The following is a 227281-nucleotide window of genomic DNA, read 5'->3' as shown; positions in this document are numbered from 1 at the left end:
CACCTGGATCCAGCACTACAGAGAAGGCTAAGGCCATCCCTGAAGAGGAACCCGGTGACAATCAGTCAAACCCGTCGGAGCGATCCGGCGGGTTTGTGTTTGCAGCCATCCACTACCCATAGTCCTGCGGCATCCAACGCGCCCCTGCAGACCGCGCCCGCATGCGCTCGTAATAGTCCTCCGCAGCGGGCATCGGCTTCTTGTCGAATGGCGTCATGAACCAGCGATGGCAGGAGAGCCCCAAGGCGATATCTGCAATGCTGAAACTGTCCCCGGCGGCGAACGGGCGCCCTCTGGCCAGTTCGGCCTCCAATATCTCCATTTTCGACGTCCAGCGCGCGGTGGAATCGGCGATCTTCTGCGGGTCGTCAAAGCCCGGCATCTTGCGCAAAAGCCCCATTACCGCATAGCCCCATGGCGCGTTGAGCTCGGTGGCCTGCCAGGTCAGCCATTGCAGAGCCTGCCCGAGTTCGTGCCGTTCGCGCGGCAACAGGGCGGCCCGCGTCTGCGCCAGATAAACGAGCACGGCATTGCTTTCCCAAAGCGCTGTTCCATCGTCCTCAATCATCACCGGTACGGTGGCATTGGGGTTGAGCGAGAGAAACGCCGGCACCTTCGGGTCGCGATTGGGGAGCCCCCAGTCCTCCTGCTCATAGTTTTCCCCAAGTTCATCAAGCGCCCAGAGCACTTTGCGTACATTGATCGAGGTCACCCGGCCCAGTACCCGCACCATGTCCATTCATCCTTTGCTAACCGAAACCGGCAGTTCTTGCCTAAATTCGCAAGCTGCAACAGCCAGTTAATACATTGTTTACCATCCACTAGGTAATTTTTGCCCATCGGTCTTGGGGGCTCCATCGACCGCTGTGAATAGGACCAGAGTGGCGGCGTGGAAAGTCTAACCAATCTCATCAATCGGATCGGCCTGCCGCGCATTGCCGCCATGGCCCTGGTCGCCGTGCTGATGCTGGGTTTCTTCGGCTTCCTCATCCTGCGGGCGCAAACGCCGAACCTTGCCCCGCTCTATTCCGGCCTGAGCCTGGAAGACTCCTCCGCCATCGTCAGCGAACTGCAAACTCTCAACATTCCCTATGAGTTACGCGGTGACGGCGACACCATCCTGGTGCCGCGCGACCAGATCACCGCCATGCGTATGAGCCTGGCCGGCGAGGGCCTGCCGACCCGTGGCCAGGTTGGCTACGAGATCTTCGACGAGCAGTCGACCCTGGGTGCCACGAGCTTCGTGCAGAACATCAATAATGTTCGCGCCCTCGAGGGTGAACTCGCCCGCACTATCGGCTCGCTGACCCGAATCAACAGCGCACGGGTGCATCTGGTCCTGCCCGAGCGCGAGCTTTTCCGCCGCGAGCGCAAGGACCCGTCCGCCTCTATCGTCCTGTCGGTGCGCGGCGAGCTTTCCAGCGGCGAAATCCGTGCCATCCAGCACATGGTGGCATCGGCCATCGAGGGACTGACCCCCAGTCGCGTCTCGATCGTCGACGACCAGGGCAATCTGCTCGCTTCCGGCACGGGCGAGGATATTGACGGCGTCATCTCGGGCCAGAATGACGAGCGCACCCTCGGCTTCGAGAACCGCATGCGCACCCGGGTCGAGGACATGCTGGCCAATGTGGTCGGTGCCGGACGGGCCCGCGTCGAAGTTGCGGCGGAACTCGATTTCAATCGCTCCACCACTACCCAGGAAATCTTCGACCCGGAAAGCCAGGTGGTTCGCTCCACCCAGACGCGTGAGAGCGAGAACCTTGCCGGTGGTACCAATGGCCAAGTGACGGTCGCCAATGAATTGCCCGGCGCCGGGCAGAACAATGGCGCCGACGGCGTGACCGAGCAGGGCACGTCCACCGAAGAAGTGATCAATTACGAAATTTCCAAGACCACCCAGACAGCCGTGACCGAGGCCGGTGCCGTCAAGCGCCTGTCGGTCGCCGTGGTGGTTGATGGCACCTATGTCGACGATGGCGCTGGCAATCTGACCTACACCCCGCGTTCCGCCGACGATGTTGCCCAGATCCTGACCCTTGTCCGCTCCGCCGTGGGCTATTCGGCCGAGCGCGGCGATAGTGTCGAAGTGGTCAACATGCAGTTTGCCGAACGGCCCGATCTGGCTCCGCTCGGCACCGAAGAAGCTGGCCTCCTCGACTTTACCCGCGACGACCTGATGAATGGCGCAGAAATGGCCGTAACCCTGCTGATCGCCCTGGCGCTTGTCTTCTTCGTCATGCGCCCGCTGATCAAGAAGGCCCTGACCCCCGAGACCCAGCCGCTGGCCCTGCCCGTGGCCGCTGAAATTGGCCATCATGGCGTGCTCGGGGCCGATGGCCAGGTTATCGCCGAAGTTGAACAGCCCCCCCGCGACAAGACCCCCGCCTGGGTCACAAACGCCAAGTCCATGGGCGAGACACAGCTTCAGACCCTCAAGACCGTGGGCACGCTGGTCGAAGAAAACCCCAAGCAGGCCGCGCTGATTGTGCGCGACTGGCTCGGTAGCGCGGCGTAACGACAATGGCACTTGTTTCCCAATCCAACGATGACGGCACCGCTATCCCAGGGACAGTTGGCGCGCAGTTGCAGATCGGCGCCTCCGCCGAGCAGCGCGTCCTCAAAGGCGACGAGAAGGCCGCAGCCTTGCTGCTGGCGCTCGGCCCCGACTATGGCAGGCCCATTTTTGACGAATTGGACGAACTGGAGGTCAAGCAACTCAGTCGCGCCATGGTGCGCCTGGGACCAATCACCCAGGAAATGCTCGACGACCTGATGATAGAATTCGTCACCAGCGTGTCCTCCAATGGCTCGCTCTCGGGTAATACCGATTCCACCGAACGCCTGTTGCTGAGCTTCCTGCCGGCCGACAAGGTCGATGCGATCATGGAGGAAATTCGCGGACCGGCCGGCCGCAACATGTGGGAAAAGCTTTCCAATGTGCAGGCCGACGTGCTGGCCGCCTATCTCAAGAACGAATATCCTCAGACTATCGCCGTAGTGCTCTCAAAGATCGCCACCGAGCACGCCTCCAAGGTGCTTGCCGTGCTGCCCGAGGAGCTGGCCATGGACGTGGTGGCGCGCATGCTCGGTCTCGACCCGGTGCAGAAGGAAATTCTCGAAAAAATCGAGATGACCCTCCGGACCGAGTTCATGTCGACGCTCAACCATACCAAGCGCCGCGACAGCCATGAGCAGATGGCCGAAATCTTCAACGCCTTCGACCGCCAGACCGAAGCGCGTTTCATCACCAGCCTGGAAGAGGCCAACCGTGACGATGCCGAGCGCATAAAGCAGCTCATGTTCACTTTCGAGGATCTGGCTCGCCTGGACATGCAGGCCATCCAGACCCTGCTGTCCAAGCTCGACAAACGCGACCTCGCTTTGGCCCTCAAGGGCGCCAACGACCAGGTCAAGGAATCCTTCTTCACCAACATGTCCGGTCGCGCCGCCAAGTTGCTGCAGGACGACATGCAGGGCATGGGGCCGGTCCGCCTCAAGGATGTGGACGAGGCGCAGACCCGCATGGTCGCCACCGCCAAGGATCTTGCCGCCAAGGGTGACATCATCATCCTCAAGACCAAGTCCGACGACCAGATGATCGCGTGATGCCATGACAAGCCCTGCACGCTTCACCTTCGATCTCGATCTCGAACCCCGCGGCGCCCGCAAGGCGGCGCCGCCGCCCGTTCCCACCATCCCCGAGGATGTCGTGGCCCAGCTGATCGCCAATGCCCGCGAGGAGGCCTATGCCGAGGGACTGCGGGCCGGCGAGCAGAATGCGGCCTCCATGGCGGCCCAGGCCATCGCCGCCGCCGCCGGCAGCCTGGCCACCCAGTCTGCCAAGATGACCGTGGCGCTCGACGAGGCCCGCAACGAACACCATCAGGAGGCCGTCGAGCTGGCTCTCAGTGTCGGGCGCAAGCTGGCGCTACACCTGGTGGCGCGCTTTCCCCTTGGCGAGCTCGAGGCTCTTGTGGCCGAATGCCTGCCCAGCCTCACCGGCGTGCCGCATCTGGTCATTCGCTGCCATCCTGACCTGGCCGATGCCATCCGCGACACCGCGACCGGGCAGATGGCGCATGCCGGCTTTGCGGGACGCCTGGTGGTCATGGGAGACCCCGAGATTCGCCTTGGCGACGGAAGGCTCGAATGGGTCGATGGCGGGCTCGTGCGCGATATCGCCGACACATCGCGCCAGATCGATCGCCAGATCGCCACCTATCTCGCTTCCCGCATGCGCGGACAGCAAAAGGAGAACGGTTCATGACCGATCCCGAAGACGACATCACCGCGGCCGAAGGTCTGGATCTTGATGAGATGGCCGCGCCCGATCGCGACCCGCGTGGTGAGGGCTATATCGAGCGCTCTGCCGCTGACCTCGAGGCCGTGTTCGACGTCCCGGTCCGCGTCTCGGTGGTTCTGGGCCGAACCAAGATGCCGGTTTCCAACCTCTTGAAGCTCGATACCGGCACCGTTATCGAGCTGGACCGCCAGGTCGGCGAGGCCGTGGAAATCTTCATCAATGACCGCCTGGTCGCGCGTGGCGAAATCGTGCTGGTCGAGGATCGGCTCGGCGTCACCATGACCGAAATCATCAAGCCGCAATAAGGGAGTTCTCGATCATGCGCCTGCTCATTATCGGGGCTCTCGAAGGCCAGCTCTCCACCGCCACCAAGATGGCCATGGATGGTGGCGCCAAGGTCGCCCATGCCCCCTCCATCGAGATCGCCCTTGCCGCCTTGCGCGCCGGCAAGGGTGCCGACCTGCTGCTGGTCGATGTCATGATGGACATTGCCGGGCTGATCGCGGGCCTAGAAGCCGAGCGCATCGCCATTCCCGTTGTTGCCTGCGGCGTCGAGACCAATGCCGCCGCTGCTGTCAACGCCATCCGCGCCGGGGCCAAGGAATATATCCCCCTCCCCCCCGACGCCGAGCTGATCGCCGCCGTCATCGCTGCGGTGGCCCGCGAAAGCTCGGACTTCCTCTACCGCGATCCGGCCATGGAACGCCTGGTCAAGATGGCCGAGCAGATTGCCGGCTCGGATGCCTCGATCCTCATCACCGGAGAGAGCGGCACTGGCAAGGAGGTCGTTGCCAAATATGTGCATGCGCGTTCCAAGCGCGCCCAGAAGCCATTCATCTCGGTCAATTGCGCCGCCATTCCCGAGGCCCTGCTCGAAAGCGAGCTGTTTGGCCACGAGAAGGGCGCCTTTACCGGCGCCATCGCCCGCCGCATCGGCAAGTTCGAGGAAGCCTCGGGCGGCACGCTGCTGCTCGATGAAATCTCGGAAATGGATGTGCGCCTGCAGGCCAAACTGCTGCGCGCCATCCAGGAGCGCATCATCGACCGCGTCGGCGGCACCAAGCCGGTACCAGTCGATATCCGCATTCTGGCCACCTCCAACCGCAATCTCAACGAAGCGGTGCGCGAGGGCAGTTTCCGTGAGGATCTGTTGTTCCGCCTGAACGTGGTCAACCTCAAGCTCCCTGCCCTGCGCGAGCGCCCCGGCGACATCATCGCCCTTTCCGAACACTTCGTCGCCAAATACGCCAAGGCCAACGGCCTGCCGCCACGCGCCCTGTCCGCAGAGGCGCGCGACGCGCTGGTTAAGGCACCTTGGCCGGGCAATGTGCGCGAACTGGAAAACACCCTGCACCGCGCCGTGCTGCTCTCTTCGGGTGACATAATCGGCCCCGACGCCATCGTGCTGCCCGACGGCATGGGGCTCAGCGAAGCCGCCCGTGCCGCCTCGCCGGCCGCCCAATTGGCCCAGACCGCCGAGGCCATGAACCGGGCTCTTGTTGGTCGCACCGTAGCCGATGTGGAACGCGACCTCATCCTCGATACCCTCGACCATACGCTGGGCAACCGCACCCATGCGGCCAATATCCTGGGCATTTCCATTCGCACCCTGCGCAACAAGCTCAACCAGTATTCCGACGAGGGCGTGCCTGTGCCCGAACCCGGCGAAAGACGCGGCGCGGCGTGAGGCAGGTTAGCCATTAGATGAGCGATATCCCCAACAGCCCGGGTTCCGGCTTCAAGCCGCCCAGCTTCGCCACAGTGCTGAACACGCTGCGCTCGGGCGATATCGCGCTCGCCACGGGCGTGATGGGGCTGATCGTCATCCTGATCGTACCTATGCCCGCCATGCTGGTGGACATGCTGCTGGCGATCTCCATCGTCTTTTCGGTCATGATCCTGATGACCTCGCTGTTCATCCAGAAGCCCCTGGAGTTTTCATCCTTCCCTACGGTGCTGCTGATCGCCACCATGCTGCGGCTGGGCCTCAACCTCGCCACAACCCGCCTTATCCTCTCCGAGGGCCACAATGGCACCGCCGCCGCCGGACATGTCATTGAAGCCTTTGGCAGTTTCGTCACCGGCGGCAATTTCGTCATCGGTATCGTCATCTTCATCATCCTGGTGATCGTCAACTTCATCGTCATCACCAAGGGTTCAGGCCGCATCGCCGAAGTCGCCGCCCGCTTCAGCCTCGACGCCATGCCCGGCAAGCAGATGGCCATCGACGCCGATCTCTCGGCGGGCCTGATCGACGAGGACACCGCCAAGAAGCGCCGCTCGGACCTTGAAGGCGAGAGCGCCTTTTTCGGCAATATGGACGGCGCCAGCAAGTTCGTGCGCGGCGACGCCATTGCCGGCCTCATCATCACCTTCATCAACGTTTCCGCCGGCATGCTGATCGGCATCATGCAGGAAGGCCTCAGCTTCCAGGAAGCCAGCAGCGTCTATACCCTGCTCACCATCGGCGATGGCCTGGTCAGCCAGATCCCGGCGCTGATCGTCTCGACCGCCGCGGGTATCCTGGTGTCGAAATCCGGCGTTACCGGCGCCGCCGACAAGGCCCTGTCGCTCCAGTTCACCGGCTATCCGCGCGCCCTGGGCATGTCTGCCGCCGTCATGGGTGCCCTGGCCTTCCTGCCCGGCATGCCCTTCATTCCGTTCATGGCCCTGGCCGGCGGCGTCGGCTACGCCGCCTATCGGGCCGGCAGGTCCAAGACTGTGCGGCAGGTTGAGGAGCAGGCCAAGGAAATCGCCAAGGCGGCACCCCCACCCCAGCCCAGCGAGCCGCCCATTACCGACAGCCTCAAAATCGACGATCTCAAACTCGAACTGGGCTATGGGCTACTCAGCCTGGTCAAGGAAGACGAGACCGGTACTGATCGCCTGACCGAACAGATCAAGGCTCTGCGCCGCCAACTGGCGCTCGAACTGGGCTTCGTCATGCCCCCGGTACGCATTCTCGACAACATGCAGCTCGAGCCCAATGACTATAAGGTGCGCATCAAGGAGGTCGAAGCCGGCTCCGGCCAGATCTACGCCAACCAGCTCATGGTCATGGACCCCTACGGCAATCCGATCGACCTGCCGGGCAACCACACCACCGAGCCGACCTTCGGCCTGCCCGCAACCTGGATCGAGCCTGCCCTGCGCGACGAGGCGGAACTGCGCGGCCTCTCGATTATCGACCCGTCCACGGTGATCTCGACCCACCTGACCGAAGTGCTCAAGGCCAATGTCGCGGACCTCCTGAGCTATGCCAATGTCCAGGCATTGCTCTCGGGCCTGCCCAAGGACCAGCAAAAGCTGGTAGAAGACTTGGTGCCCGGCCAGATCACCGTTTCGGGCCTGCAACGCGTGCTGCAGTCGCTGCTGACCGAGCGCATCTCTATTCGCGACCTGTCGTCCATCCTAGAAGCCATCGCCGAGATTGCCGGCAATGGCCGCTCCATTGCCACCATCACCGAACATGTGCGTTCGCGCCTTGCCCGCCAGATCTGTGCCGCCAATCTGGGGCCGGACGGCAATCTGCCGCTGTTGACGCTCTCGCCGCAATGGGAGCGCGATTTTGCCGAAGCCATGGCCGGTGATGGCGAAAACCGGCACCTTGCCATGGCGCCGAGCAAGCTGCAGCAATTTATCGGCGGCGTGCAATCGGCCTTCGAGCGGGCCGCCCAGCAGGGGGAATTGCCGGTACTGATCACCTCGCCCTCGATCCGGCCGCATGTCCGCTCGATTGTCGAGCGCTTCCGACCCCAGACCGTGGTGATGAGCCAGAACGAGGTGCATCCGCGCATTCGCTTGAAGACGGTGGGTAGCGTCTAAAGGGGAACTCCATACCGCTGGCGCAATTGACCAGCCAAAGGAGGACGTCCGATGGATCTATGGAATATGGAACGTCAGCTCTGGCTGGAGGGCGCGGAGGCCTATGCAACATTGATGGCCGGTGAATGCCTGATGGTCTTCGGGCCCATGGGCGTGCTTCGCAATGCAGAAATTCCAGCCAGTCTGCGGCAGGCTCCGCGTTGGGCGGATGTCGACATGGCCGACCAGATCCAGATTTCTCCGAACGCCGACACCGCCGTCATTGCCTATCGCGCGACAGGGCGTCGAAGCGGGTCGGCGCCCTACAAGGCCTTGTGTTCGTCGACCTAAGTTCGTCAGAGCGGGAAGTGGCGCATCGCCCTGCACCAACAGACACCGTTGTAGGTTATTCCATTGACGGCGCCAGCTCACGCGCGTCCACCGGCGGCGGATTGGCCTCGAGATCGGAAATCAATGTCTTCATCTCGCCGATCTCGCGCACCTGCGCGGCGATGATCTCGTCGGCTAGGTCCCGAACGCGCGGGTCCCGGATATTGGCATTGCTGCTGGTGAGAATAGCGATGGAGTGATGGGGGATCATGGCGCGCATATAGTCCACGTCCCCGACCGTTGTCTGGCTGCGCACTAGAAATAGCGATCCGGCAAAGACGGCGAGAGCCCCCGTCACAATGGCGATATTCGCCGCCCGGTTCTTGTACATGGACCACATGAAGCCCAGCATCACGACGGCCATCACAGCGCCCATTATGAGCGCCATCCACAGCCGGGTCTGGCTGTAGAAGACATGGTCGAGTTGGTAGGTATTGAGATACATCAGCCCATACATCACCAATGTCGAAGTCGCGATCATCAAGGCAAAGCGTAGGTAGCTCATCGGGGTTCTCCTCGTCGCTGTTGTCCGCTCAACGTCAGGAGACGGTCCCGGTTCAATGATCAGGCTCGGAAAACCGCGTCATAGGACGCTAGTTCCCTTTCGTCCGGCGTCTGGAACAGGCCGACCCAATCCTCGATGTGCTCAATCGCGATCGGCGGGTTTTCGCGGCCCCGCCGCCGGATACGCTCCAGCATCACGTCGAGCGGTGCGGTCAACCAGTACAGTTCGGTTCGCGCGCCCAGCGCCTTGGCCTCTCCCGCAAGCTTCATGCGCTCGCCGCGCCCCCGGGTGCCCCATTCCACGATGACGCTGATGCCCGCGGCAAGAAACCGTCGGCTCAGGCGCCATTGCATCGCCTCGATAGCAAAGCGCCGCTCCTCATCCCAGAGCTCGAGCTTGAGCTCATCCATCCAGGCGTCCGGCTCCATCCGCACGGCCCCGGCTTCGGCCTCGAGCGCGGGCAACACGCGTCGACTTTCCCACCCCCGGCAGGCCGGTGATACAGCGTCGCGCTCACCGCTGGGTCAGCGCCAGCTTTGCTCCCAGCGCCACGAAGGCCGCGGCGAAGCTCCGCCGCATCCAGGTCAGCACATCCGGGCGCGTGATGACATGGCCGCGAATGGCGGCGGCGAAGAGTCCATAGAGCGCAAAGACCACGAAGGTCATGACCATGAACACCGCACTCAGCTCCAGCATGCGCGGCACGGCTTGGGGGCTGTCGGCGGGCACGAATTGCGGCAGGAAGGCGAAGAAGAAAATGGAGAGCTTTGGGTTGAGGAGGTTGATCAGCATCACCTCTGCGGCCATGGCGCCAAGCGGCTTTTTCTCCTGCCGCGCCTCCACCGAAAGCGCGCCGGTTTCCCGAAGCGTCGCCCAGGCCATGTAGAGCAGGTATGCCACCCCCAGATATTTGATGATCTCGAAAGCTAACGCGCTGGCATGCAGAACCGCCGCCAGCCCGGTTATCGCAGCCAGCATGTGCGGCACGATTCCAAATGTGCAGAACACGGCCGCCCAGAGGCTGGCTTTCCCACCTCGACCGAGGCCGGTTGCGATCGTGTAAAGCGCTCCGGCACCGGGCGAGACGACGACGATCAATGTGGTGATGATGAACTCAACGCTCATGCCGCCTCTCCCTGATTGCCTGGGGACTATGCCTCCACAATCGGGGTTCGGCTAGTCACCCAGCCGATCTCGTCACATCAGGATTCAGGCGGCCAGCTTTTAACCCATGCCGCCCGGCACCACAGGTGGCTGATCGACCTTGGACGCCTCGTTCGAGGTATCCACTTCATCGTCCTCCGCCAGTTCGCGCTCGGCCTGATACCAGAATTCCTGTTCGCGCCCTTCCGGCTGGCCGGCGCGGTCCCAGAGTTGGAACGCCCGGTCGCGGATCTTCTCTTGGTCCATGGACTGCATATATGGTCCTCCTGCTTGCTCCTCGGCAAACGCATCGCGACTGTGCCCGGTTGCTGCTGGAACGAGGTTGTGACTAGCCGCATTATCGTCCATTGAACGGGGCAGCCGATGAAACTCTTTTCCTGCGACCATTGTGGCAACACGGTCTATTTCGAAAACGCCGTGTGCGAGCGCTGCGGCCACGGGCTGGGCTATGTGCCGGACCATGGCATGCTCGTTTCACTCGATGATGACAATGGCGCCTGGACCAGCCCGGCCCTGCCCGGCGCACGCTTTGTATTCTGTGCCAACGCCGCCCACGATGCCTGCAACTGGCTGCTGCCGGAAGCGCCGGGGGGCGGTGTCTATTGCGCCGCCTGCCGCCACAACGAGACCATTCCGCCCCTCTCCGATCCAGCAAATCTCAAGCGCTGGCAGACTATTGAGCGCGCCAAGAAGCGTCTTTTCTACGCGCTGATCCGCCTGGGCCTGCCCCTGGATACCCGTGATGAAGATCCTGACCATGGGCTGGCCTTTCGTTTCCTCGCCGATGACCAGAGCGCACCGGAGCGGGTGATGACAGGCCACGACAACGGCATCATCACCATCGCCCTAGCCGAGGCCGATGACGCCGAGCGCGAATATCGGCGCACAACTATGAACGAGCCATACCGCACGCTATTGGGACATTTTCGCCACGAGATCGGCCACCATTTCTGGGACCTGCTGGTCGCAGGGCAACCGGCCGAGGAACCGTTCCGGGCGCTTTTCGGCGACGAGCGGGCCGAATATGGACAGGCCCTGCAGGCCTATTACGCCAATGGCGCGCCGCAGGGCTGGTTCAATACCCATATCAGCGCCTATGCCACGGCCCATCCCTGGGAGGATTTTGCCGAAACCTTCGCGCATTTCCTGCACATCACTGATACCGTGGAAATGGCAGCTGCCTTCGGCATCCGCGCGCGGCCGCGCACCGGCGACCAGACCCTGGCCATCCCCCCGGTCACGTTCGACCCCTATATGGAGCCGGACATGGATGCCATCATCGAGCACTGGGTGCCCCTGGCGAGCCTCGTGAACAATCTCAACCGTGCCGTGGGACAGGCCGACGCCTATCCCTTCGTGCTGACCCCGCCGGTGATCACCAAGCTGGCCTTCATCAATAGCCTGGTCCATGCCGCACCGGCACAGGACCAGTTGGGCGCCCTCAGCCGCGCCGAGTGACCTGGTCGTAGGGGTCCAGCACGTCCTGCAACGCCTGCAGATCATCGGGGAGCTCGGCCTCGAACATCATCTCCTCGCCCGTGGCGGGGTGCTCGAAACCCAGCTCTGCCGCATGCAGCGCCTGGCGGCCCAGCGCCTGTACCGCCCCCGCCACCTCTTCGGGGAGCTTGTTGATCTTGGTGGCAAAGCCGGGCGCATAGAGCAGGTCGGAGACCAGCGGATGGCCAATATGGGCCATGTGCACGCGGATCTGGTGGGTACGGCCGGTTTCGAGCTGGCACTGGATACGGGTAATGTCCCAGCCATCGCCGATGAAGCGCGCTTCCACGCTATAATGGGTAATGGCCTCACGGCCCTGCTTGAGAACCGCCTGTTTGAGTCGATTGCCCGGATCCCGTCCCAAGGGCGCATCCACAGTCCCCATACCCGACTGGGTCGAGCCCCAGGCATAGGCAATATAGGCCCGGTGCAGCGGGCCGGTGCGGCCATGGTCGGCAAACTGCCCCGAGAGGTGCTTGTGCGCCCGCTCGGTCTTGGCCGCGACCATGACGCCGGACGTATCCTTGTCGAGGCGATGCACGATGCCCGGGCGCTTGACCCCGCCAATGCCTTTGAGGCTGTCGCCGCAGTGATAGATCAGCGCATTAACCAGCGTGCCCGACGGCGAGCCGGGCGCCGGATGCACCACCATGCCTACCGGCTTGTTGATGACGATCAGGTGCTCGTCCTCGTAGAGGAGGTCGAGCGGGATGTTTTCCGGCTGCGGATCGGGATCTTCGGGGGGCGGCGCCACAAGCACGATTGTCTCGCCGGCCTTGAGCCGGTATTTGGGTTCGGCAATCGTCCGCCCGTCAATGGCGACGGCGCCGGCCAGGATCAGATCCTTGATGCGGCTGCGGCTGAGCGGTTCATGCGCTTTTGCCAGCATCGCATCGAGCCGGCCGCCATCCATGCCGGCGTCGACCACAACTTCAACGGGCTCGCCCTCAAACTCGAAATCGGTATCATCCGCCATGAGCAATCCTGAACCAAATACGCCGGACGCCGCCGACACCCAATTGTCGCCCGAAGCCAAGGCCATGCTGGGAAAAGCCCGCCGCTCATTCGCGGTATCCATGGGCATTCTGTTGCTGGGCTTTATGGCGATTGGTGTTGCGCTTGTCTATCGCGTCATGCGCGACAGCCCCCCCCCGGTGATTGCAGAAAGCGTATCAATCCCCGCCGGCGCCGAAGTGGTTTCGGCGCTCAGCACCGAAGGCACAATCCAGGTGACCTTCCGGACCGGCGATGCGGTAATGCTCAACGTCTTCGATGCCGGAACCGGCGCGTTGAAACGCAGCGTCCAGATCGGAACGGAGTAGCCGCCCGCCCTAACGCCCCTGGATTTCCTTGAGCGCTGCGAGGCGATCAGACACCGTGCCACGCTGGCTATTGGCCGGCGTAGGCAGGATATCGAGCCCTTCACCGTCATCAGCAAAGCGCTGCACCCGGTCGAACAGACTCTCTTCGGGCATGGCGCTGGCGGGCCCCTCGTGGTCCACGGCATAGACGAGGCGGCTGACGCTGGCGGCAATATCGTTGAGCTTTTCGCGGAGATAGGCTTCCTCGAAGCGCTCGGTTTCCCAGTCGGCCATGATACTGGCCTCGACATCGGCAACTTTGGCGCGCAGCCGCTCGAGCTCGTCGTCCATCGAGAGCTTGTCGGCCAGCAATTGCTCGACGCGGCCCTCGCTCTTTTCCACCACCTGGCTGGTTTCGGCCAGAAGCGCATTGAGGCGGTTTTCGGCACTGGCAATGCGCGCTTCCGCCGCCACCAGCTCCTCGGCATCTACCTCGCGCTGCGCTTCGCGCCCCGCCAGAGCGTCCCGCATCTGCGCAATGGCGGCACTGGCCTCGGCGCTGCGGCGATCGGAATTCTCCAACCGCGCGATCAGGCTCCGCGCCTGATCTTCGAGGAAGGCCGCGCGCTTGCGCTCAATGGCGAGTGCGGTGGTCAACTGGTCGATATCGCCTTCATAATCGCCCGAGATCACGACACCATCAATCTTGGTGGCCTTGGCCAACCCGCCGCGCAGGCTGTTGCGCAGCGTTTCGATCTCGCTGGCCCGCGTTTCCAGCTCCCGGTCGCGCTTGCGTAGCCGATTGCCCAGGTCCGCGCCCTCTTTTTCGAGTTCGAGAATGCGGGAGCGCAACTCAACTTCCCGGGCTTCGAGTTCGCGCACCACTTCGAGGTGCTTTTCCCGCTCGGCTTTGAGCGCGCCCAGATCGGTGCGCTTCTGATTGACGTCGCTGAGCTGTTCGGCAAGCCGCTTGCGCAATGCCTCGACGTTCATTTCGAGCCGTCGGGTCGAGAGAGCGAATTCGGCGCGCAACTGATCCTTGTCAGCCCGGAATTCGGCCATGGTAATGGGGGTGGCGGCTTCGATGCGGCGCTTGGTCAGGCGCACGGCCCGCTTCCACACCGCCGGCATGATGATGAGCGCGACCAGCCCTGCAACAAGCAGACCCAGCGCAAAATACATAACGTTCTCGATCAGCATCGACCCGGCCTCCGGCGGTGCAGTGCACCTGCCATTGGGACTTTCCCTAATGGTATCTGGCAGCAAAGATGGGGCGAGGCCATCTTTGGCAACGGTTAACCCTAACGGGTTTGGGTGGCGCCGTCACGACAAAGCCGGGTTTTTGGCCCCGGCCTGGGCAGGAATTGATCACAACCTACGGACAGACGCCTGACAGCACAAAGAAGGGCGCCAATAGCAGACACACTACTATCAAGGAAATTGCCTGCATGGCGAAAGCGCTGTTTGGCAGCAGGGTTCTCAGTCTGGGAACCTTCCACATCGCTAAGAATATCAGGGCATACGCAGCGAACACGGCAGCTATGACAATGGCATTGCAGCCGTTCACCCCAATCCCCTATCGCGTCAGAACGGGTTCCAAGTAGGCTCTGCGGTAAAGTTCAGGTAGCCCACATTGATCCCGAGTCGCGCGCCAACGCCCGAACGGATCGGCACCACCACCACATTGCCGCGCTTGGTCACGGTCATCCCGACCCCGCCCACGACATAGGCCGAGCCATCCACGCCCGGATAGCGTCCAAGGATGTCCTGGATGGTGGAGAGATTATAGACCAGCATCATCACCTTGGAGCCATCGCCACCAATGTCGAGCCCGATGCTCGGACCCTGCCAGAACAGCGAGAACTGTCCGGCATTGCGGGTATAGAGCGTGCCCTCTCCATATTTGGCGCCAATGAACAGCGCGCCGCCAGCCTCTTCGCCCAGCACATAGCCATTGGGCTGGCCATACTGGCTCACCGCCCGCTCCACCACGGAGGCCAGACCCTGCGCCGCCGACCCGAAGAATTCGCCGCCGCTTTTGACCAATTCCTCGCCCGAGAAGGTGTCGCTCAGCGACCCCTGGGCAAAGGCTGGGGGACTGAAGGCCGCAAGCGCGGCGATCAGGACAGCAAGCTGGGCAAGGCGCTTGAACATGGCAAATCTCCCGTGGCGATCGAGCACCTTTACGAAGACCTTAAGGTCTGTGGCCTTAGTCTGGGGGCCCGGCATGCCGATCATTTGGGCCGATCATGAAGCAAACCTCTAAACAAATCTTAACCATGCTCGCCCTTGTTCTGCCGCTTTTCGGGCTTGCTACGGCCATGGTCAGCCAAAGCCACGCCCAGTCCATCATCACCTATGTGCAGACCGATCCGCTCACCGGCATTGCCATGGGCGGCATGGACGCGGTGTCCTATTTCACCGAGCCGGCACCCCTGCGCGGTCACCCCGATTTCGAGTTCACCTGGATGGGCGCCCCCTTCCAGTTTGCCAATGCGGCCAATCTGGCGGTTTTCACTCGCAGTCCCGAAATCTACGCGCCTCAATATGGTGGTCACGGCGCCATGAGCATGTCGCGCGGCTTCGTCTCGGATTCCGAGCCCATGATCTATACCGTTTTCAAGCAGCGCCTTTACCTTTTCTACTCCGCCTCCAACCGCGAGGCATTCCTCTTGTCCCCCGACGCCGCCGCCATTCGCGGCCATGAGCATTGGCAGGTTCTGTCCAAAACGCTCTCGATCCGGTAGTCCGGTCCGGCGCGGGGCAGTATTGTCCCTTAACTGATTCTCGCCTCGATCCCGCCCAAGGGCGCCTACGGAGACCCGCACCATGGATATCATTGAGCTCAAGGCAACCGACCTCGCCGCCATGCTGTGCTCGCGGGTCTGCCACGACCTCATCAATCCCATCGGTGCCATCGGCAATGGCCTTGAGGTGCTCGCAGACCCCAATCAGGGCGAAATGGCGGAAGGCGCCCGCGACCTGATCGCCAGCGCCGCCAGGCAGAGCCGTGCCAAGCTCGAATTCGCCCGCCTTGCCTATGGCGCATCCTCAACCGCCGGCACCGATATCGACACCCGCGAATGCGAGCGCGTGGCGCGCATCCTGTTCGAGATCGAGAAGGCCGACCTGGAATGGAACGTGCCGCTGATCCTTCTGCCCAAGCACAAGGCCAAGCTGTTCATGAACATGCTGCTCATTGCAGCCGGTTCCGTGCCGCGCGGTGGGGTGGTGACGGCCTCCATCACCGGTCCAGCGGGCGAGGAGAAATTCGAATTCACCTCCAAGAGCGATCCCGAAAAGCGTCAGAAGACCCTCGTGCCCTCCGGTTCGGCTGGCCTGCTCTCGGGCATGCCCGAGGAAGGCTCGGTCGATGCACGGGGCATCCAGCCCTTTTACACCGGGCTTCTGGCCCGCATGACCGACATGGACATCAATATCGGGCTGGAGAACGACCTGTTCTTCTTTACCGCCGTGCCCCAGGCCAAGACAGAAGCCGCCTAACACACGATAACTGTCTGGCACCATGGGATATTTCCGTATGCCATGTGAGACTGTGCACGCTAATTGGCGGGCGCACGCTAACCATTCGCCAACCTATTGGACGGCATAGTCCCAAGAGCGTCTCAACTGTCCCAGGGCTAATCCATGCGCAGCTGCCTGATCGTCGATGATTCCAGTGTGGTGCGCAAAGTCGCGCGTCGCATCCTGGAGGATCTCGACTATATCGTGGACGAGGCCGAAGACGGGCAGGAAGCCATCGACAAGTGCCGTCAGGAAATGCCCGACGCCATCCTGCTCGACTGGAACATGCCGATCATGAGCGGGCTGGAATTCCTCAAACTGCTGCGCGCCTATGTCGGCGGCGAAAAGCCCCGTGTCATCTATTGTACGGTCGAGAACGACATCGGCGCCATTGCCCTGGCTCTCAAGTCGGGCGCGGACGACTACATGATGAAGCCGTTCGACCAGTCGGTGCTGGTATCCAAGTTCCAGGACAAGGCCGCAGCCGCTTAGGCCGCGAAACATCTTCAGGTCTCTTCGTCCGCTCTTCCCAGCAGGAACGCCTTTTCCCGCGCATTGCGCGTCAGTTCAGCCGCCTTGCGGAACTCGTTATTGGCCTCGTCATGGCGGCCCAGCTTGCGCAACAGGTCGCCCCGCACTCCATAAAGCAGGTGATAGCCCTCAAGAGCCGAAGACGCCATGAGCGCATCCACCAGTGGCAGGGCCGCCGCCGCGCCATCGGCCATCGACACCGCCACGGCGCGATTGAGCTCGATCACCGGCGAAGGCGTGACCTGGTTGAGCAGGGCATAGAGCGCCGAAATCTGACCCCAATTGGTCTCTTCAGCTTTGCGCGCGCGCGCATGGCAGGCAGCGATGGCCGCCTGCAAGGTATAGGGCCCGGCCACGCCGCCCAATTGCTGGGCCCGGGCCAGCCCATCAAGACCTCGACGGATCATGAACTGGTCCCACAAGGCCCGGTTCTGATCCGGCAGCAGTACAGGCTTGCCCCTGGCATTGGTCCGTGCCTTGGCGCGCGAATGCTGCAATTCCATCAGCGACAGCAAGCCATGCGCCTCCGGCTCCTCTGGCATCAGCGTGGTGAGGATGCGCCCCATGCGCATGGCTTCCTCGCACAGCTGCGGCCGCATCCAGTCCTCGCCGGCGGTAGCCGAATACCCTTCGTTGAAAATGAGGTAGAGCACCCCTAGGACCGAGGCGACCCGAACCTCGCGCTCAGCGCCACGCGGCACCTCGAACGGCACACCTGCCTCTGCAATGGTGCGCTTGGCGCGCACGATGCGCTGTCCGATCGTAGTGTCGTTGGCCAGGAACGCCCGCGCGATCTCCTCGGTGGTGAGCCCCCCGATCAGCCGCAGGGTAAGCGCCACCCGGCTCTCGGGCGATAGCACCGGGTGGCAGGAGGTGAAGATTAGGCGCAACAGGTCGTCGCCCACATCGTCGTCAATCTGTTCATGCAGCGCCGTTTCGGTGTCCGGCACTTCGTCCTCCACAATGCGCCCGACCTCCTGCAGCTTACCGGTCGCCATCTTGCGATGCCGGAAATAGTCGATGGCCTTGCGCTTCCCCGCCTGCATCAACCAGGCGCCAGGATTGCGTGGCACCCCGGTCTCAGGCCAACTGCGAAGGGCCGCCATCAATGCCTCCTGCGCCAGTTCCTCGGCCAGGGAAATGTCGCGGACCATGCGCGTAAGGCCCGCGATGACCCGGGCCTGCTCGACGCGCCATACCGTGTTTATGGCGCGGTCGGTTTCGCGACGGTCGTTCGATGCGGCATTGATCAAGGCTGACATCCTCCGGAGGGTGATCCGCTGGTCTGGAGTTTGAGAGCATCAATGCCGCCGCCGCAAGGTCAAGGGAAAACGGGGACGGAACGATCCATTCCCGGCAAAATGCCGCTAGTCGAACATGCCTTGGGCGTCTCGCCTTCCAGGAATGGATCCCATCAAAAGGTCAACCTGGCCGCTGACGGCGGTATGCGAAGTAGCGGGGAGCGCGGCAAGGCGCGACGTAGCAAGCGGCTTGCCATGCGGCGCTCCCGCCGCCCTTGGATTGCCCTCTGCCTCTGTCTATTCGGCGCGCTCGAAATTCAAGCCGGAGATAGGGCATCCCTCGGCTTGGCCGACACTGAGCCCGCCGTCCGTCTCGTCCACCGGGCACGTCATGGGAAACTGCGCCGCACCAATGCTTCCACTGGGCTCCGAGAGCACAAGCTCACCTGCTGTGAGGTCATACTTGCCCTCAACTCGGCTGCCGGTGAGGTCCTGCATCGCAAATCGACCATCATCCTCAAGCGTGAGGCGCAGACCATTGGCTTCGCCCTCAGCGGCCACTTCGAAGCTGCGCGGGCCGGTTGCGGTCGCCAACGCGTCAGCGTCGGACCCACCCCGATCGGCGGACGCAATCCTGGACTCGACAGCCTCAAGTTCACGCGAGCGTTGCGTCAGCGTGGCTGTTAGCTCTTCGACCTGAGGCTGCAAGGTCGCCAGTTGCTGCTCATAGCCTTTCACCTCACTCTCGAGGCTCTGGCGGCGATCACCAAGTTCGGTGACAGCCTGCTGCAATTGCTGCAAATCACCGCCCGCCACCTCCAATTCCCCGGCAATGTCGGCGCGCTCCTGCTGTGCCTCTGTCAGCTGCTCACGCGCCGCCTGCAACTGGCTCTGTGTTTCGGCGAGGCTAGAGGTAGCCATGGCAGCCTCATCGGCCAGCTGCGCAATATTGGTAGCGACAACTTCCTCCTGCCGTCGAGCCTCCTCGAGCCGCGCGCCAACATCGTTCAACTGCTTGCTGGAGCTCTGAATCTCAGCCTGCAGCGAGGCTTGCCGGGCAGCCAGTTCCTCGGTGAGTGTCTGATTTTCCGTAACTTGCGTATTGAGTGCTGAAGCTTCTTCCTGCTGCGCCGCCAGGGTTTGCGAGGCAGTTTCGAGCTCGCCGGTGCGGGCTTCCAAATCCTGCTGGGCACGTGCCAGCGCGGCATCCGCTTCGTCCACCTGTTTTTGCAAGTCCGCAAGTTCGGCCTGAGCAGCGTCCAGGCTGCCGGCCGTTTCGGCGCGTTCGGCCAGTTCCGCGCTGAAGCGGTCGCGCTCGCTGCTGAGGGTGGTTATCTGCTCTTGCAATTGCCCTGTCTGCCCGGTGCTGTTGATCCAGGCCGCCAAAAACGCCAGCCAGCCAGCGATGGCGACCACGAGAATAATCAAAACCAGCGGTTCGCGTAGACGCTGCGACAGGTCAGGCATGATCGATCCCCCAAAATTAATTGCTTGGGCAGCAACGTGGGGAAGTGGCCAGGGTTCCGATCGCCACCGCAAATCGAACAACAAAAAACCCCGCGCCTTGCGCGGGGTTTTCGGATTGTCGGAGAGAATGCTTAGGCGACGTTCTCGCTATAGACTTCGCTCTCATCGGGCTCGCGCAGCACGTAGCCGCGGCCCCAGACGGTCTCGATATAGTTCTTGCCGCCAGTGGCGACGCTGAGCTTCTTGCGCAGCTTGCAGATGAAGACGTCGATGATCTTCAGTTCCGGCTCGTCCATGCCACCATAGAGGTGGTTGAGGAACATTTCCTTTGTGAGCGTCGTACCCTTGCGGAGCGAAAGCAGCTCCAGCATCTGGTATTCCTTGCCGGTCAGGTGCACTCGGGCGTTCTGCACTTCAACGGTCTTGGTGTCGAGATTGACCATCAGATCGCCGGTGGTGATGACCGATTGGGCATGGCCCTTGGAGCGACGGACGATGGCGTGGATGCGGGCCACGAGTTCGTCCTTGTGGAACGGCTTGGTCATGTAGTCGTCGGCGCCAAAGCCAAGGCCACGGACCTTGTCCTCAATACCGGCCAGGCCGGACAGGATAAGGATCGGCGTCTGCACCTTGGCAACGCGCAATGTACGCAAGACTTCGTAACCGCTCATATCTGGCAGATTCAAGTCTAGCAGAATGATGTCGTAGTCATAGAGCTTACCGAGATCAACGCCTTCTTCACCGAGGTCGGTGGTATAGACGTTGAAACTTTCGGACTTCAGCATCAACTCGATGCTCTGCGCTGTCGCGCTGTCGTCCTCAATAAGGAGTACCCGCATTATATTCCCCTTGCCATTCGTTCCTGCTGGAACCCGCGGAAGGCCTGGCCATATTGCCGTTCCCGCTCCAACCCTACTGGATATGACTGAAGCCTAAGCCCAACTAGTTAACAAAGTTTAATTCTGATCCGCAATACGCAAAGAGCGTTAGTACAAATTTATCTTAACTCGTTGAAAAATAAGCACAAATGCCGAATAAAATTCTTAAGGTACTACATTAAGAAAGCGTTCCAAGAGACTCTTTGGACTCAAGCATTCCGGGCATTTGGGGGTGCTTCGGCGACATTGCAGGCGCAGGGCGCATTTCACCGATCATCATTGCCAATAGCGCTTTTGAGTTAACGATCGGTTACGCTCTGATTCGTGAACTGGCCCGATTCGTCCCCTGCCGGAAACCATAAGTGGGGCATGGGACCTGTGCCCTGGCTGCCGTTCATGAACGACATCTGAACACTGGATCAAGATGAAGGCGCTGATCTCGGCCATCGAGGCCATTGACGACGTGGAGGTGTTCGGCCGGGTCAAATCCGTCCAGGGCCTCCTGGTCGAGATTGTCGGGCCCGTGCGCGAACTGCGCGTCGGTGGGCGCGTCAGCATAGAGGCGACCGATGGAAACCATCTGGCCGCTGAGATCATCGGGTTCCGCGACGGCCATGCCCTCTGCCTGCCCTTTGGTGAACTGGGCGGCGTGCGGCTGGGCTGCAAGGCGGTGTTCCGCCGCCATGACGGTTCGGTCAATCCCTCCGACGGCTGGCTGGGCCGGGTCATCAATGCCAATGGCGAGCCCATCGATGGCCTGGGGCCACTGCCGCGGGGCACCACCCCTTATCCCCTGCGCCAATCGCCCCTCGCCGCACATGATCGTGTCCGCGTGGGCGAACCGATTGAGCTGGGGGTCAGGTGTCTCAATACGTTTGCCACCATGTGCGAGGGCCAGCGCATGGGCATCTTCGCAGCCTCGGGCGTCGGCAAGTCGGTGCTGATGTCGATGCTGGCGCGCAATACCGATGTCGATGTCTCGGTGATTGGCCTGATCGGCGAGCGCGGCCGCGAAGTGCACGAGTTCATCCAGGAATATCTGGGTGAGGAAGGCCTGGCCCGCGCCGTGGTGGTGGTGGCCACCTCCGACGAGGCCGCCTTGATGCGTCGCCAGGCCGCCTATATCTCCATGTCCATCGCCGAGTATTTCCGCGACAGCGGCAAGCGTGTGCTTTGCATGATGGACAGCCTCACCCGCTTTGCCATGGCCCAGCGCGAGATCGGCCTGGCCATTGGCGAGCCGCCGACTGCCAAGGGTTATCCACCCACCGTTTTCACCGAATTGCCGCGCCTGCTCGAACGCGCCGGCCCCGGCATACCGAATTCGGGGTCCATTACCGGTCTATTTACCGTTTTGGTGGAAGGTGATGATCACAATGAGCCCATTGCCGATGCCGTGCGCGGCATTCTTGATGGTCACATTGTAATGGAGCGCGGCATTGCCGAACGGGGACGCTACCCCGCCGTCAACGTGCTCCGGTCCATCTCGCGGACCATGCCAGGATGTGTGCCGGAAGATGTCCGACCGGTCCTGTCGAGGGCGCGGGAACTCATGTCCATCTTTTCGGACATGGAGGAACTGATCCGGCTGGGGGCTTACCGGAAAGGGTCAGATCCGAACGTGGACCGCGCTATCGCGATCTTTCCGAGGCTGGAGGCATTCTTGGGCCAGCAGCGGGATGAGACGACGACGATCGCCGAGGGCTATGACATGCTCGCCGGTTTGATCGCCGAGGCCGATGCGGGGGACTGATGGAGTGGCTTGTCAGTGTTTGGGCCGCTTCGGACTGACTTGATGTGTAAGGAGTACAGGTCTTGAAATCGCGCAGCGAGAGCCTCATCCGGCTCAAGAAGTTCCAGGTGGACGAAAAGCGCCGTCAGGTCGCGCAGATCGAGATGATGGTTGCCGATTTCGAGCGCATGGCGTCCGAACTCGACCAGCAGATCGAGATCGAGCACACCAAGACCGGCATTTCCGATGTCGCCCATTTTGCCTATTCAACCTTTGCCAAGGCCGCGCTTACCCGCCGTGACAACCTCCTGGCATCGGCCACCGATATGAAGGGCAAGCTCGAGGCCGCCCAAGACGCCCTGGCAGAAGCGCTCGAAGACCTCAAGAAGGTTGAGCTGCTCGACCAGCGCGAGCATCAGCGCGACAAGGACGAACAGGCCAAGATCGAACAGGCCGAGTATGATGAAACGGCCCGGCTCCGCTACCGGCGACAGTAATCAGGTCGCTCAGCGCACGAAAAGGCCCGCCGAAGCGGGCCTTTTGCATTTGCGAGGGGAAGTCCCGCGCCTGGACGATTACATGTCAACCGCGCGCTGAGCCGGGTCCTGAGCATAGGTGGACTCGTCATAAGCCGGCTGGGCTTCGAGTTGCTCATAGGTGAAGTCGCTGTAGATCAGCAGATCACCGTTTTCGTTGGACGCGAACTCGAGGTTTTCGAGGCCAACAGCAACGCGCTTTTCGCCAATCCCGAGGAAGCCGCCAAAGTCGATCAGCATGGCATCGACCTGGCCGTCGGCCGTCAGGAGGATATCGCCGACCTCGGCAATATCGTCACCCTCTGGACCAACCACGGTGGCGCCGGTCAGGTTCTCAGCGGTCAGTGCGTCGACCTCAACCGCAGCATAGCCCTCACGCGGCATAGTGTTGACCTGTGTCTGGTCCGCACCCATGGCGGCATCATCCGCAGGGGCCATGGCCGGATCGGCCGGAGCCATGGCGGGGTCAGCCGGCGCCGTGGCCGGATCAGCCGGAGCCATCGCCGGGTCAGCCGGAGCCATTGCCGGATCAGTGCCCAGATCATTTTCCCAGACGAAATCCGGGGCAGCGTTCAGGGCATCGGCAGTCGTAGCCAGCACCCAGCGCTCGGTCTGGTCAAAGGCGACAGTATATTCGAGTTCAGAGAAGTCGACGGCAACGTTCTTTTCGCCAATGCCGAGGAAGCCGCCAACACCGATAACCACGGCATGGATTTCACCATCGGCGGAGATCACCAGATCGTTGACGGTGCCGATGGATTCGGCGTCTTCAGCGCCGCTCGAGAAAATGGTGGCACCCATGACTTCTGAGACCAGGGCATCGCCCTCGCCAGCCATATAGCCAGCGGACATGTCCCAGGAGTGATCGGCTTCCATGGTGTCCATGGCACCGTCATCGGCCGGGGTCATGGCGTCATCTGCTGGCGCCATAGCATCGTCGGCAGGGGCCATGGCATCGTCGGCAGGGGCCAATTCGTTCGCCGGGGCCATTTCATTGGCCGGCGCCATTTCATTAGCTGGCGCGACCTCGTTGGTGGTGGTCTGGGCGATTGCAGCGGTGCCGAGCACCAGGGCGATTGCCGAGCTAGTAAGAAGTGTGCGGATCATAGTAGGCTCCAATGGTTCATCATTGCGGTGAACGGGGCCGTGCGACGCAAAACTTTGCCGGTAGCGCGGCGTGCGGCCCGTTGATGCTTTCACAACGTCGCGACCTCGGAAGCCGTTCCGCGCGATTTTGTTTCTGCATGCCAGCGGCTTGAAAGCCAAAGAAAAAGCCGGTCGCTGATTTATAGCGCCGGCTCTCTCCGCCTCCCGTTAACGGGTTATTATCGACCGGCTCGACCGTGTCTGCGGGCACGGCGGGCGATCTTTTCTGCCCATGGCGGCGCGGCATGGGGCGCGCAACAGGGCTGACTGGCCCACAATAGCGCAACCTCGATGGCGGACCAGCGTGAGCCGGGTTAATAGCTTAATGCGGCCTTAATCGACCAGCACGGCGCTCTGCCGGTCATAGTCGCGCATCGCCCGATGCGGCATGCCGCCATCCATGAATTCCGGGCCGAATGCCACGAACCCCATGCTCTCGTAAAAGCCCAGCTTGTCGGACTGCGCGGTGAGATAGAACCGCTCGTGCCCGCGCGCGCGGGCATGAGCCATGGCGGCTGCAATCAGCTTGCGGGCAATGCCGCGGCCGCGAAACATCTGGCGCACCGCCACCCGCCCGATCTTGACGTGTTCGATCATCTCGATGAGCCGGAGCGTGCCAACGACCTCGCCCTCCGCAATCGCGACGAAATGGGTTGCCGTGAGATCCAGATCATCGTGCTCTTCCTCTTCGGGTACCTTCTGTTCCCACACGAAAACCTCGCGGCGCAGCGCAAAGGCCGCGTTGGAAAGGAGGGAGAAGACAGGAACGGGCAGGATGACGATATCGGACATGCCAGCGAGACTAATGCGGTTCGCGGGCTGCGCAAAGCACCCCATTGCGTCGTGCCCCTCGCTCTACTCATGTGTCTCACATCAATGTGTTTGAACTCTTTCGGGCTTTATCGTATTATCACGATGAACGGCGGCGGGCGAGCGACTGGAACTCTTTCCGATTTGCGACGTTTGTTTAGGTTCTGCCTCTTAAAATCGCCAAACTGCAACCTATATCGTTCTCACATCCGTCGTTGTGCCTTTGCGGACAAGGACAGGATTTTCTGCCCGCGTTCTGCGGGGGAATGCTGAAAAGGGGGTGCGTCCATGGCCCAGACGAATTTGCCAGTGCTTTCTGCGGAGGGTGGCCTTAGCCGCTACCTTCAGGAAATCCGCAAGTTTCCAATGCTGGAAGCGGATGAAGAATACATGCTGGCCAAGCGCTACAAGGAACATGCCGATCCCGGCGCCGCCCAGAAGCTGATCACCAGCCATTTGCGCCTGGTCGCCAAGATCGCCATGGGTTATCGCGGCTATGGCCTGCCGATTTCCGAGGTGATTTCCGAAGGCAATGTGGGTCTGATGCATGCGGTCAAGCGCTTCGAGCCCGAAAAGGGCTTCCGCCTCGCCACCTATGCCATGTGGTGGATCCGCGCCGCGATCCAGGAATATGTCCTGCGCTCGTGGAGCCTCGTGAAGATCGGTACCACCGCCGCCCAGAAGCGACTGTTCTTCAACCTGCGCAAGGTGAAGGGCCAGATCGCCGCATTGGACGATGGTTCGCTCCATCCCGACCAGATCAAGCAGATCGCCACCACGCTTCGGGTGACTGAGGAGGAGGTGATGCAGATGAATTCGCGCCTGTCCGGCGACGCCTCGCTTAACTCCCCCATGCGGGCCGACGAAGGCACATCCGAATGGCAGGACTGGCTGGTCGACGACACGCCCGACCAGGAAACGAGCCTTGGGGAAAGCGAAGAATATTCGGAACGCATGGGCATGCTGAACAAGGCAATGGACGTGCTCAACGAGCGCGAACGCGCCATCTTCCAGGCCCGGCGCCTGAAGGACAGCCCGGTCACTCTCGAAGAACTGGCCCAGCAATATGACGTCAGCCGCGAACGCATCCGCCAGATCGAGGTCCGCGCCTTTGAGAAGGTACAGGACGCGGTGCGGGAGCAGGCGGGAGCCTGATCGACGTTACAACCAGATTGAAAGAGCCTCGGTGATGAGCCGGGGCTCTTTGTTTGGGCGGCAAGGGGTGGTTTGCGGAATGTCCGGACTAGGGCAAGGTCATACGTATATTGGTGGTGAATCATGTTCCCCAACGATGAGACCGAGATGGGCAGCAGGAATTACTTGATCGAGGGAGGCTCCGGGACCGGTAAAACCACCGTTGCCGAGGAACTCGAGCGACGCGGGTACCATGTGGTGCATGGAGACCGGACGTTAGCTTATTACGGCGACCCGGAGACGGGCGAACCAATGAAGACGCCACAGCTTGAAAGTGAGGCCGACACGGTCAAGTGGGGGTATGAGCACTGGATTTGGCCGGTGGAGAGGGTCAAGGCGCTCATCATCGAACAGAGCAATGCAATTTCATTCTTTTGCGGACATTCGGCAAATTCCGGGAAATTCATCGGTCTATTCGACGGCGTTTTCGTCCTTGATGTCCGTGCTGAAACGCTGAGCTCACGGCTAGTGAAGCGACCCGAAGACGAGTTCGGGGGAAGACCAATCGAACAAGAACTCGTCATGCGTTTGCACGAAACTAAGGAAGGCATTCCCGAAGGCGCGGTGAGTATTGACGCGAATGCGCCAGTCGCTCGCGTGGTAGATGCGCTTCTCGCAAAATGCAGCGGCGCCAAACGCGACCAGAAACTTGTCTGAGTGTCGCTTAGCGGCGTCCGCGATTTGATTAGAAACGACCGCAATGAGGTCGAAACCGGCCGTTAGCGCCCAAACAGTTGCATCCGAATGCTCGGCAAACGCGATTCGGCACCTCCCCCTTGACGGGGGAGGTAGCGGAGCTTGGCCGTCGGGGCATAGCGAAGCTGGGTGGGGTGTGCCGCGCTGGTGGTCGCTGCTCCACTATCCTGTCTGCGAGCCCCCTCCCCATCCCTCCCCGCAAGGGGGAGGGTGCCGCATTGGTATGCGTCACCACACAGTCGATGAATCCAGGCATCCTTTCGCTCGCCACCGCGTATTAACCCCATCGCGACAATATGACTGGACTGCAAGCGCCGAAACGCCGAGGTCTTGCCCTTGTAACGCCCCATTGAGGGTCTTACATTCGCCCAAATACCGGTGCGTCCCATGCGCCGGCCTCTCCGGGACAGGATTAGATGAACGGAAACTTCCGCAACTTCGCCATCTGGCTGGTGATCCTCTTCATGCTGATGGGCCTGTTCCAGGTCTTTCAGTCTTCCACGCGCACCATGAGCGTGGCTGAGAAGAGCTACAGCCAGTTCGTGACCGACATCGAGGGCGGGCGCGTTTCCACCGTCACCATCACCGACAATGTGGTGTCCGGCCAGCTCAAGGACGGTACCCGCTTCGAGACCACTATCCCCGATGGGGCCGATGTCATCACCAAGCTCGAGAACCGCGACGTGAGCATCACTGCCCGCGCGCCGGAATCGAGCCCGTTCTGGTCCATCCTGCTTTCGAGCTGGCTGCCCTTCCTCGTCATCATCGGCGTCTGGTTCTTCTTCATCCGCCAGATGCAGGGCGGGGGTCGCGGCGGCGCCATGGGCTTTGGCAAGTCTCGCGCCAAGCTGCTGACCGAAACCCAGGGCAAGGTGACCTTCGAAGACGTCGCCGGCGTGGACGAAGCCAAGCAGGATCTTGAGGAAATCGTCGAATTCCTGCGCGATCCGGGCAAGTTCCAGCGCCTGGGCGGTCGTATTCCGCGCGGCGTGCTGCTGGTCGGTCCTCCCGGTACCGGTAAAACGCTGCTGGCCCGCTCGGTGGCCGGCGAAGCCAATGTTCCCTTCTTCACCATTTCCGGTTCCGACTTCGTGGAAATGTTCGTCGGTGTCGGCGCGTCCCGCGTGCGTGACATGTTCGAGCAGGCCAAGAAGAACGCGCCCTGCATCATCTTCATCGACGAAATCGACGCGGTCGGTCGCCAGCGCGGCGCCGGTCTGGGTGGCGGCAATGATGAACGCGAGCAGACGCTGAACCAGTTGCTCGTCGAGATGGACGGTTTCGAGGCCAATGAGGGCATCATCCTCATCGCCGCCACTAACCGCCCCGACGTGCTCGACCCGGCTCTGTTGCGTCCCGGCCGCTTCGACCGTCAGGTCGTGGTGCCGAACCCCGATGTGTCTGGCCGAGAAAAGGTTCTCAAGGTTCATGTCCGCAAGGTGCCGCTGGCGCCAGACGTCGACCTCAAGGTGCTGGCCCGCGGCACGCCCGGTTTCTCCGGCGCTGATCTGATGAACCTCGTCAACGAGGCGGCCCTGATGGCGGCGCGGCGCAACAAGCGCTTCGTCACCCATGCCGAATTCGAGGACGCCAAGGACAAGATCATGATGGGCGCCGAACGCCGCACCATGGCCATGACCGATGACGAGAAGAAGCTGACCGCCTATCACGAGGCCGGCCACGCCATCATCGCCCTCAAGGTTGCCGGGATCGATCCGATCCACAAGGCCACCATCATCCCGCGCGGCCGTGCGCTGGGCATGGTGATGACCCTGCCCGAGACCGACTCTTATTCGTTCTCCCGCGAAAAGGCCCTGGCCCGCCTGACCATGCTGTTCGGTGGCCGCGAAGCCGAGATCATCAAGTTCGGGCCCGAAAAGGTGACCTCTGGCGCCTCCGGCGATATTCAGATGGCCACCGCCCTCGCCCGCTCCATGGTGATGGAATGGGGCATGAGCGAAAAGCTCGGCCGCGTGCGCTACAAGTCCAATGACCAGGAAGTGTTCCTGGGCCATTCGGTGACCCAGTCCCAGCACATGTCGGACGACACGGCCCGGATCATCGACCAGGAAGTGCGCAAGCTGATCGAGGATGGCGAGTCGTCAGCAAGGGACATCCTCACCACCTATCACGACCAGTGGGAAGCCATCGCCCAGGCGCTGCTCGAATACGAGACGCTGACCGGCGACGAGCTCCGCGCCCTCATGGATGGCAAGCAGCCGGTTCGCCCCGATGATGGCAGCACCCCTGCCCCCAAGGCATCCGGCGTTCCTTCGGCCGGCAAGACCGCCAAGAAGCGCCCCGATGCCCCGCCCGAGCCGGGCATGGAGCCGCAGCCGGAAAGCTGACCGGCACATCGGGACCACAACCAAGGGTCGCCCTCGGGCGGCCCTTTCGCTTTTAAGAACACTCCGCTATTTGAGGGCGAAGTGGTATTGAACATAAAAGACCAGTGAATCGGGGGACGCCCATGGCCCGCAGATATTTTGGCACCGACGGCATTCGCGGCCTCGCCAATGGTGACAAGCTCACCCCCGAGCTCGCCCTCAGGGTGGGCATGGCGGCCGGCACCAAATTCGTGCGCGGTGACCATCGCAATCGCGTCGTGATCGGCAAGGACACAAGGCGCTCGGGCTATATGATCGAGCAGGCCCTGACCGCTGGCTTCACCGCCGTGGGCATGGACGTATACCTGCTCGGCCCCATGCCCACCCCGGCGGTGGCCATGTTGACCCGCTCGCTGCGCGCTGACCTGGGCGTCATGATCTCAGCCTCGCACAATCCCTATGACGACAATGGCATCAAGCTGTTTCGTCCCGATGGCTACAAGCTTTCCGACGAGCTCGAACTGCAGATCGAGAAACTCATCGACAGCGACATGACGCGCCATCTGGCGAGAGGCCGCGACATCGGCCGCGCCCATCGCGACGAGGAAGCCCGCACCCGCTATATCGAATATGCCAAGCGCACCCTGCCCCGGAACATCGACCTTTCCGGCCTGCGCGTGGTGCTCGATTGCGCCAATGGCGCTGCCTACAAGGTCGCCCCCATAGCCCTGTGGGAACTTGGCGCCGAAGTCTTCACCATCGGCGCCGAGCCCGATGGCTTCAATATCAACCACAAGGTCGGCTCCACCGCCCCCGAGGCGGTGGCTGCCAAGGTCAAGGAAGTACGCGCCGATATCGGTATCGCGCTCGATGGCGACGCCGACCGTGTCATCATCATCGATGAAAAGGGCAATGTGGTCGACGGCGACCAGTTCATGGCCGTGATCGCCGAAAGCTGGATGGACCGGCAGATGCTGCTAGGCGGTGGCATCGTGGCCACTGTCATGTCCAATCTGGGGCTGGAGCGGCACCTGACCAAGCTGGGCCTGACGCTGGAGCGCACCCAAGTCGGCGACCGCTATGTGCTCGAAGCCATGCGCGCCAAGGGCTTCAATGTCGGCGGCGAACAATCGGGCCACATCATTCTCTCCGACTTCACCACCACGGGCGATGGCCTGGTGGCGGCGCTGCAATTGCTGGCCGTGCTCAAGCAGATGGAGCGCCCGATTTCTGAAATCTGCGCCCGCTTTGAAAAGGTGCCGCAATTGCTGCGCAGCGTGAAATTCAAGTCAGGCAAGCCGCTCGAACACAAGCAGGTCATCCAGGCTATTGCCGATGGCCAGGCCCTGCTGGGGACCGGCGGACGTCTCGTGGTCCGGGCCTCTGGCACCGAGCCGGTGATCCGCGTCATGGGTGAAGCTGACGACGCCATGCTGGTGGAAACCGTGGTGACCCAGATCGAGGCCGCGATCCGCCAGGTCGCGTGACGTCGCCACAAGTATTGCCGGGTTCCTAATTAGTGACCAAGTCAGTAATAATCGATCAACCATCGCGGCTGACTGAGCATTAGGGTTAAATTTTTAGGTTAAGCACGTTTTAAGAAGTTTGCCGGATATTGGTCGCAATCGACTTGGTGTCGTGGCAACCAAAGGAACTTCGTTATGCGTAACCTCACCGCTGCAATGTTGGTGGCAGGAGCCACCACGATTGCCGGGCAAGCCGTAGCTGCGGACATGCCCTATTACCCGCCGGTCATTGAAATCCCGGACGTGGATTATGGCTATTCCGGCTCCTTCTACCTGCGCGGGAGCGCCGGGCTGAACCTGATGTGGACCCCACATGTGGATCACCCCTCCGTCGCTGTCGGACCGGGTATTTTTGCGATCAACCAGTTTGGTTATGGCTACTCGGTCGGCGCCGGTGCCGGTTATGAGTTCGGCAATGGCTTCCGCGCTGATTTGACCTACGACTACGTCGCGAACGAAGGCATGCGCGCCACCATTGTCGACGGCGCCCCACTTGCCGATGGCGACCACACCTTGTCGCTGCGGTCTAGTGTTGTTCTCGCCAATGCCTATTATGATTTCCCGCTGCTTGATGACGGCTATGGCGCCGCTGGCGGCGCCTTCGGGTATGTCGGCGCGGGCGCCGGCGTGGCCTTCAATGACTTCATTACCAACGGCCCCGGCGCGCCGGATACGCGCGACCAGAATACCAGCCTGGCTGCTGCCGGCATGGTCGGCGTCGGCTATGACTTCGGTCAGGTGGTCGCCGATATCGGCTACCGCGCCCTCTATATCAACCGCATCCATAACGATGCGGCGCCCAACCCCTATACACTCGACAACAATTGGATCCACGAAATCCGCGGCACTGTCCGGTACCGCTTCAACTAGGCAAATCGCAGACCGCCACGTCTGCCAGTCTCAATGGGGCCGGTGTCAGAAGACACCGGCCCTTTGTTTGTCCTCTGGACCTTTGCCCCCGGCAGATGCTCAATGGAACAGGGACCAGGTCCCTGTTTTTTTCGCGTTTCCGGGCCGCAAATCTGTTGCCACTTTTGCTGGAAGCGCTCTGGAGGAGGAGCGGCGTGCATATTCTTATTATCGGCGCAGCCGGAATGGTGGGCCGGAAGCTCACCCAGGCATTGATTGCGACAGGCCGGATCGGGGAAAACCCCATTGCCGCGATGACGCTGGTCGATGTGGTGGCGCCTGCCATCCCGGCAGCATCCATCCCGGTTTCGGCCCTGGCCGCCGATCTCTCCCTGCCTGGCGCGGCGGAAACGCTGGTGGGCACACGGCCGGACCTAATCTTTCATCTCGCCGCCATTGTCTCGGGCGAGGCGGAGGCCGATCTCGACAAGGGCTATCGCATCAATCTCGATGGCACCCGCCTGCTGCTCGACGCCATTCGCGAGGAAGGTCTGCGCGCGCCCTATTGCCCGCGCCTGGTCTTCACCTCGTCCATCGCCGTCTTCGGCGAACCCTTGCCCGCTGCCATTCCCGACGACATGGCCCACACGCCCCTCACTAGCTATGGCACCCAGAAGGCCATCTGCGAGCTTTTGCTGGCCGATTATTCGCGGCGCGGCTTTGTTGATGGCATCGGCATTCGTCTACCCACCATCGTGGTGCGTCCCGGTGCGCCCAACAAGGCGGCGTCAGGGTTCTTTTCCGGCATCATCCGCGAGCCGCTCAACGGCACGGAAGCGGTACTGCCGGTGGCCGAGACGGTGCGGCACTGGTTCGCCTCCCCCCGCGCTGCCATTGGCTTCCTGCTCCATGCCGCAAGCCTCGACACCGCTCCACTCGGACAGCGCCGTAATCTGACCATGCCCGGACTTTCCGCCACCATTGCCGAGGAAATCGCAGCGTTGGAACGGTTTGGCGGCGCGCGCGCCGTCAACCTGATCCGCCGTGAGCCCGACGAGACCATTGCCCGGATCGTCGCCGGCTGGCCGCAGAATTTTGACGCCAGCCGTGCGCTGAGCCTGGGCTTCCAGGCCGAAAGCAGCTTCGACGACATCGTGCGCGCCCATATCGAGGATGAACTGGGCGGCCAGGTTCATCATGGCTGAGCCTGGCAAGACCCTTCATGCGGTCATTGCCCGGCTGTTTCCGGGCGATGCCCAGCATGGCGACGGCCTCGCCTTCGGCGCACCCGGCTTCATTGAGCGCCACTTTGCCGACTACAAGGCCCATCGCGTCGCCATCAATGCCGCCCTCGCCGCTCTGGAAGTTGAAGGCTTCCTTCGCGTCGGCAGCGAAGAGCAGGACAGGCTGCTCGCCCTTCACGAACACGAAGCCTGGTTCACCCAGCTCTGCGAACTGGTGGCCGAAGGCGTCTATGCCGATCCCGATAATGGCGGCAATCCCGATGCCGTGTCCTGGGCCATGCTGGGTTATGCGCACCACATGCCCGACGGGCCGTCCGGGCCGGCAGCCCAGCCCCCGCCGCCACCGCGGCACCACTCCGGCACTCTTGATTATGACACCATAATTGTCGGCGCCGGGGTCGGGGGCGGCGTTGCCGCCGCCGTTCTGGCCGAAGCAGGCCATTCGGTACTGCTGCTCGAGCGCGGCCTCGACCGCAATTACGCCAATAGCGGTCACCGCGACCATCTGCGTAATCACCGGCTCTCACTTTATGGGCACAATACCGGCCCCGACCTTACCGGCAATCCGCGCGTCTTCGCTGATAGCGATGGGGTTGAGCATGTCGTGGCGCCGTATCAGCCCCTCTATCATAACGTGGCCTCTGCCGTGGGCAGCGGCTCGATCCTCTACGGCGCCATGGCCTGGCGCTTTCACCGCAACGATTTCCGCATGGCGAGCCTTTATGGCGTGCCGGAAGGGTCCTCGCTGGTCGATTGGCCGATCAGCCTCGACGACTTGGCGCCCTGGTATGATCGCGTCGAGGCCGGGCTGGGCATTTCCGGCAATGCCGCCCGCCACTCACATGATGCGCCCCGCCAACAGAACTATGCCATGCCGCCCCTGCCCGCTGCGCCCCAGACAGCGACCCTGGCATCGGGTGCGGCGGCGCTGGGAATGTCCACGATTGCGCCGCCTCTCGCCATCAACAGCGTGCCGCGCGGCGGACGCGGCGCCTGCATAGGCTGCGGCTCTTGTGTCGGCTTTCCTTGCCCCAGCGACGCCAAGAACGGCACCCACAACACCTTCATTCCCCGCGCCATGGCCACCGGCCGCTGCGAACTGGCGACCGGCGCGGTGGTCACCCGGATTGACAGTGACGCCAGCGGCAAGGTCATCGGCGTCAGCATTGCCGCTCCTGACGGCACCATAAGCTCGGTCCGGGCGAAAAATGTGGTGCTCGCCGCCAGCGCCATCGAAACGGCGCGATTGCTGCTCAATTCCCCTTCGTCCCGCGAACCCGACGGACTGGGCAACAATTTCGACCAGGTCGGGCGGCATCTGCAGGGCCATGTCTATCCTCAGGCCTATGGCCTGTTCGACCACAATGTGCATGGTTCTTTGGGCCCCGGCGTCACCATCGGCACCACCCAGTTCAGTCATGGCAATCCGGGCATTGTCGGCGGTGGCCTGCTGGCGGACGATTTCATCCTGCCGCCCGTGCTGTTCTGGAAAACCTGCCTGCCGCCCGACCTCAGGCGCTGGGGGCGCGAAGCCAAGGACTTCATGCGACACAATTTTTCAAGGGTGCTGCGCCTGACCGGCCCTATCCACGAAATTCCCAGCCCGCAATCGCGCGTCACGATAGCTGCAGGCGTGCGCGATCGCTGGGATGTGCCGGTGGCGCGGCTCTCGGGCAGCATGCATCCCGAGAGCCTGCGCACCGCGCTTTATATGCAGCAAAGGGCATTTGACTGGCTCGATGCCTCGGGCGCAGGACGGCATTGGGGCCCAACCCCTTCCATGACGCTGTCGGCAGGCCAGCACCAGGCCGGCACCTGCCGCATGGGCACCGACCCCGCCAGCTCGGTGACAGACATCAATGGCCGGGTCTGGGGCCACGACAACCTTTTTGTCTGCGACGGGTCGGTGCATCCCACCAATGGTGGCTTCAACCCGTTTCTCACCATCATGGCCTTGAGCCACCGCACGGCATCAGGAATGGGCAGCCCGCATTGAGCACTCAGGCGCCGGTCACCCGCCAGATGACGTCGCCGACATCGTCCGCCATCAGCACCGCGCCATCGCTGGCCAAAGCCACGCCCACCGGGCGGCCAAAGGAATATTTCTCGTCGGGCGAGAGGAAGTCACTGAGGATATCGCGCGGCATGCCGACCGGCTTGCCATGCTCGAACGCGACAAAGGCCAGCTTGTAGCCCGAAAGCTTAGAGCGGTTCCACGAGCCGTGCTGACCAATAGCCATGCCGGCAGGAAATCCCGGCAGGGTGCCCTCGGGCAGCCAGCAGAGACCCAGCGAGGCAGTGTGCCCGCCAAGGGCATAGTCCGGCTGTTTCGCCGATGCGACCTTGGCGGCGTCCTGCGGCACGCGATCATCGACCACCCGGTCCCAGTAGCAATAGGGCCAGCCGTAAAAGCCGCCATCGACCACCGAGGTCAGGTAATCGGGCGGCGTCTCGTCACCCAGCCCGTCGCGCTCATTGACCACGGTCCACAGGTGCCCGCCAATCGGCTCCCAGGCCATGCCGACCGGATTGCGCAATCCGCCGGCAAAGATGCGGGACGCGCCGGTCTTGAGGTCCAGTTCATGGATGCAGGCGCGGTTTTCTTCCGCCGCCATGCCCGCGTCGCCGATATTGCTCTGCGAGCCAACGGCGACATAGAGCTTGCTGCCGTCCTTGGAGGCGATGAGATTGCGCGTCCAGTGGCCGCCGGGAACCAGATCCATCAGCTTCTTGCCTGGCGTGGTGATCTTTGTCTCGCCCGCTACATAGGGATAGGCCAGGACCGCATCGGAGGCGCCGATATAAAGCGTATCGCCGATCAGCACCATGCCGAAAGGCTGGCGCACATTCTCGATATAGGTATGACGCTCCTCGGCCACGCCGTCGCCGTTCGCGTCACGCAGCAGGGTCACCCGATTAGGGCTGATGCCCGAGGCCTTGGCGCGCTGCATGGTGGCATGCATGGCATGGTCAAAAATGCTGCGCGGCCCACCGCCGCTCTCGCCCATGGATTCGGCCACCAGCACATCGCCATTGGGCAGGACATGCATGTTGCGCGGATGGTCGAGCCCCTTGGCAAAGGCGTTAACCTTGAGCCCAGGCGCAGCAGTTGGCTTGTGGTCGCCTTCCCAGCCCTTGGCCGTCGGCATTTTCAGCGTCGGAATCTTGCCCTGCGGCTTGGCATCGGGAATGGTCGGCGCCGCGCCAAAGGCTTGCGGCTTCGGACCATCACCGGAATGGCGAATTGCAACGGCTGCGCCCCCGACAAGGGCAACAAAACGGGCAAACAGAGTGGGGTCAGCCATGGTCGTCTCAATTTTCGGGGTGGTGAATCTGGAAGGATGTCCACGCTAATGCCTTTGGCGCCGGAGTGCCAGACGGCTCTGCAATTTCTTGCACTTTGCGGCGCAGGGGTGCTGATTTGTCCCTGATCAGCCTGCCGGCATGGTTTCTTCGGGCTGCGGCTCGGGGGCTTCCTGCACCACCAGATCGCTGAGCTGGATGGCCTCCTCGTCGGCGACCACGGAGACGGCGGCGCTGGTTCCGAGATCGAAATTCTGCTTGTCGGCCTCGGGCAGTCCCTCGCGGCGGGTCAGCCGCACGGCAACGAAGACCACCAGCACGATCTGCACCGCGCCATTGGTGACAAACATGCCCGCCGGCCCGATCAGCTCGAAACTGAGCGAGGACAGGAGCGGTCCAAGGGTCGAGCCGATGCCGTTGAGCAGCAGCAGGCCCGCCGATATTTCCACATAATCGGAGCGATCGGCGAAATCGAAAACATGCGCCGCAGCGATGGCGTAACTGGGAAGCAGCCCGGCGCCAAAGGCAAACCCGAGCAACAACCATGGCCAGATCGCGTAAGGCATCATCACGATGGCGACGCCCGCCAGCGCCGAGAACAGCGCCAGCGCGATCATCACCTGGCGCCGGTCGATGCCATCCGAAATCTTGCCAACGGGCCACTGCAGAACTGCGCCACCCAGCACTGCCGCGCTCATGAACAACGCCGCATCGGTAATGCTGCCACTGGCGGCAGCGGCATAGACCGGCCCCAGCGACCAGAACGACCCCGTCGCCATGCCGATCAGGAAAATCGACACGGTACCGGTAGGCGAGAGATGGAACATACGCACTGGCCGAAACCGCACGATGGTAATCGGCGCCGGTTGGCTTGACCGGGTCATCACGATCGGAACTGCCGCCAGGGACACAAGTATCGATGCAATCGAGAACAGCACAAAGGAATCGGGACGAAACAGGGTGACGAGCATCTGCCCCAGCGTGATCACAGTGAAATTGACCGTCACATAGGTGGAAATCAGCGTGCCGCGGGTTTCATTGGTGGCCTGGTCGTTGAGCCAGCTTTCCACCACCAGATAAAGGCCGGCGAGGCAGAAGCCGGTGACAAAACGCAACGCGATCCAGACCAGAGCATCAAGGGCAATGGGATAGCCCAGCGCCGCGGCCGATGCGATGGCAACCAGAGCCGCAAAGGTGCGGATATGGCCAGCCCGCATGATCAGCAGGGGTGTAAAAGCGCAACCCAGCACAAAGCCGAGAAAATAGCCGGACCCGAGCAGGCCAACCTCAAATGCCGAAAAACCTTCAAGCCCACCGCGGATAGGCAGCAGCATGAATTGCAGGCCATTGCCCATGATCAAAAGGGCCACGCTGAAGAGAATGGCGCCTGAGGTCAGCATGGGTGAAAGAAGGTTGTTTTTCGCCATTAGCTGCCCGCCTTGAAAGTGTTCCCGCCCGGGCCAACGCACAGCGAGAGCGGGGTTTCCCAATAGTCATGATTTTTCTCCATCATGCCCACCTCGCGCCGATGGTCAAAATTTCCCATCATGTTCCCTGGCGAACAATCCCATTTCCGTTCAACCCGAACTGCCTGAACGGTCCAGGTAGACACAGGCACAATGCTCAAAATATCCCATTGACGCCGCCCCCTCGCGGGCGTATCTCCCGCCTCAGGACACCTCTCCCTAACGAGAGGCGCATAGGCCTGGGAGGGCCGCTTGATATGGCTGAAATGCCCCAAACCGCACCGGCGGTCAAACCGGCTAACCCCAATTTTTCGTCGGGCCCATGTGCCAAGCGTCCAGGCTGGACCCTCGATGCGCTCGCTGGAGCGCTGACCGGCCGCTCGCACCGCGCCAAGCCGGCCAAGGCCCGCATCCAGCAGGTCATCGACCTGACGCGCGAGCTGCTCGAAGTACCCGCCGACTATCGCATCGGCATTGTCCCCGCCTCCGATACCGGGGCGGTGGAAATGTTCCTCTGGAGCGCCCTGGGCGCCCGCGGCGTCGACATGCTGGCCTGGGAATCGTTCGGTGCCGGCTGGGTCACCGATGTCCAGAAGCAATTGAAGCTCGACGATGTCCGCCTGCTCGAAGCGCCCTATGGCGAACTGCCGGACCTCACCCAGGTCGACTTCAACCGCGACGTTGTCTTTACCTGGAACGGCACCACTTCGGGCGTCCGCGTTCCCGATGCCGACTGGATCGCGGCCGACCGGCAGGGCCTCACCATCTGCGACGCGACCTCCGCGGCCTTCGCGCAGAAACTTGATTTCGCCAAGCTCGATGTCGTCACCTTCTCTTGGCAGAAGGCGCTGGGCGGAGAAGCCGCGCATGGCATCCTGATCCTCTCGCCGCGCGCCGTCGAACGGCTTGAGACCTACAAGCCCGACCGCCCGCTGCCCAAGATTTTCCGCCTGACCAAGGGCGGCAAGCTGATCGAAGGCATCTTCAAGGCCGAGACCATCAATACCGTTTCGATGCTGTGCATCGAGGACGCCATCGACGCCATGCAATGGGGTCTCGAAATCGGTGGTTTGCAGGCCATGCAGGCCCGCGCCGACGCCAATTTCAAGGTGCTGGCCGACTGGGTGGAAAAGACCGGTTGGGTCGACTTCCTCGCCAAAAACGCCGACCAGCGCTCCAACACTTCGGTGTGCCTGTCGATTGTCGACCCCGAGATCGCCGCGCTCGACGCCGACGGCCAGGCCGCCTTTGCCAAGGCCATCGTCGCCCGCCTCGACAAGCTCGGGGTCGGCTATGACTTCGGCTCCTACAAGGATGCGCCGGCTGGCCTTCGCATCTGGACCGGCTCGACCATTGAGGCCTCCGATCTTGCGGCCCTGACCCCATGGCTCGACTGGGCCTTTGCCCAGGAAAAGGCCGCCCTCAAGGCTGCTGCCTAAGACAAGCACATCCCCTCCCGACCTCCCTCATCATGGGGGAGGTGCAGATCGAGTTCGTGGCACCATCTCGTGCAAAACTCGGAGCGACACCTTCCCCTTGATGGGGGAGGGGGAGGGGGTGACCCCACACATCAAATCCAGGAACGCCCAAATGCCAAAAGTTCTCGTATCCGACAAACTCAGCCCCACCGCCGTCCAGATCTTCAAGGACAACGGTGTGGAGGTCGACTACCTGCCCGATCTCGGCAAGGACAAGGACAAGCTGTTCGAAGTCATCGGCCAGTATGATGGCCTTGCCATCCGTTCGGCCACCAAGGTCACCGAAAAGATCATCTCGGCCGCGACCAATCTCAAGGTCGTCGGGCGCGCCGGCATCGGCGTCGACAATGTCGATATCCCGGCCGCTACCAAGAAGGGCATCATCGTGATGAACACGCCCTTCGGCAACTCGATCACCACCGCCGAACACGCCATTGCCATGATGATGGCACTGGCCCGCCAGCTGCCCGAGGCCGACGCCTCGACCCGCGCCTCCAAGTGGGAAAAGAACCGCTTCATGGGTGTGGAAGTGACCCACAAGACCCTTGGCCTGATCGGCGCGGGCAATATCGGCTCCATCGTTGCCGACCGCGCCCAGGGCCTCAAGATGAAAGTCATTGCCTTCGACCCCTTCCTGACCCCCGAGCGCGCCCAGACCATGGGCGCGGAAAAGGTGGAGCTGGACGAACTGCTGGCGCGCGCCGACTTCATCACCCTTCACACCCCGCTGATCGACGCCACCCGCAACATTCTCAATGCCGAAACGCTGGCCAAGACGAAAAAGGGCGTTCGCATCATCAACTGCGCCCGTGGTGGCCTGATCGACGAGACCGCGCTCTACGAGGCGCTGAAGTCCGGTCAGGTTGCCGGCGCCGCCCTCGACGTGTTCCTGGTCGAACCCGCCGAGAACAATCCGCTGTTCGAGCTGCCCAACGTGATCTGCACGCCCCATCTGGGCGCCTCGACCACCGAAGCGCAGGAAAATGTCGCCCTGCAGGTGGCCGAGCAGATTTCGGCCTATCTGATGAGCGGCGAGATCACCAATGCGCTCAACTTCCCGTCCATCTCGGCCGAGGAAGCCCCGATCATCACCCCCTGGGTCAAGCTTGCCGAAACCCTGGGCTCCTTTGCCGGCCAGCTGACCGAGACCGCCATCAAGGGCGTCAAGATCGAGTTCGAGGGCACTCCGGCCAGCCTCAATATCCGCCCAATGATCGCGGCCGCCATCAACGGCGTGCTCAAGCCGTCTCTAGGCGATATCAACATGGTTTCGGCTCCGCAGATCGCCAAGGATCGCGGCATCGTGGTGGAGACCACCACCCGCGACCAGCAGGGCGCCTATGAGGGATATATCCGCCTCACCATCACCACCGAGCGCCAGACCAGGAACCTGGCCGGTACGCTGTTTGCCAATGGCAAGCCGCGCATCATCCAGGTCAAGGACATCAACATGGAGGCGGAAGTCACCCCGCACATGCTCTATGTCACAAATGAGGACAAGCCGGGCCATATCGGGCGCCTGGGCACCATCCTGGGCAAGCTGGGCATCAATATCGCCAACTTCAATCTCGGCCGTGCCGATGTCGGCGGCGATGCCATTGCGCTGGTCTCTATCGATGGCACGCTGACCGACGAGCAACTCGCCGAAATCGCCGCGCTCGAAGGCGTCAAGCAGGCTAAGGCGCTCAAGCTCTGAGCTGGCGCTGAGCAACATGAGACATTGAAGGCGGCCTTCGGGCCGCCTTTTATTTTGCCCGCCGCGCTGCCCATTCAGCCAGCAGGATGCCGCTGATGATGATGGCCGCGGCGACGAAATGATACCCTTCCAGCCGCTCCCCCAGGATCAGCACCGAGCCCAGCGTGCCAAAGACCGGGATGAGATTGTGACTGGGCGCGGCGCGATTGGCGCCCACCAGCTCGACCCCGCGGGCATAGGCGACCTGGCTGAACATGGATGGAAAGACTGCGACATAGGCGATGACTGCCCACACGACGGGTGGCGCCGTGCCCAGTGTTGCAACGGTACCAAGGCCGCCGCCAAACAGCGCCAGGAGGACGATCGCGGTGACGGCTGCCCCGGAAAACGACACGGCCATGAAGCTCATCATGTGCATTTTCGGCCGGAAGCGCAGGGCCAGCGTATAAGTGGTATAGGCCAGGCACGCCAGCATGACGAAGCCATCGCCCAGATTAATATCGAGCGTGACGATGCGCGTGAGGTCGCCATGGGTGGCGGTCAGCACCACGCCGGTAATGGCCAGCAGCACCCCGACGATCTGGATTATCCGCGCCCGCACCCGGAAGAAGATAAAATTGGCGCCCAGGATCAGCATGGGCAGCGAGGCCTGCTCGATGGCCGAATTGACCGCCGTGGTGGTCTGCAGCCCCAGATAGAGGAACCCGTTGAAAAGGGCGTAACCGACCACGCCATAGGCCATCAGCACCGGCCAGTAGCGGCGCACCACTGGCCAGTCGACCTTGAGGTGTTGCCAGGCAAAGGGCAGGATGAAGAGAGTGGCCAGAACGCAGCGACTGGCCAGCAGCAGGAAGGGATCGATCTGCCCCACGGTGAGCTTGGCCGCCACCACATTGCCGCCCCAGAACAGGGGGGCCAGCACCAGCAACAGATAGGGTTGGTCGAGAACGCGGGCGAATATGCCGCTATTTTGGTGATCTTGCGGCTTTGTCATCGTCGTCGGGGTGATGTAAGGACAATCGGACTTATCAGTTATTCGGCCGCAATCAAACCCGACAAAAGGCGGCCGGGGGGACAGACGTCCAATCATCGTGGGACCCGGCCATCCGGCAGGACCCTTTGTTGTGCTTGCTTTGGGGAAGACTGGAATATGGCGAATGTGGTTGTCGTCGGCTCGCAATGGGGCGACGAGGGCAAGGGCAAGATTGTGGACTGGCTTTCCGAGCGCGCCGACGTCGTGGTGCGCTTCCACGGCGGGCACAATGCCGGTCATACCCTGGTCATCGACGGAGTCAGCTACAAGCTGGCGCTGCTTCCTTCGGGCCTGGTGCAGGGCAAGCTTTCGGTTATCGGCAATGGCGTGGTGGTGGACCCGCATCACTTCGTGGCCGAAATGGCGAGGCTCCGCGCCCAGGGCGTCGAGATCACTCCAAAAATCCTGCGCATTGCCGACAATGCACCGCTGATTCTCTCGCTGCACCGCGAACTGGACGGCATCCGCGAAGACGCCAATTCCGGCCTCAAGATCGGCACCACCCGCCGCGGCATTGGCCCGGCCTATGAGGACAAGGTCGGCCGCCGCGCCATCCGCCTCGTGGATCTTTCCGAACCCGACACGCTCATGCCCAAGATCGAGCGTCTCTTGACACACCACAATGCGCTGAGGCGCGGCATGGGCCTGAGCGAGATCTCCGCCGATAGCATCTACGAGGAACTGACCTCGATTGCCGGCGAAATCCTGCCCTTCATGGACCAGGTCTGGCGCGTACTCGAAGACAAGCGCAAGGCCGGTGCCCGTATTCTGTTCGAGGGCGCCCAGGGCGCACTGCTCGACAATGATCACGGCACCTATCCCTTTGTGACCTCGTCCAACACCGTGGCCGGCCAGGCCGCCGCTGGTTCGGGCCTCGGTCCCACCGCCATCGGCTATGTGCTGGGCATCACCAAGGCCTATACCACCCGCGTCGGCGAAGGCCCCTTCCCCTGTGAGCTCGACGACGAGATCGGCCGGCATCTGGCGGTCGTGGGCAAGGAAGTCGGCGTCAATACCGGGCGCGCGCGCCGCTGTGGCTGGTTCGATGCGGTGCTGGTGCGCCAGACCGTCAAGACCAGTGGCATCACCGGCATCGCCCTGACCAAGCTCGACGTGCTCGATGGCCTGAAAGAGATCAAGGTCTGTGTCGGCTACGAGCTCGACGGATCACGCATTGATTATTTGCCTGCCTCAATGGGAGCACAGGCACGGGTTAAGCCCATCTACGAGACCCTCGAAGGCTGGTCGGAGACCACGGCCGGCGCCCGGAGCTGGGCCGAATTGCCGGCCCAGGCGGTCAAGTATGTGCGTTATATCGAAGAACTGATCGGGGCGCCGGTCGCCCTCTTGTCCACCAGCCCCGAACGGGCGGATACCATCCTTGTGGTTGACCCATTCCAAGACTGAGAAATTTTGATACAAGACTGCGCTGTCAGAGTGAGTACCATCTAGCCCATGGCGGATTACAAGGAGCTGTTGCGTCGGGCAATCTCGGCGCTGCCGGAGAACAACGGGGCCGCGCGACGCGCGGTCTATGAGAAGGCACGCTCGGCTCTCGTGGGCCAGCTGCGCGCTATCCAGCCGCCGCTTCCGGCACGCGACATTACCCAGCATCGCCTGCAGCTTGAAGACTGCATCCGCCAGGTCGAGCAGGAAGCCAGCGAGGCAGTGATCAGCCTCGGGCGCGATGGTCCGCTGACCGCACGGCCAGCGCCTGCACCGGCTGTGCCCGACCCGGCACCGCAACCGGCTGTGGCGGCACCGCCAGCAGCGGAGCCTGTGGTTTCGGGCGAGACCAGCCCGACCGAATCGGCCTCAGCCGTGCCGGCGGACAAACCTGCTGAAACCAAATCGACTGAGACCAAGCCGGTAGAAGCCAGGCCTGCCGAAACCAAAGCTGTCGGTACAATGGCTCCGGAAAAGCCGGCCGTGGCGGCAGCTCCGGCCATCAGCAATGGATCGTCCCCTGCCAGGACATCCATCGAGGACATTATCGCCCAGGCTGCCGAGACCAGCGGCGCTGTGGTGAACCCCACTGACAAGCCCGGCATTTTTGAGACGTCCACGGCCACTCCCGAAAAACCGGCGCCAGTCGAGTTCGGTAGCACCGAAGCAAAGCCCCGTGAGAACAAGCCGGGCCGCTCCTTTGTTCTGACACCCCGCGCCGAGCCCCACATTCCCGGGGCCAGTCCCATCGTGTCGGCCACCGCCCTTTCCCCCCGCGTCGAACCGATGCTGGGCAGCACAGCGCTCGCCAGCCAGTCGGCATCGACCGGGCCGGTCATCATCGATCCGCCACTGCCAGTAGACGCCGCCCTCTCCAGCGTGCGTGAAGTCGAGGTCGAGCAGGACGATGCCCGTGCAGCCGAAGGCGCCATCGAGCGCGCCATCGAAACGCTGGACCGCGAAGCGCGTGGCGAGACCACCGAAACTCCGCCTGATACCGATGGCGGCCCAGCAGCCAATGACGAGCGTCAGGACGAAGATGCCGGCTTCGCCCCGGTCGGAGCCGAACGGCGCTCGGGCGCGGGCCTGACTATTTTTCTTGTGGTTTTCGCCATCCTGCTGGCCGGGGTCGGCGGCGCGGGCTTCTGGGCCTGGCGCGAGGGCTATGTCGATCTTGACCAGATGTTCGGCCGCAGCCAGGTTGCCGTCACCCAGCCGGAAGCCACCGCCGAGCCGGCCGCCGTTCCAACCATGGACAGCGCCGCCACCCAGCCCCAGACAGGCGAGGAAGGCGCGTCAGGCCCCGGCAATACCGCGACCACGGCGGCCACCGAGCCCACCAGCGCGCTGGAAGTCACCGAAGACCGTCTCGAGCCGACACCTGAACCCGTCGTACCCACCGGCACCGAAACGGCCCTCCCCTCCATCAACGGTGAGATCAAGTCAGAGGAGCGCCTGTCGGGCGAGGACACATCTATCGCCGCGACCGACGACCCGGCAGCCAGCGTTGATCCCGCTGTTCTGGCGGGCAACCAGTCGCTTCTGCTCGAAGCCTCGGCCAATGGGCAAGGCGGCGCCGTACCGTTCTCGGGCACGGTGGAATGGACCCAGGGAAGTGACGAAATCGGCCTGCCGACGCTTCAGGGCGAGGCCAGCATTCCAGCGCGCAATCTGGGTGTCTCGATCACCATCCGCAAGAACAACGACCCGGTTCTGCCCGCCAGCCATCTGATGGAGATCACGTTCGACGTGCCCGATACCTTTATCGGTGGTTCGATCTCGACCCTGGCCGGCGTGCTGCTCAAGGATGAGGAACTGGTGCCCGGAACGGCACTGGCTGGTGCCGCGGCACGCGTCGTGGGCAATTCGTTCCTCTTCGCCCTCAGCGCCTCACCAGCGGATCTGGACGCCAATACCGACCTCTTGGGCAGCCGGCGCTGGCTCGACCTGGCCATCGTCTATGGAAGCGGCCGTAACGCCATCCTGACCCTGGAAAAGGATGAGGACGCCGGGGCCCTGTTCGACACGGTGCTGGCCGCCTGGGCCGCCCAGTAAGATGACACCGGAGCGCGCTTTCAGGCGCGCTCCAGCACTCCCCCAATGATGCGATAATGCGCGCTGGCCAGCGCCGCGATGTCGTCGGCATGATGGCTGACGAGAATTGTGTGCCAGCCATGACGGCGCGTGAGGTCTCCCACCAGGTCCCGCGTCGCCTGCCGTGTTTCGTCATCGAGCGCCGAAAACGGCTCGTCGAGCAGCAGGACGGGCCGGTCGCGCAACAGGGTCCGCGCCAGTGCCACGCGCTGCTTCTGGCCGCCTGAAAGGGTCGAGGCAGGCTGCGCTTGAAAACCAGACAGGCCCACCTCCGAAAGCGCCTGGGCGACGTGCTCCCTGCCAGTCTGCCTGGACGTACCGCGCGGCAGACCGAGCCGGGCATTTTCCTCAGCGCTCAAATGCTCGAACAGGTTGTCGGCCTGCAGCAGCAAAGACACGGGACGCATCTCGGGAGGGAGTGACAGCAGGCCGACACCATCGAGTGTAAGCGATCCGCCGGAGGGGAGGATAAATCCGGCCAGGAGATCGAGGAGGGTCGATTTTCCCGAGCCGCTGGCACCCGAAATCGCCGTGACCTCTCCCGGCTGGGCCGCAAGGCTGAAGTGATAGGCCTCCCCCTGCTCCGGATAGGCGAAGACCAGGTCATCGGCGCGGAGCATGGGCGATCCTTTCGACAAGACGCGGCAGGCCGACAAAGGCGGCAATGGTGAAGATGAGGAGGAGCGCGGCAATGGCCGCCGCATCATTGCTGCGATAGGAGCCGAGCGCCCGGTACATCAGGAGCGGCAGGGTCTGGAAGTCCTGGGTGCCGAAGAGCGCAATCACTCCCAGATCACCCAGCGAGAAGCAGAAGGCCAGCGCCAGCATCAGGCCGATATCACGGCCCAGCAGCGGATATTCGATCCGCATAAACTGCTGCCAGCCCGACAGGCCCAGCGAGCGGATCAGCTTGCCCCGGCTGCGCGTGATGGCGTCGAGCGGCGGCCCCAGCGTGGCGACGGCAAAGGGCAGCGATAAGAGGCTATTGGCGATCACGACCACGATGGGGGCGGCAAGCCCTACCGGCACGCCCAGCGCCCGCACCATCAGGAAAAAACCCAGCGATAGCACCACTGCCGGCACGGCCAGATAGGCATAGGCTGGAGCACCCAGAAGCGTGCGCGCGCCCCTGTGGCTCGCCGCGCTGCGTCCCAGCGTCAGGATGAGCGCGAGCAGCAATGTCAGGAGCGCCGAGGCAGTGCCAATGGTCACGCTGGTAGCCGTGGCGCGCCAGAAGCTGGACTGCTCGAGCACGCGAAAGAGACCTCCCGCCAGCCCATCGAAGAGCACGGAGAGTAATGGCAGCGCAAAGCCGAGACCGGCCAGCACCAGCGCCAGCCATTGCAACGCCTGCACCGGCCTGGCATCGCGCCAGCGCGGCTGGGCCGAACGGCTCAGCGCCGAAGGCACCGGCGTGAACCCCGAGGCGAGGAGGATCACTACGGCGCAGACCGCGATCTGGGTGAGGGCCAGACGAACGGCGCCCACAAGGTCGAAGTCGAGCCGCACGGCGGTATAGATAGCTACTTCCAGCGTCTGGTTGGCCGGCCCGCCCCCCAGCAGCAGCACGATCGGGAAGCTGGTAAAAGCCAGAAGGAAAATGATCGCCCCGAGCCCCGGCAGACTGCCGCGCATGGCGGGCCAGTCGATCAGCATGAAGCGCTGCACGGCATTCAGCGCCAGCGATTGCCCGACCTTCAAGCGGCTTTGCGGAATGGCGTCGAGCCGCGCCAGCAGGATGCGGGCGGCAAAGGCCCCGTCGAGCACCACATGGGCGAGAAGAATGCCCGAAAGCCCATAGGCAGGACTGTCAAAACCAACGCCGAACAGCGCCTCGCTGATCTGGTTTATCCAGCCATTGCGCCCCCAGATGGAGAGCAGGCCGAAGACCACCACCATGCCCGGCGTCACAATGGCCGCGGCGAACAGACCAACCACCAGGTCGCGGCCGGGAAAGCGCAGCCGGTTGAGCGCCCAGGCGAGAACCACGCCGACGCCTAGCGAGAGCACCATGGTCAGCCCCGCCTGCAAGACCGTCATTCGCAGGAGGTGCGGAATATCCACCCGCGTACCGGCCGCCGCATCGGTCGCGGCGGCCAGGATCGCCCAGAGCACCGCAGCAATGAGCGCCGCGATGATCAGGGTCAGCGCGGTGGCCGAGGCAAGTCGGGCGGGTCGATGGGGCAGGGTCAGCATGGCCATTATTTCCTCCACACGCACGACGCGGCTCCCTCCCCCTTGCAGGGAGGGTTGGGGTGGGGGGCCGACACACGCAGTTCAGAGTGCCTTACCACCCCCTCCCATCCTCCCCCGTCCAGGGGGAGGAGCCGCATCGCGTTTGCGGATCGCACCCCTACTGCACTGCCGCCAGCATTTCCTCGATCCAGGCCGAAGAATTGGCGGCGATCTCGTCTTCAGGCAGGGACAGGGTCTTGTCCGGCTGCGGCAGGCCCTCGAAGGCCGGGTCGAGCTCGTCGCCCAGATCCACCACCGGGAACATCCAGTTGGTGGTCGGGATGGCGGCCTGCCCCTCGGCGGAGGCAAGATAGGAGAGAAACTCCCGCGCCAGGTCCTGCTGGTCGGAGGATTTCAAGATTCCGGCCACCTCGATCTGCGGGAAGTGCCCCTCGCTGAACATCGCCGCCTTGATGGTGTGGTCGTCCTCATCGAAGATATGATAGGCCGGCGAGGTGGTGTAGGAGAGCACCATGTCCGCCTCCCCGTCGAGGAACAGCGCATAGCTCTCGCTCCATTCACGGGTGATGGTGAGGATATGCGGCTTCAGCCCGGCCCAGATTTCGGGGGCGCGGTCGCCATAGGCAGCCTTGACCCAGAGCAGCAGCCCCAGGCCCGGCGTTGCCGAACGCGGGTCCTGGATGACGATCTTGATGTCGTCGTCGAGCGCGATCAGCTCTTCGAACGAGGCCGGTGGGGTCGGCATGGTGTCGGTGTCGTGCATGAAGGCGAAATGCGAATAGTCGAAAGGCACGAATTGCGCATCTTTCCATTCGCCCGGCAGGTCGAGCCCCGTGAGCTCAAGGCCGTGATCGGCAAACAGGCCGGTGGCCCGCGCCTCCCCGGCGATAGCAGTATCGAGCCCCAGGATCATGTCGGCTTCGGTGCTCTCTCCCTCGAGCTGCACCTTGCGCAGCGTGCCGATGGATGAGTCGGCAGCTACCCAGTTGACGGTGCAGTTGCAGGTGGCCTCGAAGCCTTGCTTCAAGGGGACGCCAGGGCCCCATTCGGAAGCAAAGCCGTCATAGGTATAGATGGTGAGAACAGGCGCTTCTTGCGCGATGGCCGTGCCGGAAAATCCGGCAACAAGGACCGCAAGCGCCAGCGAGGAGGATTTGACCATGATGGTCTCCCTTCGTTTGGTGTGCGGCCATGGGTGAAGGGATGTGTCAATGGGAAGGACGCGCGAGGGCACCCTTGCCATCTCGAACTTCCTCCGCCAGCATGACCTGGTTCAGGTTCTATGGGTAACTCTCAGCTCCGGCGGCAACCGGAACACCCCAGCGAGACGGTGCGGACCATATTGAGAGTGAGCTGAGAGTGCAATCCCCCTTCCCCGACAGCGGCAAACTGTTGCTGCAATTTGATCGCCCGCTGGCCATTGTCGGCGGCGGCACTGTTGACCCGGCGCTGTTGCGCGAGCTGGACGGGCGCAACGTGGCGCTGGTTGGCGCCGATGGCGGCGGCAACGCAATCGGGGCCGCCGGGCTCATTCCCGAGGCCATTCTGGGCGATCTTGATTCGCTCGAGGACCGCGCCGGCTGGGAGGCCCGAACCCGCGTCGTCCATATCCCCGAACAGATCACCACCGATTTCCAGAAAGCACTCTATTCGACTTCGGCCCCTGTCACCCTCGCCTTGGGCATGACCGGCAAGCGGCTCGACCACACGCTGGCCGCGCTCGGCGCCCTCTTGGAGGTCGCGCCCCACCGTAAGGTAATCCTGGTCGATGAAACCGATGTGGCCCTGGCCGTGTCGGGACCATTCGCCTTCGACGCCGCGCCGAAGGAGCGCATTTCCGTCCATCCGCTGGTGCCGATCGTCTTCGAGCGCACCGAGGGGCTGTTCTATCCCATGAACGACCTGCTGCTCGACCCGGCCGGGCGGCTCGGCACCTCCAATGAGGGCATTGGCGGTCGCGTCGAAATCGTGCCGGTGGACGACACGCCCTGGCTGCTGATCCTGGGGCGGGAGCGTCTGTGGGACCTGGTGGCCCTCACCATAAGGGCTACGGAAGCTTGATCCATCGGCCGCCCTTATCCTGAGGTGCCGCAGAGCGGCCTCGAAGGACGGGGGGGGGGGGCGGCGCGATTGCTAAACCGCCTCAGCCGTCCTGAACTGCAATTTAGCCAGTTCGGCATAGCGGCCGCCTTTGGCGACGAGCTGGTCATGCGTACCCTGGTCGATGATCTTGCCGCCATCGAGCACGAGGATCGTATTGGCGTCGCGAATGGTGGCGAGGCGATGGGCGATGACCAGCGTGGTGCGCCCTTCCATCAGGTGTTCAAGCGCCAGCTGCACCAGCCGTTCGGACTGCGCATCGAGCGCCGACGTCGCCTCGTCGAGCAGGAGGATCGGGGCGTTCTTGAGAATGGCGCGGGCAATGGCGAGCCGCTGCTTCTGCCCGCCCGAGAGCATGACGCCGCGCTCGCCCACCACCGTGTCATAGCCGGCCGGCAATTCGGACACGAAATCATCGACCAGCGCCGCCTTGGCCGCCGCGACGACCTCGCTCATGGCCGCATCGGGTTTGCCGAAGCGGATATTGTCGGCAATGGTGCCGGCAAAGATGATCGGCTCCTGCTCGACATAGGCAAAATGCCGCCGCAGCTCGGTGAGCCTGACGTCGCGAATATCCACGCCATCGACCGAAATATTTCCGGCAGTGACGTCGTAGAAGCGCTGCAACAGCGACAGTGTCGTGGACTTGCCCGAGCCAGACGGCCCTACCAACGCCACAGTCTCGCCCTTGCCGACCTTGAAGGTCAGGTCGGTTAGAACGGTCTCGCTGCCCCGCCCGCCATAGGAAAAGCTGACCTTGTCGAACGAAACGGTGCCCAGCGGCGGCGTCGGCAGCGCCACCGGATGAACCGGATCGGTGATTTCGGCCTCGGTATCGAGAATTTCGGTCAGGCGCTCGGTGGCGCCAGCCACAGTCTGCAGCGTGCCCATGACTTCGGAGACATTGGTCAGCGCGCCCGAGGCCATGAGCGCATAGACGAGGAACTGCGCCAGCTGCCCGGCGGACACCGAGCCTTCGAACACGGCCCGCGCGCCCCACCAGATCAGGCCCACCAGCGCGGCTGTGCCCAGAAAGATCACGAGGCCCACAAGGAAGGCCCTGGCGCCCAGACGCTTAACCTCAGCCTGGTAGCTGGTTTCGCTGCTGCGGTTGTAATGGGCGGCTTGTTCGTCTTCCTGGGTGAAGGATTTGACCGTGCGATTGGCCCCGAGCATTTCGGTGGCCATCGAGGAGAGGTCCGCCAGCGCATCCTGGGTGCGGCGCGACATGCCGCGCAGGCGCCGCGCATAAATCATTACCGGCAGGAGGATGGAGGGCAGCGCCACCACCACGGCGAGGGTCAGCACCGGGCTGGTGAGGATCATCATGGTCAGGGCGCCGATTATCGTCACCAGCGAGCGCAGGGCCAGCGAGAAGCTGGAGCCCACCGCATTGCGGATCGAGATCGCATCGCCATTGAGGCGGCTGGTCAACTCCCCCACGCGATGAGTGTCGAAATAACGGGTTTCGAGCCGCAGCAGATGGGCAAACACCGCCTGACGGAGATCGGCCACCACGCGCTCGCCAATGACCGAGATGAAATAGAAGCGCGCGCCGCTGGCAATGGCCATGATCGCGGCAATACCCACGATCAGCCAGCCATACTGCCCGACCATGTCGAGATTCTGCGCCACAAAGCCTTCGTCGATTGCCCCGCCCAGCACCGCCGGAATGGCGAGCGAGGAAATGGCCGACACCAAAAGAAACAGGATGGTCAGCGATAGGCGCAGCGGATAGCGCAGCAGGAACGGCATCAGCCGGCGCAGCGGCTGCAACTTGCGCTGCGCGGTCTTGACGTCCGCAACGATCTTTTCGGGGTCCGCTGCTGCCGAAACGGCCTGGTCTGTCATGGCTGGTATACGCCGTCTTTGTTCAAGGACCGACATTGGCCGGCGTTCGCACCCATATAGGGGCTGCCCCCAAAGCCCGCAACCGCACCGGGCCGGGCGATATTGACGCGCCGGTTCTTCACATCGGGGCGCTCTGTGCCCTTGCAGAACCCGCTCTTCTGCTGTAGGAAGCCGCCCAATACCAGATTGATGCTCTCCGGGCGCCGCGGCGCCCGTTTGATTTGAGGCAAGCCATGAAGTCCGATATCCATCCCGACTACCACACCATCAACGTTGTCATGACCGACGGCACCACCTACCAGACCCGTTCCACCTGGGGCAAGGAAGGCGATACGCTGCAGCTCGACATCGACTCCAAGACCCATCCTGCCTGGACCGGCGGTACGGGCCAGCTGATGGATCGCGGCGGCCGCGTTTCGCGCTTCAAGGAGCGCTTCAAGGGCCTTGGCATGTAAGCCAGTCGCTCTTCGCGAAGTCTTCGAGAAAGCCCGGCCCGCGCGCCGGGCTTTGTCTTGTCCGGAGCCCTGATAGGGTGGCTGTAGAATGCGGGGCGGGTAACCCTATTCGGCGCGGGCGAACGCGGCCTTGAGGCGGGAGAGTTGGTCGGCCACGCCATTGGCAACACCAGGCACCATTTCGGGCAGATTGCCCTTTTCCAGCGCATCGAGCTGCATCACGCGCTCGAACAGGCGGTCGCCCTTGTCGATGAAGTCGCGTAGCTTTTCCGGCAGCTGGTCATAGCCCGGCCCGCCGCGCTGGCTGGGTGTGGCGGAGAACTTGACCTTCTCCTTTTCGGAGCGGGCATTGTCGCGCGAAATCTCGCCTTCATTGACGGCCCGCTGCAACAAGAGCCAGGAGGCCAATTGCATCAGGCGCGTGGTGAGGCGCATGGATTCGGTGGCATAAAGGAAGCCCGCTTCGCGCGGCAGCACCCGGCTCTCGATCCGCCCTTCGGCGTCGAGATAGGAGGCCACTTCCTCGATCAGTCCCATGCCTTCGCGGTAAAGCATATCGAACCCGCCCGACGCCACGATGCGCGGACCGATTGATATTGCGTGCCTCGATTCACCGTTGTCGGCCAAGGGTCGCCCTCCGATAGCCCATGCTAGACCCAAGCGGCTCGCGGGTCATCCCAAGGGTCCCAGTATTATTAATTTTGTGGTCGAAGCGTGACGCGTCAAACCCTAGCCCTGAAAAAGAAAAAGAGCCGCACGAGTGCAGCTCTCGAAGTTAACAGGGAGGCGTCAAACAGAGGGAGAAACCACTCTGAAAAATCCAGAACAAACTGAATAACCTGACGTTACCGCCCAAAGATTAATTTGACATTAACAGGCAGCGATTTCTTAACCCTGCAAATTGACTTCACCGCAACCTTACCGATTGACGGTCCAGCAAGGTGCGGCCAGTGAGCGTGATGATGGCGTCGTCGCCGAACATGTCGACCCAGCCCTTGGCGTGAAGCGGCGCGATATCCCGGCGCGCGCCGGCAGGACAGTTCCTTCGGCCAGGGCGCGCAGCGAAGCGACCTCATGAGCATTAACACCTTCAAGTATAAGATCGGCCTGCCGCAGCATTTCCAGTTCCTCCCGATGTGCAAGCGAAATGGGCCTAGAGCCCGCCTTTGTCGATAAGCCAGAGGTCGCAGCGCCGGTGCCTTGCGGCCAGCAATTGCCGCATGAACACCTTTACCGGCTCGGTCTGCCAGGCCCGCTCAAGCGCAGTGCGCGCGGGTTTCAGCACCCTTGCCGGAAACTCCTGCAATGGCGCCTGTGAACGCTCGGACTCGAGAAAATAAAGTCCACTCAGCGTCAGCAGCAGCGCCACACCCAAAAGATTCCAGTCCACTCTGCAACTCCCCCTTCCAGCAATTGGGCAAAGCTACCCGTCTGACTGAAGGAAACGAAACATAACCCCTTGTTAACACTAACGAGGGTCGGAAATTGAACGCGCTGGCGGGCGTTCGGTGCCATCACGAAAGTGCGGCCGCTAAAATTTGAACGCGGCGTCCGCTGCCTTGCGGGAATCGCCCTTGGCCGCCATGGCCGAGCGGAGGCGGGCAATCTCGGTTTCCAGAAGGGTGATCCGCTCTTCCAGTTCGGCCACCGAAAGAGCATCGAGGCCCATGCCGATTTCGTGGCTCACCGGCCGCTTGCGCAGTTCCTCGTCCATTCTTCTGGCTCCATACTGAACTCAACGCCCTGAGTTTAGCGCAGCCATCTTGCCCGGCAAGCGCGCTTGCGCCAGCATGGTGCCATGAACATTCCCGACACCATGATGGCCATAGCTATTGCTGCCCCCGGCGGGCCGGACGTTCTGACGCCCTGCCGCGAACCGGTACCCCGTCCGGGTCCCGATCAGGTCCTGATCCGGGTTGCGGCGGCGGGCGTCAACGGCCCCGACCTGGCGCAGAGGCGCGGCCATTATGCGCCGCCGCCCGGTGCCTCACCTTTGCCGGGGCTGGAAGTGGCTGGCGAAATCATCGCCACGGGCGACGCAGTCACCGGCTTTCAACCTGGCGATCGGGTCATGGCGCTGACCAATGGCGGGGGCTATGCCGAATATGTCGCCGTGCCCTTCGGCCAGGTGCTGCCGGTGCCCGATGGCTGGACCATGCTCGAAGCGACGGCCCTGCCCGAGACCTGGTTCACGGTAACCCAGACGCTGGTCATGCGCGCAGGCCTCGAACCCGGCATGACTGTGCTGGTTCATGGCGCTGCCGGCGGCATCGGCGGCGCCGCCATCCAGATCTGTTCCATCATTGGCGCCCGCGCCATTGCCGTGGTCTCCAACGAGGACAAGGCGGACTATTGCGACCGGCTGGGAGCCATCGCCAGTATCGACCGTACACGCGAGAACATTGCGGAGCGGGTGATGGCGCTGACCGATGGCCATGGCGCCGACAGGGTGGTGGATCTGGTGGGCGGCGCCCTTACCGCCGTCAATATCGCCGCCTCGGCGCGGGGCGGCCACATCGTCCAGGTCTCGACCCTGGAAGGGGCCGATGCCAAAGTGCCGCTGCGCGCCATGATGGCAAAGGACCTGACCCTCTCCGGCTCGACCCTGCGGCCGCAAAGCGCCGCGACCAAGGCAGCCATTGCCGCGCGCATCCGCGCCGACTTTCTCCCCTCGCTTGCGAGTCCAGGCTGGATCAAGCCCGACATCGCCACCTATCCACTCGAACAGGCGAGCCGCGCCCATGCCGAAATGGAAAGCCGGCAGCACCGCGGCAAGCTGATCCTCGTCACCGCGTTCGGCGCCGGGGAGAAAGAGAGTTAGCCGTTGCGATTGCGCGGCATTTTCCCTATATTGGCGCGTAGTTCCCCCTCAGCATTAGGCCAAGAGGCGGAGCGGCCCGGAGGAAGACCGGCCGCGCCAGCAGGAGTAATTTAACCATGTCCCAGTCCCTTCTGATGCCCAAGGCGACCGCCGTCTGGCTCGTGGACAATACCGGTCTGTCCTTCGAGCAGATTGCCGCCTTCTGCACCCTGCATCCGCTGGAAGTGCAGGGCATTGCCGATGGCGACGTGGCCAGCGGCATCATGGGCGTCAATCCGGTCCAGAACGGTCAACTAACCCGTGACGAGATCGAGAAGGCCGAGGCCGACCCCAATTACCGCATGAAAGTTTCCGAGCCCAAGGTTCGCGTCGCCGCCGTCAAGCGCAAAGGTCCGCGCTATACCCCCATTTCGCGCCGCAACGAGCGCCCCAATGCCATCAAGTGGCTGGTGCGCAACCATCCCGAACTCAAGGACGCACAGATCATGCGCCTGGTCGGCACTACAAAGTCAACCATCGATTCGGTGCGCGAGAACAGCCACTGGAACGCCGCCAACCTGGCCGCCATGGACCCGGTGACCCTGGGCCTCTGCAGCCAGATCGACCTTGATCTCGAGGTCAAGCGCGCCTCCAAGGATGCCCCCTCGCCCAACGAAATTCCCGAAGGCACGACCCTGCTCACCGCCGAGGAAGCCATGGCCCGCGCCAATGCCCGCCTCTCCCCTGAAGGGGACCAGGGCTATGGCGGCGAAGGCTCCGGCCACGGCGCCCAGTCCGCCGATGGCGAGCTGAACGCCGATTCGGTCTTTGCCAAGCTCAAGTCGATCAAGTCCGACAACGACGAGTAGCCAAACAGGGCCAGCAGGATGGAAGACAATATTCTGCTGGCCCTCTTCGCACTGCTCGCTGCCAGCGCGGCGCTCGTGCCGTTGGCCAAGGCGACCGGCCTCGGGACAGTATTGGGATATCTGGCCGCCGGCGTCCTGATCGGGCCCTATGGCCTCAAGCTTCTCACCGACAGCGACACCATCCGCCACATTGCCGAATTCGGCATCGTGCTGATGCTGTTCCTCATCGGCCTCGACCTGCAGCCACGCGAAGTCTGGCGCATGCGCAACAAGGTGTTGGGCCTTGGCCTGCCGCAAATGCTGCTGACAACGCTGGCCGTCGCGCTTGTCGTTTCCTTCTCCGGCTTCGCGCTCAACGTGGCAATCATTGTCGGCCTGGCCTTCGCCATGAGCTCGACCGCCATTGCCATGCAGACCGCCGAGCAGCGCGACATCACCCGCACTGATGCGGGACGGGCGAGCCTGGCCGTGTTGCTGGTGCAGGATGTCGCCGTCATTCCCATCCTCGCCATCGTGCCGCTGCTGGCGCTCGCCACCACCGGGAATTCTCTGGAAGCAGAGATCACCGAGGCCGTTGCCGAGGTGGATTCCCCTATTTTCTGGCAGACCTCGTTCCTGCTGCTCGCCACTTTCACGGCCGCCATTATCGGTGGCCGCTTCGTGGTCAGGCCACTTCTAGCCTTTGTCGCCCGCACTGCCGTTCGCGAGGCCTTCACGGCGCTGGCTTTGGCCCTGGTCATCGGGGCCGCCATGGCCACGCAGGCCCTGGGCCTCTCGCCGGCCCTGGGCGCCTTCATCGGTGGCGTGCTCCTGGCCGACAGCGAATACCGGCACGAACTGGAAAGCAATCTCCAGCCCTTCAAGGGCCTGTTGCTGGGTCTGTTCTTCGTCTCGGTGGGCATGTCGATCGCCTTTTCCGAGTTTCTCGACACCCCCTTGCAGATCGCCGCCCTGGTGCTCGGGGTCATCGGCATCAAGTTCACCATCCTCCTGGCGCTCTGCACGATCTTCCGCATGAACAGGGCCGACCGGCTGCTGGTCGCCATTCTCCTCAGCCAGGCCGGTGAATTCGCCTTCGTGGTGCTGCAATTTGCCAACACCAATGGCGCGCTTGCCCCCGACGCTTTTGCCATGTTCACCGTTGTCGTCGCCCTCTCCATGGCCACGACGCCGCTGCTGCTGCTGGCCTTCGACAAGCTGGTGGCGCCGCGCCTTGATGCCCGCAGCAACAGGACCGACCGTGCGGCGGACCCCATGGACGAACATCGCCGCATCGTCGTGCTCGGCTATGGCCGCTTCGGCCAGATCGTCACCCGCATGCTGCGCCGCCATGGCTACGACATGACGCTGATCGACGACGACGCGGCCCAGATCGAGCTGGTGCGCCGCTTCGGCGTCAAGGTTTTCTATGGCGACGCCTCGCGCGCCGACCTGCTGCATTCCGCCGGGGTCGGCCGGGCCGAATTGGTGATCATCGCCGTGGGCGGCACCGAGCGTATTCTCGATATTGCCCGCAATGTGCGCCGGCATTTTCCCGAGGTCGCCATTGCTGCCCGGGCCGTGGACCGCAGCCATGCCCACGCCCTGATGGAACTGGGCGTGACCCTCTTCGAGCGTGAAACCTTCCACTCCGCCCTGCAATTGGGCAGGCGAGTGCTGGTCCATCTCGGCCATTCCGAGACCGAGGCCGAAGAGCTTGCCCGCGACTTCCAGATCCGCGACGAGGACTTGCTCGCACGCGCCTTTGCCGTGCGCAATGACCACGAGGCGTTTCTCGGCACGGTTCGCCAGTCCATGACCCTGCTGCACGAAGCCATGCAGGCCGATGCGCCCGAGCCGGCGGCCAGAACGGAAAAAACCGGCCCGGTTGACAAATCACACCTGCCAAGGTCGGGATAGCGCGACTTCCCTCCGGATTCTGCTTCCCCATGATTGATCCCGTCTTCTTCTGGGCCATCGCCGTGGCCGCGGTGCTTATTGTCGGTCTCTCCAAGGCCGGCCTGCTCGGCGGCCTCGGCGTGGTCGGCGTACCGCTCCTGACCCTGGTCATGCTGCCGCGCGATGCCGCCGGCATGATGCTGCCGGTGCTGCTCTGCATGGATGCGGTGGCCATCTGGATGTATCGCAAGGAATGCGACTGGAGCCTCCTCCGGATCATGCTGCCCGGCGCCGCCATCGGCACGCTGATCGGCTGGGTTCTCTGGGCCGTTGTCAGCGATGCCGTAGTGTTGCTGATGGTTGGCGTGGTGACGCTGCTCTTCGTGCTCGACGCCATCTTGCCGCTGCGCAAGAAACTCGAGGGCCTGCCGCCCTCAAGACCATGGGGCGCGTTCTGGGGCTCCATCGCCGGCTTCACCAGCTTCATATCCCATACCGGCGGCCCGCCCTTTCAGATCTACGTGCTGCCGCGCCGCCTGCCTCCGGCGGTCTATGCCGGTACCACCGCGTTCTTCTTTGCCATCGTCAACACCGCCAAGCTGGTACCCTATTATTTCCTCGGCCAGCTCAATGTGCAGAACCTGACCCTCTCGGCCACCCTGGCCCCGGTCGGCGTGGCCGGCGTGTTCCTCGGCGTCTATCTGGTCCGCCGAATCGATGCGCGCCTGTTCTACCGCATCGCCTATTGGCTGGTGTTCCTGCTTGCTCTGCAATTGATCTGGGAGGGTACGACACGGCTCATGGCGGGGTGAGGCCCGCCTTGCCCATCGTTTCGTCCTCCGATCAGGCGCGAGAGCGGCGCCAAGTCTGGTGACGCCCTTCACAGCCGGACTCGCTCTCGTTAAGGTCCGCCCCGAAACAGCATTCCGGAGTCCCCTGCATGTCCGCCACCGCACAAAAGGGTCACAACCAGTTCGGCAACCTGCCGGTTTGGGACCTCGACGATCTCTATCCCGGCAAGGACAGCCCCGAGTTCAGGGCGGCGATGGACGAAGCCAAGGCGCTCGCGGCAAAGTTCGAGGCCGATTACAAGGGCAAGCTGGCCGACCTCACCCGGTCCGGGCGCCTCATCGAGGCCATCAAGGCCAGCGAAGTGCTGGGCGACCTGACCGGCCGCATCGGCTCCTTTTCGTTCCTGCAATATGCGCAGAAGTCGACCGACCCGGATCGTGCCAAGTTCATGGGCGACACCAATGAGGCGCTGACCAATCTCTCAACACGGGTGCTGTTCTTCGAACTTGAGCTCAACCGCATCGACGATGCCGAGCTCGACGCCGCCCTCGATCGGGACCCCGAGCTGGCACGCTACCGCACCTGGTTCGCGGACCTGCGCAAGGCAAAACCCTATCAGCTCGACGACAAGCTCGAAGAACTGTTCCACGACAAGTCGGTCACTGCCTATTCGGCCTGGAACCGCTTGTTCGACGAAACGCTGTCCAGCCTGGAGTTCGAGGTGGACGGCGAGACCCTCAACCTTGAATCTACCCTGCACCTGCTCTCCGAGAAGGACGGCGCCAAGCGCGAGGCAGCCTTCAAGGCCTTGGCAACCACCCTAAAGGCCAATGGGCGCCTGTTCACCCACATTACCAATGTCTTGGCCAAGGACAAGGAAATCGCCGACCGCTGGCGCGGTTACGAGGATATTGCCGACAGCCGTCACATGGCCAATGCGGTGGAGCGCGAAGTGGTCGATGCGCTGCAGGCAGCCGTCGAGGCCGCCTATCCGCGCCTTTCCCACCGCTACTACAAGATGAAGGCAAAGTGGTTCGGCAAGGAAAGGCTCAATGCCTGGGACCGCAATGCGCCCCTGCCCACCAGCGACGAACGCGTCTGGGATTGGGACAGCGCCGTCACCACCGTGCTCGGCGCCTATGGCCGCTTCTCGCCCGAGCTGGCGGACGTGGCAAAACCCTTCTTCAGTTCAGGGTGGATCGACGCGCCAACGGGCAACGGCAAACTCTCCGGCGCTTTTGCACACCCCACCGTGCCCAGCGCCCATCCCTATCTCATGCTCAACTATCTCGGCCGTACCCGCGATATCATGACGCTCGCCCATGAACTGGGCCATGGCGTGCACCAGCGCCTGGCCGCCGCGCAGGGGCCGATCCTCGCCAATACGCCGCTGACCCTGGCCGAGACAGCATCGGTCTTTGGCGAAATGCTGACCTTCCGGGCGCTGCTCGACAAGACCACCGATCCGAAGCAGCGCTTTGCCCTGCTCTCGGGCAAGGTCGAGGATATGCTCAATACTGTCGTGCGCCAGATCGCCTTCTATACATTCGAGCGCAAGGTCCACACCGCGCGGCGTCAGGGCGAGTTGCGCACCGAGGAGATCAACGCGCTCTGGCTCGAAGTGCAGGCCGCGTCCCTCGGCGAAGGCATTATCGCCAATGAGGGCTATGAGACCTTCTGGGCCTATATTCCGCACTTCATCCACTCGCCCTTCTATGTCTATGCCTATGCTTTCGGCGATTGCCTTGTGAACTCGCTCTACGCGCAGTATGAGAAGGCCAGTGACGGCTTTGCGGAGCGCTATTTCGAGCTCCTCAAGGCAGGGGGTAGCAAGCATCATTCCGAACTTCTCGCGCCCTTCGGGCTCGATGCCAAAGACCCTCAGTTCTGGTCGCTCGGCCTCTCGATGATCGAGGGCCTGATCGACGAGCTGGAAGCGACGGCGCCATAGCGCCAGACTTTCGGCGTAACCCGAATTGACGACTATACTTCCGAGGACTCAATGGCCAAAACCCGCCCCGAACATCATCCCGAGCCGGTACTGGAATCCGCAATGGACTACGTCGAGCACGAAAAGACCTACAACGGCTTCGTTACCGGCGTGAAGTGGTCGATCTATGCGCTGGCAGCGACGGCGGTCATCCTCTACTTCGTGATCAATCCCTGATCAGAACCAATCCAGCAGGCACATGAAACGAGCCTGCCCGCGGGCAGGCGGGTAGGAGAGTTTCCATGAAGATTGCCGTCTTGCGCGAACGGTTCGAGGGTGAAAGCCGCGTCGCGGCCACCCCCGAAACCATCGCCAAACTTATCGGCCTCGGCGGCGAAATCACCGTTGAAAAGGGCGCCGGAACCGGCTCTCGCATCAGCGACGAACAGTTCAAGGAGGCCGGTGCCGCCATTGGCGCCAGTGCCGCTGCCACGCTCAAGGGCGCGGACATGGTGCTCTGCGTGCGCCGCCCCTCCGCTGGCGACCTGGCCGGCGTCAACAAGGGCGCGTTGCTGATCGGCGCGCTCGACCCCTATGGCAATGAAAAGGACGTTGCTGCGCTGGCCAAGGCCGGCATTGCTGCCGTTTCCATGGAATTCATGCCGCGCATCACCCGCGCGCAGGTCATGGACATTCTCTCCTCCCAGGCGAACCTCGCCGGTTACCAGGCCGTCATCGAGGCCGTGGGCGTGTTCGACCGCGCCCTGCCCATGATGATGACCGCCGCCGGCACAGTGCGCCCCGCCAAGGCCTTCGTGATGGGCGCCGGTGTTGCCGGTTTGCAGGCCATCGCCACCGCCAAGCGCCTCGGCGCCCTGGTCACCGCCACCGACGTGCGCGCCGCTGCTGGCGAGCAGGTGGAATCCCTGGGCGCCAAGTTCATCATGACCGATGCGCTCAAGGACGCCTCGGGCACGGGCGGCTATGCGCGCGAGCTGACCAAGGACGAGCAGGCGGCCCAGGCCGAACTGGTCGCCGGACACATTTCCAAGCAGGACATCGTCATCACCACGGCTCTCATTCCCGGGCGCCCAGCACCCAAGCTGGTGACCAAGGCCATGGTCGAAAGCATGGCGCCTGGTTCGGTGATCGTCGACCTCGCGGCCGAACGCGGCGGCAATGTCGAATTGACCCAGCCGGGCAAGGTGATTTCCCACAATGGCGTGACCATTATCGGCTACACCAATCTTGCCGGTCACATCCCGACCACCGCCAGCCAGCTCTACGCCCGCAACCTTCTCGCCTTCATCACCACGCTGATCGACGCCAAGGAAAAGAAGCTGGCAATCAACTGGGAAGACGAGCTGGTCAAGGCCACGGTGCTCACACGAGACGGCGCCGTGGTGCATCCCAATTTTGTGGCAGCCCCCGCTGCCGCAGCCAAACCCGCTGCCGCGCCCAAGTCCGCTCCAGCCAAGTCTGCTCCAGCTAAGTCTGCTCCAGCCAAGTCTGCTGCGGCCAAGACGACTCCAGCCAAGGCTGCCGCGACCAAGGCGGCGGCGACCAAGACAGCGGCTCCGAAAGCGGTGGCAAATGCTGCCGCCCCGGCCAAGACGGCCGCGGCGAAGAAAGCTCCGGCAAAGCCAGCAGCGCCAAAGGCAGATGCCGCACCGGCCTCGACGCCTGCGCCTGCAGAGCCGGCGGCCAAACCCGCTGCCGCAACACCTGCTGCGACCAAGCCTGCCGCATCAAAGCCGGCGGCCAAGAAATCGGCAGCCAAAAAGCCCGCCGCCCTCAAGGGAGGAGCCAAGTAAATGGAAACCAGTGCTGAAACCATTGCCGATCTGGCCGCCGTGGCCCATGGCGCCATTGGCGGGGCAATCGACCCCTTCACCTTCCGCCTCGCGATTTTCGTCCTGGCGATCTTCGTGGGCTATTTCGTGGTTTGGAGCGTCACGCCGGCCCTCCACACCCCGCTGATGAGCGTGACCAATGCCATCTCCTCGGTGATCGTTGTGGGCGCGCTGCTGGCCGTTGGCGTCAATCTCGCCAATGACGCCAGTTGGGTCAGCAAGCTCTTCGGCTTCATCGCCCTGGTGTTCGCAAGCGTGAACATCTTTGGCGGCTTCCTGGTGACCCAGCGCATGCTGGCCATGTACAAGAAAAAGGGCTGATCGAAATGATCGACGCAAATATCGCCGCCCTTCTCTATCTGGTCGCCGGCGTTCTGTTCATCCTGGCCCTCCGGGGCTTGTCGCACCCCTCCTCGTCGCGCCAGGGCAATATGTTCGGCATGGTCGGCATGGGCATTGCCATGGTCACGACCCTGGCCGTCGCGGCACCATCGGACTGGGTCAGCTGGGCCTTGATCATCGGCGGGCTCGGTCTTGGTGGCGGCATCGGCGCCTTTATGGCCCGTACCGTCAAAATGACCGATATGCCGCAGCTGGTGGCTGCCTTCCACTCGCTGGTGGGTCTCGCCGCCGTCTTCGTCGCCGCCGCCGCGCTCTATGCGCCCGAAGCCTTCGGCATCGGCACGCTTGAGCATATCCACGCTCAGGCGCTGATCGAAATGTCGATCGGCACCGCCATCGGCGCCTTCACCTTCACCGGCTCGGTCATCGCCTTTGCCAAGCTCAACGGCAATATGAGCGGCAAGCCGATCATCCTGCCGATGCGCCACATCATCCACGCCGCCATGGGCATTGCCATCGTGGTGCTGGTCTGGGCCTTTGCCGTCACTGGCAATTCGACCCTGTTCTGGGCCATCACCATTCTCGCCCTGATCCTGGGCGGGCTGATGATCATTCCCATCGGCGGAGCAGACATGCCGGTCGTGGTGTCCATGCTCAATTCCTATTCGGGCTGGGCCGCGGCGGGCATCGGCTTCACCCTGGGCAATACCGCGCTGATCATCACCGGCGCCCTCGTCGGCTCCTCGGGCGCGATCCTCTCCTACATCATGTGTAGGGCGATGAATCGCTCGTTCATCTCGGTGATCCTGGGTGGCTTTGGTGGCGATACTTCGGGCGGCGCCGCCGCAGGGGAAGATGACCGTCCGGTCAAGCAGGGCGCGGCTGACGACGCCGCATTCCTCATGAAAAATGCCGGCAAGGTCATCATCGTGCCCGGCTATGGCATGGCCGTCGCCCAAGCCCAGCACGCGCTGCGTGAAATGGCCGACCTGCTCAAGGCCGAAGGCGTCGAGGTCAAATACGCCATCCATCCCGTGGCCGGCCGCATGCCCGGGCACATGAACGTGCTCCTGGCCGAAGCCAATGTACCCTATGACGAAGTGTTCGAGCTCGAAGACATCAACTCCGAATTCGCCCAGTCTGACGTGGCCTTTGTCATCGGCGCCAATGACGTGACCAACCCCTCGGCCAAGACCGACAAGACCTCGCCGATCTATGGCATGCCGGTGCTTAACGTCGAGGATGCAGGCACGGTGCTGTTCATCAAGCGCGGCATGGCGGCTGGCTATGCCGGCGTCCAGAACGAGCTGTTCTACCGCGACAACACCATGATGCTGTTCGGCGACGCCAAGAAGATGACCGAAGAGATCGTCAAGGCTTTCGGCCACTAGACTTATGCTCTGCCTCCAAGATTGGAATGGCCCGCTTCGGCGGGCCTTTTCTTTGCAGTTTTCTCTTTGGCACTTCTGCCCTAGTCTTGCGCAGGGATCGCGGGAGAGATCACATGGCCAGAGCACCGCGCAAGCGCATTGCGGCACCAGCGCCAGAGCCGATCAAACGACAGGCCATCGTGGTCATCCACGGCCAGGGCGAACAGCGGCCCATGGGCACCATCCGCGACTTCGTTGAAGCCCTCTGGCAAAAAAACCCGCAGCTCGATACGCCGGGCGAAGATCATCCCCGCCCCCGGCCCATCTGGATCGTGCCGGACGACAAGAGCGGCCTTTATGAATTGCAGCGCATCACCACGCCCGAGCACAATGGCCGCCGCACGGACTTCTTCGAGCTCTACTACGCCGACCTGCTGAACGCGACGCCGCTGCGCAATCTCTGGCGCTGGATTCGGCGGCTGCTCTGGATCGACCCGGCCTATGTGCCCGACCATATGAAATGGCCCTGGGCAGTGTTCTGGATGCTGACCGTAGTGACCATCATCAGCGCATTGGGCGCCCTTCTGGCGCTGCCGCTACTGCTCGATTTCAACTGGTACGAACACTTTTTCTCCGAAGAGGCGGTGCGCGGCCATATCATCAGCCTGACCGGGTTGGTGCTGATCCTGCTGCCAAAATTCTTCCGTCCGCTGCAGGTTCTAAAAACCATTCCCACGCCACTACTTATAGTGGTGATCGCCGTGGGCGTGCTCGACAGCTTTGGCTGGAACGGCCATGTGGTGAACCTGATGCTGCTCGGCACTCTGGCCTATCTGGCCGATACCCTGCTGCTGCCCTATTTCGGCGACGCCGCCAGTTATCTCTCGGCCCAGACCGAGACCGTGCAAAGCCGGCAGGGCGTGCGCAATCGCGGCCTGGCCTTGCTCAAGGCGCTGCACGATGACCCCGAATATGACCGCGTCGTCGTGGTCGCCCATTCGCTGGGATCGGTGCTGGCCTATGACCTGCTGCACATTCTCTGGCGCGAGGTGGGACCGACCAAGGACAATCCCCCCGGCCCCGAGGCCGTTTCCGCCTTTGCCGCCCTTGACGAATTCGTGGCCGCATCTCCCCAATCTGATTGGTCGGATGAGAGCATCGAGATCTACCAGAAGCTGCAATGGCGGCTGTTCGAGGCGCTGCGCATGCAGAAGGGCAAGCCCGGCACCACCGAGCTGTCGGGCTGGAAGATTTCCGATCTGGTGACCCTGGGCTCGCCGCTTTCGAGCGCGGAATTCCTCATCACCGATGGCCGCGACGACTTTGCCCGCATGAAGACCGAGCGCGTCCTGCCCACCGCCCCGGCCGAGCCCTATGACGACACGCGCGGCGCGCTCTTTCCGGACGGGCAGAAGGGACAGGTGGCGCACCACGCCGCGGTCTTCTCGGCCGTGCGCTGGACCAACCTCTATGACCGGGCCGATTCCCCGATCTTCCTGCTCGGTGACGCCATTTCCGGGCCATTGGCGGGCAAGGATCGGTTCGGACGGGCTGTCCGCGACATCCGCGTGGAGATTGCCTGGGGTCGGCTGGGCTGGCGCCTGTTCACCCATAATCACTACTGGACTGACACCGCCCCCGAGGGCGAACCACCCGCCCCCCACATCACCGCCTTCCGCGACGCCGTGGGTGTGGAGCGCACCACAGCCTGATCGTCAGTCTCCAAGGAGAATGCGTGCGCCCGTCTTGCCCTGGCGCCCAAGACTGTCGGCTGGGTTGCGCAGCGGACAGGTGTCGACCGAAAGGCAGCCGCAGCCGATGCAGTTTGCCAGCCCGTCGCGCAGCCGTTCCATGCGGATAATGCGCGCATCCAGCGCAGCATGCCAATGGCGCGACATGGCCTCCCAGTCGGCAACACCGGGCGCATGATCTGTGGGTAGGTCTTTCATGGCAGCGCCAATCTCCTCGAGCGACAATCCCACGCTCTGCGCCACCTGGATCACCGCCACCCGCCGCAACACGCTGCGTTCAAAGCGCCGCTGATTGCCGCTATTGCGCAGAGACTGGATCAACCCCTTGCGTTCGTAAAAGTGGAGCGTCGAGACGGCCACGCCGGCGCGCTGCGCCACCTCACCCACACTGAGCAAATTCTTGAACATCGGCCTTGACCTCAACTAATGTTGAGGTTGTAGCAACGAGGCCATCATCAGCACAAGCCGGCATCACCCGGCACAATGAGGGTCCGCATGGACGATATTTTCCGGGTCTTGCTGTTCATCCATTTCGGCGCCTTGCTGTTCGCAGCCACCACAAATTTGATCATGCCAGTTCTGGTGCCCGCCATGATGGCGCTGGGCGCCGAAGGCCGCACCGTACTGGGCCCGCTGACTAGGCGCCTCGGCATCAATGCCAGGTTGAGCCTTGTGATACTGGTGCTCACGGGCGTGCTGATGGTCGCCATCCGCTACGATGTCGGCTTATGGGCCAATCCCTGGTTTGTTGCCAAGATGGCCTGTGTCGCCGTTATCATCCTGGCCATGGCAATTGGGTTTACCCCATGGGGTAGGTCTATTCCGCCCAAGGTCTTCAGCCTCACCATGCGCACGGCCCTGGTCGGCACGATCTTCTGCGCCGTCCTCGCTTTCAACTGAGGCCTAGAACCTCAGTAATGTGGCGGCGGACTCTCGGTGGAGGGGTCGGCGATATGGCTGCCCGAGCGGACCTGCTCTTCGAGCTGGGCCAGTTTCTGGGTCAGCAGGTCGATGGACCGCCACTGCGCGGTCAGCGCCGCATTGAGGTCCTCGATGGTCTGGTCCTGATAGGCGACGCGCGTTTCCAGCGCATCGATCCGCTCGTTCTGGTCCGGGGCTGCCATTGCATTACTCCAAGGGCTCGTCACGCTCGCAATAGGGGGCCGTGGCCCGCACCGCAAGTGCCGTCACCGCTGTTCACGGGTTGACGCAAACGGAACCCTTTGGTCCGCCCACCCATTGATCCGGCACAATCCGCCAATGGGGAGCCGCATCATGGCCACCACAGCAACGCTCACCAACGCTCGTCCCGGCTCTCGTTCCGCCACAAATTTGCGCGCCGCACTGACCCTGATCGCCTGCATGGGCCTGCCAATGGGAGCATTCGGGCTCGTTAATCTGGGCGCCGAACAGATTGGCGTCCTACCGCTATTCTTTGCCCCCTTCGGCCTTCCCGGCTGGGCCGGAGCAATTGCCCATCTCGTGCAGCTCGCTTTGCTCGGCGGCGCCTTCTGGGCGGTGACACAGCACGCCAAGAGCCGGCGGGCGAGGACTTGGCTGGCTATGCTGACAGCAGCTTATATCCTCCTGCCCTTCGTCACCCCGCCGCTCGATTCCCTGCAATTGGCCATGGTGTGTACCGCCCTGTTGCTCCTGGCGCTCGCAACGGCTCGCCGCGCCGCCGCAATATCGCCCCTGGCCGGCTGGATGATGACCCCCATGCTCGTTGTCATCGGCTTCAGCGCCACAATGGGTCTCGCCATCGCTGCGGCCTATTCGCCGCCCTTTGCGCTCATGCAGGGCACGGAGCCCGCCCCCGCGGCCTGACAGTTACCTCGAGGTTCCCTCTTGCCACCTTCCGCCCGGATTGCCATCTGGGCGGGAGTTTTCTGTTTTCGGAGTGCATCATGGCCAAGCTGCTCAAGATCGACGTCTTTACCGACGTGGTCTGCCCCTGGTGTCTGGTAGGGTCGGCGCGGCTTGATCAGGCCATATCCAATCTGGCTGACGACATCGAAGTCGAGATTGAAAACCACCCCTACTATCTTGACCCCACGACACCGCCCGAAGGCGTTGATGTGCATGAAATGTTGCGTGAGAAATATGGGCGCGATCCCGCGGAAATGTATGCCCGCGTGGAAGAAGAGGCAGCCAAGCTTGGCATCACTCTCGATTTGAGCAAGCAGGTGCGCCGCTACAATACCGCCAAGGCCCACACTCTCATCCGGCTGTCCAAACCCAATGGCAACCAACATCTCGTGGCCAAGGCCGTTACTGATGCCCATTTCCTGGAATACCAGCAGATCAATGACGACAATGTGCTGATGGATATCGCCGCTGAACATGGCTGGGATCGGGGCGATGCGCTCGACGCCATCAATGACGAAAGCGAACTCGCCATCACCGCGCAACTGGCGACCAGTGCCGCCCAGCAGGGTATTCGCGGCGTGCCCTTCTTCGTCTTCGGCGAGAAATATGCCCTCTCCGGCGCCCAGCCCGACGAGGTGTTTGCCCAGGCGCTCGACAAGACCATTTCCGAACTCTGACAGACCCGTGGCGCCTGCTATAATGGGCACAAATCGTCTGTCCGGGATTCGACCGTGAAACCGCTACGCACTGTGCTGCTTGCCCTGCTGGTCCTCGTCATTGCCGGCTATGCAGGGATTATCGCCTATATGTATTTCAACCAGCGCGCCCTTCAGTACAACGCCACCGGCGAGGTCTTCACACTGGCCGACACTGCCCTTGCCGGCGCCCGCGACGTGGCCATCGACAGTGGCGACGCGCTGGTCAATGGCTGGTACCAGCCCCCAGCGCCGGGCCAACCGGTAATCCTCTACTACAAGGGCAATTCCAAGAGTTTCTCTGAGGAGAACGAGCGCTACGAGCAGTTCGTCGCCGAGGGCTATGGGTTCCTCGCCTTTGACTATCGCGGCTTTCCCGCCTCGCCCGGCGATATCTCCGAGGCCAGTATCCTGGACGACGCCCTCGCCGCCTATGACTGGCTGAACGCCGAAACCGACGCGCCCATCCTGATCTGGGGCCGCTCGCTGGGCTCCGGCCCCGCCACCTATGTCGCCAGCCAGCGCGACGCTTCGGCACTGTTGCTCGAAACGCCTTTCCTGTCAGCTGTTGGCGTGGCGGCCGAACGCTATCCCATTCTCCCCGTCGGGCTGGTCATGCAGGACCAGTTCCGCAACGATCTCTGGATCAAGGACGTCACCGAGCCGGTCCTCGTGGCCCACGGCACCGGTGATCGCACCATTGGCGTTTCCAATGGCGAACGGCTCCACGCCCTGGCGCCCAACAAGGACGCGCTCTGGATCGTGCCCGATGCAGGTCATTCCGATCTCTGGGATGCCGGCATCTGGGACCAGGCCGAGCCCTTCTTCGAGAGAGCCGTCAACCCGTGAAGTCCCCCAGACTGCTGGGGATGTCCCCCCGGCGCACCGCCATTATCGGCGGGCTGATGGTCACCACCGGGCCACTGAGCCTGACGCTCTACGGCCCCGCCCTGCCCTCTATCGTCGCCGATCTGGGCGCCACCGATGCCGGCGGCAAGCTGACCATGAGTGTCTATTTCGCCGCCTTTGCCATTTCCCAATTGATCTGCGGCCCGCTCTCCGACCGCTATGGCCGCCGCTGGGTCGGGGTGGCGTTCTTTGCGATCTATGTTCTCGGCTCCGTGGTCTGCGCCATGGCGCCGACCCTTGAAATGCTGTTGCTCGGACGCATGATGCAAGGCTTCGGTGTGTCGGCCGGGGGTGCCTTGTCCCGCGCCATGGTGCGCGACCAGTTCGTCGGCATGGAAGCTGTCCGCATTCTCACCCTGGTCAACCTCATCCTGACAGTGACCCCGGCGATCGCACCGAGCCTGGGCAGCCTTATCATGCTCGCCGGAAGCTGGCACCTGATGTTCACCATCATGGCCGGGTTCGGCCTCGCCGTCATCACCCTGCTTGGCTTTGGCGCGCGTGAAACGCTGCCCGAAACCGCGCGCGTACAGCTCGCGCCCCGCACCGTACTGGCGAACTATGCTACCCTGTTGCGGGCCCGCGACTTTCTGATGCCGGCCCTGCTGCTGGCTCTGGCCTTTGGTGGCTTCTATGCTTTCGCGGCGCTGCTGCCCTTCATCCTCATCGAGGAAATCGGTCTCACGCCCTTCCAGTTCGCCATGGCGCTGCTGGCCCAGACCGGCTCTTTCATCATCGGTAACCTGGTCGCGGGTCGCCTGGCCCACAAACTCGACGGTCCGCAACTGATCGTCCTGGGACTGATCCTGCTCGGCATGGGCGGACTGGGCTTTGCTATCGCGCCGCGACTGTTTCCCGACTCGGTGATCGCCGTCATGGCGCCAGTGAGCCTGTGGATGCTGGCGCTGCCAGCCATCGGCCCCAGCGCCACCGTCGCTGCCATGGCGCGCTACGGCCACATTGCCGGCGCAGCGGGGGCAATGACTGGCTTTTTCCAGATGGGCGGCGGCTTTGTCGCGTCGCTGCTGGCCATCGCGCTGTTTCCGGACGCCCACGCGGCACTGGTCACAGTACTGCCCGTCCTGGCTTTACTGGCCATAGTCACGGCGCTGCTGCAGCGGCGCTATTACGCCGATCAATGAAAAACGCCGCCCCAATGGGACGGCGTTCAAATTCTCAAAACCGCAAGACCGAAACTTAGCTGCGGCCGGGTGTCGCTGCAGTCCGCGCCGGTGGGGCAGCGATACCGCCTTCGCGCTGGGCGCGCTTACGGGCCAGCTTGCGGGCGCGACGCACGGCCTCGGCCTTCTGGCGAGCCTTCTTCTCAGAAGGCTTCTCGTAATAGTTGCGCAACTTCATCTCGCGGAAGACGCCTTCGCGCTGCAGCTTCTTCTTGAGCGCGCGCAGCGCCTGGTCAACATTGTTATCGCGAACGACTACTTGCAAAGGTCAACCGCCCTTTCAAAGCTATGCAAACTGTGTGGATGGAAGCGAGATAGCCATAAAACCACCCCGCCGACCAGCGGGGCCGGTCACCGTGGCGGGGTCTATAGCCCAACAATCGGCCTCTGTCCACACTTTGCTGGAGGAAAATAGCCGACATCTTGCCCCTTCCTTTGCCACCAACTATCCCCGAGGAACCACCAAGGAACGCCACATGTATCAACCTCTCGTTTTCCTGCCCGGCCTCATCTGCGACCACCGGCTATGGCGCGACATCATCGACGGGCTGTCAGGCAACGTGGCCCCCATGGTTGCCGATCTCCGGCTTGACGATACCATCGCCGCCATGGCTGCACGGACCCTCGCGGCAGCGCCCCCGCGCTTTGCCCTCTCCGGCCTCTCCATGGGTGGCTATGTGGCGCTCGAAATCATGCGCCAGGCGCCTGAGCGCGTCACCCATCTGGCGCTGTTCGACACTTCGGCCCGTGCCGATACCGAAGAACGCCGCGAAACTCGCCGCAAAGGCATCGCGATGATCGCAGAGGGCAAGTTCATCGGCGTCTCGCGTGGCCTGCTGGGGCAGCTCGTCGCCCCGCATCATCTGGGCACGCCACTCGCCGATGAGGTGCAGGCCATGTCCGAACGCGTCGGTGGCGAAGTCTATATAAGCCAGCAAAAGGCGATCACGGGCCGGGTCGATTCCCTGCCCATGCTGAAGGACATTTCTGTCCCGACACTGGTCGGCGTGGGTGAACTCGACAAGATGACGCCGCTTGACCTGGCCAAGGAAATGGCAGCAAGCATTCCGGGCGCCGAACTGGTGCAGTTTCCCGATGCCGCGCACCTGCCGACGATAGAGAACCCCGGGCCGGTGGTGGAGGCGATGAAAAGGTGGCTTAAGAAATGATGCCCCCTCGCACCACCCGATTAACATGCCCCATCTTTCGTCCCGGCCGCGCTTCAGTCTTGCCATAGAGGTGCGGCTGGCTATCGCCATCGAGCCCGCCCGGCACCATCTCCACCTCGTCGCCCACAAGGTTTTGCATCACCACATCGGCCATGCGCTGCGGGTCGCCCAGCGGCCAGCCGGCAATGGCGCGGATATGCTGCTCGAACTGGTCGGTGAGGCACACGGCCTCGGTCCAGTGCCCTGAATTGTGCACCCGCGGCGCGATCTCATTGACCATCAGGGTCGGACGCTCGCCCGGAATGACGAAGAACTCCACCCCCAGGACGCCGACATAATCGAGCGCCACGACGATTACCTTGGCCAGCATGGCGGCATGCTTCTCCACGCCGGGCGGAATGTCGGCGGGCACGGTGGAGGTATAAAGGATATGGTGGCGATGGACGTTCTCGGCGGCATCGAAGGCGCGCACCGTGCCATCGAGCCCCCGCGCCACCACCACAGAGATTTCTTTCTCGAAGGGTACAAAACCTTCAAGTACCAGCGGGTGCGGGGCCAGTTCGGCAAAGGCCGCTTCGGCATCACCGGGCGCGCGCAACACGCGCTGGCCCTTGCCATCATAGCCCAACCGCGTGGTCTTGAGGACCGCCGGCAGACCCAGCTCGGCCACGGCGACGCGCAATTCATCCAGGTTGTGCACGGCGCGATAAGGCGCCACCGGGATGTTCTTGGAGGCAAGGAAACTCTTTTCGGCCAGCCGGTCCTGCGAGATGGCCAGCGCATTGGCTCCGGGGCGCAGGGGCTTTACGCCCGCCAGCACCTCGGCCGTCGCCGCCGGCACATTCTCGAATTCATAGGTGATGACATCAACCTGCGCGGCAAAACTCTTCAAGGCTTCCACATCGTCATAAGCGGCCACGGTTTTGAACGGCGTGACATCGAAAGCCGGGCTCTGCGGATCCGGACAATAGATATGGCTCTTCAAACCCAGTTTCGCTGCTGCCAGCGCCAGCATGCGCCCCAACTGGCCGCCCCCGAGAATGCCGATGGTGGCGCCGGGCTTTAGGATGGTGGATTTTTCGGTCAAGGCGCTACTCGAGATCGGTCGGGAAATGCGGCACGGCCTGGGTCTGGCTTGCCCGATGCGCATCGAGCCGCTCGGCCAGGTCCTCGTCGCTGAGCGCCAGCACGGACGCTGCCAACAGCGCCGCATTGATGGCGCCCGGCTCGCCGATGGCCAGCGTGCCCACCGGAATGCCGCCGGGCATCTGCACGATGGAATAGAGACTGTCCAGGCCATTGAGCGCCTTGGACCGCACCGGCACGCCGAATACCGGTAATGTCGTCATCGCGGCGATCATACCCGGTAGATGCGCCGCGCCGCCCGCTCCGGCAATGATGACCTTGACGCCTTCGGCGCGTGCATTGGTTGCAAAGTCTACCATGCGCTCAGGCGTCCGATGCGCGGAAACAATGCGCGCCTCATATTCGACTTCGAGCGTTTCGAGGGTTTCGGCGCAGAGGCGCATTGTCGGCCAGTCGGACTGGCTGCCCATGACGATAGCGACCGGTGGCTTGAGCATGGCGATTCCCCCGTCCCGCTCCGCAAGGCGCGGAACCCAAGCATCGGACCGAAAAGTGCTACGCGGTTTTCGGGCGATTCCGATGCGAAACCAAAAAACTAGAGTGCACGATTCGATTTCATCGGATCGTCAGGCGCTCTAGCTCAATTGTCGCCACAAAACAAGGCGCTGGAGCGCTCAGGCGATGATGTCGGGCAGAAGAATATTCTCGAGCTGAACGATCCGGTCCTTGAGGGTCAACTTGCGCTTCTTGAGCCGCTGGATCAGCATCCGGTCCGCCAGTTGCGACTGCGTCAGGGTGTGGATGGCAGCGTCCAAATCCGAGTGTTCCTGGCGTTTTGTCGCCAGTTCCAGACCCAGTTGGGCTTCCTGTTCCTTGTTCAGTTGCAGCATCGGGATACCAGTAGGCCGAGGCATCGATCACACTCTTGGTTAACTGATCACAGAGAGTTTTGCATCTGATTTCCAGCGACTTCGGAAACGGCGTCGACAACGCATGAAATATTTGTGACGATGGCCCTGTCCAACACGCTGAAAGGAGTTGTCATGACGACTGAAGGCCACATCGCAGCGCTGGAAAGGCGCCATCAGGAACTGGATCGCATGATCCAGTCGGAAACCCAAAATCGGCAAGCCGATGACCTGATGGTGACAGCGCTCAAGCGCAAGAAACTCGAAGTGAAGGACGAACTTTACAAGCTCCAGGGCCCTACGCGGCAATAAGGCGGCAAATCAGAATTCTATTGCTCTGGAGGGTCACGGCTTTTGCCGCGGCCCTTTTTCATGTCCGTCCCATGTCGAAAATTCGTTAGGATTAACATCCTCTTAAGGACCGGGCGGCATCGTCTTTCCCAAAACGGCACATCACGATTCGTGTTGGCAATATGGATTTGGGGCAGATATGACGCGGGTTTTGGTCGTGGATGATGATCCGGTGCAATTGCGGCTGACCGCCGAGATTGCCAACCGGGCAGGCTTCAAGCCAATCACCGCGACAGGCGGAGAGCAGGCACTGACCATCCTCCGCGACGATCCCCAGCTGGGCGCCATGATTCTCGATCTGGTCATGCCCGATCTCGACGGCATGGGTGTGATGGACGTCATGCGCAAGGAGGGACTCAATACCCCGGTCATCATCCAGACCGCCAATGCCTCGCTCGAAACCGTCATCTCCGCCATGCGTCAGGGGGCGGCCGACTATTTCGTCAAGCCCGTGGCGCCGGAGCGGCTGATCATCTCGCTGCGCAATGCCCTCAAGCTCGATGCGCTCGAAGCCGCCATTCGCGCCGAGCATGCCCGCAAGGCCGGCACTTTTTCTCGCAAGGACATGATCGCCACCGCCCCCAGCATGGCCAGGGTCATCTCGCTCTGTGCCAAGGCGGCCAAGAGCACGATCCCGGTGCTGATCGAGGGCGAGACCGGCGTTGGCAAGGAACTTGTAGCCCGCATCATCCAGGGCACAGGGGATCGGGCCGGCAAGCCCTTCATCACCGTCAATTGCGGCGCCATACCCCCCAATCTCGTCGAATCGGTGCTGTTCGGGCACAAGAAGGGCGCCTTTACCGGCGCCCATGCCGACCAGGCCGGCAAGTTTGCCGAGGCCCATGGCGGCACGCTGTTCCTCGACGAGGTCGGCGAACTGCCGCTCGAAATCCAGGTCAAATTGCTGCGGGCTCTGCAGGAGGGCGAGATCGAACCGGTCGGCGCCAGCAAGACCGAAAAGGTCAACGTGCGGCTGATCTCGGCCACCAATCGGCGCCTGCTGAACCTGGCCAAGTCCGGCGAGTTCCGCGAAGACCTCTATTATCGCCTCAACGTCTTCCCCATCTATGTGCCGCCGCTGCGCGAACGCCGGGAAGATCTGGCGGCGCTGGTCGATCATTTCATCGCCCGCTTGTCTGCCGAAGCTGGCAAGCGCGTGCTGGGCACTTCGCCCGCTGTGGTGGACCTGCTCACCGCCTATGACTGGCCAGGCAATGTGCGCCAGCTCGAAAATACCGTCTATCGCGCCATTGTGCTCAGCGACGGGCCCTTCCTCGAGACTCAGGATTTTCCGCAGATCGTCGCCCAGTCCGCAGGCCGCGAAGAGGCATTGCGGGCGGTCGAGAAGGTTCCTGCACCAAGCCAGCCGGTCCATATCGACGCCGCGTCAGCCCGCATCCGCCAGGAGCCCGAGCCGGTCTCTGCGCGCGATCGTTTCCTCTCTGATAGCGGTGAATTGCAGGCTCTTTCCGAGATCGAGCGCGAGGCCATCGCCTTTGCCATCGACCATCATGGCGGCCGCATGTCGCGCGTGGCCCGGGCCCTGGGCATCGGCCGCTCGACCCTTTATCGCAAGCTTCACGAATACGGCATGGCCGAGGGCCTGATCAACGACGCGGCCTGAACCACCGATTTTGAACAGGAACCCTGCGCGTTAACCCTGTTCCTTACCGGACCGTTAAGAGATTGGCGCGAATTTGCGTCAAATCCTTAACGAAGAGGCCATCATGCGACTTTCCGGACCCGCGCTCCTTGCCCTCATTGTGGCTTCGGCCCCGGCCCATGCAGCCGACCTCAACTGGGGCGGCAATACCTCGCCGGTCTACTCCCCGACCAGCGTCATGCAGTGGAACGGCTTTTATGCCGGCGTCAGCGGTGGCTATGGCTGGGGCACCACGATCAATTCCCCGGCCCTGCCCGGCGGCGTGACCGACAACAACAGTGGCGGTTGGAGCCTGGGTGCGCAGGCTGGCTACAACATGGATATGGGTGGCTTCATTCTCGGCGGCGAGGCCGATCTGCAATGGGCCAATATCGGCTACGCGGAACCCATTGCCGGCGGCACCTTCGAGGCCAGGACCGATTTCTACGGCACCCTGCGTGCTCGTGCCGGCGTGCCCATCGGCCAGGTCATGCCCTATGCAACGCTCGGCGTGGCCTATGGCCGTGGCACCGCGCAGGAGAACACCGGTGTCGTCGTCTGGCAATCGGCCAACCACATTGGCTGGACTGCCGGCCTTGGCCTTGAGGCACAGGCCACTGCCAATCTCTCGTTCAAAGCCGAATATCTCTATGTCGACCTTGGCAAGCAAACTTACGCCGGACTGCCGGTGGGCAATCGCGACATCACCCAGCGCTTCTCAGTGGTTCGGGCCGGCGTGAACTACAAGTTCTAGACCATTGGCAGATCCGGGAGCGGAGAACCGTTGCAGACCCGCCACATCTCGGTTTCACTCTTTTGCGAGCAATTGCCCCCGTTAAGGTTTGCAGGATATTGATTTTCAGTGGCGGGCCTGGATGGGCCGGATTCGACTTGTCCCAGCCCTTGCGTCACGCCGTCAGGAGCAATGATGAATAAGGTTCTGGTCAGCCTGGTCGCCCTTCTGGTCGCTGCCGCGATTGCGCCCCCAGCGATCGCCCAGCAGGTGGCAAGCCTTGAAACCAGCCGTATTGTCATCGCTCCGCCCCAGACCGAACTGGCCCGCACCATCAAGGCGGGCCTGTCGGCGGCCTACTACGGCGCCCGCCCCGAAACCAGCGCCCATGCCGAAGCCCAGCGGCTCTATTTTCTCTATGGCGAGCGCCATTTCGAACCTATCTGGCTTCAGCAGGACAGTAGCGGCGGCGTGGACTTTTCCCCCGCGGCCACGAGGCTCATCACCCTGTTCGAAAAGGCGGCCGTCGAGGGCCTGGACCCCGACGACTATTTGACCCCATCCATCAGCAGGGATCGCCTGTCTGGCGACGGAATTGCCCTCGCCACGCTGGAAACTGCCTTTTCAGCGGCCACAATGCGCTATGCCAACCACATCCATAATGGCCGTATCGACCCGCAGTCGATCAGTACCCTGCTCGATATCAAGCCCAAACCGATCGACGAGTCGGCCCTGCTTGAGCAACTGGCCGGAAGCCAGGATCCTGCCGCCATTATGGCGACCCTCCAACCGCGCCATCCCGAATTCCTCGCGCTCAAGGCCGCACTGGCTAATTTCGAGCAGGCCGATGCGGCCCGCCCCGTCCCGATCAGCGATGGTCCTGTGCTGCGCCCGGGCAATTCCGATGCCCGCCTGCCCGCCATTCGCGACCGCCTCAAGCTCATTGCCTCGACATCGACCCGCTATGACGACCTGACAGTGGGCGCCATCAAGGCGTTCCAGCAAGGCCAGGGGCTTGAAGTCGACGGCATTATCGGACCAGCCACGGTCGCCGCCCTCAATGGTGGCGCGGCCACCCGCCGCGAGGACGTCATCGCCAATATGGAACGCTGGCGCTGGATGCCCTCGGACCTCGGCGACTTTACCGTCTTCGTCAACATCCCCGAATTCCGCTTGGCCATCCTGCGCAATGGACAGGAGGAATACACCACCCGCGTCGTGGTCGGCACCACGAAGAACCAGACACCGATCTTCTCCGATTCCATCCGCCATGTGGTGGTCAATCCTTATTGGAACGTACCCTCATCGATCATCCGGGGCGAGATCGCCCCGGCAGTCCTCAACAATCCCGGCTATACCGACAGCCACAATATGGACCTGCTCTACAATGGCAGCGCGGTCAGCCCCTGGCAGGTGGACTGGTCCCAGGTTTCGGCTTCCAACTTCCCGTTCCGCGTGCGCCAGCGCCCCGGCGCCGGCAATGCCCTGGGGCAGATAAAGTTCCTGTTTCCCAACAAGCATGACGTCTATCTGCACGACACCCCGTCCAAGTCACTGTTCTCGCGCTCGCATCGAGCCTTCAGCCATGGCTGCGTACGCGTGCAGAACCCCATGGAATTCGCCGACGCGCTGATGGCCAACGAGCCCAACATCTCCCGCGCTTCGCTCGAAGCCATGTTCGGCCCCTCCGAGCGCTGGGTGAATCCGGAAACGCAGATCCCCGTCCACATCGCCTACTTCACCCTGCGGGTGGATGCCGACGGCACTATCCGCTCCTATGGCGACGTCTATGGTCACAATGAAAAGCTGATTGCCGCCATGGGTCTCGACGCTGCACCCGCGCCGGCAATCATCGCCGCCGTTGAGACCATTCCCGAGGAACTCTCTCCCTGAACGCGTGAGGACTTCGCGGCGCGGCCGCTTAACTTGTCGTTTACATTTTCGCCTTGGTTGCGCCCGCTTTTGCCCGTAATAACAGAAGCGTGAGGGGGCCGCCGGCCAGTTCACAACTGGTTAGCGTTAATCAATTCGAGCGAATTGGTCGCTAACGTCCACCATTATCTGACGAGTGAACCGGGCAGAGTTTGGCGTGACGGTTATGGGGTTTTTCAATTGGCGGCGTGCCGCGCAGCTTGTTGCCGCTGCGGTATTGAGCATGTCTTCCCTGCTGCCGGTGATGCCGGCCCAGGCGGCGAGTGAGCGCGCGCTCTATCTCTATTATACCCATACCAAGGAGACCGCCCGCATCGTCTTCAAGCGCAATGGACAATATGTCCAGTCGGGCCTGAACGAGTTGAACTACTTCCTGCGGGACTGGCGGCGCGACGAACCCACCAAGATGGACCCGCGCCTGTTCGACCTCGTCTGGGAAGTTTACCAGGCCGTCGGTGCCACCCAGCCGGTCAATATCGTCTCAGCCTATCGCTCGCCCGCCACCAATGCCATGCTGGCCTCAAAGTCATCCGGCGTGGCTGATAATTCCCAGCATATGCGCGGCACCGCCATGGACTTTTTCATCCCCGGCGTATCCCTTACCAAGCTGCGCGCCGCCGCCATGAAAATGCAGGTCGGCGGCGTCGGCTATTATCCCAGTTCGGGCAGCCCCTTCGTGCATCTCGATACCGGTTCGGTGCGCGCCTGGCCGCGTATGACTCGCGCCCAATTGAAGGAAATCTTCCCTGACGGACGCACCATGCACGTCCCGACCGATGGCACGCCACTATCCCGGGAAGGCTACCAGGTGGCGCTGGCCGAATGGAAACGCTGCCACGCCTATCCCTGCAATGGCTTTTCTTCGGGCACTCAGGTCGCCGGCAGTGACAGCACCGGCGGCAGCGGCCGCACGCTGATGGACGTGCTCTTTGGCGGCAGTGATCAGCCAGAGGCGTCGGCACAGATGCAGACGGCGTCCCTGGCGCGCCAGACTTTCCGCCAGGTCGCTCCGGTCATGCCGCAGATGCGCCCCGCCGACCTGGGCGGGCCAGAATTGCAGGTGGCCTCGGTTTCCGACACCAGTCTGCCCTTCTCAACCACGGGCAGCGCCCCGTTGCGTGAGGGCGAGCTGGCCAGTACCGCCTTTGCCATGCCGGTCAGCCTGCCGAGCGATCTACGCCCCGACAGTGCTGTGACGGCACTCGCCGCCCTCACGGCGCCGACCATGCCGACACCGCGCGTCATCATGACCGACGCGCCCTCCGATATCCTGACCGCCTATGCCGCCGCGCCGACACCGGAACCCGGTGCACAGCGGGCACTGGAAACGATTATCCAGAACAGCACTGCGGCCGGCACCGGTTCACCGCCGCGACCGACGACGCGGCTCCCCATACTGCCGCCGCTGACCGCCGCGACCGGCCTGCACACCGCCTCGCTGGGTGGCAACGCAGCAAGCCCGCTGACGGGTCTCTTCAGCGGCACCTTCGGCGCCACCGATGCCGCCCATACGACGCCCTTGGCTGAAGCCCTGGCCCAACACGTCGCCAGCCGTCCTGCTTCGGGGGATATGCGCCGTCCTGATCTGGTCGCCCCGGACCTCGAACACGTGACGGAGATTTTCGTTGACCCCGCCGCTCTGACCTCGACCCGCTATGCGGTGATCTTCGATCACGACGAGGCCGATTTTGACCCGACGCCGGAAATGGGCCGCCACATCCTGGTCAAGGGCATTGGCGACCGCTCGCCAGCGCTCGATCATACTCGCTTCACCCGCGCCCCGCTGGTCCTCGCCAGCAACTGAAGTCTGCCCGACGCGTTCCTGCCCCGCAAAAGCCTGAATAGCCCCTGACAAACAGGGACCCTTCGCCGCATGCGGGCTGCCGCCATTGCCAAGCCCGGACCCTGCGCCTAAACAGGGTTGAACCAGATACTCACGGGGACACGCTTGGCCGACAAGCCCGAAACGCCGTTGCTTGACACCGTCCAGTCGCCAGCCGACCTGCGTGGCCTGCCGCGCGAGAACTTGCGGCAATTGGCCGATGAATTGCGGGCGGAAATGATCGACGCGGTCTCCGTTACCGGCGGCCATCTGGGTGCCGGGCTCGGCGTGGTCGAACTGACAGTGGCGCTGCACGCCGTCTTCGATACGCCCCACGACCGCATCATCTGGGATGTCGGCCACCAGGCCTATCCCCACAAGATTCTCACCGGGCGCCGCGACCGCATGCGCACTCTGCGCCAGAAGGACGGGCTCTCCGGTTTCACCCGCCGAGCCGAAAGCGAATACGACCCCTTCGGCGCCGGCCACTCCTCGACCTCGATTTCCGCCGGCCTCGGCATGGCCGAAGCCAGCCGGCATCTGCAAGCCCCGCGCAATGTCGTCGCTGTCATTGGCGATGGCGCCATGTCTGCCGGCATGGCCTATGAGGCCATGAACAATGCCGGCGCCATGGATGCGCGGCTGATCGTCATTCTCAACGACAATGACATGTCCATCGCCCCGCCCACCGGGGCACTGCGGACCTACCTGGCGCGGCTGGTCTCCGGACCGGTCTATCGCGGCACCCGCGAAGCCGCCAAGAATATCGTCCATAAGCTGCCGCCGTTTTTGCATGAACCGGCCCGCAAAACCGAGGAATTCGCCCGCTCGTTCTTTACCGGAGGCACGCTGTTCGAAGAGCTGGGCTTCTACTATGTCGGTCCCATTGACGGACATAATCTGGACGACCTGCTGCCCATCCTCGAAAATGTCCGCGATTTCGGCAGGGGGCCGATCTTGATCCATGCCGTTACCAAGAAGGGCAAGGGTTATGAGCCGGCCGAAAACTCCGCGGACAAATATCATGGCGTGTCCAAGTTCAACGTCATCACAGGCGCCCAGACCAAGGCGCCGTCCAATGCGCCCTCCTATACCTCGGTCTTTGCCTCCTCGCTGATCCAGGAAGCCGAGGCTGATCCGCGTATCGTCGCCATCACCGCCGCCATGCCCTCGGGCACCGGCCTCGACAAATTCGCCGAACTCTTCCCCAGCCGCATCTATGATGTCGGCATTGCAGAGCAGCACGCCGTGACTTTCGCCGCCGGGATGGCCTCGGAAGGAGCAAAACCCTTCTGCGCCATCTATTCGACCTTCCTGCAACGCGCCTATGATCAGGTGATCCACGATGTGGCCATCCAGTCCCTGCCGGTGCGCTTTGCCATCGACCGAGCCGGCTATGTCGGCGCCGATGGCCCCACCCATGCCGGCAATTACGATAACGCCTATCTCGGCGCCGTGCCCGGCATGGTGCAGATGGCGGCCGCCGACGAAGCCGAACTCCGCCACATGGTGGCGACCGCCGCTGCCTATGACAATGGCCCGATCAGCTTCCGCTATCCGCGCGGCGATGGTATGGGCGTTGACATGCCGGCGCGGGGCGAGATCCTGCCGATCGGCAAGGGCCGCATCCTGCGTCAGGGCGCGACGATTGCCCTTCTGTCCTATGGAACGCGGATGGTCGAAGTACTCGCAGCAGCCGACAAACTCGCAGCCCTCGGCCTTAACCCCACCATCGCCGATGCGCGCTTCATGAAGCCGCTCGACGAAGAGCTGATCGCTACTCTGGCGCAATCGCACGACGTGCTGATAACCACCGAAGAGGGCGGCCTGGGCGGCTTTGGCAGCCATGTCGCCACCTTTCTCGCCAGTAACGGCCTGCTCGACGGCAAGCTGCGCTTCCGCCCGCTGATGATCCCCGACACATTCGTCGAACATTCCACCCAGGCCGACATGTATGCCGCCGCCGGCCTCGACCGCGCCGGCATCGTTCAGACCGCATTGACCACCCTGGGCTATGACCAGGCCGCCATGCAGGCGGCTTTGGCGAAGGTCTGATCAGCCTCCTCATCCGCCCTTCGGGCACCTTCTCCACAAGGATGTAGGCGGTATGTCTCACGCATAATTCGTCGGCATGCCCTTTGCCGCCTTGACTGTCTCCATCGAGATATAGGCCGACATGTCGAACAGTTCGATGCGGCTGACCAACTGCTTGTAGACCAGGTCATAGTGCTCGACATTGGGCAGCACGATCTTGAGAATGTAATCAAAATTGCCAGTCAGCCGGTGCACCTCGACAATTTCGGGAACGGCGCCGACCGCCGCATGGAATTTTTCCAGCCAGTCGGCGGCATGGCTGCCCGTGCGCACAATGACGAAGACCGTGGTCGGCAGACCCATCCTCTGGCGGTCCAGTTCGGCCGCGGTGCGGGCGATATAGCCCTCCTCCCTCAGCCTCGCAATGCGGCGCGAACAGGCTGACGCGGAGAGCGCCACCACATCGGCTATGTCGTTGACCGGCATGTCGGCATCAGCCTGCAAGAGGCTCAGAATCTTCCTGTCGCGCTCGTCGAGCATCGGCACCTCCACACATCACGCACAACACTAGCGCAAAATCCGCGAATAGTGCAATTTCAACGCGTTTCTCCACACTGACACCTGCCATTCTGCGTCCCAATTGTCGCCACCTGGCCCCAGACTGACGGCTGAAGCTGGAGGACGCGGGAATGAAGACCATTGGCCTGATCGGCGGCATGAGCTGGGAATCCACTGCCGTCTATTACCGGCATATCAACCAGGAAGTGCGCCGCCGGCGCGGCGGGCTGCATTCGGCCGACATTGCCATGCGCTCGCTCGATTTCACCCAGGTGGTGAACTTGCAAAAGGCTGGTCGTTGGGACCAGGCGGCGGCCGTTTTGGGCGAAGCCGGCGCGGGTCTCGCAAAGGCCGGCGCCTCTTGCATGCTCATCTGCACCAATACCATGCATCTGGTCGCCGAACCCGTCGCCGCGATGGTCGGTGTGCCGCTGATCGACATCATCACCGAAACCGCCGCCGTCCTGCACGCTGATGGCCGCAAGAGGCCGCTTCTGCTGGCCACGCGCTACACCATGGAGCATGGCTTTTATACCAGCCGCATGAAGGCATTGGGACTGGACGTCATGGTCCCCGAGACTGATGACCGCCAGCTTGTCCATGACGTCATCTTCGACGAATTGTGCCAGGGCCAGATCCGTGACGAAGCCCGTGATGCCTATCTCGACATCGTCGAGGCGGCCCGCACAGCCGGCGCCGATTCAGTCATCTTGGGCTGCACCGAGATCGGCCTGTTGCTCGATCCGCGGGCCCTGCCCCTACCCGGATACGATTCAACCACCATTCATGCCGACGCCGCCGTGCGCTTCGCGCTGGACGAATATGCCGCCTGCGCGGCATGAACCAGGCGCAAAGTCGCCGGTCTTTGCTGGCGGCAGCCTAACGATTTCTTGAGAAATTTGGCGCCTTGCTGTTGGTGCAATCAGCAAGGCCAGTCATGACCATTTCCAGCATTGGCATCGGCGCTTCCGGCATGCACCGGGCAAGCCACCAGCTTGAACAAAGCGCCGGCCGTATCGCCCGCATTGGTGTAGAAGGCAATGACGTCGATATCGGCACCGAAATGGTCAACGTCATCCAGGCCAAGCACGATTTCAAGGCGTCGGCCAAGGTGGTGAGCGTGGCCGCCGACATGTCGAAGGCCCTGCTCGATATTCTGGTCTAGTTGATCCTGCCGGGAGCTTCAGTGCTCCGGCGGCGCCTCGACCATGCCCAGCGCCGACATGTAGAGTTCGAGCAGGGCTTCCTGCTCCATACGCTCATTGGCGTCCTGCTTGCGGATGGTCACGATCTTGCGCAGGATCTTGGTGTCGAAGCCATTGCCCTTGGCCTCGGCATAGATTTCCTTGATATCTGCGGCGATGGCTGCCTTTTCTTCTTCCATGCGCTCGATGCGCTCAATGAAAGCGCGCAACTGGTCCTGCGCGACGCTATCCTCAACGGCCATGGCTTACCTCTCTAGACCCGCACCGCCAAACTGACCGGCTGCGAGCACAATTATTCGATGGAAACTGTCCGGCCCCATCAACCCCATGCCCCGATCCTGTTCAACCCCTTTGTAGGTCAATCCACACCCTGCGTCAGGCTGGGGAAATCACATCCGCGCCATTGCGCCGCATTTCTGACCAGCCTCGCATGCAAGCCCGCATTTCCGTCAAATCAGCCCATTAGCCATTGACCTGTCTGCTGCCATACGATCAAAGAAGGGCACGTTTTCCGGTGATTTTCAGCGCAATGGTGAACCCAATCCGTCTCGGCTCGACCCTGCTGCTCGCCACCCTCGCCGGCCTTTTGGCCACGGCTACTCCGGCCCGTGCCGAGCTGCGCGTCTGCAACGAAACGGCTAATCTGATTTCGCTGGCCCTGGGATACCGCGCCGAGCGCGGCTGGATGAGCGAAGGCTGGTGGCAGGCCCCTCCGGGCGACTGCCGCGTGCTCTATCAGGGCGACCTGCAGCGCCGCTTTTACTATCTCTACGCCGTGGACGATATCGGCGGCGGCGCATGGGACGGACAGGTCTTCATGTGCACCCGTGACGAAACCTTCACAATATTCGGGGTTGAGGATTGCCTCGCCCGGGGCTATGAGCGCACCGGGTTCTTTGAAATCGATACACAGAACCGATCCGACTGGACACTGCAGCTCACCGAGAGCGCCGGTGCGCCGAGTATTGTCGGCCCGGATCTGGGCGAAGATCTCGAGGATCCTGCCTTCCTGGTCGACCCCGACGCCCCCCTAACGCCAGACAATACGGATACGCAATGAAACGGATCAGACGCGCGAAGATCCTTGCCACCCTCGGGCCCGCAAGCCACGAGGAGCACATGATCGAGGAACTGGTCAAGGCCGGTGCCGACGTCTTCCGCATCAATATGAGCCATGCCAGCCACGAGGTTCTGCACCAGACCGTCAAGCGCATCCGCGCAGTCGAGGCGCGCCTCAAGCACCCCATCGGCATTCTCGCCGATTTGCAGGGTCCCAAGCTGCGCGTCTGGAAGTTCGCCGAAGGCTCGGTCAATCTTGTCGCCGGTCAGACCTTTACCCTCGACAGCGAAGAGAACGACCAGGGCAATGCCCAGCGCGTTTACCTGCCGCATCCCGAAATCATTGAAAGCGTCTCGGTTGGTGATCGGCTGCTGCTCGACGATGGCAAGCTTTCGCTCAAGGCCATCAGGGTCGGTGGCGGCGTCATCGAGACCGAAGTGGTCTATGGCGGCAAGCTGAGCGACAAGAAGGGCGTTTCCCTGCCCGATACCCTGCTGCCCACCGGCGCGCTGACCGAAAAGGACCATGCGGACCTGCTCGAAGCGCTCAAGGCCGAAGTGGACTGGGTTGCCCTCTCCTTCGTGCAGCGCCCCGAAGATATCATCGACGTGCGCAAGATCGTCCAGGGTCGCGCCGGCGTCATGGCGAAGATCGAAAAGCCGCAGGCCATTGAACGGCTCGAGGAGATCGTCAAGCTCTCCGACGCCATCATGGTCGCCCGCGGCGACCTGGGTGTCGAACTGCCACTCGAATATGTGCCGGGCCTGCAAAAGCGCATGATCCGCATGTGTCGCCGCTATGGCAAGCCCGTGGTTGTCGCCACCCAGATGCTTGAGAGCATGATCACCGCGCCAGTGCCGACCCGCGCCGAGGTGTCCGACGTGTCCATCGCCGTCTTCGAAGGCGCCGATGCCGTCATGCTTTCAGCCGAAAGCGCCTCGGGCCAGTATCCGGTCGAGGCCGTCACCACCATGGCCAAGGTCGCCATCGCGGTGGAAAGCGATGCCAATTATCGCAATATCATCAAAGCCGCCCAGACCGAGCCGGAGGCCACCGCTGCCGACGCCATCTCGGCCGCGACGCGCCAGGTGGCCGAGACGCTCGATCTGGCGGCCATCGTCACCTATACCGCCTCGGGCTCGACCGGCATTCGCGCTGCACGCGAGCGGCCCAGTAAGCCCATCATCGCCCTCTCACCCAATCTGCGCACCATTCGCCGCCTGTCGGTTGTGTGGGGCATCCATTGCGTGCAGACCGAGGATGCGGTGAACCTGGAAGACATGGTCGATCGCGCCTGCGTCATCGCCTATCAGGAAGGCTTTGCCCGTCCCGGCGACCGCATCGCCATCACCGCCGGCGTTCCGCTCGGAACCCCCGGCGCCACCAATATGCTGCGCATCGCCTTTGTCCGCCAGGATGGCGCAGGGTCGAGCTGAGGCAATTGCAAAGCTGCTCTCAAAGGCCCCGAGTACGGGGCCTTTTTCTTGACGTGTCAAAGCCGGTAGACCTGACGATCCCCGCATTCGGCCCGTGGGGTGCAAGGGTCATGTCAAGGCACAAGCGCCTGATCGCCGGCGCGTTCTGAAACTCTTTCGCTAACTGCGAGACGACGGATACCGCGTCTCGAGCACGGTCTTGAGCACCAGAAGATCGGTAGTGATCCATTCGATGGTCGAACGGAAAGCTTCCTGGCTCATGTCCGGCCGCTGGATGAAGGTGAAACTGAGTTCGGTGCCCTGTTCATCGGGCACGGCGCGCATGGGCATCCACACGGGCTCCTCGCCCGGCCGGAACACAGCATGGTCCAGTATGCCATCCTCATTGGGCGCCGAAAACCGGATGTGCCGCACGCCACCGAAGCGAACCTCTGCTGTCCAGTCACCAGTGTCGAGCTGCCGATATGTCTCCGGGTACACCGCAGCCCATTCGGCATAGTTGCGAGGATCAGCCATATAGGCGCGGACGCTCGCCACGGGCACCGCGATCTGCACAACAATAGTGTGCGACAGGGACATCGAGGGCTCCTTGCCGGAAAGCAACAAGGCCCGCATTTTCATGCGAGCCTTGCCTGTATTTAATACGGGATCAGTCGCTTAGCCCTGACGGGCCTTGAAGCGCTTGTCCACCTTGTTGATGATGTAAACGCGGCCGCGACGGCGGACGAGCTTGTTCGCGCGGTGGCGAGTCATCAACGCCTTCAGCGAGTTGCGGATCTTCATCTCAGTAATCCTCGGTCAAACAAAAGGGGCGCCAAGGCGCCCGAAAACTGGCCTCTACATAAGGAACCTGACCCCGGCTGTCAACGCGCAATCGCGCAGCTTTCCCCCAATTCCGGCCATTAACGTGCGGGTGAGAGCTGTCCCTTATGCTACCCGGCAAGACCTCGATCGAGTGCGCCCTTTGTCCAGCGAACCCACTATCAAACACGGTGCCCTGATCATCGACCCGCGAGCCAATATGGCGACCCTCGTGGCCGACATGTTGCGCACTCTTGGGCGCCATGACATCAGCGAGAGCAGCGAAGCCAGCCAGGCATTGCTGCATCTGGGGCGGCGCAGCTATGACGTCGTCATCATCGACGATTCACTCATCGGTCCTGATGCCGTCGAACTGGTGCGGCGCATCCGCGCCGATATCGCCGGGCCCAATCGGCTAACGCCGGTCATCATGATGTCGGCGGCACCCGATGCGGCGCGTATTGCCGCAGCACGCGATGCCGGGGTCACCGAGTTCCTGCGCAAGCCGTTTTCCGCCCGTGACCTCAAGGCACGTCTCGACAGCCTCAACGCTGCCCCGCGTCCCTTTGTCGAGGCGCAGAGCTATGCCGGTCCCGACCGCCGACGCAAGGCCCGAGCTATCGGGAACGCCGAGCGGCGTTCCCGGTAATCGTCAGGCCGCAGCAGCCTCGCGGCGCAGCCGGCGGCGCAACTCCCGGCGCTTCATCTCCTCCTTGGGGTCCGGCACCGGCACCGAAGCGATGAGCTTCTTGGTATAGTCGTGGCGCGGCTCCATCACCACCTGCTCGCTGTCTCCGATTTCCACCACCTCGCCGAAATAGAGCACCATGATCCGCTGGGCGATATGGCGCACGACGGCAATATCGTGGGCGATGAACAGCAACGAGACGCCGAACTCCTTCTGGAGGTCCATCAAAAGGTTGATGACCTGGGCCTGCACCGATACGTCCAGCGCCGAAACCGCCTCGTCACAGACAATCAGCTTGGGCCTGGTGATCAACGCCCGGGCGATACCGATGCGCTGGCACTGGCCGCCAGAAAACTCGTGCGGATACTTGTTGATCATGTTCGGCGTCAGGCCGACTTTCTCCATCATTTCCGCTACGCGGACAACACGCTCTGCCTTGCCGACCTCAGGGTAATGGATTTGCAGCGGCTCGGCGATAATGGCCCCGGCGGTCATGCGCGGATTAAGCGACGCCAGTGGATCCTGGAAGATCATCTGGATATCTTTGCGCAGTGCCACCAGTTCCTTGGGCGACATCTTGAGGATATCCTTGCCCATCCATTTGGACTCGCCCTCGGTGGCTTGAATCAGCCGGATAATGGCACGTGACAGCGTGGACTTTCCACAGCCGCTCTCGCCCACTATGCCCAGCGTCTCGCCTGCATGCAGGTCGAAGGACACATCCTTGACTGCCTTGAGTACCGTATGGCCGCCAAACAGGCCGCCGGTGGGAATGTCGAAATGCACGGAGAGGTTGCGCACTTCGAGAATGACGTCCTTCTCGCTCATACTTCGCGCGCTCCGGCCATGAATTCATAAGAAACGGTGGATAGGCGTTCCACTTTCTTGTCGAGCCTCGGCACAGCCGCCAGCAAACCTTGGGAATAGGGGTGCGCGGGATTGGCGAAGAGTTCCTCGGTCCTGCGATATTCCATCACCTCGCCATTGAACATGACCAGCGTCTCCTCGCAGGTGCCCGCCACGATCCCCAGGTCATGCGTGATCAGAATGATCGAGGCGCCGAAATCCTCCTGCAGGTCCACTAGCAGGTCCATGATCTCGGCCTGTACCGTTACGTCCAGTGCCGTGGTGGGCTCATCCGCAATCAGCAATTCGGGTCCGCAGAGCAAGGACATGGCGATCATCACCCGCTGCCGCATGCCGCCGGAAAACTCATGCGGATACATATGCACGCGGTTCCTGGCGTCGGGAATGCGCACCGCGTCGAGAAAGCGCACGCTTTCGGCCAGGGCTTCGCCGTGGCTCATGCCCTTGTGCCGCTCGAGCACCTCCGTCATCTGCCGCGAAATCCGCAGATAGGGGTTGAGTGACGTCATCGGGTCCTGAAAGATGATCCCGATCCGCGCGGCGCGATATTCATTGATCTGCCGCATTGGCAGATTGAGGATTTCCTTGCCATCGAACATCACCGACCCCGAGGCCTTTCCGTTCTTGGGCAGCAGCCCCAATATGGCGAAGGCGCCCTGGGTCTTGCCCGAGCCACTCTCGCCCACAATGGCCAGGGTCTTGCCCTTTTCCAACGTGTAGCTGAGATCGCGGACGGCATGGACCACGCCATCATTGGTGTCGAAATCGACCTTGAGGTTTTTTACTTCTAGCAACGCCATGACAGTCGTTTCCTATCGATCCTTGGGGTCCAGCGCGTCCCGCAGGCCATCACCGATATAGGTCAGGCAGAACAGCATGGTAACCAGGACTGCGGCCGGAGCCAGAAGCAGCCAGGGCATCACTTCTGCCACCGGCGCGCCGGCCGAAATCAGTGTTCCAAGCGACGTTTGCGGCTCTTGCACACCAAGGCCCAGATAGGAAAGGAAGCTTTCCGCAATGATGATTTCGGGAATGGTCAGCGTTGCGTAGATCACGACAGGACCGGTGAGATTGGGCACGATGTGCCGCATGATGATCGTGAAAGGGCTGGCACCGCTGGCGCGCGCCGCCTCGACAAATTCGCGCTCTTTCAAGGTCAGCGTCTGGCCGCGCACGATGCGCGCCATGGTCAGCCATTCAATGGCGCCGATGCCAACGAAAAGCAGCACTGGATTGCGTCCGAACATCACCACCAGAATGATGACGAAAAGGATGTAGGGCAGCGCGTACATGACGTCGACAATGCGCATCATGATGGCGTCGACCCGGCCGCCAAAATAGCCGGCCACCGCGCCATAGATAACGCCGATGACTACCGAAACCAGCGTTGCGACGCCGGCCACGATCAAGCTCATCTGCGTGCCCTGCAGCACGCGGGCCAGCATGTCGCGGCCATTCTGGTCCGTCCCCAGATAGTGCTGGGCCTCGAAATTGGGCGGCTTGCGGATATTGCTCCAGTCGACCTGTGAATAGCCCCAGGGAACGAAATACGGGCCGATAAAGGCCACCAGGATGATCAGGACGATCACGCCGATTGAAAGCACTGCGGCCTTGTTGCGCTTCAGGCGACGCAGTGCGTCCTGAGTAAGCGAGCGGCCCTTGGGCGCGTCGAGCACAGCCAGCTTGTCGGCATAGGTCGACAAGACCTGGTCTTTTCCCGTGATACCGGGCATCAGCGATACCTCACCTTGGGATCGAGCCAGGCATAGACGAGGTCAACGATCAAATTGAGTGCAAGAATGATGAACATGTAGAGGATGGTCGTCCCCAGCACGATGCCGTAGTCCCTGTTGAGCGCGGCAGTGACGAAGTACTTACCGATACCCGGCAGGCCGAACACCTGCTCGACCGCCAGCGACCCGGTCAGCAGATAGGATAGGCCGGGCCCGAGATAGGAAACGACAGGGATAAGGGCTGGCTTGATCGCGTGGCGGGCCATGACCAGGCGTTCCCCCAAACCCTTGGCGCGAGCGGTACGAACATAGTTCGAGCCCAGCACCTCGATCATCGATCCGCGCATCAGTCGGCTGATGCGGCCCGCATGCGGCCAGGCCAGGACGGTGACCGGCAGCACCAGATGCATCCAGCTCCCCGTGACCCAGCCGCCAGCCGGAAACCAGCCGAGATAGACGCCGAACCACAATTGCAACAGCGCTGCCATGAGGAAGTTGGGGATGATGACGCCGACCATGACCAGCAGCACCAGCACATAGTCGGGCCATTTGTTCTGATTGACCGCCGCCAGCATGCCCGCCAGCACGCCAATGGCGGTGGCAATCACGAAGGCAGTCAAAGCCAGCGTCAGGGTGAAGGGAAAACCGATGGCGATGAGACGGCTGACCGAGAAGCCCTCAATGACCATCGATGGCCCGAGGTCGCCATTCAGCAGGCGCCACACATATATGAAATACTGATTGATCAGCGGCTGATCGAGATTGTAGTGCGCGCGCAGATTGGCCAGCACATTGGGCGGCAGCGCGCGCTCTCCATCGAACGGGCCGCCGGGCGCCAGGCGCAGAATGAAAAAGCAGACTGTAACGGCGATCAGTGCAATCGGTATGGCCGAGAGCACGCGCCGAAAAGCGTATGAGAGCATTTGAGTTTGGCCTTCGCTATCCGGGGCGCGGTGTCCACTGCGCGCCGCACCGGAGAAAAGATCGTGGGGCCGAAGGGCCCCACGATTTCGTTCGGGATTACTCTTCCGACTTGGTCAGCCAGCGGGTGCGGTGGACGTCCTTGGCATTGTCTTCAAAGCCGGAAATATAGGGCTTCACGACGTTCTTGGAGACGTACCAGTAGATCGGGATCGCACCGAACTCATCCATCGCGATGGCTTCGGCGTCAGCCAGCATCTGACCGCGAGCTTCCAGATCCAACTCGCTTGAGGCATCGGCCAGTAGAGCATCGAACTTTTCGTTCGAATAGCGACCGTAATTGTTGCCCCAGTTCATGGTGCCTTCCTGCTCGATACCGGTCTTGAGCAGATCGAGCGTGTTGGACGGGTCGTTGTAGTCGAGCAGCCAGCCAGCACGGCCGACCTGGAAATCACCGGCACGCAGGGCGTCGTAGTGCACCGCCACTTCCGAGTTGAACAGCTCGACATTGACACCGATGGGCTCCCACATGGCGGCAATCGCCACGGCGATGCGCTGATGGTTGTCATTGGTGTTGTAACGCAGCTGCAGGTCCAGCGGCTTGTCCGGGCCATAGCCAGCCTCGGTCATCAGCTCGGTGGCCCGGGCTACACGCTCCTCATAGGGCATGTCTGCCCAATCCGGCTTGTAAGCCTCTTCGACATAATTGCCGGTACCGGGCGGCACCCAACCGTAGGCGGGGATTTCGCCGGTACCGAGAATGTCCGGACCGATCACATCGCGCAGGATCGAGATGGAGAGCGCCTCGCGGACGCGCACATCGTCGAACGGAGCAACTTCCTGGTTGATCACGTAATAGTATACGCCCAGGAACGGCTCGACATGTGTCTCGCCCGGAATGTTTTCCTGCATCCAGGCATACTGGTCGGACGGGAAGTCCGTCAGGATATCGAACTCACCTGCACGATAGCGATTAAGCGCTGCGGCCTGATCTTCGAGTACGTGATAGTAGACCTCGTCGATCTGTACGTTCTCGGCATCGTAATAGTCTTCGTTCTTTTCCGAACGCACATAGGAGCCAGGCAGCCACTCGACGATCTTATAGGGACCGTTGGCAGCGATATTTTCCATCTCGATCCAGGCATCGCCATGCTCTTCAACCAGGTGCTTGGGCACAGGGAAGGCAGTGTAGTGGGTGAGCGCGTCGAGGAAGAACGGGGTTGCTGCCTCCAAGGTGATTTCGACTGTCTTGTCATCAAGCGCCTTGACGCCGAGCTGGTCGAAATCGGTGATTTCGCCCGAGTTGATGGCGGCCGAGTTCTTGATCGGATACTGCAGATAGGCGTAGTCCGAAGCGGTTGCAGGGTCGAACAGCCGCTGGAAAGCGAAGACGAAATCGTCAGCCGTCACGGGTGTGCCGTCGGTCCACATCGCATCTTCACGCAGCTTGAACGTATAGACGGTGCCGTCCTCGGAAATCTCCCAGCTCTCGGCCTGACCCGCAATGGGTTCGCCGCCGGCATCCTCGGTCACGAGACCTTCGATATAGTCGCCAACGACGCGGTTTTCCCAGTCGCCTGACACCTTGTGCGGATCGAGCGAACCAGGGTCACCGCCATTGTGCATCTGGAGCGTCACGGCCGATGCTGCAGTGCTCATCATCAACGCAAACGCGCCTGCGGTTGTCACCGCTTTAAGAGCTGTGGTGATTTTCATTCTCGTCCCATCTCCTTGTGGAATTCTTGACGTTTCTCTGACTGGCTGCCTTTGACGACGGTCAGCTCATTTCATTGCCACCGGTTTTTACCCGGCGGTCAAGATTGGTGGACGGTATTACGCTATTCCGTCCACTGACAAGCAAAAGATTGACCTAAGCGTCATCGAGCGGCCGGATGTGAACATTCTTGACCACACCTGCTTTTGAGCATGAAATTACGTCTCGTTTGGCAAAACCGGATTCAAATACCAGTAGCTGCTTGAGCCAGCCCCGGACAAGCAAGCCTGTCCTAAAGGAACCCCTGCGTAACCTAGCCAAGCAAACCGCTGCGTTGCACAAAAAAGATGGCGAGGGCGACCGCACCCAGCACAGCGAATGGCACCCAGCCCGGCATTGGACTGCGCGGCTTGTTATTTGGCGGCTCGGGTTGCTTCTCGGGCTGCCGGAATTTCAGGATATTGTCGCTCATGCAGCACTTTCCACCAGCGCCGCGACGCCCATGCCACCTGCTGTACACACCGAGATCAGCGCCTTCTTATTGGCCTCTGTGGAAAGCAGCTTGGCCGTCAGGCCCAGGATACGCGCGCCGGTCGCCGCGAAGGGATGGCCATAGGCCAGGCTCGATCCCTTCACGTTGATCCGGGTCGGGTCGATCTCGCCCAGAACCTCATCGCGTCCCAGCACGTCCTTGCAATAAGCCGGATCCTTCCACGCCTTGAGCGTGCACAGCACCTGCGCCGCAAAGGCCTCGTGCAGTTCGAAATAATCGATATCGCCGAAACCGAGACCCGCCCGCTCCAGCATCTCGCTGACCGCAATGGTCGGCGCCATCAAGAGGCCCTCGCCATGGGCAAAGTCGTTGCCGGCGACGCGCCCGGTGGTGAGATAGGCCTGGATCGGCAGCCCACGGGCCTTGGCCCATTCCTCGCTCGCCAGCAAGATGCCCGAGGCACCATCGGTCAGCGGCGTTGAATTGCCGGCCGTCAGCGTACCCTGGCCGCTGGATTTGTCGAAGGCGGGCTTGAGCGTCGACATCTTCTCCATATTGGCATCGGCACGCACATTGTTGTCGCGCACCAGCCCGGCGCACTGCACCAGGAGGTCATCGTGGAAGCCTTCATCATAGGCGGCCGCCGCATTGCGATGGCTCGCAACGGCCAGAGCATCCTGCTCCTGCCGCGTGATGCCCCACTCCTTGGCCATCAATTCACAATGCTGGCCCATGGACAGTCCGGTACGCGGCTCGTTGACCGATGGCGCTACCGGGGTCAGCTCGCCAAAGGAAAAGCCCTTGAAGGCGCCCAGCTTTTGCCCGGTGGTCTTGGCGGCATTGGCATTGAGCAGCCGATGCTGGAATTTCGAGCCGAAGACGATGGGGCTGTCGCTCACACTGTCCGATCCGGCAGCGATGCCGCTCTCGATCTGTCCCGAGGTAATCTTCCCGGCCAGCACAAGCGCCGCCTGGAGGCTCGTGCCACAGGCAATCTGCATGGTGGTGCCCGGCGTGCGCGGCGAAAGCCCCGCATCGAGCAGCGCCTCGCGCGCAATGTTGAAATCGCGCGAGTGGTTGATCACCGACCCGGCAATCACCTCGTCGACCTTTTCGCCCTTGAGGCCGAACTTGTCGGCCACCCCGCCCAGCACCGCGGCAAGCATGGACAGATTGGTTTCATCCGCATAGGCCGTGCCGCCACGGGCAAAGGGAATGCGGGCCGAGCCGATAATGGCAACGCGCTTGAGTTCGCTCATCTGTGTCTTCCCCTTACGCGCGGCCATCGGCCCGAGCTTTCATTGGTCCGCCCAGGAACGGCGCAAATCCGGTCCCCATGATAACCCCGATATCGGCCAGTTCGGGCGAGGCAACGACACCTTCGCCCACCACCACTTCGGTCATGTCGACCAGCGGCTTGACCAGTTCCCGGCCAAGGCCGGCGAGATCGGCATGGGGCGGTGTTTCGGCCTTGATGGCCTTGCCCTTTTCCCATTTGTAGAAGCCCTCGCCGGTCTTGCGGCCAAGCTTGCCTTCGGCGATCAGTCGCGCGAAGCGGCTTTCCCCGGGCACCGAATGCCCAAGCTCGGTCGCCACCGACTTGCCGACATCGAGCCCCACCGTATCCATCAACTCGATCGGCCCCATAGGCATGCCGAACGCGACGGCGGCGGCATCGAGCAATTCCTTGCTCTCGCCCCTTTCCACCCGCTCCACTGCGCCCAGCATATAGGGCATGAGCACCCGGTTGACGAGGAACCCCGGCGCCGACTTCACCACCACCGGCGACTTGCCGATAGCCAGCGCGAAACTGGCGCCCTTGCCAATCTCTTCGTCAGTGTTGAACGTCGAGCGGATCACCTCCACAAGCGGCAGTTGCGCCACCGGGTTGAAAAAGTGCAGCCCGATCAGCCTGGCCGGATCCTTCAGCGCCTCTGCAATGCGCTCCAGTTCGATGGAGGACGTATTGGTCGCCATGATGGCGCCGGATTTCAGCTTGCCTTCCAGCCCCGAAAAGATCGCCTGCTTGACCTCAAGTTTTTCCACCACCGCCTCGATGATCACATCGGCGCGGGAAACGCCCGTGCCCTTGGGGTCGGGCACCAGCCGGCTCATGGCGGCATCGATCTCGCGCTTCTTCTTGTAGCGCTTCTGGAACAGCTTCTTGGCCCGATCCAGCGCCGGCTTGATGCGCTCCATGTCGAGATCCTGCAGCGTTACGCTCATGCCGCGATAGGCGCACCAGGCGGCAATATCGCCGCCCATGACCCCGGCGCCGATGACATGCACCCGCGAGAATTTCGCGCCTTTGATGCCTTGCTTCTTGAGACCTTCGGATAGGAAGAACACACGCCTGAGATTGGTCGCCGTGGGCGAACCCATCAGCGGGACGAAGCTGTCCACCTCACCGCGGATCATTGCCCGCCAGTCATTGCCGTGCTTCTCGAACAGGTCGATCAGCGCATAGGGCGCCGGATAATGCTCCTTCTTCGCCTTCTTTCCGGCCTGCTTGCGCATCTGGTTGGCCACGGCCTCGCGCACCAGCGGCAGCGCCATGAGCTTTTTGCTCCAGCCCGCCTCGCTCGACTTGCGCTTCTGGAGCACCGCCTTGCGACCTTCCCAGCGCAGCATGTCGCGATGGCGCACCAGCTTGTCGACCAGATTGAGGCCTCGCGCCGCACCAGCCCGCAGCATCCTGCCGGTGAGCATGATGCCCATGGCGTCGACCGGGCCCGCCTGACGGATCGAGCGGCCGGTGCCGCCAAATCCGGGAAAGATGCCCAGATTGACTTCGGGGAAGCCGAGCCGCGTCTTCTCGTCATTGACGGCGATGCGATAATGGCAAGCCAGCGCCAGTTCCAGCCCGCCGCCAAGGCAGAAGCCGTGGATCCCGGCCACGACCGGCACCTTGAGGCTCTCGATCCGCGCAAACAGCGCATGGGTGCGCCGAAGCGCCTCGGGCAGGACCGAAAAATCGCTCATCGCGTCAAATTCGCTGACATCGGCGCCGGCAATGAAACCCGAATTTTTGCCCGAGAGAATGACCACGCCCGCCAGTTCACCGGAACCGGCCAGGTCCTCGAAGCGCGACACCAGCGTTTCGAGCTCCATGATGGCTTCGCGGCTCAGCGTATTGACCGAGGCCTCCGGCGTGTTGATCGTCAGCCAGCCAATCTTTTCGAGATCGGTGTGGAAGCTCCAATGCTTCGTATCGGTTGCCTGTGGGGCGATCATGGTTTTCCTCATTTCCCCGGCTTTGCGCCGCCTTGTTTGATCCGGCTGTCTCCACAACCGCCAAGCCGCCCCCGGGCCTGACCCGAGGGCCACACAACAAATCCGCCTGTCTCAGGTGGTCCTCGGGTCAAGCCCGAGGACGGCACTGGGTTTCGGGATGCTATTCAGCCGCCGCCCGCTCGTCCGTTGGCTTGAGCACGTCCATCTCGAAATCATCGACGTTGACGGCATTATTAGTCGCTTCATCCGCGGCCCTCATGATGCCGGCTTCGTTTTCGTTCAGCACGCCGGCAGCCACCGCATCGGCAATGGCATCACGGTCGAGGCGTCGCTCAATGACACCCTTGCGCGCGGCCTTGATGAACCGGGCTTCGATCTCTTCTGCTTCGGTCACTTTGACAAAGGCATCTTCCAGAACGCCCGTAACGTCATTGGGGTCCATGGAAATATAGACGCCGGTCGTCAGGCGGTCGCGGAAGGCGCCCGGACGCAGCACCGCGCGCACGAAACGATAGTTGACCCGGTCCGAAGCCGGCTTGGCATGGCGCCCCAGCGGGAAGCACAGCACCCGCATGGCCCAGGCAAAAACCGGATTGGGGAAATTGGCGAACACCTCGGCGAAGGTCGCTTCAATCGAGGCCACGCGGTCCGCCATGATGGCCTCGACCAGTTCCTTATCCTCGGCAATCGAGCCTTCTTCCTCGAAACGCTTCAGGGTTGCCGACATCAGGTAGAGATCGCCGAGGAGATCGGCCATCCGGCCCGAGAGCTTCTGCTTGCGCTTGAGCGCGCCGCCCAGCACCACCGTGGTCCAGTCGGCCACCAGCGCGAAATCCTGGGTATAGCGATGCAGCCGCCGATACCAGATCGCCATCGACCCCTGATTGGGCGAGGATGCGAAGGCGCCATTGGTCAGCCCGTGCAGGAAGCTGGCCACGATATTGCGCAGCATGAAGCCGGTATGGCCGCCAAAGGCGCTGTCAAAGGCATCGAGCCCTGCCTTGCGATCCTTGTTTTGCACCGCCTGAATTTCGCGGAGCAGATAGGGATGAGCGCGCAGCACGCCCTGGGCAAAGGTCATCAGCGTGCGGGTCAGAATATTGGCCCCCTCCACCGTGATCGCCACCGGCAGCGCCTGATAGGCGCCGAACAGGTAATTGCCCGGACCGTCCTGGATGGCGCGGCCACCCTGGATGTCGAAGGCGTCGTCCATGCTGTCACGCATGGCTTCGGTCGTGGTGTATTTGAGCAGGCCCGCAATGACGGCGGGGCGCTGACCCTCGTCGACCATCGAAGCAGTCAGTCGTCGCGTCGCCTCATACATGTAGGCGCGCTTGACCATCTCTCCGAGCGGCTCGGCGACGCCTTCCATGATGCCGACGGGGATGCCGAACTGACGGCGCACCCGGGCATAGGCCGAGGTGGCGCGCAGCGTCTGCTTGATCGAAGTGGTCCCGATGGCCGGCAGCGAGATGGCACGGCCGGTGGAGAGGCACTCCATCAGCATGCGCCAGCCCTGCCCGGCATAGTCGGTGCCCCCGATCAGGAAATCCATGGGCACGAACATATCCTTGCCGCGCACAGGTCCATTCATGAAGGCCTGGCGGGCGGGATAATGCCGGCGGCCGATATCGAGGCCCGGATGGTCATGCGGGATCAGCGCCAGCGTGATGCCGATTTCGGCGCCCCGGCCGAGCAGATTGTCCGGGTCCTTGAGGATGAAGGCCAGGCCCACCAGCGTCGCCACTGGCGCCAGCGTGATGTAGCGCTTGTCAAAGCTCAGGCGCACCCCGAGCACTTCCTTGCCCTCATGCATGCCCTTGGTGACGATGCCGATGTCGCGCATGCCGCCGGCATCCGAACCCGAATGCACGCCGGTCAGCGCAAAACACGGCACTTCCTGGCCATTGGCGAGGCGATGCAGGTATTTTTCCTTCTGCGCCGGCGTGCCATATTTTTCCAGCAATTCGCCGGGCCCAAGCGAATTGGGCACCATGACGGTGATGCCGGCGGCCACCGAGCGGCTGGCTATCTTAGAGACGATCATCGACTGCGCCTGGGCCGAGAACCCAAGGCCCCCATGCTCCTTGGCAATCAGCATCCCGAGAAATCCCTTGGACTTGAGAAAGTCCCAGAGTTCGGGCGACAGGTCGGCGCGGTTGTGACGAATATCCCAGTCATCGATCATCCGGGCGGCCGTTTCGGCCGGCCCATCGAGAAAGGCCTGCTCGTCCGCGGTCAGGGTCAGCGGGCGGATTTTGGTCAGCTTGTCCCAGTCCGGCCGGCCGGAGAACAATTCGGCATCCCAGCCCACAGTGCCGGCATCAAGCGCCTCCTGCTCGGTGCGGCTCACCTTGGGAAGGATGGATTTGACGGCGCCATAGACCGGGGCGGTCAGCACCACCATGCGGATCGGCTTCACCGCCAGCACCAGCAGCAGGACGCCGAACGCCACCAGTACCCAGGAGAACCAGCCCAGTTCATAGACCGTACTGCTCTGGGTGAAATCGAGGCCGGACAGCAATCCGATGGCCGCAAAGGCGGCGCCCCACTGCCACAACGGGCTTTCCCGCATAGAAAGGGTGGCAAACACGACAAGACTGATCGCAACCAGCAGAAGGGTCATCGCCCTTTTCCTCCTCAAGCGTTTCCGGAAACAGTGGCGCCCACCTGATTCCTAGCGGAAACCTGCAAACAAAGAGTGCTCAGCGTTTCAGGGAAACGTAAGCGGCTCCGGGACGGCTGCGAACCCGCTTGGCGGGGGTCGCGCCGGTCGTTTTCCATATGCCGGACCGATTGCCGCCACTTCAGAATCGGCCGGTCTTCCCCTTGCGTTCGCGCACCATAGCGCGAGACCTAGGTTGTGTAGAGACCAGTTTACCCAAGTTTACGTATAGGTCAACCTATGACCCAATGCGTCCGATATCGCGCGGCACCTGTGCTCCTCCTTCCCGTTTCCAAAACTCCCCGGCAGCAAATTGACGCTAACGTAAAGCCGTGTGATATTTGCAGCCTGATACCTGAACGCCAGGGCGCCCCGAGCGCCGGTCCAACGAGACCCGCAGGCATCCACATAAGGGGAAACCCGCGTGCCTTGGGGCATTTGGAGGAGGAAACGCCATGACCGCTGCCAGCTCGAATGAGAGTCTTCGCCCATGGATCGCCAGCTATCCCGACGGGATTGTCTGGGACGACGCCATCGACACGACGCCGGTGCATGAACAGGTCCTGGCCGCCTGCGCCCGAAACCCCAATGGAGTGGCCCTCGATTTTCTTGGGCACACCACCAGCTTTGGCGAACTGGCCGACAGGATCATCGCCTTTGCCGGCGCCCTGCAAAGCCAGTTTGGTGTCACCAAGGGCACGCGCGTCGCGCTGATGCTGCCCAATACGCCTTTCTACCCCATCGCCTATTACGGTGTGCTGCGCGCCGGCGGCACCGTGGTCAACTGCAACCCGCTCTATACAATCCCCGAGCTGGGCCATATCACCGCCAATGCTGGCGCCGATATCATGGTCACCCTCGATCTTCAGCAGATCTTCGAAAAGGCCGAGGCTTTGCTGGCCGCCGGCCACGTCAAGAAATTGGTCGTTGCGCATTTCCCCAACGCTTTGCCGCTGGTCAAGAAGATCCTGTTTTCGGTGGTCAAGCGCAAGGACCTGGCCAAGCTCGGCCAATCGCCCCATGTCGCCGCGGTCACGTCCTTCGGGAGCCTCCTGGCTCGCAAGGATACTCCCAGAGCCGTCAGCATTGACCCGACAAAAGACATCGCCGTGCAGCAATATACCGGCGGCACCACCGGCATCCCCAAGGGCGCCCTGCTCACCCACGCCAATATCTCGGCCAATATGAGCCAGATCGACAAATGGGGCTGCGGCCTGTTCCTGCCTCCCTCCAAGGTCGTAGCCGTTCTGCCCTTCTTCCATATCTTCGCCATGACCGTGTGCATGAACGTGCCGCTGAGCAATGGCACGCCCGTCATCATGCTGCCCCGCTTCGAGCTCAAGGCCCTGCTCGGCATTTTTGCCCGCACCAAGGCCAATGTGCTGCCCGCCGTGCCCACACTGCTCAATGCTCTGGCGCGCGCCGACAATGTCGGCCAGCCCGAACTGGCCTCGCTGGAAGTCGCCATTTCCGGCGGCGCCGCTCTGCCCGACGAAGTGCGTCATGCCTTTTCGAAAAAGTCCAAAGCGCTCCTCGCCGAAGGATATGGCCTCACCGAAGCCTCCCCCGTGGTCTGCTGCGCCGCCCTGCGCGTCCCCTCGAAACCCATGTCCATCGGCCTGCCCCTGCCGGGCACCGATATCCGCTTTGTCGATGTGGACAGCGGCAAGGTTGTCGGCATTGGCGAAAATGGCGAATTGCAGGTAAAGGGCCCACAGGTCATGACCGGCTATTACGACAATGCCGAAGCCAGCAAAGATGCCTTCATGGACGGCTGGCTGCGCACAGGCGATGTCGGTCACATGGACGAGGACGGCTATGTGTTCCTGGTCGATCGCATCAAGGACCTCATCATCTGCTCGGGCTTCAACGTCTATCCGCGCACCATTGAGGAAGCGACCATGACCCATGAGGCCGTGGAAGAGGTCAATGTCATCGGCGTCCCCGACGACTATCGCGGCGAAGCGCCCGTGGCCTATGTCAAGCTCAAGGCGGGCCACAGCGTCAGCGAAGCCGACCTCAAGTCCTATCTCGCCGAACGGCTCAACAAGCTCGAAATGCCCAAGGCGATCATCTTCAAGGATGCCCTGCCCAAGACCCTGATCGGAAAGCTCTCCAAGAAGGAACTGCGGGAGGAATATGCCCAGACCAAGGCCACAAAATCGTGACCGGTAAAGGCGCGGAAAACCGGGACCTGTTCTCGATTGCCGACCTCGCCAGCGAGTTCGGCATTTCGACCCGTGCGATCCGCTTCTATGAATCCAAGGGCCTTCTCTCTCCCGAAAGGGTGGGCGCCACCCGCATTTTCCGCAAACGCGACCGTGCCCGGCTGATCCTCATCCTGCGCGGTAAGCGCCTCGGCTTCACCCTGCGCGATATCTCCGATTATCTCAGTCTCTACGACGCCGACCGCGCCCAGCAGGTCAATCTCCTCGCCGGCAAGGTCGACGAGCGGATAGCCCTGCTCGAGCGGCAGCGCGATGACCTGGAAACAACTATCTCCGAGCTACGCCAGATCAAGAAACTGGCCGAAGACCGGCTGATCCAGAAGGCGGGCTAGATTGAATTTTTGTACAAGATAGCGTACATACCCTCCCCAAGGAGAGCCTCATGCGCGCAAAATCCATTTCTGAGTTTCGCAAGAATATCGCGGCTGACATTGATCAGGTCGTAGTCGACCAGGAGCCGCTAATCGTCACCCGCGCCGGCGGGAAAGAACCCATTGTGGTCATGTCGCTGGCAGAATTCGAGTCGTGGAAGGAAACGCTGCACCTCAACAGTTCGCGTGCCAACGCGGATCGTCTCGCACAAGGTCAGAGAGATTTCGAAGCAGGAAAGGGCATCGCGGTCGAGTGGCCTGAATGAAGCTACTTTTCACCGAGACAGGCTGGGAAGACTATCAGCATTGGCTTTCCTCAGATGCAGACACCTTCGCCAAAGTACAGGCGCTGCTGAAGGACTGCCGACGATCGCCTCACAGCGGCATTGGAAAGCCCGAGCCGTTGAAGGGCAATCACAAGGGCTGGTGGTCTCGTCGGATAACCCGGGAGCACCGGCTGGTTTATCGCGTGGAAGGTGACGTGCTTTGGGTCAACCAGTGCCGGTTCCATTACGACCGCTGACTCTCACCCCCGCCCCTTGTGGTTCTTCGTCATCATGTCCGGCTTCTTCGGCTTCACCCAGCCCTTGGGCGGCTGCCGCAGCGGTGCATTGGACCCCAGTCCGATCTGTCCCGGCGGCGCCTGGCCGACCGACACCTCGACCCGATTACCGTCCTCATCCAGAATGACATCGGGATCGCCGTCCTCGCCCTTGAGCCGGGCGATCTCGTCCCGCAGCGCCGCTGCCTTCTCGAAGTCGAAATCCGCTGCCGCTTCGTTCATCTGCTTTTCCAGCGCCACAAGCCGGGCGTGATTGCTGCGTGATGACATATTCTCTCTCCGCCTCCACGGCGTGCCCTCCCTCCCCCTTGTGGGGAGGGTAGTGAAGCTAGGTCCGCCGGACCGTAGCGAAACTAGGGTGGGGGAACCGGCGCTCACCGCCCTACCCCACAAACGCGTCCATATCCTCGAGCCGCGCCGCCTCGCTGGCCGGCTTGTCCCAGCGTATCCGGTTGATGCGTGGAAAGCGCAGCGCCACGCCCGATTTATGCCGCCCGCTTTTCTGCGCGCTGTCGAATGCCACCTCGAACACCAGTTCCTTCTTCACCTCGCGCACCGGCCCGAAACTGCCAATCGTATTGGCGCGGATCCAGCGGTCGAGCTGTTTCAGTTCTTCGTCGGTGAAGCCGAAATAGGCCTTGCCGATGGGCACGATCTCATTGCCCTTCCACACCCCGAATGTGTAGTCCGAATAGAATGAACTCCGCTTGCCATGGCCGCGCTGGGCATACATGAGCACCGCATCCACCACATTCGGGTCGCGCTTCCACTTGAACCAGAACCCTTTGGGCCGACCCGGCACATAAGGCGCGGTGCGCAGCTTGATCATCACCCCCTCATGGCCATGCTCGTCCGCCCCCTGCCGCCGCAGTTTTGCCAGATCCTCCCAGGTCCCAGACGGCAGCAATTCGGAAACGTCCATGCGCGTCTGTGGGTTGTCGGCAAACCACGCCTCCAGCCGCGCCCGCCGCGCTTCCCAGCCCAGCGCCCTTATGTCCTCGTCGCCATCGAACAGCAAGTCATAGACCCGTACAAAGGCGGGCAATTCGGCCATCTGTTTTGCCGTCGCCACCTTCCGGTTCAGCCGCTGCTGCAGATCGTTGAAGCTTCTCGCCTCAAAATCGTGTCCCACCAGAAGCTCGCCATCCAGAACTCCCCGCCCCATGGCCGCTTCGACCACATCGGGAAAGCTGCCTGCAATGTCGTCGCCCGTGCGCGAAAACAGCGAGGCCCCCTCCTTGCCCAGCACCAGCTGCACCCGAATCCCGTCCCATTTCCACTCCGCCGAGAAGTCACGCGGATCGAGTTTGCCGAAATCATTCTCCTCGATAGGCGTCGAGAGCATCAGGGGATGGAACCGTGCCGTGTGGTCCACCTCCGGCCGGCCCGCCTTCCCCTCCAGCCAGGCAAACAGTTCTGCATAAGGCGGCTTGAGCCCATGCCAGACCTCCTCGATGACCTGTAGCTCCACACCGCTCATCTCGGCCAGCGCCGTCTTGGCCAGCCGCGCCGATACGCCAATGCGCAATGCCCCGGTCGCCAGCTTGATCAGCGCCCAGCGTTCGTGGATCGCCGCCTGGCTCAGCAGGTCGCCAATGACCTTGGGCAGGTCCGCCTTGCTTGTGGTATTGAGCAGCGCCACCAGCGCGCTCAGCTGCGGCAATTCCCCCGTGCCGTGATGCGGCCAGATCAGCGCAATCGTCTCTCCGAGATCGCCCACATAATCATAGCTCAGCGCAAAGAGCGTCTCGTCCACCTCGGCCAGCACCGTCTGCTTGAGCAGCGCCGGCTTCACATTGCTTATGTCCATCTCGCCGGTCAGTACCGCGAGCGCCAGCCCGCGATCCGGGTCCGGCACCTCGGCAAAATATTGCGCCAGCGCCGCAATCTTGCGCGTGCGCGATGGCGTCAGGGCGAGCAGTTCCAGCAGCTCGGCAAAGCGCTTCATGCCCCGCCCTCCCCGCCGTCATCGTCCAGCCCCGGCAGCGCCAGCGGCTCTGCGTCCAATCCCTGCTGCTTGCACCAATAGACCAGCGCATCCTCGCGCCCATGCGTCACCCACACGGTTCCGGCACCGCTTTCGAGGATGGAGCTATTGAGCTCGCCCCAGTCGCAATGGTCCGAAATCACCAATGGCAATTCCACCAGCGCCTGCCGCGCTCGCTGCTTGATGCTCATCCAGCCTGAGGCCTGGCATACCACCGGATCGGGGAAACGCCGGCTCCAGCGGTCCCGAATGGCCGAGGGTGGCGCAATCACGATCTGCCCTGCCATGGCCGGTTTGGGCATGCCGGTCGCCGGGATCAATTCACCGAGCGACACGCCCAGTTCCTCATAGAGTTCGCACAGCCGGATCATCGCGCCATGGAGATAGATCGGCCGGTCCCACCCCGCGTCACGCAGCAGCGCAATCACCCGCTGCGCCTTGCCCAACGCATAGCATCCGACCAGATGGCTACGCTCAGGCTGGTCGGAAACCGATTTCAGCAGCCGGGCGATCTCGTCGCGTGGATCGGGATGCTGAAACACGGGTAGGCCAAACGTCGCCTCGGTCACCATCAGGTCGCAGGGAACCGCTTCATAGGCCTCGGCCGTCCGATCGGGCAGGCGCTTGTAGTCGCCTGTCACCAGCGCACGCTGTCCCTCGGCCTCGATTCTCACCTGCGCCGAACCCAATATATGCCCGGCTGGATGCAGGCTCACCACGGCACTATCAATCCGCAGCCGCTCGCCGAATTTCAGCGCCTCGAACCGCCCCGCGCAATCCTCGCCATAACGCACTTTCATGATGGCAATGGTTTCCGGGGTCGCCAGCACCGCTCCATGGCCGCTGCGCGCATGATCGGCATGGCCATGGGTGATGATGGCGCGCGGCTTCGGCATGCTGGGATCGATCCAGGCATCGATAGCGGGACAATAAAGGTCGCGATTGAGGATGGGCTGGACCATGAGACGCACAACGCCGCTGGAGGAAGTCCGGTTCATCACACCCTATCCCGGCCTCCTGACACATGGCGTCACCATTGGTAGCTCTCCCTCTGGGGCAGAGGTCGGCGCCCAGTGCCGGGTGAGGGGGTCTTTCCTCTTGCTACCGGCGCCGGTCTATTCCAAACCGGATCAAAACCAGGAGCCAGACATGCGCAAGACCACCCACGCCCCCGGCACCATCCATCGCCTCTCCGTGGACAGCAAGGCGCTGGCCGGCAACCGCCTCGACGACCCGACCACCCGCATTGTCGACGTCTATGTGCCCCACGGCCATGACGGCGCCGATTTGCCGCTGCTGGTCGATCTGGTGGGCTACACCGCCGGCGGCCCCGCTCACACCAATTGGAAGAGCTTTACCGAAAACCTGCCCGAGCGTCTCGACCGGCTGATCGGCGACGGCACAATGGCGCCGGTGGTTGTCGCCTTTCCCGATTGCTACAGCCGCCTCGGCGGCAATCAATATGTGAACTCCCCGATCATCGGCAATTATGAGGATTTCCTCATCGCCGAAATGCTGCCCTTTGTGGAAAGCCGCTTCTCCTGCGGCGGCACCGGACGGCGCGGCGTCTTCGGCAAATCCTCGGGCGGCTTCGGCAGCCTGGTCCATGCCATGCGCCATCCCGACATCTGGGCCGCCGCCGCCAGCCATTCAGGCGATGCCGGCTTTGAAAACCTCTATCTGCCTGAATTTCCCGCGACGCTGCGCGCCCTCGCCAAGTCGGACAATTCCATTGAAAAATGGCTGACCGCATTCGAGGCGAAAAACAAGATAGATGGCAAGGACACCCTCGTTCTCATGATCCTGGCGCAGGCCGCCAGTTTCGATGCTGACCCGGACCCGGAAACCTTCCTCGGCCTCCGCCTGCCGGTCACGCTCGACACCTGCGAACTGATCGAGGAGCGCTGGCAGAACTGGCTCGAATGGGACCCCGCCCGCATGGTCGAAACCCATGCCGACGCCATCGGCAAGCTGAAAGGCTTCTTCCTCGATTGCGGCACCGAGGACCAGTACAATATCCTCTATGGCACAAGACGCATCCACAAGATGCTCGAGGCCCGGGGCATCGCCCACCGCTACGAGGAATTCCCCGACAATCACTCCGGCGTCGACTATCGCATGGATATCAGCCTGCCATACCTTGTCGAGGCTTTGAGTAGCTAGAGCACAAAAGCAAGCGCCAGCGAAACCAGACCCAGCACCAGCCCTATCCAGCCGATCGCCAGCAGCCCGTCGCGCGCCGTGATCGCCAACCCATAGACGGCAATGATTGCGCCAGCGCCGGTCGAGGTGAAGGGAACAATTTCCATGACCGGCATGACTGCCCCCACCAGCACGCAGATTACGGCGCCAAAGCGCCGCATCCCACTCCCCGTCAGCGGCCTCACGCGATCCTTGACCACCCTGTCCGCGGCTTGGCTCACCGGTCCCAGGAACTTGACGAATTTTTGGGCCCGCTTGGCCGGGATACATCTTTCCGTTAGCCATTTGGGCAGCCAGATGTGCTCCCGCCCCAGGACCAATTGCCCCGCTACAAGGATTGTATTGAGCCCGACCATCGTCGCCATGCCGGGCACAATGCTGAGCGGCGAAACCACCAGCAACGCTGGCAGTAGCAACATCGGCCCTGCGGCGCGCTGCCCGGCGATCTTCTGCACGGTGCTTATGGAAACATCCTCGCCGGCATCGGCCCGCTCTTCGAGCTGCCGGACCAACGCGCCGAGCGCGCCATCACCAACTGATACCATCAGGATGTTCCTTTCCCCATGGCAACGCCGATGGCCGAAGCGCCGTTCCGCTATACGACCTTGCTGACCTCCAGCAGTCCCGGCCGCTTCTCGTTTGCCAGCTTGATCGCCGTCTCGCCACCCAACACCACGACATGGCCCTTGGCGGCCACCAGATCGATTGCATCGGCCAGCGCCAGGAAATCAGCCTTGCTTGTGTTGAGGATTTCGTCGCGCCGCTGCTGGCGCAATTCATCCGAGGTGCCATTAAGGATACGCCACATGGCCGAATAGCCCTTGGCATCGGGAAATTCCGGCCGGTCGAGATCGCCGATCACCCCAATCACCGACCGCACCAGGTCGGTTTTCCCGATCTCCGCCCTGAGGGCCTTGGCGGCGCCGTCATAGGCGTCCAGCGTCTTGAGGAGATTGGGATCACGATAGGAGAGGAAGGCGAAATTGCCCGAGGCCAGGTCGAAGCGGCTCGACCCACCATAGGCCCCGCCCTGCACCCGCACCTTGTCCCAGAGATAGGTGGTGTTGAGGAGGCGCAGCGCCACGGCGGACGCGGCGCTCAATTCGATACCCAGCGCCTTCAGATTAGCGCCCTTGCCGACATAATTGACCTGCGCCGGGATCACCAGACCCTCATTTTTCGGCGCGAAACTGTGACTCCAGTCGGCGTCGGGCAATTGCTCTTGTGGCAAAATCTCAAGGAAGTCGCCAAGCTCTCCCTGTGCCCTCTCCCATAGCGCCTGGTCTGCCGTCAGATTGGCCACCATGCGCCCGCGATTGAACAGCGTGTCGCGAATGCGGATCAGTGTCGCCTCGACGCTCGGCCAATCATTGTCGATGCGCTTGACCAGCCCCTTGAGGAAATCGAGATAGCTGATCCCGCCCATCTGTTCGGCAATCCAGCCCGCCTCGGTCAGCCCGGCCTTGATGCGGGTATCGGCAAAGGCATTGCCCGCCGGCACCAGCCGTGCCTCGAACCCGGCCTTTTCCTCGAGCGCCATCTGGCGGAATCGATCACGATTGGAAAGCTGGGCATCGAGCAGCACCTCGCCCATGATCCCCAGCATGTCACCGAACTTGTCCGGCACCGCCTTGCCCGAAAGGAAAAACCAGGCCGCGCTTCCCGCGCCATCCTGGCGGCTGGCAAGGCCCCGATGCTGGGATATTCCGCCCGTCGTCCGCCCGATCCGCTGCGTCAGGGAGACAAAGTCTTCCCTGCTGGTCCCGGTCTGCAGCAGCGCCCGCCCGAATAGCGGCAGATAGGGCAGGAGCGACTTGTCCAGCACATGCAGGTCAAAACCAAGATCGAGATACAGAATGCCCAGCGTCGGCAGGTCGTGATGGAGCGTCCGCACGCCAGCAATCACGCTTTCCTCGGTCGGGACCGTGCGGATATCGCGATCGAGGTCCTTGAGCGTCAACGTCGGGATTTTCGCCAGGTCCTCGGGTCTGTCGATGGCCTCCTGTAGCGCTTTCAATCGCTCGCCACGCTCAAGCACATTGGCCAGGGCCGCCTCGTCCAGCCCCGCCCGCACGTCGGCCAACCGATCCGCTTCCACCTTCGCCTCGCGCGCCGCCTGTTCGGGATCAGCCTCGATTTTCGAGGTCACGCGATGCGGATTGTCGAGGAAGAGCCGGCGGATTTCGCGCTCGAAATGTCCCGATGCGGCCTTCTCCTTGAGCTTTGCCAAGGCATCCTCGAACACCAGGGGCGCCAGCGGATCGCCGCCATGCAACCAGCCACCGAGCGCTGTGAACATATAGGTCATGCCGCGCGGATAGGAGCCGGTATTCTGCTCGCGCAGATTGAACTCGAACGTGTTGAGCGCCGCTTCCCGCTGCTCGGCGGAAAACCCGGTCCGGGCGATCTCCTCGAGTGTTTCGAGCACCAGTTTCTCGACCTTGTCGGCATCGGCCGGATCGGCGCCCTTAAGCCCGAAACCGGCCATGGGCTGGCGCAAATGGGTGGAAATGCCGCCCCCGATCGTGCCTTCGCCCAGCCCGCTTTCATTGAGCTTCTTGCGCAGCGGCGCCGCCGAATTGCCCGCAAGCAGATAGCTCAGCAGACCAAAGCTTAGCGTTTCCTCGCGCGTTTCGGGCGGATCGAGCATCCAGTTGACCGACACCATGCTGTCGCGGCGCTTTTCGGGATCGATGGTCCCCGCATAGGTACCGCTGACGCTGCGCGGCGCATTCCAGCGCGGCTGCAATTTCACCTCGGCGTCGACATCGAGCCTGTCGAACTGGCTGAAAAACGCATCGAGAATATCGAGGCGCTTTTCGGGCGCATCATCGCCCGAAAATACCACCCGCGCGTTGGACGGATGGTAATAGGTCTGGTGGAAGCGCTTGAACTGCTCATAGGTGAGTTCGGGAATGACCCTGGGGTCGCCGCCAGAACTCCTGCCATAGGTCGTATCCGGATAAAGCGCGGTCTGTGTCTGCGTATGCATCACCGAGTCGGGGGAGGAATAGACCCCCTTCATCTCGTTGAACACGACACCCTTATAGACCAGCGGCGCATCCGGGCTTTCCAGCTCGTAATGCCAGCCCTCCTGCTCGAACGTGTCCTCGGTGATCAAGGGAAACAGCACCGCGTCGAGATAGACATCGACCAGATTGTAGAAGTCCTTGAGATTCTGGCTGGCCACCGGATAGGCGGTCTTGTCGGGGAACGTCATGGCATTGAGGAAGGTGTGCATGGACCCCTTCAGCAGCTCCACGAACGGCTTCTTGACCGGATATTTACGGCTGCCGCACAGCACCGAATGCTCGAGGATATGCGCAATGCCGGTCGAATCCTCGGGCGGCGTCTTGAAGGTGATCCCGAAAACCTTGTTCTCGTCCGCATTGACGAGGCTGAGCACCTCCGCCCCGGTCTTTTTGTGCCGGTAGAGCAGGGCCTGAGAATTGATCTCGGCAATGCTCTCGTCGCGGACAAGCTCGAACGCAGGATGGGACATGAGGCGTACTCTTTTTGCTTTTAGGTGCCCTAACCTAGGTATGGCCGGGTTGATCCGCTAGGGGCGTCACGGTCGCGTGAGGCCGTCACACCCCGCCCCGAATCTCCGGCTTCACCTCGTCCTCATACCATTGCCCGAGCTGCTTCATCAGCGCCGGGAACAGGCTCTTGCGCTCGCTGGCCGCGACGTTGTCGGCAATCTGCTCGGGCTTGGAGACCCCCGCAATCACGGTCGACACCTGCGGGTGGTCGAGCACCCACCGGAGCGCAAACTGGCTCATGGGCAGGCCCTCGGGCGCAAAACCCTTTAGCGTCTGCACCAGTTCGACGCCCCGCTCGAAGGGAATGCCCCCAAAGGTCTCGCCCACCGAAAAAGCCGCGCCATCGCGATTGTAGTGGCGATGGTCGCTTTCGGCGAATTGGGTGTCCTTGTCATATTTGCCGCTCAAAAGCCCACTGGCCAACGGCAGCCGCACGATCACCCCGACATCCTTCTCGGCCGCCTTGGGCAGAAGTTCGCTCGCCGCATCCTGGCGGAAGAGATTGAAGATGATCTGCAGCGTCGCGCAGCCGGGCTGGTCGAGGCAGATCAACCCCTCCTCGATGGTCTCGACGCTGGCGCCCCAATGCCGCACCAGTCCCTCGGCCTGGAATTCATCCATCCAGCCAAAGATCGCGCCGTCGCGCAGCACCGGCGTCGGCACGCAGTGCAATTGCGCAAGGTCCAGCGCATGTACGCCCAGCCGCTTGGCCGAACCCACGAGGCTCTCGCGCAGTCCCTGCTTGGAATAATTGTCGGGAAACAGCCCGCCGCCGCGCCCCAGCTTGGTCGCGACCACGACATTGGGCCCCCTGGCATGGGCACCGATGCGCGTTTCGCTCAGGCCCCCGCCATAGACATCGGCCGTATCCCAGAAGCTGATCCCGGCGGCCAGCGCATGATCGAGAATGGCATTGGCGGTGTCATCGCCCACCGGCCCGAAATCGCCGCCCAGCTGCCAGCACCCCAGGCCGATTTCACTGACATCATAGCCCGTCCTGCCCAGCCGCCGCGTCTTCATGCCTGTGTCTCCGATATTCTTTGAAGTTGGCGCAACCTATTGGTGCCACCGCTCAAGAACAAGGGCGCCGCAGCGCCCCGGTTCCATTCCGCATCCGCCCCAGCCTATTCGAAATAGTCCGGAAAATCCTCGATCGTCTGGTTGAGCAGCACCTCTGCCCGGCCCAGATGCGCCCGCATGGCGGCTTCCGCGCCGGCAATATCGGCCTTGCCGACCGCCTCGGCTATTCTCTTGTGCTCGGCGATGGCCCGCTGGCTGGAAGAGACCCCAAGCGTCAGATAGCGCACCCGATCCAGCTGCATCTTGTGATCGTCAATCAATTGCCACGCATATTCTACCCCGGCCAGCCGGGCCAGGGTCCGGTGGAACAGCTCATCGAGCTTGTGAAAGCGGCGGCTGTCATTGGCGGTCGAGGCCGCTTCCTGGTCGGCGATCAGCCCCGCCAGGACCTCCGACGCCTCCCTACCGGGATGCGAGGCCACCCGGCGGATGATCTCGACCTCGATGCTTTCGCGGATAAACCGGCTCTGGCGCACCCCGTCGGGCGAGATTTTCTTGACCACGGTGGCGCGCTTGGGGCGGATCAGCAGAAGGCCCTGCTGCGCGAGGCGGATAAAGGCCTCCCGCACCGGCTGGCGCGATACGCCATAGCGCCCCGCAATATCGCTTTCCGAGATAACGTCGCCGGGCTTCAGCGCCATGCTGACGATGTCGTCGCGCAGCGCGACGACGACCCGAAAAGCAATGGTCCCCTCCAGACTGTCCGCCACATCGCCTCCCGAGCGGGCTGATTCCTTTCCCGGACCATGGGACGGATAGGGCTTTCGCTGCTTGTCTCGTTTGCCGTCTTCCACAGAATTCTGGCCCCAAACCCTGGCAACCGGCATGCGCGACGCCGTTCCGGCCTGCCCGTTTCCGCAATTGTCGAAAGAAACTATACATTTCCCCTATCTTGTATGGTAGATGCTTTCTCGCCCCTCCTCCCGAGGCGGCAGCGCTCATAATTGTACCGAGACCGGAGAAAATCGAATGGCCAAGACCTACGCGCTCGTGGGGACCGGAGGTCGCGCACGGATGTTCTATGAAGCGATCCTGGGGCCGCATCGCGAACAGTCCCGGCTCGTGGCCCTGTGCGATACCAACCAGGTGCGCATGGATTTCACCAATTCGGTCATCGAGACGGAACTGGGCGGCCAGAAGGTCCCCACCTACAAGGCCGCCGATTTCACCAGGATGATTACCGAGCAGAAGCCCGATACCATCATCGTCACCTCGATTGACCGCACCCACGACCACTACATCATTGCCGCGCTCGAAGCCGGTTGCGACGTCATCACCGAAAAGCCGATGACCACCGACCCCGAAAAGTGCCAGGCCATTCTCGACGCCGTCGAGCGCACCGGAAAAGAGGTTCGCGTCACCTTCAACTATCGCTATGCCCCGCACAATTCTGCCCTGCGCGAATTGATCGCCGAAGGCGCCATCGGCAAGGTCACCTCGGTGCATTTCGAATGGCTGCTCGATACCCGCCACGGCGCCGACTATTTCCGCCGCTGGCACCGCGACAAGCGCAATTCCGGCGGCCTCATGGTCCACAAGTCGACCCACCATTTCGACCTGGTCAATTTCTGGCTCGGTAGCCAGCCCGACACGGTCTTCGGCATGGGCGATCTCAAGTTCTACGGCCGCGCCAATGCCGAGGAACGGGGCGTCTTCACCCCATACACCCGCACCACCGGCGTCGAGGCGGCCAAGGACGACCCCTTCGCCATCGATCTCACCAGCAACCCGGTCCAGAAAGGTCTCTACTGGGACGGCGAGAAGGAAGACGGCTACCAGCGCGACCAGAACGTCTTCGGCGACGGCATCTCCATCGAGGACACGATGAATGTCATCGTCCGCTATCGCAACAAGGCGGTGATGACCTATTCGCTCTACGCCTATGCCCCCTGGGAAGGCTTCAACGTCGCCATCAATGGCACCGGCGGGCGCCTGGAACTCACCGTGCACGAGAATTCCTACATCAATGCAGGCGCCGGCTCGGAGACCGAAGGCGCCGCCAAGGGCGTCAAACTCTACCACTTCCCGCTGCATGGCGAGCCGCGCGTGATCCCGGTCAAGCATGGCGAAGGCGGCCATGGCGGCGGCGACAAGATCATGCTCGAGGAAATCTTCGGCGATGCCACGCCACGCCCCGGCTATGGCGCCGACCACCGCGATGGCGCCCTCTCCATCCTCACCGGCATCGCCGCCAACAAGAGCTTCGCCACCGGCCTGCCGGTGGATGTGAAAACCTTGGTCAAGCTCTGAAGGCAGGCGCCGCGCATCTCAAAGCAACGGTGCCGCCCTGGACCAAACCGAGGACGGCACAGCTTCGTGGCGAGATTGATGCCCTATTCCGGCACTGTCTCGTATTGCCGCGCGCCGTCACAGATATCGTAATAGTCGCCCTTGTTGCCGACAAAGATATGCTCCGACACCCTCACTCCGGTCGGCCCATCGAACGCGCCGAGCATGAGGCCGATCAGGTCCGCCTCAAGAAACTCGAAGAACATCGGGGAGCCGCAGGTCGAGCAAAACCCCCGGCGCGCCTTCTCGGACGAGCGAAACCAGGTGATGTTCGTCCCGCCCTTGATCGTCACGGCCGACTTTTTGACGTCGACGCCAGCCTCGTAATTTCCAGTGTTCTTGCGACACATGCTGCAATGGCAGGCCGAGGCCATGGGCAGCGGCCCGCTCACGTCGAACGACACCGCCCCACAAAGACATGACCCACTGTGCATTTCCGGCTCCGCGATGCGGCCAGACTATCGGCTGAACGGCACCCTCGCCGTCAGCACATCGCCCGAATTGTTGAACTCGACCTCAAAGTCGACGGTAATGCTGTCGCCCACCAGGAGGATGCGGGCGCCGATACGGACATCGCTGCCGGCGCGATCCTTTGCCTGCTCGCGCAGGTCGAAGCTGATTGTGTCGCCTGACTTTCGTCCAATAGCCAACCCTTCATACCCGGCACTGGCATTCATCACCGCCTCATACTGCCCGGCGGTGTCATTATAGGCGATGGTGCCCCTGATCGAGAGCGTAGCGTTCACCAGCGAGCAGCGCCCGATATAATTGATCTTGAGCAGATTGCCTTGGGATACACCCAGCCGGCACCGGAATGGCTCAGGCTGGTCGCCGCCCACCAGCGCACCTTCGCCACTCCAGTCGCCGATATAGGAGGTGAGCAGTTCAAGCTCGCTTTCGGCGGCCTGGACCGTCGCAAGCGCCGATGCCGGCATAGAAAGCGCCAGTGCGACTATTGCCGCCCGCAGCCAGTTTGTCACATTTACCCCCTCAGATGCGCGCTCGCCGACATGAATACCGGTACTCTTGCACTCTCAGCGTTAAAAATATCCAGCAATTGACGGCTTTGTTACGAATCAACCAACCACTATGAGGTGAAATCCTGGGATTAGACGCAAGAGCGTCGGCCTGGACCGCTGAGGGGGAAGACTGATCATGTCCAATGGACCGATCATTGATGCGCGCGATGTGGACTACAGCCTGGAGATAGCCGGGCGTCCCCTGCATATCCTGCGCAAGGTCTCCCTCACTGTCGCGCCCGCCGAAGTGGTTGCCATTGTTGGTCCTTCGGGCAGCGGCAAGACCTCGCTGCTGATGCTATTGGCTGGGCTCGAAAAGGCCACGGGCGGCAGCGTCCGGGTCAATGGCAGCGATCTGGGCGAGATGAACGAGGATGCGCTGGCGCGGTTCCGCCGCCACACGCTGGGCATCGTCTTCCAGAGCTTTCACCTCATACCCTCGCTCAGCGCCCTCGACAATGTCGGGCTGGCGCTCGAAATCGCCGAACCTGGCCTCTCCATGGCCCAGGTCCGCGAAAGGGCTGCGACGGCCCTGGCCGTTGTCGGCCTGGGAGATCGTCTCGATCATCGCCCCACCGCCCTGTCGGGGGGCGAGCAGCAGCGCGTTGGCCTTGCCCGCGCCACGGTTGCCGACCTGCCCCTGCTGCTGGCCGATGAACCCACCGGCAATCTCGATCAGAAAACCGGTTCCGTCGTGGTCGAGCTGATGTTTGACCTGGCGCGCCGCAACAACACCGCCGTGGTGCTCATCACCCATGATCCGGCCCTGGCGGCACGGGCTGACCGGGTCTTCACCATGACCCAGGGCCAGCTCACCGAAACCACGGCCGCCAGGAAACCTCCAGTCGACAAGTCCATTACCAGGAAGTCGGTGACGCGGTGATGCGCGGTCTCTGGCCGGCCATCCGCGTTGGCCTCCTGGACATGCGCGGCGATCTGCGGCGCTTCCTGCTCCTCGTCGTGTGCCTGGCGGTCGGCACGGCCCTGATCGCCGGCGTCAATTCGGTGGGCACCAGTATCACCCGCGCCATCGAAATCGGCGCTGCCGAGATCATGGGTGGCGATATCGAACTGTCTCGTGCCGACCGCCTGGCGACGCCCGACGAATTGGCTGCCATGAAGGCCCTGGGCAATGTCGCCGTGGCAACCGACACCAATCTGCGCGCCGAAACCTTTGCCGACGAAGCCTTTGCCGATGTCAGCGCCGTGGGTGCCCTCTATCCCCTGCTTGGCGCGGTCCGGAGCCCGCAACTGGCGCCCGGGCAGGATGTCACAACTCTCCTCGCCGAAGTGAACGGCGTATACGGGGCGCTGGTCGACGGCATCATGCTCGACCAGTTGGGTATCGGTATCGGCGACAGTTTCGTCCTGGGCGGCACGGAATTTTCAGTGCGCGGAACACTGGCCGGATTACCCGACGCCCCCGTGCGCGGCTTCCGCCTCGGCCTGCCCACGCTGATCACCATGGATGGCTTTGGCGTCGTCAGCGACCGCACGTCGCCGCTGCCGGGCCTGGGCACCTGGTACCGCTACAAGATCCTCCTGGCCGACCGTGATGTCGAGGCCGGGCTGGCGAATGCCATCGAGCAATTCGGCTCCAGGGGTTGGGCCGCGCGCTCGGCCCGCGATGGCCTCGGCCAGATGGTGCGCTACTATGATCTCTTCATGCGGTTTCTGCTGATAGTGGGCCTTGGTTCGCTGCTCATCGGCGGCGTCAGCGTCTGGACCGGCATGAGCGCCTATATTGCCGAGCGCTCCGGCGTCATCGCCATATTGCGCTCCATCGGCGCCAATCGCTCGCGGGTCTTTGTGCATTTCCTCGCCCAGGTGGCGGCGCTTGCCATAGTGGGTGTCGGCATCGGTCTTGTTGCCGGAGCCAGTACTGCCTGGTTCATCCTGCCTTCGATCGGGGCGGCCGTCGGCATTGATCTCGCCCCTGCCATTCATCTCCAGCCATTGTTGATTGCGGCCGGCACGGGCCTGGTCACTGCCTTTGCCTTTGCCTATCTGCCCCTGCAACAGGCCCAGACCATCCGCCCGGTGCTGCTGTTCCGCTCCAAGGGGCTCGATGCGCCCCCGGTCGACTGGCAGGGCCTGCTATTCTCCTGGCAGGCGCTTCCCCTCATCGTTGCCATTTTTGCCTTCTTCCTCTTGGCCTGGGCGATGACGGGCGATGCCATTCTGGTTGCCGCCTTCGGCCTCGCCAGCGCCCTCGGCGCCATGCTGTTCCAGCTGTTCATCCGCCTGGTCCAGGCTGGCCTCGCCCGTCTGCCCGAGACCGGGCCTCGCATCTGGCGTCATGCCATCCGCAATATCTCGACGGCGGGACAGAACGCCGCCGCGGTCGCCGTTTCGGCCGGCATGGCGCTGGCCATGTTGATCGTGGTGCTGGTCATGCAGACCAATCTGCAGCAGGAGTTTCTCGGCGCCTCGGCCATCGATGCGCCAACCTTGGTCGGCTCCGATCTCTTCCCCGACGAGGTGGAAAACCTTGAGGCGCTGACCCTGGGCGGCAATGGCATCACGCGCTTCGTCTCGACCCCCATGCTCTGGGGCAGCCTCATTGATGTGGCGGGAACGCCTGCCGCCGACTTGGTCACGCGAGGACCGGAAGCCACCTTCCTCCTCGCCGGCCAAGTGCCGCTCACCTTTCGCACCCATATGCCCTCCTCATCCCGCGTCACGGCGGGCGAATGGTGGCCCCCCGACCATGCCGGCCCCGGCCTTGTCAGCCTGCACCAGAGCCTGAGGCACGGTCTTGGCGTCGATCTGGGCGATACCCTCACTTTCTCGATCTTCGGCGAACCGGTAACCGTCACCATTGCCAGTTTCCGCGACTATTCCTGGCAGGGAGGCATCGATTTTCTCGCCACCTTCTCCCCGGGCGTGCTGGACGCCTATCCGACGACGCTGTTCGCCGCCGTCACCGCGGCCCCCGGCGCCGAGGAGGACGTGGGGCGCCTGGTTGCCAGCGCCTTGCCCGATATCCGCTTCATCTCGGTTGGCGATACCCTCAAGCAAGTGACCGACGCGCTGGGACAACTCTCCTTTGCGGCCAGCCTTGTGGGGAGCCTCGCCGTCGGCAACGGCCTGCTCGTACTCATCGGCAGCCTCTCAACCGGCCGCCGCCAGCGCGAGGCCGATGCGGTCATCACCAAGGTGCTGGGCGCCACCCGCTTCGAGCTGATTGTCACGGCGGCGCTGCAATATCTGCTCTTGGCGCTGCTGGCCGCCCTACCGGCTTTTACGCTCGGCATTGGCCTTGGGCGGGTCGTCAGCGGCCTGATGCTGGCGGTGGAGTTCACCATCAAGCTTGACATCATCGTCGTGGTGCTGGCCGTGGCCATGGCCATCACGGCGCTGCTGGGCGCCATGACCATTTGGCGCGCTGTCTCGACGCGCCCGGCGCGCCTCCTGCGCGATCTCTAAGAGAGGCCTGGAGCGTTCCAGCAGGTGCCGCCCCCAGTCATTTTGGGCGGAATAGCAGCATCCGGAATCTGAAACGCAATGAAAAGTTCAGCCTCGACTGCATGTCGACTTACAAGTTATAATGCCTGCAAGTCCCGAGGGCCCGTTCGGTAATCATCGAGGCATCAATAGCGTTAGCTAAGCCAATCCGCCAGCAGGTCGAAAACCAGGCGAATGCGCCGGCTGGTACGGAGTTCGCGATGCGTTACCAGCCACACCGGCACCTGGATCGGTTCTATTGCCGGAACCGCGATCTCGACTTCCGGCGTCACCAGCGCCACCGCTTCCACCATCGCCGCCAGGCACAGCCCCTTGCGCACCCATTCCCAACCGGTCATGCCGCTCTGGGTGGAAAAGCGGAAATTGGCGGGGCTGAGAGGCACACCCCGCGCCCGCATTTCGGCGATGAAATCATCATTGCCCTGCATGGCGCCGACAAAGTCGCACCGCGCCAGTTCCTCGCCATCGCGCGGGCGCCCCAGGCGCTCGAGCAGGTCCGGCGTGCCATAGACATAGGCCGCCGTGTCCCTGCAGCGCCGGGCGATCAGCCCGTCCTGATCCGGCCGCACATGTCTTATGGCAATATCAGCCCCGCGCCGCAGCAGGTCGCTGATCGACCCGGTCGCCAAAACGTCCAGCCTTATACCCGGTGCCTCCTTTCGGATGCGCTCGAGCAGTGGCGGCAGAACGTGGCCGGCATAGATGTCGGCTGCGGTGATCCGCACCACGCCCTCGACCGATTGCGACTGCGCCGCCGCCGATAGCGCCACCCGTTGCGCCGCCGCCCCCATTTCGCGCAGGTCGGCCACCAGCCACTGCCCGGCCTCGGTCAGCACCAGGCTCCGCCCCACCCGCTCGAAGATCGCCAGTCCGAGGCTTTCCTCCAGTGCCGCCACCTGCCGTCCCAGCGTCGGCTGCGTAAGGCCCAGTCGCCTCGCGGCTGCCGATAGCGACCCGGCCTCCACTGTTGCCAGGAGCGCCCGCATCTGGTTCCAGTCCGGATTGTTCGGCAAATCATCCATGCATCTACGTATAATTCTTCTGCGCTTATCTGCAATTTTGTTTTTCCGATTGCTCCGCTAGTCTCTCCGCCGACACTGAGCATTGCAGGACCCGCACATGGCCGAACTGAGCGCATTCTGGGACCGGCTGGCCGATAAATACGCCGCCCAGCCGATCGCTGACGAAGAGGCCTATCGCACCAAGCTGGCGCGCACCCAGGCCCATCTCACCCCGGACATGGAGATTTTCGAGTTCGGCTGCGGCACGGGCGGCACCGCCATTACCCATGCCCCGCTTGTCCGCCATGTCCGTGCCGTAGATTTTTCCGCCCGCATGCTCGACAAGGCCCGCGCCCGCGCCGCAGAGGCCGGGGTCGACAATGTCACCTTCGAACAGGGCGACATCACCAGCATCGCTCTTGCGCCGGCCAGCTATGACATGGTGCTGGGGCTCTCCATCCTGCATCTGCTCAAGGACCGGCAGGCCGCCATGGCCCGGGTCTTCCAGGCGCTCAAGCCCGGCGGGCGCTTCGTGTCCAGCACCGCCTGCATAGGCGACACCATGAAATGGTTCGGCCTGCTGGCTCCTCTCGGTCGCGCCTTTGGCCTCCTGCCCGTGATCAACATCATGACCCATGATCAATTGCGCGAGGACCTGATCCGCACCGGCTTCGTCATCGAAGACGACTGGCGCCCCAATCCCCGAGCCGCAATCTTCATCATCGCCCGCAAGCCCGGCTGAGATCGACCTGACAGATGCGATGCGAGGAAAGCCGCGAAGCGGCGTCCCGAATCGCGTCGCATCTGTGCTAAGCACGGGATTATTCGTGAGTAGCCGTGTGTTCGCCCCCTTCCCCGAAGTGCGACGCATCCAGCCGGAGAGATGATGCAGGTCGCCATCGACATGGGAGAAAGCCGGACCGCCGGCGCCGCCCACATGGACCTAGAGGAATTGCTGGCCACGCGCCTTCTGGTGCAGGGCAATTCCGGCTCCGGCAAATCCCACCTGCTGCGCCGGCTCCTCGAGCAATCTGCGCCCTGGGTGCAGCAATGCGTCATTGATCCCGAGGGCGATTTCGTCACCCTGGCCGACAAGTTCGGCCATCTGGTGGTCGATGCCACGCGCACCGAAAACGAGTTGACCCGCATCGCCGCCCGCGTCCGCCAGCATCGCGTCTCCGTGGTCCTCAACCTCGAAGGGCTCGATGTCGAGCAGCAGATGCGTGCTGCCGCCGCCTTCCTCGGCGGCATGTTCGATGCCGACCGCGATTTCTGGTATCCGGTACTGGTCGTGGTTGACGAGGCCCAGCTCTTTGCCCCCGCCGTGGCCGGCGAAGTTTCGGACGAAGCCCGCAAGCTCTCGCTTGGCGCCATGACCAATCTCATGTGCCGTGGCCGAAAGCGGGGTCTCGCCGGTGTCATCGCCACCCAGCGCCTCGCCAAGCTGGCCAAGAATGTCGCGGCCGAAGCCTCCAACTTCCTCATGGGCCGCACCTTTCTCGATATCGACATGGCCCGGGCTGCCGACCTTCTGGGCATGGACCGGCGCCAGGCCGAACAGTTCCGCGATCTGGCCCGTGGCCATTTCGTCGCCCTCGGCCCGGCCATTTCGCGCCGCCCGCTGCCCATCACCATCGGCCCGGTGGAAACCTCGGCCCGCTCCACCAGCCCCAAGCTGACCCCCCTGCCCGAGACGCCCGCCGACGCCGCCGACCTGATCTTCACCCAGGACCCCGAGGAACTGGCCCGCCCCGTGGTCCGCCGCCCGGCGCCGCCCCCGCCGCCCTCGACCAATGAACTGCTGGCCCAGGTTGCCGAGGCCAGGGCTAAGGCCCGCGCCGAGACATCCTCAGAACCGGCTTCGCTCTTCCCCGAGATCGACGAGGCCGAGCGCGCTGCCATGATCCAGGCGGTGATGGTCGAATTGATGAGCGATCCCGATGCCGGTTTCCGCACCACGGCCCAGCTCTATCAGGACTTTCTGGTGCGCTGCCGCATCCGCCGTGTGCCGGGCGATGCCCCAGCCCTCCCCGCCTTCAAGCGGCTCCTGGCGGTGGCCCGCGTCGCCCCCGACGAAACGGTCGCCGCCTCCCAAGGCTGGCAGCAGGCGCTGGCGCTGTCCGAAACGCTGACCGACGATGTACAGGGCGTATTCCTGGTCATCGCCCAGGCCGCGCTCACCGCCGCCCCCTGCCCCTCCGATGCCACCCTGGCGCGCCTCTACGGCACCCATTCATCAAGCAGGGCCAGGCGTCTGCTCACCTGGTTCGAAGAGCGGGGCCTAGTCGTCCTCCGCACCGATTTCCGCGGCCAGCGCATCGCCGCCTTCCCCGAGCTCGGCGTCGAAACCGCCCCAGGCGACCCCAATGGCCCCGACGCCCTCGCCGACGAACGCGGCGCGGCTGAATAAATCCTCACCCGGATGGCGGGAACCTAGCCCCTCAGCTCCGCCCGAAAACCGTATCGCGCCGAGGAGCTCGGCCCGAGCAATGCCGAATAGGGCCGCTGGGCAATATCATCCGATCCGCCCACTTCCGCGGCCGTGCCGTGCCAGGGTTCAAGGCAGATGAATTCGGCTCCCTTCCGGGTCCAAAGCGCAAGATTGGGGAGGTTGTCCCAGGTGAAATGCACGCTTGGCCCTTTTTCCGGTCCATAGACCAGTCCGGCTCCGGCGCCTTCGGGAAACAGCATGGCATCCTTTTCGAAGTCGCCATGGTCAAGCGCCAAAACGCCATTGACGAAGGGTGACGGCAGAGGCGTGGGATCCACCAACCCGCCCGAAAGCCGGTGCAGCGACGGGGCGCCGCCTTCATCGAGCTCGACCCTATGGGCCTCCCCCTCCGCTCCGGACAAAGGCCAGGCAAAGGCGGGATGAAAACCGATGCCGAAGGGCATGCCGCGATGGTCGTGATTGGTGACTTCGGCGCTGACCACCACGGCCCGGCCTTCCACCCGATGCTCGATATCGAGCTGGAAATTGAACGGATACATGGCCCGGCTCGCCTCCGAGGCAGTGAGCCGATAGACCACGCGGTCGGATTCTTCCACCACCAGCTTGAAATTGCTGCGCCGGGCAAAGCCGTGCTGACTCATCTGGAAGCGTTCGCCATCCACGCTGACCGAATCATTGGGGGCCTTGCCCACGATGGGAAACAGCACGGGCGACCGTCCGGTCCAGTGGGTGGCGTCGCCATGCCAGAGCCAGTGGCGCCCATCCCGCGTCTGGATCGACTGCATCTCTGCGCCGAGGGCCGCAACATCGACCGTGATCTGGTCATTGGCAATTCGGGTCAGTTGCATGCGCCGCTCCGGGCAGATGGGACCTTAGGCGGGCGCACCCTAAACTCTTCTTCTGCAAGAGAGAACTCCTAAGTACGCCCGGGGTGAACAAGCCGCTAAAGGCGCGTCCTTAGCTCGCCCCCTTGCGGTCGCCCCGTCACAAGCGCTATCGCCAAGCCATGCCAATATCCTTGCCGCCTCTGCCCATCGATGCCGCCCTGCCCGCCCTGGCGGCAGCGCTCACCAATGGCAACGCCGCCGTGCTCGTTGCGCAGCCCGGCGCGGGCAAGACAACGCGGGTGCCACTGGCCCTGCTCGACGCCCCCTGGCGCCGCGATGGCCGCATCATCGTGCTGGAACCACGGCGTCTCGCAGCGCGTGCCGCGGCAAGACAGATGGCAAGACTGCTCGGCGAGGAGGTCGGCCAGACTGTCGGCTATCGTGTCCGCATGGAATCGAAGATAACCGCCCGCACCCGTATCGAGGTGGTCACCGAGGGCGTCTATACCAACATGCTGCTCGATGATCCGGAACTGAGCGGCGTGGCCGCCGTCATCTTTGACGAATTCCATGAGCGCAGCCTCGACGCCGATCTGGGCCTGGCGCTGACACTAGACGCCCGCGCCCTTCGTCCCGACCTGCGACTGCTGGTCATGTCCGCCACCATCGATGGCGCCAGCGTCGCAAAATTGCTCGACAATGCCCCGGTCATCGACAGCCCCGGCCGCACCTTTCCGGTCGAAACCTTTCATGTCGAGCCCGACCCGCTGCAACGCCTCGAAGACCAGGTCACTGCCGTCATCCTCAAGGCCCTGCGCGAGCATCAGGGCTCCGCTCTGGTCTTCCTGCCCGGCCAAGGCGAAATCACCCGCATTGCCGAGCGCCTTGCCAACCGCCTGCCGCCAGACACCGATCTTGCCCCGCTCTATGGCCAGCTCAGCCCCGCCGAGCAGGACCGCGCCATCCAGCCCGCACCGGAGGGGCGCCGCAAAGTGGTTCTGGCCACATCGATTGCCGAAACCTCGCTCACCATCGAGGGCGTCCGCATTGTCATTGATTCCGGCTTCCGCCGCGTTCCGGTCTATGAGCCCGCCACGGGCCTCACCACTCTTGCCACCCGCCGCGTCTCCCGCGCTGGCGCCGATCAGCGCCGGGGCCGCGCCGGGCGCACCAGTCCGGGCGTCTGCATTCGCCTCTGGAATGCCGGCCAGACCGCCGCGCTCGAACCCTTCGATACCCCCGAAATCCTCGCCGCCGATCTCTCGGGGCTGATGCTCGACCTCAGTGCATGGGGCGTCACCGATCCAAAAGCCCTGCCCTTTCTCGATCCGCCGCCCGCCCCCGCCTGGGCCGAGGCCGGGGCGCTGCTGACCCACCTCAACGCCATTGACCAAAAGGGGCACATCACCCCCGCCGGCAAGGCCCTCGCAAAATTGCCGCTGCATCCGCGCCTTGCCCATATGGTGGTCGCTGGCGCCCTGGATGGCGATGCGCGCAGCGCTGCTGAACTCGCCGTCCTGATCGGGGAACGCGGCCTGGGTGGTGATGACATAGACCTGGGGCGTCGCCTCGAACGCTTCCGCACCGACCGCGGCAAGCGCGCCGAGGATGCCCGCACCCTCGCCGCGCGCTGGGCAAAACAGGCGGGCGGCAGTTCCGGCGCCAACCTGTCGCCGGGCCATCATCTGGCCCGCGCCTTCCCCGATCGCGTCGCCCAGCCCGCCGGCCCGCGCGGCCGTTTTCGCCTCGCCAATGGCCGCCAGGCCCAACTCGACGAAACCCATGCCCTGGCCGGCGCGCCCTTCCTCGTCGTCGCGAACCTAACCGGCAGCGCCAATCAGGGCCGCATCCGTTCCGCCGCCAGCCTGGATGCGGCCGAGATCGAAAGCCTCTTTGCTAACCACATTACCAGCGACACGACGCTGACCTTCGACGCCGCCACAGGCTCAGTCCGAGCCCGCCGCCAGCGCCGGCTCGATGCCCTGCGCCTGGCTGACGAAACCGCGCCGGTGACCGATCTCGAAGCCGCCGCGCGTCTTCTTGCCGCGGCCGTGCTCAAGCGCCCCGAGACCCTCAACTGGAGCCGCGACCAGAAGGCCCTGCGCGCCCGTGCCAGCTTCCTCCATCAAACCCTTGGTGCCGACTGGCCCGACCTCAGCGACACCGCGCTTGCCGCCGATCCGGCCTGGCTGGTGCCACATCTCCTGGGCGAGACCCGCCTATCCGCGATCAGCCCCGACCATCTTGGCGCCGCGCTGGACGTGCTGCTACCCTGGGCCCGAAGGCAGGAGATCGACCGCCTGCTCCCCAGCCATTTCCACGCCCCCTCGGGCAGCCATCTGCCCATCGACTACGCGGCAGAAAACGGTCCAGCGCTGGAAATCCGTGTGCAGGAACTCTTCGGCCTCGACCGCCATCCATCGGTGGCCAATGGCAAGCTGCCGCTCTTGCTAGTGCTGCTCTCCCCCGCCCACCGGCCGATCCAGACCACGCGCGATCTGCCCGGCTTCTGGCGTGGCTCCTGGAAAGATGTGCAGAAAGATCTCAAGGGCCGCTATCCCCGCCACCCCTGGCCCGACGACCCCATCGCCGCCCCGCCAACAGCGCGGGCCAAGCCACGGGGCACCTGACTTGGTGGACATGGCCGTCTCCGACCTCTCGGAGACCTCGTGGTGAGGTGCGAAGCAAAGCGAAGCCTCGACCCACAAGGTCGAGCCGGCGACATCTAACGCATTGCGTCGAGCGCCCGCATCCACTCCAACCCATCAGAAGTCCGCCCGGCCGGACGATATTCCGCCCCCACCCAACCATCATAGCCGCTGGACCGGATCGCCTCGAACACGGCGGGAAAATCCACATCCCCACTGCCCGGCTCATGCCGCCCCGGCATGTCCGCAATCTGCACATGCCCAATCACCGGCAGCAGCCGCCGGAAATTGTCCACCAGCGCCTCGCCCATCATGGCCATGTGATAGAAATCATATTGCAGGCGCAGATTGGCGTGCCCAACTACCGCCAAAACGCGCTCCGCCTGTTCAAGGCTCGACAATCCATAACCCGGCATGTCCACGCCATTGATCGGCTCGATCAGCGCCGTGATCCCCGCCTCGCCCAACCGCGCGGCCGCCCAGGAGAGATTGCCGATGAACACCGCCTCGGCTTCCGCTGCCGGCACGCCCTCTGGCACGATGCCGGCCATCACATGCAGCCTCGGGCAATCCAGCGCCGCGGCATAGTCCACGGCCTGCTCAATCCCGCTGCGAAACACATGCTCCTGCCCCGGTTGGCAGGCGCATCCCCGCTCCCCTGCCGCCCAATTGCCCGCGGGCGAATTGAACAGCACCACCTCAACGCCCGCAGCGTAAGCAGCCTCCGCAACCTGTTCGGGCGCAAACTCATAGGGCGAGACAAATTCGACGCCGCCAAAGCCATCGGCTGCGGCGGCGGCGAACCGGTCGAGAAAATCATGCTCGGCATAGAGCATGCTGAGATTGGCCGAAAGCCTCACTCCGACGGTGCGAAGTTCAGCGCCACGCCATTGATGCAATAGCGCAGCCCGGTCGGCGGCGGCCCGTCGGGGAATACATGGCCCAGATGGCTGCCGCAGGTGGCGCAATGCACCTCGGTGCGCACCATACCATGCGAGCGGTCGGTCGTGGTCTCCACCGCGCCAGGGATGGGATCGTTGAAGCTGGGCCAGCCGGTGCCGCTCTCGAATTTCAGCGTTGCTGCAAAGAGCGGACTGTCACAGCCGGCGCAGGAAAATGTCCCCTGTCGTTTTTCATGCAGCAGGGCGCAAGACCCCGGCCGCTCGGTGCCGTGCTGGCGCATGATATAATATTGTTCTTCCGTGAGACGTTCGCGCCATTCGGCATCGGTCCGGGTCACGGGGAAAGCATGGGCGTCCATGGCATCACTCCTTTGTCGGCCTGTTATTCGCTGCCGATATAGACTTAGTTACACACCAATCCCAGCGCGCGTTCCATCACAACGCGGTTTCCAGGTTCGGCACAGCATGACCCGCATCACCACGCTCGACCAGCTTGAAGCGCTCTATCAGCCCGCACCGGCGGCCGCCTCCACCGTCAAGGTGGCCAATGCCGTAACCCCCGACTATCGTCGCTTGATCGAGGCCAGCCCCTTCGCCGCGCTGGCGACCATCGGCCCCGAAAGCATTGACTGCTCGCCGCGCGGCGACAAGCCCGGATTCGTCCGCATCGCCGATGATCAGACCCTGATGATGCCCGACCGCCGCGGCAATAACCGCATCGATTCGCTGCGCAATATCGTCCGCGATCCGCGCTGCGCCTTCCTCTTCCTCATCCCCGGCTCGGGCACGACGCTACGCGCCAATGGCCGCGCCCATCTCTCGGCCGACCCGTTGCTGCTCGAAAGCTTCGCCATCGAAGACAAGCCGCCGCGTACAATCATCGTGCTCAAGATCGATGAGCTCTACTTTCAATGTGCCCGCGCCATTGTCCGCTCCGAGCTCTGGAACCCCCAGCGCCATATCGACCCCACGACGCTACCCAGTCCCGGCCGGATCCTCGCATCCATGACGAAAAACCAAGTCGGTGGCGACAGCTACGACCAGGCTTGGCCTGAGCGGGCGAAACAGACGATGTGGTAGGCCTCTTTTCTCACTCCGGCCGCGCGAAGCCCGTGGTTTCGCCGACCCGGCGAAGCACCCTGGCCAGTTCGGCCTGTCCGAATGGTTTGGCCAGCCTTGGGAGCTTCAGGGCGGCGGCATCTTCGATGTCCGCATAGCCGCTGGCCAGGATCACCGGCAGGTGCGGCCAGCGTTGGGCGACCTGGGCAGCCAGCGCCATGCCGGTCATGCGCGGCATGGCCTGGTCGGTAATGATCAGGTCGAAGTCCGGCGACGCCTCCAGGAACTGCAGCGCCGTGTCGCCCGAATGGGCTTCCACAACCTCATGCCCAAGTTCTTCGAGCATCATCGCGGTGTTGAGCAGCACCAGCGCGTCGTCATCCACCGCCAGCACTTTCAGTCGCCGCATCGTCTGGGCGTCTTCCGCAGGAGGATGCGCCGCATCGGCCTGTCTGTCCTCGACACTGACTTCGATGGCCTTGAGCCAGATTTCGACGCTGGTGCCTTCGCCCGCCCGGCTCGCGATGCGCAAGCGCCCGCCTGATTGTTCGGCAATCCCCTGTACCATGGACAGCCCCAGTCCCGTGCCCTTGCCGATGCCCTTGGTGGTGAAAAACGGATCAGTTGCGCGCGCCAGCGTCTCCGCGTCCATGCCTTCGCCGCTATCGATCACCGAGAGCACGACATAGCGCCCCGCCTCAAGTTGGGGGTCGTTCGCGTCGACATCCACTGTCCGTGAGGAAATCACCAGCGTGCCGCCATGAGGCATGGCGTCACGAGCATTGACCGCCAGGTTGAGCAGGGCCGAGTCAAGTTGGTTCGGGTCGGTCCAGACCTGCGGCAGCGACAGGGGGAAACGGGTTTCGATCTGGACCGTCGGCCCGAGTGTGCGAGACAGGAGATCGCTCATTCCGCGCACCAGGTCGGGCAGGTCCACCGGCTTCTGCTCCAGTTCCTGCTTGCGGGCAAAGGCCAGCATGCGCTGCGTCAACTGCGCACCGCGCTGCGCCGCCTGCTGCGCATTTTCGAGGAGCCTTGCATCGCGCTCGTTCAGCGTCATGCGCCGTCCCAAGGCCTCAAGGCTTCCCAGCACCACCATGAGCAAATTGTTGAAATCGTGGGCAACGCCGCCGGTCAACTGCCCGATGGCTTCGATCTTTTGGGCTTGGAACAACTCCTCTCGCGCTTGATCAAGGCGCTTCTGCTGTTCCATGCGCTCGGTGACATCGCGGGTGATCTTGGCAAAACCGATCACCGCCCCGTCCTCGTTATAGATGGCGTCGATCACGACGCTGGCCCAGAATTGCGAACCGTCCTTGCGCACCCGCCAGCCTTCGGCTTGGAAATGCCCCTTGTGCCGAGCCGTATCCAGCCCCTTCTCGGGGGTTCCGAGTTGCCGCTCCCGTTCCGGATAGAATTGTGAAAAGTGCCGGCCGATAATTTCATCGGCCCGATAGCCCTTGATGCGCTCGGCGCCCAGGTTCCAGCTCGACACGACCCCTGTCGCATCGAGCATGTAGATCGCATAGTCCGTCACGTTGAGGACCAGCCGACGGAATTGTTCCTCGCTGTCCGCCAGCGCCAGTTGTGCCCGCCGCGGCTCGGTGAGGTCGCGTGTGACCTTGGCAAACCCGATCAACTCGCCTGTGGGGGTGTGGATGGCGTCGATCACCACATTGGTCCAGAGGCGGCTGCCATCCTTGCGCACGCGCCAGCCTTCGGACTCGAACCTTCCCGTGCGCGCCGCCGTCGCCAGCGCCCGTTGGGGCAATCCCGCCGCACGGTCTTCATCGGTGTAGAAAACTGAAAAATGCTGGCCGATGATCTCGTCGGCCCGATAGCCCTTTATCCGCTCGGCGCCCGAGTTCCAGGTGTTCACCATGCCCGTGGCATCGATTAGGTAGATGGCATAGTCGGTGATGGAATCGACCAGGAGACGGAAGCGCGCATCCTCGACCACCTCGCTGGCGCGCTTGCCGCATTCTTCCATACCGCCACCATGACCCGACGCATTCAGCCGCTATGCTGAACGGTTACCTGGCCGAATGGTTGCAGCCAAAATCTGGAAACGGAAAGAAAATGGTGGGAGTAACAAGGATTGAACTTGTGACCCTTCGCGTGTGAAGCGAATGCTCTCCCGCTGAGCTATACTCCCATCGCCGACAGGCGAAAGTCAGAGAGATGGTGGGCGTAACAAGGATCGAACTTGTGACCCCCTCGATGTCAACGAGGTGCTCTCCCGCTGAGCTATACGCCCATCTCTCCGGGATGGTCCAGCCGCTAGGCCGTTCCAGTGGCGCGGATAGACCATAAAACCTGTTAGGGGGTCAAGAGCCAAAACTGAACAGTTGGAACTCTGTGGAAACTTGCTGCGCCAGAGCAGAAATTCCTCAGGCCGCCAGCAGCCGCTCCACCTCGTTGACCAGATCCTTGAGATGGAACGGCTTGGACAGCACCGAGGCATCCTTGGGCGCGTCGCTGTCGGGGTTGAGCGCCACCGCGGCAAAGCCGGTGATGAACATGACCTTGAGGTCCGGATCCAGTTCGGTGGCGCGCCGCGCCAATTCGATCCCGTCCATTTCCGGCATCACGATATCACTGAGCAGCAGCGAGAACGGTTCCTCGCGCAGCCGCTCATAGGCCGACAAGCCATTGTCGAACGACACCACGTCATAGCCGGCGTTCTTGAGCGCCCGCGTCAGGAACTGGCGCATGTCGTTGTCGTCTTCGGCGAGCAGGATTCGCTTCATCAATAACCCCTTGGGCAATGCAGGCGGCTGAGTCGGTGTTGGCGCCGATGTTTATGCCACCACACCGCTTTCGCAACACCTAGCTGGGTTTCAATGCAGGTTTTCCGCGCTGTTCGCAAAATTGCGACAATATGGACAATTCTGCCACACCGGGCGACAATCCCCCCACAAATCACCTTGGGCGGGCATTCAACCGCTGGGAGACTCTGCGTGCGGTCCGATTATTGGGATCAACCGGCTTTCGAAACCATTCGGCCACGACGCCTTGTCGCGCCCGTCGTTTTCAACTCGCCGCATTCCGGCCGGGTCTATCCGGAGCGGTTCCTGGCCATGGCCCGGCTCGACCATCTCTCGATCCGCCAGTCCGAAGACGCTTTCATCGACGAGCTCTATGCCCGCGCGCCCCATCTCGGCGCGCCATTGCTGCGGGCCCATTTCCCCCGCGCCTATCTCGACGTCAATCGCGAGCCCTGGGAACTGGACCCCACCATGTTCGTGGAGCCGCTTTCGGACCGGTTCAACACCACCTCTCCCCGCGTCGCCGCGGGCTTGGGGACGCTGGCCCGGGTGGTGGCCGAGAACAAGCCGATCTATCGCGAACGGCTGACCATCGAAGACGCCCGCATGCGCATCGAGGGCATCTACCACCCCTATCACGCGGCCTTGCAGAAGCTGCTCTCCGAATCCATGGCCAGCTTCGGCCTCGCCGTGCTGATCGACTGCCATTCCATGCCGCGCCTGGGGCGCCATGGGGAGCGCGCGACCCCTGACATTGTTCTGGGCGACCGCTATGGCACCACTTGTGCCGGCCCGCTGGTCGATCTGGTGGAAACGGTCTTTGCGGCGGCAGGTCTGCGGGTCGCGCGCAATCGCCCCTATGCCGGGGGCTTCTGCACCCGCGCCTATGGCCGGCCCCAGCACGGGGTCCATGCCCTGCAGATCGAGATCAGCCGCCACCTCTACATGAACGAGGTGACGCTGGAAAAACATGCCGGATTCGATGCCATCAAGGCGTTGATGGAGCGCCTTATCCTCACCCTTGTCGGGCTCGACCTGCCGGCTCTGGCCGGCACTGCGGCTCCGCTGGAGCAGGCGGCGGCCGAATAGTCCCCGAACTAAAAAGGGGCCGTCCCCAAAGACGGCCCCAGTCAAGGGAGGAACGATGTTTACCGGGCAGGGCAAGTGCTGCCTGGAGCCCGGTAACGCACCATGCCCTTTCCGGATGACGTCATTCGGCGCCGTCCACAAGCACGAACCGCTCCATCCACAGCAGTTCAATCCGGCCTTGTTGCAAAAATGAATCAGAACAGACACAGCATCGTCAGGTAATAGAGCGCGGAACCTGCCTTTCAACTTTTCATGCTCATGGATTATCTGCCGTCAATTCAATGCCTTGCCCAGCACCTGCCCGGAAAGACCCCGCATGAGCGCCACCGAGATTGATTTTTCCCGCGTCGAAGTCACGCTGCGCGCCGCCGGGGAGGCCGCGGCCCGCCTGACCCTGCCCCTCTTTCGCACTCCGCTCAGTGTCGCCAACAAGCTTGAAAGCGGCTTCGACCCGGTGACCGAGGCCGACAAGGGCGCCGAAACCGCCATCCGGGCGATTATCGCAGACGTCTTCCCCGATCATTCCATCATCGGCGAGGAATGGGGTACCACCGGCGCGGGCCGCTTTTCCTGGATCATCGACCCCGTCGATGGCACCCGTGCCTTCATTTCGGGCGCCCCCGTCTGGGGCACCTTGATCGGCTTTGCCGTGGATGGCGTGGCGGTGGCGGGCCTCATGAGCCAGCCCTTTATCGGCGAGGAGTTCCTGGCCGTGCCGGGGCGTTCGAGCTATCGGCGTGGCGACATTCACATTGCCAACCGCACCAGTGGCCAGACCGAGCTGTCCGCAGCCCGCGTATTCACTACCACACCGAACCTCTTCAAGGGCGAGCATTGGGACAAATGGCTGGCCGTGGAAAATGCCACCCGCCTGCAGCGCTTCGGCATGGATTGCTATGGCTATGCCCTGGTTGCGGCCGGCCAGGCCGATCTGGTCATCGAGCCCGCTCTCAATACCTATGACATTGCAGCCCTTGTGCCGATCATCCGGGAGGCTGGCGGCGCCATTGCCTGCTGGGATGGCTCCGAGCCGACGGGGGGAGGCAATGTCATTGCGGCAGCAACGCAGGAACTGCTGGAAAAGGCCCTGGACCTCGTCAATGCCGCCTGAGTGGCTATAGGAAGGCGATGGACGACACGAAGCGCGGGCGATGCGCGGACTGCGTGCCGAAGGTCACCGCGCCCACGCCAAAGGCCCCGGAAAAGGCCCGGTGCGGTACAAAACTCTCGGTTAGCAACACCGAATCGCCCTCGGCGATATCGGGGATGACCGATTCCGGTAGCGGCGTATCGGGGACATTCATGCCCGCCTTGTGCGACCAACGCACCACCAGCACGCCATCCTCTTTGACGATGCTGGACACCCGCAATCCGCCGTCGCTCGCCGTGGGCACCATGTGGCGCATCAGCGAAAGCATTTCGTCGAGCGTGGCTTGAGACATCGCGGTTTGTCGGCTCATCATGTCGCCTACCGTGAATGTGGCTTTTTCCACGCTTTGCAGGTTTCGGAACAGGTCGAACAGCGTCACCGTGCCGATCAGCAGCAACAATAGCACCGGCGCCAGCAGCGCAAATTCTACAATCGAGGCGCCCCGCTCGTCCCGCCGCAACCGATTGAAGCCGCACAAGCCCATCACGCAGGCTCGTTGATGAAGGCCGACTTGGCGATGATGCGCATGGCGCCGGTCGCGTCCTTGGGCAGGGCCAGGCCCAGCCCAAGACCCGGCGTGATCGGCGACACCACGAAACAGGCGCGCACGAACATGGTCTGCGAGCGCCCGCCAGGCGTAAAGCGCAGCACCGGGGCGAGTTCGCTGTCGCGATTGACGCAACGGGCAGTGTCCACTGGATAGCTCGCTTCATTGATGATCGGGATCAGTTCAAGCGCCAGCATGTTGACGCAGTCATTGAGCACCAAGGCTTTGGCGCACACCTGCTGGCGCATGCTCTCCTGCGTGGGATTGGCAAAGCTCCCGATCCGCAGCTCCCGCACCGTCTGGTCAAGCGCCCGGTCCAGCATGATGGTCTGCACCATGATCCAGCCGGCCTCCAGGGTCGAGCAGACCAGCGCCAGCAGCATGGGCACCACCAGCGCAAATTCGATCGCTGCCGTACCGGCGCGATCTCCGAGCAGCCGGCAGATTGTCCCGCGCCAGGTCCTCATTGGGTCAGCTTCACCTTCTGGATCGCCGTAGCGATGGAATTGAAGGCGCCGGCAATGTCGAGCCCGGACACATCATAATAGTGACTGGCGCTGGAGGCACAGCTTTGCATCTGGCTGCGCCCGGTATTGGACACCTGGAAGCCGATAGTGAAAACAATGACCCCGTTGTTCTTGGCGCGGGAACACACCGATTGCAGATGCGTATTGGCCGTTCCTGCATTGTACCATTGGTAATTGCCGCCCCCGCCCTCGGGGTTGCGCGGATAGGCATATTGATTGGGTCGCATCTGCGGCTGGATGTCACCATCGGTCATCAACACAACGATCTTGATGGTATTGGGATCATCGAACTGGGAGGGCCGATTGGCGAATTGTGCGGGCACCATGCCAAGCCCTGCAGCCTGGGCGACAAACGGCTGCGCCGCCGGCTCAAGCAGCAACATGCCCCACTTCATGGCGATGCCCGTCCCGGTTCCGTCCGCCATGCGCATGTTGTCGATCTTGTTCTTCAACGCCGTCGGGTCATTGGAAATATAGCTGATCGCTGTGACTTCGCTCGGGCAATATCCCCAGTCCAGGCCCGGCTCGTTGGTATTGGCATGGTTCTGCGTGAAGTGCGGGACCTGCGTGCGCTGATGGAAGGGAATCAGCCCGACATTGGCCGCATAGTCGGTGGTCGCAAATTCCATGCACGATGAATAGCTATGCTGACGCTGCACGCCTATGCCGTTCATCACCACCGACCCGACATTGACCGAACCGGCATAGGGAACGATGGAAATTGAAGTCGTCGGTGCGTTGGCGGGAGTAAGCATCGCGTCAATGAACTGCTTGGCAGCCGGCCTCAACAGCCCGATCTTCATCGGTGAGCCGAAGCGCATCGACCCTGAAACATCAAGTATCAGCGAAATCTCGAGATTGCTGCGCCGCTCCTGCGCGGTCGCCGTCACTATAATAGGCAGGTCTGTGATGTTGATCAGCGGCAGGAAGCCGGTCGGCATCTCGTAGCTGGCCGTGACCTTGATGATGCGGGTATTAATGGAGATGGCATAATCGTAGTCCAGGACGACATCGTCGACGAAGGCGAGCGTCTTGAGATAGTCGGCTACTGTTGTCTCGACCGGCACGGTCTGAGAGAGCGAGGCGGCGGCCAGCACGGCGCGGTCGATGCCGTCCTGGAGTTGCGCGCGATGAGCTTCGTAGCGGGCAATATCGGTCGCACCGCCTGCCAGCACCAGCATAGGCATGATCAGCAGCGCCACGATGATCGCGACATTGCCGTCGCGATCCCGCAGGAATCGATCAAACAAGCGCTGCAACTGCCTTCTTGCCCCCGGAAGGGCCATTCTGGCCCCTTGGGAAAAATACCGCCCCGGCTGTTACCAAAGCTTTATCGCAATCGATTGCGGCAGCAATTGTGATCAGCGGCTTTGTTCAGTGATGAACGCGTCGAAAGCCGCGAACACCTGGCCGCGAACACGGTCATTTTCCATGAACATCTCGTGCCGTGCCCCGGCAATCACCATGTGGCGCCCGGTGCGCAATCGCAGCCCCAACTGTTCGATGGCCGGCGTGGACACAACCTGCTCCCGCGCCGCCGCCAGGATGAGCAGCGGAGTGCGGATTTCGCCGGCAAAGCGCTCCTGGCGTGTTTCCAGCATGGCCCGCAAGGCCGCGGCCAGCCAGCGGAAGCTGGGCGAACCGAGATAGAGACCATCGTCGGCGCGCACAGTTTCCACCATGCGCTTGTAGCGCAGCATGTCAGAGGTCAGTGGATTGTCCGGATACATGGCCTCGTCCGGCCGCTTGTCCCCCTTGCGGGCCAGCGGCAGCTTGCCCAAGCCGATAAAGCTGGCCGCCTCCCCCACCATCGCCCAGCGGCTAAGGCTGTCGTCCATGCGATGCAGGCCCACCATCGGCGCGCTGAGAAAAACCCGGTCGAACATCATCCGGTCCCTGGTCGCGGCCATCAGGCTCGCCAGCCCGCCCATGGAATGGCCGACCAGGTAGAAGGGTCCGGGACAGTCGGGCAGCAGGATTTCGGCGTGAAAGCACCTGAGGTCGGTCCAGTAATCCTCGAACCGATCCACATAGCCGATGGTGCGGTTGCCGATCAGCCGGTCAGACCCGCCCTGCCCACGCCAGTCGAACGTCGCCACGGCAAAGCCCCGCCGGCGGAAATCGGCCACGGTCTCGAAATACTTCTCGATATATTCGGTTCGCCCCTGCACCAGGCACACCGTGCCGCGCTGCGGACCTTCCGATTTTGGCCACAGCGCATAGCGCAGCCGCACCTTGTCGGAAGTGGTGAAATATCCCACCCGCGCCCCTTCGGGCACTGGATTGGAAGGAATGGACACCAGGCTCGGTCCATTGGGGTCGACTTGAACGGTCAATCTGGCCTCGCGGGCAACTATTTGCAGCGACCATACGCAGGCAACCCTAAAAAAGAAAAGCCAGCAACCGGATTGGCTGCTGGCTTTTCATGTCTGCGCGGTCCCATGCGGGGGGCGGGTTGATGGGACCGTCAGGGTTGTGAACTCCCGATCCGGATTGCTCCGGCCGCGTCCACATGCCCCGTTCTAGTGCCCAGCACCTGAACGGGGCCGGAGCGAAGCGTTCATCTCTGGTTCATGAAGGCGGTCCTGGACCCTCTTGAACCGGCCCGAACCCCACCTACATCATGTCTGTCCGCCGGCTATCCGGGGACACCGGTCACTTCGCTCGCCACTGAAGGGAGCGTCACGGCCGTAATCGAAACCACGTTGCTCAACTGGAGAATGTGACTATGCAGACCATCGATTTTTCCCCCTTCTATCGCTCAACCGTCGGCTTTGACCGGCTGTTCAACCGCCTCGATAGCGTCGGCGCGCAGGAAGCCAAGACTTACCCGCCCTACAATATCGAGCGCACCGGCGAGGATACCTACCGGATTTCCATCGCCGTTGCCGGATTCTCCAATGGCGATATCGCCGTGGAAACCAAGGAGAACAGCCTCGTGGTCAAAGGCGCCAAACCCGCCGAGACCGTCGACAGCAAGCGTGAATTCCTCCATCGCGGCATTGCCGAGCGCGCCTTCGAACTGCGCTTTCAGCTTGCCGACTATGTAGAGGTCCACGGTGCGGCCCTTGAAAACGGCCTCCTGCACCTGGAACTGAAGCGCGAACTGCCCGAAGGCAAGAAGCCGCGGACCATCCCGGTCAATGGTGGCACGGCCTCCATTGAGGACAAATCCGTCAACTGATCGGCTCTGCCTTACTGACGTCGAGGGCGCGGTCCAGCTGGACCGCGCCTTTTTCCTTGGCCTCGGAACAAAGCCCGGCGGCTGCAAGTTGAAAGCGCAGAGGCCGGTGCCTTTCCTTTAACTTTCAGCGTCAGGACATCCCAGATGAAAACCCCTTCAATCGCCCTCAAGGCCAATGCCAAGTCCGCCGTGATCGACGTGCTCAACGCCCGTCTGGCCGACAGCATTGACTTGGCCCTGTCCACCAAGCAGGCCCACTGGAACCTCAAGGGCCCCAATTTCATCGCCGTGCATGAAATGCTCGATCCCATGCGAGCCGCCATCGACATTCATGTCGACGTAATTGCCGAGCGTATTGCCCAGCTTGATGGAACCCCGCTCGGCACCAGTCATGCCGTTGCCAAGGCGACCAGTCTTGAGGCCTATCCCACCGACATCAAGAAGGTGCCCGATCATCTGGCCGCACTTGCTGAGCGCTATGGCAAACTCGCCAACCAGGTGCGCGAGGATATCGACACCACCGATGAAGCTGGCGACGCCGACAGCGCCGACATTCTCACCGCCTTCTCCCGCGACCTCGACAAGAACCTGTGGTTCATCAAGTCGCATCTCGAATAGGACTTTCGGCACTTTTGGATTATCGCGAGGCGCGCCATTGGTGCGCCTCAGCGCATTTTGAACTTATCTCCTACACTTTCCTATCGTTTTTAAGCCGAAGTCCTATTTATTGTGATGGGAAAGCGGCAAAACTGCTTGCCCCCTGTTTTGAATTATGCAAATGTGAACGGGTTAGGGCAGCATGTCTGTCCTATCTCAGGTGTCGCCCCGCTCTCCGCGGCCAGCGCGCACGCTGGTCCGGCTGGACCGCTAGTCGATAGCGGAAACGGGCAGGCGGGGCTAAGATGAAGCCCGAATTATGAGCGGCCATTTGGATGCAGTGCCGCTCCCCACGCATGGACGTGAATTTGCTCATTCGAGCCGTACTGTGTAGTACGACCCGGCTGAGCATTGCGCCCAAGAGGACATCATGCATCCGCCCAGCCGGCTCGCCGGCAACATCAGGATGCGCACGAAGAAGCACAAGCCCCCCGGGGCGGAACAGAACGAGGTTGAGCCATGGCACAGTCAAGGACCGGAATCCCCGCCCAGACGGACACTGCCCCGCGCAAAACCCTGATTCTGGATGGCAAGCGGGTCACCGGCCGTCCCGCTGCCCAGGGCCTTTACGACCCTTCGAATGAGCACGATGCCTGTGGCATCGGCATGATCGCCAACATCAAGAACAAGCCCAGCCATGAAGTGGTGCAGAAGGGTCTCGAAATCCTCGAGAACCTCGAGCATCGCGGTGCCGTGGGCGCCGACCCCTTGATGGGCGACGGTGCCGGCATCCTGGTGCAGACCCCTCACGCCTTCTTTGCCAAGGTGCTGCCCATCGCCCTGCCCGAAAAGCACCACTACGCCGTGGCGATGATCTTTTATCCCAATGAAGCGGGCTTGCGGGATCGCTGCGCGACCGTGATCCGCCGCTGCCTGGAAGCAGAAGGCCTCGACCTGCTCGGTGAGCGCACCGTGCCGTTTGACAATTCCAGGCTGTCCGAAGGCGTCATCGCCACCCAGCCGATCATCGAGCAGATGATCATTGCCCGCCCCGATGGCATCTCGCTGGACGAGTTCGAGCGCAAGCTACTGATCGTGCGCAAGGTCATTTCCAATACCGTTTATAGAGAGGTGCCCGAAAGCGACAGCGACAATGGCTTCTATGTTGTCTCCATGTCGGCACGGACCATTGTCTACAAGGGCATGTTCCTCGCCTATCAGCTCGGCGCCTTTTATACGGACCTCCATGACGAGACCTTCGAGAGCGCTATCGCCTTGGTGCACCAGCGCTTTTCGACCAACACCTTCCCATCCTGGAAGCTGGCCCACCCCTATCGCATGACCACCCACAATGGTGAGATCAACACCATTCGCGGCAACGTCAACTGGATGGCGGCGCGCCAGGCCTCGGTCTCCTCGCCTAAGTTCGGCGACGACATCACCAAGATCTGGCCGATCTCCTATGAGGGTCAGTCAGATACCGCCTGCTTCGACAACGCGCTCGAATTCCTCGTGCGCGGCGGCTATTCGCTGCCCCACGCGGCCATGATGCTGATCCCAGAAGCCTGGGCCGGCAACCCGCTGATGGATGAAGAGCGCCGCGCCTTCTACGAATATCACGCGGCCCTGATGGAGCCCTGGGATGGTCCGGCCGCCATGTCGCTCAGCGACGGCCGTTATGTCGTGGCGACGCTCGACCGCAATGGTCTCAGGCCCGCGCGTTACCTTGTGACCCGCGAGGGCCATGTCGTCCTTGCATCGGAATCGGGCGTCCTTGATATCCCCGATGAGGATATCGTCGAGCGCTGGCGCCTGCAGCCGGGCCGGATGCTGCTGATCGACCTCGAAGAGGGCCGCATCATTTCCGACGAAGAGGTCAAGAAGCACCTCGCCACCAAGAACCCCTATGCCGAGTGGCTGGCCCGTAGCCAGATCGTGCTCGAAGACCTGCCGGCCACTGAACCGCAGGCCCCCAAGAGCTCGGAAAGCCTGCTCGACCGCATGCAGGCCTTTGGCTACACCCAGGAAGACATCAAGCTGTTGATGGCGCCCATGGCCACCACCGGCCAGGAAGCCGTCGGCTCGATGGGCACCGACACGCCCATCTCGGCGCTCTCGAACAAGTCCAAGCTTCTCTACACCTATTTCAAGCAGAACTTCGCGCAGGTCACCAATCCGCCCATCGACCCGATCCGCGAGGAATCGGTGATGAGCCTGGTCAGCTTCATTGGCCCGCGCCCCAACATTCTTGATCTTGAAGGCTCCAGTCGCGAAAAGCGCCTGGAAGTGCGTCAGCCCATTCTCACCAACGAGGATCTCGAAAAGATCCGCGCCATCGGTGACATGGCCGACAACCAGTTCAAGACCATGACCATCGACATCACCTATATGGCCGACAAGGGCGCCCCCGGCATGGAAGCCGCCCTTGAAAACATCTGCGCCGTCGCTGAAGAGGCGGTGCGCGGTGAATATAACATCATCATCCTCTCCGACCGCCTGATCGCGGGCGACCGCATCGCCATTCCGGCACTGCTGGCCACCGCTGCCGTACATCACCACTTGATCCGCAAGGGCCTGCGGACCTCCTCGGGTCTGGTGGTGGAAACCGGCGAAGCCCGCGAAATGCACCATTTCGCCATGTTGGCCGGCTATGGCGCCGAGGCGATCAACCCATATCTGGCCTTCGAGGCCTTGGCGGCGCTGCATGCCGAAGGCGAGTATCCGCCTGAAGTCTCGGCCGACGAAGTGGTCTATCGCTACATCAAGAGCGTGGGTAAGGGCCTGCTCAAGGTCATGTCCAAGATGGGCATTTCGACCTACCAGTCCTATTGCGGGGCCCAGATCTTCGACGCCATCGGCCTCAACACCGATTTCGTGAAGAAGTATTTCTTCGGCACCGCCACCTCCATCGAAGGCGTCGGCCTCGCCGAAGTCTCAGAGGAAACCGTCCGCCGCCACGCCGACGCCTTTGGCGACGATGCCGTCTTGCGCAAGACCCTCGATGTCGGCGGCGAATATGCCTATCGCATCCGAGGCGAAAAGCATGCCTGGTCGCCCGATGTCGTGGCGGACCTTCAGCACGCAGTGCGCACGGCCGAGGACAGCCCGGAAACCGCCCAGGAGCGCTATGACAGCTTCGCGTCCCGCGTGAATTCGGGCGAGAACGGCTATCTCGCCATTCGCCACCTCTTCGACATCAAGCCAATCGGTCCTGCCGTCGGCCTCGAGGAAGTGGAAAGCGCCGCCGAGATCGTCCGGCGCTTCGTCACTGGCGCCATGAGCTTTGGCTCGATCAGCCGCGAGGCGCATACTACGCTGGCCATCGCCATGAACCGCATTGGCGGCAAGTCTAATACCGGTGAAGGCGGCGAAGAGCCCGACCGCTACAAGCCGCTGGCCGATGGCTCGCGCAACCCGCTGCGCAGTGCCATCAAGCAGGTCGCCTCGGGCCGCTTCGGCGTCACAACCGAATATCTGGTCAATGCCGACCAGATCCAGATCAAGGTTGCGCAGGGCGCCAAGCCCGGCGAGGGCGGCCAATTGCCAGGCCATAAGGTCGACTGGATCGTCGCCAAGACCCGTCACTCGACCCCCGGCGTGGGCCTCATCAGCCCGCCGCCGCACCACGACATCTATTCCATCGAAGACCTCGCCCAGCTGATCTACGACCTCAAGAACGTCAATGAACAGGCCGACATCTCGGTCAAGCTGGTGTCCGAGGTCGGTGTCGGCACCGTTGCGGCGGGCGTTGCCAAGGCGCGCGCCGACCACATCACCATTTCCGGCTATGATGGCGGCACCGGCGCGTCCCCGTTGACCTCGCTCAAGCATGCCGGCGGCCCGTGGGAAATCGGCTTGGCCGAAACCCATCAGACGCTGGTTCTCAACCGTCTGCGCAGCCGCGTCCGCCTTCAGGTCGATGGCGGTCTCAAGACCGGCCGCGACGTGTTGATCGGCGCCCTACTCGGCGCCGACGAGTTCGGCTTCTCTACCGCGCCATTGATCGCGGCTGGCTGCATCATGATGCGCAAGTGCCATCTCAACACCTGCCCGGTTGGCGTCGCCACCCAGGACCCGGTGCTGCGCAAGCGCTTCAAGGGCACGCCCGAACACGTCATCAACTACTTCTTCTTTGTCGCTGAAGAGCTGCGGGGCCTCCTCGCCCAACTCGGCGCCACTACCCTCGACGAGTTGATCGGTCGCTCCGACCTGCTCGATCAGCGTCGCGCCGACGACCACTGGAAGAGCCAGGGCATTGACCTCTCCAAGGTGTTCTACAAGCCAGAGCCGCTCGGCGGCGATACGCTGTTTCATTCCGAAACCCAGAACCATCATCTGGAATCGGTGCTCGATCGCAAGCTGGTCGAACTGGCAGAACCGGCCCTGGCGCGCGGCGAGGCTGTGCAGATTGAGCTGCCCATCCGCAGCCGCGACCGCTCGGCCGGCGCCATGCTCTCGGGCGCCCTGGCCCGCAAGTATGGTCACGCCGGCCTGCCCGAGGACACCATCTCGATCACCCTGCGCGGCACGGCTGGACAGGCTTTCGGGGCTTTCCTCGCCAAGGGCATCTCCATCGATATGATCGGTGACGCCAATGACTATGTCGGCAAGGGCCTCTCGGGTGGCCGCATCGTCGTGCGCCCGTCAGACAAGGTCACCTTTGCGCCCGAAGACTCCATCATTGTCGGCAACACCGTGCTTTACGGGGCCGTCTCTGGCGAATGCTACTTCCGCGGCGTCGCCGGCGAACGCTTCGCCGTCCGTAACTCCGGCGCCATCGCCGTGGTCGAAGGCACGGGCGATCATGGCTGCGAATACATGACCGGCGGCCTTGTCGTCGTCATCGGCAAGACCGGTCGCAACTTTGCTGCCGGCATGAGCGGCGGCGTTGCCTATGTGCTCGACGAGGACGAAACCTTCCGTTCGCGCTGTAACCTGGCCATGGTCGATCTCGAGCCGGTGCAGGAGGAAGAAGACCTCATGCGCAAGCTCCACCATCATGGTGGCGACCTTGAATGGCATGGCCGCGTCGACATTTCCGGCGACATGACCAAGCATGACGATGAACGCCTGCACCAGCTCATCTCCAACCATCTGCACTACACGGGCTCGACCCGCGCCAAGCAGATCCTGGAGAACTGGGTCGAGATGCGTCCCAAATTCGTCAAGGTCATGCCTCTCGAATATCGCCGCGCCATCAAGGAAATGGAAAAGAAGCGCGCCTCGGGCGCCCATATGGCGGCCGAGTGATGATGCAGCTCTACGGCAACCTTGGGTCGGGCAACTGCCTCAAGGTCAAGTATATCGCCGACGCCACCGGCACGCCCTTCGTGTTGCATGAAGTCCGGACGCGCTCGGGTGAAACCGGCACGCCCGAATTTCTCGCGCTCAATCCCGCCGGCCAGATGCCGGTCGTCATCCTCGATGACGGCCGGCCCCTGGCACAATCCAACGCCATCCTGCGCTATCTCGCGCAGGACACGCGCTACATTCCGGCCGACCGCTATGAGGCCGCCAAGGTCGACGAATGGCTGTTCTGGGAGCAGTACAGCCATGAGCCAACAGTGGCCGTGGCGCGGGCCCGCGTGGTTTATGATAAGCAGGCCGTGTCCGACCTCGACCCCCAATTGGTCAGCAAGGGCAACAAGGCGCTGGACCTGATGGAACAGTCCCTGACCGGGAAGACCTTTCTGGTGGGCGAGGCCATGACCATCGCGGACATCGCGCTCCTGCCCTATACGCGCCAGGCGCCACAGGGCGGATTTGATCTCTCCGGGCGGCCCGCGCTTCTGCGCTGGATTGCTGCCTGCGAAAACGAACTCGGACTACCTGCCTTCACGGCAGAGAATTAGAGGTAAGGCCCATGGGTAAGGTAACAGGCTTTCTCGAGATCGAGCGCGAAGAGCCCCGCTACGAGCCGGCGTCTGATCGCATCCGCCATTTCGGCGAGTTTACCATCCCCCTTTCCGAAGGGCGGGTGGTGGACCAGGCGGCGCGCTGCATGGATTGTGGCATCCCGTTCTGCCACGGCGACACCGGCTGCCCGGTTAACAACCAGATCCCCGACTGGAACGATCTCGTCTATAATGGCGATTGGGAGGAGGCCGCGCGCAATCTCCACTCGACCAATAACTTCCCCGAGTTCACTGGCCGCATCTGCCCCGCCCCCTGCGAGGAAGCCTGCACCCTCAACCTCGAAGACGTGCCGGTTGCCATCAAGACCGTCGAACAGGCCATTGCCGACCGCGCCATCCGCTCCGGCTGGGTCAAGCCGCAGCTACCAAAGGCAAAGACCGGCAAGAAGGTCGCCGTGATCGGCTCCGGCCCCGCCGGCATGGCCGCCGCCCAGCAGCTCGCCCGCGCCGGCCATGACGTGCATCTCTATGAGCGCGAGCCCAAGGCCGGCGGGCTGATGCGCTATGGCATTCCCGACTTCAAGATGGAGAAGGAACATATCGACTTCCGCGTTGAGCAGATGGAAGCCGAAGGCGTCACCTTCCACTATGGCGTCAATGTCGGCGTCACCACGCCGCTATCCGACCTCCAGCGCGACCACGACGCCGTGTTGCTGACCGGCGGCGCCGAAAAGCCGCGCCCCGTCGATGTCGAAGGCACCCAGTTTGCCGGTGTGCATTTCGCCATGCCCTTCCTCGTGCAGCAGAACCGCCGCCTCGGTGGTGAGGATGTGTCGAACGAATTCCAGCTGACCGCCGCCGGCAAGCATGTCGTGGTCGTGGGGGGTGGTGATACCGCCTCGGACTGCGTCGGCACTAGCTTCCGTCAGGGCGCCATTGCCGTTACCCAGCTCGACGTGCGCCCCATGCCGCCCGAACTCGAAAACAAACTGACCAACTGGCCCAACTGGGCGGTCAAGATGCGCACCTCGTCCTCCCAGGCCGAAGGCGCCATCCGCGAATTTTCCGCCGGCACCATGAAGATCATCGGCGACGCCAAGGGTCACGTCACCGGCGTCGAATGCGCCCGCGTCGACCGCAAGCGCCAGGCCATCCCCGGCACCGAATTCGTCATCAAGGCCGATCTCGTCCTGCTGGCCATCGGCTTTGCCGGCCCGGTCACCGAAGGCATGCTGACCGAACTGGGCGCCGATCTCGACAAGCGCGGCAATCTCTTCGCCGACACCATGAGCTACAAGACCTCGGTGCCCGGCGTCTATTCCGCCGGCGACATGCGCCGTGGCCAATCACTGGTCGTCTGGGCCATCCGCGAAGGCCGTCAGGCCGCCCGCTCCATCGACTTCGACCTCATGGGCAAGACGGATCTACCCAGATGATCCATCCGGAGCTTCGGCTCCATCTCATCCTCCCCCTTGTGGGGAGGGAAGCGAGATAGGACTTAGCCCTTGCTAAGTCCGTTGAATCGAGCAGGGTGGGGGTGTCGGTCTTTCGGCGCCCCCAAGCCTTGTTTGGAGCTTCGACACCCCCACCCAGGCCCTCCCCTCAAGGGGGAGGGTGCGCCAGCGAGAGTGCATGGAATGCCCCAAGCCCCCTACACCGTTGACCAGCTGATCTCCGCCAAGGCCATTGCCGCCCGCGTCGAAGCGCTTGCCGCCGAGATCACCGAGAATTTTCGCGACACCGACAAACTTGTCGTCGTTGGCCTCCTGCGCGGCTCCTTCATCTTCATCGCCGACCTGGTGCGCGAGATCGACCTGCCGGTGGAGGTCGATTTCCTCGAAGCCTCCTCCTATGGCGATGGCATGGAATCCTCCCGCGAAGTGCGCATATTGAAGGATCTGCGCGGCGAAATTCACGGCCGCGATGTGCTGGTGGTGGAAGACATCATCGACACCGGGCATACGCTCAAACACGTGCTCGAAATTCTCGAGACCCGCCACCCGCGCCGCATGGAAGTCTGCGCCCTGCTCAACAAGCCATCGCGTCGCGAGACCGACGTTCCTGCCCGCTGGATCGGCTTTGACATCCCCGACGAATTCGTCGTCGGCTATGGCATTGACTATGCCCAGCGCAATAGGAACCTGCCCCATATCGGCAAGGTCCGCTTCTTTCAGGGTTGAGAGGTCAGGACGCGCTACCGCTTGCGGAAAGTGCTGAATTGGAATTTTTGCACGCTGCCCCAGGGGGTGACATGATCGTGCCGGGCATGGCCGGCAAGCTCAAATCGCTCGCCGAGCAATGCCGAAAGGCTTGTCCCGTCATGCCGCGTCACCGGTAGGCCGCTGCATTTTTCCGGACCATCAGGCGCGAATGTGCCGATAATGGCCACGCCCCCGGCAACCAGTGCCTGGTCGATCGTATTGGCGTAGCGCGCCTGGTCATCCGTATCCGTAAGGAAATGCAACGCGGCCCGGTCATGCCAGAAATCATAGGTTCGATCAGGCTTCCATCGGGTGACATCCGCGACGATCCAGCCGACATTGCCGGCCTCGGGCAGGCGGGCCCGTGCAGTGTCGAGTGCCGCCTGCGACAGGTCAAGCACACTCACCCATGCCTGGCCGCGTGCCACCAGCGCATCCACCAGCCGCGAAGCACCACCCCCGATATCGACAATGGCATGCTCCCGGTTGATGCTGGCGGCATCAAGAAGCCCAAGCGAATAGGCGGGGCTTTCCTCGAACCAGGACACCTCGTCCTCGCCCTTGGTGGAATAGACGCCCTGCCAATGGTCCTGGCGCTCGCTCACATCACCGCGCCGACCTGCCAGGGTACAAACTCATTATCCCCATAGCCCAGCGCCTCCGACTTGGTCTCCTCACCCGAAGCCACCTTGAGCATCAGATCGAAGATTTCCTGCCCCTTGGCCTCGATGGAAACCCCCTCGACGATATCGCCGCAATTGATATCCATGTCCTCGCTCATACGCGCATACATGTCCGAATTGGTGGCGAGCTTTATTGACGGCACCGGTTTACAGCCATAGGCCGAGCCGCGCCCCGTTGTGAAGGCGAGAATATTGGCACCGCCGGCCACCTGCCCCGTGGCAGACACCGGGTCAAAGCCCGGCGTGTCCATGAACACAAAGCCCTTTTCAGTAACCTTCTCGGCATATTCATAGACCGCCGTCAGCGGCGTCGTGCCGCCCTTGGCCGTAGCGCCAAGCGATTTTTCGAGAATGGTGGTGAGGCCACCCAGCTTGTTCCCGGGCGAGGGATTGTTGTTCATCTCCCCGCCATTGCGGCTGGTGTAATCCTCCCACCACTTGATCCGCTCGATCAGCTTTTCGCCGACTTCGCGCGTCACCGCCCGACGGGTCAGCATATGCTCGGCGCCATAGACTTCCGGCGTTTCGCTGAGGATCGCCGTGCCGCCGTGCTTGACCAGTGTGTCGACAGCCACGCCCAACGCCGGATTGGCGGTGATCCCCGAATAGCCGTCCGAACCGCCGCATTGCAGCGCCAGGGTCAGATGGCTCGCGTCCACCGTTTCGCGCCGGGCCCGGGCAGCCACCGGCAGCATTTCCTTGATGCGCTCGACACCCCAGTCGATCATTTTCCGCGTCCCGCCGATCTCCTGGATCGTCATGGTCTGGAAGGTGTCTGTCTCCTTGAGGTTATAGGCTTCCTTCATCCGGTCGATCTGGAAGGCCTCACAGCCAAGACCCACCAAGAGCGCCGCCCCCAGGTTCGGGTTGGACGTATAGCCCCACTGGGTGCGCCGGAAAATCTGATAGCCCTCGCCCGTCAGATCCATGGCGCAGCCCGTGCCATGGACGAAGGGAACAACGCCGTCGATTTCGGGATAGTCGTCGAGCACGCCGGACTTGTTGATCGCCTCGGCCATGAACTTGGCGACCGTCGCCGAACAGTTCACCGAGGTGAGGATACCCACATAATTGCGCGTGCCCACATCGCCGTTTGGCCGCTTGTAGCCCTCAAATGTCGCGCGCTGGCTTGCCGCCAGCAACTCCACTGGCGCCACGCCCTCGGCAAACGCATAGTCATGTGCAAGCGAGCCATCCTTGCCGCCCATGCCACAATTGTGCTCATGCACCCAGTCGCCCGTGGCAATGCCTTCCTTGGCAAAGCCGATGATCTGCCCGAACTTCATCACCGCCTCGCCCGCGGCGATGGGCCGTGTCGCGAACTTGTGCCCGCGCGGCACCCGGCGGACGATGGAAACCCCCTGCGCCGTTTCCGTGCCGACCTCAAGATTGGCCAGCGCTACCGCAATATTGTCGGCCGCGTTGAGCACGAGCGTTTTGCCTTGCGGCTGAATGACATGTTCGTTCATCAAAGGGGTCCTGGGGTCGGTTCAAGCGCTTTACGTCGCCGCATTTTCTCGCCAGATTGCGCGCGCAAGGGAGAGAACCGGCATTGTCATTCAGCATCGCACTAACTAACATGTTAGCATGAAAACGGAAGCCAGTCCCTACCAATTTCTCGGGCAAGCAGGCGATTTTTCCCGCGGCACGGTCACAGTCGACGTTACCAATGCGCTGCGTCACGCCATTGTCACTCTCACCCTGCCACCGGGCAGCATGCTCGACAAGACCGCCATCTGCACCCAATTGGGCGTATCGCGCTTTCCCGTCAGCGAAGCCCTGGCGCGGTTGGCCGAAGAGGGGCTGGTCGATATCGCCCCGCAGCGCGGCTCAACCGTCTCCCTGGTCAAGATCGCCGACGTGCGCGAATACATGCTGATCCGCAAGGGCCTCGAAAGCGAGGCCCTGCGCGTCCTCATCGGCAAGCACGATGCCGAGGTCATCACCGCGCTACACGCTAATATGGCGGCCCAGCGCGAGGCTGCGTCACGCGACGACGCCGAGACTTTCCACCAGATCGATGTGGACTTCCACGACATCATCTTCCGCTCCATGCGGCTGACCAGGGTGAAATCCATCATTGACCGCGCCCGCGCCAATCTCGACCGCGCCCGCCGCCTCATCATCACCCCACGCCGCCTCAATCACACCATTGCCGAGCATCAGGCGATTTTCAACGGCATCCTGGCCGCCGACACCCCCCAGGCTATCGCCGCCATCCGCGCCCATATCGATGCCGTCATGGTGGAACTCTTCGCCTTTGCCCAGGAGCATACCTCGCTCTTTGCCGACGGCCATGAATTTACCGCCGAAGACAACGACTTTCCGTTCGGCTGAATCGTAGGGACAATCCGTGCTGAAAAACATCCCCGCCCTACTGGGCCCCGAACTGCTCTCCACGCTGCGCGCCATGGGTCATGGCGACGAGATCGTCATTGCCGACGCCAATTTCCCGGCCGAGTTTCTCGGTCCCCAGGTCATCCGGGCCGACGGCATTTCGGCCACCGATATGCTGGATGCTGTACTCACCCTCTTGCCTCTGGATCAGTTCGTCGAACAAACCGCCATCGGCATGGAGGTTGTCGACGATCCTGGTGCCCGTCAGCCCATCGACGATGAGTTCGAGGCCATCATCGCTCGGCACGAACCGGACAAGCTCTATTCCAAGATCGAGCGCTTCGCCTTCTATGATCGCGCCAAAAGAGCCGCCGCCGTTATCCAATCCGGCGAGTCCCGCCTGTACGGCAATATCATCCTCAAAAAGGGCGTTATCCGCCCCTGGGCTGATGACCGGACGAATTCAGGCAAAGCCGCCTCGACAGGCTAACATGTTAGCACTATGACCCTTGGCATACAGTGAGGAGACCCCGCCATGAAACTGCTTCGCGTCGGCGCCAAGGGCGCTGAAAAGCCCGCCATTCTCGCTGCCGATGGGTCCATCCGCGATCTTTCCGGCGTGGTCACCGACATCGGTGGCGAGGCACTGACCCCCGAGGGTCTCGCCAGGATCCGCGGTACCGATATTGATATGCTGCCAAAACTGGATGCCGACCAGCGCATCGGTCCCTGCGTCGCCAATGTCGGCAAGTTCATCTGCATCGGCCTCAACTATGCCGACCATGCCGCCGAAACCGGCGCGAAAATCCCCGAAGAACCAATCATCTTCATGAAGGCCACCAGCGCTATCATCGGCCCCAATGACGATGTCATCATTCCCAAGAATGCCATCAAGCCCGATTGGGAGGTCGAGCTAGCTGTCGTCATCGGCAAGGAAGCCCGCTATGTCGAGGAAGCCGATGCCATGGACCATGTGGCAGGCTATTGCGTCTGCAACGACGTCTCCGAGCGCCATTTCCAGACCGAGCGCGGTGGCACTTGGGACAAGGGCAAGGGCGCCGACACTTTTGGCCCCATCGGCCCTTGGCTGGTGACCAAGGACGAAGTCGCTGATCCGCAGAACCTTGCTATGTGGCTCGAAGTCGACGGCAAGCGCTACCAGAATGGCTCCACCAAGACCATGATCTTCGGTGTTGCCAGGGTCGTCTCCTATGTCAGCCAGTTCATGAGCCTGCAGCCAGGCGACATCATCACCACCGGCACCCCGCCCGGCGTCGGCATGGGCATCAAGCCCGATCCGGTCTGGCTCCAGCCAGGCAATGTCATGCACCTGGGCATTGAGGGGCTGGGCGAGCAGACCCAGAATGTTAAAGCCTATACGGCCTGAAACCTCTCCTCCAGGGGAGGGGTCGGCGCACAGCGCCGGGTGAGGGAGCCTCGTGCTTCACGCCCGGCCACAGCCAGACTCACTCGATCCTCGGGCCTGACTTGAAGACCGTTCAAGGTGCGCACCATTCTAGGGGGGGCCCTTGAACCAAGGTCCGAGCGCGGCGCACCCGAGGACGTGGCGCCTTGCGCCGGCACACGCGCCCAGCTATCCCGCTCCTCACCCTGGGGGAGGAACCCGTGACCACATTTGACAACACCCTCAACGCCGACGGCGCCCTCATCGTCGGCGCCGGTCTGGCGGGCCTCTTTACCGCGCTCAAGCTAGGGCCGCGTCCCGTAACAGTCCTCTCGCCAAAGGCGCTCGGCATGGGCGCCTCCTCGGCCTGGGCGCAGGGCGGCGTTGCGGCCGCCATGGGAAAAGGTGATAGTCCTCACGCCCACGCCCTCGACACCGAAATGGCCGGGGCCGGCATAGTCGATCATGGCACCGCCGAAGGGGTCACGGCCGAGGCCGTCGCCCGCATCGAGGATCTGGCGCGCTGGGGCACGCCCTTCGACCGCGACGATTTCGGCAATTTCGAGCTGGGCCGTGAAGCCGCCCACTCGGCCAATCGCATCGTCAAGGTCGAAGGCGATCGCGCCGGCTGGGCCATCATGCAGGCCATCATTGCCGAGGTGCGCCGCACCCCCTCCATCCGCGTGGTTGAGGGCATCACCGCCCTCAGCCTCGCCCGCGACAATGGCCGCATTGTCGGCATCTATGGACGACGCCTGGGCGATCGTTACTCCGAACCCATCTTCATTCGCGCCCGCGCCACCATCCTGGCCGCCGGGGGCCTGGGCGGCCTCTATGCCGTCACCACCAATCCGCCCGGCGTCCGCGGTCACGCCATGGGCATGGCGGCCCGCGCCGGCGCCGTCATTGCCGACCCCGAATTCGTACAGTTCCACCCTACCGCCATCGCCACCGGCGCCGATCCGGCGCCCCTCGCCACCGAAGCCCTGCGGGGCGAGGGCGCGACCCTCGTCAACGATCTGGGCGAGCGCTTCATGCTCGACATTCACCCCGATGCCGAACTGGCGCCCCGAGACATTGTGGCCCGCGCCAATTTCCGCCAGATCCAGTCCGGCCGGCAGGTATTTCTCGATACCCGCGCAGCACTCGGCGACACCATTCTCACCCGCTTCCCCACCGTCAGCAAATATTGCGCCGATGCCGGCATTGATCCGGTCCATGGCTTGATCCCGGTCACCCCTGCTGCCCATTTCCATATGGGCGGTGTCAAGGTGGATGAACGCGGCCGCTCCTCCCTGCCCGGGCTCTGGGTCTGCGGCGAAGCCAGTTGCACGGGCTTGCACGGCGCCAACCGCCTGGCGTCAAATTCCCTCCTCGAAGCGGTGGTCTTTGGCGCCCGCATAGCGGAGGACATTGGAAGTCTTGAGCCGCAACGCGAACTGACCCCCTTCAAGGGCATCGAATGGGACGAGACCGAGGGCAACAGGGCCGAGGAAGTGTTGCGCAACACCATTGCCGTGCAGGATCTGCGCCGCGTCATGAGCGATCTCGTGGGTGTCGAGCGCGACGCCAAGGGGCTGAAAACAGCACTGCGCGAGATCGCCCATCTTGAAGCCAGTGCCGAACAGGTCACCAGCGCCTATCTCAACATGACCACTTCGGCCACGCTGGTCGCAGCGGCGGCGCTCAATCGCACCGAGAGCCGCGGTGGACATTTCCGCCTCGATTTCCCCGAACCCAGCCCGGACTGGGAACACCACACCGAAATGACCCTTGAGGAAGCCCTAACCATTCGCGCCGGGGCCTAATCACTCCGCCAGCAGATAGGTGGCAAGCGCCGTCAGATCCTCGTCTGTCCAGTGCGATGTCGAGTCAGCGATCACCTCGCCCATCGACCCGCCCAGCACATCGAAGCCCGGCGTGAACCCGTCCTTGAGCGTCTGCACCAGCGTCTCGACATCATAGCTTTCTTCGGCCAGCGCTGCCGCCGTGATGGCTGGCGCCCGCCCGCCCGTACCGCCGGGCGAGCCGGTCAGTGCCTGGTCCCAGTCAAGCGCCCCAAGCGCGTTGCGCGGCGTGTGGCAGGCGACGCAGTGAGCGGGGCCAAGGGCCAAATACTTGCCGCGATTATACTGGTCCGACTGCCCGGCCTCCGCCTCGAAGCGCTTCGGAGCGAAGAACAGGTTCTGCCAGCCCGCCATGGCAAGGCGGATATTGAACGGGAAGGGAATTTGGCTTTCAGTTGCCGGCGTGCTCACCGGTTCTGTCGCCATCAGTGCCGCATAAAGATCAACGATCTCCTGGTCGCTCATCAGCGTGTAGTTTTCGTAGGGAAAGGTCGGGTAGAGATGCCCCTGCGGTCCCATGCCATTGCTCATGGCATCGGAAAACTGCTGGACCGTCCATGCGCCGATCCCTGCGGTCGGGTCCGACGTGATATTGGGCGGCACGAAAGTGCCGAAGGGCGTCGTCAGCCCGGTGCCGCCAGCCAGATGGGCCCTGCCACCCTGGGTATCGGTATGGCAGGCTACGCACCCGCCTAGCCGAATGAGATATTCCCCCCGCGTCACATCTCCAGTCAGCGTCAAATCCCGTTCGGGGCCGGCAACGGGCTTGATGAAATAGAGGCCAACGGCGCCCACAACGGTCAGGGCCGCCAAAGCCCACCAGCTCTTCTTCATGCTCGCCCCCGCGCCTGCCTGATCGGCCGATCAGACCAGATAGCGGCCCAAGGGGCAATCAGCCATCAATTCAGGAGCTTGCGAGGTCCAGCAAGGCGCTGATCTGGTCCTTGCGGGTCTCAGCCACCAGCCGACCCAGCTCGGTTGTGCCGCGCATCAGCACCAGCGTGGAACGCCGGGGTATGGCCAAGCTCCGCGCCAGCTCGCTATTGCCGTATGTGTCCCAATCGACCCGGAGGATCGGAATGGCGCCATAGGCCGCGTTCTCAGCCTGCAGCGTATCCAGCACCCGCTGCTGGGCAGCGCAGGTGGTGCACCAGGTAGCGTAGAAATCAATCAGGTAGGGTTTTCCGGCCTGAGCCAGACTATCAATTTCCGAACCCGTGAAATCGATGACGTCGAGGGCATATCCTGCCCCGACGAGCAGGCTCGACACACTGATGCCGGCGAGTCCGGCCAGCAGATGACGACGAGTAATCATGATGTTTTTCTCCTAGAGACTGACGGAAAGATCGAGAAGCCAGGCCGGCAGTATGTCGATGGCCCAGGCTTCGAGCAGGCGATCGATACGAAAGATTATGGCTAGCCCAACGGCGATCAGGCCAAGGCCAAGCGTCGCCTTGGCATGGGGCGCCACCCGCATCAACAGCGCCCTTCGCCCCGACAGGGCTACCCGCGTGCCATAGGCCAGCAACAGCACGATGCTGGCCGCACCGAGGGCAAAACAGCCCATGATCAGTCCGGCATAGATCAGGTCCTCGCCCTGCGCCGCCAGTCCGATGGCGCCGCCTAGGGTTGGCCCGATACAGGGCGACCAGGCAAGCCCCAACAAGGCCCCAGCGGCGGCTTCGCCCCAGAGTCCGCGCCCTTCCACCTGCCCCAGCAGCCGCGTACTGCCGCTGGCTGTAGCGCCCGCCAGTCGCGAGAACTGCACTTGCAGCGGCGGAGTCAAAAGGACCAGGCCAAAGCCCAGCATGATCCAGCCGGCGCCCAGCGTGATGGCGTCCTGCGGCAGCCCCAAGGCGCGAGTCAGCGCGAAAGCCCCCAGCCCCGCCAGGGTAAAGCTCACCCCCATGCCGCCAGCCATGGCCAGCGGCGCCAGCCGGTGCCGGGCCAGCGCACTCGCCCCGATCAGCGGCAAGAGCGGCAGGACACAGGGATTGATCAGCGTCAGCAGCCCGGCTGCAAATGCCAGCACCAGATCAAACAAACCAGCCTCCGGAAAACCCCGTTCGCATACCATACGGCAGCGGGGCTTCGCCGGTTACAGGCCGGGCATCACTTGGCCGTGATGTTTACGCCGAAAGCGCCGCATCCACTTCCGCCCGGCTGGGCGGCTGGCAGCCCTTGCGGCCGCAATTGATGCCGGCCACCACCGCGCCAAAGCGCAGCATCTCGGCCAGTTGCCCGGCGTCGAGCGCCGCAAGACCACCGCGCTTGAGGGCGCCGGCCTCGCCCAGCCATGTCAGGATTCCCGCCATCAGGCTGTCCCCGGCCCCCACTGTGTCACCAAAGACGGGCGGCGTATAAACCGGCGCGCTGGTACCGGCATGGCGCGTAAAGGCCCGGGAGCCATGCTCCCCCAACGTAACCACCACGAGTTCGCAATGCGGGCGCGCGAGCAGTTCGGCAGCATGCGCCTCGATGCTTGCGCCAGGCATGAGCCAGTCGTGATCGTCTTCCGAGAGCTTGACCAGATGCGCCAGGTCGAGAAAGCCCGAGAGCCGTGCGCGATAACCCTTCTCGTCATCCACCAGCTTGTCACGCACATTGATATCGAACGAGACGGTGGCGCCCCGCCCGATTGCCGCATGCACGACATCGGTCCACACCGCCGCGTCTTCCTCAAGGATCGGGCAGAAGCCTCCGACCTGATAGAGTTCAATCGCCTCGGGCAAAGCCGAGAGCATGCCCTCGCGCGTAAAGGCCCGGTCAGCGCCACGCTCGAACACATAGCTTGCCTGCATCTTCTCGTTGAAGCTGACAATCGCCTTGGTCGTGGGTGCCGCCACCCGCTCTTCGAGCAGCACCTTCACCCCGGCTTCCGTCAGCGGCTTCAGGAGCAGGTCGCCATGCTCGTCCTGGCTGATCGGGCAAAGGAACCCGGTATCATTGCCAAGCTTGCTCAATGCGATGGCGCAATTGAAGGGCGAGCCACCCGCCAGCGCCACGCGCTCGGCCCCGGCCTCTGCCGAAACCGGCACCAGATCGATAAGGCTTTCTCCCCCGACAACGAACATGCGCACCTCCAGCTTCGCTTGCGCCGCTCCATAGCACTTTCGTATCAGATGTCACCAATTCGATGCAGCTTCGTCCTGCATTTGCGCCAGTATCGGATTGACCCACTGGACGGATAATGCTCAATCGGTTCCAGAAAAAGGCGCGCAAAAGCGCCATTTCATAGTCTGGGGAACTGGGAGACGCACACCATGCAAGCGCTCGCCGTGCTGGTCCGATTGATCAGCGCCATTAACTGGCTTGTCGGCCAGGTCCTGTCGTGGCTGGCTCTTGCCTGTGTGCTGGTCTGCTTTACCGTCGTGGTGCAGCGCTACGTGTTCAGCACCTCGACCCTGTGGATGCAGGACCTCTATGTATGGCTCGGCGGCGCCATGTTCACCGGGGTTGCCGGCTTTGCACTGCTGCGCAACGACCACGTGCGGGTGGATGTGTTCTATCGGCCCGCCCCGATCCGCCGCAAGGCGATCGCGGACCTCATCGGCGTACTGCTATTCCTCCTGCCTTACGTCTATGTCGTCTGGACTTATACTTTCACCGCCGTAGCCCGCTCCTGGAGCTATCATGAAGGCTCGGCCAATATCGGTGGCATGCCGGGCCTGTTCATCCTGAAGAGCTTCATCCTGGTCTTCGCCGTGCTGGTGGGCCTGCAGGGGCTGGCCATGGCTGCCCGCTCCATCCTCGTGCTGGCCGGCCGCGAGGACCTGCTACCTGCCCATCTTCGCTATGAAAACCCTGACGAAAACGACCATCCCGCCGGAGAAATTGCCTGATGGATCCCGTATTGCTTGGCGAGATCCTCTCCGCTGTCATGTTCTTCGGCGTCATCGGCGTGCTCATGCTGGGCTTCCCGGTGGCCTTCTCACTGGCCGGCACTGCCCTGATTTTTGGACTGATTGGCTGGTGGCTGGGGGTCTATGATCCCTCCAATTACGGCTCCCTGGCCGGTCGCTACATCGGCCTCATGACCAATGAAGTGCTGGTCGCCGTACCTCTCTTCATTTTCATGGGCGTGATCCTCGAACGCAGCGGCATTGCCGAGCAATTGCTGCTCACCATGGGCAAGCTCTTCGGCAATCTGCGCGGCGGCCTCGGCCTTTCGGTCATTCTCGTCGGCGCGCTTCTCGCCGCCTCCACCGGCGTCGTCGGCGCCACCGTGGTCACCATGGGTCTCATATCCCTACCCGCCATGCTGCGCGCCGGCTATGATCCGAAACTGGCCACCGGCGTCATCTGCGCCTCGGGTACCCTTGGACAGATCATTCCCCCCTCGACCGTCCTCATCTTCATGGGCGACATGCTGGCCGGCATCAATGCCCAGGTTCAGATGGAAAAGGGCAATTTCGCCCCCGAGCCGGTCTCGGTAGGGGCGCTGTTCGCCGGCGCCATCATTCCCGGTCTGCTGCTGGTCGGCCTCTATGCCGCCTTCATGGTCTTCAAGGCCATCACCGACCCCAAATCCTGCCCCGCGACGCCGGTGCCTGAGGCCGAAAAAGCCGGGCTGATGCGCGAAGTCTTCGTCGCCCTCGTCCCGCCACTGCTGCTGATCGTCGCCGTGCTCGGCTCCATCCTGGGCGGTGTCGCGACCCCCACCGAGGCCGCCTCGGTCGGCTCGGTCGGCGCCATTCTGCTAGCCGTGCTGCGCCGTCGCATCAACTTCTCCATCCTGCGCCAGGCGGTCGTCTCCACCGCCACCATCACCTCGATGGTCTTCGTCATCCTGTTTGGTGCGGCCGTGTTCTCCATCGTCTTCCGCATGATGGGCGGCGACAATCTGGTGCACGAATTCCTCTCGTCCATGCCGGGCGGCGCCATCGGCGCCATGATCATCGTCATGTTGATCATGTTCCTGCTCGGCTTCATCCTCGATACCTTCGAAATTATATTCATCGTCATCCCCATCACCGCCCCAGTGCTCCTGGCGCTCGATGTCGATCCGATCTGGCTCGGCGTGATGGTGGGCGTGAACTTGCAGACGAGCTTTCTTACGCCGCCCTTCGGCTTCGCCCTCTTCTACCTGCGCGGCGTCGCCTCCAATGCGGTCACCACCGGCGCCATCTACCGCGGCGCGGTGCCTTTCGTGATCCTGCAACTGATCGGTATCGGCCTGCTGTTCGCCTTCCCGCAGCTGATCACCTGGCTGCCCGACCTGCTTTACTAGCTTGGGCCGTTCCGAGCGACTGATCCGAGCTGGCGAGAGTCGAAGCGCGGTAGCCATGAGAGCCATGCTCGAATGGCGGATCACTGCCCAACGCGACGTCCTATGCCAGCTCTGGTGGGTCTCCGGCCCCCATGATGGGCGCCGTTAGCCGAATCCTCAATCCAGGGCGATTGTCTTCGCGCTCCAGTTGTCCATCAAGGCTCTGGACCAGTGTTGCCATCATGCGCGACCCGAATCCGGTGCCTTCCGTCGACTGCCCGCCGTGCCCCCTGCCACGATCCGACACGATCAGGCGCAGTGAGTCCCGGAATTGGTCAAGTTGCACGTGCAAGGGACCAGGCCGACCGTCATAGGCATATTTCAGCGCATTGGTGACGAGTTCATTGACCACCAGACCCAAACGAACAGCCCTATCGGTGCTGATCAGAATCGGCGCGAAGTCGGTAACCATCTGGCCGGACCATTCAGCATCCAGGCTGGAACCGAGCTCCTCCAACAACTCGCCGAGATAGCGCGAAAGATCCACGACGCGCACGCTGTCATCCTGATAGAGGCGGCGATGCACCAAACCCACCGCCATCAAACGTTGCTCGGCCTGAGCGAGATGTTCGCGAACCTCCGGGGGAGCATTGCGGCTCTGCATGCGCAAGAAGGCCGCCACCAGCGAGAGCGAGTTCTGCACGCGGTGGTTCACCTCTTTGAGCAAATAGTCCTTCTGTTCGATCAGCGTCTCATTTTCGCGCAGTGTCGTGGTCAGCTCCTTGTTGAGTTGACGCATGCGCCTGTTATTTCGCGCCTCTAGCATCAGCTTGACGACACGCTGTGCAGATTCCACTTCCGCATGGGTCCATTCGCTGGACTGTCCCTTGACGCTTTCCGACCATGCTTCGAAAGACGAACGCGGCTGCAATTGCGCGTCGGGACTATGGGCAACATCCTTGTGTGGGTTCCCGGCCCACTTGACCACCTGCAATTGCTCCGCGCGAAACCACATTAGGATCGTGGGCAATTCCGTTGACATGGTCACCGCGAGCAGTCCGCTGGCGCGATCGCTGAAGGCTTCGGCACCTGGCATCTGCTGGGAGAGGCTCGATGTGGCAATGGGCGCAATGGCAGCCGGCCGGCGCACGAACTCAGCCACGGCACGAACATCGATCTCATCGGGACATTGCCCCCAGCAGTACAGCTTACTGCCTTGCACCGCCGCAAAGGCATCGGCCTGCAGCAAGTCGGCCAGGTTCTTGCCCGAACCGGCAAGGAAATCCTTCAGTCCGTCGTCGTCGCCCAGTCGCGCCAGAACCACGTCTTCCTGCGCCCTGAGGCGAATACGCTCGCGGAACAGCTGCCGATCATCCCGGGCCTTGACTTGCCGCGCCAGCGCCGAGGCGAGGGTCTGGCAGGCCAATCGCGTGGTCAGCGAGAGCGGGCGCGGTTCATGGTGATGGCAGGCAATCAGGCCCCAGAGCAGATTGCCGTTGACGATCGACATTGATGCGGACGCCGCGACGCCCATGTTCTTGAGATATTGCAGATGCACCGGGGACACGCTTCTCAGCGTGGAATCGCTCATGTCGATCTGGGACAGATCGGTCGAGGCGCTGCGCACCGGGGCGGGTGTGTAATGCACATCGGCAATCACCCGCACCTTGTTGCGCACATAGAGCTCCCGAGCCTGTTTAGGGATGTCGGTGGCCGGGAAGTGATGGTTCATGAAGCTCGAAGAGCTGTCCGTGATACTCTCACCCAGCACGACGCCGGCATCGCCATCAACGAAGCGATAAATCATCACCCGGCTATAGCCGGTCAATTCCTGGAACACACGCGCCGCCTGATGGCACAAATCCTCCAGCGTCGTCGCCTGTTCCAGCCGCCCACCCATGGTTTCGACCTCGGCCAGGAAAGCCGCGTCCAAAGCCTCGCTGTCATCCTTGTCCGTTAATTCGACAATCAGATGTGCGCCGCTGCGATAGGCGATGCAGTCGCGCACAGAACCGGCATAGTTGACAGCGCCGACAACCAGAATGCCTGACTGCGGCAAGCGGGGACCAATCTGGGCCCCTGTGCGGCCGATCAACGCGTCCAGCTTCTGGCCTAATACCGGCATCTGACAACCGGCCTCACCCACGACAATATCGTCATCGTCGACAATCAGCATTTCGCCAAAAGGCTGGATCGCTCCCGGGATGTGGATCGGTTCCCGGTCGCAACTCGTCAACGCACTGGCGAAGTCATTCATCGTGTTTCTCCGCCCCCATCGGCGCCCTCGTTCCCACGGGATCAGCTGCAACGCGAACATCCGGGCTTCGATCCGTTAGGTCCGGCGGCTCAGGTCGTGTTATTACGAACACACCAATGCCGATCAGCGCAACCGCCACCAGCATCGCCACCCACAATGGCGGCTTTGCCGTCAGAACGAACATGCAAAGACCCAGCGTCATGCCGCCCAGCGAATAAAACTTGTGCCGCCGAGCGATTGCCCCGTTCTCCCGCCACGCCGTGATCGGCGGACCGAATTGCTTATGGTTGAGCAGCCATACCTCCGCTTTTTGCGACGAGCGGGCGAAACACCAGGCCGCCAGGATCAGGAACGTGGTCGTCGGCATCAGCGGCACAAAGACACCAATGATCCCGAGCGCGACGAAAAACCAGCCAAGGGCAAAGTAAAGAGGACGGAGAATGATGCACCTATCGGGTTTGACGCCTGTCCATAGCAGCCCGTTTTCTCCGGCGTCGAGACACCGGAGCGATCTGATGCCAACCCGACCATGAGCCCGCCAACATAACTCTGTCAGCGGCAGATCGCTCCATCTCGGACGAACAGGCGCATCAGTCAGCCCCGCAGCCCCGGCGCCTCCTGCCCTGTCGCTTCGACATATTCGCTATAGCCCCCGCCATAGGCATGCACGCCATCCGGGGTCAGCTCCAGCACGCGATTGGAGAGCGCGGCGAGGAAATGCCGGTCGTGGCTGACGAACAGCATCGTGCCCTCGAAATTGGACAGCGCCTCGATTAGCATCTGCTTGGTCTGGATATCGAGATGGTTGGTCGGCTCGTCCAGCACCAGGAAGTTCGGCGGATCGAACAGGATCAGCGCCATGGCCAGCCGGGCCTTTTCGCCACCCGAAAGCACCCGGCACTTCTTTTCGATATCATCGCCCGAAAAGCCGAAACATCCCGCCAGCGCCCGCAACGGCGCCTGCCCGGCCTGCGGGAAGTGCGATTCCAGCGTCTGGAAAATGGTTTGGTCGCCATCGATAACATCCATGGCGTGCTGGGCGAAATAGCCCAGCTTGACACTTGGGCCGCGAGAAATGCTCCCCGCGTCCGGCTGGGCGGTCCCTGTCACCAGCTTGAGCAGGGTCGACTTGCCCGCGCCATTGACCCCCAGGATGCACCAGCGCTCACGTCGCCGCACATGGAAGTCCAGCCCGTCATAGATGGACCGGCTGCCATAGGCCTTCTTCACCTTCTCGATCCGCACGATATCCTCGCCCGATCGTGGCGCCGGGCGGAATTCGAAATTGACCATCTGCCGTCGCTTTGGCGGCTCCACCCGGTCGATCTTGTCGAGCTTTTTTACCCGGCTTTGCACCTGTGCGGCGTGGCTCGCCCGCGCCTTGAAGCGCTCGATAAAGGCGATTTCCTTGGCCAGCATGGCCTGCTGCCGTTCGAACTGGGCCTGCTGGTTACGATCGGCAATCTCGCGCTGGCTCTGATAGAATTCGAAATCGCCGGTATAGCTGGTCAGCGTACCGGCATCGATCTCGATGATCTTGTTGACGATCCGGTTCATGAAGGCCCGGTCATGCGAGGTCATCAGCAGTGCCCCGGTATAGGCGCCGAGAAATTTCTCCAGCCAGATCAGGCTTTCAAGATCCAGATGGTTGCTCGGTTCGTCCAGCAGCAACACATCGGGCTTCATCAGTAGGATGCGCGCCAGCGCCACCCGCATCTTCCAGCCGCCCGACAGCGCACCAACATCGCCATCCATCATTTCGGGCGAGAAGCCGAGCCCCGCCAGCACTTCACGAGCCCGTCCATCCAGCGAATAGCCGTCCAGCTCCTGGAAACGCCCCTGCACCTCGCCATAGCGCTCAATGATCGCGTCCATCTCGTCGGCCTTGTCGGGGTCCGCCATGGCGGTTTCCAGCACCGCCATCTCGGCCATCAGCTCGCTGACCGGCCCGGCCCCGTTCATCACTTCGCTCACCACCGGGCGGCCTTCCATCTCGCCCACATCCTGGCTGAAATAGCCGATGGAAATGCCGCGATCGACCGACACCTGGCCCTCATCGGGAGCCTCTTCGCCCGTCATCATCCGGAACAGCGTGGTTTTGCCCGCCCCGTTCGGTCCGACCAGTCCGATCTTCTCGCCCTTCTGCAGTGACGCAGAGGCCTCAATGAAGACAATCTGCTTGCCGTTCTGCTTGGAAATATTGTCGAGCTTGATCATCGCAGGGGGGCTTTCAGACAGGATTGGCGCCAAACCATCGGCGCCTGTGCCTCCCTCCCCCTTTGCGGGGAGGGATTGAGGGTGGGAGTGCGCCGACCTTGATTTCTCAATCAGGACGACTTGTCGCCCGTAAAGCATCCCATGCCTACCAAGACAAGGCATGTCCCGCGATCATCAGCCATGCCCGACAAAAAGGGCCCCACCGCCGGAGCGATGGGACCCGATCATTTCGCCTCTCGGCGCTCCGCTTAGCTGTACTTGATGTACTTTTCGCGGGCGACGAGGAACGGCATGTCCGTGCCCTCGGTGCGGGTACGCAGGAGGTTGAGGGCAGAGATGAAGCTCTCGGCCGTTTCCTTGGTCAGCGCATCGCCACCTTCGCGGATTTCGGCAATCAGCTCCATCGACGCGGTCGCGCCGGCCTCGATGATTTCCTCGGGGAACTGGCGCACATTGACGCCATGCTCGCTGACCAGCGCCTGAAGGGCGCGCGGATCATTGGCATACATGTCCGAGGACACGTCGTCATAGGACGCCTGGGCCGCGATACGGACGATTTCCTGCAGGTCTTCAGGCAACTCGGCCAGCTTGGCCTTGTCGACCACGACTTCGGTGGCGAGGCCCGGCTCGACGAAGCTTGGGAAGTAATAGTTCTTGGCGACCTGGTGGAAGCCAAGGGCCAGATCGTTGTAGGGGCCAACGAATTCGGCAGCATCGAGCGTGCCCGACTGCAGCGCGGCAAAGATTTCGCCAGCGGCGAGGTTGGTCACCGAAGCGCCGAGCTTTGCCCACACCTGGCCACCCAGGCCTGGGGTGCGGAAACGCAGGCCCTGCACATCGGCAACGCCGGTCAGTTCGTTCTTGAACCAGCCGCCCGCCTGGGTGCCGGTATCGCCCGACAGGAACCCCTGCAGGCCGAACTGGTCATAGATCTTGTCCCAGATTTCCTGGCCGCCGAGATAGCGCACCCAGGCACCGAGCTCGCGGTTGGTCATGCCGAAGGGCACGCCGGTGAAGAACGAGAGCGCCTGGCTCTTGTTCTGCCAGTAATAGGCAGCGCCATGGCTCATTTCGGCCGAGCCGTCGATGACGGCGTCGAGGGCCTGCAGGCCGGGGACCATCTCACCTGCGGCAAACACCTGTACGGTCAGACGACCGCCGGAGGCCTTGGTGATGCGGTCGGCAAGCTTCTGCGCGCCGACGCCCAGGCCGGGGAAATTCTTGGGCCAGGTGGTGACCATGCGCCAGGTGATATTGCCCTGGGCGATCGCCGGGGTGGCCAGCGTGGCCGCGGCGGCAGCGCCGATAGTAGCAACCGAAGCCTGCTTGAAGAACTCGCGTCTTTTCATTGGGTATCCTCCCGATAGACTGACTGAACTTTTATTTCGCTGCACCACCTGACATTGGCGGTGCGGCGCTTGGGCGCTAACAAATCAATACGCGCCTCGTCTGTCCAGCATGTTGTTGCACGACATAGCGAATTCTCATCCACCTACGGCAAGCAAAAAAGTTCTGGTCGTCGGGATTAAATCGGCCCGGGCGGTGTTTGTCCTGTGAGGCCGCAAATCGCGGCTCGCAACAGGAGGGACAATCCCGTGCAATTTAGTTCGATCCTGGCTGGCGCCACCGCGCTCGCCCTTCTTGCAACTCCAGCCCTGTCTGCCGAATATCTGGGCGGCGACGTCGTCTCCACCGATATCGGTGGCCAGATGGTGCTAACCGATTTCAACGGCATGACGCTCTACATCTTCGACAAGGACACTGCCGGCGTCTCCAATTGCTACGACACCTGCGCCGAAAAATGGCCGCCACTTTTCGCCGACGCCGATGCCACGGCCGAAGGCGATTTCTCGGTGGTCGAACGCACCGATGGCACCATGATGTGGGCCTACAAATCCATGCCGCTTTACTACTGGGTCGAGGACATGGCCCCCGGCGACATCAAGGGTGACGGCGTCGGTGGCGTCTGGCATCTTGCTGTTGAGTAGTGAGACGCGTCGCATAGGGAGAGACGGTCCGGTGAACCGTTTCTAGCGCCGAACGCCCGCAAAGCTGTGCTCGAAGGGCCAGATGCCGAGTGATCTCGTGGTCGATTTTCTCGATGAGCTCGAAGCCTGCGTACCGGCCTTGCGCCGCTATGCCCGGGCGCTCACGCGCAATATCGACCATGCTGATGACCTGGTGCAGGATTGCCTGGAACGCGCCATTTCCCGTCGGGGCCTGTTTCGCCCCGGCGGACCGCTGCGCCCCTGGCTTTTCACCATCCTGACCAATCTGCACCGCAACGCACGGCGGAGCGAACATCGCCGCGGCGAGACCCTCGACCTTGATTCTCTGCCCGAGCTCGGCATTCCGGCGTCCCAACCGGGGCACCTGGCGCTGGCCGAATTGTCTCGTGCCATCGGCACCCTGCCGCTCGAACAGAAGGAGGCTCTGCTGCTTGTGACCCTTGAGGGCCTTGCCTATGCCGAGGCCGCCACCATTCTCAATATTCCGCTCGGCACGCTGATGAGCCGGCTGGGCCGCGCCCGCGCCACCCTGCGGCAATTGACAGGAATGGTTCAGGAGCCACATCTGAGGTCGGTCAAATGAGCGAGATTACCCGCGACACATTGATGGCTTTTGTCGACGGCCAGTTGGACCACGACGCCAGCGCCGCCGTCGAAGCCTTCCTGGCCGCCAATCCGGAAGTCGCCGTCGAACTGGGACAGATGCAGCGCCAGGCCGACGCCATCCAGGCGCTCTACGGGCCGGTAGCGAGCGAGCCCGTTCCGGCCCGCCTCGATCCGCATCGTCTGGCCCTCAGGCAGTCGCGCCGCCGCTGGCAGGGCATGGCCCGCGCCGCCGCCATAGTCTGTGTGCTCGGCATCGGCATGGCCGCCGGCTGGTTGCTCCGTCCGGCCACCGACGGCCCGGACCTGTACAATCGCCTCATCGCCGACGCCGTCAGCGCCCATACGGTCTTTGTCGTCGAGAACCGCCATGCGGTGGAAGTCCCCGCCAGCGACGGCGAACATCTCTCCAGCTGGCTCTCCAACCGCCTCGGAACGGGACTGGCCATGCCGGACCTGGCAAATGCCGGATTCAGTTTCCTCGGCGGACGCCTGCTGCCGGCGCCGGCCATTCCCGGAGGGCGCGCCGCGCAATTGATGTATGAGGATCAGGACGGCGAGCGGGTGACGCTCTATATCACCCCGTCCACCGGCATTGATGGTCCCGAACTCGAACTGGTGCGGCTGAGCGGCGACAATGCACTCTACTGGGCCAATGCGATCATCACCTGCACCATTGTCGGCCCGCAGGCGCCCGAAGCGCTGCAGGTTCTCGCCGACAGCATCTTCGCCCAGTTGACCCCATCAGGCCCGGCGACCTATCGCGAACTCTGATACTTCTCCCTGCGGGCGAGATGAAGATCGCCTCAGAGCCTTTTGGCCGGCGCATTCCTCGGCGGAATATCGTTCGAGTAGATATTGTGCAGCCCGACATTGAGGATGTCGCGCTCACCACACAGAGCCATGGTGGTGTCGATCTCCTTGCGGATGATCTCGAGCACGCGGGTCACCCCCGCCTCGCCACCGGCGCCCAACCCATAGAGCATCGGCCGTCCGATAAAGGTCGACTTCGCGCCATAGGCCAGCGCCTTGATTACGTCCTGTCCGCTGCGAATGCCGCTATCGAGATAGACTTCGGTCTTGTGGCCGACACGGTCCACGATCTCGGGCAAGACGCGAATGGTCGAAGGCGCGCCATCGAGCTGCCGCCCGCCATGATTGGAGACCACCACGGCGTCGGCGCCATTGTCCACCGCCGCCTGCGCGTCATCGGCGTCGAGCACGCCCTTGACGATCACTGGCCCGCCAAACCGCTCCTTGATCCACTTGATGTCGCCCCAATTGAGCGTCGGATCGAACTGGCTGGCCGTCCAGGCCGAGAGCGAGGCGAGGTCATGGTCGCCGCTGACATGACCCACAATATTGCGGAACGTGTGCCTTTTGGTCCCCAGCATGCGCATGCACCACAGCGGATGCTGCATCATCTGCCAGATAGAAGTGGCATTAAACTTGGGCGGCGTCGAAAGCCCGTTCCTGATGTCCTTGTGCCGCTGCCCTAGGATTTGCAGGTCCATGGTCAGCACCAGCGCCGAGCATTTCGCGGCTTTGGCGCGGTCGATCAGCCTGTTGATGAAGTCGCGGTCGCGCATCACATAGAGTTGGAACCAGAAGGGCGCACTTGTGTTCTCGGCGATGTCCTCGATCGAGCACACGCTCATGGTTGAGAGTGTGAAGGGAATGCCGAATTTCTCCGACGCCTTCGCCGCCTTGATCTCACCATCGGCGGTCTGCATTCCGCCAGTTGCCGCCGGAGCAATGGCCACCGGCATCGTGATTTCCTGGCCCAGCATCTTGACCTTGAGATTGCGCCCCTCAAGATTCACCGCCACCTTCTGGTTGAGCTTGATCTTGTTGAAATCGCTCTCATTCTCCCGGTAGGTCCCCTCGGTATAGGAGCCGCTATCGGCATATTCGAAGAACATCTTCGGCACCCGGCGCCGCGCCAGCCGCATCATCTCCTCAACGGTCAGAACCTTGTCGATGGCGGTCATGTCAGGGCGCTCCAGGCTGTTCCTGGGTTGCCGTACCAACTAACATGTTAGTAGTCAACGCAGTGCCCGGACGCTATGCTCGCTGACCTCGGCGCCCCACCGCCAGCGTCGCCAGCACCACTGTGAACCCGAACAGCACCATGCCCCCCGCCAGCACATGCGCCCGGTCCCAGTCCAACCGCTCGACGAAGTCGTAGATGGCGATGGACAGCACCTTGGTCTGCCCCGGTATATTGCCCCCGATCATCAGCACCACCCCGAACTCGCCCATCGTATGGGCAAAGCTCATGATGGCGCCGACCAGATAACCCGGCCGTGCCAGCGGCAGGGCAATGCGGAAGAAGCGCTTCAAGCGGGACGCCCCCAGCGTCTGCGCCACTTCGAGCACTTCGGTCTCGATGGCGGCAAAGGCGTTGCGCAGCGGCTGCACCATGAAGGGCAGCGAGGCGATGACCGAGCCGATGACCAGCCCGGCAAAGGAAAAGGCCAGCGTTCGCGCGCCCCACAGTTCCGCGAGCGCCCCGCCCGGCCCGCTCGGCCCCAGCGCCAGCAACAGATAGAAGCCGAGCACTGTCGGCGGCAACACCAGCGGCAGGGTCACCAGCGCCCCCACGACCTCCCTGCCGGCCCAGCGTCCATGCGCCAGCCACCAGGCAATGGGCGTGGCGACGACGATCAGGATCACCGTGACACAAAGCGCCAGCGCCAGGGTCAGACTTATAGGGGAAATGAGCGGGCCAAGTTCCATCAGGGAACAGAATAGCCCGCCGCCTCGATCACCGCTATGGCCGCCTCGGAGCGGAGGAAATCGTGAAAAGCAACAGCCGCCGTATCGCCCTCCCCCGCCTTGAGCAACACCGCCCCCTGTTCGATCGGCTCATGCAGATCTTCCGGCACCAGCCAGATATCCGCCGCGCCCACAACCTGGCTGGCGGCCACAAAACCCAGTTCCGCATTGCCGCTTTCGACAAATTGCAGGGTTTGGGAAATGTTCGCGCCCATGACCAGCCTTGATGCCATGACATCATAGAGGCCAAGCGCCACCAGCGTTTCTACCGCCGCCCGCCCATAGGGCGCGGCCTCCGGATCGGCTATGGCCAGTTTGCTGAAGTCGGTCCCAAGCGCGGCATCCCCATCGCTCAGGTCACGACCCGACCCGTAAAGCGCCAGGCGCCCCTGGGCGTAGACGAAGAGTGACCCCTCGACCCCAAAACCTTCGGCAATCGCCAGTTCCGGCCGGTCCAAGTCCGCCGCAAGAAACACGCCGAACGGCGCCGCCTGGCTGATCTGCGCATAAAGCTGGCCGGTGGCCCCAAAGCTCAGCGCGACCTGATGCCCGCTCCCGGCTTCGAAAAGCACCGCCAGCTCCTCGGCTACCGCAGTGAAATTGGCTGCCACGGCGACATTCACCGTCTCTGCCAGGGCCACCGGTGCGCTGGTTGTGAGCAGACCGGAAATGAGCAGGGCGCGGCCAGCAATCCCACCCACAAGCAACTACCCCCTCAGCGCACTGGCTTCCTTCGCCAGCGCCTCGATCCGGGCGAAATCGCCACTCGCCAGTGCGTCCGCCGGCATGATCCAGCTTCCACCCACGCAGATGACATTGGGCAGGCCGAGATAGACCTTGGCCTTTTCCGGATCGATCCCGCCGGTCGGACAGAAGGTGATGTCGGGCAGCGGCGAGGCATAGGCCTTGAGCACCGGCGCGCCGCCCAGCGCCTCGGCCGGGAAGAACTTGAGGAAACTGTAACCCCGCTCGGCCGCCGTCATCGCTTCGGTGGGCGTCCCGATGCCCGGCAGCAGCGGAATGGCCACGTCTTCGGCGGCATCGAGCAGCCGCGGCGAGGCCCCGGGCGAGACCATGAAGCGGCAGCCGGCATCCACCGATTGCTTCATATGCGCGCCATTGCGCACCGTGCCCGAGCCGACAATGGCCCCGGTCACCTTGGCCATTTCTTCCATCACCTTGAGCGCATTGGGCGTCCGCAGCGTCACTTCCAGCACCGGCAAGCCGCCGGCCACCAGCGCCTCGGCCAGGGGCCGCGCCTGCGCGACGTCATCCAGGATGATGACCGGCACCACCGGCGCCAGCGAGAGAATGGAGTGGATGGCGTTGGCGTCCTGCGGCATGGAGATAGACCTCGGCTGTAAAATTCGACCTCAGCGTTAGGCGGATGCCGAAATTCCTGCAAGACCATTCATTGAAATGAAAGCTGAAAATACCTAGGTTCCGGCTCACTTGGGCGGGAGAGGGTTCCATGGTTCAGACGATCAATGCGGTGACCCCGCTCACCGAGGCCCGCGCCATCATGGTCGACAGTTTCGACCTGAAGTTCTCAAAGGCCGTCGAACGCGCCACCGACAAGATCTTCGACCGGGTCAAGGACAAGATCCCGGAGATCGAGTGGCCCTTCTATGCGCCGCTGATCTTCCAGATCAACCGGCTCAAGAAGGAGAAGGACGCGGTCATCCTCGCCCATAATTACCAGACCCCGCAGATCTATCATGGTGTGGCCGATGTCGTGGGCGACAGCCTGCAACTGGCAATCGAGGCCACCAAGGTCCGGCAATCGATTATCGTCCAGTGCGGCGTGCATTTCATGGCCGAGACCAGCAAATTGCTCAACCCCGACAAGACCGTACTGATCCCCGATAGCCGCGCCGGCTGCTCGCTCTCCGAAAGCATCACCGCCGAGGACGTTATTGCCATGCGCGCCCAATATCCCGGCGCCCCGGTCGTCACCTATGTGAACACATCGGCCGCCGTGAAGGCGGTGACCGATGTGTGCTGCACCTCCTCCAACGCCCTCGACATCGTCAATCGGGTCGAGGGCGACAGCGTCATCATGATCCCCGATCAATACCTGGCGGCCAACACTGCCAAGAAGACCAAGAAGAAGATCATTACCTGGGCCGGTGCCTGTGAGGTGCACGAGACCTTCACCGCCGAGGACATTTCCGAGCTGCGCCACGCCTACCCGACCGCCAAGATCATCGCCCATCCCGAATGCCCGCCCGAGGTCATCGACGCGGTCGATTTTGCCGGCTCTACCGCCGCCATGATCGACTGGGTCAAGACCAACAGGCCGCCCCGCGTGGTCATGGTCACCGAATGCTCCATGTCCGACAATGTCGCCAGCGAAACCACCGGCGTCGACTTCCTGCGCGGCTGTAATATCTGCCCGCACATGAAGCGCATCAATCTCGAAAACGTCCTCTGGTCTCTCCATACCGGCACCGAGGAAGTGACGATCCCCCAAGACATCATCGCCCCCGCCCGCCGCGCCGTGGAACGCATGATCGAGCTGAGCCGGAAAGGTGACTAACCCATCAACGAGCACGATGGACACCCTCCCCTTGACGGGGGAGGATGGGTGGGGGTGCCCTCGCGCTCAAACCCAGTTCGTTAGCATCCCTCCCCATCCCTCCCCGTCAAGGGGAGGGTGTCCATCGAGCGCGTTGCTCCATCTCTTCAGAACCGCTTCGCCACAAGGTCGATCTCCACCAGCGCCCCCAAAGCCAGCGCTGTTACCCCCACTGTTGTCCGCGCCGGCAATTTTCCGGCCTCGAAAAAGCTCGGCCACAGCGCATTGAGCGCCGCATAATCGCGCTCGAATTGGGTGAGATAGATGCGGGCCACGGTGACATGCTCCAGCCCCAGCCCGATTCCCCCCAGCACGATCTTCAGATTCTCGATCACCCGCCGCGTCTGCGCCTCGATCCCCTCGGGCAGCGGCGCATCGGGTGCATCGGGGTCGGTCGGCATCTGCCCGGTCACGAACACGAAACCGTCGGTTTCCACCGCATGGCTGAAGGGCGCGACGGGGCGCGGCCCCGAGGAGATCATGTGATATTGCAATTGGCTCATTCTGCCCAATTCCCGTTCAATCCGTTTGCCCAACCGAGCCTGTCCGGCCCATCTCTGTCAACCGCCCGTGAACACCCTTGCCGCCGCCTGCCGAACCGGTCAGACTTGCCTCCGCAATGAGCACCCTGACCCGACTGGTGATCGCCGCCCTGCTGCTGGCCCTTGTGCCTGCGCCGCCCGCCTATGCTCAGACCTATACCCGCAGCGCTGCCGAATCCGCTGAACTCGATGCTCTCTTCGCCCGGCTCTCTTCTGCCACCGACGAGCCCACGGCCCGCGCCATTGCCACAGACATCTGGACTGTCTGGACCCAGCCCGATGATCCCGTCGTCGCGGCCCGCGTCGCCCAGATCATGAGCGCTGGAGGGCTAGCCGGACCGGCCAGCCAATTGCCATTGATCGACGCGCTGGTAGCCGATTTTCCCGATTATGCGGAAGGCTGGAACCTGCGCGCCACCGCCCATTTCCTCAACGGCGCTTATGATAAATCGTTGGCCGACATCGACGAGACGCTGAAACGCGAGCCACGCCATTTTGGCGCCCTGGCCGGCCGCGCTCTCATCTATCACACCCAGGGCAAACACGAGCACGCAATCGAAGCAGTGAAAAAAGCGCTCGACATTCACCCCTTCCTGCCCGAACGGGCGCTGTTTCCAGAATTGGGCGCACCACCCATCCGAAGCTGAACTTCACGAGGACGACAAGACCATGGCCGATGGCGACTACAAGATCACCCGCGAAGAGGGCCCGACACGCGGCCGCTATGTCATTCATCTGGCCCCCGGCGCCGAAGCGGAAATGACCTACCGCAAGACCGCGGACACGCCCATGGTCATCGACCATACCGGCGTGCCCCCGGCCTATGAGGGTCGGGGCATTGCCCTGCAATTGGTCAAGGCGTCAATCGCAGACGCCCGCGCTGAGGGATTCAAGATTACGCCGGTCTGCCCCTATGTCGTGGCTCAGTTCCGCCGCCACCCCGAATGGCGAGACCTCCTGGCCTAAAAGCCGTAGCGGTAGCGGTCTGCGTCCTCGGCGAGATAAGGCGCCAGTGCCTCCCAGCTGACGCGGGTCGTCGGCGCACCATAGGCATAGGCCGAAATTTCATAGGGCTGAAACTGGACGATCAGCCCATAGGGATCCGAAAGGTCCCAGCGCGCCGGGTTGACGATCGACTCCGCTATATAGCTGGTGTCGTCGAGCATCAATGCGTCGCCATGCTCTTCCCTTGCCGCTTCCACCACCAGGTTCAGCAGGCCCTTCTGCCAGCCCTTGCCGGCAAAGATGTCGCCCGCCTCCAGCCAGCGCTGCTCATCGCGCAGAAAATGCAGCCATGTGGTGGTGTAATTGCCGTGGGCCGCGCCATGCCCATACCAATAGGTATCGACCCGCAGCCCGATGCGATTACCGGACATGTCCTCTACGGCGATCGAATTGGTCGTGTCGCTGCTGACGTCGTCCGCAATGGTCTCGGGGCCGCCCTGTGCCGCAAGGCCGCTCGAAATCACCTCGCCTTCGGTCAGAACCGCCTCGTTGAACGCCAGTGCAAAATCCTCGTCGCTGTCGATCTGCACCAGGGCCAGTTCATGCTGGGCCACCGGCCAGCTGGAGTCCGGATTGTCCGCCTCATAGGGGTCGGGCAAGGCAGCAAATCGCCCGACCGGGTAAAAGCGCGTGCCATCGATCATGCGGCTGGTCTCGAGTACCCGGCTGCGACTGTTGAACACATCCACAAGGCACGAAACGCCCCTCTCGTCATAGTCGCCAGTGCGGAGCGGCTCTGCGGTGCGGGTGCAGACTCGACCGGCATAGTCGAGCCACTCCCGCTGGCTGCCCCTTATGTCGGCAAGAGCTGCGTCCGACAGCCCCCCGATGGCGGTTGCGTAGGTCTTGGCCAGCCGGTCATCGGCCACCGAGAGTTCGGGATTGTCGCAGATCGCTTGCTCGAACGGCGTCCCGGCCTTGGAGCAGTCAAAGCTCGCCGCCAGAGCCGATCCGGCATTCACCAACGCACCACCCAGCAGCAGCGCCACACAACAGGCCAGTCGGATCATTCGCGGTCCCCGCAACATCTTGTTACCGCCCATGTTAGCCAGGCGCCACCGGCCCGTCATCAGGCTTCATCCCTTGGCGCTACGCGATGGCGCCATCAACTCGGCGTCAAAGACCACCACCATATTGCGGCCCTCGGCCTTCGCCATGTAGAGCGCCGTATCGGCCATATCTGTGGCCACCTCGAGACTGTCGCGGGCAGCGGCGAGGCAGGCCCCGACGCTGACGGTCACGGCAATGGACCCGGCCTCGCCGGCTCCGATCGGACGTGCATCAATAGCCGCCATCACCCTGGCCGCAGCGTCCCGCAGCAGCGCCGGCGTGCAATCAGGCAGTAGCAAGATGAATTCGTCACCGCCCCAGCGCGCGCAACTGTCCTTGGGGCCCAGCGCCATGCTGACGCGGCGTGCCACCTCCAGAACCACCACGTCCCCGGCCGCATGGCCATAGCGGTCATTGATCAATTTGAACCGATCAATATCGAGCAGTAGCAGGCCATATTCGCCATGCGGCAACAGGGCGGCATGTTCAGCCAGGAAGCCGCGGCGATTGAGAATGCCCGTCTGCCCGTCCCTGAACGCCAGCTGTTCGAGGTCGCGCGTCCGCTCGCGCACCCGCGCTTCGAGCAGGCGTGTATTGTCGTCGACCGCGGCCGCCATCTCGGTAAACGAAGCGGCCAACCGGCCGATTTCGTCCTGCTGTCCGGTGCCCATGCCCATGGCCGGGCCATAATCTCCGGCGCGGGCGCTGCGCACCACCCCTTCAAGCGCAACCACCCGGTCGAGCACCGCCCGCTTGAACACCAGCATCAGCAGCACGGCCACCAGCGTCATCACCACCAGCAACAAGAGCCCGATGGGAACGAACAGCCGGCGGTCGATAATGGCATCGAGCTCCATCAGCGTGACATTGAACCAGCCCAGCTTGTCCAGATACCCCACCCCGACGAGGGTCTGCTGGCCGCCTATGGATACAAAGGACGATTGCGCCAGCGCCGCTCCACTGGCGACACTGTCCATCATCCGGGTGAGCGTCTGTCGGTCCTCATCCGTGTCGACCATCGAATAGACACTGCGCTTGTCGCTCAATTCCGAAGACAGGCTCGCAAGGCTCACCAGGTTCTCATCGCGATGAGCCTGCACCTGGCCCATGCGATCCACGAACATCGTGGTCACCCCGACCTGGGGCACATTGACCACTTCCTGGATGAAGTTGGTGAGGTCAATGCCGGTACCGAGCACGCCCAGCACATTGCGCCCCTCGCGGATGACGCAGTTCATCCAGACCTTTGTGACCCGCAGATTGGCGTCATTGTCGACATTGAGGTGACAGCCCTCGCCCAGTGCGCGGGTCGAAAAATACCATGCATCCCGCGGATTGCCGGGCGAAACCGCATAGCGCAACTGGTCGCCGGCATAGGCGTTGGCGGCGTCATTGAAATAGTAATTGCCGGACCGGTCGATGACGAAAAAATAGGAACGGTCGGCGAAGCTCTGGCGGAAATGCTCCAGCTCGGCAATGCCGCGCCGTTGCAGCGCCTCGTCATCCTCGGCCAGCGCCCAATCGCGGATGGCCTGGCTCCCAGCCAGCGTTTCGGCCAGCGAGACTTCGCGCAACAGGGCTTCCAGCCCCCGGTGCCGGTCATAAAGCACCTGTTTTTCGGCAAACAGCGTCCCGAGCTGGATGAGTGTGGAACTGACCACCCAATTGAAGGCAAAGCCTGCCGGCACGGCCACCACGGCGAAGCCGAGCAGCACGAACAGCAATACCCTGAGGGATAGGGTATCGGCTATGCGACGTCCAATCTGAAAAATGATTGAACCTTCCTGGTGGACGGGATTATCGCTGCGATCCTTGTCGGAAACGCCTCAATATCCTGTTAACGCCTCGGCATATCCGGGGCGTGGAGGAAGGCCCGCATTGCCGCCACTTCCTCATTGCGCACCTCATGTCCGCCCTCATGCCAGGCCAGTTGCGTCTGCGCCCCATTGGTAGAGAAATATTCGGCCAGCGCCTGTGTCTCACCTGCCGGGGCAATCGGATCTCGCCGCCCGGCGGTGATCAGCACCCCGCGCCCGGAAAAATCGGCCGGCGCCGGCGCAAAGGGGATCAGCGGATGCATCAGAATCGTGGTGTCGAACAGATCCGGCGCCTCAAACTGCATCGACGCCAGGATATTGGCGCCATTGGAATATCCCAGCCCCAGCAACTGGGATGGACGCTCCGGCCCGATCTGCTCGCGCACGAATTCGGCCATTGCCGCCGTCCGCTGCCTGAGGTCCGCCATGTCATAAACACCCTCGCCGGTGCGCCGGAAATAGCGCAGGGCGCCATGTTCACTGACATCACCCCTTGGGGCCACCCGGCGCGCGCCAGGCAGGATTTGGCCCGCTAGCTCAAAGAACTGGTTCTCGTCACCACCGGTGCCGTGAAAAAGAAAGATGACCGGCGCGCTGGCATCGTCAACCGGGTCGGCACGAAACTGATAATGAGACATGGCGAAAACTCCTTTGCCCCGATATTGGCCGTTTGCCGCCGCAGGGCAACCGGCCGCCCGCGTCACACACTGTTGCCCATTGCGAAACAGTGACCGCTTCCCCCAATTGCGCAGAGCCGGGTTCAGGTTAATATGGCCCATGTTTTTGTCAGTCTTCGACGTGTTCAAGATCGGCATTGGTCCCTCGAGCTCCCACACCATGGGACCGATGACCGCCGGTCGCCGCTTTCTCGATGATCTCGCCGCCGGCAATTGGCCGCGCGCTGCCCGCGCCCGTCCCGCCGCCATCACGGCGAGCCTGCATGGTTCGCTCGCCTTCACCGGCATCGGCCATGGCAGCGACCGCGCCGTGATCCTGGGCCTCGCCGGCGAAGACCCGAAAACCATCGACCCCGACGCCATGAGCACCATTATCGCGACGGTGCGCGACACTGGCCACGTCTCGCCGCCCGGCCACCCCACCTATCGCTTCCGTCCCGCAGTCGATCTAGTGCTCGACAAGGCGACACCCCTGCCCGGCCATCCCAATGGCATGCAGTTCTGCGCCTATGACGAGGACGGACAATTGCTGCTGCGCCGCATCTATTTCTCCATCGGCGGCGGCTTCGTGGTGACCGCCGAAGAGTTCGAGGCCCTGCGCACCGCCTCGCCCACGGATACCGACGTACCCTGGCCCTTTGCCGACGCAGGCGAAATGCTCGACATGGCGAGGCGCTCCGGCCTCTCCATCGCCGCCATGAAGCGCGCCAATGAGGAAGCCCGGCTCTCCCCACGGGCGCTCAACAGCCAGCTCGACACTGTGTGGCAGGTCATGTCCACCTGCATCGACCGGGGCCTCGACCAGCGCGGCGAACTGCCCGGCGGCCTCCGCGTCAAGCGCCGCGCCGCCGCCATCCATGCGCAACTGGCCGACAAATGGCAGCGCAACGAGATCGACCCGCTGATGGCCAATGATTGGCTTTCCGTCTTTGCCATGGCCGTCAATGAGGAGAATGCCGCTGGCGGCCGCGTCGTCACCGCCCCCACCAATGGCGCCGCCGGCGTCATTCCGGCGGTGCTGCGCTATGCGGTCAAATTCAATGCCGGCACCGGCGACGACGCCATCCGCGATTTCCTGCTCACCGCTGCCGCCATTGGCGGCATCGTCAAGCATCGCGCCTCGATCTCGGGGGCAGAAGTCGGCTGTCAGGGCGAAGTCGGCTCCGCCTCGGCCATGGCCGCCGCCGGGCTCTGCGCTATCCTGGGCGGCACGCCCGAACAAGTAGAAAATGCCGCCGAAATCGCGCTCGAACACCATCTTGGCATGACCTGCGATCCGGTCGGCGGCCTTGTGCAGATCCCCTGCATCGAGCGCAACGCCTTCGGCGCAGTCAAGGCGGTCACCGCCGCCTCACTAGCATTGAAGGGCGACGGCACCCATGCCGTACCACTCGACGCCTGCATCGAAACCATGCGCCAGACCGGCCACGACATGAACGAGAAATACAAGGAAACCAGCCTCGGCGGCCTCGCCGTCAATGTCGTGGCCTGCTGATCTACTACCAGCGAAAATGTCCGCTCCTGCGCCCCCTCGCCCCTCAGGGAGAGGGTTGGGGTGAGGGGTGAAGGCCTCTCGGTAAGGCCGCGATGCTGAACCCCTCATCCGGCGCTGCGCGCCACCTTCTCCCCTCGAGGGGAGAAGGGAACTAGCTCCGATACCCCACATCGATCACCGCATGGCCCCCGGTCAGCCGCGAGACGCAGGCGCACATGCGGTGCCCCTTCACTTTTTCCTCGGCGCTGAAGAACACATCGCGATGGTCGATCTGGCCGTCTCTTGCCTCCACCCGCACCGCGCAAAGCCCGCATTCCCCGCGCCTGCAATCGTGGATCATCTCCACCCCGGCGCCCAACAGGGCATCGAGCAGAGTTTGGTCCGACCGCACCGGCACCGTCACCCCGCGATTGAGCACTTCCACCGTGAATGGCTTTTCGGCAAACAGCCCACTATCCCCGAACACTTCATAGCGCAGCCGGCTGACCGGACGTCCCGCCTCGGCCCAGGCGCGCTTGGCCGCTTCCAGCATGCCGATGGGACCGCAGAGATAGCATTCCCCGTCCGGCGGCAGCGCCGCAAATTCGGCGGCGACATCGATATGCTGCCCCAGCGAATTGTCGTTGAGGCTCAGCCTCTCCCCCAGCAGCGCATCGAGCTCCTCGGCAAAGGCCATCAACCGGCGCGAGCGCGCACCATAGACCAGCCGCACCGAGGCGCCCCGCGCCACCAGCGCCTTGGCCATGCCATAGATCGGGGTAATGCCGATGCCGCCGGCCAGCAGCAGATAATGCCTCGCCCGCCAGCTCAGCTCGAACCGGTTCTCCGGCAAGGTGAGCCGCACGGCGTCGCCCGCTTGCAGGCTCCACATATAGCGCGACCCGCCCCGGCTCTGGGGATGCAGTTTCACCGCCGCCGCGATCTGGCCAGCCGGCGCCGGGATTACAGTATAAGTGCGATTGGCCGCTTCCCCATCGATCTCGACCCGGAAATTACTGTGCGACCCCGGATCGAACCGCGACACAGGCCCATCAACGGCAAAGCTGATCTGGCGCACATCATCGGCAATCTGCCGCACAGCGGCGACGCGCGCGTCCCGCCATTCCACCTTGTTGCGCATGGCTTACCCCACAACCAGCGACAGCGCCGGCACCCTGCGGATCAGGCTGCGATCCTGGTCGAGCACGAATTCCAGGTTCTGTCGAGCCAACCGCGCATGCTCGCGCGCCAGCGCCTCGGCGCGCGTGCCCTCGCGCAACAGGATCGCCGAGATCATGGCCCGGTGCTGTGCCTGGGCGCCATAAAGCGAGCGCCGGAATTCCACCACACCCGCCTGCTTGTCGAGGAACGCACTGGGCGAGGCAAAGGGCAGGCTCGTCACCCGCTCGATTTCCCGCCTGATGGTCTGGCTGGCCAGCCCCCAGAGCTTTTCGTGAAAGCTGGCATTGAGATCGACATAGCGGTCGAAATCCATGTCCTCGACATCGCCGCGCAGCGCCACATCGATGCCGTCGAGAAGGCCCTGCAATTCATTCATCCGCGCCGGGGCCACGCCTCGCTCTGCGGCCAGCCGCAGCGCCAGGCCCTCCAGCACGCCGCGCAGTTCGATGGCGTCGATGACATCCTCGCGCGAAAAGCTGCGCACCGCATAGCCACCCGAGGGAATGGCCTCCACCAGCCCCTCCTGCCCCAGCCGCGCCAGCGCCGCCCGCAGGGGCGTGCGCGAAATGCCCAGCCGCTCCACCAGCGCCAGCTCGGATAGCCGCGTGCCGGCGCGGATTTCGCCCGAAACGATCAGGTCCCGCACCCCCATCAGCGCGCGTTGCGACTGCGCCGCCCGTTCTGACTTCTCGATCATTCCGCTGCCTCCGGCATCGCGGTTTCCTCGGCGATCATGCGGTCGATCAGCCGCCGCGCCCACATCGATCCGGCATCGATATTGAGATTGTAGATGACATGGTCGGGATTGGCGTCGATGGCCTTCTGCTGGGCTTCGAGAATCCGTTCATCCTCGCGGAAGATCGAGGACACGCCCTCGCGCAGGTCATGGGTGCGTGCCTGCTCGTCGAGTTTATAATTGCGGGCAAAGGCCCAGAAATAGTGGCAGCTCTTGTCCGTTTCGGGCGTCATCGTGTTGAGCACGAAGCCGTTGACGCCCTGGCTGCGATCCCCCTCGGGCGCGCCGGTGCCGGTGGGCGCCACGCCCACGTCGATGGCCACGGTCGAGGGCGCCTGGAAATTGATGATCTGCCAGCGATCCACATTGCCCGGCTTGCCCAACTGCCCCCGCCAGAAAGGCGGCGCATCGATGTCGCGCATCCAGCGGGTGATGGTGGCGGTCGTGTCGGTATGAGTGGCCTCGAAGGGCGCCTCGGCCACCGCGCGATTGCCGATGGACGAGCCATGCACATACGTCTCGTGCGTCAGGTCCATGAGATTGTCGACCACCAGCCGGTAATCGCATTTGACATGAATATATTTGCCGTCGGCGGCCCAGTCCGGGTGCTTGTTCCAGTGCAGGTCCGGCACCAGCGCTGGATCCGCCAGCGCCGGATCACCCATCCACAGCCACACGAACCGGTCCTGCTCGACCAGCGGGTAGGATTTGACGCAGGCCGAGGGATTTATGGTGTCCTGCGACGGCATGTATACACACCTTCCCGTGTCATCGAATTCCAGCCCGTGATAGCCGCAGATGACATTGTCGCCATAAAGCTCGCCCATGGACAGCGGCAGCAGCCGATGCCAGCAGGCGTCGGCCAGTGCAACCGCCGTTCCATCCTGCTTTCTATAGAGAACAACCGGCTTGTTGCAGATGGTGCGGGCCAAAAGCTCGCGCTTCACCTCGACATCCCAGGCCACGGCATACCAGGAGTTCAGCGGAAATGTGGGCTCGCTCATGGTTCGATCCTCCTCCGAAATCGAGAGCATTGAATACCAGTTGTATACATTTTGCAAGAAGGTGATTGCCAAGCCCGCCGCTTCGGGCCATCACTCCCCCAACCTGGATCAAGGAGGAATCTAATGGCCGTTGCGAAGCCGCCCTATCACGCCGATGTTGTCGGCTCTTTTCTGCGCCCCGACAGCATCAAGGCGGCCCGCAAGGCCCGCTTTGAGGACAAGTCCATCAGCGCCGAAGAGCTCAGGGCCATCGAGGATCAGGCCATCATCGACGTGATCCGCATGCAGGAAGATGCCGGCCTCAAGGCCGTGACTGACGGCGAATTCCGCCGCGCCTGGTGGCATTTCGACTTCATGGGCATGCTCAACGGGCTCGACGTTATCCAGCGCGAAGGCGGCGGCATCCAGTTCCATGGGGTGCACACCAAGCAGGACGTGCCGGTGATCACGGACAAGCTCAGCTTCCCGGCCGACCATCCCATGCTTGAGCACTACAAATTCGTCGCCGCCAATACCAAGGTGACGCCGAAAATCTCGATCCCCGGCCCCAGCGCCATCCATTTCCGCATCGCCGACGACGATATCGCCGTCAAGGACTACAAGCACGATGCCGAAGCCTATTTTGAGGACATTACCGCCACCTATAAGGCGGCCGTGAAGGCTTTCTACGATGCCGGCTGTCGCTATCTGCAGATGGACGACATTTTCTTCGCCTATCTCTGCGACCCGAAAATCCGCGCCGAGCGCAAGGCCAGGGGCGAGGACCCCGATTGGCTGATCGGGCGCTATGCCAAGATGATGCATGACGCCATTGTCGACCGTCCGGACGACATGCTGATCGGCATGCATATGTGCCGCGGCAATTTCAAATCCACCTGGGTCGCCGAAGGCGCCTATGACCCGGCCGCCGATGCCATTTTCAACCAGACCGATGTCGACATCTATTTCATGGAATACGACACCGACCGCGCCGGCGGCCTCGAACCGCTTCGCCTCCTGCCCAAGGGCACCAAGCGCGTCCTGCCCGGCTTCATCACCACCAAGACGCCCGAGCTCGAAAGCCTGGATGACCTGAAGCGCAAGTTCGACGAGGCATCGAAATATGCCGATCTCGACCAGCTCGGCATCGCCCCCCAATGCGGCTTCGCTTCCACCGAGGAGGGCAATGACCTGACGATGGACGACCAGCGCCGCAAGCTCGACCTTCTGGTCCAGACGGCCGAGGCTATTTGGGGGAAGGTCTGACAGGACCTTTCACACCACGTGATGGGCGCGTGACTCGTGGTCGCGCGCCTACCATCACGACCAGCATTCCCTCTGGGATAAAATCTCCTTAACCATTCGTTTCAAGTCCCGCTCGGCCTCGCAACCTTGGCGTCGCAAATGCGTAATTTCCCGCATGGACACCGACCTCAAGACTTCCGCCCAGCCGTACGAACTGTTCATGTTTGCCCGGAAGCACGCCATTCCACTCGAATATGCCCGCGCGATCCTGGCCCGCCGGGGTGCCGACCGGCACGCTGCAGACATGGACGCGAAGAAATTCGGCTCAGGCCAGCCCGCTTGGCACTGTCCACACGGCGAAGACCGCTCGCCTTGCGCCGCCCAAAAGGAAAACCCCAGCAACTCGGCTGAGTTACTGGGGTCTTTTGGTTGCGGGAGCCTGATGCCACCGGAAGTTGACTGCTAGGACCGGAGAGCAAGGCGATTAAACGCCACGGGCAGAGACGGCATGAATAGGCCTTGGTTTTGCGCGATGTTAACGCCTCGTGGCGGAGAGAGAGGGGCTGGAGCAAGCCGTCCAAAACGATGACATCGCCCTCTTCAGCGCCAGGAGCTCCCAACGTGTTCAATTGGCTATCGAGCAGGGTCGGCGGAATATAGTGATCCGTCCTGCTAAAAAGCCTTTCTTCCAATTCGCTACGAGGCAGGCTCGGTAAGATGAAGCGCTGACCTGACCCGACGATGGTTCTAAGCTGTCATTAGGCGTGGAATAAGGCCCCCGTTTCGGGGTAATCGGCTTCCAAAAGGGACCCCTTAGACGCTGGGTTTCACAGTGCTCACCGATGTTGTCGGGGAGCCGGTTTTGGGATGTTGATAGTGGAGACAATTGCCAGGATGCGGCGGGCGCATTTTGTTCAAGGCAAGCCGATCAAGGCGATCTGCCGAGAGCCGAAGATCTCGCGCAAGGTCGTGCGGAAGGTGCTGCGGTCGGGAGAGACGGCGTTCGATTATGAGCGAACTGTTCAGCCGATGCCCAAGATCGGGCTTTACAAGGATGAGCTGGACCGGATCCTTGCCGGGAACGAGGCCAAGGCCACCCGCGAGCGGCTGACGTTGATCCGGATGTTCGAAGAGCTGCGTGGCCTGGGTTATGACGGAGGCTATGATGCAGTTCGCCGCTATGCCCGCGGCTGGCACCCCCCTATGCCGGGCGGTCGATGGCTTCCATGGGGTGACCGCCTCGGTCTCCAAGACGTGCCTCGTTCGGTTCGATAACAACAAGTAGTCGGTGATGGCCAGTGCCGTGGGACGCCCGGTCGAGATCCGAGCCTATGCCGATCGGATCGAGCTGCGCCAGGACGGCAGGCAAGTGGGTGAACATGCCCGCATCTTCGGTCGCGACTAGACCGTCTATGACCCTTGGCACTACGCTCCGGTGCTGGCGCGCAAGCCCGGCGCCTGGCGCAATGGCGCGCCCTTCAAGGACTGGTTGCTGCCAGCCAGCATCGAGAAAATTCCGACGCCGGCTGGGCTCTGCAGCCGATGGGGGCGGGCAGATGGTCTCGATCCTGACCGCCGTGCTCAGCGATGGCCTGCCGGCGGTCGAGGCGGCCTGCACCGAGGCGCTGCGCGAAGGGGTCTGCTCGGCCGATATCGTGCTCAACATCCTGGCCCGGCAGCGTGAACCACGCAGCCCGGTCACGATCCTGAACACCCCACAGGCCTTCGGCTCCGCGTCGAGCCCACGGCCGACTGTTCCCGCTACGACAGCCTGAGGAGGGCAATATGCTGGAACGCTCCGAGATCCTGACCACCATGAGCGCGCTCAAGCTCTATGGCATGAAGAGCGCTTATGACGAGACGAGATCATCGCCACGGCGATCAAACGCGAGCATCAGCCCGATCTCATCGTCTCGGACCTGCTCACCTCCGAGATCGCCGAGAAGCAGGCCCGATCGATCAAGTACCAGATGACTGACACTCATGGCCCCATGGCGACTTCGGGGCCGTAAGCAGACAGGCAGATTCTGCTTCGGGATTAGTGTACGCAGACATTGGATCGCGTGCAGCGGGCGGAAGCCCTCCCGTTACGATGCAGATGGTGATCTAAAAGCCCTGGCGGTGCAGTTCCGTCGCAATGCGTGCGCGCGATGCCGGTTGACGAGTCGGAAACGCGGCAAAATAGTGCTCGGAGTTGGCGTCTGGCTTGAGCCGGCGGACCTTCTGTCGCCAGCGGCCCGCCTGCTCATGGCGGCCAGCCAGCCCGTTGGCGACGAGTGCTATCATGGCAATCAGAAAATGCGCTCCAGGCGTAGTGGCCGCACGGTCGGCCCAATCGGCTGCGGCTTCGTGATCTTCCTGCTGGATGAGCATTTGTGCACGGACGCCATGGATGCCGTAGAGCAGAGGGTCGAGCGGGCTTAGCTGGAGCGAAGTGTCAAGCGCGCCGAAAGCTGCGGGCGCATTTCCCGTGAGCATGGCCGTAAAAGCGGAAGCGTAGAACCCTTGCGCGTAGTTGGGGTTTAGTGCCGTTGCACGCGCGAGCCAATTGGCAGCGATCTCTGGATCATTGGAGAGCCAGAATGTACGCCCCATTGTAAAATTGGCGAAGGGATCGAGAGGATCCAGCTCCAAAGCACGCTCAGCATGGCGCCGCGCGTCGCGTGCCGCTGACGCTGGGTCGCGCGACAGACGCAAAAATGCTTCTAGAAAACTCGTAAAAGACAGGCCGGCATGGGCTCTGGCGAGCTGGGCGTCTGCCTTGATGGCCCTTCCGAAACAGTGCTGCGCCATCGTGTTATCGGCTGCCGTGAAACGATAGAGGTGCCCAAGCCCGATATGATAGTGAGCCCATGCATCTAATGCAGTGGGATCGCTTAAGAGCGCTATGCGCGCCTCGTTGTAGGGGATGTGAGATTCGAGAGCCGAGATCACATGCCCAACGATACGCGCCCGGAGTTCGCCAACGTCGTCAATGGGAGTTACGAGTCTGTCCGCCCATATGATTTCGCGTGAGCTGGAGTCGGTCAACTCGAGAGTCACAGCGATAGTGCGGTCGGGACTCTCGATCACCCCGGACAGGATGTAACGCGCAGTCAGCGCGGTCGACACTAGATCAAGATCGGCGGCAACCTGCCGCAATCGGAAGGTCGATCCCCGTGCGATCACCGCAAGCCAGCGAAGGCGCGAGAGTGCTTCGATGATCTCGTGCGGGATAGCATCGCTAAGAATGGCAAGCTCCGGCAACATACCCAGCTGCTGGAAGGGCAGCACTGCAATCGAAGGACGCCCTTCGTGCTGGCGAGGCTGCGACAACGCGAGAACATCCGAGCCGACATGCCCAGTTGACGTAGTCGTCACCTCGGGAACGAAACGGAACCCCCTGCCGTGAACAGTACAGATCACTGCCTGTTTCTCGCCATTGTCGTCGACTGCCTGGCGAGCGGAGCGGATACGGCTAGAAATGCTGGCGTCCGAAACAGCCTCTCCCTGCCACACCGCAGCGACGATCTCGTCCTTGGTGACCATGTGATCGCGGTTTCGGATGAGATGTATGAGCAAGGAAAGCACTTGTGGCTCCAGCCGCACCGGCACACCGAGGCGGCTGAGCTGAAATCGCTCCGGGTCGATCTGAAAGTCGCCGAATGACCAAGCCATGGCCAATCATAGTGCAAATCGTCTGCTTCTACAGGAAATCTTCAGAATTACATCAAGCTTGCCCGAGGCGACCGGCGCAGCTTGACCAGCGAAACGTGCCTCGTGCGTCAGAAGAGGCAGAGAAGGAGCATAACGATGCAAGACAATTCAATAGTAACGAGACGGTTCGAAACACCGGACCAGCGCCTCGACATGAAGGAACGCGGTGGCATCTCCATCGTGACAATGACTGACGGCAGTTCGGGAATGCACGCGATCTTTGAGCCAGGCTGGACTTGGGAGGCAGACGAGAAGCCGTTGCTCGGTTCGCCCGAATCCTGCCCCATGCGGCACACGGGTTACTGCATCTCGGGCAAGCTCGTCGTGCGTATGATGGATACAGGCAAAGAAACGCATATCAGCACCGGCGACTTCTTCGAAATTCCTCCGGGGCATGATGCCTATGTCGACGGCGCCGAGCGGGTTGAACTGATCCTGTTCGCGCCGCCCGAACATCAGCACTGATCGAATCTCATCCGAACGTTCGCCTCATGAAAATGGAACGGAGACAAATTGATGGACGCTGTAGCAACGCAGGGACGTGGCAGACTCTTCGCCAGCGTCCTCGAAACCGTGGGGAACACCCCTGCGATCCGCATCAACAATCTCGCCCCCGCCGGTGTCGACCTCTACGTCAAGGCAGAGGCTTTCAACCCAGCGGGCTCCGTCAAGGATCGACTGGCACTCAACATCATCGAGGAGGCCGAACGCGACGGAAGCCTTAGCCCGGGCCAGACAGTGGTGGAGGCGACGTCAGGCAACACCGGCATCGGTCTGGCAATGGTGTGTGCGGCCAAGGGCTATCCACTGGTCGTGACTATGGCAGACAGCTTCTCCATCGAACGGCGCAAATTGATGCGAATGCTCGGCGCCAAGGTAGTCCTGACACCACGCACACAGAAGGGCTTAGGCATGTACAGGAAAGCTGTAGAACTGGCCGAAGCGAATGGCTGGTTTCTGGCGCGGCAGTTTGAGACCAAGGCAAATGCCGCAGTTCACGAGGAGACCACGGCGCGCGAGATTATCAATGATTTCGCTGGATCGCGGCTCAACTGGTTCGTCACCGGCTACGGCACCGGTGGTACTGTGACCGGGGTCGGTCGCGTGCTGCGCCGGGAGCGGCCAGAAACGCGCATCGTGCTCGCGGAACCTGCGAATGCACAACTGATCAGCAGCGGCCATGTTCAGCCGCGCGGTCCTGGCGGCGCGCCAGCCTCGAGCCATCCCGCCTTCGAGCCGCACCCGATCCAAGGCTGGACTCCGGACTTTATTCCGAACGTTTTACAGGAGGCGATCGACTCCAGCCTCTATGATGAGGTGGCCCCCATCGCTGGCGCCGAAGGCATTAAATGGGCAAAGGCGCTGGCACAGCGGGAAGGGATTTTAACGGGCATTTCCGGTGGTGCCAGCTTCGCGGTTGCCCATCGGATAGCAGAACGGGCACCTGCCGGCTCCCTCATCCTGTGCATGCTCCCGGACACCGGCGAGCGCTACATGACAACGCCGCTCTTTGAAGGGATCGAGCCCGACATGGACGAGGAGGAATTGGCCCTGTCCCGCTCGACTCCCGGGTTTCAGCTCGACGCAGCGTGAGGACGTAATATGGGAGTGACAGCAATGGAGACTTCGCGCCACACCACGGATCCGAACGCGGAGGAAACGCTCGATCCGGCAGAGTGGAGCGATGTCCGGGCGCTCAGCCATCAGATCGTCGATGATACGATCTCTTACCTTCGCGACGTCCGTGAGCGTCCCGTGTGGCAGGAAATGCCGGCGGAGGTGAAAACGATATTCAAGCGCTGCTTGCCCCGCCTTCCAACGCCGCTCGATGCGGTCTACCAGCAGATCACCGAGAACCTGATGCCCTATCCGATGGGCAACATCCATCCGCGCTTCTGGTCCTGGTACATGGGGTCAAGCAATTTCACCGGCGCGCTGGCCGACTTTCTTGCGGCTGTTCAGGGGTCCAACCTCGGCGGTGGAAACCATGCCGCCGCGTTGATGGACAACCAGGTGGTAAATTGGTGCAAGGAGATGATTGGGTTTCCTCAAACCGCCAGCGGGACGCTGGTCAGCGGCGGCTCGATGGCCAACCTGATCGCCCTCACCGTTGCGCGCAACGTCAAGGCAGGAGCGAACATCCGCGAGGATGGCGTCGGCGAAATAGAGCAGCCGCTGCGGTTTTACGCCTCGGATCAGGTGCATAGCTGCCACCGAAAAGCGGTGGAGGCGCTCGGGTTGGGAAACAAGGCACTCCGCCGGATCCCATCGGACGTCGAACTGCGTATCGATGTTGCTGCTCTTCGAGCCGCGATTAGGGAGGATCGCGCGGCCGGGTTCAAACCAGCTTGCCTTATCGCCACCGCCGGCACGGTCAACACCGGCGCTATTGACGACTTGCAAGCGCTGGCGGATCTCGCGGCAGAAGAAGATCTCTGGCTGCATATAGACGGCTGCATCGGCGCGCTGTTGGCGATTGCTCCGAGCAACACTTTTCGCGTGTCTGGCATCGCGCGCGCGGATTCTGTGGCTCTTGACCCACACAAATGGCTGCATGCTCCATTTGAGGTTGGTTGCGTCCTAATCCGCGACGCCGCCGCACATCGCGGTGCCTTTGCCGTCAACCAGGAATATCTCGAGTCAACGCCACGGGGCCTCGCATCTGCTGAGTGGCTGTATGAATATGGCCTGCAGACAACGCGTGGCTTTCGGGCGCTGAAGGTCTGGATGGCGCTCCAGGAACATGGCGTTGAAAAGTTCGGCCGCCTGATCGACCAAAATATCGCACAGGCGCATTATCTCAACCAGTTGGTGGAGCAAGAGCCTCTTCTCGAACTGGTTGCACCTACCACCATCAACATCGTCTGCTTTCGCTACCGCCCCTTCGGTTTGGACAGCATCGCGCGGAAGACACTCAATATCGAGATCATGCTGCGACTCCAGGAAGAAGGCATAGCTGCCCTTTCAGACACAACGGTGCATGGAGAGCATTGCCTTCGGGTTGCAATCAACAATCACCGGACCCGGCGAGAGGATCTTGCCATGCTCGTTCAGGAAACGTTGCGTCTCGGAGCGCTGTTGACGGCTTAACTGCACAGTGAGCTAGTGATATGAGCAGCTTTGATCACAAGGGCGGCAGGGAACTATGTCGGAATGACTGCCCCTTTTCGTCATTGGGGGCGCATAGCAGTTGGCGGCTCATGAGGACTGAGGCGCCAAGCTCGCGGAACATTATGGGAGGGGCCGTTGAACGACTTTGCCAGATGATGCCTAACTGCTCCCAGCGTACAAGCTCGGGGCAATCTAGCAAACTCTGTCAAAGCCCTCTGCACAACGACCACAAGCGGCCGCCGGAACGGGTGCTCGCGTCTCCAAGATCGAGCACCACGCTCATGTGATTTCCCGATATTGGCTCGGACATTGTTCCCAGCTTTTGTGCCAAGTTCGCAGCTTGTGTCTGGAATGGCTCGGTCTCCCGGTCGCCGACGACGATGTGAACGTCTTGGGCGTAGGACAGTGGCAGCCGCAAAGGCGAAAAGCGGCTTGCCTCGTCTTCAGTGATGCCGATGAGTGGCTGCAGGAACGACTGGCGGAGAGGCTCGATGTCATAGATGCCGCTTAGTAGCAAACTCGCACAGGGTCGGATCGGGCTGCCTATTTGTAGAAGCATAGCACACAGATGCGCGCCGGCAGAATGGCCGGATACCGAAAGCCGCGTAGCATCGCCGCCGAGTTCTGCGGCATGCGCTGCAAGCCACTTGGCGGCGCGCGTCACCTGGTCGACGATGGTTTCCATCCGCACCGCCGGCATCAGTGAATAGTCCATGATCGCCGCGATTGCGCCGGCCCCTGTAACGGTGTCGGCAACATAGGAGTAGTCCGCTTTGGCGAACATCCGCCAATAGCCGCCATGCACGAACAGGTGGACCGGAGCAGGGCCACTCATCTGCTCTGGGAAAAATAGATCGAGCCGCTCGTCGGCGCCATCGCCATAGGCGACGTCCAGCTCTCCCCGTAACGTCGCTCGGGTGGCGGCGCTGCGGGAAACGAACTGTGCGACATAGTCGTCGAAGTCGGCGACATGGTCGCGGGTGCGGAACAAGTCCACCATCAGAACGATGCTGCGATGTACTTGGGCTCCATGAACTCGGTGATGCCATGGACGCCGCCCTCGCGGCCTAGCCCGCTCTGCTTGACGCCGCCGAAGGGCGCCGCCGGATCGGACACGAGGCCGCGATTGAGCGCAATCATGCCCGCCTCGATGCGGCTGGACACGGCGAGGCCGCGCTTGAGGTCACTCGTGAACACGTATGCTGCAAGGCCATATTCGGTATCGTTCGCCAGTTCGATCGCTTCGTCCTCGCTGGAGAAACGGTAAAGCGGAGCGACAGGCCCGAAGATCTCTTCCTTGGCCATCAGCGCATCGACCGGCACATCTGCCAGCACGGTGGGCGGGTAGAAGAAGCCCCGCCCCTGTGGTCGCTCGCCACCGCTCAAAACACGCGCGCCCTTGGCCACGGCATCGGCAACAAGACTTTGGATTTTATCGACGGCCTTCTTGGTGATCATCGGGCCGCAGGCGGTCGCCGGATCGGTCCCGGAACCGACACGTAGCGCGGCCATGCGCTTGTTCAGTCCTTCGGCGAAGCGGTCATAGATGCCGGCCTGAACGATGAAGCGATTGGCGGCCGTGCAAGCCTCGCCGGCGTTGCGCATCTTGGCAACCATCGCGCCATCTAGGGCGGCTTCCAGATCGGCATCATCGAACACGACGAACGGCGCATTGCCGCCTAGTTCCATCGAGCAGCTGAGGACGGTCTTGGCTGCCTCGGCCAGAAGCGTGCGACCCACACCCGTCGAACCCGTGAACGACAGCTTACGAACGCGAGCGTCGTTCAGCATGGTCGCAGTCACCGGACCGGGGTTCTTCGTGGTGAGCACATTGATCACACCGGCAGGCACGCCAGCCTCGGCATAAATATCGGCCAGGGCATAGGCGGTGAGCGGCGTTTCGCTTGCCGGCTTTAGCACCACGGTACAGCCGGCTGCGAGTGCTGGGGCAATCTTGCGCGTTGCCATAGCCGCCGGGAAGTTCCACGGCGTGATCAGGACGGCAATGCCGATGGGCTCCATGTCGACCAGGATGCGGTTGCTGCCCGAGGGTGCCATTCGGTATTCGCCGGCAATGCGCACCGCTTCTTCGGCATACCAGCGAAAGAACTCAGCGGCATAGTTCACTTCGCCGCGTGCGTCGGTCAGCGCCTTGCCGTTTTCGAGCGAGATCAGCGTCGCCAGTTCATCGGCGCGCTCCAGCATCAGCATGTGGCAGCGGAGAAGGATTTCGGCGCGCTGGCGAGGCGGCGTCGCTCGCCAGCCCGGCGCAGCCGCATGAGCGGCGTCGACCGCCTGCCGCGCCTGCTCTTCGGTGGCGTTGGGAACTTCGGCGATCACTTCCTCGGTGGACGGATCGACCACGGGAATGCCCGATCCGGCGATCCACTCGCCGCCAATATAGAGGCCCTTGGCGTAGCGGGAGCAGTCGAGAGTGGTGGTGGCGTTCAGCGGCAGGACGTTTGCGGTGGTCATGATGTCTCCCATAGGTCAGGACGCGTGCTGCAGGATGCCGCTGTAGGCAGCCCCGATCAGGCGTTGCATAGCGGACGCATCGAGCGGCCGCGGATTGTTGTCGATAAGGCGGCCGATGCTCAGTGCCTGCTCACCGGTCCAGTCCAGGTTTTCCTCTTCTACGCCCAGCAGCTTGAGGTTAACCGGAATGCCGATGCGCTCGAACAACGTGCGAACGAGTTCGATCGCTGCATCGGCGCGGTTGGCTTCATCGGCTTCATCCGATCCCAGCGCCCGGCCGATGGCGGCGAGTTCCGTTACGGCGTGCGAGCGATTGAATGTCATCACATAAGGCATCATGCACGCGACGCCGAGGCCATGCGCGGTGTGGGTAAGGGTGCCGATCGGATACTGGATCGCATGGGCCGCAGCCGTCCCTGCCGTGCCGAAGGCCATCCCGGCACAGAGCGCCCCCATCATAACGTCGGCTCGCGCATCGATGGAGTTCGGCTCGCGATACGCGCGCTCGAGACTGCGGCCTAGTAATTCGATGGCGAGGAGGGCAAAGTGGTCTGTCAGTGCGCTCTTGCCAACAAATACCCGCTCCTGCGCCAGCGCCGGACCGGGCTCACGTCGAACAGCGGTGAACGCCTCGATGGCATGCGTCAGTGCATCGGCGCCGGCAATGGCGGTAAGCCCGGCGGGGCAGGTCAGCGTCAATTCCGGGTCGCAGATCGCCGCCGCCGGAATAAGGTGCGCACTCGAAATCCCCACCTTCATGGCGCGATCGGGATCCGACAGCACCGCGACCGGGGTCACTTCAGACCCCGTACCCGCCGTGGTCGGCACTGCAATCATCGGCAGGATAGGGCCGGGGACCTTGCCCTCGCCATAATATTCGTCCGCCGTGCCACCGTGCCGGAGCAGCAATGCCACCGTTTTGGCGAGGTCGAGGCACGAGCCGCCGCCGATGCCGACCACGAGATCTGGCGCAAACGCGCGCGCGGCATCGGCCACCTTGGCGCAGGAATCACGCGGCACATCCGGCTCAACCGACGAGTCGATCAGCACGGTGATACCCTCGGCCTCAAGCAGCGCCACCATTTCGGCAAACACCACTTCACCGGCAAGACGCGCATCGGTACAGATGAGGGCGCGTTTGCCTAGGCGCATAGCCACCTTGCCCAGGGCATGGCGTTGCCCCGCGCCGAACAGGACCTCGCGCGGCATTCGAAGGGCTGCGAATAGGCTCATGACGAGAGTTCCTGCTTAAGCTGGGGTGAAGTGTTGTCGAGGCGGTCGTTGAGCGAACGCCAGAGGGTGTCGTTGACGGTAAAGCCATGTCCGAGCGCCGCAAGCCGGCGCCGCCGCGCGCCATCGCCCGGCACTCTGACCGGACGGTCGGCGTCCGCCGCCGGACTGGCGCGAACCGCATCCAGATAGGCAGCGATCCGCGCCGTCTGCGCGTTCGCCGGATCGATGACAATGAACACATCGCCCTTGTTGGCCACGTGCTCCGCGTCGAGCGTTCCATGCACATCGGGCGCAAAGGCCGAACCGACAAGGCTCGCAACCAGCACTTCGAGGGCAAGCCCTAACCCATACCCCTTGGCGTCGCCGAACGGCGCGATCGAGCCCCGCTTGGCGCGCTCGGCATCGGTGGTGGGCTGACCCTCGGCGTCCAGCGCCCAGCCCTCAGGCAGCGGCGCGCCGCGCAGGGCGTGGTCATGCACCTTTCCCATGGAAACAAGGCTCGTGGCGAGATCCAGCACGAACGGCTCCTCGCCGGCGGGAATACCGATGGCGATCGGATTGGTGCCCACCATAGCCCGCGTCCCGGCGAAAGGATGCACCAGCGCCTCGCTGGTCGAAAGTGCGATGCAAATCCGTCCCGCCCCCGCCACGGCCTCCACATAAAGCGCCAGCATGCCCAAATGATTTGAATTCCCCACGCACGCCAGGGCGATTCCCGTGTCGTCGACGCGCTCCAGCAGCGCATCGATGGTAGAAAAGGCAACAACCGGGCCAAGACCACGCGTGCCATCCACATGGAGCACCCCCGGCTTCCGCCAGTTAAGTTGTCCGCGTGCTGCGGGGTCAGCTAGTCCGCGTTCAATCCGGTCTAATATGCGCGGGAGGCGCTGCAGCCCATGCGAGGGATGGCCGCGCAGTTCGGCGCCAACCAGACTCTTCGCCTGAAGGCGGGCATGGGCGGTCGGAGCGCCGGCTGTCGTCAGCAGCGCCGTCGTCAACTCCTCCGCTTCTGTCGCCGAAACCTTCATCGGAAATCCTATACGATATCGTATTGCATGGGTCGGAACATCGTGTTAGCCAGTAGTTAAGTCAAGAGGAAAAGATGGCCAGAGAGCTTCCGACAGCCCAGAGCAGCAGCGCCGACGCGACGGCTGCCATTCCGCGTCATAGCCTTGCGGCCGAGGTTTACGAGACCGTGTTCGGCCAGCTCATGTCTCTTAAGATCGCACCAGGCTCTCGCATCACAGTCGATAATCTGGCGCGGGAACTGCGGGTGTCGCAGACCCCGATCCGCGAAGCGCTGAGCCGCCTCGAAGCGGAAGGCCTCGTGCGCAAGACCCATCTCGTCGGCTATAGCGCCGCCCCGCAAGTCACCGCCAAGCAGTTCGCCGATCTTTATGAGCTGCGCCTTTTGCTCGAACCCGATGCAGCCCGTCGGGCGGTTGCACGCCTCGATAAAGAATCGGTCGCCGAACTCACCGAAGCTGCCGGTGTGATGGGACGCCGCGCCAAGAGCGGGGATGAGCGCGCGCGCTATTCGCAGTTCGCCCGTCAGGACGCAGTCTTCCATGACATGATCATGAAGGTGGCCGGCAACGAACTGATCCGTGACACACTGATCCACCAGCACGTGCACTTTCACATCTTTCGCCTGATGTTCCATTCCCGGGTCACCGAGGAAGCACTGTCGGAACACGAAGCCATCATCAGCGCATTCGAGGCCCGCGATGCCGCCGCCGCCGAGAACGCAATGCGGATTCACATCGAGCGGTCGCGCGATCGCCTGTTGCCGGTGTTCGACGAATGAGCGTCGTCGGAATGATCCGTTCAGAGGCGAGCAAGTTCGCCGCTCCACTTATGCAGCTTTTCGGGCTGGGTAAATCCTACGGACCAGTGACGGTGCTGTCGGATGTGGACCTCGACATTCGTTCGGGCGAGATTCACGCTATCATCGGCGAGAACGGCGCCGGAAAGTCGACGCTGATGCGTCTGATCTCGGGCCACGTAAAGCCGACCAAGGGCACCATCCGCCTGGGCGGCGAAGAGGTGGTGTTCAACGCGCCCGTCGCTGCCGAACGTGCTGGAATTGCCCTTGTACACCAGGAAATCCTCCTGGCCGATGGCCTGACCGTGGCCGAAAACCTCTTCCTGGGCCGCGAACGCAGCCGCAATGGCGTTGTTGACGATCGCACCATGGAGCGCATCGCCGCCGAGCGGCTCGCCGATCTTGGTTGCACCGCATCGCCGCGCGATCTTGTGCGCAACCTGCCGATCGCGCAGCGCCAGCTGGTACAGATCGCCCGCGCCCTGCTTGAGGATCATCGCCTGGTAATCTTCGACGAGCCCACCGCCGTGCTCACCACCACCGAAGTCGATACGCTCCTCGGCATCGTTCGCGGCTTGCGCAATCGTGGCGTCGCCGTTCTCTACATATCCCATCGTCTCAACGAGGTTGAAGCGCTGGCGGATCGCATCACCGTCCTGCGCGATGGCAAGATGATTGGCACCCATGACGCCGAGGCGGTGACACAGGAAGACATGGCCTGCCTCATGGTCGGCCGCGAACTCTCCATGCTCTATCCGCCCAAGCGCGGCGCGTCGAGCCAGAAGCCGATCCTCGAGATCGATCACCTCACCGTTCCCGGCTATGTGGTCGATGCCTCGCTCGTGGCGCGGCCCGGCGAGGTTCTAGGCCTCGGCGGCATGATCGGGGCAGGGCGCACCGAATTCTTCGAGGGTCTGCTCGGCCTTCGTCCAGCCAAAGTCGATCAGGTAAGTGTCGACGGCAAGGCCGTCCGCATCCATTCAGTGGCCGATGGCGTCGATGCCGGGATCGGCTATCTAACCGAAGACCGCAAGGGCAAGGGCCTGCTGCTGCGTGAGCGGCTAGCACCGAACTTGGTGTTGACTGGGCTCAGCCGCCTCTATCGCAAGCCCTTTATAGAGCAGAAGCTCGAGCGGCAGGAGCTTGATCGCGCCGTCGGGGAATACGATATCCGGGTCCGCTCCAAAAAGCTCGAAGCCGGACAGCTTTCGGGCGGCAATCAGCAAAAGCTGCTGCTCGCCAAGATCATGATGCTCGACCCCAAGATCGTCATCATCGACGAGCCGACCCGCGGCATCGACATCGGCAACAAGAGCCAGATTTACTCCTTCATCGACGCGCTGGTCCGGGGCGGCAAGGCCTGCATCGTCATCTCGTCCGAACTGCAGGAACTGGTGGGTCTGTGCGACCGCATCCTGGTCATGCAGGCCGGCAGCATCGTCGCAGAATTTTCCGGTGACGAGATCACCGAAGAAGCCGTCGTCCTGGCGGCAACAAGCGGCGGGCCAACCGCTGCGGCAGGAGGAACCATCCAATGACCGACATCACCGCGCCGCTTGTACGCGAGCCATGGCTCCAGCGCATCAACTGGGTCGATATCGGCCCTTTCATCGCGCTGGCCATTCTTTTGCTGGTCGGCGTCCTGATCAATCCGGATTTCCTGTCGCCGACCAACATCACCAACGTCGTCACGCGCTCGGCCTTTATCGCCATCATCGCTGTCGGCGCCACCTTCGTCATTTCCTCGGGTGGTCTCGACCTTTCCGTGGGTTCGATGACGGCGTTCGTCACCGGCATCATGATCATGTTCATGAACGCAATGGTGCCCGCCATGGGTGCTAACGCCATCGTCGCCGGAATGGCGCTGGTGCTGTGCGTCGGCGCGCTGAGCGGGCTTTTCAATGGCCTCATCGTCACGGTCGGCAAGATCGAGCCCTTTATCGTCACGCTCGGCACCATGGGCATCTTCCGTGCGCTCATTACCTTCATGTCCGATGGCGGCAACATCCCTCTCGATCGCGACCTGCGCGAACCCTTCCGACCCGTCTACTACGGCAATCTCCTGGGCATCCCGATCCCGATCGTCGTGTCCATTGTCGTTGCCTGCGCTGGGGCATTCATTCTCTACAAGACCAAGTTCGGTCGCCGCTGCGCTGCGGTGGGCGCCAATGAAGAAGTAGCTCGCTTCTCCGGGATTTCCGTCGGTCGCATCCGCACCATCGCCTTCGTCATTCAGGGCATCTGCGTCGCCATCGCCGCGATCTGCTACGTGCCACGCCTTGGCGCCGCCACGCCGACCACCGGTCAGCTGTGGGAACTGCAGGTGATCACGGCCGTGGTCATCGGCGGCACGGCGCTACGCGGTGGGAAGGGCCGCATCTGGGGCACCGTCGCGGGCGCCGTAATTCTGGAGATGATCGCCAACCTCATGGTGCTCTCCAATTTCATTTCCGAATACCTCGTCGCCGCCGTTCAGGGCCTGATCATCATCATCGCCATGCTGGTTCAGAGGTTCTCCAAGCAGCCGTGACCGGACCTCACGCACTGCTCCAATTGACGGTCCAAATTTCTGGGAGGAAGTTAATGTTTAAGACCAAACTGCTCGCTGCGGCGGCCCTGTCGACGCTGCTGGTGGCAGCACCCGCCCTGGCACAGGAAAAGAAGACCATCGCCGTCTCCATTCCGGCGGCCACCCATGGCTGGACCGGCGGCGTCGTTTATCACGCTCAGAAGGCTGCCGAAGAGATCAACGCTGCCTTCCCCAATATCGAAGTCACTGTGAAGACCTCGCCCTCGGCCGAAGCCCAGGTAAGCGCGCTGGAAGATCTGACCGCCTTGGGCGATCTTGACGCTCTGGTCATCCTGCCCTTCTCGTCCGACGAGCTGACCGGTCCGGTCCAGTCCGTGTCGGAAGCCGGCACTTTCATCACCGTCGTCGACCGCGGGCTCACGGATCCCGAAATTCAGGATCTCTATGTCGCCGGCGACAACATCGCCGTGGGCTCCACCACCGCCAAGTTCCTGGTCGACAACCTCGGGGGCGAGGGTGACGTCGTCGTGCTACGCGGCATCCCGACCGTCATCGACGACGAGCGCATCCAAGGCTTCCAAGAGGGCCTCGATGGCAGCAACATCAACATCCTGGACATCCAGTACGCCAACTGGAACAGCGACGAAGCCTTCAGCCTCATGCAGGACTACCTCGCCAAGTACCCGCATATCGACGCCGTCTGGGCCAACGACGACGACATGCTCCTAGGCGTGCTCGAAGCCATCGAACAGTCCGGTCGCACCGAGATCAAGTACGCGCTGGGCGGCAACGGCATGAAGGAAATCATTGAGAAGGTGATGGCCGGCGATGCCATGACCCCCATCGAAACGCCGTACCCGCCGTCCATGATCAAGACCGCCATCTACATGACCGCCGCCCAGTTCAACGGCCAGGCGCCGGTCCGTGGCACCGTCAAGCTCGACGCGCCGCTGATCACCCAGGACAACGCGGAAGAATATTACTTCCCCGACTCCCCTTTCTGATCCCACACTGGACCGCGCGGCAAAGCGCGGTCCATTCCTGCTCTTTGTTTGGAGACCTGAAATGCCCGGCAAGAAAATCCTGATGCTGTGCGGTGAATTCACCGAAGAATATGAGATTTACGTCTATCAGCAGGCGATGGAAGCGGTGGGCCACACCATCCACGTCGTGTGCCCGGACAAGAACGCCGGCGACGTGATCGCCACCTCGCTCCACGATTTTGAAGGTCACCAGACCTATACCGAAAAGATGGGTCACTACGCGCTGATCAACAAAACGTTCAGCGAAGTGCGCCTCGAAGAATATGATGCAGTCTATGCTGCCGGCGGTCGCGGCCCCGAATATATCCGCACCGACAAGCGCGTGCAGGCCATGGTTCGCCACTTCCACGAAACCAACAAGCCCATCTTCACCATCTGCCACGGCGTGCAGATCCTGATAGCTGTCGACGGCGTGGTGCGCGGCAAGAAGGTTGCAGCTCTCGGCGCTTGCGAGCCCGAGGTGACGCTGGCTGGCGGCACCTATATCGACCTCTCGCCTACCGAAGCTTATGTCGATGGCACCATGGTTTCCGCCAAGGGCTGGACGGCGCTTGCCGCCTTCATCCGCGAATGCCTGAAGGTGCTCGGCACCGAAATCCGGCACAGCGGCGACGTCACAGAAAAGGCCGCCTGACTAGGAAGGCCGGCCTTCTTGGCCGGCCGTTCTCCAACAGGATCAATGCTTCGAACTCCGGGCTGGAGACGAGGGACGAGCAGCCCGGTCGACCGCGGCAGCGCCCTTGAGATTGCCGACTAGCTGCCCTTTGGTGCCCCCCAAACACAGGTACCTATTTCGAAGATCTGACCATGTCCGCCGCAGCGTCTCAAGACGAGACTGTTCTTTAGCAGGCCGAATAAGGACACCTTCTACGGAGGCAGTCCCGAACCCTACGCTGGCTATCCCAAGGCTGAGCCGGTGAGCTAAAGTTGCAATCAGTCATAGACTGCGTGCCGCTCCGATAGTCCACAAAGCAGAAGCGGACTGGCGGCGGCCGACCCCTGCTCTATCATTGATGATTGCTAAGCCGACCGGCCGCTTCTGGCAAATGGAGCACAACGCCTGGACGGCAAGAATGGGGCCGATCGCGGTCCGACCGCTTCTGGTCGCCAAGTTGGCTTAGCTGCCATTCCAATTTGATCATCCGAATGCAGCTGCATGATCGTTGAGACTGCCGACTTGCAGGCAGCAACCGCCTACGCCAAGGCGTCTCCTCTTCTCTCTCTGGGCGGCTCGATCGAGATCGCCCCTGTCGTCCAGATGTGAGCCGAACACGATGACAGGTATCGACTTGCCGGTGACCTTCACCTTCATTGCACTATGCGCCGCCCTGCTCATGCCTTTGACGGGCTGGATCGGCCTCTATCGCGGCTCTCATAATATTCTGCGAGGCGACGGTGGCGATCCTGTCTTGTTCAAGCGCATTCGCGCTCATGGCAATTTCATTGAGACCGCGCCGCTCATAGCCATGGTCCTCTTCGCGGCTGAATGGCTGGGACTTGAACAAGCCTGGCTCTGGGCGGCCGTGGTGTCATTCTTTCTGGGTCGCGGGCTGCACTGGTTCTTGTATGACAACAAGATGCGTGCCGGCCCCATGACCCTGGTCACCGCTCCGGGTCTGTTGCTTGGGGGATGGGTTCTCTACGCACTCTGGGTTTAGACTGGATCAGCCGCTTCGAGTGTTCTCGATCCCACATGACCAGCGGGCTGCGTCGACAAACCTCGACAATTCGATGGCGGTGGCTCCGGCTGCCGCCAACGCCGACATGAGAACGATGAACGCTGCCGAGCTCTGGCCGGCGATCATTGGCTCGATGTCTTTGGGGATGTTTCCCCCTCGTTGACCCTCGTCAACCATGGCCGCGATCATCTGCTCCATCCTGCCAACGTGGGCGCGGAACATGCCGGCCACCGCCAAATCTTCCGCCAGGGGGCTGGAACCTGTCCGGCACAAGAAGCAACCCCGCCAGGAGCCGGTAGTAACTACCGCCTCGATGCGAGCCCAGAACAATTTAAGAGCTTCGGGGTCGGAGCCGTCCGACAACGGGGTTAGCACTGGGTCTAGCACTCCTTCACGATAGACGGCGAGTGCATCGCGTATCAGCTCGGACTTCTCAGGCCACCAGCCATAGAGTGCTCTACGGCTCGCGCCGGTGGCTCGCACAATGTCAGCATATGCCGTCTGATCAGCGCCTCGCTCCCAGAATAGCTCCATGGTTTTCCAGAGGACCTGGGAGCGGGAAAAAGACTTGTCCTTCTCGCCCATTGTTTTCCCTTGACCCTGAGAATGGTTGTTCTCTATCTCTGACACGAAGTTGAGAACGTGCATTCTCACAGTGCGAGGAGAAGGTCAATGATCGATGAACTGCGGGAAATGGCTAATAAGCAGAATGAACAAACAATCCATTCCGACTTCCCGGACCGCGACTGGGTTCTTCGGCCACCTCTTTGGGCAAACGCGCTGTTCTCAGGCCTGTGCGGGACAGCTATGGCCTTGTGGTCTACGGAGGTCATAAAACTCACAGCAACAGGTCCTGAGGTCGCGTACCAGGTGGTGGGGCTTGGCCTCATACTATTTGCTTCTACTGTGGCCATCATCGCGCTCCGCCCCACTCCCCTGCTGGTGCTCACGGTGGTTGTCGCCGACATCATCTGGATCGGAGGTACGTTGCTCGGTGCAGCGCTCCTGGCGAGCTCCGTATCAATCACAGGTTGGGCGATGCTCGCTGGCGTCAACGGAACCGTGGGCATCCTCGCCTACCTTCAGTATCGCTCGATAATCACCTACTATTCCGCGCCAGCAGGGTGCGATGAGCAGTTTCGGCTTTGCCTGCAGACCCGAGTTGATGTTCCGCCAGAGACCTTCTGGCCTGTACTATCCAACCTGGCTGCCATCCAGACGTACATGCCGTCCTTACGATTTTCGACACTAACTGATGGTGATGTGCCCGGCGAAGGTTGTGTCCGCACCTGTGAGAATCTAAAGGGAGGCAGGTGGTCGGAGCGCTGCGACCGTTGGATCGAGGGCGTTGGTTTCGAAATGACCTTCCTCACCGAAGCCGAAGGATTTCCATACCCATTCAGCCGCATGAGGGGCGGATGGAACCTGAGCCCCGCTGGTACTGGTAGCACTGTCCAGGTGTGGTGGCGTGTTACCTCGCGCAACCGCCGAGGCGCGGGAATTCTCTTGCCATTGATGCAGGCAAGCTTGGCCAAGGGCATGGCCCTCGTTGTCGCCAACATGGCGAACGCCGCGTCACCTGAAGTGGCACACGTGCACCGCCAGTGGCTACGCCGCTCTGGTACGATGTTGCCATGCTAGGCGACCTGGCGCGCCAGTACCCGATACCAGCGCTATTGAGCATTCTTCGCAGTTGGGGTTGCGCGAGCAAAACGCTGCGGCGTTGTCGTCAGACGCGCTGTTCCGATCGTCGGCGGCGAACATGGGACGGGCCTTCGGGGCGATCGAGAATATAACTGGAAGTTGGGCAAGATCAGCGATGGCTGGCCAGTTCTTTTGTCACGTTTTACCCAAGACCGCTGAGACGTTTCGGTAGTTGGTTACGACCCGTTATTGCCGTGGTATTTTTTAGCGCCACCGTATTCGCGACCGGCTCGAATATTATTTGGAGCGAGGTCAGTGAGCCAACAATACAGCGGAAGATGTCTCTGCGGTGAGATTAGCTATGTGGCGCACGGTAAGCCCTTGATTGTGGCGCAATGCCACTGCGAAGAATGCCGGCGAATAAGCGGAACCGGTCACACCATTGGTGCCATGTTTCCGAAGGAGGCGGTTGAGATCTTTGGTGACCTAAAAACGTTCAGATACCTCTCAGGAAAGGATTCTGAGGTCACGAAGGCTTTCTGCAACAGTTGCGGCAGCCCCGTATTTGGGACCAACACGCGTTCGCCAGAACACCTGACACTTTCGCTAGGCACCATGGATGATGCAAAAGGGCTTTCTGTAGAAGTCGTCATTTTCGAGAGAGACAAGCAGCATTGGGATCATCTCCAGAGCGATGTGGTACTTTTTAACACTCAGCCGGACTGGACACCTGCGGCCTAAGGCCTATCGGCTGCAAATGCGGCCTGCTAGGGCGGGCGTCAAGCGGGTCGTACTGACGTCGTCTGTAGCATCAATTGTGTACAACGACGCATCGGCGCCGTTCGATGAAATTGGACAGAGCTCGGTCATCCCGCTTCAACGGCGGACTACCGGTCTAGAACTTTGGCTGAGCAGGCGGCTTGGCAGTTTCGCCAGCCCGAGCGCTACACGATCCGGGCGTCCGTCCATGATGCTAGTGCTACGGTCACGGAATGCTAGGAGGTACCGCCATTCCAGTGCCCGGTCTTCGCACTCACCGATATCCAGCTACCGGAACAATCCTAGGAGGAAAATACCTGCAAGGCGCCCGGAATCTAGAGCAAATGCTCCAGCCACTATCAATCCGACGTAGAGGCTGGTGAGTATCTGACGGTGAGCCTTCACATTGCCACCATGGATCGATGCAATCGCTGCAGGCACGGCTACGGCGGTTCCGAGTGAGAACAAGTGAATGCCGCTGAAACCTCCGTGGGGTCCGCGGATCCAGAAGCTCGCAATAGCCGTGATCAGCATCAATGCCAGCCAGAGCCGTCCTAGCGACCGGTGTAGGCGATCGCCTTTGCGGTTAGCGAGCACAAAAGCCCCAAGAAGCAGCGCTGGTAACACTGTGGTAAGGTGTACGACCACAGCAAGGCGCGGTGTGTCGTATCTCCCACCTATCGGAGCCTGAGCGGGCTGCAGTTGCATGAGCAACAGTGTCACTGCAACTGTAGCGAGCGCTAGGACTACAACCCCGGCGCCTCTGAAATGTAAAAGCACACGTTTCCTCGTTCGAACTAGGACGGGTGATAACTGGATTTTGGAGCACAAGCTCTGTGCCCGCCAGCAAGCGTGAGCCGATACGTATCGTATCGAGTCGGCGACGATTGCTCTAAAGTACTCCAAGGGAGCGGCGCGAGCAGCCAAATAAGCTAGAACAGATCATGGTGATGCTGTGAACTCAGCCTGGACACGGGCCTCGCCCAGTGCAGTTCCTGCGCTGTCGAGGGCGGTTATTCTCCATTCGTAGAGGTGAGTGCCGCTGAACGGACAGGGACCGAGGTACTTGAAAGCGTCTTCACGTACCACAGGGTCACCGTCATAAGGGATGGCGCGCCCGCGATGCGCAAAGTCAGTCGTCAGGTCGGTCAGAAAGAAGTCGAGTTCGGTTGTGCCTTCTGGCACCTCGGACAGGCGGAACTGCGGGCTTGCCAGTATGCGTAGGGCGCCGCCCGAGCATGCTGGAACGTTGAAAAAATCGAATTGCGCTTCGAATGCCAACACGGGAACGAGTTGCGCCAGCAGGGCAAGCGCTGCAATGGCTGTATGGCGCAAAATCATGCATCACTCCTGAGGAGGAAGCCAAGAGCGTCCTTAACGCGAGGGATCCACCAGCGGCCATGGTGGCCCGTGCCGACGTAGATGCGGGCCTCAAGGTTTTTTGTCGGGTCCCAGCCCGAAGCGATTAATGCCTCAGCGAGCGCCTTGTGACTGCCTGCGTAGTACTGGTCGAGATCGATGGTGCCATGATCCAGCCAAAGCCGATGGCCCTCGGCTGGAATGCGTTGTGCCATTCTCGCTACAGCGGCTTCGATTTCTGGCATGGCATCTGCTGGCATTGGAAAGTCAGGTGATCCGGCTGCGGCTCCCATCATGAAAAGGTGTGCCGACATGGCAACTGCTCCACCAAAGACGTCGGGATGGGTGGCCATTGCCTCAACGGCAATGAGCCCCCCCATGCTGACACCAAAGGTGAAGGTGTGCTGCCGGTCGGGAAGCGTGTTGAACTCAGCATCTACTCGAGGCTTGAGTTCCTCCACGATAAACCGAAGATAAGCATCAGACATGGTTTCGCCGGCGATGCTCAGTTCCACGGCCTCGCGGATGTGCGACGGCATGTCAGAGACCATGCTGGACGCATTGTATTCGCGTTCTCGCTCGGCGGTGGCCCATATGCCCACGACAATAGCGGGTCCGACGCCGGTTTCGGCAAGTTCGCCCATTGCGCGATCCAATTCGAGCGGCCATTCGTCAACTGATACGGTGCTATCGAAAAGGTTCTCGCCGTCATGGGCATAGATGACGGGCAGCGGGCCGTCCATGTGCTGTGGAAGCCAGATGGTGACATCGCGTGGACCAACATGGTCCGATTGCACATCGCGCCAGTGCACGATGCGACCGGGACTCGCGACAGGGTCGGGGGCTTCAGGTGCAAGGCCGTTAGCCTGGGCGGCAACGACAAGCGCCGGGGCAGCAACGGCGGCGATCAACATGGAACGACGGCTGATGGCAGCAGGCATGATCTCTCCTCAGAAAATGGCTGGGAGAAGGTAGGTCAAGCAGGGCGCATTGGCGTGTTTTCATCGGCTCCATTGCTGTGTGGAGAAGCTCCAAAATAGATGCTGCGGTAATCGGCTGGTGTAATGCCGAAATGCCGGCGGAAACTCTGCGCGAACACGGAATGCGAGGAGAACCCGATTTTCTCCCAAATCGCCGAAGGTCTATGACCCTCCACACCAAGAAGGTGCGCTGCTTGCTCCATACGTCTTTCTTGAAGCCAGCGGCCTGGCGAATTTCCATAGATCTTTGAGAATGCCCGCTTGAATGCAGCCAGGCTCATGCCGGACAGGAAGGCCAACTCGGTTAGGGTCAGATTATCTTGCCAATGCACTTCTACCACGCCGCTCACGCGTAGCGTCGGTGGATCAGAAGCCAAACTCAGCCATTCGCGCAACGCCGCACCTTGCCCGACAAGAGCGAGTAGATGAAGCAATTCCTCAAGCCTCATTTCGCTGAGGCGGCACGGCGAGGGACCGTAGTCCCTTAAATCGTCAGCGATGGCATTTGCTGCGGTCAGTAGGCGCGGGAAATGCCCTATCAAGCGGCTCGAATTCGGCACTTTTGTTGGATTGCCGGCAATCTGAGCTACCATCCGAAACAGAATTGGAATGGGCGCAAAGACCATCAGGCATCGAAAAGTTTCTCCTACCTCATCCACCGCTACAGAAACCACGCGACCTTGTGGATGCAGGACGACGCTACCGGGCCCCGCCAGATCGGTACCAGATGGGCTGCTAAGTTGGCGCTCTCCTGCGAGCCCGACGACCAATGCGGGACGGGAAAAATTCAACATGTATCGGCTGCCGATGTAGCCTCCAACATGTTCATAAATAGTCACCCCTTCCGCTTGGAATGGCTCCGGGAGATTGTCGGGAAGATAGAACAAGGTTGCGGACAAGCTGCACCTTATCTTGGCTTTTGGGTATCAGGAGAGGGCAATAGCAGATTGCAGGTTCAGCGCCAGGGTCGCAAGCGCCGCCGAGACCAGAGCGCTTGCTGAAAATGCATCTTACCTTGGCCGAATTCGAGGCAAAACCATACGCTATGCCCTAAGAAAAACTTACGAAACAAGCCTGCTTCCGACCAACTGTCGACTAGACAGGCCAGTCAGCTTTCCACCGACGCCGCCGAACGGTAGTGCGTTGTGTGAAGGTCCTTTATGTCGATGACGAGCCCGATGTCCGTGAAGTCGCGGAGCTATGTCTTCAACTTGACCCGAGCCTGATGGTGCGCACCTGCGAGAGCGGCAAGCAGGCGATAGAGGTCGCCGCTTCCTGGCTGCCGGACGCAATTTTGCTCGACGTGATGATGCCGCGTATGGACGGGCCGATGACCCACTCTCCCCTGCTTGCAGCGCCGGAAACGGTTAGCTTACCAGCGCTTTTGTGACAGCGCGAATGCAGCCTCAGAAATCGAGAAGCTGCGGTCGCTTGACGTCAGGGGATCATTGCAAAACCCTTTGACCCGATGACCTTAGCCAAGGACGTCAATGACGTGATGGGTTGGAGTGGTTAGCGGATGGTCCCCTGCCCCGCGACCCTCTAACGAGCGCCTTTAGCGGGGCAGTTGCCAGACCTCCGCCGTTGGACAGATCTAGCCCGAAGTAGACATACATCATCGAGCGGAAAATAGGGTAGTGGCCCGAAATAATTACTTGTGGTCGCAGAGAGACGGCCCATCTTAGCGTCGGGGAGGCTTTGATATACTTCTCAAAATCGGCGCGAGAAAACGGCTCTCACTCTGCAAAAACCTTCCAGCCCCACCACCAACGGACCAGCGTGGTCACGAAGGCAAGGGCGGAAAACACGGCCGCGATGGTGGCAAACAGCCCTGGGAAAAGGCAGACTAGAATGAATAAGGCAATGGTCTCGGTGCCCTCGGTGATGCCACCAAGATAGTAGAGACCCTTCTTGGGCATTTTCAGCGAGTTGAGGCTCCTGCGCTGCGCAATCACGGCAAACGCCAGAAAGCTTGAGCCCGTGCCGACAAAAGATAACAACAGCAGCGATCCGGCCAGCCCGTTCGCCGCGGGGTCGGCCAGGACAAAAGCAAATGGAATGGCGGCGTAAAAGAAGAAGTCGAGCGCAATGTCGAGGAAGGCGCCGCGGTCAGTCGGACCGGCCAGTCGTGCCACTGCCCCATCGAGCCCGTCGAAGATGCGGTTTAGCGCGATGAGCAGCAGGCCAAGCATAAACTGACCGCCTGCAATAGCCGGAACGGCTGCAAGTCCAATGACAAACCCGACGAGTGTTATTCGGTTCGCGGTGGCACCATGCGCCAACAGCCACTCCCCCAGGGGGCGCAGGAGCCGTTCTTGTGTCGGAATGATGTAGTTGTCGAGCACGCGAGGATCACTTTCTGGGGGAAGAAGCTGTCAACCAACGCCCCTCCGCTAAACGCGCTACTTAGTTGATCGAGCCTTCCACTTGTTACAGTTCGAGCCCCTTTTTTTGTAACCTCCGGTCACAATGACGCGAATGGGGAGGGAATCCGAGAAAAGACTGCTAGTCACGCTGCTGGGGATTTTGGGGCTTGTATGGTTTTGCGAGTGGCGCACTCCAGGCGCGACGAGCGCGCTTTGATCCAGGCGCTGAAGCGTGGTGACGAGAAGGCGTTTCGCCAGTTGGTGGCCGAGCAGCAGAAGTCCATGCTCGCCTTTGCCCGCACATTTCTGCGCGATCCCTCGGCGGCGGAAGAGGCCGTGCAGGATACCTGGATGGCCCTCATATCCGGGATTGCCAAATTCGAGGAACGATCATCTCTCAAGAGCTGGACGTTTGCTGTGCTGGCCAACATCGCCCGCACCAAGGCCAAACGCAACGGCCGCTCGGTGTCTTTTTCGGATATGGGCTACAATGACCCAGCGGTCGATCCGGACCGGTTCCTGGGCGACGGCTCCTGGCTATCCCCGCCGGGGCGATGGTCGGAAATCAACCCGGAACGCATCGTAGGCGGCAAGCAATTACTGGCCCATGCCATGTCCGTTCTCGAAACACTGCCACCCAATCAGCGCGCCGTAGTGACGCTTCGCGACCTCGAAGGTCTTTCGCCTGAGAAAACTTGTTCGATCCTTGAGGTCAGCGAGGCCAATCACCGCATTCTGCTGCACCGTGGACGCTCCCGTATGAGGGCGGCTCTCGAAGAGCTGACGGGAAAGGCTTGAGGCCGAGCGTAACAGCTGGCGCCTTGAACTTACTCACCTACATAAACGATCAAGATTGGGCGCCACCATTTGCGCCCTGGAGACCAGACCATGCTTAGTTGCCGCGAACTCAGCGAGACCGCGACCGACTACCTCGAAGGCACGCTGACCTTGCGCCAGCGCGTCGGCGTCAGGATGCACCTGCTCATGTGCAAGCATTGCCGCGCCTATGTCGACCAGCTCGCAAAAACGGTGGCGCTCTTGAAATCAGCTCAGACCGGGCGGGATAGCATCGAACCTGACCCTCGCGTCATCGAGGTCTTTCGCAATGCCGCGGGCAAGCCATAACTGCAGCAGCATGATCGCCGACGTACTTCGTAACCGGGGCCCGCTCCGGCATTGGCCTGAGCTTTGTGCGATTACTGACAGGCTTGGGCCATGTTGTCATCGCTATAAGCAGCGTGCTTTCTCGTTGCGGGGCCATCGCGGATAACCCGCTTTATGCAGCGTGGCCGTTCATAAAACTGCGCCCCGCACCACCGATTACGGATGAGCATGCGTAACAGTCAGGCGGGTCAGAAGACCAAGCTGCATATGCAAAGGCCTTGACCGACATGAACGACATACTTTTTCTGCCCGAACCCATCATTCGTTTCGGGTCCTTTGTCCTGATTTTTGGACTGCTCGCCGTCATTGAACTGACCCATCCACGGCTCGAGCGGCCCGAAATGCTCGCCGCGCTCAAGACTCGGCGCTGGTTGACCAATGTGGGCACGCTGGTGATCTCGTCCGTGAGCCTGCGCGTCCTGTTTCCTGCGGCTGCCGTGGGCACTGCCCTCTGGGCGGAAAGCCTGGGCATTGGGGTTTTCAACCAGGTCGATGTCCCGCTCTGGCTGGCGGCACTGATTTCTATCATCGTGCTGGATTTCGCTGTCTGGCTCGAGCACCTGTTGAGCCACAAAATCCCGATCCTGTGGCGCATTCATCGTATGCATCATGCCGACACCGGCTTCGACCTCACCACGGCATTGCGCTTCCACCCGCTGGAAATCGTGCTGTCCATGGTGTGGAAGGCGGCCATCGTGGTGGCACTCGGTGCGCCTGCGTGGTCGGTGCTGATTTTCGAAGTGGTGCTCAACGGCGCGGCCATGTTCAATCACGCCAATATCACCCTGCCGACCCGGGTAGATCGCTTTGTCCGTCTGCTGGTGGTGACTCCAGACATGCACCGCGTCCATCACTCTACAGACCGCCGCGAGACTGACAGCAATTACGGCTTCAATCTGGCCATCTGGGACCGGATATTCGCCACCTACACCGATCAGCCAGCCAAGGGGCATCGAAACATGGACATCGGGCTGGCTGACTATCGCGACACCGCGCCGACGCGGCTTGGATGGTCACTGCTGCTACCGTTCCGGAGACGCTGACATGCGGCACCCTGAATCATCATCTCAGGCGGGCAAGTCGCTGCTGCGCTTCGCGCCATTGGCTCTGATCCTGATGTTGCTGGCCACCGGCCTCTTGCTTGGCTGGCACCGATACCTGACCCTCGACTATCTGGCCGAGATCCGCACCACGCTTAAGGCGTTTGCCGCAGACCATGGCTGGCTGGCCGTTCTGACCTATGTGCTCGGCTACGCCATCGCGGTGGCGGTAGCCTTCCCCGCAACCTGGTTGCTCACCCTGACGGGCGGCTTCCTTTATGGCATCTGGGTTGGCGGCCTGCTGGCGGCCACGGGAGCAACTATTGGCGCCACACTGCTGTTCTGGGCTGCCCAGACAGCCTTCGGGGAAGGTCTGCGCTCGCGCGTGGACGGATTTGCCGGCAAGGTGGCTCGGGGCTTTGAGGCCAATGCCTTCAGCTATCTTCTGGCGTTGCGGCTCGCCCCCGTTCTGCCCTTTGCCGTCGTTAACATCGTGCCTGCCTTGTTCAAGGTTCCACTCACCACCTATGTCGCGGCAACGCTCATGGGCATCCTGCCCGGCGCGTTGGTCTATGCTTCGATCGGCCAGGGTCTGGAGACAATTCTCGCCGATGCGGCAGCGCTCGATCGACCCGTAGGTGTGGGCGACCTGGTCACACCCGGAATTACATTGGGGCTGCTTGGGCTGGCCCTTCTTGCGGCCATCGCGCCGCTCACGGGTTTCATTCGAAAGAAATTGGCGGGCCGTAACACCTGATTGCCTCGTCAGACCAAGATGAAACCAAGCGCCAAGCGAGCCAATTCCATGCATGCGAAATTACCCCCCGAGAGTCTCTCCTGCGATGTCTGCGTTATTGGGGGGGGCTCGGCCGGCCTGAGTGCTGCTGCGGGTGCGGCGCAGCTTGGCGCAAAGGTGGTGCTCATCGAGCAGGGCGCCATGGGCGGGGATTGCCTTAACACAGGCTGTGTTCCCTCCAAGTCGCTGATTGCGGCGGCGCATGCCGCGCGTGTCTTTACCTCTGCGATGGCGCTTGGCGTCGGCGACGCCATAGCGCCCAAAATCGACTTCGAGGCGGTCCATCACCATATCCACGGCGTGATCGGCGCCATCGCGCCCCACGACAGTGTCGAGCGCTTTGAAGGCATGGGCATCAAGGTCATCAAGGAGACTGCTCGCTTCACCAGCCCAACCGAACTGGTCGCTGGCCGCCACCGCATCACGGCACGCCGTTTCGTGGTTGCCACCGGCTCCGGGGCAGTTGTCCCGCCGGTGCCGGGATTGCGCGAGCTCGATCCGCTGACCAACAAGACCATCTTCGACCTCATCGAGCGCCCCGATCATTTGCTGGTCGTTGGTGGCGGGCCCATCGGGCTGGAGATGGCGCAGGCATTCAGACGCCTGGGGTCGGAGGTTACCATCGTCGATGTGGCGGGTATCCTGCCGCGCGACGAACCGGAGGCTGTTGAACTGATCCGGGGCGTCCTGCGCGATGAAGGCATCGTGCTTCATGAACAGGCCAAGCTGATCGACCCCAAGAGAAGCGAAGCTGGCGTCGGCGCGACAATCGAAACGGCAATGAATCGGTACGAAATAACGGCAAGCCATGTGCTGGTCGCTGCAGGCCGCAAGGCCAATGTCGAGGATATGGGGCTGGAGCTTGCCGGGGTAAAATTCGGTCCGAAGGGGATCGAGGTGGATGGCCGGTTGCGGACGTCTAATTCCCGCGTCTTCGCGCTCGGCGATGTGGCCGGTGGGCCGCAATTCACCCACATCGCCGGCTACCACGCCGGCATCTTCATCCGCAACGCTATGTTCGGCCTGCCGGCCAAGGTGGACTATTCGGCCTTGCCCTGGGTCACCTATCTCGACCCAGAAGTGGCTCATGTTGGACTGACCGAGGCCGAGGCGCGCAAGGCGCATGGCGAGGTCACCGTGATTGTAGAGCACATGGACGACAACGACCGGGCACAGGCGGAACGCCGAACGGAAGGCTTCATCAAGCTGATCCTGACGAAAAGGGGAAAAGTGCTCGGAGCTACAATGGTAGCGCCCCATGCTGGCGAAATGATCAGTGTCTGGGGACTGGTGATTTCCGGCAAGGTGAAACTCTCTGCCGTGGCGTCCATGATTGCGCCCTATCCCACCCTGGCCGAGATTTCCAAGCGCGCTGCCAGCGCCTATTTCAAGCCCAAGCTGTTCGGGCGTCTGCCGAAAGCCTGGGTTGGGCTGGTACAAAGGGTCTTTCCGTGAAGCGTCAGGGTTCTATCTGCTGAATCAGCGCTTCCACGAGCGGCATGACGCCGGCCACGATCACCGCGACACCCTCAGCGTTGGGGTGGCGCAAATCGGGCTGGTTGAGCGCTGGATCCAGCGCCACGCCCTCAAGGAAGAACGGGTAGAGCAAGGCGTCGTGTTCTTGGGCCAGTTCGGGGTAGGTGGCGTCGAACGCATCGACATAGTCCGCGCCTAGCCCGCGATTGGCCATCATGCCCAGGAGAAGCACTGGTACGTCGAGCGCATCGAGACGCGCCATGATCACCTCAAGGTTCGAGCGGGCGTCGGCCGCGGGGAGGCCCTGCAACATATCGTTGGCTCCGAGCCCCAGGATGACCGCGTCGGGCGGATCGCCCAGCGTCCAGTCCAGCCGGGCCAGTCCATCGGCCGTGGTATCTCCGGAGACGCTGGCATTAACCAGATTGACAGCAAGCCCCTTCTTATCCATGGCCGCCTGCAACTGACCCATGAAGCTTTCATCGGCGGACAGCCCCAGCCCAGCCAAGAGGGAGTCACCGTACAGCAGGATCGTGGGCTCCTCGGCCAGCGCCGGCTGCTCCAATGCCGCAATCGTGCCGATAAAGGCCATTGCGCCGATGGCGCGCTGCCACCATCTTGTATTCATAAACGCTGCCACCGTGTTCATTCCGACCAATTCCTGGCCCGCTCCCATGATCGATACCATCGCCCGCACGCGGGACATGAACCTGCACCTTAAGTCGGGCGGCAGCGCGCTTCATATCCTCAAAGCCATCACGTTTGCGATAAATCCGGGTGAGGTGGTCTCCGTTGTGGGGCCGTCCGGGAGCGGCAAGACCAGCCTGCTGATGGTGTTGGGCGGCCTTGAAAAAGCCAGTGACGGGGTTGTCGCCATCGGCGGCACCAATCTTGCGGGTCTGGACGAGGATCAGCTCGCCGATATGCGCCGGCAGAACATCGGCATCCTGTTCCAGAATTTCCACCTCATTCCTTCGATGACGACGCTCGAGAACGTCGCCCTGGCGCTTGAGATTGCCTTCGATGATCTGCCCGTTGCCGAAATCCGGGCGCGTGCCCGGGCGGCGCTGGCCGAGGTGGGGTTGGGCGAGCGCGAGACCCATCTGCCGAGCGCCCTGTCCGGGGGCGAGCAGCAGCGGGTGGGTCTGGCGCGTGCCATTGTCACCCGGCCAAAGCTCCTGCTGGCGGATGAACCTACCGGAAATCTGGACCAGGAAACTGCCGCGTCGGCGATCGACCTTCTGTTCAGCCTGGCGCGGCGCAACAATATGGCCGTGATGCTGATCACCCATGACAATGGCCTGGCCATGCGGGCCGATCGCCGCATGCGCATGGACCATGGGGAATTGCGGGAACTGGAAGCGGCCGTCGCATGAGGCGCCTGCAAGGCTGGTTGCGCGTCGCATTGATCGACCTGCGCGGCAGCGCGCAGCGGTTTGTTATCCTGATTGCCTGCCTCGCCCTGGGCGTGGCCGCCATCGGCACCGTCAGCGCGGTGCGCAGCAGCGTCGAGGCCGCCATCGAACGCGACGCCCGGCTGATCCTGGGGGGCGACCTCGAATTGCGGTCGCAGCGCAGCGATGTCGATGATGCGGTGGTCGCGGCGCTTGATGGGCTGGGGCGCGTCAGCCGGGAAGTTGAGCTCAATTCCCAGGCGACGGCCAATGGCAGGAGCGCATTCCTGTCGCTTCGGGCGGTGACAGACGCCTACCCGCTCGTCGGGGAGGTTAGTTTGGCCGCCGGCGCACAGGATGGCAGCCTGGCCGACCTGCTCGCTGATCGGAATGGCAGTTTCGGCGTGTTGCTCTCGCAGCCGGCGGCACTACGCCTAGCCGTGCAGGTCGGCGAGACTGTCCGCATCGGCGCCCTTGATGTCGAATTGCGCGGCATTATCGCGGCGCTGCCGGATCAGGCGACGGCTGGCTTCCAACTGGGCGCCCCCGCACTGATTTCGAGCGCGGCACTGGCACCGGCCGGGCTGCGCGAGGAAGGTGTGCTCAGCCAGTTCCGCTACAAGGTCTTGCTGACCGACGGCGTTTTCGAGGCCGCGCAGACCGCGCTGGAAGAAGGGTTTCCGGACAGGGACTGGCAGATCCGCTCGCCGCGCCAGGCGACAGCAACCATTGCCCGGTTCATTGGCGTCTTCGGAAACTTCATGCTGCTGGTGGCCCTCTCCTCAATGGTGGTCGGCGGACTGGGCGCGGCCAATGCAGTGGCTGCCTATGTCGGCGAGCGCCAGGGGGCCATTGCCACGATGCGTTCGCTCGGCGCCAAGGGCGGCCGTGTACTGTTTCATTTCCTGGTGCAGATTGCTCTGCTCTCACTCATCGCCGTTGGCATCGGCATGGTGATCGTCGCCGCAGCAACACTGACGCTGCTGCCTTTGCTCTCGGGCCTCATCGGCATCGACCTGCCGCCGGTACTGGACTTCCGGTCCATGCTGGTCGCCGGGGGCATCGGCCTGGTCACCGCGCTGATCTTTTCATGGGTGCCCTTGCTGCAGGCGCGCGCCGTCCGGCCGGCCCTGCTGTTCCGGGCCGGATCGAGTAGCGCGATGGAGGGTCTTGCCTGGCGGGCCATGCTAAAACCAGGCTTCGTTGCGCCGCTCCTCGTCGGGTTCGTTACCCTGTTCGGCCTGACCCTGCTGATCGCCAACGATCTCCGTTTGGTGGCCATATACTTTGCTGGAACGCTGGTCGCCTTTGCCTTGCTGCGGCTCGCGGCGGCCCTTCTGCGGCGTTTCCTGGTCAGTATGCCGGCACCACGCCAGCGCCTGCTCCGTCAGGCGGTCTTGGCAATCATCCGCCCTGGCGCACCGACCACGACCGTCCTGGTGTCGATGGGCATGGGGCTTTCCCTGCTCCTGCTTATCGTCACTACCCAGTCCAACATCAATGACCAGATCGCCACCGAGGTTAGCGCCGAGGCACCCGATTTCGTGCTGCTGGACATGGATCGGGACGAACTCGCTGCCCTCGAGGCCTTCGTCGTTGAGACGCCGCAGATCGAGGCGCTGACGACCATCCCCATGCTGCGGGGTGTCATCACTGAGCTGAATGGGGATCCCGCGCCCTCAAGTGACGACGTGCCTCGCGACGTCGCCGATATGTTCCGCGGCGATACAGCCCTGACCTGGTCGACAACGGTCCCGCCAGGCACCGTGATCGAGGATGGCGATTGGTGGCCGGAGGATTACTCAGGCGACCCACAGGTCTCTCTCAGCACCGAAATGCGGGACGCGCTGAACCTTGAACTGGGTGATACGATCACCCTCTCGATTGCCGGGCGGCCGCTGACCATGACCATTGCCAGCTTTCGCACCATCGACTGGCGCAGCCCGGACTTCAATTTCCGTATCATCGTCTCGCCCGGCCTGATCAAAAGCGCGCCGCAATCCTATTTCGGCACCATCAAGACGTTGCCCGGCGCTGCACCAGGGATAGAAGCGAGCCTGATTGCAGCCCTGCCACAGCTTACCTTTGTGCCTGTGGGAGATGCGCTGGCCCGTGTGCAGTCCGTGTTCGACGGGTTGATCAGCGCCATAGCCCTAGTCAGCGGCACCGCTGTCATTGCCGGCGTACTGGTGCTGGCCGGCGCGCTCAGTGTCGGTCGTCAGCAACGCGAGGCCGATGCGGTCGTCATGAAAGTGCTCGGGGCCCGGCGCTCCTTCGTGATCCTGGCGTTTCTGGTTGAATATGCCCTCTTGGGCGCCATCGCAGCGCTCCTGGCCAGCCTTATCGCTCTCACCGGCGCCTGGGCAGCATCGACGTTCCTGCTAGAAATCGGCTTTGCCGTTCAACCGCTGCAACTGGGCCTGCTGGCGACCGGCATCATCGTCGTCACGACCGCAACCGGGGCCGCCACGACCTGGTCTGCCATGTCCGCAAGGCCTGCCGATCGCTTGCGGGAGGATGGCTAGCTCGCGCCCCCTAATGCGTGTTCGCATCAATGATCGCCACATCCGGATGGAACACGTGGGCAACGAATGCAAAGGTCAGGTTGCGAACAACGTCCTGACCATCCCGTGTCACACGTACCGAGCCAATGTCCCTGCCATCACTGATCGTGGCGGTGTCGAGCGCCGACGCAACGCCCGTTTCATATGAGAGACTATAGCCCCGCAGTTCCAACGGCGACTGCCTGAGGCGATTGAGGCTGACGATGAGCGGCTCGCTATCGGTTTCGACGACCACCACATGTGCCATCGCCGGAATATCGGGAGGCAGGTCGCCGCGGAACAGGAAGGGCCGCTGGGCAGTGTCATAGCTTTGATATGGGATGTTGCCATAGGGCCTTGCCGCAGGGTAGTTGGGCACCAGGACCAGTCCGTCGGGATGGGCGCTCAGAAAATCCTCGAAGGACACAATTCGCGAGGGCAGCGTGGTCAGCTCAGTGCCGACAAGCTCACCGACGATGGCATCTCCGGAAAATTGCTGCCACCAGCTTTCGGTCGATCGATCATACATGATGAGGTCCGAGTGCCGCAGCTTTCCCGTCGTGCCGAAAGACAGGGTTTCCCCAGCTGCTCGCCGGTCGAAGGCAATCGCTGCGTTGCAAAGCGGGCAATAGGTGACCGCCACGGGCTGCCCGGCGATCTCGTCTGTCAATCGGTGCCGGATAAGGCCCCCCTATCGGCGTCCAATAGGGACCCCTCAGATCGGTTTGAGCTGGTCCGGCGCAGCATAGCTGGTCAGGGTTGCGGCGCTGTGCCGGACCAGCGGGCGCATTGGGGCTAGATGCGGTTTTTAAAGCGCCAGCTGTCGTGGCCGGTTTCGACGATATCGCAGTGATGGGTCAGCCGGTCGAGCAGCGCGTTGATCATTTTGGCGTCGCCGAAGACGGACGGCCATTCCCCGAAGGTGAGGTTGGTGGTGACGATGACCGAGGTCTGTTCGTAGAGGCGGCTGATCAGGTGGAACAGCAACTGGCCACCGGATTGGGCAAAGGGCAGGTAGCCGAGTTCCTCGAGTACGACGACGTCCTTGCGGGCCATATAATCGGCCAGCCGCCCCTGCCTGCCGGCGCGGGTCTCGGCCTCGAGCCGGTTAACCATAGCGACGACGTTGAAGAAGCGGGCTCGGACGTTATTGCGGATGCAGGCCCGGGCAATGGCGATGGCCAGATGGGTCTTGCCGGTGCCGGTGCCGCCGACCAGAGCCAGGTTGCGCTGCATGGCCGGGAAGTTGCCGGCGGCGAGATCGCGCACCAGGGTCTCGTTGATGCCGGTCTCGGCGAAGCTGAAGTCCTCGATATCCTTGGCCAGCGGCAGCTTGGCGATGGTCATCTGGTACTTGATCGATCGGGCCTGCTTCTTGGCGATCTCGGAGGTGAGCAGGTCCGAGACGATGCGATCGGGCTGATGCAATCTTTGTTGAACGGGTTCGGAGATGTGGATCGTGCGGATCACGGCGGCAGGCGGAAGCCCAACCGTACGGGATGGGTGAAAGTCGCCCGTTCACGTGCACCTAAGGAGGAATCGCATCCATAGAGGCAGTCGCAAGTGACACTGGCCGCCCCTAAGCTCGGCGGGGAGGCAGACATCGCTGCCTGCCTCCCCAGCAGTCGCTTACCAGCCAGGGAGGCCGAACTGCTGCGGTCGGTATTGCAATACACTTTCTCGCAGCCACGTGGCGCCGCATCGAATTGCAAGCGAAATGTTCCTTAGTCATCCACCGAAGCGATCTCAAATCGCGAAGATGCCAGAGACGCCGGCGTATCGTTCTCTGCGGTATCAAACATGCGGCGCGTCACCTAATGGCGTCAGGGATGCGCCTCCATGCGCAGGTCAATGATTCGATTGCAAAGCACAGCTCCACCACAAAGAAACTTAAAGGACGGCGGCATTATCGTGAAAAGCAAAAAAACGAAGTATGTATTCTGACACTCGCGTCTTTGTGAAGGCGCCGTTTTCACGCTACGGCTTCCATTCCACCGATTCCGATCCGAAGAGCAAATGCTGAGGGAAAAGGAAAAGCCCAGTGAACTCATTGAGTTCACTGGGCTTTTTGGTTGCGGGAGCAGGATTTGAACCTGCGACCTTCAGGTTATGAGCCTGACGAGCTACCGGGCTGCTCCATCCCGCGTCAAACATCCGAGCCTTGCGGCGCGGTGTGAGGGCTATATAGGGGGTGAGCGCCCAGACCTCAACCCCTCCTCTGCGTTCCGTGACAGATTTTTGACGCCGCGCCGAAAAGCGGGTTTTTTCGCGTGCAGTGCCTGTGGATAAGACCGTCCATCGTCAATCGACGCTGGAGCACTTCCATACAAGGATAAGCTGGTTTAGGGTCCCGCCCGACCCTCCTCAAACCGCTCCCAACGGAAAATTATTAATGCTGTTCAATACGCTTGGCCGCACTGACCTCAAGGTCACCGACATCTGCCTTGGCACCATGACCTGGGGCAGCCAGAACACCCAGGATGAGGGTCACGCCCAGATTGCCATGGCGCGCGACGCCGGCATCACCTTCATGGATACCGCCGAAGTCTATGCCGTGCCCGGCAGCCCCGAGACCAGCGGCCGCACCGAGGAGATCATCGGCAATTGGTTCGCCGGCAATGGCGGCCGCGACAAATGGGTGCTGGCCACCAAGATCGTCGGCGGCGGCAGCGCCCATATCCGCAATGGCCGCCGCCCGGACGCCGCATCAGTGCGTCAGGCGGTCGAGGGCAGCCTTCGGCGCCTCCAGACCGACTATATCGATCTCTATCAGATCCACTGGGCCAGCCGCGGCCACTATAATTTCGAGAACTACTGGCGCTACAGCCCCGAAAAGCAAGACACGGCTGATACAGTCGCCAATATGGAAGAGGTGCTCGGCGCCATGGGCGACATGGTACGCGAAGGCAAGATCCGCCATTTCGGCCTCTCCAACGAGACCACTTGGGGCCTTGCCCAATGGCTGAAGCTTTCCGAGCAGAAGGGTCTGCCCCGCCCCGTCTCGGTGCAGAACGAATATAGCCTCATCCGCCGCATCTTCGACCATGACCTGGCCGAATTGAGCCACCATGAGGATGTGGGCCTGCTGGCCTACTCGCCCCTCGGCGGCGGTCTCCTCACCGGCAAATATTTCGACGGCGCCACCCCCAAGGGCAGCCGCAAGGACTACCAGAAGGGCTTCTGGCGCCTCAACGAACATTCCGAGCGTGCCACCAGGGCCTACCACGAAGTCGCCGCGCGCCACGGCCTCGACCCCATCCACATGGCCATTGCCTTCTGCCGCAGCCGGCCCTTCATGACCTCCACCATCATCGGTGCCACCAGCGCCGACCAGTTGACCCAGGTTCTGGCCGCGAAAGACATGACCCTCGCTCCCGAAGTGCTGGCCGATATCGATGCCACCTATCGCCGGCATCCGCGCCCGGTCTGAGGCCCGCTGGTGGCCAGCAAGCCATGCCGGTCACCCTCACCTTTCTGGCATGGCCATCGACCGGCACGGCGCTATAGTCTGGGGAAATCTGCGCCGCCCGGAGCCCTGTCGTGACCACGCTCTTTACCTCCGTCTTCCCGCTTTTCGCCTATCTCGCCTACAACATCGTGGTGCCGCTGGTGGAAAAGCTTAGGCCATCGCTGTCGGTGATCATGAACATGCAGCGCCGCCGCTGGGTGGCCAATGCGGCGCGGCGCGAAAGCCCATTCGACGCGATCCTCTCGGGCAATATCATGGGCTCGGTGAGCTTCCTCGCCTCCACCTCGGTGCTGCTGGTGCTGGCGGTCTTTGCGGTCTTCGGGCAATTGCCGGCGCTGATGGATGCACTGGATTCCCTCTCGCTGGACCGGGTCTATACCGAGATCGACGTGCAACTGCACCTTGTGGTGATGCTGGCCATGTTCGTCCTGGCCTTTTTCGCTTTCACCCTGTCGCTGCGCCAGTTCAATCATTTCTGCATCATGCTGGGCGCCCTCGACCACGACCGGGTGACCACGAACGAGGAAATCGAAGCCATTGCGCAGATGAACGGGCTAGGCGCCCGGAACTTCAATTCCGGCATTCGCGCCTATTATTTCTCTGTGCCCAGCGTCGCCTGGTTCGTGTCCGAATGGCTGGCCGTGGCTGTTACGCTGGTGACCGTGCTGGTCCTCGCCCATCGCGAATTCTTCTCTTCGGCGCACCGTACCGCCGCCTCGGCCGCCGTCATTGCCGCCCGGCAGCGGAAGGGCGCAGCCTCCTAAGCCCGGTGCTCCCGCTCCGCCGCCTGCCCGGTCACGTCCGCCAGGAAGTCCCGGCACTCGCTCCGCACCGGCGCCAGCCAGCGCAGCGGCAGGCTGAGGGCAAAAAGCGTATGGGGATGCCCCAGTCGCGGATAGACCTGCACATCCGCCTTCACCCCGACCGCTTCCAGCGCCGCCCCGAGCCGCACGCTGTTGCGCGGCAGTACCAACTCGTCCTTGCCGCCCGAGACCAGCAGCATGGGCGGCGCGTCGGCGCTCACATGATTGATCGGCTGGGTGCCCTTCGGGTCCGCCGCAGCACCGAAAACCCGTCGCGATATCGGCCCGTCGAAGGGATAAAAATCATAAGGCCCCGATAGCCCGATCACCCCCACTATGGTCTGGCGTACCGCAGGCGACAGCCATCGCCCGTCCACCGCCAGCGCCGCCGCATTATAGGCTCCCGCCGAATGACCGGCCAGCACCAGCCGCGTCCAGTCCCCACCATGGCCGGCAATATTGTGGCTCACCCAGTCGACGGCCTGGGCACAATCCTTGAGAAAATCGGGATATTCCACCTCCGGCACCAGCCGGTAGTCCGGCACCACGACAACATGGCCCAGCGCCGCCAGCGCCCGCGCTGCAAAGCCATAGTGCCGCCGGGCCCCATCGCTCCAGGCTCCGCCATAGAAGAATACCACCACCGGCAGGGCGACATCGCTTTGCCCGCGAGGCGCATAGATGTCGAGACGATGCCGCTCATGGTCGCCATAGGCAACATCGCGCGCGAGCCGGTGCGTGCCGGGATCCTTGGGAACCAGGATGCTGATGAGATCGATCAGTGAAATGGCCGGGCCTCTTTGTCTACATCAAGATACGCAGAACGCCCTCCTTTGGTTTCCCGCCATGATGGATAAAGCGCGTCGCATCCGGCCTTCACCACGCAACAATTTATGACGTTGACATTCATGAATGAGGGGCGTTTATTCCGCCCCGTTGAGAACTTTTGTGGCCCCCGCCATGCTTGTCTGCCAGTGCAACATGATCACGTCCCGGGAGATCGAGGACATCGTGCTCGATCTTTTGAAGGTCGATCCGTGGCAGCTCGTGGTGCCCGCCAAGGTCTATGCGGAACTCAACCGTCGCGCGAAATGCTCGGGCTGCGTGCCGAATGTGGTGGACATTATCGTCCGCGTCACCGAAAATTATCACGCACAGCAAGCCCATCAGCCAGCAGAGCTCATCGAGCTCCAGTCGGGGCTGGAAAAGCTCAAAAAGCAACGGAACGGAGTACGTCGTGAAAGGCGAAGCACAAGTCATCGAGCGGCTTAACGAGGCCCTTTTCCTCGAGCTCGGCGCGGTCAACCAATATTGGGTGCATTACCGCCTGCTGGACGACTGGGGCTATAGGCGCCTCGCGTCCAAGGAACGCGCCGAATCCATCGAAGAGATGCATCACGCCGACAAGCTCATCGAGCGCATCATTTTCCTTGAAGGTCATCCCAACCTGCAGCGGGTCGCCCCCCTCAGGATCGGCCAGACCATCAAGGAAGTGCTCGAAGCCGATCTCGCCGGTGAATATGACGCCCGCGCCGCCTACAAGACCAGCCGCGAGCTTTGCGAACAGCTTGGCGATTATGTCTCCAAGAACCTGTTCGAGGAACTTCTGGCCGATGAGGAAGGGCATATCGACTTCCTCGAAACCCAGCTCGAACTACTCGACAAGATCGGCGTGGAGAAATACGGCCAGCTCAATTCGGCCCCCGCCGACGACGGCGAGTAAATCCATTAAACTGCCAGGAATTGACCAACCGCCCGGGCATAGTCCTGGGCGGTCTTGTTTTGAGCCCTTGCCAGAAGGATAGAGCGATGAAATTCCACACCGGCCGATTGATCGACCATGTGCACCTGCGGGCGCGCAACCTCGCCAATACGCGCTACTTCTATGAAACCGCGCTGGCCGTTCTCGGCGTTCCCATCACCGCCAAGGGCGATGGCTGGTTCCAGATCGACGAGCTCTTCGTCGATGCCGCCGATGCCAGAACCGTCCCCAGCCATGTTCACCTGGCCTTCCAGGCAAAAGACCAGCAGACTGTCGATGCCTTCTACAAGGCAGCTCTCTCCGCCGGCGGCACCGATAACGGTCCGCCCGGCGCACGCGACTACCATCCCGGCTATTATGCCTGCTTCGTGCTCGATCCCGACGGCAACAATATCGAGGCGGTCTTCCACGGCCCTAACACCCGCTCGGCGCCGTCCGTGGTCATTGAGCCGGGCACCTGAAAACCAGGCACCGGCCCTTGATGGTCAACGAGAACTGAACCTATGACGAACTCGATCTGGCACCTCCCCCTTGACGGGCTTCGAACCGGCCGAAGGCAATTTCGCTCCGGTGGAGCGAAATTAGGTGAGGAGGCCATGAGAGCTATGCTCGAATGGCGGGGCTGCGCAGCTTGGCCGCGAGGCCTAGCGAAGCTGGTGGAGGTGCGCCACACGCTCGGTGTCGCTGCACAGGCATAGCGCTTGCCGTATCTCACCACCCCACAGCTCGCCCCTATTCCGGCCACGGCACAATCTCCAGTTCCGGCCAGATCGCCCTGGCCCGGTCGGCCTTGCGCTCATGCGTCTCCCGGTTCGGCAGCGCCGGATTGGGCGTGATCCGGAACGAAAACATGTCGTCGAGCCCGAACGGCGCGTGAATGGAGATTTGCCCCTCCGCTTCCAGCCGCGCTGCCACCGCATGGGTCGTGGTGGCAAAATAGAGCATCATGTCGGCGCTGCAGGTCAGCTGCGGATAGTCGAACCCGAACCACTCGGAAAACCACAGATGCACCCGCGCCTGGTTGCGCACCTCGACCGGCACCGGAAACCCGCTGAAAAACGCCTCGGCACGCCGGATCACCGCATCCTCTGCCGCATAGCTGAGATCGCTGTCGTCAAAACAGACCACATCGGCATCATTGACCCCGGTCAGCGCCGACCGGCCCGTCAGCGAGTTCCAGACTGTGTTGTAGATCGCCCCCGATCCCAGCAGCGGGTCCGGCAGGCCGAGTTCATTCATACCCGCAAGGATCGCCATCAGATGCGGCTGCGCCCTGATGATATCGATCAGGACAAGGCGCTGTGTCCCCGGATCAGCCCCGGCATGGCGAAGATGGTTTGGCATCCGCGACCTACAGTTCGTTTGTCATGACTGGCCGCCGGCACCCTCGAGATAAGACAGGCACATGGCGACCAGCTGATTGCGAATCTGCGCCTGCTGCGCCGCTGGCATGTTTCGCTCAAACACATTGCGCACCGTACCGAATATTACCGAGAGCAGTGTGGAATTGACCAGTTCAAGGTCGGCATAATGCGCACTTGGCGCCGTTACCAGCATTGCCATGGTCGCCCGGTCCATGCGCCTGGCAAAGGCGGTGATCAGCGCTTCATTGTCGAGCTCGACGGCCGAACTGTAGAGCACCCGCGTCACGTCGCTGCGCTCGGTCTTGACGTCCCAATAGGCGGCGACAAGGGCAGCGATCATGGCAGACGTCGGCATCCCATGATGGCTGAGACACACCGTCTCCATGCGCTCGGCCAGCCGGTCTAGATACTGCTCGTTAAGCGCGTAGAGCAGGGCCTGCTTATGTGGAAAATACTGATACATGGTGCCCACCGACACCCCGGCGCGTTCGGCCACGCGCGTCGTCGTCAATCGATGCACCCCCTCGGCCAGCAAAACCTGAATGGTCGCTTCGAAAATGGCCTCGACGGTCACAGTCGAACGGGCCTGACGCGGCCTCTTGCGGACATTGAGGTGTTTTGGCGCGGCCACATCCATATGCGAATCCAAAAATCGAATGATCCTTCATATATTTTCGGCAGGCATTTAGCCAGTTTCGGAAAGATATCGATGATGACGACACAGCAGAAGATCGCGCTGGTAACCGGCGCAAACAAGGGCATCGGTCTGGAGATCGCACGCCAGTTGGCTGAGGCCGGCACAACAATATTTCTGGGCGCGAGAGACGACGTCCGCGGGCAGCAAGCCGCTCAGGCACTCGGAGCGAGCGGTCTCGATGTCGAATACATCGACATCGACCTCAATGACCAGGCAACGATCGTCTCGGCCGCGCAGACGATCGACGAGCGGCATGGCCGGCTCGATATTCTGGTCAACAATGCGGGCATCGTCGATGCAGAAGACGGCCCGCCATCCCTGGCTGCCATCGGTGCTGCCCGCCGTTTGATGGAGACCAATTTCCTCGGCACGCTGGCAGTGACTCAAGCCATGTTGCCTCTTTTGCGCAAGTCTAAGGCCGGTCGCATCGTCAACTTGGCCACGACCCTTGGTTCGCTCTCGATCAATGGCGATCCGAACTCGCCCTACTACGAGGCCCGCCTGATTGGCTACAATGCATCCAAGGCCGCGCTCAACATGCTTACCGTGCAACTGGCGGCAGAATTGAAAGGGTCGGGCATCGCGGTTAATTCAATCGCGCCCGGCTATGTCAAAACCGATCTCACCGGCCACAACGGCTTAATGACCGCCCAGGAAGGGGCGCGCCTGCCGGTTGAATATGCCCTGCTGGGTGATCAAGCCGTGTCAGGCCGCTTCATCGAGCCGTCGGGCATCGCGCCCTGGTAGCCTCTGCTTGGTCCAAAAAAGAAGGGATCGTCCAAAAAGTAATCCCCGGTCCTAAAACCTCCCCCATACTCCCTCTCATCACTCCCGCGCGGACGGACTGCAGCGAACTTTGCGGGGGGAGCCGGGCGCAATTGGGTCGCTCCAGTTGCGCGATTAGGAAGCGGTCACCCTGCGACGAGCGTTCAATGGGGTCCGAGACCTATGCGAAAAACCGGTGTCCCGAGGCGGCGACGTCTCTATCTACTAAATCTTACTGAGACGCACGCGCCTCGGGACACGTCCATATTGCAACAACCGGAAGCCCAAGGCTGGCCGGCACAATGACACGTGCGTTCTTTGACATCACGCCGCCCCGCGCGCTGCCAGGGATATGCCCCTATTCCTCGATGGGTTGAAACATGGCGTTGAGGTCGCGGACGATCTGGTCGATGGGCGCCACCGAGTCCGGCAGCATCTGTGGCGGTTCCGGCGCCATGGCCAGATAGGGCACGCCGCTGGGAAAGGCTCCGAAACGCTGGAAGAAACCCACCATGTCGTCCAGCACCGGCATGCGCCAGCGCCACAGGGCGCCCATTGCCAATACCGGCTCCATATGTCCGAAGCCGTCATAATATTGTGTGGTCACCCACACGCCCTGCGCCCGCAGCCGCTCGGCAAAGCGCTCCGTGTTCTGCACCCGCACAATCGGGTCGGTCGTGCCGGTGGCCAGATACATCGGCGGCGCCTCGGCTGTGATCAGGTTGATCGGCTGGGTGCCCTGCGGATTAGGCGCTTCTCCAAACACGTCGCGCACTTCATTATATTCAAAGGGGTAGAAATCATAAGGTCCCGACAGCGCCGCAACCGCCAGGATCGGCATGGTCACGCCATATTCCGCCCGGAACGAAGGATCGAGCGCCTGCATCACCGCATTATAGGCGCCAGCCGAGTGTCCCGCGAGAAACAGCCGGTTTGGGTCGCCGCCATACTGGGCGATATTGTCCTGCACCCAGCGCAGCGCCCGGGCCCCGTCCTCGAGAAAATCGGGATAGCGCACATCTGGATAGAGCCGGTAATCGGCGATCACAGTGACGAAGCCGCGCGAGGCCAGAGCCCGCCCGACAAACTCATATTCGTGACGCTCCCCCCGGCTCCAGCCGCCGCCATAGATGAAGAACACCACAGGCGCCGGCTCGCCCCGCTGTTCGGGCGCATAGACATCCAGCTTGGCCCGGGCGCCATCTGCATAGGCAATCCCGTCGCCCACCTTGGCGGTGCCGCCGTCCATGGCCAGCGGAACGTTAAATGGGTCCATGATGGAAACAGCCTGAGCGGCGCCGGGCAGCAGCAGCGCTAACGACATCAGCGCGCCAAGAAAGGTTCGAACAAAAGGCATCTGCAAAAAATTCTTGCGTTGGTGGGAAAGCAGTCCGGCCCATATGCGCCAGAAAACCGGGCACATTGTGGCGCACCCCTGTGCTGAGCCTGTCGTCAGGGCGAAGCGAAAGTGGTCGTTCGCGAGAACCGGAGCGGAATGTATGTGAGGTATATGAGCACCGGAAGCGCAGAGATTGGCCATTTGCAGCCCGCCATGGCGTCAGGATCGGCATAGGGGAAATGGGCGAGGGCAGGCGCGCCGGTGTCCGGTCGCTGGCCTGCCCTCTACTTAAGCCGGAAAATTCTGCGCCGAGTTTGTTAACAGAGTGTTAACGATGCGCTCACCGCTTCAGCCGATCCAGCAACAGGCCGGACACATGTCCGTCGGCGGGCAGGCCCCGCGCCTGCTGATAGGCAAGAACGCCGGCGCGGGTCTTGGGGCCAACCACCCCGTCGGGCGTTCCCACATCGAAGCCGGCCCGCCCGAGCAGGGCCTGCAATTCCGCGCGCTGGTTCTTGCTCAGCGCATAATCGCCCGCCGGCCAGGGTGTCGCGAAGCCGCCGCCGCCCAGGATCCGATCCGCCAGGTGCCCCACGGCCAGGGCATAGCTGTCCGAATTGTTATAGCGCTTGATCACATCGAAATTGGGCAACAGCAGGAAAGCCGGCCCCTGCGCCCCCGCCGGCATATAGAGCCGCCCCACGTCATCGGCGCGCGGAAAGGCCCGGCCAGAGACGCGAGTTATCCCCATGGCCTGCCACCGGCTGAGCGGCGCCTTGCCCATTTCGCGCGCCGCGGCAAAGTTGAAACCATTGGGCAGCTTGACTTCATAGCCCCAGGTCTCCCCCGGCCGCCAATTGAAGCTGTTGAGGTAATTGGCGGTCGAGCCAAGAGCGTCGGGCACGGAGTTCCAGATATCCTTGCGCCCGTCGCCATTGTAGTCGACTGCATAGCGCATGAAGCTCGACGGCATGAACTGGGTATGGCCCATGGCACCGGCCCAGGAGCCGACCATGGACCCAGGCGAGACATGCCCGTCCGACACGATGCGCAAGGCGGTCATCAGTTCCGAGCGAAAGAAGTCGGCGCGATAGCCCTTCTCGGTCAGGGTGGCCAGGGCATGGATAGTGTTGTTGCCACCCATGAACCCGCCGAAATTGGTCTCCATGCCCCAGATGGCAAGGACGATTTCGGGCTGCACCCCATAGCGCTGCTGTGCACCGGCCAGCGTCTGCGCCCATTCATTGCGCATGGCCTGGCCCTTGCTGGCCTGGCCGGCGGTGACGCGCTTTTCGACATATTGCTGGACGGTCTGGGTAAATTCGGGCTGTTTGCGCGTCAGCTCGATGACCTGGGGAATGGGGTTGTAGCCGGCAAAGGCCGCGTCGAACGCCTGCCGACTGACCCCGGCGCGCTGCGCCTCCGGCCAGAGACTACGCACAAAGTCACCACTATTCGCCTGTGCGGCAATGGGCACTAGAAAGCCGGTAGCAGCGCCAAGGACCAGGCTCCAGAATCGCAGACGTGAAAGGGAATAACCGGAGGATCGGATCATCAAGGGCCTCGTGCATAGGCGCTACTGGAAAGTCACCAACGCCCCGGCTGTGCCGCAACGGGTGCGCGTATCAAAGCATTAACGCACCCGATTAAGATGAGCTTAAGGCAAAGCCCCGGCCCGTTCACTTCGCCGTCAGTCCACATCGCTATCCGGACCGGGCTCCGTCCGGGTCGTTTGCGGCGGGCCCTTGGCACTTCCCCCTGCCGGCACGTAGGTGACGTGTGGATAGGGAATTTCGATACCCTGCTTGGCAAAGACAATCTTGACCAGCTCATTATACTTGCGGCCGATAGCCCACTGCGTGCCCGGCAACGTCTTGATGCGCGCCCGCACAGTGATGGCAGAATCGCCGAAACCCGTGATGCCATGCATGTCGAGATCATCAAGGATCTCATCCTTGTGTTCGGTCTCCATCAACAGCGCGAAGGCCTCATGCATCGCCGCCTTCACTGCATCGATGTCGCTGTCATAAGCGACTCCGATTTCGGCCAGATGATAGGAGAAGCCGCGCATCATATTGCTGACCTGATCCACGGACGAGAACGGGATCAAGTGCACGGTACCGGAGAGATCGCGAATGGTCACCGACCGGATGGTGAGCTTTTCAACCACGCCTGACCAGCTACCCACGGCCACCACGTCCCCCTCGTTCATGATGTTCTCGAACTGGATGAAAATGCCGGTGATAATATCCTGCACCAGCTTCTGGGCGCCGAAGCCAATGGCCAGGCCCACGACACCGGCACCAGCCAGGAGGGGTGCAATGTTCACACCGATCTGTGCCAAGGCCAGCATTGTCCCGAATACCACCAAGGCGACAGTAAACGCATTCTTGAACAGGTTGAGCAGCGTCTTTTCGCGCGAAGTGGGCACCTTGCCGAAATTGACGTTGAGCCGGTATTCCACCCAGGAGGCCACCACCACATGCAGCACGATTGCCGCGAGAATGATCAGGGCTGCCGACACGACCGATCCGGCCACAGCCAGCCCTTCGTCGCTGCCGATCCATGCAGCGAAGTCGAACAGCGCCCATGCCTGTCCAATGGCCACCACCACCGCGGCAATGATGATCCAGCGAACCACGCGCATCACTGCCGGCACGAAAGATTTGAGCCGCGTTTCAAGCAGCGGTAGCCGTTGCCGCACATCCTCGGGCAGGCTCAGGCCCGCGCTCACGAAGCGGGTAATGAACGCCACGACCAGCGAACCGATCAGGATGACAAAACCGGACTGAACGGTCGCAGCGATCATGAACGGCAGCGCCGTTTCCGGATTGGCGAACCACACCACCAGTAGGGCGAGCAGATAAGCGATGACCAGCACATGCCATTGCTTCCCGATGGCCGCCAGTACACGGCCAAGGCCGTCTTTGTCGCGATCGGCGGATATCTGCTGCAACCAGAGCCGCACATCGTCCTTGTTCTGCAATACGATGATGATGCCGATGGTCACCGCAGTGGCCATGGCTAGCACCTGCACTCCGCTGCCGGCGGGCCGCGACACCAACCCGCTGAGCATCGGCGAGACAAACAGGAAAGTGTAGCCCAGGAGCGAAACGATACGCGCCACCCAGAATGACCAATAGGCGGCATTGCCGTCGGTCACCGGCAGGAGCCGAAGCGTCGAGAAGCGCGGCGCCAGCACCAGCCGCACCAGCAGCTTGATCACTTCTACCACCAGGAACGCATTGAGCAGCAGCGACTGATTAATGCCCATCTGCCCGCTCGGCGTCGTGCCAAAATTGAGCGCCAGCCCATATCCGAGCGCCCAGGCGAGAACGATGCTGCCTGCATCCACGAGGATCAGGCCCACCAGTCCGGCCAGCCGCCGGATCAGGCTTTGCCCGGCCGCGCGCGTAGCGATTTGCCGGCCGAGGCCATTGGCAATCAGGCGCAGTATGAAGAAACTACCGAACAGCGCCGCGACCAAGAGCCCGATATTGACGGCAAATTCGCGCAGGGCGTCACTGTCGGCACTCACCGAGCCACTGAACACGCGCTGCAGATTGCCAAGAGCCTGCCCGACCGAACGCAGCGTCGCCGAAGCGCCCTCGGCGACGCTGCGGGTGTATTCCGCCAATTGCCGGGCAATACTGAGATCTGCCGGCGCCTCCTCAGCGCTCTCCGTACCGGCCTCGGGAGCGGCCTGTTTCAGCCGCTCGATCAGGGCGGCACGCGCCGTATCGTCCTCAAGAATACGGACGAGGTCATCTACGGCCGCAGAACTGGCTTCAGGCTGTGTGGAAGCCACGCCCGTCAATGCATCCTGGCCGCTGGCAGGGAAGACCAGAAGCAGCGAAAGAAAAAGAAGGCGGATCAGGACCATGCGGCTCGTCTGCGTCATGAAAACTTATGCGGCCAGCATGGCCTTTGCCGGCCCGAGGTCAACCCCTCCTCTGGTCAAGACACAGGGGGGCTGGGACAGCCAGTTCAGGCGGGCAAATGATCGGCTAGTCCCCGGAGAAAGCTTTTGCTTTCACCCAGGACAGTTTGTGCGGTCTCGGTGGCATCGGTTTCGTGGCGGTCCGCTTCGTCGGCCACACGTGCCAGTAATGCCAGGCGTTGGCCATGCAATCGGGCCGGCAGGTCCAGTCCCACCGCCGTCTCAAGCGCCTGCCGCATCTCCTGCAACAGCAACAATTGTGAGAACCGGGCATAGAGCCGACGGGCAATGCCTGGCTCTGTCCGCCAGTTGAGCGCCGCAAAGGCGGCGCTAGCGCGCTGCCCAGCCCCCAGGCAGTCAAAGGCCTCACAACCGCTATAGCCAAGCGCCTCGCGCCGCGCATGTATCCGGCAACGAAAATCGGCTTCGAGATATTGGCAAGACTGTCCACCCAGCTTGTCGTGCCCGAACTGGCTGGACCGCTCGAACGACAGGGCCGTGCAACAAAGCCCGAAGCACTTGTTGCAATCTGCGGTGAAAATAGCGTCTTCCACGCGGCACCTTTGGAGCGGGTTGTGTTTGGGCCCTGAAGTGGTTCCAAATAGCAAAAAGCCCCCGCTTTTGGCGGGGGCTTTGTGGTTGGCATCGTTGTTGAGACTTAGGTGTTTTTTGCAGACCTTGCAGTGACCTACTCTCCCAAGTCTTGAGACTTAGTACCATTGGCGCGGAGGGATTTGACGGTCGAGTTCGGGATGGGATCGG

General features: G+C 62.3%; 215 protein-coding genes, 3 tRNA genes, 1 rRNA gene, 6 pseudogenes and 1 riboswitch (1 of these 226 cut by a window edge). Of the genes and pseudogenes, 117 read left to right on the top strand and 108 right to left on the bottom strand.

The features are described from left to right. Positions 1–31 carry the end of a CtrA inhibitor SciP gene (gene sciP, locus ACXYMS_RS01125; protein ID WP_035085775.1) on the top strand. Its footprint begins 248 nt before the window's first position, so only the last 31 of its 279 coding nucleotides appear in the window; its start codon lies beyond the left edge, outside the window; it ends in the stop codon at positions 29–31. 81 nt (positions 32–112) lie between these two features. On the opposite strand, the gene ACXYMS_RS01120 is transcribed toward sciP, so the two are convergent. Beyond that, on the bottom strand, positions 113–733 hold the full coding sequence (locus tag ACXYMS_RS01120) for a glutathione S-transferase family protein (RefSeq protein ID WP_458903187.1): 621 nt from the start codon (positions 731–733) through the stop codon (positions 113–115). A 156-nt stretch (positions 734–889) separates the two neighbouring features. Here ACXYMS_RS01120 and fliF point away from each other — a divergent pair, with 156 nt between their 5' ends. From fliF to ACXYMS_RS01085, 7 genes are read left to right on the top strand one after another with little or no spacing between them, the layout of a single operon-like run. After that, positions 890–2518: a flagellar basal-body MS-ring/collar protein FliF gene (gene fliF, locus ACXYMS_RS01115; RefSeq protein WP_458903186.1), complete on the top strand. Its 1629-nt coding sequence runs from the start codon at positions 890–892 to the stop codon at positions 2516–2518. Between the two features lie 5 nt (positions 2519–2523). After that, positions 2524–3609: a flagellar motor switch protein FliG gene (fliG, locus tag ACXYMS_RS01110; protein WP_458903185.1), complete on the top strand. Its 1086-nt coding sequence runs from the start codon at positions 2524–2526 to the stop codon at positions 3607–3609. A gap of 4 nt (positions 3610–3613) precedes the next feature. Then, on the top strand, positions 3614–4270 hold the full coding sequence (locus ACXYMS_RS01105) for a FliH/SctL family protein (RefSeq protein ID WP_458903184.1): 657 nt from the start codon (positions 3614–3616) through the stop codon (positions 4268–4270). Beyond that, positions 4267–4611 carry a flagellar motor switch protein FliN gene (gene fliN / locus ACXYMS_RS01100; RefSeq protein ID WP_458903183.1) on the top strand — a complete coding sequence of 115 codons (345 nt, stop codon included), beginning with the start codon at positions 4267–4269 and terminating at the stop codon, positions 4609–4611. Before ACXYMS_RS01105 ends, fliN begins: the two co-directional genes overlap by 4 nt. A 14-nt stretch (positions 4612–4625) precedes the next feature. After that, positions 4626–5993 (top strand): sigma-54-dependent transcriptional regulator FlbD, encoded by a 1368-nt coding sequence (gene flbD / locus ACXYMS_RS01095; RefSeq protein WP_458903182.1) that lies wholly within the window; start codon positions 4626–4628, stop codon positions 5991–5993. Positions 5994–6010: 17 nt separating this feature from the next. Further along, a complete protein-coding gene (gene flhA, locus ACXYMS_RS01090; RefSeq protein WP_458903181.1) occupies positions 6011–8131 on the top strand; it encodes a flagellar biosynthesis protein FlhA in 2121 nt (706 codons plus the stop codon). Positions 8132–8182: 51 nt separating this feature from the next. Next, positions 8183–8461: a hypothetical protein gene (locus ACXYMS_RS01085; RefSeq protein WP_458903180.1), complete on the top strand. Its 279-nt coding sequence runs from the start codon at positions 8183–8185 to the stop codon at positions 8459–8461. Between the two features lie 55 nt (positions 8462–8516). Here the strand turns inward: ACXYMS_RS01085 and ACXYMS_RS01080 are convergent, their stop codons facing one another. From ACXYMS_RS01080 to ACXYMS_RS01065, 4 genes are all read right to left on the bottom strand, one after another. Beyond that, on the bottom strand, positions 8517–9005 hold the full coding sequence (locus ACXYMS_RS01080) for a DUF305 domain-containing protein (RefSeq protein ID WP_458903179.1): 489 nt from the start codon (positions 9003–9005) through the stop codon (positions 8517–8519). Between the two features lie 59 nt (positions 9006–9064). Then, entirely contained in the window at positions 9065–9472 is a 408-nt protein-coding gene (locus ACXYMS_RS01075) for an AAA family ATPase (RefSeq protein ID WP_458903178.1), read from the bottom strand. 46 nt (positions 9473–9518) lie between these two features. Further along, entirely contained in the window at positions 9519–10130 is a 612-nt protein-coding gene (locus ACXYMS_RS01070) for a LysE family translocator (protein ID WP_458903177.1), read from the bottom strand. Positions 10131–10229: 99 nt separating this feature from the next. Further along, a complete protein-coding gene (locus ACXYMS_RS01065) occupies positions 10230–10424 on the bottom strand; it encodes a DUF2934 domain-containing protein (protein WP_458903176.1) in 195 nt (64 codons plus the stop codon). Between the two features lie 108 nt (positions 10425–10532). Here ACXYMS_RS01065 and ACXYMS_RS01060 point away from each other — a divergent pair, with 108 nt between their 5' ends. Next, entirely contained in the window at positions 10533–11627 is a 1095-nt protein-coding gene (locus ACXYMS_RS01060) for a zinc-binding metallopeptidase family protein (RefSeq protein ID WP_458903175.1), read from the top strand. On the opposite strand, the gene ACXYMS_RS01055 is transcribed toward ACXYMS_RS01060, so the two are convergent. Then, positions 11611–12642 carry an RluA family pseudouridine synthase gene (locus tag ACXYMS_RS01055; protein WP_458903174.1) on the bottom strand — a complete coding sequence of 344 codons (1032 nt, stop codon included), beginning with the start codon at positions 12640–12642 and terminating at the stop codon, positions 11611–11613. The genes ACXYMS_RS01060 and ACXYMS_RS01055 overlap by 17 nt on opposite strands. On the opposite strand from ACXYMS_RS01055, the gene ACXYMS_RS01050 reads away from it, so the two are divergent. Beyond that, a complete protein-coding gene (locus tag ACXYMS_RS01050) occupies positions 12641–12988 on the top strand; it encodes a DUF6476 family protein (RefSeq protein ID WP_458903173.1) in 348 nt (115 codons plus the stop codon). The two genes, ACXYMS_RS01055 and ACXYMS_RS01050, sit on opposite strands and share 2 nt — an antisense overlap. A gap of 9 nt (positions 12989–12997) precedes the next feature. Here ACXYMS_RS01050 and ACXYMS_RS01045 read toward each other — a convergent pair whose 3' ends face one another. Both ACXYMS_RS01045 and ACXYMS_RS01040 read right to left on the bottom strand, forming a co-directional pair. Further along, positions 12998–14167: a hypothetical protein gene (locus tag ACXYMS_RS01045; RefSeq protein ID WP_458903172.1), complete on the bottom strand. Its 1170-nt coding sequence runs from the start codon at positions 14165–14167 to the stop codon at positions 12998–13000. Positions 14168–14551: 384 nt separating this feature from the next. Next, the gene (locus ACXYMS_RS01040) at positions 14552–15121 is read right to left on the bottom strand and encodes a DUF1134 domain-containing protein (protein WP_458903171.1); all 570 of its coding nucleotides are present in this window, start codon (positions 15119–15121) and stop codon (positions 14552–14554) included. Positions 15122–15246: 125 nt separating this feature from the next. Here ACXYMS_RS01040 and ACXYMS_RS01035 point away from each other — a divergent pair, with 125 nt between their 5' ends. From ACXYMS_RS01035 to ACXYMS_RS01025, 3 genes are all read left to right on the top strand, one after another. Continuing rightward, complete coding sequence (locus ACXYMS_RS01035) at positions 15247–15714, top strand: YHS domain-containing (seleno)protein (RefSeq protein ID WP_458903170.1); 468 nt, start codon at positions 15247–15249, stop codon at positions 15712–15714. 82 nt (positions 15715–15796) lie between these two features. Then, positions 15797–16471, top strand: a complete 675-nt coding sequence (chpT, locus tag ACXYMS_RS01030) for a histidine phosphotransferase ChpT (protein WP_458903169.1) — start codon at positions 15797–15799, stop codon at positions 16469–16471. 144 nt (positions 16472–16615) lie between these two features. Then, positions 16616–16984, top strand: a complete 369-nt coding sequence (locus tag ACXYMS_RS01025; RefSeq protein ID WP_458903168.1) for a response regulator — start codon at positions 16616–16618, stop codon at positions 16982–16984. 14 nt (positions 16985–16998) lie between these two features. Here the strand turns inward: ACXYMS_RS01025 and ACXYMS_RS01020 are convergent, their stop codons facing one another. The 3 genes from ACXYMS_RS01020 to ctrA form a co-directional block, all read right to left on the bottom strand. Next, the gene (locus ACXYMS_RS01020) at positions 16999–18276 is read right to left on the bottom strand and encodes an RNA polymerase sigma factor (RefSeq protein WP_458903167.1); all 1278 of its coding nucleotides are present in this window, start codon (positions 18274–18276) and stop codon (positions 16999–17001) included. 285 nt (positions 18277–18561) lie between these two features. Continuing rightward, positions 18562–19731, bottom strand: a complete 1170-nt coding sequence (locus ACXYMS_RS01015) for a hypothetical protein (protein ID WP_458903166.1) — start codon at positions 19729–19731, stop codon at positions 18562–18564. 131 nt (positions 19732–19862) lie between these two features. Beyond that, positions 19863–20570, bottom strand: coding sequence for a response regulator transcription factor CtrA (gene ctrA / locus ACXYMS_RS01010; protein ID WP_458903165.1), 708 nt, complete (start codon positions 20568–20570; stop codon positions 19863–19865). Positions 20571–21033: 463 nt separating this feature from the next. Between ctrA and fliI the strand changes: the two genes are divergently transcribed. Together fliI and fliJ are read left to right on the top strand one after the other, a co-directional pair. Then, positions 21034–22362: a flagellar protein export ATPase FliI gene (gene fliI / locus ACXYMS_RS01005; protein ID WP_458903164.1), complete on the top strand. Its 1329-nt coding sequence runs from the start codon at positions 21034–21036 to the stop codon at positions 22360–22362. Between the two features lie 62 nt (positions 22363–22424). Then, positions 22425–22838: a flagellar export protein FliJ gene (gene fliJ, locus ACXYMS_RS01000; RefSeq protein ID WP_458903163.1), complete on the top strand. Its 414-nt coding sequence runs from the start codon at positions 22425–22427 to the stop codon at positions 22836–22838. 78 nt (positions 22839–22916) lie between these two features. Here fliJ and ACXYMS_RS00995 read toward each other — a convergent pair whose 3' ends face one another. Together ACXYMS_RS00995 and ACXYMS_RS00990 are read right to left on the bottom strand one after the other, a co-directional pair. Continuing rightward, entirely contained in the window at positions 22917–23984 is a 1068-nt protein-coding gene (locus tag ACXYMS_RS00995) for a PRC-barrel domain-containing protein (RefSeq protein ID WP_458903162.1), read from the bottom strand. A gap of 372 nt (positions 23985–24356) precedes the next feature. Then, a complete protein-coding gene (locus tag ACXYMS_RS00990; protein ID WP_458903161.1) occupies positions 24357–24815 on the bottom strand; it encodes a GNAT family N-acetyltransferase in 459 nt (152 codons plus the stop codon). 306 nt (positions 24816–25121) lie between these two features. Between ACXYMS_RS00990 and rpoH the strand changes: the two genes are divergently transcribed. The 7 genes from rpoH (at position 25122) to ACXYMS_RS00955 (ending at position 34665) form a co-directional block, all read left to right on the top strand. After that, positions 25122–25988, top strand: a complete 867-nt coding sequence (gene rpoH / locus ACXYMS_RS00985; protein ID WP_458903160.1) for an RNA polymerase sigma factor RpoH — start codon at positions 25122–25124, stop codon at positions 25986–25988. 147 nt (positions 25989–26135) lie between these two features. Continuing rightward, positions 26136–26684, top strand: coding sequence for an AAA family ATPase (locus tag ACXYMS_RS00980; protein ID WP_458904566.1), 549 nt, complete (start codon positions 26136–26138; stop codon positions 26682–26684). Between the two features lie 455 nt (positions 26685–27139). Then, a complete protein-coding gene (gene ftsH, locus ACXYMS_RS00975) occupies positions 27140–29071 on the top strand; it encodes an ATP-dependent zinc metalloprotease FtsH (protein ID WP_458903159.1) in 1932 nt (643 codons plus the stop codon). Positions 29072–29193: 122 nt separating this feature from the next. Further along, entirely contained in the window at positions 29194–30537 is a 1344-nt protein-coding gene (gene glmM, locus ACXYMS_RS00970; protein WP_458903158.1) for a phosphoglucosamine mutase, read from the top strand. A 174-nt stretch (positions 30538–30711) separates the two neighbouring features. Further along, positions 30712–31446, top strand: coding sequence for a hypothetical protein (locus tag ACXYMS_RS00965; RefSeq protein WP_458903157.1), 735 nt, complete (start codon positions 30712–30714; stop codon positions 31444–31446). A 194-nt stretch (positions 31447–31640) separates the two neighbouring features. Continuing rightward, entirely contained in the window at positions 31641–32630 is a 990-nt protein-coding gene (gene denD, locus ACXYMS_RS00960; protein ID WP_458903156.1) for a D-erythronate dehydrogenase, read from the top strand. Next, positions 32623–34665: a GMC oxidoreductase gene (locus ACXYMS_RS00955; RefSeq protein ID WP_458903155.1), complete on the top strand. Its 2043-nt coding sequence runs from the start codon at positions 32623–32625 to the stop codon at positions 34663–34665. Before denD ends, ACXYMS_RS00955 begins: the two co-directional genes overlap by 8 nt. A gap of 4 nt (positions 34666–34669) precedes the next feature. Here the strand turns inward: ACXYMS_RS00955 and ACXYMS_RS00950 are convergent, their stop codons facing one another. Next, positions 34670–35974 carry a PQQ-dependent sugar dehydrogenase gene (locus tag ACXYMS_RS00950; RefSeq protein WP_458903154.1) on the bottom strand — a complete coding sequence of 435 codons (1305 nt, stop codon included), beginning with the start codon at positions 35972–35974 and terminating at the stop codon, positions 34670–34672. Between the two features lie 126 nt (positions 35975–36100). Further along, entirely contained in the window at positions 36101–37399 is a 1299-nt protein-coding gene (locus ACXYMS_RS00945) for an MFS transporter (RefSeq protein WP_458903153.1), read from the bottom strand. Positions 37400–37704: 305 nt separating this feature from the next. Between ACXYMS_RS00945 and ACXYMS_RS00940 the strand changes: the two genes are divergently transcribed. Both ACXYMS_RS00940 and serA read left to right on the top strand, forming a co-directional pair. Further along, on the top strand, positions 37705–38877 hold the full coding sequence (locus ACXYMS_RS00940) for a phosphoserine transaminase (RefSeq protein WP_458904564.1): 1173 nt from the start codon (positions 37705–37707) through the stop codon (positions 38875–38877). A gap of 151 nt (positions 38878–39028) precedes the next feature. Next, complete coding sequence (gene serA, locus ACXYMS_RS00935) at positions 39029–40612, top strand: phosphoglycerate dehydrogenase (RefSeq protein WP_458903152.1); 1584 nt, start codon at positions 39029–39031, stop codon at positions 40610–40612. Between the two features lie 49 nt (positions 40613–40661). Here the strand turns inward: serA and ACXYMS_RS00930 are convergent, their stop codons facing one another. Beyond that, positions 40662–41606, bottom strand: coding sequence for a DMT family transporter (locus ACXYMS_RS00930; protein ID WP_458903151.1), 945 nt, complete (start codon positions 41604–41606; stop codon positions 40662–40664). Positions 41607–41762: 156 nt separating this feature from the next. On the opposite strand from ACXYMS_RS00930, the gene ACXYMS_RS00925 reads away from it, so the two are divergent. Together ACXYMS_RS00925 and ACXYMS_RS00920 are read left to right on the top strand one after the other, a co-directional pair. After that, complete coding sequence (locus ACXYMS_RS00925; RefSeq protein WP_458903150.1) at positions 41763–43052, top strand: adenylosuccinate synthase; 1290 nt, start codon at positions 41763–41765, stop codon at positions 43050–43052. Between the two features lie 48 nt (positions 43053–43100). Then, positions 43101–45146 (top strand): hypothetical protein, encoded by a 2046-nt coding sequence (locus ACXYMS_RS00920; RefSeq protein ID WP_458903149.1) that lies wholly within the window; start codon positions 43101–43103, stop codon positions 45144–45146. A gap of 20 nt (positions 45147–45166) precedes the next feature. On the opposite strand, the gene ACXYMS_RS00915 is transcribed toward ACXYMS_RS00920, so the two are convergent. From ACXYMS_RS00915 to thiB, 3 genes are all read right to left on the bottom strand, one after another. Beyond that, the gene (locus ACXYMS_RS00915) at positions 45167–45805 is read right to left on the bottom strand and encodes an ATP-binding cassette domain-containing protein (RefSeq protein WP_458903148.1); all 639 of its coding nucleotides are present in this window, start codon (positions 45803–45805) and stop codon (positions 45167–45169) included. Continuing rightward, on the bottom strand, positions 45789–47387 hold the full coding sequence (locus ACXYMS_RS00910) for an ABC transporter permease family protein (protein ID WP_458903147.1): 1599 nt from the start codon (positions 47385–47387) through the stop codon (positions 45789–45791). The genes ACXYMS_RS00915 and ACXYMS_RS00910 overlap by 17 nt, the downstream gene beginning before the upstream one ends. Before the next feature lie 151 nt (positions 47388–47538). Then, a complete protein-coding gene (gene thiB, locus ACXYMS_RS00905; protein WP_458903146.1) occupies positions 47539–48543 on the bottom strand; it encodes a thiamine ABC transporter substrate binding subunit in 1005 nt (334 codons plus the stop codon). A gap of 71 nt (positions 48544–48614) precedes the next feature. Further along, a riboswitch (TPP riboswitch) is annotated at positions 48615–48713 on the bottom strand. Between the two features lie 27 nt (positions 48714–48740). Here thiB and ACXYMS_RS00900 point away from each other — a divergent pair. Next, entirely contained in the window at positions 48741–49442 is a 702-nt protein-coding gene (locus ACXYMS_RS00900) for a thiamine diphosphokinase (protein WP_458903145.1), read from the top strand. Positions 49443–49514: 72 nt separating this feature from the next. Here the strand turns inward: ACXYMS_RS00900 and ACXYMS_RS00895 are convergent, their stop codons facing one another. Further along, positions 49515–51332, bottom strand: a complete 1818-nt coding sequence (locus ACXYMS_RS00895; RefSeq protein WP_458903144.1) for an ABC transporter ATP-binding protein — start codon at positions 51330–51332, stop codon at positions 49515–49517. 233 nt (positions 51333–51565) lie between these two features. Between ACXYMS_RS00895 and rpmE the strand changes: the two genes are divergently transcribed. Beyond that, positions 51566–51787, top strand: coding sequence for a 50S ribosomal protein L31 (gene rpmE, locus ACXYMS_RS00890; protein WP_458903143.1), 222 nt, complete (start codon positions 51566–51568; stop codon positions 51785–51787). 105 nt (positions 51788–51892) lie between these two features. On the opposite strand, the gene rcdA is transcribed toward rpmE, so the two are convergent. From rcdA to ACXYMS_RS00875, 3 genes are all read right to left on the bottom strand, one after another. Further along, the gene (gene rcdA, locus ACXYMS_RS00885) at positions 51893–52414 is read right to left on the bottom strand and encodes a protease adaptor protein RcdA (protein ID WP_458903142.1); all 522 of its coding nucleotides are present in this window, start codon (positions 52412–52414) and stop codon (positions 51893–51895) included. Positions 52415–52940: 526 nt separating this feature from the next. Further along, positions 52941–53177, bottom strand: a complete 237-nt coding sequence (locus ACXYMS_RS00880; RefSeq protein WP_458903141.1) for a hypothetical protein — start codon at positions 53175–53177, stop codon at positions 52941–52943. A 141-nt stretch (positions 53178–53318) separates the two neighbouring features. Further along, on the bottom strand, positions 53319–53501 hold the full coding sequence (locus ACXYMS_RS00875; protein ID WP_458903140.1) for a DUF1192 domain-containing protein: 183 nt from the start codon (positions 53499–53501) through the stop codon (positions 53319–53321). 84 nt (positions 53502–53585) lie between these two features. Here ACXYMS_RS00875 and ACXYMS_RS00870 point away from each other — a divergent pair, with 84 nt between their 5' ends. The 7 genes and pseudogenes from ACXYMS_RS00870 to ACXYMS_RS00840 all read left to right on the top strand — a co-directional run. After that, positions 53586–54608 (top strand): NAD(P)H-quinone oxidoreductase, encoded by a 1023-nt coding sequence (locus tag ACXYMS_RS00870; protein ID WP_458903139.1) that lies wholly within the window; start codon positions 53586–53588, stop codon positions 54606–54608. Between the two features lie 116 nt (positions 54609–54724). Then, a complete protein-coding gene (locus tag ACXYMS_RS00865) occupies positions 54725–55456 on the top strand; it encodes a DUF1013 domain-containing protein (protein WP_458903138.1) in 732 nt (243 codons plus the stop codon). Positions 55457–55474: 18 nt separating this feature from the next. Further along, entirely contained in the window at positions 55475–57355 is a 1881-nt protein-coding gene (locus ACXYMS_RS00860; RefSeq protein WP_458903137.1) for a monovalent cation:proton antiporter-2 (CPA2) family protein, read from the top strand. A gap of 29 nt (positions 57356–57384) precedes the next feature. Next, positions 57385–58146 (top strand): sulfite exporter TauE/SafE family protein, encoded by a 762-nt coding sequence (locus ACXYMS_RS00855; protein ID WP_458903136.1) that lies wholly within the window; start codon positions 57385–57387, stop codon positions 58144–58146. Positions 58147–58274: 128 nt separating this feature from the next. Further along, positions 58275–60077 (top strand): M3 family oligoendopeptidase, encoded by a 1803-nt coding sequence (locus ACXYMS_RS00850; protein ID WP_458903135.1) that lies wholly within the window; start codon positions 58275–58277, stop codon positions 60075–60077. A 51-nt stretch (positions 60078–60128) separates the two neighbouring features. Next, on the top strand, positions 60129–60293 hold the full coding sequence (locus tag ACXYMS_RS00845; protein ID WP_458903134.1) for an aa3-type cytochrome c oxidase subunit IV: 165 nt from the start codon (positions 60129–60131) through the stop codon (positions 60291–60293). Between the two features lie 65 nt (positions 60294–60358). Beyond that, positions 60359–61636 (top strand): annotated as a pseudogene (locus ACXYMS_RS00840) (Re/Si-specific NAD(P)(+) transhydrogenase subunit alpha); the annotation flags it as partial. Here ACXYMS_RS00840 and ACXYMS_RS00835 read toward each other — a convergent pair. Further along, positions 61558–61893 (bottom strand): annotated as a pseudogene (locus ACXYMS_RS00835) (hypothetical protein); the annotation flags it as partial. The pseudogenes ACXYMS_RS00840 and ACXYMS_RS00835 sit on opposite strands and share 79 nt — an antisense overlap. On the opposite strand from ACXYMS_RS00835, the gene ACXYMS_RS00830 reads away from it, so the two are divergent. The 3 genes from ACXYMS_RS00830 to ACXYMS_RS00820 all read left to right on the top strand — a co-directional run bounded on the left by ACXYMS_RS00830 (position 61871) and on the right by ACXYMS_RS00820 (position 65333). Further along, entirely contained in the window at positions 61871–62230 is a 360-nt protein-coding gene (locus ACXYMS_RS00830; protein ID WP_458903133.1) for a proton-translocating transhydrogenase family protein, read from the top strand. The pseudogene ACXYMS_RS00835 and the gene ACXYMS_RS00830 sit on opposite strands and share 23 nt — an antisense overlap. 8 nt (positions 62231–62238) lie before the next feature. Next, a complete protein-coding gene (locus tag ACXYMS_RS00825) occupies positions 62239–63642 on the top strand; it encodes an NAD(P)(+) transhydrogenase (Re/Si-specific) subunit beta (RefSeq protein ID WP_458904562.1) in 1404 nt (467 codons plus the stop codon). Between the two features lie 113 nt (positions 63643–63755). Continuing rightward, positions 63756–65333 (top strand): hypothetical protein, encoded by a 1578-nt coding sequence (locus ACXYMS_RS00820; protein ID WP_458903132.1) that lies wholly within the window; start codon positions 63756–63758, stop codon positions 65331–65333. A 3-nt stretch (positions 65334–65336) separates the two neighbouring features. On the opposite strand, the gene soxR is transcribed toward ACXYMS_RS00820, so the two are convergent. After that, the gene (gene soxR, locus ACXYMS_RS00815) at positions 65337–65780 is read right to left on the bottom strand and encodes a redox-sensitive transcriptional activator SoxR (RefSeq protein WP_458903131.1); all 444 of its coding nucleotides are present in this window, start codon (positions 65778–65780) and stop codon (positions 65337–65339) included. A gap of 87 nt (positions 65781–65867) precedes the next feature. Between soxR and ACXYMS_RS00810 the strand changes: the two genes are divergently transcribed. Then, positions 65868–66272 (top strand): hypothetical protein, encoded by a 405-nt coding sequence (locus ACXYMS_RS00810; RefSeq protein ID WP_458903130.1) that lies wholly within the window; start codon positions 65868–65870, stop codon positions 66270–66272. Positions 66273–66283: 11 nt separating this feature from the next. On the opposite strand, the gene ACXYMS_RS00805 is transcribed toward ACXYMS_RS00810, so the two are convergent. Further along, positions 66284–66496, bottom strand: a complete 213-nt coding sequence (locus tag ACXYMS_RS00805; protein WP_458903129.1) for a SlyX family protein — start codon at positions 66494–66496, stop codon at positions 66284–66286. A 151-nt stretch (positions 66497–66647) separates the two neighbouring features. Between ACXYMS_RS00805 and ACXYMS_RS00800 the strand changes: the two genes are divergently transcribed. The 4 genes from ACXYMS_RS00800 (at position 66648) to ACXYMS_RS00785 (ending at position 69987) form a co-directional block, all read left to right on the top strand. Continuing rightward, the gene (locus tag ACXYMS_RS00800; RefSeq protein WP_458903128.1) at positions 66648–67199 is read left to right on the top strand and encodes a hypothetical protein; all 552 of its coding nucleotides are present in this window, start codon (positions 66648–66650) and stop codon (positions 67197–67199) included. 80 nt (positions 67200–67279) lie between these two features. Then, positions 67280–67918 (top strand): DsbA family oxidoreductase, encoded by a 639-nt coding sequence (locus ACXYMS_RS00795; RefSeq protein WP_458903127.1) that lies wholly within the window; start codon positions 67280–67282, stop codon positions 67916–67918. 54 nt (positions 67919–67972) lie between these two features. Next, positions 67973–68785, top strand: a complete 813-nt coding sequence (locus tag ACXYMS_RS00790; RefSeq protein ID WP_458903126.1) for an alpha/beta hydrolase — start codon at positions 67973–67975, stop codon at positions 68783–68785. Beyond that, positions 68782–69987: a multidrug effflux MFS transporter gene (locus ACXYMS_RS00785; protein ID WP_458903125.1), complete on the top strand. Its 1206-nt coding sequence runs from the start codon at positions 68782–68784 to the stop codon at positions 69985–69987. The genes ACXYMS_RS00790 and ACXYMS_RS00785 overlap by 4 nt, the downstream gene beginning before the upstream one ends. A gap of 55 nt (positions 69988–70042) precedes the next feature. Here the strand turns inward: ACXYMS_RS00785 and rpsU are convergent, their stop codons facing one another. Further along, entirely contained in the window at positions 70043–70291 is a 249-nt protein-coding gene (gene rpsU / locus ACXYMS_RS00780; protein ID WP_458903124.1) for a 30S ribosomal protein S21, read from the bottom strand. Between the two features lie 211 nt (positions 70292–70502). Here rpsU and ACXYMS_RS00775 point away from each other — a divergent pair, with 211 nt between their 5' ends. Beyond that, complete coding sequence (locus ACXYMS_RS00775) at positions 70503–71195, top strand: alpha/beta fold hydrolase (RefSeq protein WP_458903123.1); 693 nt, start codon at positions 70503–70505, stop codon at positions 71193–71195. On the opposite strand, the gene ACXYMS_RS00770 is transcribed toward ACXYMS_RS00775, so the two are convergent. The 3 genes from ACXYMS_RS00770 to ACXYMS_RS00760 all read right to left on the bottom strand — a co-directional run bounded on the left by ACXYMS_RS00770 (position 71185) and on the right by ACXYMS_RS00760 (position 73162). Further along, positions 71185–72282 carry a 5-(carboxyamino)imidazole ribonucleotide synthase gene (locus ACXYMS_RS00770; RefSeq protein ID WP_458903122.1) on the bottom strand — a complete coding sequence of 366 codons (1098 nt, stop codon included), beginning with the start codon at positions 72280–72282 and terminating at the stop codon, positions 71185–71187. The genes ACXYMS_RS00775 and ACXYMS_RS00770 overlap by 11 nt on opposite strands. Before the next feature lie 4 nt (positions 72283–72286). Continuing rightward, positions 72287–72778 carry a 5-(carboxyamino)imidazole ribonucleotide mutase gene (gene purE, locus ACXYMS_RS00765; RefSeq protein WP_458903121.1) on the bottom strand — a complete coding sequence of 164 codons (492 nt, stop codon included), beginning with the start codon at positions 72776–72778 and terminating at the stop codon, positions 72287–72289. A gap of 177 nt (positions 72779–72955) precedes the next feature. After that, on the bottom strand, positions 72956–73162 hold the full coding sequence (locus ACXYMS_RS00760) for a YdcH family protein (RefSeq protein WP_458904561.1): 207 nt from the start codon (positions 73160–73162) through the stop codon (positions 72956–72958). 162 nt (positions 73163–73324) lie between these two features. Here ACXYMS_RS00760 and ACXYMS_RS00755 point away from each other — a divergent pair, with 162 nt between their 5' ends. The 6 genes from ACXYMS_RS00755 to dxs all read left to right on the top strand — a co-directional run bounded on the left by ACXYMS_RS00755 (position 73325) and on the right by dxs (position 81724). After that, a complete protein-coding gene (locus ACXYMS_RS00755) occupies positions 73325–73501 on the top strand; it encodes a YdcH family protein (RefSeq protein ID WP_458903120.1) in 177 nt (58 codons plus the stop codon). A gap of 178 nt (positions 73502–73679) precedes the next feature. Further along, positions 73680–75164, top strand: a complete 1485-nt coding sequence (locus ACXYMS_RS00750) for a sigma-54-dependent transcriptional regulator (protein ID WP_458903119.1) — start codon at positions 73680–73682, stop codon at positions 75162–75164. 103 nt (positions 75165–75267) lie between these two features. After that, complete coding sequence (locus tag ACXYMS_RS00745) at positions 75268–75936, top strand: outer membrane protein (RefSeq protein WP_458903118.1); 669 nt, start codon at positions 75268–75270, stop codon at positions 75934–75936. 174 nt (positions 75937–76110) lie between these two features. After that, on the top strand, positions 76111–77808 hold the full coding sequence (locus ACXYMS_RS00740) for a L,D-transpeptidase family protein (RefSeq protein ID WP_458903117.1): 1698 nt from the start codon (positions 76111–76113) through the stop codon (positions 77806–77808). A 262-nt stretch (positions 77809–78070) separates the two neighbouring features. Continuing rightward, positions 78071–79651 (top strand): DUF882 domain-containing protein, encoded by a 1581-nt coding sequence (locus ACXYMS_RS00735; RefSeq protein ID WP_458903116.1) that lies wholly within the window; start codon positions 78071–78073, stop codon positions 79649–79651. 144 nt (positions 79652–79795) lie between these two features. After that, entirely contained in the window at positions 79796–81724 is a 1929-nt protein-coding gene (gene dxs / locus ACXYMS_RS00730) for a 1-deoxy-D-xylulose-5-phosphate synthase (protein WP_458903115.1), read from the top strand. Between the two features lie 57 nt (positions 81725–81781). On the opposite strand, the gene ACXYMS_RS00725 is transcribed toward dxs, so the two are convergent. Beyond that, positions 81782–82243 carry an Lrp/AsnC family transcriptional regulator gene (locus ACXYMS_RS00725; protein WP_458903114.1) on the bottom strand — a complete coding sequence of 154 codons (462 nt, stop codon included), beginning with the start codon at positions 82241–82243 and terminating at the stop codon, positions 81782–81784. Positions 82244–82392: 149 nt separating this feature from the next. Here ACXYMS_RS00725 and ACXYMS_RS00720 point away from each other — a divergent pair, with 149 nt between their 5' ends. Beyond that, positions 82393–83103 carry an aspartate/glutamate racemase family protein gene (locus ACXYMS_RS00720; RefSeq protein ID WP_458903113.1) on the top strand — a complete coding sequence of 237 codons (711 nt, stop codon included), beginning with the start codon at positions 82393–82395 and terminating at the stop codon, positions 83101–83103. 95 nt (positions 83104–83198) lie between these two features. Beyond that, complete coding sequence (locus ACXYMS_RS00715) at positions 83199–83426, top strand: flagellar basal body rod C-terminal domain-containing protein (RefSeq protein WP_458903112.1); 228 nt, start codon at positions 83199–83201, stop codon at positions 83424–83426. An 18-nt stretch (positions 83427–83444) separates the two neighbouring features. On the opposite strand, the gene ACXYMS_RS00710 is transcribed toward ACXYMS_RS00715, so the two are convergent. Further along, positions 83445–83708, bottom strand: coding sequence for a DUF2312 domain-containing protein (locus ACXYMS_RS00710; protein ID WP_458903111.1), 264 nt, complete (start codon positions 83706–83708; stop codon positions 83445–83447). A 272-nt stretch (positions 83709–83980) separates the two neighbouring features. On the opposite strand from ACXYMS_RS00710, the gene ACXYMS_RS00705 reads away from it, so the two are divergent. Then, on the top strand, positions 83981–84526 hold the full coding sequence (locus ACXYMS_RS00705) for a DUF1036 domain-containing protein (RefSeq protein WP_458903110.1): 546 nt from the start codon (positions 83981–83983) through the stop codon (positions 84524–84526). Continuing rightward, positions 84523–85962 carry a pyruvate kinase gene (gene pyk, locus ACXYMS_RS00700; RefSeq protein WP_458903109.1) on the top strand — a complete coding sequence of 480 codons (1440 nt, stop codon included), beginning with the start codon at positions 84523–84525 and terminating at the stop codon, positions 85960–85962. Before ACXYMS_RS00705 ends, pyk begins: the two co-directional genes overlap by 4 nt. Before the next feature lie 159 nt (positions 85963–86121). Here pyk and ACXYMS_RS00695 read toward each other — a convergent pair whose 3' ends face one another. Continuing rightward, positions 86122–86541 (bottom strand): SRPBCC family protein, encoded by a 420-nt coding sequence (locus ACXYMS_RS00695; protein ID WP_458903108.1) that lies wholly within the window; start codon positions 86539–86541, stop codon positions 86122–86124. A 78-nt stretch (positions 86542–86619) separates the two neighbouring features. Next, a complete protein-coding gene (gene ykgO / locus ACXYMS_RS00690; protein ID WP_046105532.1) occupies positions 86620–86745 on the bottom strand; it encodes a type B 50S ribosomal protein L36 in 126 nt (41 codons plus the stop codon). 181 nt (positions 86746–86926) lie between these two features. On the opposite strand from ykgO, the gene ACXYMS_RS00685 reads away from it, so the two are divergent. Then, positions 86927–87412, top strand: coding sequence for a response regulator (locus ACXYMS_RS00685; protein WP_458903107.1), 486 nt, complete (start codon positions 86927–86929; stop codon positions 87410–87412). A gap of 3 nt (positions 87413–87415) precedes the next feature. Here ACXYMS_RS00685 and ACXYMS_RS00680 read toward each other — a convergent pair whose 3' ends face one another. The 9 genes from ACXYMS_RS00680 to ACXYMS_RS00640 all read right to left on the bottom strand — a co-directional run bounded on the left by ACXYMS_RS00680 (position 87416) and on the right by ACXYMS_RS00640 (position 99039). Continuing rightward, entirely contained in the window at positions 87416–88279 is an 864-nt protein-coding gene (locus tag ACXYMS_RS00680) for an ABC transporter ATP-binding protein (RefSeq protein ID WP_458903106.1), read from the bottom strand. Further along, on the bottom strand, positions 88276–89118 hold the full coding sequence (locus ACXYMS_RS00675) for an ATP-binding cassette domain-containing protein (protein WP_458903105.1): 843 nt from the start codon (positions 89116–89118) through the stop codon (positions 88276–88278). Before ACXYMS_RS00675 ends, ACXYMS_RS00680 begins: the two co-directional genes overlap by 4 nt. A 12-nt stretch (positions 89119–89130) precedes the next feature. After that, a complete protein-coding gene (locus ACXYMS_RS00670) occupies positions 89131–90051 on the bottom strand; it encodes an ABC transporter permease (protein WP_458903104.1) in 921 nt (306 codons plus the stop codon). Continuing rightward, positions 90051–90974 carry an ABC transporter permease gene (locus ACXYMS_RS00665; protein WP_458903103.1) on the bottom strand — a complete coding sequence of 308 codons (924 nt, stop codon included), beginning with the start codon at positions 90972–90974 and terminating at the stop codon, positions 90051–90053. The genes ACXYMS_RS00670 and ACXYMS_RS00665 overlap by 1 nt, the downstream gene beginning before the upstream one ends. 97 nt (positions 90975–91071) lie before the next feature. Then, on the bottom strand, positions 91072–92688 hold the full coding sequence (locus ACXYMS_RS00660) for a peptide ABC transporter substrate-binding protein (protein WP_458903102.1): 1617 nt from the start codon (positions 92686–92688) through the stop codon (positions 91072–91074). 311 nt (positions 92689–92999) lie between these two features. Beyond that, positions 93000–93158, bottom strand: coding sequence for a hypothetical protein (locus tag ACXYMS_RS00655; protein ID WP_458903101.1), 159 nt, complete (start codon positions 93156–93158; stop codon positions 93000–93002). After that, positions 93155–94438 (bottom strand): acetyl-CoA C-acetyltransferase, encoded by a 1284-nt coding sequence (locus ACXYMS_RS00650; protein WP_458903100.1) that lies wholly within the window; start codon positions 94436–94438, stop codon positions 93155–93157. The genes ACXYMS_RS00655 and ACXYMS_RS00650 overlap by 4 nt, the downstream gene beginning before the upstream one ends. 13 nt (positions 94439–94451) lie before the next feature. Further along, positions 94452–96413 carry a 3-hydroxyacyl-CoA dehydrogenase NAD-binding domain-containing protein gene (locus tag ACXYMS_RS00645; RefSeq protein WP_458903099.1) on the bottom strand — a complete coding sequence of 654 codons (1962 nt, stop codon included), beginning with the start codon at positions 96411–96413 and terminating at the stop codon, positions 94452–94454. Between the two features lie 160 nt (positions 96414–96573). Further along, a complete protein-coding gene (locus ACXYMS_RS00640) occupies positions 96574–99039 on the bottom strand; it encodes an acyl-CoA dehydrogenase (RefSeq protein WP_458903098.1) in 2466 nt (821 codons plus the stop codon). Between the two features lie 494 nt (positions 99040–99533). Here ACXYMS_RS00640 and ACXYMS_RS00635 point away from each other — a divergent pair, with 494 nt between their 5' ends. Genes ACXYMS_RS00635 through ACXYMS_RS00620 form a run of 4 tightly spaced genes read left to right on the top strand, consistent with a single transcriptional unit; the run spans position 99534 to position 102200 of the window. Then, positions 99534–101246, top strand: coding sequence for a long-chain-fatty-acid--CoA ligase (locus ACXYMS_RS00635; protein WP_458903097.1), 1713 nt, complete (start codon positions 99534–99536; stop codon positions 101244–101246). Continuing rightward, entirely contained in the window at positions 101243–101638 is a 396-nt protein-coding gene (locus ACXYMS_RS00630; RefSeq protein WP_458903096.1) for a MerR family transcriptional regulator, read from the top strand. The genes ACXYMS_RS00635 and ACXYMS_RS00630 overlap by 4 nt, the downstream gene beginning before the upstream one ends. A 50-nt stretch (positions 101639–101688) precedes the next feature. After that, positions 101689–101943, top strand: a complete 255-nt coding sequence (locus ACXYMS_RS00625; protein WP_458903095.1) for a type II toxin-antitoxin system Phd/YefM family antitoxin — start codon at positions 101689–101691, stop codon at positions 101941–101943. After that, complete coding sequence (locus tag ACXYMS_RS00620; protein WP_458903094.1) at positions 101940–102200, top strand: Txe/YoeB family addiction module toxin; 261 nt, start codon at positions 101940–101942, stop codon at positions 102198–102200. The genes ACXYMS_RS00625 and ACXYMS_RS00620 overlap by 4 nt, the downstream gene beginning before the upstream one ends. A gap of 3 nt (positions 102201–102203) precedes the next feature. Here the strand turns inward: ACXYMS_RS00620 and ACXYMS_RS00615 are convergent, their stop codons facing one another. From ACXYMS_RS00615 to ACXYMS_RS00605, 3 genes are all read right to left on the bottom strand, one after another. Further along, the gene (locus tag ACXYMS_RS00615; protein ID WP_458903093.1) at positions 102204–102509 is read right to left on the bottom strand and encodes a UvrB/UvrC motif-containing protein; all 306 of its coding nucleotides are present in this window, start codon (positions 102507–102509) and stop codon (positions 102204–102206) included. A gap of 112 nt (positions 102510–102621) precedes the next feature. Further along, on the bottom strand, positions 102622–104187 hold the full coding sequence (locus ACXYMS_RS00610; RefSeq protein WP_458903092.1) for a cisplatin damage response ATP-dependent DNA ligase: 1566 nt from the start codon (positions 104185–104187) through the stop codon (positions 102622–102624). Then, the gene (locus ACXYMS_RS00605; protein ID WP_458904559.1) at positions 104184–105188 is read right to left on the bottom strand and encodes a ligase-associated DNA damage response exonuclease; all 1005 of its coding nucleotides are present in this window, start codon (positions 105186–105188) and stop codon (positions 104184–104186) included. Before ACXYMS_RS00605 ends, ACXYMS_RS00610 begins: the two co-directional genes overlap by 4 nt. A 187-nt stretch (positions 105189–105375) precedes the next feature. Here ACXYMS_RS00605 and ACXYMS_RS00600 point away from each other — a divergent pair, with 187 nt between their 5' ends. Continuing rightward, positions 105376–106389, top strand: coding sequence for an alpha/beta hydrolase (locus ACXYMS_RS00600; protein ID WP_458903091.1), 1014 nt, complete (start codon positions 105376–105378; stop codon positions 106387–106389). On the opposite strand, the gene ACXYMS_RS00595 is transcribed toward ACXYMS_RS00600, so the two are convergent. From ACXYMS_RS00595 to ACXYMS_RS00580, 4 genes are all read right to left on the bottom strand, one after another. Beyond that, positions 106386–106973 (bottom strand): exopolysaccharide biosynthesis protein, encoded by a 588-nt coding sequence (locus ACXYMS_RS00595; RefSeq protein WP_458903090.1) that lies wholly within the window; start codon positions 106971–106973, stop codon positions 106386–106388. The two genes, ACXYMS_RS00600 and ACXYMS_RS00595, sit on opposite strands and share 4 nt — an antisense overlap. Positions 106974–107023: 50 nt before the next feature. After that, positions 107024–109930: an insulinase family protein gene (locus ACXYMS_RS00590; RefSeq protein ID WP_458903089.1), complete on the bottom strand. Its 2907-nt coding sequence runs from the start codon at positions 109928–109930 to the stop codon at positions 107024–107026. 85 nt (positions 109931–110015) lie between these two features. After that, on the bottom strand, positions 110016–110990 hold the full coding sequence (locus ACXYMS_RS00585) for an aldo/keto reductase (protein WP_458903088.1): 975 nt from the start codon (positions 110988–110990) through the stop codon (positions 110016–110018). 104 nt (positions 110991–111094) lie between these two features. After that, on the bottom strand, positions 111095–111760 hold the full coding sequence (locus tag ACXYMS_RS00580) for a GntR family transcriptional regulator (protein WP_458903087.1): 666 nt from the start codon (positions 111758–111760) through the stop codon (positions 111095–111097). A 259-nt stretch (positions 111761–112019) separates the two neighbouring features. Here ACXYMS_RS00580 and ACXYMS_RS00575 point away from each other — a divergent pair, with 259 nt between their 5' ends. Further along, positions 112020–113300, top strand: coding sequence for a Gfo/Idh/MocA family oxidoreductase (locus ACXYMS_RS00575; protein WP_458903086.1), 1281 nt, complete (start codon positions 112020–112022; stop codon positions 113298–113300). Between the two features lie 83 nt (positions 113301–113383). Here ACXYMS_RS00575 and ACXYMS_RS00570 read toward each other — a convergent pair whose 3' ends face one another. Further along, entirely contained in the window at positions 113384–113773 is a 390-nt protein-coding gene (locus ACXYMS_RS00570; protein ID WP_458903085.1) for a GFA family protein, read from the bottom strand. A 24-nt stretch (positions 113774–113797) separates the two neighbouring features. Next, a complete protein-coding gene (locus ACXYMS_RS00565) occupies positions 113798–114319 on the bottom strand; it encodes a hypothetical protein (protein ID WP_458903084.1) in 522 nt (173 codons plus the stop codon). Between the two features lie 175 nt (positions 114320–114494). Between ACXYMS_RS00565 and ACXYMS_RS00560 the strand changes: the two genes are divergently transcribed. Next, entirely contained in the window at positions 114495–115241 is a 747-nt protein-coding gene (locus ACXYMS_RS00560; RefSeq protein ID WP_458903083.1) for an ABC transporter ATP-binding protein, read from the top strand. Next, positions 115241–117787, top strand: coding sequence for an ABC transporter permease (locus ACXYMS_RS00555; RefSeq protein ID WP_458903082.1), 2547 nt, complete (start codon positions 115241–115243; stop codon positions 117785–117787). Before ACXYMS_RS00560 ends, ACXYMS_RS00555 begins: the two co-directional genes overlap by 1 nt. Positions 117788–117960: 173 nt before the next feature. On the opposite strand, the gene ACXYMS_RS00550 is transcribed toward ACXYMS_RS00555, so the two are convergent. Continuing rightward, positions 117961–118848 (bottom strand): LysR family transcriptional regulator, encoded by an 888-nt coding sequence (locus ACXYMS_RS00550; protein ID WP_458903081.1) that lies wholly within the window; start codon positions 118846–118848, stop codon positions 117961–117963. A gap of 97 nt (positions 118849–118945) precedes the next feature. On the opposite strand from ACXYMS_RS00550, the gene ACXYMS_RS00545 reads away from it, so the two are divergent. Both ACXYMS_RS00545 and ACXYMS_RS00540 read left to right on the top strand, forming a co-directional pair. Then, a complete protein-coding gene (locus tag ACXYMS_RS00545) occupies positions 118946–119569 on the top strand; it encodes a class I SAM-dependent methyltransferase (RefSeq protein ID WP_458903080.1) in 624 nt (207 codons plus the stop codon). 144 nt (positions 119570–119713) lie between these two features. After that, positions 119714–121237, top strand: a complete 1524-nt coding sequence (locus tag ACXYMS_RS00540; protein WP_458903079.1) for a helicase HerA domain-containing protein — start codon at positions 119714–119716, stop codon at positions 121235–121237. Positions 121238–121260: 23 nt separating this feature from the next. Here ACXYMS_RS00540 and ACXYMS_RS00535 read toward each other — a convergent pair whose 3' ends face one another. Next, positions 121261–122127, bottom strand: coding sequence for an aldose 1-epimerase family protein (locus tag ACXYMS_RS00535; protein WP_458903078.1), 867 nt, complete (start codon positions 122125–122127; stop codon positions 121261–121263). Between the two features lie 158 nt (positions 122128–122285). On the opposite strand from ACXYMS_RS00535, the gene hrpB reads away from it, so the two are divergent. Further along, positions 122286–124736: an ATP-dependent helicase HrpB gene (gene hrpB / locus ACXYMS_RS00530; RefSeq protein WP_458903077.1), complete on the top strand. Its 2451-nt coding sequence runs from the start codon at positions 122286–122288 to the stop codon at positions 124734–124736. A 95-nt stretch (positions 124737–124831) separates the two neighbouring features. Here hrpB and ACXYMS_RS00525 read toward each other — a convergent pair whose 3' ends face one another. Next, positions 124832–125590, bottom strand: a complete 759-nt coding sequence (locus ACXYMS_RS00525; RefSeq protein ID WP_458904557.1) for a hydroxypyruvate isomerase family protein — start codon at positions 125588–125590, stop codon at positions 124832–124834. A gap of 20 nt (positions 125591–125610) precedes the next feature. Beyond that, a complete protein-coding gene (gene msrB / locus ACXYMS_RS00520) occupies positions 125611–126015 on the bottom strand; it encodes a peptide-methionine (R)-S-oxide reductase MsrB (protein WP_458903076.1) in 405 nt (134 codons plus the stop codon). Between the two features lie 106 nt (positions 126016–126121). Here msrB and ACXYMS_RS00515 point away from each other — a divergent pair, with 106 nt between their 5' ends. Continuing rightward, positions 126122–126736 carry a pyridoxamine 5'-phosphate oxidase family protein gene (locus tag ACXYMS_RS00515; RefSeq protein ID WP_458903075.1) on the top strand — a complete coding sequence of 205 codons (615 nt, stop codon included), beginning with the start codon at positions 126122–126124 and terminating at the stop codon, positions 126734–126736. A 10-nt stretch (positions 126737–126746) separates the two neighbouring features. Here ACXYMS_RS00515 and ACXYMS_RS00510 read toward each other — a convergent pair whose 3' ends face one another. The 4 genes from ACXYMS_RS00510 to cpdR form a co-directional block, all read right to left on the bottom strand. Continuing rightward, positions 126747–128705 (bottom strand): hybrid sensor histidine kinase/response regulator, encoded by a 1959-nt coding sequence (locus ACXYMS_RS00510; RefSeq protein WP_458903074.1) that lies wholly within the window; start codon positions 128703–128705, stop codon positions 126747–126749. Positions 128706–128795: 90 nt separating this feature from the next. Continuing rightward, a tRNA-Val gene (locus tag ACXYMS_RS00505) sits at positions 128796–128870 on the bottom strand. A 27-nt stretch (positions 128871–128897) separates the two neighbouring features. Next, positions 128898–128972, bottom strand: a tRNA-Val gene (locus ACXYMS_RS00500). Positions 128973–129105: 133 nt separating this feature from the next. Continuing rightward, positions 129106–129465 carry a cell cycle two-component system response regulator CpdR gene (cpdR, locus tag ACXYMS_RS00495; protein ID WP_458903073.1) on the bottom strand — a complete coding sequence of 120 codons (360 nt, stop codon included), beginning with the start codon at positions 129463–129465 and terminating at the stop codon, positions 129106–129108. Between the two features lie 210 nt (positions 129466–129675). Here cpdR and ACXYMS_RS00490 point away from each other — a divergent pair, with 210 nt between their 5' ends. Further along, a complete protein-coding gene (locus ACXYMS_RS00490) occupies positions 129676–130572 on the top strand; it encodes an N-formylglutamate amidohydrolase (protein ID WP_458903072.1) in 897 nt (298 codons plus the stop codon). 316 nt (positions 130573–130888) lie between these two features. After that, positions 130889–131683: an inositol monophosphatase family protein gene (locus tag ACXYMS_RS00485; RefSeq protein WP_458903071.1), complete on the top strand. Its 795-nt coding sequence runs from the start codon at positions 130889–130891 to the stop codon at positions 131681–131683. Between the two features lie 4 nt (positions 131684–131687). Here ACXYMS_RS00485 and ACXYMS_RS00480 read toward each other — a convergent pair whose 3' ends face one another. The 4 genes from ACXYMS_RS00480 to ACXYMS_RS00465 form a co-directional block, all read right to left on the bottom strand. Beyond that, positions 131688–132206 carry a TadE/TadG family type IV pilus assembly protein gene (locus ACXYMS_RS00480; protein WP_458904556.1) on the bottom strand — a complete coding sequence of 173 codons (519 nt, stop codon included), beginning with the start codon at positions 132204–132206 and terminating at the stop codon, positions 131688–131690. Next, the gene (locus ACXYMS_RS00475) at positions 132206–132736 is read right to left on the bottom strand and encodes a TadE/TadG family type IV pilus assembly protein (RefSeq protein WP_458903070.1); all 531 of its coding nucleotides are present in this window, start codon (positions 132734–132736) and stop codon (positions 132206–132208) included. The genes ACXYMS_RS00480 and ACXYMS_RS00475 overlap by 1 nt, the downstream gene beginning before the upstream one ends. After that, complete coding sequence (locus ACXYMS_RS00470) at positions 132733–134046, bottom strand: TadE/TadG family type IV pilus assembly protein (protein WP_458903069.1); 1314 nt, start codon at positions 134044–134046, stop codon at positions 132733–132735. Before ACXYMS_RS00470 ends, ACXYMS_RS00475 begins: the two co-directional genes overlap by 4 nt. Positions 134047–134157: 111 nt before the next feature. Beyond that, positions 134158–135132, bottom strand: coding sequence for an alpha/beta fold hydrolase (locus tag ACXYMS_RS00465; protein ID WP_458903068.1), 975 nt, complete (start codon positions 135130–135132; stop codon positions 134158–134160). A 392-nt stretch (positions 135133–135524) separates the two neighbouring features. Between ACXYMS_RS00465 and ACXYMS_RS00460 the strand changes: the two genes are divergently transcribed. The 6 genes and pseudogenes from ACXYMS_RS00460 to hpt all read left to right on the top strand — a co-directional run bounded on the left by ACXYMS_RS00460 (position 135525) and on the right by hpt (position 144612). Then, positions 135525–135980, top strand: coding sequence for an Hsp20 family protein (locus ACXYMS_RS00460; protein WP_458903067.1), 456 nt, complete (start codon positions 135525–135527; stop codon positions 135978–135980). 144 nt (positions 135981–136124) lie between these two features. Then, positions 136125–136598: a DNA starvation/stationary phase protection protein Dps gene (dps, locus tag ACXYMS_RS00455; RefSeq protein ID WP_458903066.1), complete on the top strand. Its 474-nt coding sequence runs from the start codon at positions 136125–136127 to the stop codon at positions 136596–136598. 573 nt (positions 136599–137171) lie between these two features. Next, positions 137172–141827: pseudogene (gene gltB, locus ACXYMS_RS00450) on the top strand (glutamate synthase large subunit); the annotation flags it as partial. 2 nt (positions 141828–141829) lie between these two features. Then, positions 141830–142429 carry a glutathione S-transferase family protein gene (locus ACXYMS_RS00445; RefSeq protein ID WP_458904554.1) on the top strand — a complete coding sequence of 200 codons (600 nt, stop codon included), beginning with the start codon at positions 141830–141832 and terminating at the stop codon, positions 142427–142429. 11 nt (positions 142430–142440) lie between these two features. Beyond that, the gene (locus tag ACXYMS_RS00440; protein ID WP_458903065.1) at positions 142441–143868 is read left to right on the top strand and encodes a glutamate synthase subunit beta; all 1428 of its coding nucleotides are present in this window, start codon (positions 142441–142443) and stop codon (positions 143866–143868) included. Between the two features lie 201 nt (positions 143869–144069). Continuing rightward, on the top strand, positions 144070–144612 hold the full coding sequence (gene hpt / locus ACXYMS_RS00435; RefSeq protein ID WP_458903064.1) for a hypoxanthine phosphoribosyltransferase: 543 nt from the start codon (positions 144070–144072) through the stop codon (positions 144610–144612). Between the two features lie 14 nt (positions 144613–144626). Here the strand turns inward: hpt and ACXYMS_RS00430 are convergent, their stop codons facing one another. Beyond that, entirely contained in the window at positions 144627–145238 is a 612-nt protein-coding gene (locus ACXYMS_RS00430; RefSeq protein ID WP_458903063.1) for a class I SAM-dependent methyltransferase, read from the bottom strand. Beyond that, positions 145235–146785 carry a UxaA family hydrolase gene (locus tag ACXYMS_RS00425; RefSeq protein WP_458903062.1) on the bottom strand — a complete coding sequence of 517 codons (1551 nt, stop codon included), beginning with the start codon at positions 146783–146785 and terminating at the stop codon, positions 145235–145237. Before ACXYMS_RS00425 ends, ACXYMS_RS00430 begins: the two co-directional genes overlap by 4 nt. A gap of 118 nt (positions 146786–146903) precedes the next feature. Here ACXYMS_RS00425 and ACXYMS_RS00420 point away from each other — a divergent pair, with 118 nt between their 5' ends. The 4 genes from ACXYMS_RS00420 (at position 146904) to ACXYMS_RS00405 (ending at position 150866) form a co-directional block, all read left to right on the top strand. Next, positions 146904–147653 (top strand): GntR family transcriptional regulator, encoded by a 750-nt coding sequence (locus tag ACXYMS_RS00420; protein WP_458903061.1) that lies wholly within the window; start codon positions 146904–146906, stop codon positions 147651–147653. A 16-nt stretch (positions 147654–147669) separates the two neighbouring features. Beyond that, positions 147670–148143 carry an RbsD/FucU family protein gene (locus ACXYMS_RS00415; RefSeq protein ID WP_458903060.1) on the top strand — a complete coding sequence of 158 codons (474 nt, stop codon included), beginning with the start codon at positions 147670–147672 and terminating at the stop codon, positions 148141–148143. A gap of 45 nt (positions 148144–148188) precedes the next feature. Further along, positions 148189–149040, top strand: coding sequence for a fumarylacetoacetate hydrolase family protein (locus ACXYMS_RS00410; RefSeq protein ID WP_458903059.1), 852 nt, complete (start codon positions 148189–148191; stop codon positions 149038–149040). A 239-nt stretch (positions 149041–149279) separates the two neighbouring features. Next, positions 149280–150866, top strand: coding sequence for an L-aspartate oxidase (locus tag ACXYMS_RS00405; RefSeq protein WP_458903058.1), 1587 nt, complete (start codon positions 149280–149282; stop codon positions 150864–150866). Here the strand turns inward: ACXYMS_RS00405 and ACXYMS_RS00400 are convergent, their stop codons facing one another. From ACXYMS_RS00400 to ACXYMS_RS00385, 4 genes are all read right to left on the bottom strand, one after another. After that, positions 150867–151739 (bottom strand): c-type cytochrome, encoded by an 873-nt coding sequence (locus ACXYMS_RS00400; protein ID WP_458903057.1) that lies wholly within the window; start codon positions 151737–151739, stop codon positions 150867–150869. Positions 151740–151809: 70 nt separating this feature from the next. Next, positions 151810–152220 carry a thioredoxin family protein gene (locus tag ACXYMS_RS00395; protein WP_458903056.1) on the bottom strand — a complete coding sequence of 137 codons (411 nt, stop codon included), beginning with the start codon at positions 152218–152220 and terminating at the stop codon, positions 151810–151812. 12 nt (positions 152221–152232) lie between these two features. Further along, positions 152233–152949, bottom strand: coding sequence for a cytochrome c biogenesis CcdA family protein (locus tag ACXYMS_RS00390; protein ID WP_458903055.1), 717 nt, complete (start codon positions 152947–152949; stop codon positions 152233–152235). Between the two features lie 85 nt (positions 152950–153034). Then, positions 153035–153979, bottom strand: coding sequence for a carbohydrate kinase family protein (locus ACXYMS_RS00385; RefSeq protein ID WP_458903054.1), 945 nt, complete (start codon positions 153977–153979; stop codon positions 153035–153037). A gap of 189 nt (positions 153980–154168) precedes the next feature. Here ACXYMS_RS00385 and ACXYMS_RS00380 point away from each other — a divergent pair, with 189 nt between their 5' ends. Together ACXYMS_RS00380 and ACXYMS_RS00375 are read left to right on the top strand one after the other, a co-directional pair. Continuing rightward, a complete protein-coding gene (locus ACXYMS_RS00380; protein WP_458903053.1) occupies positions 154169–154747 on the top strand; it encodes a TRAP transporter small permease subunit in 579 nt (192 codons plus the stop codon). Then, on the top strand, positions 154747–156135 hold the full coding sequence (locus ACXYMS_RS00375; protein WP_458903052.1) for a TRAP transporter large permease: 1389 nt from the start codon (positions 154747–154749) through the stop codon (positions 156133–156135). The genes ACXYMS_RS00380 and ACXYMS_RS00375 overlap by 1 nt, the downstream gene beginning before the upstream one ends. A 100-nt stretch (positions 156136–156235) precedes the next feature. Here the strand turns inward: ACXYMS_RS00375 and ACXYMS_RS00370 are convergent, their stop codons facing one another. From ACXYMS_RS00370 to ACXYMS_RS00355, 4 genes are all read right to left on the bottom strand, one after another. Beyond that, entirely contained in the window at positions 156236–158371 is a 2136-nt protein-coding gene (locus ACXYMS_RS00370) for a histidine kinase dimerization/phosphoacceptor domain -containing protein (protein WP_458903051.1), read from the bottom strand. Beyond that, on the bottom strand, positions 158364–158813 hold the full coding sequence (locus ACXYMS_RS00365) for a YbaN family protein (protein ID WP_458904552.1): 450 nt from the start codon (positions 158811–158813) through the stop codon (positions 158364–158366). Before ACXYMS_RS00365 ends, ACXYMS_RS00370 begins: the two co-directional genes overlap by 8 nt. A 152-nt stretch (positions 158814–158965) precedes the next feature. Next, the gene (locus tag ACXYMS_RS00360) at positions 158966–160588 is read right to left on the bottom strand and encodes an ABC-F family ATP-binding cassette domain-containing protein (protein WP_458903050.1); all 1623 of its coding nucleotides are present in this window, start codon (positions 160586–160588) and stop codon (positions 158966–158968) included. Between the two features lie 248 nt (positions 160589–160836). Then, on the bottom strand, positions 160837–161937 hold the full coding sequence (locus ACXYMS_RS00355) for a TRAP transporter substrate-binding protein (protein WP_458903049.1): 1101 nt from the start codon (positions 161935–161937) through the stop codon (positions 160837–160839). A gap of 246 nt (positions 161938–162183) precedes the next feature. Between ACXYMS_RS00355 and ACXYMS_RS00350 the strand changes: the two genes are divergently transcribed. The 3 genes from ACXYMS_RS00350 to ACXYMS_RS00340 all read left to right on the top strand — a co-directional run bounded on the left by ACXYMS_RS00350 (position 162184) and on the right by ACXYMS_RS00340 (position 163974). Beyond that, positions 162184–162576: a COG4315 family predicted lipoprotein gene (locus tag ACXYMS_RS00350; protein WP_458903048.1), complete on the top strand. Its 393-nt coding sequence runs from the start codon at positions 162184–162186 to the stop codon at positions 162574–162576. 97 nt (positions 162577–162673) lie between these two features. Next, positions 162674–163180 carry a sigma-70 family RNA polymerase sigma factor gene (locus ACXYMS_RS00345; RefSeq protein WP_458904550.1) on the top strand — a complete coding sequence of 169 codons (507 nt, stop codon included), beginning with the start codon at positions 162674–162676 and terminating at the stop codon, positions 163178–163180. Then, complete coding sequence (locus ACXYMS_RS00340) at positions 163177–163974, top strand: anti-sigma factor family protein (RefSeq protein ID WP_458903047.1); 798 nt, start codon at positions 163177–163179, stop codon at positions 163972–163974. Before ACXYMS_RS00345 ends, ACXYMS_RS00340 begins: the two co-directional genes overlap by 4 nt. A 32-nt stretch (positions 163975–164006) precedes the next feature. Here the strand turns inward: ACXYMS_RS00340 and ACXYMS_RS00335 are convergent, their stop codons facing one another. The 4 genes from ACXYMS_RS00335 to eda all read right to left on the bottom strand — a co-directional run bounded on the left by ACXYMS_RS00335 (position 164007) and on the right by eda (position 167321). Then, positions 164007–165182 carry an alpha-hydroxy acid oxidase gene (locus ACXYMS_RS00335; RefSeq protein ID WP_458904548.1) on the bottom strand — a complete coding sequence of 392 codons (1176 nt, stop codon included), beginning with the start codon at positions 165180–165182 and terminating at the stop codon, positions 164007–164009. Positions 165183–165264: 82 nt separating this feature from the next. Then, the gene (gene modB, locus ACXYMS_RS00330; RefSeq protein WP_458903046.1) at positions 165265–165939 is read right to left on the bottom strand and encodes a molybdate ABC transporter permease subunit; all 675 of its coding nucleotides are present in this window, start codon (positions 165937–165939) and stop codon (positions 165265–165267) included. Next, positions 165939–166679 (bottom strand): molybdate ABC transporter substrate-binding protein, encoded by a 741-nt coding sequence (modA, locus tag ACXYMS_RS00325; protein WP_458903045.1) that lies wholly within the window; start codon positions 166677–166679, stop codon positions 165939–165941. Before modA ends, modB begins: the two co-directional genes overlap by 1 nt. Positions 166680–166685: 6 nt before the next feature. Further along, the gene (gene eda, locus ACXYMS_RS00320) at positions 166686–167321 is read right to left on the bottom strand and encodes a bifunctional 4-hydroxy-2-oxoglutarate aldolase/2-dehydro-3-deoxy-phosphogluconate aldolase (RefSeq protein ID WP_458903044.1); all 636 of its coding nucleotides are present in this window, start codon (positions 167319–167321) and stop codon (positions 166686–166688) included. Positions 167322–167449: 128 nt separating this feature from the next. Between eda and nadA the strand changes: the two genes are divergently transcribed. Then, a complete protein-coding gene (nadA, locus tag ACXYMS_RS00315; RefSeq protein WP_458903043.1) occupies positions 167450–168517 on the top strand; it encodes a quinolinate synthase NadA in 1068 nt (355 codons plus the stop codon). Positions 168518–168663: 146 nt separating this feature from the next. On the opposite strand, the gene ACXYMS_RS00310 is transcribed toward nadA, so the two are convergent. Beyond that, entirely contained in the window at positions 168664–169050 is a 387-nt protein-coding gene (locus tag ACXYMS_RS00310) for a RidA family protein (RefSeq protein ID WP_458904546.1), read from the bottom strand. A gap of 125 nt (positions 169051–169175) precedes the next feature. Here ACXYMS_RS00310 and ACXYMS_RS00305 point away from each other — a divergent pair, with 125 nt between their 5' ends. Together ACXYMS_RS00305 and ACXYMS_RS00300 are read left to right on the top strand one after the other, a co-directional pair. Then, on the top strand, positions 169176–169745 hold the full coding sequence (locus ACXYMS_RS00305) for a tetratricopeptide repeat protein (protein ID WP_458903042.1): 570 nt from the start codon (positions 169176–169178) through the stop codon (positions 169743–169745). Positions 169746–169767: 22 nt separating this feature from the next. Continuing rightward, a complete protein-coding gene (locus ACXYMS_RS00300; protein WP_458903041.1) occupies positions 169768–170064 on the top strand; it encodes a GNAT family N-acetyltransferase in 297 nt (98 codons plus the stop codon). Here the strand turns inward: ACXYMS_RS00300 and ACXYMS_RS00295 are convergent. The 3 genes from ACXYMS_RS00295 to ACXYMS_RS00285 form a co-directional block, all read right to left on the bottom strand. Beyond that, the gene (locus ACXYMS_RS00295) at positions 170061–171113 is read right to left on the bottom strand and encodes a DUF3298 domain-containing protein (protein WP_458903040.1); all 1053 of its coding nucleotides are present in this window, start codon (positions 171111–171113) and stop codon (positions 170061–170063) included. The genes ACXYMS_RS00300 and ACXYMS_RS00295 overlap by 4 nt on opposite strands. A 66-nt stretch (positions 171114–171179) precedes the next feature. Continuing rightward, positions 171180–172868 carry a sensor domain-containing diguanylate cyclase gene (locus ACXYMS_RS00290; RefSeq protein ID WP_458903039.1) on the bottom strand — a complete coding sequence of 563 codons (1689 nt, stop codon included), beginning with the start codon at positions 172866–172868 and terminating at the stop codon, positions 171180–171182. A 122-nt stretch (positions 172869–172990) separates the two neighbouring features. Continuing rightward, positions 172991–173608, bottom strand: a complete 618-nt coding sequence (locus ACXYMS_RS00285; protein ID WP_458903038.1) for an alpha/beta hydrolase — start codon at positions 173606–173608, stop codon at positions 172991–172993. Positions 173609–173747: 139 nt separating this feature from the next. On the opposite strand from ACXYMS_RS00285, the gene ACXYMS_RS00280 reads away from it, so the two are divergent. Beyond that, positions 173748–175142, top strand: coding sequence for an L-serine ammonia-lyase (locus ACXYMS_RS00280; RefSeq protein WP_458903037.1), 1395 nt, complete (start codon positions 173748–173750; stop codon positions 175140–175142). A 151-nt stretch (positions 175143–175293) separates the two neighbouring features. Here ACXYMS_RS00280 and ACXYMS_RS00275 read toward each other — a convergent pair whose 3' ends face one another. From ACXYMS_RS00275 to ACXYMS_RS00265, 3 genes are read right to left on the bottom strand one after another with little or no spacing between them, the layout of a single operon-like run. Then, complete coding sequence (locus ACXYMS_RS00275; RefSeq protein WP_458903036.1) at positions 175294–176262, bottom strand: PDR/VanB family oxidoreductase; 969 nt, start codon at positions 176260–176262, stop codon at positions 175294–175296. A gap of 3 nt (positions 176263–176265) precedes the next feature. Next, positions 176266–177000: a GntR family transcriptional regulator gene (locus ACXYMS_RS00270; protein WP_458903035.1), complete on the bottom strand. Its 735-nt coding sequence runs from the start codon at positions 176998–177000 to the stop codon at positions 176266–176268. Further along, the gene (locus tag ACXYMS_RS00265; RefSeq protein WP_458903034.1) at positions 176997–178043 is read right to left on the bottom strand and encodes an aromatic ring-hydroxylating dioxygenase subunit alpha; all 1047 of its coding nucleotides are present in this window, start codon (positions 178041–178043) and stop codon (positions 176997–176999) included. The genes ACXYMS_RS00270 and ACXYMS_RS00265 overlap by 4 nt, the downstream gene beginning before the upstream one ends. Positions 178044–178166: 123 nt before the next feature. On the opposite strand from ACXYMS_RS00265, the gene ACXYMS_RS00260 reads away from it, so the two are divergent. The 4 genes and pseudogenes from ACXYMS_RS00260 to ACXYMS_RS00245 form a co-directional block, all read left to right on the top strand. Further along, positions 178167–179288, top strand: coding sequence for a 5-methyltetrahydropteroyltriglutamate--homocysteine S-methyltransferase (locus ACXYMS_RS00260; RefSeq protein WP_458903033.1), 1122 nt, complete (start codon positions 178167–178169; stop codon positions 179286–179288). A gap of 154 nt (positions 179289–179442) precedes the next feature. Next, positions 179443–179733: a hypothetical protein gene (locus ACXYMS_RS00255; protein WP_458903032.1), complete on the top strand. Its 291-nt coding sequence runs from the start codon at positions 179443–179445 to the stop codon at positions 179731–179733. Positions 179734–180134: 401 nt separating this feature from the next. Further along, positions 180135–181077: pseudogene (locus tag ACXYMS_RS00250) on the top strand (Mu transposase domain-containing protein). Continuing rightward, positions 181053–181264: pseudogene (locus ACXYMS_RS00245) on the top strand (ATPase); the annotation flags it as partial. The pseudogenes ACXYMS_RS00250 and ACXYMS_RS00245, both read left to right, overlap by 25 nt. A gap of 109 nt (positions 181265–181373) precedes the next feature. Here ACXYMS_RS00245 and ACXYMS_RS00240 read toward each other — a convergent pair. Then, positions 181374–182924: a winged helix-turn-helix domain-containing protein gene (locus ACXYMS_RS00240; RefSeq protein ID WP_458903031.1), complete on the bottom strand. Its 1551-nt coding sequence runs from the start codon at positions 182922–182924 to the stop codon at positions 181374–181376. Positions 182925–183059: 135 nt separating this feature from the next. Here ACXYMS_RS00240 and ACXYMS_RS00235 point away from each other — a divergent pair, with 135 nt between their 5' ends. From ACXYMS_RS00235 to ACXYMS_RS00225, 3 genes are read left to right on the top strand one after another with little or no spacing between them, the layout of a single operon-like run. After that, positions 183060–183428, top strand: coding sequence for a cupin domain-containing protein (locus ACXYMS_RS00235; RefSeq protein WP_458903030.1), 369 nt, complete (start codon positions 183060–183062; stop codon positions 183426–183428). A 51-nt stretch (positions 183429–183479) separates the two neighbouring features. Then, positions 183480–184556, top strand: a complete 1077-nt coding sequence (locus ACXYMS_RS00230) for a PLP-dependent cysteine synthase family protein (RefSeq protein WP_458903029.1) — start codon at positions 183480–183482, stop codon at positions 184554–184556. A 24-nt stretch (positions 184557–184580) separates the two neighbouring features. Further along, entirely contained in the window at positions 184581–186053 is a 1473-nt protein-coding gene (locus ACXYMS_RS00225; RefSeq protein ID WP_458903028.1) for a pyridoxal phosphate-dependent decarboxylase family protein, read from the top strand. A gap of 226 nt (positions 186054–186279) precedes the next feature. On the opposite strand, the gene ACXYMS_RS00220 is transcribed toward ACXYMS_RS00225, so the two are convergent. From ACXYMS_RS00220 to ACXYMS_RS00205, 4 genes are read right to left on the bottom strand one after another with little or no spacing between them, the layout of a single operon-like run. Continuing rightward, positions 186280–187074 carry an alpha/beta hydrolase gene (locus ACXYMS_RS00220; protein WP_458903027.1) on the bottom strand — a complete coding sequence of 265 codons (795 nt, stop codon included), beginning with the start codon at positions 187072–187074 and terminating at the stop codon, positions 186280–186282. Then, positions 187074–188549, bottom strand: a complete 1476-nt coding sequence (locus ACXYMS_RS00215; protein WP_458903026.1) for an NAD-dependent succinate-semialdehyde dehydrogenase — start codon at positions 188547–188549, stop codon at positions 187074–187076. Before ACXYMS_RS00215 ends, ACXYMS_RS00220 begins: the two co-directional genes overlap by 1 nt. Before the next feature lie 15 nt (positions 188550–188564). Next, entirely contained in the window at positions 188565–189782 is a 1218-nt protein-coding gene (locus tag ACXYMS_RS00210; RefSeq protein ID WP_458903025.1) for an iron-containing alcohol dehydrogenase, read from the bottom strand. Then, entirely contained in the window at positions 189779–190810 is a 1032-nt protein-coding gene (locus tag ACXYMS_RS00205) for an Ldh family oxidoreductase (RefSeq protein WP_458903024.1), read from the bottom strand. The genes ACXYMS_RS00210 and ACXYMS_RS00205 overlap by 4 nt, the downstream gene beginning before the upstream one ends. A gap of 74 nt (positions 190811–190884) precedes the next feature. Here ACXYMS_RS00205 and ACXYMS_RS00200 point away from each other — a divergent pair, with 74 nt between their 5' ends. The 6 genes from ACXYMS_RS00200 to ACXYMS_RS00175 all read left to right on the top strand — a co-directional run bounded on the left by ACXYMS_RS00200 (position 190885) and on the right by ACXYMS_RS00175 (position 196838). After that, complete coding sequence (locus tag ACXYMS_RS00200) at positions 190885–191589, top strand: GntR family transcriptional regulator (RefSeq protein ID WP_458903023.1); 705 nt, start codon at positions 190885–190887, stop codon at positions 191587–191589. Positions 191590–191600: 11 nt separating this feature from the next. After that, entirely contained in the window at positions 191601–193145 is a 1545-nt protein-coding gene (locus ACXYMS_RS00195; RefSeq protein ID WP_458904544.1) for a sugar ABC transporter ATP-binding protein, read from the top strand. Next, positions 193142–194137, top strand: a complete 996-nt coding sequence (locus ACXYMS_RS00190) for an ABC transporter permease (protein ID WP_458903022.1) — start codon at positions 193142–193144, stop codon at positions 194135–194137. The genes ACXYMS_RS00195 and ACXYMS_RS00190 overlap by 4 nt, the downstream gene beginning before the upstream one ends. A 53-nt stretch (positions 194138–194190) precedes the next feature. Continuing rightward, positions 194191–195141 carry a substrate-binding domain-containing protein gene (locus ACXYMS_RS00185; protein ID WP_458903021.1) on the top strand — a complete coding sequence of 317 codons (951 nt, stop codon included), beginning with the start codon at positions 194191–194193 and terminating at the stop codon, positions 195139–195141. 61 nt (positions 195142–195202) lie between these two features. Next, positions 195203–195814: a DJ-1/PfpI family protein gene (locus ACXYMS_RS00180; RefSeq protein WP_458903020.1), complete on the top strand. Its 612-nt coding sequence runs from the start codon at positions 195203–195205 to the stop codon at positions 195812–195814. Positions 195815–196454: 640 nt separating this feature from the next. Continuing rightward, entirely contained in the window at positions 196455–196838 is a 384-nt protein-coding gene (locus ACXYMS_RS00175; RefSeq protein ID WP_458903019.1) for an MAPEG family protein, read from the top strand. A 6-nt stretch (positions 196839–196844) separates the two neighbouring features. Here the strand turns inward: ACXYMS_RS00175 and ACXYMS_RS00170 are convergent, their stop codons facing one another. Continuing rightward, positions 196845–197507: a TetR/AcrR family transcriptional regulator gene (locus ACXYMS_RS00170; protein WP_458903018.1), complete on the bottom strand. Its 663-nt coding sequence runs from the start codon at positions 197505–197507 to the stop codon at positions 196845–196847. Positions 197508–197531: 24 nt separating this feature from the next. Between ACXYMS_RS00170 and ACXYMS_RS00165 the strand changes: the two genes are divergently transcribed. Beyond that, on the top strand, positions 197532–198500 hold the full coding sequence (locus ACXYMS_RS00165) for an SRPBCC family protein (protein ID WP_458903017.1): 969 nt from the start codon (positions 197532–197534) through the stop codon (positions 198498–198500). A 318-nt stretch (positions 198501–198818) separates the two neighbouring features. Beyond that, positions 198819–199244 (top strand): GFA family protein, encoded by a 426-nt coding sequence (locus tag ACXYMS_RS00160; RefSeq protein WP_458903016.1) that lies wholly within the window; start codon positions 198819–198821, stop codon positions 199242–199244. 306 nt (positions 199245–199550) lie between these two features. On the opposite strand, the gene ACXYMS_RS00155 is transcribed toward ACXYMS_RS00160, so the two are convergent. From ACXYMS_RS00155 to ACXYMS_RS00140, 4 genes are all read right to left on the bottom strand, one after another. Continuing rightward, positions 199551–199970: a DUF2306 domain-containing protein gene (locus ACXYMS_RS00155; RefSeq protein WP_458903015.1), complete on the bottom strand. Its 420-nt coding sequence runs from the start codon at positions 199968–199970 to the stop codon at positions 199551–199553. A 234-nt stretch (positions 199971–200204) separates the two neighbouring features. Beyond that, positions 200205–200603 (bottom strand): YbhB/YbcL family Raf kinase inhibitor-like protein, encoded by a 399-nt coding sequence (locus ACXYMS_RS00150; RefSeq protein ID WP_458903014.1) that lies wholly within the window; start codon positions 200601–200603, stop codon positions 200205–200207. Next, positions 200600–201562 (bottom strand): alpha/beta hydrolase, encoded by a 963-nt coding sequence (locus ACXYMS_RS00145; RefSeq protein ID WP_458903013.1) that lies wholly within the window; start codon positions 201560–201562, stop codon positions 200600–200602. The genes ACXYMS_RS00150 and ACXYMS_RS00145 overlap by 4 nt, the downstream gene beginning before the upstream one ends. A 35-nt stretch (positions 201563–201597) precedes the next feature. Next, positions 201598–202500 (bottom strand): helix-turn-helix transcriptional regulator, encoded by a 903-nt coding sequence (locus tag ACXYMS_RS00140; RefSeq protein ID WP_458903012.1) that lies wholly within the window; start codon positions 202498–202500, stop codon positions 201598–201600. A 248-nt stretch (positions 202501–202748) separates the two neighbouring features. Here ACXYMS_RS00140 and ACXYMS_RS00135 point away from each other — a divergent pair, with 248 nt between their 5' ends. After that, the gene (locus ACXYMS_RS00135) at positions 202749–202991 is read left to right on the top strand and encodes a response regulator (RefSeq protein WP_458903011.1); all 243 of its coding nucleotides are present in this window, start codon (positions 202749–202751) and stop codon (positions 202989–202991) included. A 346-nt stretch (positions 202992–203337) separates the two neighbouring features. Here ACXYMS_RS00135 and ACXYMS_RS00130 read toward each other — a convergent pair whose 3' ends face one another. Beyond that, positions 203338–203946: a CDP-alcohol phosphatidyltransferase family protein gene (locus tag ACXYMS_RS00130; RefSeq protein WP_458903010.1), complete on the bottom strand. Its 609-nt coding sequence runs from the start codon at positions 203944–203946 to the stop codon at positions 203338–203340. A 204-nt stretch (positions 203947–204150) separates the two neighbouring features. Here ACXYMS_RS00130 and ACXYMS_RS00125 point away from each other — a divergent pair, with 204 nt between their 5' ends. From ACXYMS_RS00125 to ACXYMS_RS00105, 5 genes are all read left to right on the top strand, one after another. Beyond that, complete coding sequence (locus ACXYMS_RS00125) at positions 204151–204765, top strand: RNA polymerase sigma factor (RefSeq protein ID WP_458903009.1); 615 nt, start codon at positions 204151–204153, stop codon at positions 204763–204765. 90 nt (positions 204766–204855) lie between these two features. Continuing rightward, complete coding sequence (locus tag ACXYMS_RS00120; protein WP_458903008.1) at positions 204856–205092, top strand: anti-sigma factor family protein; 237 nt, start codon at positions 204856–204858, stop codon at positions 205090–205092. Positions 205093–205358: 266 nt separating this feature from the next. Further along, complete coding sequence (locus tag ACXYMS_RS00115) at positions 205359–206174, top strand: sterol desaturase family protein (protein WP_458903007.1); 816 nt, start codon at positions 205359–205361, stop codon at positions 206172–206174. 1 nt (position 206175) lies between these two features. After that, complete coding sequence (locus tag ACXYMS_RS00110; RefSeq protein WP_458903006.1) at positions 206176–206928, top strand: TVP38/TMEM64 family protein; 753 nt, start codon at positions 206176–206178, stop codon at positions 206926–206928. A 48-nt stretch (positions 206929–206976) separates the two neighbouring features. Continuing rightward, a complete protein-coding gene (locus tag ACXYMS_RS00105; RefSeq protein WP_458903005.1) occupies positions 206977–208422 on the top strand; it encodes a dihydrolipoyl dehydrogenase family protein in 1446 nt (481 codons plus the stop codon). A gap of 4 nt (positions 208423–208426) precedes the next feature. On the opposite strand, the gene ACXYMS_RS00100 is transcribed toward ACXYMS_RS00105, so the two are convergent. Then, positions 208427–209092: an arylesterase gene (locus ACXYMS_RS00100; protein WP_458903004.1), complete on the bottom strand. Its 666-nt coding sequence runs from the start codon at positions 209090–209092 to the stop codon at positions 208427–208429. A gap of 25 nt (positions 209093–209117) precedes the next feature. Here ACXYMS_RS00100 and ACXYMS_RS00095 point away from each other — a divergent pair, with 25 nt between their 5' ends. Together ACXYMS_RS00095 and ACXYMS_RS00090 are read left to right on the top strand one after the other, a co-directional pair. Continuing rightward, positions 209118–209819 (top strand): ABC transporter ATP-binding protein, encoded by a 702-nt coding sequence (locus ACXYMS_RS00095; RefSeq protein ID WP_458903003.1) that lies wholly within the window; start codon positions 209118–209120, stop codon positions 209817–209819. Beyond that, positions 209816–212362 (top strand): ABC transporter permease, encoded by a 2547-nt coding sequence (locus ACXYMS_RS00090; RefSeq protein ID WP_458903002.1) that lies wholly within the window; start codon positions 209816–209818, stop codon positions 212360–212362. The genes ACXYMS_RS00095 and ACXYMS_RS00090 overlap by 4 nt, the downstream gene beginning before the upstream one ends. Before the next feature lie 10 nt (positions 212363–212372). Here ACXYMS_RS00090 and ACXYMS_RS00085 read toward each other — a convergent pair whose 3' ends face one another. The 3 genes and pseudogenes from ACXYMS_RS00085 to ACXYMS_RS00075 all read right to left on the bottom strand — a co-directional run bounded on the left by ACXYMS_RS00085 (position 212373) and on the right by ACXYMS_RS00075 (position 214526). Continuing rightward, positions 212373–213050 carry a DUF3179 domain-containing (seleno)protein gene (locus ACXYMS_RS00085; protein WP_458903001.1) on the bottom strand — a complete coding sequence of 226 codons (678 nt, stop codon included), beginning with the start codon at positions 213048–213050 and terminating at the stop codon, positions 212373–212375. 125 nt (positions 213051–213175) lie between these two features. Further along, positions 213176–213814, bottom strand: a pseudogene (gene istB / locus ACXYMS_RS00080) (IS21-like element helper ATPase IstB); the annotation flags it as partial. Positions 213815–214449: 635 nt separating this feature from the next. Continuing rightward, positions 214450–214526 (bottom strand) — tRNA-Met (locus tag ACXYMS_RS00075). A gap of 246 nt (positions 214527–214772) precedes the next feature. Between ACXYMS_RS00075 and ACXYMS_RS00070 the strand changes: the two genes are divergently transcribed. Continuing rightward, entirely contained in the window at positions 214773–215810 is a 1038-nt protein-coding gene (locus ACXYMS_RS00070; protein ID WP_458903000.1) for an aldo/keto reductase, read from the top strand. 110 nt (positions 215811–215920) lie between these two features. Further along, a complete protein-coding gene (locus ACXYMS_RS00065; RefSeq protein WP_458902999.1) occupies positions 215921–216613 on the top strand; it encodes a DUF599 domain-containing protein in 693 nt (230 codons plus the stop codon). Here ACXYMS_RS00065 and ACXYMS_RS00060 read toward each other — a convergent pair. Then, a complete protein-coding gene (locus ACXYMS_RS00060; protein WP_458904542.1) occupies positions 216610–217335 on the bottom strand; it encodes an alpha/beta hydrolase in 726 nt (241 codons plus the stop codon). The two genes, ACXYMS_RS00065 and ACXYMS_RS00060, sit on opposite strands and share 4 nt — an antisense overlap. Positions 217336–217612: 277 nt before the next feature. Between ACXYMS_RS00060 and ACXYMS_RS00055 the strand changes: the two genes are divergently transcribed. The 3 genes from ACXYMS_RS00055 to ACXYMS_RS00045 all read left to right on the top strand — a co-directional run bounded on the left by ACXYMS_RS00055 (position 217613) and on the right by ACXYMS_RS00045 (position 218875). Continuing rightward, positions 217613–217924 (top strand): (2Fe-2S)-binding protein, encoded by a 312-nt coding sequence (locus tag ACXYMS_RS00055; RefSeq protein ID WP_458904541.1) that lies wholly within the window; start codon positions 217613–217615, stop codon positions 217922–217924. Further along, positions 217890–218375 (top strand): bacterioferritin, encoded by a 486-nt coding sequence (bfr, locus tag ACXYMS_RS00050; protein WP_458902998.1) that lies wholly within the window; start codon positions 217890–217892, stop codon positions 218373–218375. Before ACXYMS_RS00055 ends, bfr begins: the two co-directional genes overlap by 35 nt. Before the next feature lie 86 nt (positions 218376–218461). Beyond that, positions 218462–218875, top strand: a complete 414-nt coding sequence (locus ACXYMS_RS00045) for a VOC family protein (RefSeq protein ID WP_458902997.1) — start codon at positions 218462–218464, stop codon at positions 218873–218875. A gap of 271 nt (positions 218876–219146) precedes the next feature. Here ACXYMS_RS00045 and ACXYMS_RS00040 read toward each other — a convergent pair whose 3' ends face one another. Together ACXYMS_RS00040 and ACXYMS_RS00035 are read right to left on the bottom strand one after the other, a co-directional pair. Beyond that, positions 219147–219758: a nucleotidyltransferase family protein gene (locus tag ACXYMS_RS00040; RefSeq protein ID WP_458902996.1), complete on the bottom strand. Its 612-nt coding sequence runs from the start codon at positions 219756–219758 to the stop codon at positions 219147–219149. 21 nt (positions 219759–219779) lie between these two features. After that, complete coding sequence (locus tag ACXYMS_RS00035; RefSeq protein WP_458902995.1) at positions 219780–220415, bottom strand: TetR/AcrR family transcriptional regulator; 636 nt, start codon at positions 220413–220415, stop codon at positions 219780–219782. A 75-nt stretch (positions 220416–220490) separates the two neighbouring features. Here ACXYMS_RS00035 and ACXYMS_RS00030 point away from each other — a divergent pair, with 75 nt between their 5' ends. Then, complete coding sequence (locus tag ACXYMS_RS00030) at positions 220491–221222, top strand: SDR family oxidoreductase (RefSeq protein ID WP_458904540.1); 732 nt, start codon at positions 220491–220493, stop codon at positions 221220–221222. A 376-nt stretch (positions 221223–221598) separates the two neighbouring features. Here the strand turns inward: ACXYMS_RS00030 and ACXYMS_RS00025 are convergent, their stop codons facing one another. The 5 genes from ACXYMS_RS00025 to rrf all read right to left on the bottom strand — a co-directional run. Continuing rightward, positions 221599–222597 (bottom strand): alpha/beta hydrolase, encoded by a 999-nt coding sequence (locus ACXYMS_RS00025; RefSeq protein ID WP_458902994.1) that lies wholly within the window; start codon positions 222595–222597, stop codon positions 221599–221601. A gap of 322 nt (positions 222598–222919) precedes the next feature. Further along, the gene (locus ACXYMS_RS00020) at positions 222920–224134 is read right to left on the bottom strand and encodes a lytic murein transglycosylase (RefSeq protein WP_458902993.1); all 1215 of its coding nucleotides are present in this window, start codon (positions 224132–224134) and stop codon (positions 222920–222922) included. 135 nt (positions 224135–224269) lie between these two features. Next, positions 224270–226480, bottom strand: coding sequence for a mechanosensitive ion channel domain-containing protein (locus ACXYMS_RS00015; protein WP_458902992.1), 2211 nt, complete (start codon positions 226478–226480; stop codon positions 224270–224272). Positions 226481–226566: 86 nt separating this feature from the next. Beyond that, a complete protein-coding gene (locus tag ACXYMS_RS00010; protein WP_458902991.1) occupies positions 226567–227073 on the bottom strand; it encodes a hypothetical protein in 507 nt (168 codons plus the stop codon). 121 nt (positions 227074–227194) lie between these two features. Continuing rightward, a 5S ribosomal RNA gene (gene rrf, locus ACXYMS_RS00005) occupies positions 227195–227281 on the bottom strand; the annotation flags it as partial.

This window comes from Devosia sp. CAU 1758 (assembly GCF_054482695.1).
Note: the sequence above shows the minus strand (reverse complement) of the source record. Positions and strands in the feature narration are given on the sequence as shown.

Bases quoted from the DNA above. Each gene is read 5' to 3' on its own strand.
- rpoH (WP_458903160.1), top strand. From the start codon at position 25,122: ATGGCCCAGACGAATTTGCCAGTGCTTTCTGCGGAGGGTGGCCTTAGC.
- ACXYMS_RS00355 (WP_458903049.1), bottom strand. From the start codon at position 161,937: ATGAAAAGACGCGAGTTCTTCAAGCAGGCTTCGGTTGCTACTATCGGC.
- ACXYMS_RS00385 (WP_458903054.1), bottom strand. From the start codon at position 153,979: ATGTTCGTTGTCGGGGGAGAAAGCCTTATCGATCTGGTGCCGGTTTCG.
- modB (WP_458903046.1), bottom strand. From the start codon at position 165,939: ATGGAACTTGGCCCGCTCATTTCCCCTATAAGTCTGACCCTGGCGCTG.
- ACXYMS_RS00740 (WP_458903117.1), top strand. From the start codon at position 76,111: ATGAATAAGGTTCTGGTCAGCCTGGTCGCCCTTCTGGTCGCTGCCGCG.
- ACXYMS_RS00375 (WP_458903052.1), top strand. From the start codon at position 154,747: ATGGATCCCGTATTGCTTGGCGAGATCCTCTCCGCTGTCATGTTCTTC.
- ACXYMS_RS00820 (WP_458903132.1), top strand. From the start codon at position 63,756: ATGGCCAGAGCACCGCGCAAGCGCATTGCGGCACCAGCGCCAGAGCCG.
- ACXYMS_RS00895 (WP_458903144.1), bottom strand. From the start codon at position 51,332: ATGACAGACCAGGCCGTTTCGGCAGCAGCGGACCCCGAAAAGATCGTT.
- ACXYMS_RS00425 (WP_458903062.1), bottom strand. From the start codon at position 146,785: ATGAACGAACATGTCATTCAGCCGCAAGGCAAAACGCTCGTGCTCAAC.
- ACXYMS_RS00710 (WP_458903111.1), bottom strand. From the start codon at position 83,708: ATGGCCGTTGAGGATAGCGTCGCGCAGGACCAGTTGCGCGCTTTCATT.
- glmM (WP_458903158.1), top strand. From the start codon at position 29,194: ATGGCCCGCAGATATTTTGGCACCGACGGCATTCGCGGCCTCGCCAAT.
- ACXYMS_RS00280 (WP_458903037.1), top strand. From the start codon at position 173,748: ATGTTTTTGTCAGTCTTCGACGTGTTCAAGATCGGCATTGGTCCCTCG.
- ACXYMS_RS00300 (WP_458903041.1), top strand. From the start codon at position 169,768: ATGGCCGATGGCGACTACAAGATCACCCGCGAAGAGGGCCCGACACGC.
- ACXYMS_RS00185 (WP_458903021.1), top strand. From the start codon at position 194,191: ATGTTTAAGACCAAACTGCTCGCTGCGGCGGCCCTGTCGACGCTGCTG.
- rpmE (WP_458903143.1), top strand. From the start codon at position 51,566: ATGAAGTCCGATATCCATCCCGACTACCACACCATCAACGTTGTCATG.
- ACXYMS_RS01015 (WP_458903166.1), bottom strand. From the start codon at position 19,731: ATGCCTGACCTGTCGCAGCGTCTACGCGAACCGCTGGTTTTGATTATT.
- ACXYMS_RS00545 (WP_458903080.1), top strand. From the start codon at position 118,946: ATGGCCGAACTGAGCGCATTCTGGGACCGGCTGGCCGATAAATACGCC.
- thiB (WP_458903146.1), bottom strand. From the start codon at position 48,543: ATGGTCAAATCCTCCTCGCTGGCGCTTGCGGTCCTTGTTGCCGGATTT.
- ACXYMS_RS00195 (WP_458904544.1), top strand. From the start codon at position 191,601: ATGATCCGTTCAGAGGCGAGCAAGTTCGCCGCTCCACTTATGCAGCTT.
- fliI (WP_458903164.1), top strand. From the start codon at position 21,034: ATGAAGGCGCTGATCTCGGCCATCGAGGCCATTGACGACGTGGAGGTG.
- ACXYMS_RS01050 (WP_458903173.1), top strand. From the start codon at position 12,641: ATGAGCAATCCTGAACCAAATACGCCGGACGCCGCCGACACCCAATTG.
- ACXYMS_RS00945 (WP_458903153.1), bottom strand. From the start codon at position 37,399: ATGGCGAAAAACAACCTTCTTTCACCCATGCTGACCTCAGGCGCCATT.
- ACXYMS_RS00570 (WP_458903085.1), bottom strand. From the start codon at position 113,773: ATGCACAGTGGGTCATGTCTTTGTGGGGCGGTGTCGTTCGACGTGAGC.
- flbD (WP_458903182.1), top strand. From the start codon at position 4,626: ATGCGCCTGCTCATTATCGGGGCTCTCGAAGGCCAGCTCTCCACCGCC.
- ACXYMS_RS00810 (WP_458903130.1), top strand. From the start codon at position 65,868: ATGGACGATATTTTCCGGGTCTTGCTGTTCATCCATTTCGGCGCCTTG.
- fliN (WP_458903183.1), top strand. From the start codon at position 4,267: ATGACCGATCCCGAAGACGACATCACCGCGGCCGAAGGTCTGGATCTT.
- ACXYMS_RS00035 (WP_458902995.1), bottom strand. From the start codon at position 220,415: ATGGATGTGGCCGCGCCAAAACACCTCAATGTCCGCAAGAGGCCGCGT.
- ACXYMS_RS00180 (WP_458903020.1), top strand. From the start codon at position 195,203: ATGCCCGGCAAGAAAATCCTGATGCTGTGCGGTGAATTCACCGAAGAA.
- ACXYMS_RS00845 (WP_458903134.1), top strand. From the start codon at position 60,129: ATGGCCAAAACCCGCCCCGAACATCATCCCGAGCCGGTACTGGAATCC.
- ACXYMS_RS00950 (WP_458903154.1), bottom strand. From the start codon at position 35,974: ATGGCTGACCCCACTCTGTTTGCCCGTTTTGTTGCCCTTGTCGGGGGC.
- ACXYMS_RS00640 (WP_458903098.1), bottom strand. From the start codon at position 99,039: ATGACCCTTCTGCTGGTTGCGATCAGTCTTGTCGTGTTTGCCACCCTT.
- eda (WP_458903044.1), bottom strand. From the start codon at position 167,321: ATGCCGCAGGACGCCAACGCCATCCACTCCATTCTCTCGCTGGCGCCG.
- ACXYMS_RS00775 (WP_458903123.1), top strand. From the start codon at position 70,503: ATGTATCAACCTCTCGTTTTCCTGCCCGGCCTCATCTGCGACCACCGG.
- ACXYMS_RS00525 (WP_458904557.1), bottom strand. From the start codon at position 125,590: ATGCTCTATGCCGAGCATGATTTTCTCGACCGGTTCGCCGCCGCCGCA.
- ACXYMS_RS01080 (WP_458903179.1), bottom strand. From the start codon at position 9,005: ATGAGCTACCTACGCTTTGCCTTGATGATCGCGACTTCGACATTGGTG.
- ACXYMS_RS00255 (WP_458903032.1), top strand. From the start codon at position 179,443: ATGGACACCGACCTCAAGACTTCCGCCCAGCCGTACGAACTGTTCATG.
- ACXYMS_RS01105 (WP_458903184.1), top strand. From the start codon at position 3,614: ATGACAAGCCCTGCACGCTTCACCTTCGATCTCGATCTCGAACCCCGC.
- ACXYMS_RS00395 (WP_458903056.1), bottom strand. From the start codon at position 152,220: ATGATTACTCGTCGTCATCTGCTGGCCGGACTCGCCGGCATCAGTGTG.
- ACXYMS_RS00475 (WP_458903070.1), bottom strand. From the start codon at position 132,736: ATGAGGACCTGGCGCGGGACAATCTGCCGGCTGCTCGGAGATCGCGCC.
- ACXYMS_RS01040 (WP_458903171.1), bottom strand. From the start codon at position 15,121: ATGTTCAAGCGCCTTGCCCAGCTTGCTGTCCTGATCGCCGCGCTTGCG.
- ACXYMS_RS00340 (WP_458903047.1), top strand. From the start codon at position 163,177: ATGAGCGAGATTACCCGCGACACATTGATGGCTTTTGTCGACGGCCAG.
- ACXYMS_RS00025 (WP_458902994.1), bottom strand. From the start codon at position 222,597: ATGCCTTTTGTTCGAACCTTTCTTGGCGCGCTGATGTCGTTAGCGCTG.
- ACXYMS_RS00650 (WP_458903100.1), bottom strand. From the start codon at position 94,438: ATGAGCGAACTCAAGCGCGTTGCCATTATCGGCTCGGCCCGCATTCCC.
- ACXYMS_RS00645 (WP_458903099.1), bottom strand. From the start codon at position 96,413: ATGATCGCCCCACAGGCAACCGATACGAAGCATTGGAGCTTCCACACC.
- ykgO (WP_046105532.1), bottom strand. From the start codon at position 86,745: ATGAAGATCCGCAACTCGCTGAAGGCGTTGATGACTCGCCACCGCGCG.
- ctrA (WP_458903165.1), bottom strand. From the start codon at position 20,570: ATGCGGGTACTCCTTATTGAGGACGACAGCGCGACAGCGCAGAGCATC.
- ACXYMS_RS00680 (WP_458903106.1), bottom strand. From the start codon at position 88,279: ATGAGCGAGAAGGACGTCATTCTCGAAGTGCGCAACCTCTCCGTGCAT.
- ACXYMS_RS00410 (WP_458903059.1), top strand. From the start codon at position 148,189: ATGAAACTGCTTCGCGTCGGCGCCAAGGGCGCTGAAAAGCCCGCCATT.
- ACXYMS_RS00560 (WP_458903083.1), top strand. From the start codon at position 114,495: ATGTCCAATGGACCGATCATTGATGCGCGCGATGTGGACTACAGCCTG.
- ACXYMS_RS00805 (WP_458903129.1), bottom strand. From the start codon at position 66,496: ATGGCAGCCCCGGACCAGAACGAGCGGATCGATGCGCTGGAAACGCGC.
- ACXYMS_RS00670 (WP_458903104.1), bottom strand. From the start codon at position 90,051: ATGCCCGGTATCACGGGAAAAGACCAGGTCTTGTCGACCTATGCCGAC.
- ACXYMS_RS00870 (WP_458903139.1), top strand. From the start codon at position 53,586: ATGAACATTCCCGACACCATGATGGCCATAGCTATTGCTGCCCCCGGC.
- ACXYMS_RS01085 (WP_458903180.1), top strand. From the start codon at position 8,183: ATGGATCTATGGAATATGGAACGTCAGCTCTGGCTGGAGGGCGCGGAG.
- ACXYMS_RS00795 (WP_458903127.1), top strand. From the start codon at position 67,280: ATGGCCAAGCTGCTCAAGATCGACGTCTTTACCGACGTGGTCTGCCCC.
- ACXYMS_RS00210 (WP_458903025.1), bottom strand. From the start codon at position 189,782: ATGAGCCTATTCGCAGCCCTTCGAATGCCGCGCGAGGTCCTGTTCGGC.
- flhA (WP_458903181.1), top strand. From the start codon at position 6,011: ATGAGCGATATCCCCAACAGCCCGGGTTCCGGCTTCAAGCCGCCCAGC.
- ACXYMS_RS01045 (WP_458903172.1), bottom strand. From the start codon at position 14,167: ATGCTGATCGAGAACGTTATGTATTTTGCGCTGGGTCTGCTTGTTGCA.
- ACXYMS_RS00635 (WP_458903097.1), top strand. From the start codon at position 99,534: ATGACCGCTGCCAGCTCGAATGAGAGTCTTCGCCCATGGATCGCCAGC.
- ACXYMS_RS00860 (WP_458903137.1), top strand. From the start codon at position 55,475: ATGGAAGACAATATTCTGCTGGCCCTCTTCGCACTGCTCGCTGCCAGC.
- ACXYMS_RS00165 (WP_458903017.1), top strand. From the start codon at position 197,532: ATGATCGATGAACTGCGGGAAATGGCTAATAAGCAGAATGAACAAACA.
- ACXYMS_RS00515 (WP_458903075.1), top strand. From the start codon at position 126,122: ATGACCCGCATCACCACGCTCGACCAGCTTGAAGCGCTCTATCAGCCC.
- ACXYMS_RS00600 (WP_458903091.1), top strand. From the start codon at position 105,376: ATGCGCAAGACCACCCACGCCCCCGGCACCATCCATCGCCTCTCCGTG.
- chpT (WP_458903169.1), top strand. From the start codon at position 15,797: ATGGATATCATTGAGCTCAAGGCAACCGACCTCGCCGCCATGCTGTGC.
- ACXYMS_RS00850 (WP_458903135.1), top strand. From the start codon at position 58,275: ATGTCCGCCACCGCACAAAAGGGTCACAACCAGTTCGGCAACCTGCCG.
- ACXYMS_RS00200 (WP_458903023.1), top strand. From the start codon at position 190,885: ATGGCCAGAGAGCTTCCGACAGCCCAGAGCAGCAGCGCCGACGCGACG.
- ACXYMS_RS00070 (WP_458903000.1), top strand. From the start codon at position 214,773: ATGCTGTTCAATACGCTTGGCCGCACTGACCTCAAGGTCACCGACATC.
- soxR (WP_458903131.1), bottom strand. From the start codon at position 65,780: ATGTTCAAGAATTTGCTCAGTGTGGGTGAGGTGGCGCAGCGCGCCGGC.
- ACXYMS_RS00215 (WP_458903026.1), bottom strand. From the start codon at position 188,549: ATGACCACCGCAAACGTCCTGCCGCTGAACGCCACCACCACTCTCGAC.
- ACXYMS_RS00020 (WP_458902993.1), bottom strand. From the start codon at position 224,134: ATGATCCGATCCTCCGGTTATTCCCTTTCACGTCTGCGATTCTGGAGC.
- ACXYMS_RS00380 (WP_458903053.1), top strand. From the start codon at position 154,169: ATGCAAGCGCTCGCCGTGCTGGTCCGATTGATCAGCGCCATTAACTGG.
- ACXYMS_RS00305 (WP_458903042.1), top strand. From the start codon at position 169,176: ATGAGCACCCTGACCCGACTGGTGATCGCCGCCCTGCTGCTGGCCCTT.
- ACXYMS_RS00990 (WP_458903161.1), bottom strand. From the start codon at position 24,815: ATGTCCGATATCGTCATCCTGCCCGTTCCTGTCTTCTCCCTCCTTTCC.
- ACXYMS_RS01055 (WP_458903174.1), bottom strand. From the start codon at position 12,642: ATGGCGGATGATACCGATTTCGAGTTTGAGGGCGAGCCCGTTGAAGTT.
- ACXYMS_RS00925 (WP_458903150.1), top strand. From the start codon at position 41,763: ATGGCGAATGTGGTTGTCGTCGGCTCGCAATGGGGCGACGAGGGCAAG.
- ACXYMS_RS00155 (WP_458903015.1), bottom strand. From the start codon at position 199,970: ATGCAACTGCAGCCCGCTCAGGCTCCGATAGGTGGGAGATACGACACA.
- ACXYMS_RS00170 (WP_458903018.1), bottom strand. From the start codon at position 197,507: ATGCACGTTCTCAACTTCGTGTCAGAGATAGAGAACAACCATTCTCAG.
- cpdR (WP_458903073.1), bottom strand. From the start codon at position 129,465: ATGAAGCGAATCCTGCTCGCCGAAGACGACAACGACATGCGCCAGTTC.
- nadA (WP_458903043.1), top strand. From the start codon at position 167,450: ATGGTTCAGACGATCAATGCGGTGACCCCGCTCACCGAGGCCCGCGCC.
- dps (WP_458903066.1), top strand. From the start codon at position 136,125: ATGAAAACCCCTTCAATCGCCCTCAAGGCCAATGCCAAGTCCGCCGTG.
- ACXYMS_RS01060 (WP_458903175.1), top strand. From the start codon at position 10,533: ATGAAACTCTTTTCCTGCGACCATTGTGGCAACACGGTCTATTTCGAA.
- ACXYMS_RS00095 (WP_458903003.1), top strand. From the start codon at position 209,118: ATGATCGATACCATCGCCCGCACGCGGGACATGAACCTGCACCTTAAG.
- ACXYMS_RS00040 (WP_458902996.1), bottom strand. From the start codon at position 219,758: ATGCCAAACCATCTTCGCCATGCCGGGGCTGATCCGGGGACACAGCGC.
- ACXYMS_RS00535 (WP_458903078.1), bottom strand. From the start codon at position 122,127: ATGCAACTGACCCGAATTGCCAATGACCAGATCACGGTCGATGTTGCG.
- ACXYMS_RS00235 (WP_458903030.1), top strand. From the start codon at position 183,060: ATGCAAGACAATTCAATAGTAACGAGACGGTTCGAAACACCGGACCAG.
- ACXYMS_RS01120 (WP_458903187.1), bottom strand. From the start codon at position 733: ATGGTGCGGGTACTGGGCCGGGTGACCTCGATCAATGTACGCAAAGTG.
- ACXYMS_RS00420 (WP_458903061.1), top strand. From the start codon at position 146,904: ATGAAAACGGAAGCCAGTCCCTACCAATTTCTCGGGCAAGCAGGCGAT.
- ACXYMS_RS00750 (WP_458903119.1), top strand. From the start codon at position 73,680: ATGACGCGGGTTTTGGTCGTGGATGATGATCCGGTGCAATTGCGGCTG.
- ACXYMS_RS00800 (WP_458903128.1), top strand. From the start codon at position 66,648: ATGGCCACCACAGCAACGCTCACCAACGCTCGTCCCGGCTCTCGTTCC.
- ACXYMS_RS01025 (WP_458903168.1), top strand. From the start codon at position 16,616: ATGCGCAGCTGCCTGATCGTCGATGATTCCAGTGTGGTGCGCAAAGTC.
- ACXYMS_RS00240 (WP_458903031.1), bottom strand. From the start codon at position 182,924: ATGGCTTGGTCATTCGGCGACTTTCAGATCGACCCGGAGCGATTTCAG.
- ACXYMS_RS00440 (WP_458903065.1), top strand. From the start codon at position 142,441: ATGGGTAAGGTAACAGGCTTTCTCGAGATCGAGCGCGAAGAGCCCCGC.
- ACXYMS_RS00735 (WP_458903116.1), top strand. From the start codon at position 78,071: ATGTCTTCCCTGCTGCCGGTGATGCCGGCCCAGGCGGCGAGTGAGCGC.
- ACXYMS_RS00445 (WP_458904554.1), top strand. From the start codon at position 141,830: ATGCAGCTCTACGGCAACCTTGGGTCGGGCAACTGCCTCAAGGTCAAG.
- ACXYMS_RS00745 (WP_458903118.1), top strand. From the start codon at position 75,268: ATGCGACTTTCCGGACCCGCGCTCCTTGCCCTCATTGTGGCTTCGGCC.
- ACXYMS_RS00275 (WP_458903036.1), bottom strand. From the start codon at position 176,262: ATGCGCAACAAGGTGGAATGGCGGGACGCGCGCGTCGCCGCTGTGCGG.
- ACXYMS_RS00865 (WP_458903138.1), top strand. From the start codon at position 54,725: ATGTCCCAGTCCCTTCTGATGCCCAAGGCGACCGCCGTCTGGCTCGTG.
- ACXYMS_RS00120 (WP_458903008.1), top strand. From the start codon at position 204,856: ATGCTTAGTTGCCGCGAACTCAGCGAGACCGCGACCGACTACCTCGAA.
- ACXYMS_RS00875 (WP_458903140.1), bottom strand. From the start codon at position 53,501: ATGGACGAGGAACTGCGCAAGCGGCCGGTGAGCCACGAAATCGGCATG.
- ACXYMS_RS00100 (WP_458903004.1), bottom strand. From the start codon at position 209,092: ATGAACACGGTGGCAGCGTTTATGAATACAAGATGGTGGCAGCGCGCC.
- ACXYMS_RS00110 (WP_458903006.1), top strand. From the start codon at position 206,176: ATGCGGCACCCTGAATCATCATCTCAGGCGGGCAAGTCGCTGCTGCGC.
- ACXYMS_RS00965 (WP_458903157.1), top strand. From the start codon at position 30,712: ATGCGTAACCTCACCGCTGCAATGTTGGTGGCAGGAGCCACCACGATT.
- ACXYMS_RS00610 (WP_458903092.1), bottom strand. From the start codon at position 104,187: ATGAAGCGCTTTGCCGAGCTGCTGGAACTGCTCGCCCTGACGCCATCG.
- ACXYMS_RS00145 (WP_458903013.1), bottom strand. From the start codon at position 201,562: ATGCCTGCTGCCATCAGCCGTCGTTCCATGTTGATCGCCGCCGTTGCT.
- ACXYMS_RS00190 (WP_458903022.1), top strand. From the start codon at position 193,142: ATGACCGACATCACCGCGCCGCTTGTACGCGAGCCATGGCTCCAGCGC.
- ACXYMS_RS00595 (WP_458903090.1), bottom strand. From the start codon at position 106,973: ATGGTATCAGTTGGTGATGGCGCGCTCGGCGCGTTGGTCCGGCAGCTC.
- purE (WP_458903121.1), bottom strand. From the start codon at position 72,778: ATGCTCAAGCCACCGGTCGCTATCGTCATGGGCAGCCAGTCCGACTGG.
- ACXYMS_RS00830 (WP_458903133.1), top strand. From the start codon at position 61,871: ATGGAAACCAGTGCTGAAACCATTGCCGATCTGGCCGCCGTGGCCCAT.
- ACXYMS_RS00115 (WP_458903007.1), top strand. From the start codon at position 205,359: ATGAACGACATACTTTTTCTGCCCGAACCCATCATTCGTTTCGGGTCC.
- ACXYMS_RS00090 (WP_458903002.1), top strand. From the start codon at position 209,816: ATGAGGCGCCTGCAAGGCTGGTTGCGCGTCGCATTGATCGACCTGCGC.
- ACXYMS_RS01065 (WP_458903176.1), bottom strand. From the start codon at position 10,424: ATGCAGTCCATGGACCAAGAGAAGATCCGCGACCGGGCGTTCCAACTC.
- ACXYMS_RS00980 (WP_458904566.1), top strand. From the start codon at position 26,136: ATGGGCAGCAGGAATTACTTGATCGAGGGAGGCTCCGGGACCGGTAAA.
- ACXYMS_RS00045 (WP_458902997.1), top strand. From the start codon at position 218,462: ATGAAATTCCACACCGGCCGATTGATCGACCATGTGCACCTGCGGGCG.
- ACXYMS_RS00225 (WP_458903028.1), top strand. From the start codon at position 184,581: ATGGAGACTTCGCGCCACACCACGGATCCGAACGCGGAGGAAACGCTC.
- ACXYMS_RS00930 (WP_458903151.1), bottom strand. From the start codon at position 41,606: ATGACAAAGCCGCAAGATCACCAAAATAGCGGCATATTCGCCCGCGTT.
- ACXYMS_RS00555 (WP_458903082.1), top strand. From the start codon at position 115,241: ATGCGCGGTCTCTGGCCGGCCATCCGCGTTGGCCTCCTGGACATGCGC.
- ACXYMS_RS00270 (WP_458903035.1), bottom strand. From the start codon at position 177,000: ATGATCGAGAAGTCAGAACGGGCGGCGCAGTCGCAACGCGCGCTGATG.
- ACXYMS_RS00370 (WP_458903051.1), bottom strand. From the start codon at position 158,371: ATGAATGACTTCGCCAGTGCGTTGACGAGTTGCGACCGGGAACCGATC.
- ACXYMS_RS00260 (WP_458903033.1), top strand. From the start codon at position 178,167: ATGGCCGTTGCGAAGCCGCCCTATCACGCCGATGTTGTCGGCTCTTTT.
- ACXYMS_RS00660 (WP_458903102.1), bottom strand. From the start codon at position 92,688: ATGAAAATCACCACAGCTCTTAAAGCGGTGACAACCGCAGGCGCGTTT.
- ACXYMS_RS00015 (WP_458902992.1), bottom strand. From the start codon at position 226,480: ATGACGCAGACGAGCCGCATGGTCCTGATCCGCCTTCTTTTTCTTTCG.
- ACXYMS_RS00605 (WP_458904559.1), bottom strand. From the start codon at position 105,188: ATGGTCCAGCCCATCCTCAATCGCGACCTTTATTGTCCCGCTATCGAT.
- ACXYMS_RS00265 (WP_458903034.1), bottom strand. From the start codon at position 178,043: ATGAGCGAGCCCACATTTCCGCTGAACTCCTGGTATGCCGTGGCCTGG.
- ACXYMS_RS00940 (WP_458904564.1), top strand. From the start codon at position 37,705: ATGCCCCAAACCGCACCGGCGGTCAAACCGGCTAACCCCAATTTTTCG.
- ACXYMS_RS00655 (WP_458903101.1), bottom strand. From the start codon at position 93,158: ATGAGCGACAATATCCTGAAATTCCGGCAGCCCGAGAAGCAACCCGAG.
- ACXYMS_RS00220 (WP_458903027.1), bottom strand. From the start codon at position 187,074: ATGGTGGACTTGTTCCGCACCCGCGACCATGTCGCCGACTTCGACGAC.
- ACXYMS_RS00855 (WP_458903136.1), top strand. From the start codon at position 57,385: ATGATTGATCCCGTCTTCTTCTGGGCCATCGCCGTGGCCGCGGTGCTT.
- ACXYMS_RS00915 (WP_458903148.1), bottom strand. From the start codon at position 45,805: ATGCTCCGCGCCGATGACCTGGTCTTCGCCTATCCGGAGCAGGGGGAG.
- ACXYMS_RS00360 (WP_458903050.1), bottom strand. From the start codon at position 160,588: ATGATCAAGCTCGACAATATTTCCAAGCAGAACGGCAAGCAGATTGTC.
- ACXYMS_RS00230 (WP_458903029.1), top strand. From the start codon at position 183,480: ATGGACGCTGTAGCAACGCAGGGACGTGGCAGACTCTTCGCCAGCGTC.
- ACXYMS_RS00675 (WP_458903105.1), bottom strand. From the start codon at position 89,118: ATGGCGTTGCTAGAAGTAAAAAACCTCAAGGTCGATTTCGACACCAAT.
- ACXYMS_RS00105 (WP_458903005.1), top strand. From the start codon at position 206,977: ATGCATGCGAAATTACCCCCCGAGAGTCTCTCCTGCGATGTCTGCGTT.
- ACXYMS_RS00485 (WP_458903071.1), top strand. From the start codon at position 130,889: ATGAGCGCCACCGAGATTGATTTTTCCCGCGTCGAAGTCACGCTGCGC.
- ACXYMS_RS00400 (WP_458903057.1), bottom strand. From the start codon at position 151,739: ATGAAGAAGAGCTGGTGGGCTTTGGCGGCCCTGACCGTTGTGGGCGCC.
- ACXYMS_RS00295 (WP_458903040.1), bottom strand. From the start codon at position 171,113: ATGATCCGACTGGCCTGTTGTGTGGCGCTGCTGCTGGGTGGTGCGTTG.
- ACXYMS_RS01070 (WP_458903177.1), bottom strand. From the start codon at position 10,130: ATGAGCGTTGAGTTCATCATCACCACATTGATCGTCGTCGTCTCGCCC.
- ACXYMS_RS00175 (WP_458903019.1), top strand. From the start codon at position 196,455: ATGACAGGTATCGACTTGCCGGTGACCTTCACCTTCATTGCACTATGC.
- hrpB (WP_458903077.1), top strand. From the start codon at position 122,286: ATGCCAATATCCTTGCCGCCTCTGCCCATCGATGCCGCCCTGCCCGCC.
- ACXYMS_RS00205 (WP_458903024.1), bottom strand. From the start codon at position 190,810: ATGAAGGTTTCGGCGACAGAAGCGGAGGAGTTGACGACGGCGCTGCTG.
- ACXYMS_RS00055 (WP_458904541.1), top strand. From the start codon at position 217,613: ATGCTTGTCTGCCAGTGCAACATGATCACGTCCCGGGAGATCGAGGAC.
- ACXYMS_RS00150 (WP_458903014.1), bottom strand. From the start codon at position 200,603: ATGATTTTGCGCCATACAGCCATTGCAGCGCTTGCCCTGCTGGCGCAA.
- ACXYMS_RS00575 (WP_458903086.1), top strand. From the start codon at position 112,020: ATGGCCAAGACCTACGCGCTCGTGGGGACCGGAGGTCGCGCACGGATG.
- fliG (WP_458903185.1), top strand. From the start codon at position 2,524: ATGGCACTTGTTTCCCAATCCAACGATGACGGCACCGCTATCCCAGGG.
- ACXYMS_RS00955 (WP_458903155.1), top strand. From the start codon at position 32,623: ATGGCTGAGCCTGGCAAGACCCTTCATGCGGTCATTGCCCGGCTGTTT.
- ACXYMS_RS00460 (WP_458903067.1), top strand. From the start codon at position 135,525: ATGCAGACCATCGATTTTTCCCCCTTCTATCGCTCAACCGTCGGCTTT.
- ACXYMS_RS00665 (WP_458903103.1), bottom strand. From the start codon at position 90,974: ATGCTCTCATACGCTTTTCGGCGCGTGCTCTCGGCCATACCGATTGCA.
- pyk (WP_458903109.1), top strand. From the start codon at position 84,523: ATGAAACGGATCAGACGCGCGAAGATCCTTGCCACCCTCGGGCCCGCA.
- ACXYMS_RS00030 (WP_458904540.1), top strand. From the start codon at position 220,491: ATGACGACACAGCAGAAGATCGCGCTGGTAACCGGCGCAAACAAGGGC.
- msrB (WP_458903076.1), bottom strand. From the start codon at position 126,015: ATGGACGCCCATGCTTTCCCCGTGACCCGGACCGATGCCGAATGGCGC.
- ACXYMS_RS00755 (WP_458903120.1), top strand. From the start codon at position 73,325: ATGACGACTGAAGGCCACATCGCAGCGCTGGAAAGGCGCCATCAGGAA.
- ACXYMS_RS00480 (WP_458904556.1), bottom strand. From the start codon at position 132,206: ATGGGCTTGTGCGGCTTCAATCGGTTGCGGCGGGACGAGCGGGGCGCC.
- serA (WP_458903152.1), top strand. From the start codon at position 39,029: ATGCCAAAAGTTCTCGTATCCGACAAACTCAGCCCCACCGCCGTCCAG.
- ftsH (WP_458903159.1), top strand. From the start codon at position 27,140: ATGAACGGAAACTTCCGCAACTTCGCCATCTGGCTGGTGATCCTCTTC.
- ACXYMS_RS00590 (WP_458903089.1), bottom strand. From the start codon at position 109,930: ATGTCCCATCCTGCGTTCGAGCTTGTCCGCGACGAGAGCATTGCCGAG.
- ACXYMS_RS00910 (WP_458903147.1), bottom strand. From the start codon at position 47,387: ATGGCCATGCTGACCCTGCCCCATCGACCCGCCCGACTTGCCTCGGCC.
- ACXYMS_RS00625 (WP_458903095.1), top strand. From the start codon at position 101,689: ATGCGCGCAAAATCCATTTCTGAGTTTCGCAAGAATATCGCGGCTGAC.
- ACXYMS_RS00585 (WP_458903088.1), bottom strand. From the start codon at position 110,990: ATGAAGACGCGGCGGCTGGGCAGGACGGGCTATGATGTCAGTGAAATC.
- ACXYMS_RS00510 (WP_458903074.1), bottom strand. From the start codon at position 128,705: ATGGAAGAATGCGGCAAGCGCGCCAGCGAGGTGGTCGAGGATGCGCGC.
- ACXYMS_RS00620 (WP_458903094.1), top strand. From the start codon at position 101,940: ATGAAGCTACTTTTCACCGAGACAGGCTGGGAAGACTATCAGCATTGG.
- hpt (WP_458903064.1), top strand. From the start codon at position 144,070: ATGCCCCAAGCCCCCTACACCGTTGACCAGCTGATCTCCGCCAAGGCC.
- ACXYMS_RS00285 (WP_458903038.1), bottom strand. From the start codon at position 173,608: ATGTCTCATTATCAGTTTCGTGCCGACCCGGTTGACGATGCCAGCGCG.
- ACXYMS_RS00695 (WP_458903108.1), bottom strand. From the start codon at position 86,541: ATGTCCCTGTCGCACACTATTGTTGTGCAGATCGCGGTGCCCGTGGCG.
- ACXYMS_RS00725 (WP_458903114.1), bottom strand. From the start codon at position 82,243: ATGCTCGACGAGCGCGACAGGAAGATTCTGAGCCTCTTGCAGGCTGAT.
- ACXYMS_RS00540 (WP_458903079.1), top strand. From the start codon at position 119,714: ATGCAGGTCGCCATCGACATGGGAGAAAGCCGGACCGCCGGCGCCGCC.
- ACXYMS_RS00920 (WP_458903149.1), top strand. From the start codon at position 43,101: ATGGCGGATTACAAGGAGCTGTTGCGTCGGGCAATCTCGGCGCTGCCG.
- ACXYMS_RS00720 (WP_458903113.1), top strand. From the start codon at position 82,393: ATGAAGACCATTGGCCTGATCGGCGGCATGAGCTGGGAATCCACTGCC.
- ACXYMS_RS00995 (WP_458903162.1), bottom strand. From the start codon at position 23,984: ATGATCCGCACACTTCTTACTAGCTCGGCAATCGCCCTGGTGCTCGGC.
- ACXYMS_RS00615 (WP_458903093.1), bottom strand. From the start codon at position 102,509: ATGTCATCACGCAGCAATCACGCCCGGCTTGTGGCGCTGGAAAAGCAG.
- ACXYMS_RS01035 (WP_458903170.1), top strand. From the start codon at position 15,247: ATGCTCGCCCTTGTTCTGCCGCTTTTCGGGCTTGCTACGGCCATGGTC.
- ACXYMS_RS00550 (WP_458903081.1), bottom strand. From the start codon at position 118,848: ATGGATGATTTGCCGAACAATCCGGACTGGAACCAGATGCGGGCGCTC.
- ACXYMS_RS00715 (WP_458903112.1), top strand. From the start codon at position 83,199: ATGACCATTTCCAGCATTGGCATCGGCGCTTCCGGCATGCACCGGGCA.